139 protein-coding genes, 4 tRNA genes and 1 other RNA gene are annotated in these 162572 nt (G+C 51.8%); 58 read left to right on the plus strand and 86 right to left on the minus strand.

Features of this window, described 5'->3' with window-relative positions:
* Positions 1-175: 175 nt before the first annotated feature.
* The 5 genes from rluB to rnm form a co-directional block, all read right to left on the minus strand.
* Positions 176-1048 carry a 23S rRNA pseudouridine(2605) synthase RluB gene (gene rluB / locus CX650_RS12385; protein WP_025010665.1) on the minus strand — a complete coding sequence of 291 codons (873 nt, stop codon included), beginning with the start codon at positions 1046-1048 and terminating at the stop codon, positions 176-178.
* A complete protein-coding gene (gene scpB / locus CX650_RS12390) occupies positions 1049-1639 on the minus strand; it encodes an SMC-Scp complex subunit ScpB (RefSeq protein ID WP_025010666.1) in 591 nt (196 codons plus the stop codon).
* 11 nt (positions 1640-1650) lie between these two features.
* Positions 1651-2442, minus strand: coding sequence for a segregation and condensation protein A (locus tag CX650_RS12395; protein ID WP_025010667.1), 792 nt, complete (start codon positions 2440-2442; stop codon positions 1651-1653).
* Positions 2443-2519: 77 nt separating this feature from the next.
* On the minus strand, positions 2520-3140 hold the full coding sequence (locus CX650_RS12400) for an L-threonylcarbamoyladenylate synthase (protein ID WP_025010668.1): 621 nt from the start codon (positions 3138-3140) through the stop codon (positions 2520-2522).
* Positions 3137-3997 (minus strand): RNase RNM, encoded by an 861-nt coding sequence (gene rnm / locus CX650_RS12405; protein WP_028780247.1) that lies wholly within the window; start codon positions 3995-3997, stop codon positions 3137-3139. Before rnm ends, CX650_RS12400 begins: the two co-directional genes overlap by 4 nt.
* A gap of 355 nt (positions 3998-4352) precedes the next feature.
* Here rnm and CX650_RS12410 point away from each other — a divergent pair, with 355 nt between their 5' ends.
* The 10 genes from CX650_RS12410 to CX650_RS12455 all read left to right on the plus strand — a co-directional run bounded on the left by CX650_RS12410 (position 4353) and on the right by CX650_RS12455 (position 13703).
* Positions 4353-5912, plus strand: coding sequence for an anthranilate synthase component 1 (locus CX650_RS12410; protein WP_101095982.1), 1560 nt, complete (start codon positions 4353-4355; stop codon positions 5910-5912).
* Positions 5909-6511, plus strand: coding sequence for an aminodeoxychorismate/anthranilate synthase component II (locus CX650_RS12415; protein WP_071477071.1), 603 nt, complete (start codon positions 5909-5911; stop codon positions 6509-6511). The genes CX650_RS12410 and CX650_RS12415 overlap by 4 nt, the downstream gene beginning before the upstream one ends.
* A complete protein-coding gene (trpD, locus tag CX650_RS12420; RefSeq protein ID WP_101095983.1) occupies positions 6504-7580 on the plus strand; it encodes an anthranilate phosphoribosyltransferase in 1077 nt (358 codons plus the stop codon). Before CX650_RS12415 ends, trpD begins: the two co-directional genes overlap by 8 nt.
* Positions 7577-8965 (plus strand): bifunctional indole-3-glycerol-phosphate synthase TrpC/phosphoribosylanthranilate isomerase TrpF, encoded by a 1389-nt coding sequence (gene trpCF / locus CX650_RS12425; RefSeq protein ID WP_101095984.1) that lies wholly within the window; start codon positions 7577-7579, stop codon positions 8963-8965. Before trpD ends, trpCF begins: the two co-directional genes overlap by 4 nt.
* Before the next feature lie 58 nt (positions 8966-9023).
* Complete coding sequence (gene trpB / locus CX650_RS12430; RefSeq protein ID WP_101095985.1) at positions 9024-10253, plus strand: tryptophan synthase subunit beta; 1230 nt, start codon at positions 9024-9026, stop codon at positions 10251-10253.
* Positions 10250-11053 (plus strand): tryptophan synthase subunit alpha, encoded by an 804-nt coding sequence (gene trpA, locus CX650_RS12435; protein ID WP_101095986.1) that lies wholly within the window; start codon positions 10250-10252, stop codon positions 11051-11053. Before trpB ends, trpA begins: the two co-directional genes overlap by 4 nt.
* Positions 11054-11417: 364 nt before the next feature.
* Positions 11418-12389: a CsgG/HfaB family protein gene (locus tag CX650_RS12440; protein WP_101095987.1), complete on the plus strand. Its 972-nt coding sequence runs from the start codon at positions 11418-11420 to the stop codon at positions 12387-12389.
* Positions 12386-12706 (plus strand): hypothetical protein, encoded by a 321-nt coding sequence (locus CX650_RS12445; RefSeq protein ID WP_071477076.1) that lies wholly within the window; start codon positions 12386-12388, stop codon positions 12704-12706. The genes CX650_RS12440 and CX650_RS12445 overlap by 4 nt, the downstream gene beginning before the upstream one ends.
* The gene (locus CX650_RS12450) at positions 12703-13062 is read left to right on the plus strand and encodes a DUF4810 domain-containing protein (RefSeq protein ID WP_101095988.1); all 360 of its coding nucleotides are present in this window, start codon (positions 12703-12705) and stop codon (positions 13060-13062) included. The genes CX650_RS12445 and CX650_RS12450 overlap by 4 nt, the downstream gene beginning before the upstream one ends.
* Positions 13059-13703 carry a DUF799 domain-containing protein gene (locus tag CX650_RS12455; RefSeq protein ID WP_101095989.1) on the plus strand — a complete coding sequence of 215 codons (645 nt, stop codon included), beginning with the start codon at positions 13059-13061 and terminating at the stop codon, positions 13701-13703. Before CX650_RS12450 ends, CX650_RS12455 begins: the two co-directional genes overlap by 4 nt.
* Before the next feature lie 418 nt (positions 13704-14121).
* On the opposite strand, the gene CX650_RS12460 is transcribed toward CX650_RS12455, so the two are convergent.
* The 3 genes from CX650_RS12460 to rfbC form a co-directional block, all read right to left on the minus strand.
* Positions 14122-14370: a DUF3297 family protein gene (locus CX650_RS12460; RefSeq protein ID WP_025011888.1), complete on the minus strand. Its 249-nt coding sequence runs from the start codon at positions 14368-14370 to the stop codon at positions 14122-14124.
* A gap of 389 nt (positions 14371-14759) precedes the next feature.
* The gene (katG, locus tag CX650_RS12465) at positions 14760-17003 is read right to left on the minus strand and encodes a catalase/peroxidase HPI (protein WP_101095990.1); all 2244 of its coding nucleotides are present in this window, start codon (positions 17001-17003) and stop codon (positions 14760-14762) included.
* 303 nt (positions 17004-17306) lie between these two features.
* On the minus strand, positions 17307-17870 hold the full coding sequence (gene rfbC / locus CX650_RS12470; RefSeq protein WP_101095991.1) for a dTDP-4-dehydrorhamnose 3,5-epimerase: 564 nt from the start codon (positions 17868-17870) through the stop codon (positions 17307-17309).
* Between the two features lie 209 nt (positions 17871-18079).
* On the opposite strand from rfbC, the gene CX650_RS12475 reads away from it, so the two are divergent.
* Positions 18080-18553 (plus strand): copper resistance protein NlpE, encoded by a 474-nt coding sequence (locus tag CX650_RS12475; protein WP_226565708.1) that lies wholly within the window; start codon positions 18080-18082, stop codon positions 18551-18553.
* Between the two features lie 79 nt (positions 18554-18632).
* On the opposite strand, the gene CX650_RS12480 is transcribed toward CX650_RS12475, so the two are convergent.
* From CX650_RS12480 to cysB, 3 genes are all read right to left on the minus strand, one after another.
* A complete protein-coding gene (locus CX650_RS12480; RefSeq protein WP_101095992.1) occupies positions 18633-19634 on the minus strand; it encodes an NAD-dependent epimerase in 1002 nt (333 codons plus the stop codon).
* 41 nt (positions 19635-19675) lie between these two features.
* Positions 19676-20839 carry a nucleotide sugar dehydrogenase gene (locus CX650_RS12485; RefSeq protein WP_101095993.1) on the minus strand — a complete coding sequence of 388 codons (1164 nt, stop codon included), beginning with the start codon at positions 20837-20839 and terminating at the stop codon, positions 19676-19678.
* 307 nt (positions 20840-21146) lie between these two features.
* On the minus strand, positions 21147-22121 hold the full coding sequence (cysB, locus tag CX650_RS12490) for an HTH-type transcriptional regulator CysB (RefSeq protein WP_025011034.1): 975 nt from the start codon (positions 22119-22121) through the stop codon (positions 21147-21149).
* Positions 22122-22348: 227 nt separating this feature from the next.
* On the opposite strand from cysB, the gene CX650_RS12495 reads away from it, so the two are divergent.
* Positions 22349-23128 (plus strand): hypothetical protein, encoded by a 780-nt coding sequence (locus tag CX650_RS12495; protein WP_101056191.1) that lies wholly within the window; start codon positions 22349-22351, stop codon positions 23126-23128.
* A gap of 238 nt (positions 23129-23366) precedes the next feature.
* Here the strand turns inward: CX650_RS12495 and topA are convergent, their stop codons facing one another.
* Complete coding sequence (topA, locus tag CX650_RS12500; RefSeq protein WP_101095994.1) at positions 23367-26006, minus strand: type I DNA topoisomerase; 2640 nt, start codon at positions 26004-26006, stop codon at positions 23367-23369.
* Positions 26007-26343: 337 nt separating this feature from the next.
* On the opposite strand from topA, the gene astB reads away from it, so the two are divergent.
* Complete coding sequence (gene astB / locus CX650_RS12505) at positions 26344-27678, plus strand: N-succinylarginine dihydrolase (RefSeq protein ID WP_101095995.1); 1335 nt, start codon at positions 26344-26346, stop codon at positions 27676-27678.
* A gap of 346 nt (positions 27679-28024) precedes the next feature.
* On the opposite strand, the gene CX650_RS12510 is transcribed toward astB, so the two are convergent.
* From CX650_RS12510 to CX650_RS12525, 4 genes are all read right to left on the minus strand, one after another.
* The gene (locus CX650_RS12510) at positions 28025-32446 is read right to left on the minus strand and encodes an SslE/AcfD family lipoprotein zinc metalloprotease (protein WP_101095996.1); all 4422 of its coding nucleotides are present in this window, start codon (positions 32444-32446) and stop codon (positions 28025-28027) included.
* 854 nt (positions 32447-33300) lie between these two features.
* Positions 33301-34524, minus strand: coding sequence for a site-specific integrase (locus CX650_RS12515; protein WP_157823025.1), 1224 nt, complete (start codon positions 34522-34524; stop codon positions 33301-33303).
* A gap of 107 nt (positions 34525-34631) precedes the next feature.
* An RNA gene (gene ffs, locus CX650_RS12520) (signal recognition particle sRNA small type) lies at positions 34632-34728 on the minus strand.
* Between the two features lie 143 nt (positions 34729-34871).
* The gene (locus CX650_RS12525) at positions 34872-35180 is read right to left on the minus strand and encodes a ComEA family DNA-binding protein (RefSeq protein ID WP_101095998.1); all 309 of its coding nucleotides are present in this window, start codon (positions 35178-35180) and stop codon (positions 34872-34874) included.
* Between the two features lie 378 nt (positions 35181-35558).
* Between CX650_RS12525 and CX650_RS12530 the strand changes: the two genes are divergently transcribed.
* On the plus strand, positions 35559-36953 hold the full coding sequence (locus CX650_RS12530) for a DASS family sodium-coupled anion symporter (protein WP_101095999.1): 1395 nt from the start codon (positions 35559-35561) through the stop codon (positions 36951-36953).
* A 48-nt stretch (positions 36954-37001) separates the two neighbouring features.
* Here the strand turns inward: CX650_RS12530 and CX650_RS12535 are convergent, their stop codons facing one another.
* The 6 genes from CX650_RS12535 to pspA all read right to left on the minus strand — a co-directional run bounded on the left by CX650_RS12535 (position 37002) and on the right by pspA (position 42272).
* Positions 37002-38195, minus strand: a complete 1194-nt coding sequence (locus CX650_RS12535) for a trans-sulfuration enzyme family protein (protein ID WP_101096000.1) — start codon at positions 38193-38195, stop codon at positions 37002-37004.
* Between the two features lie 129 nt (positions 38196-38324).
* Entirely contained in the window at positions 38325-39458 is a 1134-nt protein-coding gene (locus tag CX650_RS12540) for a TIGR01620 family protein (RefSeq protein WP_101096001.1), read from the minus strand.
* A 3-nt stretch (positions 39459-39461) separates the two neighbouring features.
* Entirely contained in the window at positions 39462-40898 is a 1437-nt protein-coding gene (locus CX650_RS12545) for a YcjX family GTP-binding protein (protein WP_101096002.1), read from the minus strand.
* 54 nt (positions 40899-40952) lie between these two features.
* Positions 40953-41342 carry an envelope stress response membrane protein PspC gene (gene pspC / locus CX650_RS12550; RefSeq protein WP_101096003.1) on the minus strand — a complete coding sequence of 130 codons (390 nt, stop codon included), beginning with the start codon at positions 41340-41342 and terminating at the stop codon, positions 40953-40955.
* Complete coding sequence (gene pspB / locus CX650_RS12555; protein WP_101096004.1) at positions 41335-41568, minus strand: envelope stress response membrane protein PspB; 234 nt, start codon at positions 41566-41568, stop codon at positions 41335-41337. The genes pspC and pspB overlap by 8 nt, the downstream gene beginning before the upstream one ends.
* A gap of 20 nt (positions 41569-41588) precedes the next feature.
* Positions 41589-42272, minus strand: coding sequence for a phage shock protein PspA (pspA, locus tag CX650_RS12560; RefSeq protein ID WP_101096005.1), 684 nt, complete (start codon positions 42270-42272; stop codon positions 41589-41591).
* Between the two features lie 179 nt (positions 42273-42451).
* On the opposite strand from pspA, the gene pspF reads away from it, so the two are divergent.
* From pspF to CX650_RS12600, 8 genes are all read left to right on the plus strand, one after another.
* Positions 42452-43531 carry a phage shock protein operon transcriptional activator gene (pspF, locus tag CX650_RS12565; RefSeq protein ID WP_101096006.1) on the plus strand — a complete coding sequence of 360 codons (1080 nt, stop codon included), beginning with the start codon at positions 42452-42454 and terminating at the stop codon, positions 43529-43531.
* A gap of 226 nt (positions 43532-43757) precedes the next feature.
* Positions 43758-45362: an ABC transporter substrate-binding protein gene (locus CX650_RS12570; RefSeq protein ID WP_226683883.1), complete on the plus strand. Its 1605-nt coding sequence runs from the start codon at positions 43758-43760 to the stop codon at positions 45360-45362.
* Positions 45362-46393, plus strand: coding sequence for an ABC transporter permease (locus CX650_RS12575; protein WP_039033913.1), 1032 nt, complete (start codon positions 45362-45364; stop codon positions 46391-46393). The genes CX650_RS12570 and CX650_RS12575 overlap by 1 nt, the downstream gene beginning before the upstream one ends.
* On the plus strand, positions 46380-47270 hold the full coding sequence (locus CX650_RS12580; protein ID WP_039033894.1) for an ABC transporter permease subunit: 891 nt from the start codon (positions 46380-46382) through the stop codon (positions 47268-47270). The genes CX650_RS12575 and CX650_RS12580 overlap by 14 nt, the downstream gene beginning before the upstream one ends.
* A gap of 2 nt (positions 47271-47272) precedes the next feature.
* A complete protein-coding gene (locus tag CX650_RS12585) occupies positions 47273-48280 on the plus strand; it encodes a peptide ABC transporter ATP-binding protein (RefSeq protein ID WP_039033893.1) in 1008 nt (335 codons plus the stop codon).
* A complete protein-coding gene (locus CX650_RS12590) occupies positions 48261-49046 on the plus strand; it encodes a peptide ABC transporter ATP-binding protein (RefSeq protein WP_039033892.1) in 786 nt (261 codons plus the stop codon). Before CX650_RS12585 ends, CX650_RS12590 begins: the two co-directional genes overlap by 20 nt.
* 116 nt (positions 49047-49162) lie before the next feature.
* Positions 49163-50365: an enoyl-ACP reductase FabV gene (gene fabV, locus CX650_RS12595; protein ID WP_039033891.1), complete on the plus strand. Its 1203-nt coding sequence runs from the start codon at positions 49163-49165 to the stop codon at positions 50363-50365.
* A gap of 229 nt (positions 50366-50594) precedes the next feature.
* Positions 50595-50807, plus strand: a complete 213-nt coding sequence (locus tag CX650_RS12600) for a TOBE domain-containing protein (RefSeq protein ID WP_025010701.1) — start codon at positions 50595-50597, stop codon at positions 50805-50807.
* A 461-nt stretch (positions 50808-51268) separates the two neighbouring features.
* Here CX650_RS12600 and CX650_RS12610 read toward each other — a convergent pair whose 3' ends face one another.
* The 9 genes from CX650_RS12610 to CX650_RS12650 all read right to left on the minus strand — a co-directional run bounded on the left by CX650_RS12610 (position 51269) and on the right by CX650_RS12650 (position 60279).
* On the minus strand, positions 51269-53128 hold the full coding sequence (locus tag CX650_RS12610; protein ID WP_101096008.1) for a SurA N-terminal domain-containing protein: 1860 nt from the start codon (positions 53126-53128) through the stop codon (positions 51269-51271).
* A gap of 208 nt (positions 53129-53336) precedes the next feature.
* Positions 53337-53609: a nucleoid-associated protein HU-beta gene (gene hupB / locus CX650_RS12615; protein ID WP_025010704.1), complete on the minus strand. Its 273-nt coding sequence runs from the start codon at positions 53607-53609 to the stop codon at positions 53337-53339.
* A 257-nt stretch (positions 53610-53866) separates the two neighbouring features.
* Positions 53867-56224, minus strand: coding sequence for an endopeptidase La (gene lon / locus CX650_RS12620; RefSeq protein ID WP_101096009.1), 2358 nt, complete (start codon positions 56222-56224; stop codon positions 53867-53869).
* Positions 56225-56353: 129 nt separating this feature from the next.
* A complete protein-coding gene (gene clpX / locus CX650_RS12625) occupies positions 56354-57634 on the minus strand; it encodes an ATP-dependent protease ATP-binding subunit ClpX (RefSeq protein ID WP_101096010.1) in 1281 nt (426 codons plus the stop codon).
* A gap of 88 nt (positions 57635-57722) precedes the next feature.
* The gene (clpP, locus tag CX650_RS12630) at positions 57723-58331 is read right to left on the minus strand and encodes an ATP-dependent Clp endopeptidase proteolytic subunit ClpP (protein ID WP_039033912.1); all 609 of its coding nucleotides are present in this window, start codon (positions 58329-58331) and stop codon (positions 57723-57725) included.
* 91 nt (positions 58332-58422) lie between these two features.
* Entirely contained in the window at positions 58423-59727 is a 1305-nt protein-coding gene (gene tig / locus CX650_RS12635; protein WP_039033887.1) for a trigger factor, read from the minus strand.
* 246 nt (positions 59728-59973) lie between these two features.
* Positions 59974-60049, minus strand: a tRNA-His gene (locus CX650_RS12640).
* A 9-nt stretch (positions 60050-60058) separates the two neighbouring features.
* Positions 60059-60135, minus strand: a tRNA-Arg gene (locus CX650_RS12645).
* A gap of 67 nt (positions 60136-60202) precedes the next feature.
* Positions 60203-60279, minus strand: a tRNA-Pro gene (locus CX650_RS12650).
* Positions 60280-60517: 238 nt separating this feature from the next.
* On the opposite strand from CX650_RS12650, the gene folD reads away from it, so the two are divergent.
* The gene (gene folD / locus CX650_RS12655) at positions 60518-61372 is read left to right on the plus strand and encodes a bifunctional methylenetetrahydrofolate dehydrogenase/methenyltetrahydrofolate cyclohydrolase FolD (protein ID WP_071238335.1); all 855 of its coding nucleotides are present in this window, start codon (positions 60518-60520) and stop codon (positions 61370-61372) included.
* Between the two features lie 102 nt (positions 61373-61474).
* On the opposite strand, the gene cysS is transcribed toward folD, so the two are convergent.
* Positions 61475-62854: a cysteine--tRNA ligase gene (cysS, locus tag CX650_RS12660; RefSeq protein ID WP_101096011.1), complete on the minus strand. Its 1380-nt coding sequence runs from the start codon at positions 62852-62854 to the stop codon at positions 61475-61477.
* A gap of 144 nt (positions 62855-62998) precedes the next feature.
* Between cysS and CX650_RS12665 the strand changes: the two genes are divergently transcribed.
* Positions 62999-63493 carry a peptidylprolyl isomerase gene (locus tag CX650_RS12665; protein WP_039033884.1) on the plus strand — a complete coding sequence of 165 codons (495 nt, stop codon included), beginning with the start codon at positions 62999-63001 and terminating at the stop codon, positions 63491-63493.
* 10 nt (positions 63494-63503) lie between these two features.
* Positions 63504-64241 (plus strand): UDP-2,3-diacylglucosamine diphosphatase, encoded by a 738-nt coding sequence (locus CX650_RS12670; RefSeq protein ID WP_101096012.1) that lies wholly within the window; start codon positions 63504-63506, stop codon positions 64239-64241.
* A 155-nt stretch (positions 64242-64396) separates the two neighbouring features.
* On the opposite strand, the gene miaE is transcribed toward CX650_RS12670, so the two are convergent.
* The gene (gene miaE, locus CX650_RS12675) at positions 64397-65161 is read right to left on the minus strand and encodes a tRNA isopentenyl-2-thiomethyl-A-37 hydroxylase MiaE (protein WP_039033882.1); all 765 of its coding nucleotides are present in this window, start codon (positions 65159-65161) and stop codon (positions 64397-64399) included.
* Positions 65162-65348: 187 nt separating this feature from the next.
* Here miaE and CX650_RS12680 point away from each other — a divergent pair, with 187 nt between their 5' ends.
* Positions 65349-65945 carry a Yip1 family protein gene (locus CX650_RS12680; RefSeq protein WP_039033881.1) on the plus strand — a complete coding sequence of 199 codons (597 nt, stop codon included), beginning with the start codon at positions 65349-65351 and terminating at the stop codon, positions 65943-65945.
* 63 nt (positions 65946-66008) lie between these two features.
* On the opposite strand, the gene glnS is transcribed toward CX650_RS12680, so the two are convergent.
* From glnS to CX650_RS12695, 3 genes are all read right to left on the minus strand, one after another.
* Positions 66009-67679: a glutamine--tRNA ligase gene (glnS, locus tag CX650_RS12685; RefSeq protein WP_101096013.1), complete on the minus strand. Its 1671-nt coding sequence runs from the start codon at positions 67677-67679 to the stop codon at positions 66009-66011.
* A 163-nt stretch (positions 67680-67842) separates the two neighbouring features.
* Entirely contained in the window at positions 67843-70137 is a 2295-nt protein-coding gene (feoB, locus tag CX650_RS12690) for a Fe(2+) transporter permease subunit FeoB (protein ID WP_071476457.1), read from the minus strand.
* A complete protein-coding gene (locus tag CX650_RS12695; RefSeq protein WP_039033911.1) occupies positions 70130-70369 on the minus strand; it encodes a FeoA family protein in 240 nt (79 codons plus the stop codon). The genes feoB and CX650_RS12695 overlap by 8 nt, the downstream gene beginning before the upstream one ends.
* Before the next feature lie 428 nt (positions 70370-70797).
* Between CX650_RS12695 and CX650_RS12705 the strand changes: the two genes are divergently transcribed.
* The 15 genes from CX650_RS12705 (at position 70798) to panP (ending at position 94655) form a co-directional block, all read left to right on the plus strand.
* Complete coding sequence (locus tag CX650_RS12705; protein ID WP_039033877.1) at positions 70798-71781, plus strand: DmsE family decaheme c-type cytochrome; 984 nt, start codon at positions 70798-70800, stop codon at positions 71779-71781.
* Positions 71782-71791: 10 nt separating this feature from the next.
* Complete coding sequence (locus tag CX650_RS12710; RefSeq protein WP_101096014.1) at positions 71792-73903, plus strand: MtrB/PioB family decaheme-associated outer membrane protein; 2112 nt, start codon at positions 71792-71794, stop codon at positions 73901-73903.
* Positions 73904-73922: 19 nt separating this feature from the next.
* Entirely contained in the window at positions 73923-75854 is a 1932-nt protein-coding gene (locus CX650_RS12715; RefSeq protein ID WP_101096015.1) for an OmcA/MtrC family decaheme c-type cytochrome, read from the plus strand.
* Positions 75855-75949: 95 nt separating this feature from the next.
* A complete protein-coding gene (locus CX650_RS12720) occupies positions 75950-78136 on the plus strand; it encodes an OmcA/MtrC family decaheme c-type cytochrome (protein ID WP_167388644.1) in 2187 nt (728 codons plus the stop codon).
* Positions 78137-78438: 302 nt separating this feature from the next.
* On the plus strand, positions 78439-80580 hold the full coding sequence (locus CX650_RS12725) for an OmcA/MtrC family decaheme c-type cytochrome (RefSeq protein WP_101096017.1): 2142 nt from the start codon (positions 78439-78441) through the stop codon (positions 80578-80580).
* A 310-nt stretch (positions 80581-80890) separates the two neighbouring features.
* Entirely contained in the window at positions 80891-82870 is a 1980-nt protein-coding gene (locus CX650_RS12730; protein ID WP_101096018.1) for a multiheme c-type cytochrome, read from the plus strand.
* Positions 82871-82928: 58 nt separating this feature from the next.
* Positions 82929-83927, plus strand: a complete 999-nt coding sequence (locus CX650_RS12735) for a DmsE family decaheme c-type cytochrome (protein WP_371872581.1) — start codon at positions 82929-82931, stop codon at positions 83925-83927.
* Between the two features lie 12 nt (positions 83928-83939).
* On the plus strand, positions 83940-86027 hold the full coding sequence (locus tag CX650_RS12740) for an MtrB/PioB family decaheme-associated outer membrane protein (RefSeq protein ID WP_044734224.1): 2088 nt from the start codon (positions 83940-83942) through the stop codon (positions 86025-86027).
* 191 nt (positions 86028-86218) lie between these two features.
* Positions 86219-87307 (plus strand): M35 family metalloendopeptidase, encoded by a 1089-nt coding sequence (locus CX650_RS12745; protein ID WP_101096020.1) that lies wholly within the window; start codon positions 86219-86221, stop codon positions 87305-87307.
* A gap of 200 nt (positions 87308-87507) precedes the next feature.
* Positions 87508-88086, plus strand: coding sequence for a hypothetical protein (locus CX650_RS12750; protein WP_101096021.1), 579 nt, complete (start codon positions 87508-87510; stop codon positions 88084-88086).
* Between the two features lie 61 nt (positions 88087-88147).
* Entirely contained in the window at positions 88148-88771 is a 624-nt protein-coding gene (locus tag CX650_RS12755; protein ID WP_229800026.1) for a uracil-DNA glycosylase family protein, read from the plus strand.
* 216 nt (positions 88772-88987) lie between these two features.
* Complete coding sequence (locus CX650_RS12760; RefSeq protein WP_101096022.1) at positions 88988-90136, plus strand: sugar diacid recognition domain-containing protein; 1149 nt, start codon at positions 88988-88990, stop codon at positions 90134-90136.
* A gap of 155 nt (positions 90137-90291) precedes the next feature.
* The gene (locus tag CX650_RS12765; protein WP_025886739.1) at positions 90292-91650 is read left to right on the plus strand and encodes a GntP family permease; all 1359 of its coding nucleotides are present in this window, start codon (positions 90292-90294) and stop codon (positions 91648-91650) included.
* A gap of 54 nt (positions 91651-91704) precedes the next feature.
* Positions 91705-92868 (plus strand): glycerate kinase, encoded by a 1164-nt coding sequence (locus tag CX650_RS12770; RefSeq protein ID WP_071238835.1) that lies wholly within the window; start codon positions 91705-91707, stop codon positions 92866-92868.
* Between the two features lie 140 nt (positions 92869-93008).
* Positions 93009-94655 (plus strand): pyridoxal-dependent aspartate 1-decarboxylase PanP, encoded by a 1647-nt coding sequence (panP, locus tag CX650_RS12775; protein ID WP_101096023.1) that lies wholly within the window; start codon positions 93009-93011, stop codon positions 94653-94655.
* Between the two features lie 396 nt (positions 94656-95051).
* Here the strand turns inward: panP and CX650_RS12780 are convergent, their stop codons facing one another.
* Both CX650_RS12780 and CX650_RS12785 read right to left on the minus strand, forming a co-directional pair.
* Entirely contained in the window at positions 95052-95687 is a 636-nt protein-coding gene (locus CX650_RS12780; protein WP_039033865.1) for a hypothetical protein, read from the minus strand.
* Between the two features lie 258 nt (positions 95688-95945).
* Positions 95946-98387: an Ig-like domain-containing protein gene (locus CX650_RS12785; RefSeq protein WP_101096024.1), complete on the minus strand. Its 2442-nt coding sequence runs from the start codon at positions 98385-98387 to the stop codon at positions 95946-95948.
* Positions 98388-98607: 220 nt separating this feature from the next.
* Between CX650_RS12785 and CX650_RS12790 the strand changes: the two genes are divergently transcribed.
* Complete coding sequence (locus tag CX650_RS12790) at positions 98608-99960, plus strand: dicarboxylate/amino acid:cation symporter (protein WP_039033863.1); 1353 nt, start codon at positions 98608-98610, stop codon at positions 99958-99960.
* 109 nt (positions 99961-100069) lie between these two features.
* Here CX650_RS12790 and CX650_RS12795 read toward each other — a convergent pair whose 3' ends face one another.
* The 5 genes from CX650_RS12795 to htpG form a co-directional block, all read right to left on the minus strand.
* The gene (locus CX650_RS12795) at positions 100070-101374 is read right to left on the minus strand and encodes an inosine/guanosine kinase (RefSeq protein WP_101096026.1); all 1305 of its coding nucleotides are present in this window, start codon (positions 101372-101374) and stop codon (positions 100070-100072) included.
* Positions 101375-101523: 149 nt separating this feature from the next.
* Complete coding sequence (gene hemH / locus CX650_RS12800) at positions 101524-102528, minus strand: ferrochelatase (RefSeq protein ID WP_226683871.1); 1005 nt, start codon at positions 102526-102528, stop codon at positions 101524-101526.
* 112 nt (positions 102529-102640) lie between these two features.
* Positions 102641-103285 carry an adenylate kinase gene (gene adk, locus CX650_RS12805; protein WP_039033860.1) on the minus strand — a complete coding sequence of 215 codons (645 nt, stop codon included), beginning with the start codon at positions 103283-103285 and terminating at the stop codon, positions 102641-102643.
* Between the two features lie 187 nt (positions 103286-103472).
* Complete coding sequence (locus tag CX650_RS12810) at positions 103473-104318, minus strand: tetratricopeptide repeat protein (RefSeq protein WP_101096030.1); 846 nt, start codon at positions 104316-104318, stop codon at positions 103473-103475.
* A 70-nt stretch (positions 104319-104388) separates the two neighbouring features.
* Positions 104389-106302: a molecular chaperone HtpG gene (htpG, locus tag CX650_RS12815; RefSeq protein WP_101096031.1), complete on the minus strand. Its 1914-nt coding sequence runs from the start codon at positions 106300-106302 to the stop codon at positions 104389-104391.
* 242 nt (positions 106303-106544) lie between these two features.
* Between htpG and CX650_RS12820 the strand changes: the two genes are divergently transcribed.
* Both CX650_RS12820 and CX650_RS12825 read left to right on the plus strand, forming a co-directional pair.
* Positions 106545-107006: a carboxymuconolactone decarboxylase family protein gene (locus CX650_RS12820; RefSeq protein WP_039033857.1), complete on the plus strand. Its 462-nt coding sequence runs from the start codon at positions 106545-106547 to the stop codon at positions 107004-107006.
* 258 nt (positions 107007-107264) lie between these two features.
* Positions 107265-107798 carry a helix-turn-helix domain-containing protein gene (locus CX650_RS12825; protein ID WP_157823026.1) on the plus strand — a complete coding sequence of 178 codons (534 nt, stop codon included), beginning with the start codon at positions 107265-107267 and terminating at the stop codon, positions 107796-107798.
* A 35-nt stretch (positions 107799-107833) separates the two neighbouring features.
* On the opposite strand, the gene recR is transcribed toward CX650_RS12825, so the two are convergent.
* The 9 genes from recR to CX650_RS12875 form a co-directional block, all read right to left on the minus strand.
* A complete protein-coding gene (gene recR / locus CX650_RS12830) occupies positions 107834-108433 on the minus strand; it encodes a recombination mediator RecR (RefSeq protein ID WP_025011506.1) in 600 nt (199 codons plus the stop codon).
* 13 nt (positions 108434-108446) lie between these two features.
* The gene (locus tag CX650_RS12835; protein WP_025011505.1) at positions 108447-108776 is read right to left on the minus strand and encodes a YbaB/EbfC family nucleoid-associated protein; all 330 of its coding nucleotides are present in this window, start codon (positions 108774-108776) and stop codon (positions 108447-108449) included.
* Positions 108777-108907: 131 nt separating this feature from the next.
* Complete coding sequence (gene dnaX / locus CX650_RS12840) at positions 108908-111823, minus strand: DNA polymerase III subunit gamma/tau (RefSeq protein WP_101096033.1); 2916 nt, start codon at positions 111821-111823, stop codon at positions 108908-108910.
* Between the two features lie 121 nt (positions 111824-111944).
* Positions 111945-112496, minus strand: a complete 552-nt coding sequence (gene apt, locus CX650_RS12845; RefSeq protein ID WP_025011504.1) for an adenine phosphoribosyltransferase — start codon at positions 112494-112496, stop codon at positions 111945-111947.
* 95 nt (positions 112497-112591) lie between these two features.
* Complete coding sequence (locus CX650_RS12850) at positions 112592-112987, minus strand: response regulator (RefSeq protein WP_025011503.1); 396 nt, start codon at positions 112985-112987, stop codon at positions 112592-112594.
* 87 nt (positions 112988-113074) lie between these two features.
* Positions 113075-113449, minus strand: a complete 375-nt coding sequence (locus tag CX650_RS12855; RefSeq protein ID WP_101096034.1) for a YbaN family protein — start codon at positions 113447-113449, stop codon at positions 113075-113077.
* A gap of 752 nt (positions 113450-114201) precedes the next feature.
* Positions 114202-114990 carry an HvfC family RiPP maturation protein gene (locus CX650_RS12865; RefSeq protein ID WP_101096035.1) on the minus strand — a complete coding sequence of 263 codons (789 nt, stop codon included), beginning with the start codon at positions 114988-114990 and terminating at the stop codon, positions 114202-114204.
* On the minus strand, positions 114990-115826 hold the full coding sequence (locus CX650_RS12870; RefSeq protein ID WP_039033851.1) for an HvfB family MNIO-type RiPP peptide maturase: 837 nt from the start codon (positions 115824-115826) through the stop codon (positions 114990-114992). Before CX650_RS12870 ends, CX650_RS12865 begins: the two co-directional genes overlap by 1 nt.
* Before the next feature lie 58 nt (positions 115827-115884).
* Complete coding sequence (locus CX650_RS12875) at positions 115885-116307, minus strand: HvfA family oxazolone/thioamide-modified RiPP metallophore (protein ID WP_039033850.1); 423 nt, start codon at positions 116305-116307, stop codon at positions 115885-115887.
* 292 nt (positions 116308-116599) lie between these two features.
* On the opposite strand from CX650_RS12875, the gene dusC reads away from it, so the two are divergent.
* Positions 116600-117553 (plus strand): tRNA dihydrouridine(16) synthase DusC, encoded by a 954-nt coding sequence (gene dusC, locus CX650_RS12880; RefSeq protein ID WP_039033905.1) that lies wholly within the window; start codon positions 116600-116602, stop codon positions 117551-117553.
* Positions 117554-117679: 126 nt separating this feature from the next.
* Positions 117680-118021 (plus strand): TraR/DksA C4-type zinc finger protein, encoded by a 342-nt coding sequence (locus CX650_RS12885; RefSeq protein ID WP_071476474.1) that lies wholly within the window; start codon positions 117680-117682, stop codon positions 118019-118021.
* 129 nt (positions 118022-118150) lie between these two features.
* Here CX650_RS12885 and CX650_RS12890 read toward each other — a convergent pair whose 3' ends face one another.
* The 15 genes from CX650_RS12890 to trmJ all read right to left on the minus strand — a co-directional run bounded on the left by CX650_RS12890 (position 118151) and on the right by trmJ (position 133658).
* A complete protein-coding gene (locus CX650_RS12890) occupies positions 118151-120802 on the minus strand; it encodes a TonB-dependent receptor (protein ID WP_101096036.1) in 2652 nt (883 codons plus the stop codon).
* A 450-nt stretch (positions 120803-121252) separates the two neighbouring features.
* Complete coding sequence (locus CX650_RS12895; protein ID WP_101096037.1) at positions 121253-123922, minus strand: TonB-dependent receptor; 2670 nt, start codon at positions 123920-123922, stop codon at positions 121253-121255.
* A 389-nt stretch (positions 123923-124311) separates the two neighbouring features.
* Positions 124312-124743, minus strand: a complete 432-nt coding sequence (gene ndk / locus CX650_RS12900) for a nucleoside-diphosphate kinase (RefSeq protein ID WP_025011497.1) — start codon at positions 124741-124743, stop codon at positions 124312-124314.
* A 126-nt stretch (positions 124744-124869) separates the two neighbouring features.
* On the minus strand, positions 124870-125037 hold the full coding sequence (locus tag CX650_RS20160; RefSeq protein ID WP_162835833.1) for a hypothetical protein: 168 nt from the start codon (positions 125035-125037) through the stop codon (positions 124870-124872).
* Positions 125038-125142: 105 nt separating this feature from the next.
* On the minus strand, positions 125143-125340 hold the full coding sequence (gene iscX / locus CX650_RS12905) for a Fe-S cluster assembly protein IscX (RefSeq protein ID WP_039033846.1): 198 nt from the start codon (positions 125338-125340) through the stop codon (positions 125143-125145).
* 91 nt (positions 125341-125431) lie between these two features.
* On the minus strand, positions 125432-126331 hold the full coding sequence (gene rimK / locus CX650_RS12910; RefSeq protein WP_071476477.1) for a 30S ribosomal protein S6--L-glutamate ligase: 900 nt from the start codon (positions 126329-126331) through the stop codon (positions 125432-125434).
* A gap of 215 nt (positions 126332-126546) precedes the next feature.
* Complete coding sequence (gene fdx, locus CX650_RS12915; protein WP_039033844.1) at positions 126547-126882, minus strand: ISC system 2Fe-2S type ferredoxin; 336 nt, start codon at positions 126880-126882, stop codon at positions 126547-126549.
* 8 nt (positions 126883-126890) lie between these two features.
* A complete protein-coding gene (hscA, locus tag CX650_RS12920) occupies positions 126891-128753 on the minus strand; it encodes a Fe-S protein assembly chaperone HscA (protein ID WP_101096039.1) in 1863 nt (620 codons plus the stop codon).
* A gap of 83 nt (positions 128754-128836) precedes the next feature.
* Entirely contained in the window at positions 128837-129361 is a 525-nt protein-coding gene (gene hscB, locus CX650_RS12925) for a co-chaperone HscB (RefSeq protein ID WP_039033842.1), read from the minus strand.
* Between the two features lie 23 nt (positions 129362-129384).
* On the minus strand, positions 129385-129708 hold the full coding sequence (iscA, locus tag CX650_RS12930; RefSeq protein ID WP_025011492.1) for an iron-sulfur cluster assembly protein IscA: 324 nt from the start codon (positions 129706-129708) through the stop codon (positions 129385-129387).
* A 14-nt stretch (positions 129709-129722) separates the two neighbouring features.
* Positions 129723-130106 (minus strand): Fe-S cluster assembly scaffold IscU, encoded by a 384-nt coding sequence (iscU, locus tag CX650_RS12935; RefSeq protein WP_039033841.1) that lies wholly within the window; start codon positions 130104-130106, stop codon positions 129723-129725.
* Positions 130107-130138: 32 nt separating this feature from the next.
* Positions 130139-131353 (minus strand): IscS subfamily cysteine desulfurase, encoded by a 1215-nt coding sequence (locus tag CX650_RS12940; RefSeq protein WP_039033840.1) that lies wholly within the window; start codon positions 131351-131353, stop codon positions 130139-130141.
* A gap of 81 nt (positions 131354-131434) precedes the next feature.
* Complete coding sequence (gene iscR / locus CX650_RS12945) at positions 131435-131896, minus strand: Fe-S cluster assembly transcriptional regulator IscR (RefSeq protein ID WP_025011489.1); 462 nt, start codon at positions 131894-131896, stop codon at positions 131435-131437.
* Positions 131897-132093: 197 nt separating this feature from the next.
* Positions 132094-132915 (minus strand): serine O-acetyltransferase, encoded by an 822-nt coding sequence (gene cysE / locus CX650_RS12950; RefSeq protein WP_039033839.1) that lies wholly within the window; start codon positions 132913-132915, stop codon positions 132094-132096.
* Positions 132916-132929: 14 nt separating this feature from the next.
* Positions 132930-133658: a tRNA (cytosine(32)/uridine(32)-2'-O)-methyltransferase TrmJ gene (gene trmJ, locus CX650_RS12955; RefSeq protein WP_039033838.1), complete on the minus strand. Its 729-nt coding sequence runs from the start codon at positions 133656-133658 to the stop codon at positions 132930-132932.
* Positions 133659-133808: 150 nt separating this feature from the next.
* Between trmJ and suhB the strand changes: the two genes are divergently transcribed.
* The 6 genes from suhB to CX650_RS12985 all read left to right on the plus strand — a co-directional run bounded on the left by suhB (position 133809) and on the right by CX650_RS12985 (position 138249).
* Positions 133809-134609 carry an inositol-1-monophosphatase gene (suhB, locus tag CX650_RS12960; RefSeq protein ID WP_039033837.1) on the plus strand — a complete coding sequence of 267 codons (801 nt, stop codon included), beginning with the start codon at positions 133809-133811 and terminating at the stop codon, positions 134607-134609.
* 332 nt (positions 134610-134941) lie between these two features.
* Positions 134942-136108 carry an NnrS family protein gene (locus CX650_RS12965; protein ID WP_101096054.1) on the plus strand — a complete coding sequence of 389 codons (1167 nt, stop codon included), beginning with the start codon at positions 134942-134944 and terminating at the stop codon, positions 136106-136108.
* An 85-nt stretch (positions 136109-136193) separates the two neighbouring features.
* Positions 136194-136598, plus strand: coding sequence for a phosphate-starvation-inducible protein PsiE (locus CX650_RS12970; RefSeq protein ID WP_039033836.1), 405 nt, complete (start codon positions 136194-136196; stop codon positions 136596-136598).
* A gap of 270 nt (positions 136599-136868) precedes the next feature.
* Positions 136869-137171 carry a PilZ domain-containing protein gene (locus CX650_RS12975; protein ID WP_039033835.1) on the plus strand — a complete coding sequence of 101 codons (303 nt, stop codon included), beginning with the start codon at positions 136869-136871 and terminating at the stop codon, positions 137169-137171.
* Between the two features lie 72 nt (positions 137172-137243).
* Complete coding sequence (locus tag CX650_RS12980; RefSeq protein ID WP_039033834.1) at positions 137244-137912, plus strand: AAA family ATPase; 669 nt, start codon at positions 137244-137246, stop codon at positions 137910-137912.
* Positions 137899-138249 carry a replication protein RepA gene (locus CX650_RS12985; protein WP_101096041.1) on the plus strand — a complete coding sequence of 117 codons (351 nt, stop codon included), beginning with the start codon at positions 137899-137901 and terminating at the stop codon, positions 138247-138249. The genes CX650_RS12980 and CX650_RS12985 overlap by 14 nt, the downstream gene beginning before the upstream one ends.
* Here the strand turns inward: CX650_RS12985 and CX650_RS12990 are convergent.
* Entirely contained in the window at positions 138243-138485 is a 243-nt protein-coding gene (locus tag CX650_RS12990; RefSeq protein WP_039033832.1) for a YecH family metal-binding protein, read from the minus strand. The genes CX650_RS12985 and CX650_RS12990 overlap by 7 nt on opposite strands.
* Positions 138486-138606: 121 nt before the next feature.
* Here CX650_RS12990 and CX650_RS12995 point away from each other — a divergent pair, with 121 nt between their 5' ends.
* The 3 genes from CX650_RS12995 (at position 138607) to CX650_RS13005 (ending at position 142567) form a co-directional block, all read left to right on the plus strand.
* The gene (locus CX650_RS12995; RefSeq protein ID WP_101096043.1) at positions 138607-140283 is read left to right on the plus strand and encodes a sensor histidine kinase; all 1677 of its coding nucleotides are present in this window, start codon (positions 138607-138609) and stop codon (positions 140281-140283) included.
* On the plus strand, positions 140280-140990 hold the full coding sequence (gene btsR / locus CX650_RS13000) for a two-component system response regulator BtsR (protein WP_039033830.1): 711 nt from the start codon (positions 140280-140282) through the stop codon (positions 140988-140990). Before CX650_RS12995 ends, btsR begins: the two co-directional genes overlap by 4 nt.
* A gap of 134 nt (positions 140991-141124) precedes the next feature.
* Positions 141125-142567 (plus strand): carbon starvation CstA family protein, encoded by a 1443-nt coding sequence (locus CX650_RS13005; protein ID WP_039033829.1) that lies wholly within the window; start codon positions 141125-141127, stop codon positions 142565-142567.
* Between the two features lie 88 nt (positions 142568-142655).
* Here CX650_RS13005 and CX650_RS13010 read toward each other — a convergent pair whose 3' ends face one another.
* The 10 genes from CX650_RS13010 to CX650_RS20060 all read right to left on the minus strand — a co-directional run bounded on the left by CX650_RS13010 (position 142656) and on the right by CX650_RS20060 (position 150846).
* Positions 142656-143204 carry a YaeQ family protein gene (locus CX650_RS13010; RefSeq protein WP_039033828.1) on the minus strand — a complete coding sequence of 183 codons (549 nt, stop codon included), beginning with the start codon at positions 143202-143204 and terminating at the stop codon, positions 142656-142658.
* A 54-nt stretch (positions 143205-143258) separates the two neighbouring features.
* The gene (locus tag CX650_RS13015) at positions 143259-144170 is read right to left on the minus strand and encodes a precorrin-2 dehydrogenase/sirohydrochlorin ferrochelatase family protein (RefSeq protein WP_101096044.1); all 912 of its coding nucleotides are present in this window, start codon (positions 144168-144170) and stop codon (positions 143259-143261) included.
* A complete protein-coding gene (locus tag CX650_RS13020; RefSeq protein WP_039033826.1) occupies positions 144170-144529 on the minus strand; it encodes a rhodanese-like domain-containing protein in 360 nt (119 codons plus the stop codon). Before CX650_RS13020 ends, CX650_RS13015 begins: the two co-directional genes overlap by 1 nt.
* A 30-nt stretch (positions 144530-144559) precedes the next feature.
* The gene (locus CX650_RS13025; protein ID WP_039033825.1) at positions 144560-144877 is read right to left on the minus strand and encodes a putative signal transducing protein; all 318 of its coding nucleotides are present in this window, start codon (positions 144875-144877) and stop codon (positions 144560-144562) included.
* A gap of 249 nt (positions 144878-145126) precedes the next feature.
* Positions 145127-146074 carry a protein translocase subunit SecF gene (secF, locus tag CX650_RS13030; protein WP_101096045.1) on the minus strand — a complete coding sequence of 316 codons (948 nt, stop codon included), beginning with the start codon at positions 146072-146074 and terminating at the stop codon, positions 145127-145129.
* 11 nt (positions 146075-146085) lie between these two features.
* Entirely contained in the window at positions 146086-147936 is a 1851-nt protein-coding gene (secD, locus tag CX650_RS13035; RefSeq protein WP_039033823.1) for a protein translocase subunit SecD, read from the minus strand.
* 17 nt (positions 147937-147953) lie between these two features.
* On the minus strand, positions 147954-148286 hold the full coding sequence (yajC, locus tag CX650_RS13040) for a preprotein translocase subunit YajC (RefSeq protein WP_025011473.1): 333 nt from the start codon (positions 148284-148286) through the stop codon (positions 147954-147956).
* A 28-nt stretch (positions 148287-148314) separates the two neighbouring features.
* Positions 148315-149439 (minus strand): tRNA guanosine(34) transglycosylase Tgt, encoded by a 1125-nt coding sequence (gene tgt, locus CX650_RS13045; protein WP_028781041.1) that lies wholly within the window; start codon positions 149437-149439, stop codon positions 148315-148317.
* A 149-nt stretch (positions 149440-149588) separates the two neighbouring features.
* The gene (queA, locus tag CX650_RS13050; protein WP_101096046.1) at positions 149589-150626 is read right to left on the minus strand and encodes a tRNA preQ1(34) S-adenosylmethionine ribosyltransferase-isomerase QueA; all 1038 of its coding nucleotides are present in this window, start codon (positions 150624-150626) and stop codon (positions 149589-149591) included.
* A gap of 58 nt (positions 150627-150684) precedes the next feature.
* Positions 150685-150846 carry a hypothetical protein gene (locus CX650_RS20060; protein ID WP_157823027.1) on the minus strand — a complete coding sequence of 54 codons (162 nt, stop codon included), beginning with the start codon at positions 150844-150846 and terminating at the stop codon, positions 150685-150687.
* Between the two features lie 144 nt (positions 150847-150990).
* On the opposite strand from CX650_RS20060, the gene CX650_RS13055 reads away from it, so the two are divergent.
* Positions 150991-151584 (plus strand): acyl carrier protein phosphodiesterase, encoded by a 594-nt coding sequence (locus CX650_RS13055; protein ID WP_101096047.1) that lies wholly within the window; start codon positions 150991-150993, stop codon positions 151582-151584.
* Between the two features lie 98 nt (positions 151585-151682).
* Positions 151683-152336, plus strand: coding sequence for an RluA family pseudouridine synthase (locus CX650_RS13060; RefSeq protein WP_101096048.1), 654 nt, complete (start codon positions 151683-151685; stop codon positions 152334-152336).
* Between the two features lie 98 nt (positions 152337-152434).
* On the opposite strand, the gene CX650_RS13065 is transcribed toward CX650_RS13060, so the two are convergent.
* The 7 genes from CX650_RS13065 to CX650_RS13095 all read right to left on the minus strand — a co-directional run bounded on the left by CX650_RS13065 (position 152435) and on the right by CX650_RS13095 (position 159993).
* The gene (locus CX650_RS13065) at positions 152435-152770 is read right to left on the minus strand and encodes a hypothetical protein (protein ID WP_229800025.1); all 336 of its coding nucleotides are present in this window, start codon (positions 152768-152770) and stop codon (positions 152435-152437) included.
* A 465-nt stretch (positions 152771-153235) separates the two neighbouring features.
* Positions 153236-154456, minus strand: coding sequence for a serine/threonine transporter SstT (sstT, locus tag CX650_RS13070; protein ID WP_101096050.1), 1221 nt, complete (start codon positions 154454-154456; stop codon positions 153236-153238).
* A gap of 141 nt (positions 154457-154597) precedes the next feature.
* On the minus strand, positions 154598-155494 hold the full coding sequence (locus CX650_RS13075) for a chemotaxis protein (protein ID WP_101057499.1): 897 nt from the start codon (positions 155492-155494) through the stop codon (positions 154598-154600).
* Between the two features lie 75 nt (positions 155495-155569).
* Positions 155570-157087 carry a phospholipase D family protein gene (locus CX650_RS13080; protein WP_101096051.1) on the minus strand — a complete coding sequence of 506 codons (1518 nt, stop codon included), beginning with the start codon at positions 157085-157087 and terminating at the stop codon, positions 155570-155572.
* 84 nt (positions 157088-157171) lie between these two features.
* Entirely contained in the window at positions 157172-157645 is a 474-nt protein-coding gene (locus CX650_RS13085; protein WP_101096052.1) for a phosphatase domain-containing protein, read from the minus strand.
* A gap of 87 nt (positions 157646-157732) precedes the next feature.
* On the minus strand, positions 157733-158302 hold the full coding sequence (locus tag CX650_RS13090; protein ID WP_052248027.1) for a methylated-DNA--[protein]-cysteine S-methyltransferase: 570 nt from the start codon (positions 158300-158302) through the stop codon (positions 157733-157735).
* A gap of 113 nt (positions 158303-158415) precedes the next feature.
* Positions 158416-159993 carry a DNA-3-methyladenine glycosylase 2 family protein gene (locus tag CX650_RS13095; protein ID WP_071476485.1) on the minus strand — a complete coding sequence of 526 codons (1578 nt, stop codon included), beginning with the start codon at positions 159991-159993 and terminating at the stop codon, positions 158416-158418.
* Positions 159994-160271: 278 nt separating this feature from the next.
* Here CX650_RS13095 and CX650_RS13100 point away from each other — a divergent pair, with 278 nt between their 5' ends.
* Complete coding sequence (locus tag CX650_RS13100) at positions 160272-162101, plus strand: ABC transporter ATP-binding protein (RefSeq protein WP_039033819.1); 1830 nt, start codon at positions 160272-160274, stop codon at positions 162099-162101.
* 390 nt (positions 162102-162491) lie between these two features.
* On the opposite strand, the gene CX650_RS13105 is transcribed toward CX650_RS13100, so the two are convergent.
* A tRNA-Ala gene (locus CX650_RS13105) sits at positions 162492-162567 on the minus strand.
* Positions 162568-162572 lie beyond the last annotated feature (5 nt).

Below are 162572 nucleotides of genomic sequence, written 5' to 3' on the forward strand. Positions count from 1 at the left end.
TCCGATGACATGGGGTCATCGGATTTTGATCCTTTCAGTGAGATCGTCAAGCGATCTGTCTTAACTGATCGGCATTACGCCGCGGCGACCTTTCATTGCATTGGAATCACATCTTTAGATGGGATTAGATAAGCTATCGACAAGCTTTAACACACTGCCGAAAGCCTTGGCAGTATCAGCTGCGCTGCCGGGTTGGTTTGGGCTTGCCAGCCGCCGTCTTGTGTTTACGCACGGCGCGGCGCACCTTGGCACTGCGTACCTTGTTACGGGCCACGCTGTGTTTGTCGGCGCCCAGCATGGAGCGGGTTTCCGGATCCATGCCCGCCAGTTGGCGCAGGTAGTTGACCTGCTCCAGCGGCAGTTCGACCCAGCCGCCACGAGGCAGGCTCTTGGGCAGTTCTATCATGCCGTAACGCACCCGAATAAGGCGGCTCACCTGCACTTCCTGGGATTCCCACAGACGACGCACTTCACGGTTGCGCCCTTCGCGCAGGGTAACGTGCCACCATTGGTTGATGCCTTCGCCACCGGCGGCCTTGATGTGGTCAAACTGGGCCGGGCCATCTTCCAGCATAACGCCGCTGCGCAAACGCTGCAGCGCCGCTTCCGGCACTTCACCGAAAGTACGCACGGCGTACTCACGCTCCACTTCATTGGAGGGGTGCATCAGGCGGTTGGCCAGTTCACCGTCTGAGGTGAACAGCAACAAACCCGAGGTGTTGATATCCAAACGTCCCACTGCAACCCAGCGGCTGTCTCGGGTGCGGGGCAGACGATCGAATACTGTGGGCCGGCCTTCGGGATCTTTGCGCGAGCAGATCTCCCCTTCCGGCTTGTGGTAGGCCAGTACCCGGCAGATCACATCATCGGCAGATTTCAGCGATACCGCACGGCCATCGATACGTACCTTGGCGTCGGCTTCGATGCGATCACCCAGTTTGGCGATTTCTCCGTCAATACTCACGCGACCTGCAGCAATCCATGCCTCCATCTCACGACGGGAGCCATGGCCTGCACGGGCCAAGACTTTCTGCAATTTTTCGCTCATTCAAGTTGACTCTTCTAAGGGTTCCGGCGGTGTTTTCATCCCCGAAAATACCGCCTCTAATGATTCGGCGTCGGACAGAGGCGGCAGATCCGCTATGCTGTCCAGACCGAAGTAAGCCAGAAACTCTGTAGTGGTGGCGTATAACGAAGGCCTTCCCGGCACCTCTTTGTGCCCCACAACGCGGATCCAGCGTCTGTCTGTTAAATTCTTGATAATCTGGCTGCCGACAGCCACTCCTCTGACCAGCTCAATTTCGCCGCGGGTCACAGGCTGACGGTAGGCGATAACCGCCAGGGTTTCCAATGTTGCCCTGGAATACTTGGGCGCCTGCTCCTGCCACAGAGGTTGCAGCAAGGGGCTGAGGCTGTCGCGGGTCTGAAACCGATAACCGCCGGCAACCTTGACCAGTTGTACTCCGCGTTCCTGATAATCCAGGGTCAATTCATCCACCGCGGCGCGAATACGCTCGCGGGAGACACTGAAATCGGCCAGTACGGTTTCTCTCAGCGCCTTCAAGGTCATGGGCTTGGCCAGCACAAACAGGCTGGCTTCGATCAGTTGTTTCAGCTGAAGGTCGTTAATCTTCGCCAAGTCGGCTCCCGTCAGTACGCCTTGAGATAAATTCGCGATAAAGGTTCGGCCTGGATCAGTTCCACCAACAGTTCCTTTACCAATTCCATCAACGCCAGAAAGCTGACCACCACTCCGGCGCGCCCCTCTTCCACCTTGAACAGGGCTTCAAAAGGGGTGTAATGCTCACTGGAGAGCATGGCCAGAATTTGGCTCATCCGCTCCCGAGTAGAAAGCTGCTCGCGCTGCACCTGGTGAGAAGTGCCGGCTTCCACCCGCTTGAGTACCTCGCCAAAGGCCCGGGCCAGTTCGGCCAAAGACACATCCGGCGGCACCAGCAAGGGCTTGATATCCGGCGCCTTGCCCGCCTTGGCCTGGAATACGTCCCGCTCGAGCCGGGGCAGTTCATCCAGCCGCACCGCCGCCTCTTTTATGGCTTCATAAGCCTTGAGTTGGCGGATCAGCACGGCTCTGGGGTCTTCCTCTTCCTCGGCTTCCAGCTCCGGCCTTGGCAACAGCAAGCGCGACTTGATTTCCGCCAATGTTGCCGCCATCACCAGATAGTCGGCCGCCAGCTCTACCCTGGCGCCCTGCAGCAGCTCGATATACTCAAGATACTGGGCGGTGATCCTGTGGATGGGCAGGTCTACCACATCCATTTTTTGCTTGCGGATCAGGTACAAAAGCAAGTCGAGCGGCCCTTCAAACGCCTCAAGAAACACCTCAAGCGCCTCGGGAGGAATAAAGAGATCGGCAGGCAGCTCTCTAAGCGCCTCACCCCGCACTACGGCAAGCGGCAGACTCTGTTGAACGCCTTCACTCAAGCCGTTTTCTCTCCTCTGGCAGCATCCTTAAGGCGGCATAGGCCGACCAAACGCGCGATTATACCTTTATTGAGCGGTTAAAGAAATGGGCTGATATCGCCACTGCCTTCACGGACTATGACCATTTCGCCTTCAGACATGTCTATCACTGTGGTGGGCTTTTCGCCCAGGTAACCGCCGTGGAGAATGGCATCTACCTGATGTTCGAGAATATCGCGGATATGCTCGGGATCCGACTCGGTAAAGTCGTTGCCGGGCAGAATAAGACTGGTGGACATCAAGGGTTCACCCAGAGCTTCCAGCAGCGCCAGGGCGATAACATTGTTCGGCACCCGAATGCCTATGGTGCGTTTCTTTTCGTTCTGCAGCCTTCTTGGCACTTCTTTGGTGGCCTTGAAGATGAAGGTGTAACAACCCGGTGTGTTGTTCTTCAGAATGCGAAACGCCTGGTTATCGACTCTGGCATAGGTCGACAGTTCAGATAAGTCGCGGCACATCAGCGAAAAGTTATGATCATTGTCTATCTGGCGAATTCTGGCGATACGGCTCATGGCGTCTTTATCGCCAATCATACAACCCAGCGCATAGCCGGAATCTGTGGGGTAAACTATGACCCCGCCGCTTTTCAGAATGCTCACCGCCTGGCTTATCAGACGGGTTTGAGGATTCACCTCATGTACGTAGAAAAATTGACTCATTTAGTTATTGTCCATTGCTTGCATTGCCAGACCCAGTTCAATCCCTGGGGCCGATACAGATTCTTGCCCAGTTCCAGCCAGCGGCCGGGAAAGTGGAAATCGGATCCCACCGAGGCGTAGAGGCCGTTGAGAGTGGCCAGCGCCCCTAAATTATTTCTGTCGTCTGTGGTTTGCTGCCCGAGCACCACCTCCATGGCATCGCCACCGGCGGCCTTGAATTCGCGCACCAGGCGTTTGAGCCACTTGGCCGACAGTTGATAGCCACTGGGGTGGGCCAACACGGCCACTCCACCTGCGTTGTGGATCACCTCTATGGCCGTCGCCATCTCACCCCAGTTGTTGGGCACATAGCCTGTTTTGCCACGGCCGAGAAACTTCTTGAACACGCTGGCGCTATCCGGCGCGTGCCCCTGCTCGGCCAGGAAACGGGCGTAATGGCCACGGCTCAGCGCCGCATCACCGGCGAGCGCCCTGGCGCCTTCGTATGCCCCTGGAATACCGGCCTTTTCAAGCCTTGCGCCTATCTCGCGAGCCCGCTCTTCCCTGAGCTCACGTTGACGCTCGAGAAAGACAAGCAGGTTTTCGTCGTGGCGGTCGATATCCAGCGCCACGATATGAATATCATAGGCGTGCCAACGGGTAGAGATCTCAACCCCGTCTACCAGGGTCAAAGGCGCGCTCTGCCCGGCATTGAAGGCATGGGCCTCATCCAGCCCGGCGACTGTGTCATGATCGGTAATCGCCAGCAGCTCAACCCCCTTTTCCAGGGCGCGTTCGAGCAGCAAAGACGGTGTCAGTTGGCCATCTGAGGCTGTGGTATGGCTGTGAAGATCGGCCAAAGTATTTTCAGTTATCATAGCGCTATTGTACTTGGTTTTGTTGGCAAAATGCGATTTATCTCCGCTGGGCGACGGCAAATTGGCAGAAATTTGCATAAATTAAAAATATTCAATTGACATTGGCGGGCAGCTGGGTTTTTCTATAGGTCAAACGTCGAGAGGACAAATTTTCAATGACACACTTCAACGCTTCACTCAACATCATCTGGTGGTGGCACTTCCCTTAACGCGGGTAGTGTGAAGCGCTGTGCACGATTGAAAATAACGCAGCCAAATTCAACAAAGAGCCCGCAAGAGATTGCGGGCTTTTTTGTGCTTAACGGTCAGGAAAACCCCGCAGCCAGGCTAAACAGCGGAACAACAGGAAGGACAGATGAACAGAATCGAGCCAATCGCCAGAGTACACCGCCAGACGCGGTCACTGCCCTATTACGACGATCCCCTGAAACTGTATCAGCAACTGACGCGGGACAAGCCTCACAGCATGTTGCTGGAGTCGGCCGAAATCGACAGCAAGGATCACCTGAAAAGCATTATCCTCAGCCACGCGGCGCTGGCCATTCGCTGTGACGGGTCGACCTTGAGCTTCGAGGCTTTGACAGACAACGGCGCCGGACTGCTGCCCGCGATTCACGACTTCTTTAACTCGCGCGGTGAGGTCAGCCTGGAGCAGCAGAGCCTCAAGGTCGTGCTGCGCCCCATCACTGCCGAGCTGGATGAAGATGCCAGACTCAAGGCAGGCTCGCCGCTCGATGGCCTGAGATTACTGCAGCAGGGTCTGATTGATGAAAAAGAGAGCCAGTTTGAAACCGGATTTCTGGGCGGCGTTTTGGGGTACGACCTTATCGCCAGCACAGAGCCGCTGCCAAGCGTAAGCCAGGGCGCCAACCACTGCCCCGACTATCTGTTTTATCTGGCTGAAACCCTGATAACAGTAGATCACCAAAAGGGCTGCGCCGAAGCCGTGGTGATGGAGTTTAATGGTAACAGCGAGGTGCAAGCCGAGCTTGGCGCCAGACTGGATGCCATAGAAACCAACTGCCAGCTGCTGGAAGATGTTGCCCCTTTAAGCGGCGTACATGCCGAGGCCAGCGTCAATATCAGTGACGCCGATTTTTGCCGCCAGGTGAGCCGCCTCAAGGAGCATATCTGCGCCGGTGATATATTTCAGGTTGTGCCATCACGCAGTTTCAGCCTGCCCTGCCCCAATACTCTGGGCGCCTATAGGGCACTGAGACTGACCAACCCCAGCCCCTATATGTTTTACCTGCGCAGCGCCGACTTCACCCTGTTTGGCGCCTCTCCGGAAAGCGCCCTCAAGTATGAAGCCAAGGGCAATCAGGTTGAGGTTTACCCCATCGCCGGTACCCGCAAACGCGGCAAGACCCCAGATGGCGAGATAGATTTCGATCTCGACAGCCGCATAGAGCTGGAGCTAAGACTGGACAAGAAAGAGTTGTCGGAGCACATCATGTTGGTGGACTTGGCCCGCAACGATATCGCCCGCATCAGCCAGAGTGGCAGTCGTAAAGTGGCCGAGCTGCTGAAGGTAGACAGATACTCCCATGTGATGCATCTGGTCAGCCGGGTAACCGGGCAGCTTAGGGAAAATCTCGACGCCCTGCACGCCTATCAGGCCTGCATGAACATGGGCACCCTGGTGGGCGCCCCCAAGGTGCGCGCCGCCCAACTCATTCGTGAAACCGAGCAGCAGCGCCGCGGCAGCTATGGCGGCGCCGTGGGTTATCTCAACGCCCTCGGTGATATGGACACCTGCATAGTGATCCGCTCCGCCTTCGTCAGCGAAGGCATGGCGCACATCCAGGCCGGGGCCGGAGTGGTCTATGATTCAGATCCCCAGGCCGAGGCCGACGAAACCGCGCAAAAGGCGCAGGCAGTGATCAGTGCAATCAAGATGGGAGGTGGCCTGTGAAACTCTATCTATTGGATAACTTCGACTCCTTCACCTACAACCTGGTGGATCAGTTCCGCAGCCTGGGCTTTGAAGTGCTGGTGTACCGCAATAATGTCAGTGCCCAGTTGCTCGCCGAGCGGATGCTGGCGGAGCCGGGTCAGGCGGCGCTTATTTTGTCTCCCGGCCCGGGCGCCCCCGGAGAAGCCGGTTGCATGATGGAACTTATTGCGCTGCTGGCCGGCAAACTGCCGATTCTTGGTATCTGCCTTGGTCACCAGGCCCTGGTTGAACATTACGGCGGCAAGGTTGAGCGTGCCCCCCAAGTGGTACACGGTAAGGCCAGCCCGGTAGAGCACAACTGCGATGGCCTGTTTGCCAACCTGCCATCCCCCTTGCCCGTGGCCCGCTATCATTCGCTGGTAGCAACCAAGGTGCCCGACTGCCTGGAGGTGATTGCCACCACCGAAGGCATGCCTATGGCCATCAGCCATCGCTGTGATGCCGCCGTCGGTTTCCAGTTCCACCCCGAATCGATTCTCACCACCCTTGGCAGCACCTTGCTGGTGCAAACACTGCAATACCTGACCATGAGCCGCGAGGAAACCTGCCATGACTGAACTGCAACCTCTGTTCGACCGCCTGTACCGGGGCGAGTCTTTGAGCCGTAGCCAGGCCGCCAGCCTGTTTGCCGAGCTTATCGACGGCAAGCTCAGTGAAAGCCAGATGGCAGCCATGCTGATCGCGCTCAAGCTCAAGGGCGAAACCATAGACGAGATCAGCGGCGCCGCCGATGCCCTGCTGGCCGCCGCCAAGCCGTTTCCGCACCAATGCCAAAGGGTAGTGGATATTGTCGGCACTGGCGGTGACGGCCACAACACCATCAATATCTCTACCACGGCCGCCTTTGTTGCCGCCGCAGCCGGAGTCAATGTTGCCAAACACGGCAACCGCGGGGTGTCCAGTAAGTCGGGCTCTTCCGATCTACTGGCACAGTTCGGCATAGACTTGACCATGTCGCCCGAGTGCGCCGCCAAACACCTTGCAGACAACGGCCTGTGTTTTCTGTTTGCACCCCATTATCACGGTGGAGTGCGGCACGCTGTACCTGTGCGCCAGGCGCTCAAGACCCGCACCCTGTTCAATGTACTCGGCCCGCTGATTAATCCGGCTCGCCCCGACTACATGCTGCTCGGGGTCTACAGCCCAAGCTTGGTTCGCCCCATCGCCGAAGTGTTGCGGGCCCTTGGCGTCAAAGGCGCCATGGTCGTTCACGGCAGCGGCCTGGATGAAGTGGCGCTGCACGGCGCAACCCAGGTGGCTGAACTCAAAGGTGCAGAGATAGTGGAATATTGCCTCACCCCAGAAGACTTTGGCGTGCCGCAGGCGACGCTGGCCGAGCTGGAAGGCGGCACCCCGGCAGAAAACGCCCTTATTACCCAAGCGCTGTTTGCCGGTAAAGGTAGTGCCGCCCAGCGTCACGCCGTGGCTATCAATGCCGCCTGCGTGCTCTATCTCGCCGGCAAGGCTGACAATCTCAGGCAGGCCACCCAACTGGCACTGGCCACCCTGGATGATGGCCGCGCCTGCGCCAAACTCAATGCCCTGGCGGACAAGGCCCACCAAACCCAGACTGAAGACAATGACGCCAACTCACCACAACCCAGCAAGGCAGGAGCCATATCATGAGTAACGTGCTTGAGCGTATCGTCGCCACCAAGCAGCAGCATATTGAAGCCCTCAAGCTGCGTTTTCCCGAAGATAGCCTGACGCCCAAGACGTCGGATCGCAGCCTGTATCTGGCACTCAGTGCAAAAGGCGCCGGCTTTATTCTGGAATGCAAGAAGGCCAGCCCCTCCAAAGGGCTTATCCGCAAAGACTTCGATCCGGTTGCCATTGCCGATGTTTACAGCCGCTACGCCTCCGCGGTGTCGGTACTGACTGACGAAGCCTTCTTTCAGGGTGACTTTCGTTATTTGCCCAAGGTGCGCGCCAGAATCAAACAGCCGGTATTGTGCAAAGACTTTTTTGTTTCGCCTTATCAGGTTAAGTTAGCGGCCCATCAGGGCGCCGATGCCATCTTGCTGATGCTGTCGGTACTCAGCGATGAGCAGTATCGATTGCTGGCGAGCGAAGCCGAACAATATGCCCTCGACACCCTCACGGAAGTTTCCAACGAGCAAGAGCTCAAGCGGGCGCTGGCTCTGGGCGCGCCGATTATTGGCATCAACAACCGCAACCTCAGGGATCTGAGTACAGATCTGGCGATGACAGAATACTTAGCCCCCAAGATCCCCGAGGGGACACTGATCATCAGCGAATCCGGGATCTACAGCCGTGAGGATGTGCGCCGCCTCAGCCCGCTGGTCGACGGCTTTTTGGTGGGCAGCTCGCTGATGGCCGAGGCCGATTTGGATCTGGCCTGTCGCCGCCTTATCTATGGCAACAACAAGGTGTGTGGCCTGACCCGGGAGCAGGATCTGCTGGATGCGGCAAAATCCGGCGCCGTCTACGGCGGCCTCATCTTCGCCGCCAAGTCCCCCCGTTGTGTCAGCCGCGCCCACGCCGCCGAGCTGTGCCGTTACAACGCCGAGCAGCCACGTAAACTGGCGATGGTGGGGGTATTTGTCAATGAATCACCGGCTAAGATGGCCGAGCTGGCCAATGAACTGAAACTGAGCGCGCTGCAGCTTCATGGCAGTGAATCAAGCGAAGATATTACCAAGCTCAAGCAGCTGCTTGAGCAAAATGGGCACCAGGCCGAGATCTGGAAGGCTGTTCCGGTCAATGTCGACGGCGGCGAGCTGCCAGCCTTGCCGGAAGGCGCCGACCGCTATCTCTATGACAGTAAAAGCGGCGACAACTTTGGCGGTACCGGCAAACATTTCGATTGGCAGCAAGGGCTCGCCCAGCGCGAGCGCGCCATGCTTGCCGGTGGCCTGGGTCCGGAAAACGCCGCCTTGGCTGCCACCCAGGGCTTTTTCGGGCTGGACTTTAACTCAGGGGTGGAAAGCACCCCCGGCATCAAAGACAGAGCAGCACTGCAGGCGGTGTTTAAGCAGCTCAAAGCCTGACAAGAACAACAGTATTCGCCTGTCAGACAGGCGCAACAAGTATCCTAAGGAAAGCAGTATGAGCGAGTTAAAACTCAACCCTTATTTCGGGGAATACGGCGGCATGTATGTGCCGCAGATTTTGATGCCGGCGCTGAAGCAGTTGGAAAGTGCCTTTGTCGAGGCCCAGAATGATCCCGCCTTTCAGGCCGAGTTCACCGAGCTTTTGAAAAACTATGCCGGGCGTCCCACCGCCTTGACCCTGACCCGTAACCTGTCGCCCAATGACAAGGTGAAAATCTACCTCAAGCGGGAAGATCTGCTGCACGGCGGCGCCCACAAGACCAACCAGGTGCTGGGACAGGCGCTGCTGGCCAAGCGTATGGGTAAAAACGAGATCATCGCCGAAACCGGCGCCGGTCAACACGGGGTGGCCACCGCCCTGGCCTGCGCCCTGCTGGGCCTTAAGTGTAAAATTTACATGGGCGCCAAAGATGTGGAGCGCCAAAGCCCCAATGTGTTCCGCATGCGTTTGATGGGCGCCGAGGTCATTCCTGTCACCTCAGGCTCGGCCACTCTCAAAGATGCCTGCAACGAGGCGATGCGCGACTGGTCCGGCAGCTATGACAAGGCGCACTACCTGCTGGGTACCGCCGCCGGGCCTCACCCTTTCCCTACCATAGTCAGGGAGTTCCAGCGCATGATAGGCGCCGAAACCAAGGCGCAGATCCTCGAGCGTGAAGGCCGACTGCCGGACGCCGTCATTGCCTGTGTCGGCGGCGGCTCCAACGCCATAGGTATGTTCGCCGACTTCATAGATGAAGCCTCGGTGCGCCTCATAGGGGTCGAGCCGGCCGGGAAAGGCATAGATACGCCGATGCACGGCGCGCCGCTGCGGCACGGTAAGACAGGCATCTTTTTTGGCATGAAGGCGCCCTTGATGCAGGACAGCAACGGCCAGATAGAAGAGTCTTACTCCATCTCTGCCGGGTTGGACTTCCCCTCTGTGGGACCGCAACACGCCCACCTCAACGCCACCGGACGCGCCACCTATGAGTCGGCCACCGATGAGGAGGCGCTGGAGGCCTTCCAGTTACTGGCCCGCTGCGAAGGGATTATTCCGGCGCTGGAGTCGGCCCACGCGCTGGCCTATGCCATCAGGCTGGCCAAAGAGTGCCGCGAAGAAACCATACTGGTGGTTAACCTCTCCGGCCGCGGCGATAAAGACATATTTACCGTTTCCGATATCCTGGCAGAGCGCCAGGCTGCATCTGCGCAGTCAGATAAATCACAGGAGTCACAGGCATGAGTACACGTTATCAAACCACTTTTGCCCGGCTGCAGGCCGAAGGTCGCGGCGCCTTTGTTCCCTTTGTGACACTGGGCGATCCAAGCCCTGAGCTGTCGCTGCAGATTATCGACACCCTGATTGCCCACGGTGCCGACGCCCTTGAGCTGGGCTTCCCCTTTTCCGATCCGTTGGCCGATGGCCCGGTGATCCAGGGCGCCAACTTACGGGCGCTGGCGGCAGGTACCACGCCGGCCAAGTGCTTCGAGCTTATCGCCGAGGTACGCGGCCGTCATCCCGAGTTGCCCATCGGCCTGCTGTTGTACGCCAATCTGGTGTACGCCAACGGCATCGACAACTTCTATCGCCACGCCGCCGAGGCCGGGGTCGATTCAGTGCTGATAGCCGACGTGCCGGTTGAGGAAGCCGCGCCTTTTATAGAAGCCGCCAAGGCCCATGCCATAGCGCCTATCTTTATTGCGCCGCCCAATGCCGATGATGATACTCTCAAGGCGGTGAGTGAAGCCGCTGAAGGCTACACCTATCTGCTGTCCCGCGCCGGGGTAACTGGCGCCGACAATAAGGCCGGTATGCCGGTGGATGAGGTACTGGCCAAGCTTAAAGCCTTCGATGCGCCGCCTCCACTGTTGGGGTTCGGTATCGCCGAGCCGGCTCAGGTCAGCGCCGCAATTGCCGCCGGCGCCGCCGGTGCCATCTCGGGCTCTGCCGTGGTCAGGATCATTGAGCAACACCAAAATGCCCCCGATATGCTACTGAGCACTCTGGCCGACTTTACCCGTGCCATGAAGGACGCCAGCTAAGGGAGGACTTATTCGCCCCTCCCTCTTTAATCCTCGAGCCAGGGTATTCCCTGGCTTTTTTATGTCACGCACAACCCAATACACTCATTTACACTTGATTTTCAATCGAGCAACGGGATATCTTCAAATGTCATCTTTTGTAAGATAAGTAAAATAAAAGAGTCATTTTTTTAACACCTTAGAGTGCTTGGTCTCACACTGTTTCTTAAAGTTATAGGTTAAGCACTCTATTAATGCTCCCAAACCTTGGGAAGGTGCAGGGCCAAAGTATCAATATAAAATGTGAACATTAGCCCATAAAAAAATATTCACACTAAATAAACTTACGTTGCAAAATGTAACCAATAAATTAAGGAACACAAAAATGAAACGCAGTTTATTTACTGCCGGTACACTCGCTTTAGCTCTAGGTGGATGCGCAACCCAATCTCCACAAGTTGAGTCCCAGGAAAGCCCTCACTCTCAACAAGCTCAAATTGAAGCACAAAAAGCAGCCATGGAGGCATCGGTTACCAATCCCATCCTAAAACGTAAATTAGCTCTTGGCCGAATTACTAATGAAACCATCTACGGCAAAAGCCTTTTGCGAGATGACAAAGGCGATGTACTTGGTAAGCAAGTAACCGACATGTTATCAAAAGCTCTGACAGAGTCAGGCCAATATCTCGTATTTGAACGTCCAGATATTGAGCGCCTTAAAGATGAGGCAAAGCTTACTGGACAAAAGCTAAACCTAGTAGGTGTTGATACTTTAATAATCGGCTCTCTCACTGAGTTTGGCCGTAAAACAGAAGGAAAAAGTGGATTCCTTTCTTCCACTAAAAAACAAGTCGCCTTTGCTAAAGTTGACTTACGCTTAGTCGATAGCAAAACTGGGCTGGTTTACCATTCTCTATCAGGAGCTGGGGAAAGTAGTTCTGAGGCCGCTTCGGTTGCAGGCTTTGGTTCTAAAGCTGCTTACGATGGAACACTCAATGATGCTGCGATATCTAACGCGATATCAGATGCTATCAGCAAATTGACCGCCGAAATGCAAACCCGTCCTTGGCAAACCGACATTCTAGCTGTTGAAGACGGGATGATTTACATCAGTGGCGGTAAGTCACAAGGTATAAAACAAGGAATGAGTTTTAATATCGAAACTCAGGGAAAAGTCGTCAAGTCCAAACAAACTGGTTTCGATATTACATTACCTGGAAAGAAAGTCGCTACTGTTTCAGTAATACAGCTTTTTGGCGACAATGAAACAAACGAAGGCGCAATAACCAGTATTTCCAGCGGTTCAATTGATGGTCTTAAATACACAGAACTTAATGTGGTGGAGGCGAAACAATGAAGTTAAAATTAGCCCTGATACTGAGTGTGTTATCCCTCAATGTAGGTTGTGTACAAATGCCAACCACTACTAGTTCAACTGTAGACAATCGTCCTCAAATTGTATTTAAAGTAAGCGATACTTCTGATGTAGAAGGAATGCGTGTAATCGTTGACGGACTCGACAATGGCCCTGTCGCACCATTCACTAATGGTACTCAAGCTTTGCGTATTCTTCCTGGTACTCACATTATTGAGATCCTGAATGGTGATACTGTTATTTCATCGCAGAAAATCTATGTATCCGATGGCGTGACAAAAGAGGTCTTGATCAAATGAACCGTATCAAACTTGGCCTATGTGTATTGGTAATGCTTGGCTTAGCTGGCTGTAAATCGACAACTTTATATAACTGGGGAGTTTATGATGAAGGCCTGTACGAATACTATCACGATCCCGTCGCAGCTAAGGAGTTCCCTATAGCACTTGAAGGTCACCTGAAACAAATTGAAGATAATAAACAACGACCAGCACCTGGGTTATATGCTGAAGTCGGAACTTTCAAGCTCAAATCAGGTGATATAACCGGAGCAATATCCTTTTATGAAAAAGAAGCGAACACATGGCCGGAAAGCGCAGCCTTAATGAAGACTCTAGTGCAAAACCTTCAACGTCAAAACGGTAATAAGCAATGAAATTTATCAAATTAACTTTTTCAGTTGCGTTAGTTGCCTTACTTTCCGCATGTCAAGCAACGACAGCTCCACGTCAAACTGGTTTTGAAGAACACAATCCAAGCTCAATTCTGATACTCCCAGTCATAAACCACAGCGTTGATGTCGATGCGCCGCTTGCGGTGTATAGCTCTTTACCTGTAATGCTTGCAGAGAAAGGTTACTATGTCTATCCATCAAATACAGTGAAGACAATCCTTGAATATGAAGGTCTTTACGAGCCTCAAGAGATACATCAGCTACCCGTGACCTCTTTGGTACAAATGTTTGGTGCAGATGTGGTTCTGTATGTCACGATAGAGCGGTGGGATACCACATATATGCTTATTTCAAGTACGACAGAAGTAGAGTTTACATACGCATTCAAAAACAAAACCGGGGATACGATTTGGCAAACCTCAAAAAAAATGCAATATACGCCCCAAAATAGTTCTACCGGTAACCCGTTGGCCGATCTCATAGGGGCTGTCATCACAGCAACAATTAACCGCGCGGCTCCCGATTATATGCCTCTGACCCGGATGGCTAACTACCAGGTTTTCTATAGCGATCAATCGACCTACTTACCTAATGGTCCATACAAACCCAAAGAGATTAAGTAGCTCAAAAAATCAGTTAAGCTTTTTTCTTGCTCAAGCCAGGGTATTCCCTGGCTTTTTTAGGCATCGCAAACGACAAAAGCCTAAGCTGGTTTCAATCCGGGGCGTTTTCTGAACCATGCAAACCTTGTCGAGAGCTCTGCACCACAGCCGGAACAGTATTAAACAAACATCTGAATTTTATTAGATTTTTACGCATTTCCGCCCAAACAATGGATACTTTACGATATTAATTGAGCGAATTTCTCAACTGAGTCTTTGGGGAGATGATTAAGTCAGAGAAAATGATTAATTGGAAGCAAGCTGCTTCCGGTTTCATCCAAGCAACCAAGATGGAAGACTATTTCAGAGCAAGGTACTCACTGATAAAAAGGCCATCTTTGCAGATGGCCCTTTATGAAATATTTACAGTTAAAAAAGCTTACTTATAAAAGGCTTCTACTGTGCCTTTGATGGTCATCAACAAGGGCTGGCCACGGCGGTCGAGCGCTTTGTGAGAAGCGACTTTAATCCAGCCTTCGCTAATACAGTACTCTTCCACGTCATTGCGCTCTTTGCCATTGATGCGAATGCCCACATCGAACTCAAACACTTCAGCCACATGGTGTGGGCTGCGTGGGTTGATAGAAAGGCGATCCGGCAGAGCAGGTGGTACTTTGGTATCGGTCATAATCTTCATCTTGGGTAAATAAAACTCGCGATATTGTAGGCAATCCCCCAATCCACCTCAATAGTGGCGAATAGCTTTATCCACACGGATTATACCCTTTTTATCAATCCAATCAGCCAATTTGGTTGTTTGGCCATGAGCTAAACTTTATCTGACTCTATAGCACGCCCGTTGATAAGCGAATCAATAGAGTCAGGTTCCAAAAAATTAACTGCGTATGCAACGAGCCGGCAGCTTAAGTTGGGTATTCGGCCAAATACCTCATCCTCAAACCCAATGGAAATGGCATTTGGGAAAAATCCAGCAAAAAACGGCGCAAAGCCAAAACCTGCGCCGATTTCATGGGATGGGTTATCCCCCTATGACTTGTTTACATCAGCCGTCAGCGATTACTGCAAATCGAACCTATCCAGCTCCATCACCTTGGTCCAGGCTTTGGCAAAGTCCTCAACGAAGCGGGTCTTGCCATCGTCTGCGGCATACACTTCAGCAACGGCTCTGAGTTCTGAATGGGAACCAAACACCAAGTCGACAGGCGTAGCCGTCCATTTGAGTTTGCCGGACTGACGATCAAGCCCCTGATAGAGACCTGGCTCCTCGCCCTTTTCCCAACGAGTAGACATATCCAGCAGGTTAACGAAGAAATCGTTACTGAGCTTGCCGGGGCTTTGGGTGAACACCCCATGCTTACTACCGCCACTATTGGTATCCAGCACTCTGAGACCGCCAACCAATACCGTCATTTCAGGAACCGTCAGGTTAAGAAAGTTCGCCTTTTCAATCAGAGCTTCGGCCGGTGATGCCGGGCTTTGATCACTGAAATAGTTTCTGAAACCATCGGCCTTGGGCTCTAGCACGGCAAAGGAGTTCACATCCGTTTGGGCCTGAGTCGCGTCCATCCGCCCGGGATGGAAGGCAAGATTGACTTTAACCCCAGCATCGGCTGCGGCTTTTTCTATGGCGACACTGCCGCCCAATACAATGAGATCAGCCAGCGACACCTTTTTACCGTCCTTGGCTTTCTTATTGAAATCCTTTTTGATTTTCTCAAGCTTACCAATGACTTTCGCCAATGCCTTGGGATCATTAGCCGCCCAATCGCTCTGGGGCTTCAGGGCGATTCTGGCACCATTGGCGCCGCCACGCATATCTGTGCCACGAAAAGATGACGCCGCGGCCCAGGCGGTTTTCACCAGTTCAGGCACGCTGAGGCCTGAATCCAAAATAGCCGCTTTCAGTTGTTTGGTATCGGCCGCGTCGATCAGTTGATGATCGATGGCTGGGATAGGGTCTTGCCAGATCAGATCTTCATAAGGCGCATCTTTACCCAGGTAGCGGCTCTTCGGCCCCATATCTCTATGAGTCAACTTGAACCAAGCCTTGGCGAAGGCCAGCTCAAACTCGGCCGGATTATTGAGGAAACGGGTCGTGATCTCGCGGTAAATAGGGTCTTCCTTCAGCGCGATATCACTGGTGAACATGATAGGAGCATGACGCTTGTCGGGAATATGGGCATCTGGCACCAAATTGGCGGCCTTGCCATCGGCAGGGATCCATTGAATGTGGCCGGCCGGACTCTTGGTTTGTACCCAATCGAAAGTATAGAGCCAGGTTAAGTATTCCATGGTCCACTTGGTGGGATTGGAAGACCAGGCGCCTTCCAGGCCGCTGGAAACCGTATCTTCCGAGTGACCTTTACCGCAGCGGTTTTTCCAGCCAAGGCCCTGCTCCTCTATTCCGGCGGCAGCGGGTTCTGCGCCGACACACTTGGCTGGGTCATGGGCGCCATGAGCCTTACCGAAGGTGTGACCACCGGCGATCAGCGCCACGGTTTCTTCATCATTCATGGCCATACGGCCAAAGGTATCGCGTATTTCCTGGGCAGATGCCAAGGGATCGGGCACGCCATTTGGACCTTCCGGGTTCACATAGATGAGTCCCATCTGGGTGGCTCCCAAAGGTTTTGCCAACTCACCTTTTTCATTGTGGCGTTTATTGTCGAGCCACTGTTTCTCGGCGCCCCAATTAACCTTCTCGGCTTCCCAGTCATCAGTGCGGCCACCGGCAAAACCGAAGGTCTTAAAGCCCATGGACTCCAGGGATACGTTACCGGCCAGTACCATGAGATCGGCCCAGGAGATCTGGCTGCCATACTTTTGCTTAATTGGCCAAAGTAAGCGGCGAGCCTTGTCGAGACTGACGTTATCAGGCCAACTGTTGAGAGGCTCAAAACGTTGCTGACCACCACTGGCACCGCCGCGACCGTCAAAGATGCGATAAACACCGGCACTGTGCCAGGCCATACGGATAAAGAAAGGGCCATAGTGACCATAGTCGGCAGGCCACCAGTCCAGGGAAGTGGTCAACGTGGTTTTGATGTCGGCTTTAACGGCGTCCAAATCCAAAGAGCCAAAAGCCTTGGCATAGTCGTAATCGGTGCCGTAGGGATTGGATTCAACGCCGTGCTGACGCAGTGGCGATAGATCCAGTTGCTGCGGCCACCAGTAGGCGTTGGTTGTTGCGGCCTGAGGCTGAGCGGCCGATGGCGACTGCGCCGCTTGGGTACTGGCTGCGCCAAATACCATGGCAACAGACAGCGCCACCGCGGTCAAAGATGGGATACTTAATTTCATGTTGGAAGTCCTCTTCCTTGGTGAAGGGGGTGGGATAAGCCACTCCCCCGATTCAAGTGCCGCGAATGCCGGCGCCTTTGGTTAGCGCGCCTTAACAAACGGGCACAGTTAAGCAGTGACGGATACGGCCTGTCGCTGCTTATTCCAAGGTAGTGAGGAAACCTATTCGCAACTAACGATTAAATCAGATTATTGTAATCTAAAAAGAAGCGAATACTAATTTAGGGGGCGGCATTCTGTAGTTGTCCAACCATTTTCTAAGCCAAAGATTGGAAGTCAGTGGTTGCTATCAAATGTTCGTTTTCAAGCCCAGTGTTGAGCGCTAAAGGGCTTGGCCTGTCTGTCTTTGGCTGAGAGTAATGGCTCACCCAGTGCGGTATTCAGCGGCCAGTCTATCGCTAAGTCAGCATCGTTCCAGACAATGGCACCTTCATCGCCGGGCTGATAATAATCACTGCACTTGTATATCACCTCGGCCGGTCCCTTGGTCACGTAAAAACCATGGGCAAAACCCGGTGGGATCCACAGCTGACAGCGGTTCTGTGCCGATAAATGCAAACCGTGCCACTGCCCAAAGGTGGGAGATTGGGGACGAATATCGACGGCGACATCGTATATCTCACCGCTGATAACCCGAATTAGCTTACCTTGGGGATATTGGCGCTGAAAATGAAGCCCCCTAAGCACGCCCGTGCCAGAACAGCTGTGATTCTCCTGCACCAGAGCAACTGGAGCTTGGCCGCTATCCATCAAGGCTTTTTCAAAGACAGAGGCTCGAAAGCACTCCATAAAATAGCCCCGATTATCATTGAAGATCTCGGGCGTAAACAATATCAGGCCGGATAAAGGGAGAGATTGAGCTTTCATCAAGAGACACAAAAAACGGTAATTGGAGGGATTGTAGCAGGAGTCGCAGTCATAGGACGATAGCCTTTCGATTGCATCGCGTAAACAAGCCGGTTACGTGACTGAATAGGCTCTGAACCATAACCCAGATGGTGTGACAAAAGCCTTACACCCGGCAAATCAGCTGTGCTAGCCTGAAGGCCAACTTAGGTAACTTAAGGGAATAAACCATGAACAAGTCCACTATTTTTGCGCTGCTGATGACAAGTGGTATGGCGCTGGGTCTGGCTGCTTGCCAAGATCAGGACAGCCAATCTCCAGGGACAAACGGCCCAGCAGAAACCGCTACGGCCCCAGCTGAACAAACAGCCCAAATACCTATGGGTGATACCAGTCAAAACTCGCTGGACTGGGACGGAAGCTATAAAGGACTGCTTCCCTGCGCAGATTGCTCAGGAATAGAAACTACGCTAACGCTCAAAGAAGATAACAGCTATCGCCTGCAGCAAGTGTATCAAGGTAAGGACGAGAGCATATTCAGCGAAACCGGCAAGTTCACCTGGGATGCCAGCGGCAGCAAAATCACCCTGGAGGATGGCAGTAAATATCTGGTAGGGGAAAATCAGCTGTTTATGCTGGACAGAGAAGGCAACCGCATCACCGGCAGCCTGGCTGATAACTACAGGTTAAATAAAGAGAACTAAATACGCCGCATGAACACTGCAAAATGATGAGATAAATCCATAGCGCGTTTCAGATCTGCAGCGCGCTATGGCTCTTTTATTAATAAAAGGCTTTATACCAATCGGCAAAGGCTTTGACCCCTTCACGGATCCCAACTCTAGGCTTATAAGCCACGGCACTATATAGATCTTCGGTATCAGCCCAAGTGGCCTGGACATCACCATCTTGCATAGGCAGCATAATTTTTTCGGCTTTTTGCCCGAGCGCAGCTTCAAGCTCACTGATAAAATCCAATAAGCGAACCGGGCTGCCATTACCTATGTTATAAACACGATATGGCGCACTGCTGGTTGCCGGGGTCCCCTGTTCTACCGTCCAATCACTCTGCCGCGTAGGCACTTTATCTGCCACTCTGATGATGCCTTCGACGATATCATCGATAAAGGTAAAATCGCGGCTCATATTCCCCTGATTGAACACATTGATAGGCCTGCCAGAGGTAATGGCATCTGCGAACAGCATAGGCGCCATATCCGGGCGTCCCCATGGGCCATAGACAGTGAAAAACCTCAGTCCTGTTGCGGGTAAGCCATAAAGGTGCGCATAGCTATGTGCCATCATCTCATTAGCTTTCTTGGTCGCCGCGTAAAAAGACACCGGATGGTCGACCGAATCAGTCGTCGCGAACGGCATCTTCTTGTTGAGACCATAAACCGAGCTGGAAGAGGCATATACCAGATGTTCTATGCCATGATGACGGCAGCCTTCCAATATAGTAAGCATACCGATAATATTGCTGTCCGCATAAGCATAAGGGTTTTCAATTGAATAGCGAACACCGGCCTGAGCCCCCAAATGGATGACCCGCTTAAAACCACCTTTGGCAAAGAGTTCAGCCATGGCCTCCCTGTCGGCCAAATCAAGCTTTTGAAATTGGAAATGGTTAAAATCAGCCAGCTTTTGCAATCTGGCCTGTTTTAAACTGATATCGTAGTAATCATTGAGATTATCGATACCCACAACTTCGAATCCCGCTTCACACAAACGTTCGCAAACACGGGCACCGATGAAACCGGCTGCGCCGGTAACCAAATATTTCATACCGATCTTCTCATTTAACTTTCCGTTTACGCAAGCCGCTTTCAATCATTACCAAACAGATCCCGGGTATAAACTTTATCCGCAACATCTTTTAGTTCATCAACCATACGGTTCGAAATAATGACATCTGAAACTTTTTTAAATTCAGTAACATCGCGTATCACTCTAGAGCGGAAAAACTCATCACTTTCCAGCACAGGTTCATACACCACCACTTCAATCCCTTTGGCCTTAATTCGTTTCATCACGCCTTGCACTGCCGAAGCGCGGAAATTATCAGATCCGGACTTCATGATCAGTCGGTATACGCCAACTACTTTGGGTCTTTTGGCAATGACGGAATCGGCAATAAAGTCCTTACGGGTTCGGTTGGCATCAACAATTGCCGCTATCAGGTTGTTGGGAACCTGGTTGTAGTTAGCCAGTAGTTGTTTGGTATCTTTAGGCAAACAGTAGCCACCGTAACCAAATGAAGGATTGTTATAATGACCGCCAATACGGGGATCCAAACACACCCCCTCTATTATCTGCCTTGTATCCAGCCCATTGGTTTCCGCATAAGAGTCAAGTTCGTTGAAATATGCGACTCGCATAGCTAAATATGTATTGGCAAAAAGCTTAATGGCTTCAGCCTCTGTACTGCCGGTAAAGAGCACGGGAATATCTGGCTTTAACGCTGCTTCAGCAAGCAATTGAGCAAATCGCTCGGCTCTCTCTGAGCGTTCACCAACAATGATTCGAGAAGGATAAAGGTTATCGTACAAAGCCTTACCTTCTCGCAAAAACTCAGGTGAGAATATGATATTGGCCGTACCATGCCTGTTTCGCAATGCTCTGGTAAAACCGACAGGTACTGTAGATTTGATGATGATACAAGCGGCAGAATTAACCGCTATCACATCTTTTGCCACGGCTTCTACTGTGCTGGTGTCGAAGTAATTGGTCTTGGGATCGTAATCCGTTGGCGTAGCAATAATCACATAATCTGCGCCCCGATAGACAGCTTTATCCATTGTTGCTGTTAGCTTTAACCTGTGGCTGGCTAAGTGTTGCTCAATAAGTTCATCGGCAATAGGCGAGCGGCCTGCATTCACCATTGCCACTCTTTCTGATGAGACGTCCAACGCCCACACCTGATTATGTTGTGCCAGCAAAACTGCATTTGACAGGCCAACATAACCGGTTCCAACAACTACTATCTTCATTTTTTTCCCCCACTGCTTACGCTGTACGCTAACTTAACACAGTGATGAAACCAGAGATATACGCCAGTTTAGCCCCCAAAGAGGATTAGATTGTTGGTTGCTTTGCTAATTATTGACAAACGCCGTCCACTGAGGCCATAGCACAGCAGGGAGAACCGAACCATAGCGCAGTAATGAGCACGTACTTTGCCATAACGAGAAGAAAAATCTCCCAATTACAGGGTTGGAGCTTAAAGCACGGAACTCATCATTGTTGTCAGTATGTAAAAACTGCTCAGACCGAAGACAAAGCTTTCATGCAGTTGTTTCAGCGCAGCGGCAACTCGACATCCGCAAACATCTGCTCTATCAGCTGTGCATCACGCAATGCCACCGCCTTCTCCACAACATCTCGGGTCAGGTGCGGCGCAAACCGCTCAATAAAATCATACATGTAGCTACGCAGGAAACTGCCCTTTCTAAAACCTATCTTGGTGGTACTGTGGGCAAACAGATGACTGGCGTCTATGGCGACCAGATCCTTATCGATTACAGGATCAATCGCCATGGAAGCTATCACTCCTACGCCGAGCCCCAATCTGACATAAGTCTTGAGCACATCGGCACTTGTGGCACTGAAGACGACCCTGGGCTCAAGCCCGGCACCATGGAAACCCCGCTCAATTTCCGAGGCCTTATCAAAACCGAACACATAAGTGACCAGGGGGAAGCGCGCCAACTCTTCAATGCTAATCTGACTGCGGCTGGCCAGCGGGTGATCCCGAGAAACCACCACAGAGCGATTCCAGTGATAACACGGCAGCATGATGAGATCGGAATAGAGATGCATCGCCTCGGTGGCGATAGCAAAATCGGCGTCACCTCGGGCGGCGGCTTCGCTTATCTGCGATGGCGTACCTTGATGCATATGCAGATTTACCTTGGGATAACGCTCAATAAACTGCCGGATAATCTGTGGCAAAGCGTAGCGGGCTTGGGTATCTGTGGTGGCAATGTTCAGTTCCCCCTGATCGGGCTTGGTGTATTCTTCGGCCACCTTCTTGATACTTTCGACTTTACCAAGGATGTCGTTGGCAATTTTGATAACCTGCTCGCCGGCCGGAGTCACATGGGTCAAGTGTTTGCCACTACGACCGAAGATCTGGATCCCCAGTTCATCCTCCAGCATACGTACCTGCTTACTGATCCCTGGCTGGGAGGTATAAAGGTTTTCGGCGGTCGCGGAAACATTGAGGTTATGATTGACCACTTCTGCAATATATCTGAGCTGTTGCAGTTTCATCTTTAGATCCTTGAACTTCGGCCCCATTCAGGAGCAGAATTGAGTGTTGGAATACCGGACATCTATAATTAATGGTTATAGTATAAAGCAATAACTAAATCAAACAGGAATATAGCCGCGAATGCGAGCTATCTTCAGGACAGATACCTGGTGCTGGGCTAAGATAACTAGGCTAGTTTATTGATTTATTGTAGCATTAACAGAATGATAAAATTTACGGACAGGCTATGGCATTTACTCTTGTACTGCTGCTGATAGGTGCGCTTCTTCTGCTGGTTATCGGTATCAATGTTATTCAGCAACAAAAAGAGCGAGTCGAGGCCGAACGTCGTACTGAGTTGGCTCGTCAGCGAGCGATTTTGGACGAAACTGAAGAAGTTCTCTCCAATACCGGTATGTTTCCCTGCTCTTCACAAATCGTTTTGGTTCTCTACAAGCGCATTCAGGATGCCGCAAGAATTGCCGTTACCCTGAGTAAGGCCAACCAGAAGAGTGACTATGAACGGCGGCTAACCGACCTTGACGCGCTGATCACCAATCTGCAAAACAGTCCCCAACAAACACCTGCGATAGAGAGTTTTCGTCTGCCGGACAATGACCGTCAGGTATTGGTGCTGGTGCAGACTTTGAAAAAACTCAAGGCGATTTTGCGTGCCGAGCATAATAAGGGCAAAGTCGACCCTACTGTTTTTTCCACTGAAGAAGGCCGTATCGACAGCCTGCAACTCAGGATCAATGTCGAAAGTATGCTATCCCGCGCCCGCGCCGCCAGTTATATGAAACAATACGGTTCATCGAGGCAAATGGTGACCAAGGCCCTCGGCACCTTGCATACCATCAAGGCGCAAACCCCGAACGATCCTTTCATTGCCCGCAAAGTGGATGAAGCCAAGCAACTGCTCGATGAAATCATGGGGGCGCAAAAGATGGCTCAGCCCAGTGCTCCAAAACCTAAAAGCGATGAAGATGATATCGATGTGTTGTTCCAGCCTAAGAAAAAATGGTAAGCCGCCAACTGACCTAAAGTAGCTTCAGACAAACAAAGTTCAAAAAGCACCTTCAGGGTGCTTTTGGCTTAATCCAGTCCAATCAAGTCTCTATTAACCCAATCCCCTCTCAGCCAAATCCATCTTGAATAGTCCAAGCGGGTAACCGTTGTTTCCAATAACAGTCAAACATGGGCCGCCGGAAACAAGAAAGCCCTGCAACAGCAGGGCTTTCTTAACTCAGGTTTTTACCTGAAACTTAACTCTTGGCTTTCTTTTTCTTGCTGTTTTCAGCAAACCACTTGCCATCACGATAATGAGCAACCCAACCGGTCGCCTTACCGTCAACTTCGCTGGCCACATACTGCTCTTTAGTCTTACGACTGAACTTCACCAGCGCCGGGTTGCCTTCGTCATCTTTCACCGGCGCATCAGCCAGGAACTGATATTTGGGCCACAGCAACTCGCGGTACTCCACCAACTCAGAGACCAATGGTGCACGGGTCTCTCGGGATCTGGGGAAAGTACTTGCAGCCAGGAAAATACCCGAAGCCCCATCACGCAAGACAAAATGAGCGTCTGATTTGCTGCACTTGAGCTCAGGCAAGGGAATAGGATCTTCCTTAGGTGGCGCTACTTCGCCATTCTTGAGCAGCTTACGGGTGTTCTTGCACTCGCTGTTGGTGCAGCCAAAGTACTTACCGAAACGGCCGTTCTTCAGCTCCATATTACTGCCGCAGCGATCGCACTCTATCACAGGGCCTTCGTAGCCTTTAAGCTTGAACTGTCCCTTCTCGACCTCATATCCAGGACAAGCAGGATTGTTACCACAAACATGCAGCTTGCGAGTTTCATCCAACAGGTAGCTGTCCATGGCGGTGCCGCAGATGCCACAGCGATGCTTGGCTCTAAGTGCCTCGGTTTCGGCATCTTCACTCTCGCTAATCGCTTCTTCACCCGGAGTCAGGTTCAGCGTGGTTTTACAACGCTCTTTGGGTGGCAGCTCATAGCCGGAACATCCCAGGAACACACCAGTAGTACCAGTACGGATCCCCATTTGGCGACCACAAGTAGGACAAACTATATCTGTCAGCACCATCTGGTTGGGGCGCATACCGCCCTCTTCCGGTGGCAGCTCAGCATGTTGCAACTGCTTGGTAAAATCTTTGTAGAAGCCATCAAGCACCTGTTTCCAGTCGAGTTGCCCCTGAGCGACGTTATCCAAGGTCTGCTCCATACCGGCGGTAAAGTCATAGTTCATCAGGTTGGCAAAGTTTTCCACCAGACGTTCACTGACAATTTCACCCATCTTCTCGGCGTAGAAACGGCGGTTTTCCACCTTCACATAACCACGATCCTGGATGGTGGAAATAATAGTGGCGTACGTAGAGGGGCGACCTATGCCACGCTTTTCCAATTCTTTAACCAGAGAGGCTTCACTGTATCGCGCCGGTGGCTTGGTAAAGTGCTGTTTAGGATCCAGTTGTTTCAGATCCAGTTTATCGCCCTTGGCCAGATATGGCAGAGTGACTTCTTCTTCATTCTTGCGCTTGACGGCAGATTGTACCCGGGTCCAACCATCAAATTTCAACGTACGACCGCTGGCTTTCAGCTCAAACTCACCGGCCTTGACCGTGAGTCTGGTGGCATCATATTGAGCAGGAGTCATCTGACAGGCAACAAACTGGCGCCAGATAAGCTCATAGAGCCGCTGAGCGTCACGCTCCATGTCGGTCAGTGACGCAGCGTGTATAGAGACATCTGAAGGGCGAATCGCTTCGTGAGCTTCTTGTGCGCCCTCTTTGCTGCCATAACGAATCGGTGCATCAGGCAGGTACTTGTCGCCGAACTCTTTGGCAATCATGGTTCTGACGTTATCCAGCGCTTCCTGGCTCAGATTGGTAGAGTCGGTACGCATATAAGTGATATGACCCGCCTCATAGAGACGCTGGGCCATCATCATTGTCTTCTTGACTCCAAAGCCGAGACGGGTACTGGCAGCTTGTTGCAGTGTCGAGGTAATAAAGGGAGCGCTGGGCTTGCTTTGAGTGGCCTTATCTTCGCGGCCAATTACCTCATAACTGGCCGATTGCAGTGCGGCCACCGCGGCCAGCGCCTGGGATTCATTAACCGGCTCAAATGCTTTGCCGTTTTGCTTGACCACTTGCATGGTCAGGGCATCATCGGTAGCAGTCGCCAATTGTGCATGCAGATCCCAGAACTCTTCCGGCACGAAGGCTTTGATCTCGGCTTCCCGCTCAACCACCAAACGCACGGCTACCGACTGAACCCGCCCGGCAGAAAGGCCTCTGGCGACCTTTTTCCACAGCAGTGGCGAAACCATAAAGCCCACAACTCGGTCGAGGAATCTCCGCGCCTGCTGAGCATTGACCATGTTGTTGTCAAGATCACTGGGTTTGCTGAAAGCATCCTGAATAGCGCTCTTGGTGATCTCATTGAACACCACCCGCTTATAACGCGAATTATCGCCGCCTATTACCTGCTGCAGGTGCCAGGCAATCGCTTCCCCTTCTCTATCCAAATCCGTCGCGAGATAGATTTCATCGGCAGAATCGGCCAGCGCTTGTAGTTCTTTTACCACCTTCTCCTTACCAGGCAGAATTTGGTAGTTGGCTTTCCAGCCGTGCTCAGGATCAACCCCCATACGGGCGACCAGAGCCTTTTTCTCTTTCACCTTCTTGTACTTGGCCTTTTCTTCAGGTGACATCTTACGCACTTCAGCGGCGCTTTTGGCCTTGCCGTTGGCGTCGGCGGAGGAGGAAGTCGGCAAGTCACGTATGTGACCCACACTCGACTTAACGATGAATTCTTTACCAAGATATTTGTTGATAGTCTTGGCTTTGGCCGGCGATTCGACAATAACTAGCGATTTACCCATAGTGTGATTTGCGCCAAACGATCTCAGAACGGTGAAAATTGGCACCATATATAGAGGGTTGTCCACGGACTTTCAAGTTAATCCCTCTTTTATGTGTACCGGCGACTCAATTTTTAAGCAGGGTTAAAAAATTGTACAAAATAATATTGCGTAATTAAAAACTAATATTTCATTATTTCACGGCAAGCAAGTAATAGTTATGCATTTGTGATGAAAAAGCACTTTTTGCAGCCTTCCTGGTCGACTTGTGAAGCCTTGGGGCTCAAGTATACTGGAGCCAGTCCAAGGCCTGGATTGGGCCTCTATAACAACCTCAAATACCCCAAAAGGACAAGCAATGAAGCATTTTGAAGCGAATTTTGACGGATTGGTGGGCCCCACCCACAACTATGCAGGCCTGTCGTTCGGCAATGTCGCCTCCCTGAACAATGCCGCCCAGGCAGCCAACCCCAAGGCGGCGGCCAAACAGGGCTTGCAAAAGGCCAAGGCCCTGGCCGACATGGGGATGGTCCAGGGCATTCTGGCGCCGCAAGAACGCCCAGATCTGCATACACTGCGCAGAATAGGCTTCAGTGGCACTGATAAAGAAGTGTTGCAAAAGGCAGCCGCGCAGGCACCTGCTGTTCTCAGAGCCTGTTGCAGTGCTTCCAGCATGTGGACCGCCAATGCCGCAACTGTATCTCCAAGTGCCGATACCCATGATGGCCGCGTTCACTTTACGCCGGCCAACCTGGTGGATAAGTTGCATCGCTCAATCGAGCCGCAAACGACGGGCAACATTCTCAAGGCCATTTTCAGCGACAGTCGCTATTTTGTACACCACCAGCACCTGCCGGAACACAGCAGTTTTGGTGATGAAGGCGCTGCCAACCACACCCGTCTGTGTCAGGAATATGGTCATGCCGGAGTCGAAGTCTTTGTTTACGGCCAGGAAGCTACCAACCCTCAGGCCATAAAACCGAAGAAGTTTCCCGCCAGACAAACGCTGGAAGCCTCGCAGGCAATCGCCCGTTTACATCGTCTCGATGAAGACAACACTGTCTTTATTCAACAAAATCCTGAGGTGATAGATCAAGGCGTATTCCATAATGATGTGATCGCTGTCGGTAACCGCAATGTGCTTTTCCATCACGAGCAGGCCTTTGTCGATACCAAGGCCAAGCTGGCAGAGATCCGCGCCAAGTTGGAAGGTGATATCCATTTCATTGAAGTACCGACCGCCAAAGTCAGTATTCAGGATGCGGTCAAATCCTACCTGTTTAACACTCAGCTATTGAGCATGAGTGACGGCAAGATGGTTATCATAGCGCCAACCGACTGTGCCGAGAATCCAGCGGTAAAAGCCTACCTGGATGAATTGCTGACTCTGGATACACCAATTCAGAAAGTTGAATACTTTGATGTTAAACAAAGCATGCAAAACGGTGGTGGCCCAGCTTGCCTTCGCCTGAGGGTGGCTATGAATGATGCCGAGTTGGCAGCCATCAATCAGCACGTTCTGCTCGACGATAACCTGTTTACTCGCCTCAACGCCTGGGTGGACAAACACTACCGCGATCGCTTGTTACCCGCAGACTTGGCCGACCCACAATTGATAGTCGAGTCCCGTACCGCACTGGATGAACTGACTCAGATAATGAAACTCGGCAGTGTTTATCAGTTCCAGAGATAAGTTTTAGCTTAATTTCTACATTTCAAATCACTTCCGCACAATATCGGCCTCTGTTCTTGAGGCCTACTTTTTGCCACTAAAAAATTTCCGTCAGGCACTTGGGGCTCTTGTCAGAGCGCCATCTATATCCTTGATGAGTAACCAAAAGAATAATCGGCAGGTGAATGATTAATCCGTTGGAAGTCGTGACGTTAATCAGTAACCTGCCAGCATCTGTCTATTCGGCACCAGCAACCGCCACTCAGCACTCCGTTGCGCTATTTTGATTGGTTCACCTCAGGTAATCAAAATGCATAAAAATCCCCCAACCTAGGTTGAGGGATTTATCGTTAATCAATTAAATATCCTAATTGAGGGAGTTAACTGCCAGCGGATCCTTTGTTGGCTTGCTCAACTTGAGTTGGTCTAGTGTACTAAGACCTTTATGGCTGATCCCACCACTGTACACTTTGCTCCCATCCGGGTTGGTCATAGAAGTTTCACCAACATTCCAAGTGGTAAAGAAGTCACGTAAGTCGTAACCGAACACGTATGAGCTGCATACCATCATAAGATCACCGTTAGATAAGCCCGTTGCCTGTGAACTACAGTAGTTTATACCGCCATTATCACCTTGCACGTCGCCACGAGCCTTACGATGCATCAACTTGAACATATTCCAACCTTCATCTGCACCATAGATGGATGGTTTATCCTCTGAATCTGAGTACCAGTCATCAATTTTAAAGTGTGCTTTGGCCCAAAGTTTAAGTTGACCGAACATCACCAAACGCATCCCCGCATCACCATGGGACCAGGCATGACCGGCATTGCCATCAAGCCACAATGGCGCTTTTTGGATATCAGCCGCTATACGATCCATTCGAGGATTGTCATTACGGCCCTCAAGCTCCTGCATATACAACGCCAACAGGTTATTGGTAACTTCTGTACTGCCGGGAGCATTAAAAGGAGCAGAAGCTAGGTTGTGCCCCACTTCATGCCACAGCAACCAATCATTTATGGCATTGGTTGGAACACTAGTGGCATCGGCGTTAAAGCCAGAGTTCATCACAGGGTAACCCGAGTGCGCAGCACCAATGGAGATCTGCACATCGTTAACAAAGCGATGACGGAACTCTTTCAGATCTGTGTAGGTAAAGCGGCGATGCCGGCCTTCATCAGTTCTTTCATCACGACCATAGAAATCGCTTGCTGCCTCAGCAAAACGGTTCATATCCGCAGCGAATTTATCGACATTCATCAACTGCACATTCTGTACCGGCGTAGTGTAAATAAATGACCCGGTATCAATTTCAGCAATAGGTGCCGTTGCGGACTCCAGGCTGTGTATCCATTGCCCCTCCTTCCACCATGCTGCGGTTTCTACTCCTTCCAGGTTAAAGGTAACTTCGCCTAGCCCCTGCTCTTTGGGCTGAATATAAATCAAACCACCATAAGGCGTTTTGAAGGACTTACGTACACCATTATAGTCGTAGCTGGTTTGCATCCGTGGTGGACGCTTTAAACCCAACTCATGGTTTGGCCTACCCGTTAGATCATCTGCCATCATGACAGTAATGGTCGCTTCCACTCCCCCGGTAATGGTCACCTCTTGCAGTTGAGGAGCCCAGTAACCTGTGGATTGATTATTACCTGCAGAGTAGGTGACAGCTTTACCATCCGTTTGAATGTGAGCTGTGCCGTTAGACACCACCCCGGGGGTGCGTCCCGGATATTGAGTGGTATCGACAACAATGTCATGATCCCAGAATGAACGTCCCAACATGATTCGGGTTAATGGTTTTTCCATATAGTTCAATGGATAACTGGGATTCATTTGACCTTCGAGGTCACCAGCACCATAGATCATGCCGTTACTGACCAGGGAGGCTTTCAAATCCAGCGGACATTTGGCTTCCTGGGTATCAGCTTGATGCTTATCGTCCGTGTAACAGTTCAGGAACTGCACCGCTTGTTTAAAGCCCAGTTCATCTTGAATTTCTGTCTCATAACGGTAAGGGTTGTCATTCCACATCCAAATCGCCAGATTATCGTAAGTTTGATTCAGCTCGGTCGCTGATAAACGACTACCTTGTTTGCCTTTGGTGCGGTAGTAAAGCTCATGCTTGTATAATGCGGTAAAGTTCGCGCCCAGGTTTGCGGCTTTCACCATACTTTCGACAACATCTTTACTCACTTCATAACGGTCAAAATCCGGCCGGTGATAGGCACCACGAACTGTGTAACCATGCCCGGAACGAGTTTCAATACAGTTAAACTCATACTCGTAGGCATTGTTACACACAGGCGTGCCTTCAAAGGCAGCTTGAAGCTCTGCGATTGCCGCTTCACGTTCTTCAGCTGTATTGACAAAGATACGAGCATGTTTTTTCAACATTACAGGGTTGCCCTGCGGATCAAACTCTGGATTACCGTCGGCATTTAACTTAGGTACCTCATAGGTCGGGATCTCAAATTTGATCTTGGTTTCATCTTTGAGCCACTCGACAGTGCCATCCTGATTGACAGTAAATGGCTGCTTACCCTCATGGTCTTGAAAGCGCTCCAAAACCACCATCTCGGAACCACCTTTTACATGCAGGTTTGGATAGGCTTCCTGACAATAATAAGAACTGCCACAAAATGCTTGATTTGTCGGGGTCACATTTTGGCCGCCGACAGAGATACCCGCCGCATCGGCCAATCGGCCAATCGGCTCTGGGTTTGCGGTTTGAATGGCATCCATAAACAAGATATTACCGCCGTCATTCACATACTTGATTAGTGCCGTAACATCACTTTGAGTCAGGTTCGGATTATCCAAATCTGCCACGAACTGATTTGTCATCCCATCTTGGATCAGTTTTGGTGGATATGCCTGCAAAATCAAAATCGGGGTGGCTTTGGCTGAAATATTGTTAAAGCTACCTTTACTCAGTTGAGTAAGCTCACCAAAACCGAAATCAGGACTAACAAAAAAGTCATATTGCATCCCTAAGCCACTATTGGCATGAGCAAAATATGCTTTATCTATGTTAGTACCAATAGCGATACCTTGTGTTGGGTTATTATTATTAAACCACTGGAACAAGTTAACAAAGAACTGCTTCATACTGCCATGGTCATCATGCTTTGGGTTTTCAACCTTAGTGGAAGTACAGCTCTTAGCCGAACTGTCGATCTTAACAGAACGGTTATTCCAATAATTGTCCGGGCATGAAAGAATGCTTGGGTACAATCCATTTCCCATCATCACAATCTTACCTTGGCCAATCTCACCTGCTGTAACAAATGGGAAGCCAAAGGTTGCGTTGTCTTTACTCACTGTTGGAATCGCAGGCATATCAATACCCGGCCAAGTCGCGATATAAGGGCGCCCCTCGCGGGTCCACGCTTGTGGTTCACCAAAATCAAGTTCACGGTTTATATCAGAGCGCGGCATCATCACAGGAAACGCGCGATTGGAAAGATTCAATGCCCGCATGCCACGAGTATAACCGGTTGCACCGTAAAAACTGCCGTTATCATTAAATACATGGAATGTATTTACATCGCGAAAAATGGCATTTAATGATTCAGTTACATATTTACCATTATCTAACGAAAAAACCTGTGGTTGAGATTGCGAATAACTGAATGCCATCGGCTGACGTAATTCTTGATCTATCCAGGCAGTCAAACCTTTACTGAACTGTTCTTCGAACTCATTGGGCAAATTAAAGTCAGAACCCTCAAGCTTTCCGCCATTTGGCAGTGAAAGGTTGATAAGCTCATTAATTACATTTGGATACATAGCAAACGTATCCCTGATCTCTGTGGTAATTTCAAACTTACCATTCAAGTTTACAGCATAACGCTCAATGAGTGCCTGGATATTGGCTTTCGTGACATCATTATCCGTTACATCGGTTAGCTTATAGTTAACTTTATTACCAACAACCTTACCAAATTCAAAAGTGTCAATACCAAAGGTTAAGGTATCACCCCAAAGGTATTCAAACTCACCATTATCATCCGTTAAACCTATAGAGTTTGCGGAGAAATAACTTACACCAACAAGAGCTTGACCATTTATATCCGTCAGCTTACTGCGGGTAAGAACTTTGCCTTCTGCAGTTGCTTTATAAGCGTAGCTCGACTCAGCATTAGCAGATACAAACTTTGCATTCAGATCGCTATCAGCATCTGCGTCAACCGCTGGTATCACTTTGTTATCAACGTGAGAGCTTGGCGCCTTACCGACTTGGTCCGTGGCCGCCTCCTCTTTCCAGGCAAAGTAGGCATCAATGGCTTCATCACTTAGACCTTGGCTAAACACTTCTTCAATATCAAATGAATCAATCTCTGTTAAACAGATTGCATCTTCATTCTCGCAAGTATCGATTGATTGTAAGACTTCAGTAACCCGCTTACCGTGCAGGCGAGTCAGTTCAAAAGAGGTTTCTATCTTGCTATTTTGGATCTGATCACGAGTCTCATTCGGAAATGGAGCGGTAAATTCCCCAAGAACAACATTGCCCACACGACAGTCAAAGGAAATCCCTTGAAGGACTTCGAATCTACCATCAATAACTCGCTGCCCATTACAGTCCACTTCACCTTTAATGAGTTGTCCTGATGACTGGAGCTGACCTATATAAGTTATTGGTGGAATGATCTCTGTAGGTGGAACCACATCTGTCGGAGGAATAACCTCCGTAGGTGGCACCTCACCCAATGAATCATCATTATTGCATCCTGCCAGCATCGCAGATAAAACCATTATAGAAATAATACTTTTCTTCATTTAGTTTCTCTAGAGATTATTGACAAAGTACTCGTGTTAAATACTCGATCGCCTTGAATTAAAATAAGGCTTACTGAAAAAACAAGTTTCATTTACCTCTTGGAAAGAAAACCTTGTTATTGAACAGTAACAAATATTTCCAATCCGTTTAAAGCCCATAAAAACAGTTAAACCAACTTTATCGAAACATATTCCAAGCCAACCGTTCTCAAGACGCAAAACGTTTGAGAACAGTCGCCTTTTGGTATAGTGATAAATTATATTGACTCATCAGTTAACCCGAGCTCTAACTGGCTCTGCGAACAGAAATTTTGACCCAAAAACTATCGCAGAAAACCAGGCGCGCGTAATTTAATAAAACTATTTGGCCATGTCGATAATTTCTTTACCGCACATCCGATTTTTGACTAGACTTCAGTTGTAGAATCGTACTTATTGTCACAATCGTACATGCATTTGTTAAAGACGCAACATCGGAAAAGTGGTTTACAACAAATATAATACCCCACGTTTATCCCCTCCAATTACCTCTTACCTTGTGGCGAATAAAGGGTTCTCTTTGCGCACCTGTGTTATCCAATACTTGCCACCTTCATCAAAGAGCAACCACTACCGACTGAGTGAGGTTTAGAAACAAAAAAGTCCGCAACGATGCGTAATGCCGTTCACTTAGTGTGAACGGCATTTTCTCTATACAAAAAATCCGATGACATCAGGTCTTCCTGATTTTGATCCTTTCAATTAGATCGTCAAGCGTTCTGTCTTAACTAATCGCCATTAGGCGTAAGGCATACACCTTTTGCTATCAACTATTTAGCTTTATCAACTGCCAAGCTATTGAATGACACTAAGCGCTACTCCCAATCCAGAGCCTCAACCACTCTGAGCAGGTTGTTTACCTCGTATTCCTTCCCGTAGCGGTCGAAGGTAATTGAACCATGGGAATGCCCCAATAACCCGGCGATCAAATCAGAGCTAAACTCCTTGCGCTTCAACTGAGTTGCCACCGCATGGCGTATACCGTGCAAGGTCTCTCGCTCTCCCCAGTCCAGTTTCCTTTTGAAGTTGTGGAACCACTTAGAAACAGCATGGGAGTAACCCCAAGCCTCCTGTTTAGGCAACTCAGGGAACAGGCGCTGATGACCTAGGCTTCGCTGTCTCTCAACAAAGTGCAGGAAGCCCAGAGCTATCAGCTTAGGGTGAATGGGGATGGCCCTCTCGCTGCTTGGGGTCTTAATTGATTGGTCTGGGTGACTGGCTCGGATAAGGATACACGGATGACCGTCAATTATCGTGAAATCATCCAGATACAACTGAGCCAACTCCCCGACTCTGGCCCCAGTGTACGCCGCAAGCCGAGGCACCCAGTACCTGTAGGCGTACCTTTTGGCGTTGCCTATGGGCAGTGCTTGAAATAGCTGCTTGATTTGGAATGGAGTCAGCGCCTCCCGCTCTTTAGACACCTTCACCTTTGCCGACACACGAATGCTCACTCCTGCCATAGGATTGGGTGTCCCATAGTGAACAGGTGTCACATAGTGAGCTGAGGCCCACTGCAACAAGGCGGTGACCCGAGTCAGGTACTTGTTGATTGTCGCGACAGACAGGTCAGTCTTGGCACTGTAGTGCTGCTTATACCTCTGAGCCTGCTCCTTGGTGAACTGGTCAATCCTAAGGTCGCCCAGCAAGGCAATCATGTCTCTGAATGTCTTGCGGTTAACGCTCTCAGTATGTTTCGACCATGCACCACCCAAGACCTTTTCCCGGCTGTATTCATCCGCTATCTGGCTCAACTTAGGTAACTGGGGGGATACGGGGGGAATCTCAGAAGGGACTGGGGCCGATACCACAGCACGACCTTGAGAAGACTCCAAACTGGCTGATGGGGATTGTATCGCCGATGCTTTGCCTTTAGCCAAGGCATGCAGAGCCTTGAGCACATCCCAAGATCTCAGGACAGCCTCGCGCTTGTCTTTAGTGGCAAGTGTCTTGCGAAGTTCACGTTTCCCTATGGCATCTCTACGATCTTCAGGAACGACTACACGGGCATACCAGACACCATGTCGGGATCGATACAAATAAGGAGCTGTATTAGAGGCTTTAGCTAGACTCAAAGTGGACCACCTTGTGTACCACCAAGGTTTATCTCAAGCTAACCATTTGAAAAGGTTTGGAATTGGAGGTTCCCCCAGAGCCACACCCCGGCACATGAGTCACTTGCTACGGTTGCTCCCTTCCGGGCCTGGCCGGGTTCACAAGTTATCATTGCGGGGGGACCCTGGGGTCACCACAGATTTGCAGCCTTGCTGCAACGCCGTGGATTATCCATCATGCCCTCGTCTGGATCAAGGGAAATAACCTCCGTTTGCCCCCGATTGCTTTTAAGTGAACATAAGATAAACAAAAGCTTGTGTTTCTCTTATGGTCAAAGTACCAATAGATGTTTATTCTGTTCGACCAGTTTAGGCCCAATCCCCTTTACCTGAGCCAACTCATCAATGGATTTGAATTTTCCTTGGCTGCTGCGATATTCCACAATCGCTTTGGCCTTGGCCTCTCCTATCCCTTTCAGTAGCTGCAACTCAGATTCCGAGGCAGTATTAATATTGATTTGGTGAACCTGTGCTTGTCCGGCTTGTGACGTTTGTGAAGTTTTGTCTTTAGTGGGCTCTCCGGCGTACAGGGGGAAACTCAGACTGGTTGCAAGTAATAAAGCATAGAATGGTGTTTTCATTGAAGACTCCTTGTCATGGTCATTGAGGCCGAGATCCCTTTCCTTGGCCTAAAAGAAATGTAGACCAGCGCACGGATATTGCCAAATTATTGCAACTAGACATTAGTACAACAGCCTAATGTGACACAGATCACCGTTTTAAACTTTCATTCTCTTTCAGTAATATAAAGGCAATGCCTCTTGGCTAACCGTTTGAAACAAAAAAACGCCCAAAGGCGACAGATTTACGTGATCCAGCTCTCCAATTTACCAATTTCGTGATAGATTCCTCATACAAATGCATTAGGCAAGGTGGTTAAGTTACCCAATAAAGCCCTTTGCCAAATGTGAGCTATGCCCTAAATTGCTTGCCATAAAAACAAGACGAGGAAGTTAACAATGTCTTTAGAACAAACGGAAAGCTTACCCCCTTCGCAGACAGAGAAGAGCACCCAACAACGTAACATGTTGATTTTGGCCGCAGATATCTTGCTGCTTTTTCTATTACACAATTTTTTACCTTTTGAACCCGGGGTAAATACCGGTCTGTCTATCTTGGTATTTGCCGCTGTGCTCTGGCTTACTGAAGCCATTCATCTGAGTATCACGGCGATACTCATTCCGGTTCTGGCGGTATTTTTCGGTGTGTTTGAAACCAAAGCTGCCATGAGCAACTTTGCCAATCCAATTATCTATTTGTTTTTTGGTGGTTTTGTATTAGCTGCTGCCCTGCACCATCAAAAAATCGATACCCTTATCGCCCAAAAGGTGCTGCTGGCTTCCAAAGGTAAACTCAGCATCGCCTGTATGATGTTGTTCGGGGTAACCGCGTTGTTGTCTATGTGGATCAGCAACACGGCCACCGCAGCCATGATGTTGCCTCTGGCACTGGGAATTTTGCAGCAACTGGATAGAGAGAGCCAGCACAACACCTATGTCTTTATGCTGCTGGGTATCGCTTACTCGGCCAACATTGGTGGCATAGGCACTCTGGTGGGCAGTCCGCCAAACGCCATCGCTGCTGCCCAGGCCGGCTTGAGCTTCAGCGACTGGCTGGAGTTTGGCCTCTTGACCGTCGCTTTGATGTTGCCAACCATGCTGATCGCCCTGTATCTGTATTTCAAACCGGATCTGTCGGTGGAATGTAAACTGGATATCGAAGATCAAAAACTCAGTTTCCAGGGAAAACTGACTCTACTTATTTTCCTGGCCACAGTTTGCTGCTGGATCTTCAGTCAGCCTCTATCGGCCGCCCTTGGCGGTATCAGCCAGTTTGACACCATAGTCGCGCTTTCTGCAGTGGTTTTGCTGGCAGGACTTGGCTTGGTTGGTTGGAAGAAAATAGAAAAAACCACCGACTGGGGTGTGCTGATACTGTTCGGCGGCGGTCTGACCCTGAGTGCCGTACTGAAAGCCACGGGTACCAGCGTCTTTCTGGCCCACTGGATGACAGACATCTTCGGCAGTACCCATATGTCGCTGTTCGTGTTCGCGGTCATTTTCTTTGTGGTCATGCTGACCGAGTTTGCCAGTAACACCGCCAGTGCCGCCTTGCTGGTACCTGTGTTTGCTGCTATCGCCGAAGCATTGGGGCTATCGCCCGTAATGTTGTCGGTGCTCATAGGTATTTCGGCATCCTGCGCCTTTATGCTGCCGGTGGCCACGCCCCCCAACGCCATAGTCTATGGCTCAGGCTACATAAAGCAGTCTGAAATGATGCGTGCCGGTATTATCATCAACTTCATCAGTATGTTGGTGCTCTATATCATAGCCCACACCTTCTGGGGCATTTGATTCTCTCAAGCCCGAAAAACAAGGCGAGCCATGCTCGCCTTGCCTCTTTTAACTGATCACTGTCAGTGCCTGCTCCAGATCGGCTATCAGGTCATCCACATCCTCAAGCCCGGCCGAAATTCGCAGCAGGCTGTCACCTATGCCGGCTTTAATACGCGCCTCCTGGGTATAGGGTGAATGGGTCATGGACGCCGGATGCTGAATAAGTGACTCACAATCCCCCAGACTCACGGCAATTTTGAACAGTGCCAGTCGATTGACAAAGGCCATGGACTGCTCCAAATCGGCCTTAAGCTCAAACGCCAACACCCCACCGGCCCTGCGCATCTGCGAGCCGATAAACTGATGGCCCGGATGGGAAACCAACCCGGGATAATGTACCTTGGCCACGGCTTGATGGGATTCGAGATACTGCGCCAAGCGCTCGGCATTATCGCAATGACGTTCGAGTCGCACCGAGAGGGTTTTCAGGCCTCGCAAAATCAACCAGGCATCGAAAGGCGATAGCACGGCGCCAATATCTTTTAGCTGTTGTTGCTTGATGGCCATTATCGCCGCTTGCGAACCACAGATGATACCGGCAATAACATCGCCATGGCCATTGAGATACTTGGTGGCGCTGTGAACCACAAGATCAATCCCCAACTGCAGAGGCTGCTGCAGCAGCGGGGTCATAAAGGTGTTGTCCACTATGCTGGTCAGTTGATGACGCTTGGCGATAGCGGCTATGGCACGGAGATCATATACGGCCAGATGCGGGTTCACCGGGGTTTCACAAAAAATCACCCGGGTGTGGGGGCGAATAGCCGCCTCGACCGCCGCGAGATCGGCAAAATCCACCAGAGAAACTTCAATACCGAAGCGGGCAAACTGCTCTGTCATCAATGAAAAAGTACAGCCATAGACGGCCGAGGAAGCCAACAGATGATCGCCACAGCTCAAGTATGCCAGCAAGGCCGCCGATACCGCGCCCATACCGGACGCGGCAGCAGCCGCTGCTTCAGCGCCTTCAAGCAACGCCAAGCGCCGCTCAAACTCGGCAACTGTCGGGTTACCCAAGCGGGTGTAGATATAGCCCTCTTCTTCACCGGCAAAGCGGCGACCACCGCTTTGGGCGGTATCAAAACAGAAGGTGGCACTCTGATATAAAGGCGATACCAGTGCCCCGGAAGGCTCGCCAGAGTGGCCGCCATGAATAGCCAGTGTGGCTGAGTGCAGTGCTTTTGGCTGCTTGTGTTGCATGCTTAACTCCCCATGTCAGTCCGACCATCCCTTATATTGTTATTCGGCTTCTCGCCCGGGATGATTCAGTTGTCCTGGCACCAACATACTGAGTCAGCAAGACTTGCCCAAATCGGCAAGCAAAAATCATTACTCCTTGGTTGTAAAATCTTTGTTACGTTCGGGTTTCCTCACCAGCACAGAAGCGGAAAAATCCTTTAGTTCCATTAGCAGTTCTTTATGGATCCGCGACAGTTTGGGCTTGCTGGCACTGGAAAATGCCAGCGGCCGACAAAGCGCCATCGCCTGATAGCCAAGTCTCGCCGTCAACAAACCGCCCCCCAGTCCCTGACCGAGCCGCGCCGAAAGCTTGCCGGACATCTCTACCGACAGCAATTGGGTACCCAAGTCGGTGGCAAGCTCTGTGGTGCCGGCATAGAGAATATTGACCAGGATCCCGCGGATCAGCCGAATACGACTCCAATAACCCAGTTCAACCCCATAACAGCGGGCAATATCCTGGATCATCTTCTGATTACGCCAGAGGATCAGCGCCATATCCAGTACCGCCAGCGGGCTGGCCGCCAGCAATAGGGCCGATTCGGCCGCATAACGGCGCACCAGCTTCATGCCAACCTTGTCACGCTCGGTCAGCACTACCTGATCAAACAGCTGCAATTGCTCGGCGTCATTCTGCTCCGGATTCAGCAGCGACTGCAGCCTGTCCTGCTCCGGCCCCTTGGGCATCTGCTTGCAAATACCATAGATAAAATCGCGCGCTTCGCCCATCTGCATACTGCCGAGCAGGCGTTGCCCGGTTTGCTGGGTATCTTCCACCTGGCGCAGGCGTTTGAGTTTGCGCCATTCCCCGAAACAAAGCTTGCCAACCCAGGCCAGCACCAAGGCGAGCACCAGGCTGTAAAAACCAAACAGCCAAGGGCTGTCGCGCCAGGCATCGATAAGACCCAGCAGTGTCTGCAGCACCACTGCCGCCATCACGCCCAGCAGGACCAAACGCGCCAACCAGGACCAGCGTTTGGGCTTGAGGGAGATGAGTTGATCCGCCTTGGGCTGTGCACTCAGCACTTGTTCCAGTTTGGCTTCTGTGGGGTATTCAACAAAGTCATCGCCTTGGAAATCCTTGGCCGCGGCCAATTCGGCGGCGGATTCCGGCTGATGACTGAAAATTCTCTGTGGCGCCAACTCTGTGGTTTGCGCCTCATCAGCGTGACTGCCGTTGTCGGCAGCATTATCAACACGCTTTTCTGAACTGTGTTTTGCCACGACTTACCTCAACTTGTCGCCCAAAAGAAACTCCAGCAGGTGATCGAGCCGGATATGTTCATAGCCTTGTTCCGGTTGGCTGTCGGGCGGCGCAAACTCACAGAAATTAAATCCCTGCCTTTGCCAGAACGCTTTTTCAGGCAAGGCTCTGGGCACCTCGCCCGGATACAGGGTCACCTTCTGTCCATCGCTCATGCGCCGGCCACAGACCACTTCCACCTCCACGCCATCTGCATCTTTAACCATACCGTGACGAGTCGCCTTGATGGCGCTGATGGCCATGGTTTCCACCCGACTGCCGGCAAATCCGGCCTGTTGCCGACTGGGCGCCAACATGGCGCTGAGCAGTGACAACACATTGCCCTGCTGATCCCGGGTCACCTGATCGACTTTACTGGCGGCAAACAGCAGAGTATCTATTCGGGGAGCAAACAAACGTCGCAGCAAATTGGACTGCCCATACTGGAAGCTGGCGCTGATGGCATTGAGAGCTTCGGCCATATCTTCAAACTGCGCCTTGCCACGATTAAGGGCGCTGAAGCAATCCACCAGAATTAACTGACGATCGAAACCGGCAAAATACTCCTGGTAGAAGGGCTTGACCACCTTGGCCAGATATTGCTGATATCTGTGCCTGAGCACCTGATAATTACTGCGACGTCCGGCCGATGCCAGTTGCTGCTTGTCTTTGAGTTGCTCAGGTAACAGGGGAAAAAAGGCCAAAAGTGGCGTACCGGCCAGCTCTCCGGGCAGCAACATTCTCCCCGGCTGTGCCTGATAAAACCCCTGTTGATGCACCAGATCCAGCAGTAGTAACCGATAACTTTCGGCAATGGCGGCCAGCGCCTGATCGTCGGCATCGGCGTACAAATCCAGCGTCGCCAGCGCCGCAGCAAATTTAGGGTAAAGAGGCGAGGATTCCAGGGTTGATTGCCGGGCAAAGCGGGTTTCAGACCAGCGGTTAAAGTCCTGGCTCAACATGGGCAAATCCAGCAACCACTCCCCGGGATAATCGACTATGTCGAGATGCAGCTTGGCGCTGTCGGCCAATTTTGCCAACATCCCTTTGGTAGGCACATATTTGAGCGTCAGCCGCAGCTCACTGATACTGCGGGTCGATGCCGGCCAACTGGGCCTGGCCGCGGTCAAACTGGCAATCGCCGCATCAAAATCAAAACTGGCTATGGTCAAATCCGGCTGCAGCTCCCGCCTTACCCCGAGTAACCGTCCGTCGCGGCACACCTGAAATAGGGGTAAGCCCCTGCCATCAGGCTCGGTGCCTGCGCGCAACAGTCTATCCACCAGCGCGGTAATGAAGGCCGTCTTGCCGGCGCCGGAAAGGCCGGTAACCGCCAACCTAAGATGCCTGTCTGTGGTGCGCTGTGCCAACTCACGAGTTTTGTGTTTGAGTTTGCCGAACTCTTGCCTGACGCTTGCCATAATTCTCCTGATACAAACAAACGGGGCGGTAAGCACCGCCCCTTGAACAAGGATTTATAGGTTGTTGAACTGTCTTTTCAACTCGAATTGCTCAGAGGTGACATGTTGTTCGAGTGCCCTGAGCCTATGCTCCAGTGATTGAAAGCGATTGCTTACATCTCTGAGCGCCTGTTTGGCGGGCTCCCCGGCTTGCCAGACCTTTTTCTTGACCCCAATGTCCTTATGGGTGTCTTTGGCTGTCCAAGGTTTGACATCCAGTATCATCCACAGCACTAGATAGGTGATAATCACCATTCCATAGCCACCGAGCACAAGGATTGAAACCGTAGCCACCCGAACCAACCAAGGTTCCAGATTAAAGTACTCGGCTACCCCGGCACAGACCCCGGCTATCTTCCTTTGCTGGGGAATGCGGTAAAGAGTACGCTTGCCTGATTCAGTCATGACGTTGCCTCCATTCCGAGGACTCGGCATCCAGGATGGCTTCCAGTGTTTCAATCCTTTGGCCCATCTTGTCAGCTGTGTCTATCAAGTCGTTAAGCTGTTTGAACTCTGCTTCGGTAAGCCCCTGGCTCACCTGACGTTTACTGCGGTAATGCAGAATCAACCAGATTGGCGCCACAAAGATCATGAAGATAATCAGGGGTGCCAGCAGTAAGTCCATATCCATAAATCACCTCTGAGTCTGTATTATTTTTTGGTTTTGGCGCTATCGCCTTTCACCTTGGCCTTCAAGGCTTCCAGCTCGGCGCTGACAGAATCTTCGGCCTTGAGTGCCGCAAATTCCTCTTCCAGACTGAACTTCTTGCCACCCAGATCATAGGACTCAACTTCAGCCTCCAGCCCTTCGATGCGACGCTCATACTGTTCAAACTTGAGCATGGCATTGTCGATTTTGCTGGAATCCAGCTGCTTTTTCACTTCCAGGCGTGAAGAAGCAGTTTGCTTGCGCATTATGATGGTTTTCTGGCGAGCCTTGGCATCGGCCAGCTTTTCCTGCAGTTGACCCACTTCCTCTTTCAGGCGGGCAATATGCTCTTCAACCACCTCGAGCTCTTGCTCCAGAGTCTGCGCCAGGGTAGCGGCTTTCTGCTTTTCAACCAGCGCGGCCTTGGCCAGATCTTCCCTGTCTTTGGTCAGTGCCAGTTCGGCCTTTTCCTGCCAATCCTGCACCTGAAGTTGCACTTTGCCAATACGGCGGAGTAACTCTTTCTTCTCTGCCAATACTTTAGCCGAAGTAGAACGTACTTCAACCAGGGTATCTTCCATTTCCTGAATGATCAGGCGCACCATTTTTTCCGGATCTTCTGCCTTGTCCAGCAAGGCACTGATGTTGGCATTAATGATGTCGGCAAAACGTGTGAAAATTCCCATAATCCTGTCCTCTACATTTATTGTGGGTCTCGACTCTTGTAATACAGATCCCGTGCCAACTTTTAATTTATCAATAATATCAATGACATAATATAAATCTTAACTTTTACTTTATTTATTTAACCTACCCGCATATTATGATTTTCACCAATTATTAGCGTTTAAGACTAACTGTTATCGTGGCCAATCCCTATCAACAAGACAACCTTATCGGTCAATCCAATGCCCTGTTGGAGGTGTTGGAGCACGTTTCCCAAATCGCACCACTGTCCAAACCCGTGCTTATCATAGGTGAGCGGGGGACGGGTAAAGAGCTGATCGCCGAACGTCTACACTATCTTTCCCAACGCTGGGATCAGAGTTTTATCAAACTCAATTGTTCCTCTCTGAGTGAAAATCTACTGGAAAGTGAACTGTTTGGCCATGAGTCCGGCGCATTTACCGGCGCCAAGGGCCGTCATGAAGGCCGCTTCGAGCGCGCCGACGGCGGCACCCTGTTTCTCGATGAACTGGCCAATACGTCCGGCCTCATTCAGGAGAAGCTGCTGCGGGTCATTGAATATGGCGAATATGAAAGGGTGGGCGGCAGTAAAACCCTCAATGCCGATGTTCGACTTATTTGCGCCGCCAATGAAGACTTACCCAGTCTGGCGGAAGCCGGCGAGTTTCGAGCCGATCTGCTCGACCGTTTGGCGTTCGATGTGATCACCCTGCCGCCGCTGCGCTGCCGCCGGGAAGATATTCTGCCATTGGCCGAATACTTTGCCGTGGGGATGGCGCGTCAGCTCAAGCTGGAGCTGTTTACCGGTTTTGCCGCCGAAGCCGTGGCGACCATGATGGATCACAGCTGGCCGGGTAATATTCGGGAGCTGAAAAACGCCATAGAGCGCAGCGTCTATCGCCATGGTCATAACCCAGAACCGATAGAGAACATAGTGCTCGATCCTTTTGCCTCGCCCTACCGGCCCACCAAGCGGGTCAAGACTCATAGTCGCCAGCTGGTGACCGCTGAAGTTGGCAATGAAATCCTTAACGGCAGTGCCGCCGCAGCGACAAACGATAGCCCGAAACCTTCGGCAAACCAGATACAGTTCCCGGTGGACTTCAAACAGTGCTGTGAAGACTTCGAGACCGACCTGATTCAACGTGCGCTCAGTGCCAGCCAGTTCAATCAAAAGAAAACCGCCGAACTACTGGGACTTAGCTACCATCAGCTCAGAGGCATACTGAAAAAATACAATTTGCTCGATAAGGCATAAGCCGATTGCCCAAGTAACGGCTGCACTGCTAAAATGTTCGGTCAACATCTGAATAACTAACGATTTTGCAATGAATCTGCTGACGTTACGCCCTGGGCGAAGCTCTGAAGCAATAGCGCAAGTCTCCAGGAGCAAGCTCTACGGAGATCTTGTGGCAGGGCGATTATTCCGCTCATGCCGGCGCCTGAAGCTGACCGGGAGCATATTGACCGGCCTGGCTCTGACAATGCTGCTTGGCGGCTGTGGTCAACAGAAAGTGCCCTCCGGCCTGGTATACTGCTCCGAGGGCAATCCCGAGTCCTTCAACCCACAGCTGGTGACCTCAGGAACCACTATCGATGCCACCTCGCACCAGATTTACAGTCGCTTGGTGGATTATGATCCCGAGAACGGCGATATCACCCCGGCACTGGCAACCGAGTGGCAAATAAGCGAAGATGGGCTCAGTTATGAGTTTGAGTTGCGCCAGGGTACCCGGTTTCACGAGCAGCCCTACTTTCACCCCAGTCGGCCTTTTAACGCCGATGATGTACTATTCAGTTTCAATCGCATCATAGACAAACAGCACCCTTTCCACGACGTGGCCCAAGGCGGTTACCCCTTTTTCCAAAGTATAGGCTTTGCCGGGCTGATAAAATCCATCAGCAAACTGAGCGAATACAGAGTCAGATTTGAACTCACCCAGCCCGATGCCTCATTCCTGTCCAACCTGGCCACCGACTTTGCGGTGATCCTTTCCAAAGAATATGCCGATCAGCTTCTCGCCCAAGGCAGCCCGCAGCAATTGGATAACCAGCCGGTTGGGACAGGCCCCTTTATGCTGGTGCAGTATGTTAAGAATGAATATATCCGTTATCGACGCCACCCAGGTTACTGGGGCAATATGCCGCAGTCTGAAATGTTGGTGTTCGATATCACGCCGCGAAGTACCACCCGCCTGGCCAAGCTGATCACCGGCGATTGCAGCGTCTCGGCCTTGCCCAAGGCCGGTGAGTTGCCGGTGATTGAGCAGCACGACAACCTGGTTTTGGAGAGTCGCCCCGGAATGAACGTGGCCTATTGGGCCTTCAATACCCAAAAGCCGCCATTCAACGATGTCAGGGTCAGACGGGCGCTGGCTTACGCCATCGACAAGCAAAACCTGCTAAGGGCCGTTTATCAGGACACCGCCGTAGAGGCAACCGGTATACTGCCGCCCTCATCCTGGGCTTATTCCGACTCGGCCAAGAGTTATGACTATGCCCCGGACAAAGCCAGGGCGCTGCTGGACGCAGCCGGCATAGAGAAACTGGAACTGGATATCTGGGCTATGCCTGTGGCACGAATTTACAACCCCAATGCGCTGAAGACCGCCGAGCTGATCCAGGCCGATTTGGCGACCATAGGTGTCAAGGTCAATATCGTCAACTACGATTGGAGTGTCTTTACCCAAAAACTGGCACGCAGTGACTATGACTCGGTACTCATCGGCTGGAACGCCGACAACAGCGATCCGGATAACTTCTTCACCCCCTTGCTCAGTTGTGGCTCCATCGCCTCCAACAACAACCGTTCCCGCTGGTGTAACCCCAGATTTGACGCCCTGCTCAACCAGGCCAGACGCGTGACAGACAGAGAAAGTCGCAGTTTGTTGTACCGCCAGGCCGAGGCGATTCTGGCACAAGATATGCCGCTGGTCAGTCTGGCACATGCCAAACGTATGGCGCTAAAAAATGCCAGTGTAACCGAAACCAGCCTAACGCCTTTTGGCGGCATCGCCTTTGCCAATATAGGCCACAGCAATAAAGCGGCAGCAGATGCCCCAATGCCGCCCGCCAAGGATCAAGAATGATGGCTGCTTACCTATTGCGCAGACTCAACCTCTTTGTCGCCACCTCTCTGTTGCTGATTGGTGTACTCTTCTATGCCACCAGTTTGTTTCCGGTTGACCGCATTTACGCCCTGACCGGGATCCAGGCACCGAGTGATACCCAGGAGGCGCAAATCATCGCCGATTATCATCTTGATGGCGGCTCTTTGGCCCAGTTTATGGGGTATTTAACCCAGAGACTCAGTGGCGATCTCGGTATTTCGGTGACCTCTCAAAGGCCGGTAGCAGAAGAGCTGTTGGCGGTACTGCCGGCCTCTTTCGAGCTGGCAACTGTATCCGGTTTATTTGCCATCATCTTCGGGGTACCGCTCGGAGTGCTGGCCTCGCTGAGTAAACAGAAACTGACCCAAAATGCCATCATGGCGGTAACACTGACAGGTTACTCGATTCCGGTATTTTGGCTCGGGCTGTCCCTATCACTTTGGTTCGGGGTCAGGCTGGGTTGGCTACCAATTTCAGGGCAGATAAACCTGCTCTATGAAATAAAGCCTGTGACTGGCTTTATGCTGATAGATACCCTGCTGTCCGACTCGCAATATCGCTTATCCGCCTTTAAGGATGCCGCCTTGCACATAATCCTGCCGGCGCTGACCTTGTCTGTGTTGCCCTTTACCGTGGTGGTACGTATTACCCGCTCGGCGATGATGAATGTGATGAACCAGACCTATATCCGCGCCGCCGAAGCAAGAGGCCTGCCAACCAGTAAAATCGTATTGCGCCACGCCCTGCCCAACGCCTTGATCCCCCTGCTCAAACACTTGGGACTTATGCTGGGGCCATTTGCCAGTTATGCCATAGTGGTGGAAGTGATCTTCAGTTGGCCCGGGGTAGGCTCCTGGCTGGTATCTGGTATCTATCAGCGGGATTACACTGTGATCCAGGGCGGCACACTGGCGGTGGCGCTGCTGATTATCTTTCTGAGCATTTTGATTGAAGTGCTGCACACGGCCACCAATCCGCTCAGCAGGAAGGAACTCTATGCCTCAAATTAAGATTTATCAGGAAGACGATATTCCATCCCCCAGCCTCAAGCTCTGGCGTACCTTTGCCGCCAATCCTTTTGCGCTTGCCGGGCTTTGGGGCGTGCTCTGTCTGCTGATCCTGACAATGTTCGGGCCCATGATGGCCCCCTACCCGGCCGATTTTCAAGATCCCAATGCCCTGTTACTACCGCCATCCTGGGACGATCTCGGCACGGTTGAGCACTTTCTCGGTACAGATGATCTCGGCCGGGACATCTTTTCCCGCCTGCTACACGGCACCAGCTATACCTTCGGCATGGCACTGGCAATTGTCGCCACCGCGCTCCTGGTCGGATTTATCATAGGTTCATTCTCGGGGATGATGCGCGGCCTCAAGTCCAGTATCCTAGGGCACCTACTTGATGCCTTGCTGTCGATTCCATCACTCTTGATGGCTATTCTGGTGGTCGCGGTAATGGGCCCCGGGCTGATGAACGTATTCTGGGCCGTGGGGATTGCACTCACCCCTCAGTTTGTGCGCGCCATACATCAGGCCGTGCATGAAGAGTTACAAAAAGAGTATGTCACCGCCGCCAAGTTGGATGGCGCAAACGGTCTACAGATATTCTGGTTTGTGATTATGCCCAATGTCTGGGAGACTGTGATTATTCAAACAACGCTGGCAATTTCAGCGGCCATTTTGGATATCGCCGCGCTGGGATTTCTCAACCTCGGCGCCCAGGCACCCAAATCCGAATGGGGCGCCATGGTATTCCAGGGACTGGATAATCTGCTGACCGCCCCCTGGACTGTGACCATTCCGGGAGCCGCTATCCTGTTGAGTGTGTTGGCCGTCAACCTGGTTGGCGATGGACTGAGATCGGCGCTTGCGCCCATCAGAAACTGATTATGCCGTTACTCGATATACGAAATCTCACCATAGAACTGGACACGCCTCAGGGACGAGTCAAGGCGCTGGAAAAAGTCAGCCTGACGGTCAATGCCGGTGAAATCCATGGTCTGGTCGGTGAATCCGGCTCGGGCCGTTCTCTTATGGCACGGGCCATTCTCGGGATCCCCGGCCCCAACTGGACTGTCACCGCCGATCGCATGATGTGGGATGGCCGCAACCTGATGGAGATGACCCAGTCGGAGCGGCGCAGCCTTATGGGCTCTGATATGTCGATGATATTTCAGGACCCCTCCGGCAGCTTTGACCCGGCACTCACTGTGGGCAGCCAATTGATTGAAGCCATGCCGTTAAATAGGCAGATACCTTTCTTTCGCCGCGGTAAAGAGCGGCGCCTCACTGCCCAGAAATGGCTGCACAAGGTGGGAGTCAAGGAACCGCGGCGGGTGCTGGGCAGCTATGCCTGGGAGCTCTCCGAAGGTGAATGCCAGAAAGTGATGATCGCCATGGCGCTGGCCAACCGTCCCAAGCTGTTGATTGCCGATGAACCCACGGCTTCGATGGAACCCAGTACCCAGGCGCAGATATTCCGCCTGTTGACCCAGCTCAATCAGTTGCAGAACGTCGCCATCTTGCTGATCAGCCACGAGTTGGACACACTGTCGAACTGGTGTAACCGGCTAACAGTGCTCTACAGCGGCCAGGTGATGGAATCCGGACCTACCGCAGAGCTACTTGAACAGCCTTATCATCCCTATACCAAGGCGATGTTGGACAATATGCCGGACTACTCCGGTCCTGCAGCCCACAAAACACTGATGCCGACTCTGCCGGGCTCGGTACCGGCGCTGCAACATCTGCCGATAGGCTGTCGCCTGGGGCCTCGCTGTCCGGAAGCCCGTAAACAATGTGTGGTGCAACCGCAGCTGAGCCATCATAAAGACAGATACTACGCCTGCCATTTCCCCTACCAGAGTGAGCCTATTGATGACGACTCCCTTGCTTAAAGTCACGGACCTGAGCAAACGCTATTTCAGCGGTTACAAGGGCTTTCGCCGCCAATATACTGAGGCCTTGGCGCCCATTTCGTTCGAACTCAACAGTGGCGAAACCCTGGCTATTGCCGGTGAAGCCGGCTCAGGCAAGAGTACTTTGGCCCGCATTTTGGTCGGCGCCGAGTATCGCAGCGGCGGAGAAATTCTGTTCAATGGCGAGCCGCTCGACAGCCATGATCTGAAACACCGCTGCAGACTTATCCGGATGATATTCCAGGATCCCAACACCTCACTCAACCCAAGGCTAACCATAGGGGAACTGCTCAATGAGCCGCTGAGGTTCAATACCCGGCTGTCGGCCCATGCCCGTAGCGAGCAGGTGGTTGAGACTTTACGTAAAGTGGGCTTGCTGCCGGAACATGTGGAGTTTTACCCCCACATGATTTCCGAAGGCCAGAAGCAGCGGGTGGCGGTGGCTAGAGCCTTGATGCTCAACCCAAGGATCATTATCGCCGATGAAGCTCTGACAGCCCTGGATCTCTCGGTGCGGGCCCAGATCCTCAACCTGCTGCTCAAGCTGCAAAAAGAGATGGGGCTTTCCTATATATTTGTGTCCCACAATCTCAATGTTATTCGTCATGTCAGCGACAAGATCATGGTGCTACACAAGGGCGTGATGGTGGAAAAGGCCGCCACCGAGACCCTGTTCAATGATCCGCAACACGAATACACCCAAAGATTGTTGCAGGAGCAGGCACAATTGACCCGCAAGCGTTGAGAATAAGCCAAACTGCTCCAACCACTACCCTGTTGGCAGGCTTTTTGAAAAAATCAGTACCAATTCAAGTTGAAATACTTATCCTAATGACAGTTTTCGGAAGAAGAAGCTAAGACATGATTATTAAACCTAAAATTCGTGGTTTCATTTGTACCACTACTCATCCTCTGGGCTGTGAAGCCAACGTGCTGGAACAGATCAACACCACCAAGGCCAAAGGCAAGATAGCCAATGGCCCCAAGAAAGTACTGGTGGTAGGTTCTTCCAGTGGTTATGGTCTCTCCTCCCGTATTGCCGCCGCCTTTGGTTCCGACGCTGCCACTATCGGGGTCTTTTTTGAGAAACCCGGCACTGAGACCAAACCCGGCACAGCCGGTTGGTACAACTCGGCGGCGTTTGACAAGTTTGCCAAGGCTGAAGGCCTGTATTCCAAAAGCATCAACTGTGATGCCTTCAGCCATGAAGCCAAAGCCAAGGTAATTGAGCTGATCAAGGCCGATCTGGGCCAGATAGACATGATAGTTTATTCACTGGCCTCACCCGTGCGTAAACTGCCTGACAGCGGCGAAGTGATTCGCTCGGCCCTCAAGCCTATCGGCGAGTCATATCGCTCTACCGCGGTAGACACCAACAAAGACACCATCATTGAAGCCTCGGTTGAGCCGGCCACAGAGCAGGAAATCAACGACACTGTTACTGTGATGGGGGGGCAGGATTGGGAACTGTGGGTAGATGCCCTCGACAAGGCCGGTGTGCTGGCCGATGGCTGCAAAACAGTTGCTTACAGCTATATAGGTACAGAGCTGACCTGGCCTATCTACTGGCACGGCGCTCTGGGTAAAGCCAAGATGGATCTCGACCGCGCCGCCAGTGAGCTAAACCAAAGACTGGCCGCCAAGGGTGGCAGCGCCAATGTCGCTGTGCTCAAGAGTGTGATCACTCAGGCCAGTTCGGCTATTCCGGTAATGCCACTGTATATCGCCATGGTCTTCAAGAAGATGCGCGAAGAAGGCCTGCATGAAGGCTGCATGGAACAGATTTACCGTATGTTCAGCGAGCGCCTATACAAGGCCGATGGCAGCAAGCCAGAAGTAGACGATGCCAACCGCCTGCGCCTGGACGATTGGGAACTGAGAGAAGATATCCAGCAGCATTGCCGTGATCTCTGGCCACAAATCACCACAGAAAACCTCAGTGAGCTGACCGATTACCGTGAGTACAAGGCCGAATTCCTCAAGCTGTTTGGCTTTGGTATCGAAGGCATAGACTATGATGCCGACGTTAATCCAGCCGTTGAGTTTGACGTGATTGAACTCTAAATTGAAACAATAACGCTGACCGAAAAACGCCGCTATCAAGCGGCGTTTTCTTTTACCACCACAAGTAAAGGGTAAATTATAAGCTTTCAGGCGATGAATCGACTGTGGGCATTTTACCTATGGTTGCAGAATCAGCGCTTGGAGCCCAAATTTGTCGCTTAGGCATCCATCTCGAGGACGATTGAGTTTATACTCTTTACCTTGCTAATTATTCTTCCAGGAGAAAACCATGAAAATCAGTGCACGCAACTGTCTTGGCGGTACCATCAAAGCCATCGAAGAAGGCTCTGTAAACAACGAAGTCACCATTGAACTGGCTCCGGGTGTTGAGCTCACCTCTGTGGTCACCAAAGCCTCCTGTGAGCGTTTGGGGCTTAAAGTAGGTGACAGTGCATACGCACTGATCAAAGCCAGCAGCGTAATGCTGGGTGTTGACGAATAATCAATGAGCAGCGCCGCAAGGCGCTGTTTTTTGTTATATATACGGATATCTATTGGGCCAAAGTAGTGGGCCCTGAAAAACAACAAACCTATTTTCAAGAGACGCTGGCCTATATCAACGCCGAGCGTGCACGTGGAAAGGTCATCAAGCCTCCCAAAACTAACACCTTCAACGCTCTGCGTTATACGCCATTATCAGAAGTCAAAGTAGTGCTCCCGGGACAAGATCCCTATCATGGTCCATCAAGCCCACGGCCTGTGCTTCTCAGTGCCCAAAGAGGTGGTGCCACCGCCATCATTACAGAACATATTTCAGGAGCGGGCCAATACAGTCCCGGGGTTTAGTGGAGTGCGAATAAGTCCTCGTGGAACTCTCGCTTCGTGGTAACCCTAGGAGATAAATGCCAGACATAAAGAAGCCGGTCATTTGGACCGGCTTCTACGTTAAATCATTGAAGTTATTTACTCATCGCTTTCAAGGTAAACAATTTCAGCTTTGGCCTTCAACATATTGATCACAGCGCGATAGTCATTCTCACCGTACTGACTGTTAAGACCTTGCTTGATGGCCGCAACCTGATCGGCCGGAGCACTTTCTGCATCATGAATGGCATCCAGTACCACCACGGCATAACCGGTAGCCAGCGACACAGTATCAACGCTCAAACCCTCTTTGGCCTTGGCCATCTGGAATGCCTTGCTCACCAAAGCCGAATCTACATCCTGGGTGAAACGTCCCAGGTTGGCGCGGCTCTGCAGCGCGATATCGGCATTACCTTCTTTGAGCTTGACCATGTATTCCTGCGCCTTGTCACGAGCAATCTCATTGGCTTTTTGCTGCTTGAGACGTGCTTCAATGGCAGGCTTAACCTCGGCGAACTCAAGCGTGCCGGCTTGCTGATGTTCCTTAACGCGGATAACCACGACATGGTTGCGCTCCACTTCCAGCAGCTCACTGTTCATACCTCCCAGTACATCACTGGAGAAGGCGGCTTTGGCCAGTTCCGGCTTATCGAAAGGTGCTGGCGCGTTGTCACGGCCGAACAGTCGGGTAGTCTTGATCTCTGCACCAACAGCCTTGGCCGCTTCCTGCAGGTTATCAGGGATTTCATAGCTGGTATCGGCCAATTTCTGCTGCAGACCATAGAATTGGCTGACAGCTTCATCCTGCTTGAGCTGCGCGACTATCTTGTCTTTCACTTCGGCGAAAGGTGCAGTCTGACCGCTCTGGATATCCAGCAGTTTGATGATATGGAAACCGAAAGGCGTCTTGACCACTTTGGAAACATCACCCTTGCTCAGTGCAAACAGGGCGTCATCAAAAGCAGGATCCATCACACCAGGCTCAAACCAACCCAGTTCACCGCCCTTCTCACCGCTCAGGGTATCCTGAGAGTCAGACTTGGCCAGCGCAGCAAAATCAGCGCCGTTTTCCAGTTGCTTGTGAAGATCCTCAGCCTTGGCTTCGGCGTTGTCGGTCGAGGCATCGATCAGAATATGGGCTGCCAGACGCTTTTCGGCGGTCTGATATTGATTCTGATGCTCATCATAGTAAGTCTTGGCTTGCTCATCACTGACCTGAATGCTATCGGCCAAATCTTTGGCATCAAGCTCAACATATTCCAGGCTGATCATTTCCGGACGTTCAAATTGGGCCGGATTGGTGTCGTAGAATGATTTAACTTCCTCTTCGGTCACTGTCGCTTGGCCCAGGAAAGGCTCAGCGTCAACCAGGAGATAGCGAATATCACGGGTTTGTCCCTGCAGCTTAGCCAGAGATTCGGCTTCACCGTTGAGAACAAACTCGCTGCCAATCAAGGCACTGATCAGCTGACGACGAGTCATATCCACCCGCATACTTTCACGGAAAGTCGCTTGTTGATAGCCCAGTTGGCGCAGAATGGCTTCGAAGCGATCATTGTCAAACTTGCCTTCAGTCTGGAAGGCCGGCTCTTGTCTAATGGCTTCTGCAATTTGAGCATTGGACACTCGCAAGCCCATTTCAGCGGCGGCTTGATCCAGCAGCTTTTGCGCTACCAGACGTTCAAGCACGCCTTGCTTGATACTGGCCAAGTAAGCATCATTGGCCGCCAGGGCGTCAAACATCTCACCCAACTGTTGTTCCAGACGGGCACGCTCGCTTTGATAGGCCTGGTCCAGTTCGGTTGTGGAAATCTCTTCACCATTGACTGTGGCGGCCGGAGCCACTGAGGAGGAACCCAGGTAACTGCTTACACCAGCAAATGCAAAGGAAAGTATCACCAGCACCAAAATAGCTTTGGCTATTACGCCCTGTGACCCTTCGCGAATCTTCTCTAACATCAGACGTCTCGCTTAGCGATTAATAGTAAAAAAAAGGCGCATCTCTTGTGGGATGCGCCTATCTGTAACATGAATGGAGTCTGCAGACGCTACTTCAGCCTATCCTCACACTCCGAAACGTCGGCTAATCCGGCGTTTCTCAATCCGTAAAAAGCACTGCCTGGCAGTGCTTAATCTTTACGAAAGCCTACAAAGGCTACGATGTTAATTAGTTAACAGCGTCTTTCAGAGCTTTACCTGCCTTGAATGCAGGGATTTTAGCTGCAGCGATTTTGATCTCTTTCCCGGTCTGTGGGTTACGACCAGTGCGCTCAGCGCGCTCACGCACTTCAAAAGTACCGAAACCAACAAGAGAAATTTTGTCGCCTTCTTTCAGACCATCAGTCACAGCTGCGATGAAAGAGTCCAGTGCGCGGCCGGCAGCGGCTTTAGAAATGTCAGCACCAGAAGCGATTTTCTCGATTAGTTCAGATTTGTTCATGTCATCCCCTTGAATGTAGTTTTCGCGCCGCAACCAAATCCTTCTCTAGAGCGGTCTGCGGAGGCTTTTATAACAAGCTTGATACCAAAGTTCAAGCTCAGTTGGAAAACCAAAGAATTTAAATTGGATACAGCTCAAAGCCAGTTGCCCCAAGGGCTTGGCACAACTGGCTCTCCACAGACCTAGGCTACCACAGGTCTGGGTTTTGTTAAGCCCCTTTTTTCATTTTTTTTAGTGGCATAGGACATTTTCTTGCGTTAGCCCAAATTTTTTACCACTTCAAAGCCTTCGACTGGTCGCTCAAGCGCCAATTGCAGCACTTCGTCTATCCAACGAACCGGACGAATTTCCAAGTCTGCCACTACGTTAGCCGGAATTTCTTCCAGATCCCGTTCGTTCTCCTTGGGTATCAATACCAGTTTAATACCACCTCGGTGGGCCGCCAGCAGTTTCTCTTTCAAGCCACCGATTGGCAGTACTTCACCTCTCAGGGTAATTTCACCTGTCATGGCGACTTCACCCTTGACCGGGTTACCTGTCAGGCTGGAAACCAAGGCAGTACACATAGCGGCACCGGCAGATGGACCATCTTTCGGGGTTGCCCCTTCGGGTACGTGCACATGGATATCACGCTTCTCGTAAAAGTCAGGGTTGATCCCCAACTGCTCGGCGCGCGCCCGAACCACAGTCATAGCGGCCTGGATAGACTCCTGCATCACATCACCCAGCGAACCTGTATAGGTGAGTTTGCCCTTACCGGTCACTGAGGTGGCTTCGATGGTCAGCAAGTCGCCGCCCACTTCGGTCCAGGCCAAACCTGTCACCTGGCCAATCTGGTTCTTGGATTCTGCTTTGCCATAGTCAAAACGCTGTACCCCCAGGAAAGACTTGAGGTTGTCCTGATTGACATCCACATGCTTGGTGTCTTTCTCCAGCATGATCTGCTTCACCACTTTACGGCAGATCTTTGACAACTCACGCTCCAGTGCCCGCACCCCGGCTTCACGGGTGTAATAACGGATCACCCCGAGAATGGCGCTGTCATCGACAGTGATTTCAGTCTTCGTCAGGCCGTTACGTTCAATCTGCTTCGGCAGCAAGTGCTGCTTGGCAATATTGAGTTTCTCATCTTCGGTGTAACCGCTAAGACGGATAACTTCCATCCGGTCCAGCAAGGGGCCAGGAATATTCATCGAGTTGGAGGTGGCCACAAACATCACGTCGGACAGATCGTAATCCACTTCCAAGTAGTGATCGTTAAAGGTCGCGTTCTGCTCTGGATCCAACACCTCCAGCAGAGCCGAGGCCGGATCGCCACGCATGTCCGAACTCATCTTGTCGATTTCATCGAGCAGGAACAGTGGGTTCTTCACCCCGACTTTGGCCATCTTCTGGATAATCTTGCCCGGCATAGAACCTATATAGGTACGGCGGTGACCACGGATTTCCGCTTCATCACGCACGCCGCCCAATGCCACCCGCACATACTTACGGCCGGTTGCTTTGGCAATAGATTGCCCCAGAGATGTCTTACCTACCCCCGGCGGGCCAACCAGACACAGGATAGGGCCCTTGAGCTGTTTCACCCGGCTCTGTACCGCCAGATACTCGAGGATCCGCTCTTTAACCTTCTCCAGACCATAGTGATCTGTATCCAGCACCTGTTCGGCCTTGGAAAGGTCACGCTTAATCTTGGAGCGCTGTTTCCAGGGCACTGAAGTCATCCAGTCAACATAGCTGCGTACCACTGTGGCTTCAGCTGACATCGGAGACATCATTCTCAGCTTGTTAAGCTCGGCAGACGCCTTCTCTTTGGCCTCTTCCGGCATGCCGGCTTCTTCAATCTTACGGCTCAGACTTTCAAATTCGTCGTGGCCTTCATCGAGATCGCCAAGCTCCTTCTGGATAGCCTTCATCTGCTCGTTGAGATAATACTCACGCTGGCTCTTTTCCATCTGTTTCTTGACCCGAGAGCGGATACGTTTTTCTACCTGCAGCAGGTCGATTTCCGCTTCCATCATGGCCATCAGATATTCAAGCCGCTCACCGACCTTGACCATCTCAAGTACAGACTGTTTGTCTGCCAGCTTGAGCGGCATATGCGCCGCCATGGTATCGGCCAGTCTGTCGGCCTCTTCGATACCTGAGAGTGAGGTGAGCACTTCTGGAGGAATTTTCTTGTTCAGCTTGATATAGCCTTCAAACTGACTGATTGCGCTGCGTACCAGCACCTCTTCTTCCTTGTCGTCCAGCGCTTCTGACTCCAGGTAGTGTGCGGTGGCAACAAAGAACTCTTCTTCCTGGGTATAACGTTCTATGCGGGCGCGCTTACCGCCTTCGACCAATACCTTGACTGTGCCATCGGGCAGCTTCAGCAGCTGCAAAATGGAAGCGACTGTACCTACGTCGAAAATATCGTCTATGCCAGGCTCGTCCAGATCCGCATCCCGCTGCGCCACAAGAATGATCTGTTTATCCTGCGCCATGGCAGTTTCCAAACAACGGATGGACTTTTCACGTCCTACGAATAACGGAATTACCATATGGGGATAGACCACCACGTCTCTCAGTGGCAGCACGGGCAATTCGATTCGCGCTTCACGCTCTAGGGTCATAGTTCGATTCCGTTTCAGTTAAAGATTACATTGAGTATATTGGGACGCTTTCTCGGCTTTCAATGGTAAAGATAAAAAAAGGAGCCCCAGTGGACTCCTTAATTTTCAACCTGATAGCTTATTGCTCAGTTATTGGTCACCGGCAGCAGCCTGGGAGTCATTATTCTCGTAGATAAGAATAGGCGCTGACTCACCTTTCACCACAGATTCATCGATAACCACCTTGACCACATTATCCATGGACGGCAGGTCATACATGGTATCAAGCAGTATCGCTTCAACGATGGATCGCAGACCACGGGCCCCTGTCTTACGGGACATGGCTTTTTGTGCTATCGCCTTGAGAGCGTCATCGCGAAACTCAAGTTCGACATTTTCCATCTCGAACAAAGTGGCAAACTGCTTGGTGATGGCGTTTTTGGGCTCGGACAGGATCTGCACCAGAGCCGCTTCATCCAGTTCACCCAAGGTCGCAACCACAGGCAAACGCCCGATAAACTCAGGAATAAGGCCATACTTGACCAAGTCTTCCGGCTCAACCTGCAATAGAGTATCTGTGATGGTGGCCTTTTCAGCCTGACCTTTAACCTGAGCGCCAAAACCTATGCCGCTACCCACATGGGAGCGCTGCTCAATCACCTTCTCAAGGCCTGCAAAGGCACCACCACAAATAAAGAGTATCTTGGAGGTATCAACCTGCAGGAACTCCTGTTGTGGGTGTTTACGGCCGCCCTGAGGAGGCACGGCGGCAACAGTGCCTTCAATCAGTTTCAGCAGTGCCTGCTGCACCCCTTCACCGGACACGTCTCGGGTGATGGAAGGGTTATCTGACTTACGGCTGATTTTGTCAATCTCATCGATATAGACAATACCACGCTGTGCCTTGTCAACATCATAGTCGCACTTCTGCAGCAACTTCTGAATGATATTTTCAACGTCTTCCCCCACATAACCGGCTTCGGTCAATGTGGTGGCATCCGCCATGGTAAAAGGCACATTCAGGAACCGCGCCAGGGTTTCTGCCAGCAAGGTTTTACCGCTACCGGTTGGACCGATAAGCAGAATATTACTCTTGCCAAGCTCCACACCATCTTTGGGGACGCTGTTTTTCAGGCGTTTATAGTGGTTATAAACCGCAACAGACAACACCTTCTTGGCCTGCTCCTGACCGATAACATAATCATCCAGATGAGCGCGCAGTTCATGGGGAGTCGGCAGTTTGTCCTGATCCCGATTGGGCGAAATCTCTTTTATCTCTTCGCGAATGATGTCGTTACACAGTTCGACACATTCGTCGCATACATACACAGATGGCCCGGCGATCAGCTTGCGAACTTCATGCTGGCTTTTTCCGCAGAAAGAGCAATACAGCAATTTGCCGCTATCACCGTTGCCTTTGTTGTCACCCATTACTCTACCTCTTTTGCAGTCTGCTCTACTGCCATACACTTAAGCGTCTTCAATCTGAGCATAGCCCAGCCATAAGCAAAAATCAGCTTTAACGTTTGGTCAGAACCGAATCCACCAAACCGTATTCCATGGCCTGAGAAGCACTCATAAAGTTATCTCGGTCGGTATCTCGCTCGATGATTTCCAGTGGTTGGCCTGTGTGCTCGGCCAACATCTGGTTCAGCTTCTGTTTAATCCCCAGGATCTCTTGGGCATGGATAGCGATATCCGATGCCTGGCCCTGGAAACCACCCAAAGGCTGATGGATCATCACCCGCGAGTTCGGCAAACAGTGACGCTTACCCTTGGCACCACCGGCCAACAGGAAGGCGCCCATACTGGCCGCTTGCCCGATACATACAGTGCTGACATCCGGCTTAATAAACTGCATGGTGTCATAAATAGCCATACCAGCAGTGACAGAGCCGCCTGGTGAGTTGATATAAAGAGAGATCTCTTTATCCGGGTTTTCTGATTCCAAAAACAGCAACTGTGCCACGATCAAGTTGGCCATGTGCTCTTCAACCTGACCAACCAGGAAGATCACCCGCTCTTTCAACAAACGTGAATAGATATCGTAAGAGCGTTCTCCCTTGGCGGTTTGCTCAACCACCATAGGAACGAGTGCATTAAGTACTGATTCTGGCGCGTTATGCATCATTAACTTTCCCTAAATAAAAAACGGCCCGCATGAGGGACCTCATACGAGCCATTATAAATGGCGAACAACCAAGCAAGTCAAGCTTAGGTTATGCGCGGCCGGTAGCCTTGTTCATAAATTCTTCAAAAGCGACATCTTTCTTAGTCACTTTGGCTGATTTCAGAACCGCTTCAACGGCTTGCTCTTCCAGAGCCAGGTTGCGCATGTTCTGCATCAACTCTTCGTTACCGTTGTAGTATTCGATCACTTCTTTTGGATCTTCGTAGGCAGAAGCCATGGAAGCGATCAACGCCTGTACACGCTCTTCTTCAGCTTTCAGCTCGTTGGACTTGATCACTTCGCCAAGCAGCAGACCGACTTTAACACGGCGCTCGGCTTGTTCTGTGAACAGTTCAGCAGGCAGTTCAGGCATGTTGGCACCTTGACCACCGAAACGCTGCATGGCCTGGCGACGCAGAACGTCAACTTCACCGTCGATCAGCGCTTTTGGCAGTTCGATTTCATTGGCAGCCAGCAGGCCTTCAAGAACTTGTTCTTTCACATTGGCTTTCAGAGCTTGTTCCAGCTCGCGGCCCATGTTCTTGCTGATCTCAGCTTTCAGAGCGTCGATGCCACCATCGGTGATACCGAACAGCTTGGCGAACTCGTCGTTAACTTCAGGCAGGTTGGCGCCCTTGACTTCTTTCACTGTGATAGCGAACTTGGCGGCTTTGCCTTTCAGGTTTTCAGCGTGGTATTCCTCAGGGAAAGTCACGTCGATGTCGAACTCTTCACCGGCTTTGTGGCCTTTAACGCCTTCTTCAAAACCAGGTATCATGCGACCGCTGCCCAGTTGCAGTTCAAAGTCTTCGGCCTTGCCGCCTTCAAACTCTTCACCGTCAACGCTACCAACAAAGTTGATAACCACTTTGTCACCGTCTTCGGCAGCGCGCTCAACCGCTTCGTAAGTCGCGTGTTGCTTGCGCAGGGTTTCGATCATGTTATCAACGTCGGCTTGTTGTACTTCGGCAACAGGCTGCTCAACTTCGATACCGTCCAAGCCTTTGATTTCAACTTCTGGATAAATTTCAAAGGTCGCGGTGAACTCAAACTTTTCGGCGTCAGTGGCACCTGGGGTAAAGGTAGGAGCACCGGCAGGGTTCAACTTCTCGGCAATGATGGCCTCTATGAAGTTGCGCTGCATTACTTCACCGGTAATGTCTTGGCGAATCGCTTTGCCGTAACGCTTTTCAATCACGCTTGCTGGGACTTTACCTGGACGGAAGCCTGGGATGCGGGCACGCTTGGCTTCGCGTTGCAGGCTGTCTTTAACCAGTTTTTCGATCTGCTCTGCAGGAACAGAGATGGTCAGGCGACGCTCCAGGCCTTGGGTTGTTTCAACAGAAACTTGCATTGTTTTACCTCGAAATGTGTCTAACGTCCTTTGCAATAGCCGATTGTTTCAACTATTCAGGTATTCGTTTCTTGATCTTTAACTTGACTTAAATGCCCATCAGAAGTGAATTCCGGCACCGGTCGCACATTGTTGATTGTTATCAAGACGCAGCATTATATCGACCGTTCTTAGTGGAGTCGAGCCTCAATGCCACAGAAAAGGGCATAAAAAAAGCGACCTAAGGTCGCTTTTTTTAATAAAGAGTGGGGTGACTGATGGGGCTCGAACCCACGACAACTGGAATCACAATCCAGGGCTCTACCAACTGAGCTACAATCACCACCGAAAGTGGTACGCCCGGCAGGATTCGAACCTGCGACCATCCGCTTAGAAGGCGGATGCTCTATCCAACTGAGCTACGGGCGCAGGACCTGCAAATTAAATTTGCATCCTAAGCGGTACTGACAATGCTATCCACACTGCCCTTGAAATCTGGTCGGTGATAGAGGATTCGAACCTCTGACCCTCTGCTCCCAAAGCAGATGCGCTACCAGGCTGCGCTAATCACCGAAAATTTTCTCCAAGCGCGGTTACAACCGGCTCGCCTCGAGAACGGAGCGCATCTTAGCCCCTCACCCGACAAGCGTCAACGATTTTTTTAAGCACTTTATCTGCTTGGCGAAATTACGTGCTGCTTTAACGAAATTCTGTGTTCTGGACCCGGTTTGTCCATGACACTCCCAAGCCTCACTGGTAAAATGGCGCCGTTTTCAACATCATCGCGCCATACAAAGGATATCCTACACCCATGACAGCCCAACTAATAGATGGCAAAGCGATTGCGCAATCCATAAGACAACAGCTAAAGCAAAAAGTCGCTGCACGTCAAGCAGCGGGACAACGTATCCCAGGCTTGGCTGTTATTCTGGTGGGTGCTGATCCTGCCTCTCAGGTTTATGTCGGCAGCAAGCGTAAAGCCTGTGAAGAAGTGGGGTTCATCTCCCGCTCCTATGATCTGCCTGATTCCACCAGTGAAGAAGAACTGCTGGCCCTGATAGATTCACTCAATGAAGATGCCGCCATTGATGGCATTCTGGTGCAGCTGCCGCTGCCGGAACATATTAAAGAATCCAAGGTCATTGAGCGGATCCGACCCGACAAAGATGTCGACGGTTTCCATCCTTATAATGTTGGCCGTTTGGCTCAACGGATCCCGGTACTGCGCTCCTGCACTCCCATGGGGATCATGACTCTTATCAAGTCTACCGGTATCGATACCTATGGACTGGATGCGGTTGTGGTTGGCGCCTCCAATATCGTGGGCCGTCCCATGACTCTGGAGCTGCTGCTGGCCGGCTGCACCACAACTACTTGTCACAGATTCACCAAAGATCTCAAGGATAAGGTCAGCCGCGCCGATCTTCTGGTGGTTGCCGTCGGCAAACCCGGCTTTATCCCCGGTAGCTGGATCAAACCAGGCGCCATAGTCATAGACGTGGGCATTAACCGTCTCGACAGCGGCCGTTTGGTGGGCGATGTTGACTTTGATCTTGCCTGTGAGCGCGCCAGCCATATCACCCCGGTTCCCGGTGGCGTGGGTCCAATGACCATAGCCAGCTTGCTGGAAAACACCCTGTTTGCCGCAGAGCAATATCACGACTAAGGGTAGATTGAAACCAACCTCAGTTTGGTTTCAATTTCAAGCGATAAAAAAACGCCGGCTTCAACAGCCGGCGTTTTCGTTTCGATTATTGGCAAAGAAGGATTACTTCTTGCGCCAGCTGGTTCCTTGTGGGCCATCTTCCAGCACCACCCCCAGCTCATTCAATCTGTTGCGGGCAACGTCGGCAGCAGGCCAATCCTTTTCGGCACGGGCACGGTTACGCTCGGCAATAAGCGCTTCGATCTCAGCCACTTCATCGTCGCTGCCCTCGCCTTTGAAGAAGGCTTCAGGTGTAGAGCTGACAATCCCCAAAACATCGGCCAGTTGTTTCAGTGACACGCCAAGAGCCGAGGCTGCTGCCATATCCACGCCCTTAAGGCGGTTGATTTCACGCACCATCTCAAACAGCACAGAGTAGGCTTCAGGGGTGTTGAAGTCATCATCCATCGCCGCCTTGAAGCGCTCAACATATTCTTCAGCAGGCGCCGCAGTGACATTCAAGTCAAGGTCTTTGAGCGCAGTGTAAATTCGCTCAAGCGCGGCTCTGGCCTGCTTGAGGTTGTCTTCCGAATAATTCAACTGGCTGCGGTAGTGGCCGGACAACAGGAAGTAACGCACAGTTTCGGCATCATAATGCGCCAGCACATCGCGAATAGTGAAGAAGTTACCCAGCGACTTGGACATCTTCTCTTTATCGACCATCACCATGCCGGTATGCATCCAGTAGTTCACATAAGGCGTGTCGTGGGCGCAGCAAGATTGGGCGATTTCATTTTCATGATGCGGGAACTGCAGATCGCTGCCGCCGCCATGAATATCGAAATGCAATCCCAGGTGTTTGCTGTTCATGGCAGAGCACTCAATATGCCAACCGGGACGACCCGGGCCCCAAGGTGAATCCCAAGTGGGTTCGCCGGGCTTGGACATCTTCCACAACACAAAGTCCATGGGATCGCGCTTGTGCTCGTCCACTTCGACCCGGGCACCGGCCTGCAACTGCTCCAGGTTCTGCCCGGAAAGCTTGCCGTATTCAGGGAAAGAAGCGACGCTGAAAAGTACATCGCCATCATCGGCCACATAGGCATGACCACGGGCGATTAGCGCCTCCACCATTTCGATAATCTCGGCAATATGCAGAGTCGCCCTTGGCTCCATATCGGGGCGCAGCATATTCAGGGCATCAAAGTCTTGGTGCATCTGGCCGATGAGACGCTCAGTGAGGCTATCGCAGCTCTCGCCATTTTCATTGGCGCGCTTGATGATTTTGTCATCCACATCTGTAATATTGCGCAGGAAGTTAACCTGGTAACCTGCGTAACGCAGGTAGCGTACTATCATGTCAAAGGAAACAAAGGTCCGGCCATGACCGATATGACACAAGTCGTATATGGTGACACCACATACATACATACCCACTTTACCTGGGTTAATCGGTTTAAATTCCTCTTTTTGGCGGCTCAGACTGTTGTATATCTTCAACATCGACTTTCTCTTCAACAATATAGGATTAGTGGGTAAAACGAATCTGGCAGTTTAACATTGCCACAAGCTCTTGAATACTGCCCTTTATAGCCGGAGTCGGATAAGTTAGAATCCGCCAACAAAATTTATCCTGAGGATCCGATCATGATTACATTGCACACCAACCACGGCGACATCAAACTGGCGCTGGATAGTGAAAAAGCCCCTCTGACTGCGGCCAACTTTATCAAGTACGCCCAGGAAGGCTTCTATGATGGCACTATCTTCCACCGCGTTATCGATGGCTTTATGGTTCAGGGTGGCGGCTTTACCGAGCAGATGTCACAGAAACCTACCAATGCCCCTGTGCGTAACGAAGCCAACAATGGCCTGTCAAACAAGACAGGTACCATAGCCATGGCCCGCACCTCTGATCCTCACTCCGCCACCGCGCAGTTCTTTATCAACGTCAACGACAACACCTTCCTGGATTTCAAAAACGAGTCAATCCAAGGCTGGGGTTACTGTGTATTCGGTGAGGTGGTAGAAGGTATGGACGTGGTTAATGCCATCAAAGGCGTAAGCACTGGCAACCGCGGCATGCACCAGGATGTGCCTCTGGAAGCCGTGATCATCGAGAAAGTGACTATAGCTGACTGATAACTGCTGAATGCGCACTCTCTTTATCGGCGATCTGCACCTAAGTGCCGATCGCCAAGATATCCTCAACGCCTTCTATCACTTCCTCGATACCTGTCTTGAACAGGTCGACGCCCTCTATATTTTGGGGGATCTGTTTGAGGTTTGGGTCAGTGATGATTTGGCTGAGCCCTTTGCCCTGGCGCTGGCCGAGCGTCTCTATGAAGTCAGCCGCACCCTGCCGGTATACTTTATCCACGGCAACCGCGACTTTATGCTGGGGAAAGAATACGCCGCCAAAGCGGGGATGACCTTACTGCCCGAAGTGTATCGACTGGATCTCTATGGCCACAAGACAGTGCTGCTGCATGGCGACAGCCTCTGCACTCTGGACAAGGCCTACCAGCGTTTTCGCCGGTTTCGCAATATGGCATTGCCCCGCTGGATATACCGCCATCTGCCGAAAAAGACCCGCAGCAATATTGCCGCCAAGCTCAGGCAAAACAGCCAGATGCAGAATCAGCTGAAAAGCATTGAGATAATGGATGTTGAGCCGAGTGCGGTTGATGAACTGTTTGCCAGTACCGGCGCCGAGTTGATGATCCACGGTCACACCCATAGACCGGATATCCATCAATTAGTGGCTAATAGGCAGCGCTTGGTGGTGGGAGACTGGTATGAGCAGGGAAGTGTCTTGAGTATCAGTGCCGAGAACATAGAACTGACCAGCCTGCCTTTTATAGAGAAAAGCCCGCAGACCCGGCTTTAGTTGAGCTCATTCAGCCCCAGTTTTATCTGTGTGGCTGTGTCGCCCCGCATTGAATCTGGCCTGCCCTGGTAACCGATAAAACCCATCCAATCAGTCTCAGCTGCCGACCCTGTCGGCATCTGCATTTACCTAGTATTGGCGCAACATCGAGTAGTTTAAAGCGGCGCGCCGCTGTGAAACCTGAATTCATCATCCGACGCTAGAATAAGCTCGGCTTCCACCTCGGCAAAATAAGCCACTCTGGCGCTGATATCCTCGCCGGCAATCGCCTCGGCCAATGAAAGATAATCCTGATAGTGACGCGCTTCAGAACGCAGCAGCGAAATGTAAAAACGTTTAAGCTCATCATCAAGCCAGGGTGCCAGCTTGGCAAAACGTTCACAGGAGCGGGCCTCGATAAAGGCGCCCACTATGAGTTTATCTATCAGAGTCGCTGGCTCATGGGTGCGAACATGCTTCATCATCCCCTTGGCATAACGGCCGGCGCGGATGTTGCTGTATGGGATATTGCGCGCCAACATCAGCTCCAGCACCTGTTCAAAGTGATGAAACTCCTCTTTGATAAGGCGGATCATCTTGGCGATAAGTTCAGGGCCATGGGTGAACCCCGCCCTGGGTGTCAACTCACCAATCAACTCGTTCTTCTTCACTTCTCTGGCCAGAAATGCCGCCATATCCCTGTCGTTTCGATAAACAAACTCTTCGTAGGGCTTGGCCCAGGTGAGCAACTGCTCGCCACTTTGCTTATCCACCGCATACTTGCGTACCAAAAACATCGCCGTCTGCGCCGCCTTAAGCTCACAATTACAGTGATCTATCAGCAATTCGGCCAGTCTATGCTCCTCTTTGGCAGCTGCTATCCAGCTGTCCGGGGTTTCACAGGCCAGGAATTCTTTTACAGGGGCGAGTAACTGCTGCATTGAGGTCAAGCTTCCACAAGAGTTTTCAAGGTCGCCAAGTCTACCAGCAAGCCAATGCTATGCCCACAGCCTCTCGGCGCGCAAACTTGACGCCCCGCCGTTTTTGTTCAATAAATAGACTCAGAGCGGTAAAACGCTCGTCTGCAGTTTGACGAGCAAAAGTCAAAGCGGAATAAGGATAATTATAATGGTATTGAATCACTTAATGGGGTTATATACCCATCCTAAACAGGAATGGCAAACCATAGAACAAAACCATGAGGCATTGAAAAGTTGTCTCAGTCACCTGCTACTCATTGCGCTCATCCCTTCTATCTGCAGTTATATCGCCGCTGTGCACATCGGCTGGAATCCCGGTGCCGGCGAACCTCTTTTTCTAACGGCACAAAGCGGCTTCTTTATGTGTGCCGGTATGTACTGTAGTTTGGTATTCGGCGTATTTGCCCTCGCCTACCTGGCCTATTGGATGGGCCAAACCTTTGATGCCCACCCGGACTTTACCCAGTGTCTGGAACTGGCTTCCTATACCGCCACGCCGCTGTTTATGGTGGGGCTGGCGGCGCTTTACCCTGAACTCTGGTTTATTATGGTGATAGGATTGATAGGTCTTAGCTACTCCGTATACCTGCTGTATACCGGGGTCCCTATCATAATGAACATTCCCGAAGAAAAAGGCTTTATCTATGCCAGCTCTGTTGTCACCGCAGGCTTGGTGCTCCTGGTGGCACTGATGGCCGGCAGTGTGATCCTCTGGAGCATGGGACTCGGCCCAATACTGCAATAGTAAACGCGGCTGACATGAAAAAGGCGCTCAATGAGCGCCTTTTCTATCTGTATCCTCGAAGTATTAAGCGAATGAATCTCTTAATGCCACAGTGCGGTTAAATACCAGCTTATCTGGACTTGAGTCCTTGCTGTCGGCGCAGAAGTAACCTTCACGCTCAAACTGATAGGCCTTTTCGGCCTCTGCTTGCACCAGACCGGCTTCAACCAGACCATGCTTAACCACCAAAGATTCCGGGTTCAGTACTTCATCCACCGTTTCTGCCGCGGCCGGATTAGCGTCAACGAACAAGCGATCATAGAGACGGAACTCGGCAGGTACAGCGCTGCTGGCTTCGACCCAGTGGATCACGCCCTTAACCTTGCGGCCATCGGCAGGGTTTTTACCCAGAGTCTCAGGGTCATAACTGCAGTATATGGTGGTGATCTTACCGTCAGCGTCCTTGTCGCAACGCTCGGCTTTAATCACATAGGCGTTGCGCAGACGCACCTCTTTGCCCATCACCAGACGCTTGTAGTGCTTGTTGGCTTCTTCACGGAAGTCGGCCGCATCGATATAAAGTTCACGGCCAAAGGCCAGCTCACGATTACCCAGTTCTTCCTTATTGGGATGCACCGGCGCACTAACATGCTCCAACTGCTCTTCTGGATAGTTCTCAATGATCACCTTAACCGGGTCGATAACCGCCATGGCTCTTGGGGCATTGTCGTTTAGCTCTTCACGGATACAGGCTTCGAGCATGCCCACTTCCACCAGGTTATCCTGTTTGGTCACGCCGATGCGATCACAGAACTCACGGATGGAGGCCGGGGTGTAACCACGGCGGCGCAGACCGGCGATAGTCGGCATGCGGGGATCATCCCAGCCATTAACCAACTGACGCACCACCAGCTCGTTGAGCTTACGCTTGGACATCAGGGTATATTCCAGATTCAGGCGTGAAAACTCATACTGACGGGTACGGTTGGGGATCTTGAAATCATCCAGATTATCCAACACCCAGTCATAGAGGCGACGGTTATCCTGAAACTCCAGCGTACAAAGGCTGTGAGTGATATTTTCCAGCGCATCAGAAATACAGTGGGTAAAGTCGTACATGGGATAGATGCACCACTTATCACCCGTCTGATGGTGATGAGCGAACTTAATTCGGTAGATCACCGGGTCGCGCATACACATGAAAGGTGATGCCATGTCTATCTTGGCCCGCAGTGAACACTCGCCTTCTTTAAACTCACCGGCGCGCATCTTTTCAAACAGCGCCAGGTTTTCTTCAACGCCGGTGTCACGATAAGGGCTATTCTTGCCCGGCTCTTTCAAAGTGCCGCGATACTCGCGCATCTGCTCGCCATTGAGAAAACACACATAAGCCAGACCTTTTTTGATCAACTCAACGGCATAGCCGTAGAGGTTATCAAAGTAGTCTGACGAGTAATGGATATCACCTGCCCACTGGAAGCCCAGCCATTGCACGTCCGCTTTAATGGAATTCACATAGTCGATATTTTCCTTTTCCGGATTGGTATCGTCAAAGCGCAGATTACACTGGCCCTGATAATCCCTGGCAATACCGAAATTCAAACAGATAGATTTAGCATGACCTATGTGCAGGAAGCCATTAGGCTCTGGTGGGAAACGGGTGTGCACATTGGTGTGCTTACCGCTCGCCAAATCTTCATCTATGATATTGCGAATGAAGTTACTTGGACGTACTTCGGTGTCCACATGACTCATGAAATTCCTCTTTGCGAACAATGGCAGTCTAACGAAAAGAGGCATGATCCTACAGATCATGCCCGGTTACAATCCTTCTAGAATAAAAACTGCGGCGCACTTCGTCAAACCCGGCGCCGTGATCAAAAAAGCAGCCTCAAAGGCTGCTTTCTTGCTTGTGACTTTACTCAGTCACTATCTTGATACCCGGAATAATCTCTTGGGTCTTGCGACCTTTGCGCTTCAGCCACATATAGAAACCAATCAGGGCAAGAACAAAGAAGCTAATCCAAGCGCTGGACTGCAATGGATGCTCGGCAAAAGTCGCACCTTGATAGACCACAGTGGCACTGCCGTAAGCCAGTGCAAAGGTCCAAGTAGCCGCGAAAGTAGCCCAACGACTGCCAAACTCATTCACCAGTGCGCCCATAGCGGCCACACAAGGGGTATAGAGCAAAATAAACAGCAGATAAGAGAAGGCCGCCAATTGTCCGCTGAACCCTGCCTGCAGCGCCCCGAATGTTGACTGATCAACCCCCTGCTCTTCGGCAGCCAGGTTTTTATCTTCAACATGGCCCACAGACAACTTGAGCGGATCTTCCATCACTATGCCGAACAGATTGGCCGGAATGGTCGCCAGCGCCTCGGAGAAGCTGTCCATCAAAGGAGTAAGCTCACCATCACCGCCATCAGCCGTGCTATACAAGCTATTGAGCGTACCCACTACCGCTTCTTTGGCGAAGATCCCTGTCACTATCCCAACCGTGGCCGGCCAGTTGTCTTCCTCTATCCCCATAGGTGAAAACACCGGGGTGATTTTTTGACTGGCGACACTGAGCAGCGATTCCTGGCTGTCTTCATGGCCGAAGCTGCCGTCAACGCCTATGGCATTGATAAAGTTAAGCAGTGTTACTACGACCACAATGGTCTTGCCGGCGCCGAGAATAAAGCTCTTGGTACGCTTACCTGTGCGGGAAGCCACAGCTTTTAGCTTGGGCATTTCATAGCTTGGCAGCTCCATCACCACGGCACTACTGTTCCCTGGCAGCAAGGTATTACGCAGCAGTAGGCCTGTGCCTATCGCCGCCAAAATACCTATAAGATAGAGACCGAACACCAGGTTCTGACCTGAGTCAGGGAAAAAAGCCGCCGCAAACAAGGCGTATACCGGCAATCTGGCACCACAGGACATAAAGGGCGCCATCATACCCGTGACGATACGTTCGCGTTCACTACCCAGGGTGCGGGTCGCCATGATGGCAGGCACAGAGCAGCCGAAACCAACAATCATGGGCACAAAAGCCTTGCCGGGCAGGCCGATGCGACGCATCAAACCGTCAACCACAAAAGCGGCACGGGCCATATAGCCGGAGCCTTCCAACACTGATAAAGCCAAAAACAGCGCCGCGATAACCGGAATAAAGGTCGATACCGTCTGAATACCCTGACCTATACCACCGGCCAGCAGAGTCACCAACCAGGCAGGAGCACCTATGTTGGTCAGCAAGGCCCCGAAATGATCAACAAACAGTGCACCGGCACTGATATCGAAGAAGTCGATAAAGGCACTGCCCACGTTGATGGCAAACATGAACATCAGGTACATCACCAGCAAAAATACCGGGATACCCAATACAGGATGCAATACCAACTTATCAAGCCTGTCACTCAAGGTCAGTTGACCGTCGGCATTGACAGAACCCTTGTAAACGCGCTCGACAAAGTCAAAACGTGTTGTGGCGACCATGATCTCTATATCTTTGCCTTCGAGTGTCAATTGATCTGTCACTCTGGAGACTTGTTCATCGAGTAAATTGTTTTGACAGGAACCACAACCCAGACCATTAGCCAACATAGCCAAGGCTCGGCCACGACTCAGTTGAGCGTCACTGCCCATAATGGCAGCGACGCCGGTTTCAATAGTGGCATCATACTGCAGCATCAAAGGCGACTCTGAAACCCGCCCTTCCAGCAGTGCTATCACCTGTTCCTTGACCCGCTCGACGTCTTGGGCTTCTCTAGAAGTCACGCCTATCACAGGGCAACCCAATTCTCGACTCATGGCTTGGGTATCGACCCGAATGCCGCGCTTGACCGCCGCATCCATTTTATTGAGTACCACAACCATGGGTATGCCAAGTTCACGCAGCTGCACTGTCAGATACAGGTGACGTTCGATATTGGTGGCATCTACCAGATTGATGATGCCATCGACTTTCTGGCTGGCCAGATACTGCTGGGCAATCTGCTCATCCAGCGAGCAATCACAGTTGTTGCCAGCGGGAAGAAGATCGTAAATGCCGGGTAAATCAGTGAGAAAGACATCATCACCGTTTAGCGAAAAGTGACCGGTTTTCTTTTCAACTGTCACCCCGGACCAGTTACCCACCTGTTGATTGGCACCTGTCAGGGCATTGAACAATGTCGACTTACCGGCATTGGGGTTGCCGACAGTGACACAATGAAACTGCTTAGTCATTGGCCTTTTCCACCTCTATAATCTGTGCCAGATCCTGACGCATGCACAACTTACTGCCGCGGATGTCCAATTCCAACCCGGATCCCATGGGAGCTCGACGGATCAAAGAAAAACGGGTATTTGGAGTGATCCCCATGGACAGGAGCTTGCGTTTGACCACTGCAGGCAGATCCAGATGGCCAACTTCGGAAATCATGGCGCGATCACCGGGTTTCAATTCACTTAACTTCATTGCCTCTACCACTGAAAACAGCATGCAAGCATGCGGGTAATGATTCGATTTTACCTGAAACCGTCAAATAAGAACTTTATCTGGATCAAGCTTTTCAACTGGTAACGATAATAGTTTTCAATTGTGTTGGCTATTATGAGACAAAAGCGCTCGGGAATAAACCGCTTAAGCGCAAATAACCGAAACTGAATCCGGTATTTTTCTGCTTCAGATCCCAATTTCAGCTTAAAGAGCGGCACAACAAAATGTGGTGCAGATCACACTTTGTTGTTTTCTTTTTTAAATCAGCCTTCTTTATACATAAGCATCATTAAAAAGTTATCGCCTTGTCATTTTTTTGCTCTATTCTTTAACATTAGCAATTCAGTAAATTACTGAAGCATGCCCAATAACTATAAATCGGCAATGAACGCGCTCAGGATGGAATGATGAAAATGGATAACTCGAGTAAACCAAACCTTTGGGGGTTGGGTTGCGCTCTCCCCTTATTGTTTTTGTTGGCCTTTGTGGCCGAAGCCACCCCATGGGACGACAAGGATCCGACCGAGGTTGAAGCCATTCTGGATGCCAAGTTTGCTGAAGGAAAATATTCTCCCAAGGGTGCTGACAGCTGCCTGATGTGCCACAAAAAGAACCAGAAAGTGATGGCGCTTTTTGATGGTGTCCACGGCAACCCCAATGTTGCTCAATCTCCGATGGCCGATCTGCAATGCGAAGCCTGCCACGGCCCCATGGGAAAACACAACCGCGGTGGTAAGGAGCCGATGATCACCTTTGGTGCCGACTCGCCGGTACCGACCGACAAACAGAACAGCGTCTGCCTCAGTTGCCACCAGGATGAACAACGCCTGGGCTGGAGTGCCAGCCACCACGACACCGCCGGAGTCTCCTGTGCCAGCTGTCACCAAGTGCACACAGGCCAGGATCCCATCCAGAGCCGTGAAACCGAAGTCGCCGTTTGCAGCAGTTGTCACTCAGAGCAACGTGCCGACATTCACAAACGCTCCGCTCATCCGATACGCACAGAGCAGATGGTCTGCAGCGACTGCCACAATCCTCACGGCAGCTTGGGGGATGCCAGCTTGAAACAGATGACGGTCAACGAAAACTGTTACAGCTGCCACGCCGAGAAGCGTGGGCCCAAGCTGTGGGAACACGCTCCGGTTACAGACAACTGCGCCAGCTGTCACAACCCTCATGGCAGCGTCAACGAAGCCATGCTGCTGGCCAAACCGCCTCAGTTGTGTCAGCAGTGCCATGCCTCCGACGGCCATGCAGCCAGAGCCTACTTCCCGGCCAATGAGCAAACCGGCTTGATGCCCAACGCCTATAACGCCGGCAACTCCTGCCTGAACTGCCACACCCAGGTGCATGGTTCCAACCATCCATCCGGCAAACTCTTGCAGCGATAAGGAGCTGAGTATGGTTATCGAGAAACAGACACAGATGAAACTGTCACTGCTGGCGCTCACCATAGCCTGCGTGATGCAGCCTGCCTGGGCCGGTGGCTATTCGCTGCAACAGGTCAATCGCACCGAGCTCAAACAGGACAAGTGGAGTTGCGGCCAGTGCAAGTTGCCACAGGAAAGCCGCGGCACACTTGAAGCCGGTGTGGCCTACAATGACGGCGACAATGCTGTGTTTGCCAATACTAGTGGCACAGATGCCGATGGCGCCACCGGGCACCTTGGCGGTGATGTCGTCTTTTATGGTGAGCGGGGTTACCGCACTCACATTGAAGCCGACAAACTGGGCTACGACACCGGCAGCGCCAGCCTGAGCATGGGAAGACCCGGCCAATTTGATATCCGTCTTGGTTATCGCGCCTTGGCCAACTTCGGCCCGGACAATGGCATGAGCCCCTATATCAATCAGGACAACAGACTGATGTTGCCGGACAACTGGCAAGCAGCAGCCCTCACTTCGCAAATGCCTGGGCTTGATGACAGCCTGACAAGCCAGCGACTGGAAATGAAGCGGGATCGCTTCACGCTGGATGCCCATTACCTGGGCAGCTTTTATAAGGCGGGGCTCAATTACCGTCACGAGCAACGCGATGGCACCCGCCAAACCAACGGCAACTTTCTTACCAACTCCATGGCATTGGCCACCCGAGTGGATGACAGTACCGACGAGCTTGAAGCCAAACTCTATTTCAAAGGAAAAGGCTGGCTGGCCGGATTCAATTCGACCCTGAGCCAATACAGTAACGACTATCAGGCACTCTATTGGGAAAACGCATTCTTTCCCACATTCGGGGCCGCCTATAATGGCCAACTCGCCGACAATCCGGATAACAAGGCATTGAGAGTCGGCGCCGATCTGCAGTTATCCGAGGCCGGACATCAAATATTGATGCACACGGCATTCACCCGCATGACTCAGGATCAGGCGCTGTTACCGGCCACCATCAATGGTCCTTCACCTCAGTTGCCCGCAATCGATGGCGACATGCAGGTCGATGTACTGGAACTCAAACTCAAGTATGCCGCTCGCCTCAGCAGAGGCTTGTCTGTTCGCGGTGGTTACGACTATCGCGACCGGGAAAACAAGACACAACTTAAAGACTGGCCGCAGGTGAGCAGTGACAGCTGGCACCAGGGCAGCGCCACGCCCGCGGCCTATGACCACACCCGCCAAAGAGCCGATATCGCCTTCAACTACCGTTTTACCCGCGCCCTGTCTCTTGACGCAGGTTACGAGTATGAGCACCACAGCTATAGCGATCTGGCGCGCGAATCCCTGTTCCAATCCAGCGTGTTTGCCAAGCTGAACCTGCGTGCCAGCCGCGATTGGCAGTTGTGGTTCAAAGGTGAACTCAGTGAGCGCAGTGGCGGCAGTTATCAGACATCCGAGCTGAGCCAAAGCCCCAATAATCCTTGGATGCGTCAGTATTGGTTGGCGGATAGAAAACAAACCCTGTTGCGACTGCAAAACGATTACCGCTTCAGCGATGCCCTGTCGTTCAGCCTGGCGCTGAATCATAAACAGCAAGACTACGATGAGACGCTTATCGGCCTGGATGAAGTCAGCAGTTGGGGCTACGGCCTCAGTGGCAACTATCAATTCTCAGCCCAGTTTGGCCTCAATGCCTGGCTCAATCAGGACTGGCAGGATACAGATCAAACCGGCTCAGCCTCTTTCGGCCCCAGCGGTTGGTACAGCCGTGCCAGCGACAGCAGCACTGTCGCCGGGTTCGGCATCTACTATAACGAATTGCTGGATAAACAACTGGATCTGGGCTTCGACTGGCAATATTCAAAAGGCGAAAGCGAGACGGATGTCAGCCAGGGGCTCACTCTGGATTACGGCGATTACTATTCACGTCGCCATACCTTCAACGCCTTTGCCAAGTATCACTTCAGCGACAAGATGGCATTGAGGCTGGATTGGTTGTTTGAACACTATCAGGACAGTGACTGGCTCAATCAGGGATTAACCCCGGATAGCATCCCCAACGTACTCAGCTTTGGAGATCTTGGCCAGGACTATAACGCCCACTATCTGGGGCTGACACTGAGTTACTCCCTATAAGAGCAAGAGGCGAAGAGCGATGTCAAAGGAATACACCCCAAAAACTCCCCTGTTTTACCTAGGCGCGCCCCTGCTGACCGCCATGTTGGCTCTCTCAGGTTGCGGTGGTGATGATGGCAACCCGGGAACCCCCGGCGAACCGGGCGGCGAACCGGCAATGAATATCAGTAAGCTCAATATTGAGGTCAAGGAAACGGCCCTCGAAGAGGGCATTACCCGGGTAGATTACCGGGTCACCAATCAGGATGATGAGCCGGTAGTCGGTATCCCCTCAGGACGCTTCATTGCCGCGCAGTTGTTGCCGGAAGGCAGCAGTGGGGCCGGCAACAGCAGTGAGTGGCAGTATTTCACTTCAGAGACCTGCTCCAGCAGCTGTCCGGGCACCTATGTTGACCATAAAAATGGCAACTACTCCTACAGTTTCAGTGCCCCTTTCGACGGTATGAATGAGATAGCTGAAATCACCGGCGCCACCCACAGAGTGGTGATCAAACTCGGTGGTGATACGCTGGCAGATGGCACCGCATTGCCGGTAACCAATGACCATTACGACTGGCAGCCACCTGCGGGTGCTCCGGCCTACAGCCGCAACATTGTCTCCATCGACACCTGTAACAGCTGTCACAATGACCTGGCGTTTCACGGCGGTAACTATAACCAGGTGGAAACCTGTGTCACCTGCCACAATGCCACTCGGGTTAGCAATCCGGAAAACATCTTCCCGCAAATGATCCATGCCAAGCACCTGGCCGGATTCCCCAAACCCTTGTCTGACTGTCAGACCTGTCATAAAGAGGACGAAACCCTCAGCGAACAACACAACTGGTTCCGGGTGCCAACTATGGAGTCCTGTGGCAGCTGTCATAACGATATCGACTTCGTCAAAGGCGAAGGTCACCCGGCGCAAGCGGATAACAGCAATTGTGTCGCCTGCCACAATCCGGATTGGACCCGTGAAGTCCACGCCAATCAAGAGAACCTGGTGGCCCTTGGGCAATTCAAGGCCGAGGTCACCAACGCCAGTGTCAGCGGCACCAGTTTGAGCTTCTCGCTCAAGCTGAGTAACCCGCAGACAGGTGCAGCCTATAACGACAGCGCCGAAAAACAGGTGTTTGTCAGCGATCTCAGAGTCTATGCCAACTGGGGCACCAGCTTTGATTACGCCACCCGCTCTGCCCGTTCAATTAGGGTACATGAAGTGGCGCCGCTGTCCGGCAGTAATGGTGTCTATCAGTATCAGTTGGATGGACTGACCATTCCCGCCGGCAGTGAAGCCGATGCCGGTACCCTGGCGATTCAGGGTCGCGTCTGTGCCAGCCAAGGCATGCTGGTCGACTGCAGTGACAACGCCGCCAGTGTGCTGGTTATCAAGTCGAGCCACCAGTCATTCAACATGGCCGGGCTCACTACGGCCGGGAGACGCCAGGTGGTCAGCAACGAAACCTGTGGCAGCTGTCATGGCGATCAGCAATTGAACTTCCACGGTGCTCGCAACGACTTGGCCGGTCAGTGTCAGCTGTGCCACAACCCCAATATGCAAGCCGATGCCACTGCTGCCAATCCATCAGCGAGCAGCGCCGACTTCAAACAGCTGATCCATGCGTTGCACTCGGCACGCTACGAAGGATTCGAGACGCTGCAGTTCCCGGGGAACATAGGCAACTGTGCTCACTGCCACAGCAAAGATGAAAATGGCGTGTTGAGTATGGCGCTGCCGCTCAAATCGGCGGTGCAACCCTTGAGCCTGAATGACGGCAGCTTCACCAGCCCCACGGCGGCAATCTGCAGTAACTGCCACCAGAGCGATGGTGCCCGCAACCATATGACACAACAAGGGGCCGTGTTCCAAGGCGCTGAAGCCGATGCCAAGGCAGGAACAGAAAGCTGCGCCACCTGTCATGGGCAGGGTGGCCTGGCCGATGTCACCAAGGTGCATCCTATCGCTCAGTAACAACAATAAGCCGCCCTTTAAGGGCGGCAATAACAGGAAAGAGCCGGTATTTAAACACTGGCTCAGTCGTGCAATCAAAGCAATGCAGGGAAATAATGATGAAAAGCTCAAGACTGGTTAAAGGGCATACCCGCCTGGCATTGGCCACTCTGATGTCGCTGACGCTCATGGCATGTGGCAGTGACGGCAAGGATGGCGAAGACGGTAAGGACGGCGTGATCGGAGTGAATATCGATGCCACTCCGACACTCAAGGTCAAGTTTACCGACGCCAAAGTGGAAGCAGGTAAGGTCACGGTCGACTTTATGTTGACCAACGCCAATGGTGTGGCAGTGCTGGGTCTGAACAAAGACTATGACCTCAGATTTGGTATCGCTCAGCTGACACATGTGACCGAAACCATAGGTGAAGGCGAAGAAGCCAGAGAAGCCGACTGGGGATTCCAATGGCAAGCCTATATCAATAGCCTCAAACAACCATCATCGGTTCCCGATGGGGTGGACAACCTCAGTCCATCGCCTCAGTATCAGGCTGGAGTCGAAGCCGCCAGCGCCTGCGAGACCTGCCTGGTCGACAATGGTGACGGCAGTTATAGCTATAGTTATCAGGTCAATATTGCCGAAGTCACAGAGCCGCTGGCCATAGCTTATGATGCCGATGCCACTCAAAGGGCCACGCTGGAACTGAAACTGCCTCAAATTACCGCCAATGCCCATTATGATTGGCAACCGTCCAGCGGCAAGACAGAAGGCATTCAGACCCGCAATGTGGTCGCCATAGATGCCTGTTACACCTGTCACCAACCGGACAGCCTGGAGCTGCACGGCGGACGGCGCATAGCGCTGGAAAACTGCGCCTCCTGCCATACTGCGACCTCTGGTGATCCTGAGTCGGGTAACAGCGTGGAGTTCACCTATCTGATCCACGCCATTCACCGCGGCGCAGAACGGCATACCTATGATGCCGATGGCAATGAAGTGCCGGCACCATACAAGATTGTCGGTTATGGCGGCAGCGTCCACGACTATGGTGTGGTCGGCTTCCCCCGTAAGCCTGCTTCAGACTGTAGCGTCTGTCACCAGGAAGGCAGTGGCACTCCGGCCAATGCCGACCTATTCAAGGCCGAGAAAAGCAATACTGCCTGTGTCGCCTGTCACACAGAAAAACCTTCATCCCACCACTCCAGCACTGATTGTATGGCTTGCCACAACACTGACAATACCTATCACGGTACCGGCAGCGCAGCCAAACGCCACGGTGATGTGATGCAAGCTTACACTCTGGCGGCAGAGCTGAGCGTCAAGGTGTTGGAGGTCAGCAGCAACGCCGGCAAGATGACCTTTAAAGTGCAGGTGTTGGATAAAGACGGTAACGCCATGGAGCAAAGCTTTATCGATCAGAGCAGCCGTATGATAGTCGGCTGGGATATAGACAAGGACTACCCTGCCTATAACGAAGCCTCCTACAGCCAGCGCCGTATTCGTCTCAGTGAAGGCAGTTTTGACGCCACCAGCAAGAGCTATACGCTGACTCCGGCGTTTGATATGCCGGCAAACCCGGATGGCAAGAGCTTTGAAATCTGGTCGGCACTGGAAGCCTGCTTCAATAACGGCGGTTATGGTGTTGCCGATATTCAACTGACAGACTGTGCAACCGATGGAGTTCGCTCTGTGGCTATCCAGCAGGAACCCTACCGCTTTGTCTGGGGCAACAATGGTGTCGACAGCAGTATGGATGCCATGGCCCGCCGCGCCATCATAGACCCGACCAAGTGTCAGAGTTGTCATGGCAAGGAGATCCATCACTATGACAATGGCGTCAACTGCCAAACCTGCCATACACCGGATAAGACACTGCGAAATGATGCCGATTATCCCGGCGGCAAAATCCCCTCAAGCTTTGCCTGGAAGGCACACGAGCGTGAAGGCCACTTCCTCAAATATGCAGGGCTTAAGTCCGGCACTGTGCTGAAAACCGATTGTGCCACCTGTCATGCAGAGTCCTCCGGCAGCGTCACAGGTATCACTCTGGGTAGGTCACCGGATCGCGTCTGGCGTTATGGTGACATCAGCAATGGCGGCGCGGATATCTGGGTTTCCTCAGATGCCGGCTCCTGTTTGAGCTGCCACCAGCAGTACCTGAGTGATGCAGCCAAATCGCATATTCAGGCCAACGGCGGTATTCTGGATGGCATGGATGAAGCCGATGTCCGTAATCGTGCCAAAGAGGCCTGTGCCACCTGTCACACCCCGGCTCAGCTGATGACAGCACACGGCAATTAAACTCAATATTGCTACCAAAGGGAGGCTTTCGCCTCCCTTTTTTATGCAGCAAAATTCGTTAAAAAAGCCTTTAAAACACACGTTTTTTTGATCAGGATTAACTTTTTTTGATCTAGCGGTATACCCCTAAAGAAATAGTCGGATCTTAATCACATAACCCATCTAAAGTGACTGATTAATCCCCACCACTTGGGTAGCCTTGGCCTTGGAAAAATAATTCCACACACTTTCCATGGTTGATGAGATTTATTCTTATTTAACCTCTGGTTAGTGATGATTAAAATCACTTGCAGGGAAATATCATGATGAAACGGTTTAATTTCAATGCCGCGACGAAAGCGATGTTGGGTGCCGGTTTGCTGTCTCTGATGCTGGCCGGTTGTGGCAGCGACGGTTCAGATGGCGAACCAGGTAAGCCAGGTCCTGTCGGCACACCTATAAGCAAAGTCAACACGCTGAAATCCAAGATTAATTCCGCGTCTGTAGACACCAACGGCTTCCTGACAATCAACTTCAGCTTGTCTGATGCCAACGGCGCCGCCGTCTTTGGTTTGAAAAACACTGACATAGGCGCAGTCTCCTTCGGCCGTGTCGGCAGCGAAGATGAGATTGAAGGCCTGACCGATGTAGAAGGCCAAGCGAGAGAGATCTGGCTGAGCTACTTTAACAAAGACAAAGGTGATGGCTTCTACACTGGCTCTTCCTACTTCCAGGGTAAAAACTGTGAAGACTGTCTGACCGACAATCAGGACGGCACCTACACACTGAAACTGAATAAAGCCATAGATACTCTGGGTAAATACGACTACAAGGCCGACATGGTCAACGGTATTTATCTTGGCATCAAGACAGCCAATGCGGCCAACGTTAATCTGGTTAACAACAGTTTCTTCTACTGGCAACCCTCTTCCGATACTACTCAGGCCAAACCCAAGCCGATTATCGCCGATGAAACCTGTCAAAGCTGTCACAGACCCGGTCATGATGGCGCACTGGCCATGCACGGTGGCAAACACGTCACCCTGGAAAGCTGTACCTTCTGTCACACCGACTACAACAGCTACATGAAGGATGACAAGGACGAAAATGGCCAAGTGATCGGCAGCCACAAATTCGACGGCTCCATCAAAGGCATGGCACACGAAGTACACAGTCATGCCTTCTACAACGGTATTTTCCCGCAATCAGCCAGTAACTGTCAGACCTGTCACCAACCCAGTGAAACCCTGACCATGGCCGATGCCTGGAAAGCCGACAAGGATTCCGCAACCTGTCTGAATTGTCACAACAGCCCATATGCCGTGCCTTCCTGGCACTGGGATGCAGAAAACAGCCAGATTAAAGAAAAAGTGCAAAACTGTGTCTCCTGTCACAGCGACCCTGATGGCCAGGTTTTTGGTGCCGAACGCGCCCACTACAGCAACAACGACAGTGCTCAGGCCGCCAAAACCCGCGTCATTTTCAATAGCATGACCTATGATGAGGCCAGCAAGACAGTCACGGCCAATATGACGGTCAAACACGGCGACACCAATGTGACGCTGGCGCAGATTGACTCCAGCCCATATAAATATGGCGGTTTCACCAGCGCCATCGTCTTCAACGGTGTGGTCAAAGACGACTTCCTGGTTAACTACCAGAAAGTAGGTTACGACCACTTCAGTGAAGGCGCCGACGGCAGCATAGATGTCACCTTCAGCGACGGCGACTTCAAAGTAGCCGAAGTCATGGGTACGCCAGAGGTTAAAGTAGCCTTGAGCAGCCAGCTGCATGTCTGTTTCGACGGTACTGGAACCGTGGCCGATTGCGAATTTGATGCTGATGGAAAAATTACCAACTCCGGCCCTTACGTACCGTCTGACACAGCCTACTTCAATCTGGATGGCAGCAAAGTCGACGCTACCCCAAGGGTGCAACATGCCGAAATGACCGCTTGTCAGCAGTGTCACACTACTGCCATCAAGCACCGTTTCTCCAACGACATCGACGGTTGTGCCTCCTGCCATAACGGTACCCGCGACAAGAAGGGGGACGGCTCATCCAACCTGGCGTACATAGTGCATTCCAAGCACTACCTGTATGACAGCTCAGACAATGGCTTCTTCAAGAAGACAGACTGTCAGACCTGTCACGGTAAAGACGGCTTCTCACTGAAGAAAATTGCCGCCGATGCCGCGCCGGTTGCCTTCGGCAAGACTGAAGATGGCACAGAACAGACTCTGGTATCGCCACAGACTGCCGCCTGCGCCAGCTGTCACCAACCGCCATACGGCCTGAGTGAAACCACTATCAACCACATAGTGACCAATGGTGGTGTGATAGGTACAGGCCACGGTGTAGCTGCAAGTGATTATGACGCCCAGAAAGGCCAAGAAGCCTGCGCTACCTGTCATACAGACTCCCAGCTGTTGGAAGCTCACTCCAACTGGAGTTTCGATCACTAATACTTAACCCTAAAGAGAGGCTTCGGCCTCTCTTTTTTTATCTGTCAAATTGTTAAAATCGAATTAAAAAACAGCGTTTTTTTGATCGAGATTAAGTTTTTCCTACCAGCTCAAATACCTCTTTATAAATAGAAAGATCCAAGTCACACATTAACACCAGTTATGCAGCTTTTCGGCCCTGCTTGAGTTAGCCTTTTCAAGGGGAAATCCTATTTCCGGTATCGGGTTAAGGGCCAATTACATAATCAATTTGGTTGACTCAAATCAACCACTCCCTAAACCAGATACTTCCACTATTGCAGGGAACAAGATGATGAACGCACAAAAAACCAGAATCGCACTGCTGCTGGCAGCCAGTGCAGCTACTCTGGCCTTAGGTGGCTGTGGTGGCGATGATGGCAACGATGGTAATCCAGGTAACCCAGGCGGCGAGCCGGCAGGCGAAATCAAAGCACTGCATTTCAGCTTTGAGCAGGCCGTTGTCAAAGACGGTATCCCAACGGTTGAATTTACCGTGACCAACGAAGACGATATGCCGGTAGTTGGCCTGCAGAAGTTCCGCTTCGCCGCCGCTCAGTTGCTGCCGGAAGGCGCAACCGGTGCCGGTAACGCCTCTCAGTGGCAGTATTTCGGCAACGAAGACTGCACTGTAAGCAGCAGCTGCGCAGGTACTTTCGTTGACCACAAAAACGGTAGCTACAGCTACACCTTCAGCAAGACACTCAATGAACTGAGTAAAGATAGCATCAGCTTCAACCCTGAGCTGGCCCAGCGGGTATTGCTGCGTGCTTACAACACACCACTGCCTGACGGCACTCTGATCCCCAACAGCAACGCCTTCGTCGACTTCAGTGCCGACTCAGGTGCTGCCGCATACAGCCGCATGCTGGTGAGTACTGATAGCTGTAATACCTGTCACGGTGACTTGGCCGACGTCAAACATAACGGTGGCTATCCTGACGTCAACTATTGCGCCACTTGCCACACTTCAGGAAAGGTAAAACCAGGCAATGAATTCAACGCCATGATCCATACCAAGCACAAGGATCTAGGCCTGGATGCGCTTAACAGCTGCCAATCCTGTCACAACGACACCAATGTCGAGCTGACGCCCGATTGGGGCAACTGGTCCAAAGTGCCTACAGCTGCAAGTTGCGGTAGCTGCCACAGCAACATAGATTTTGCTGCTGGTCAGGGCCACAGCCAACAAACCGACAACTCCAACTGTATCGCCTGTCACAACAGCCAATGGACTGAAGAGCTGCACACAGGTGTAACCGGTGATAAGCGCGCCGTTATCGCTCAGCGCGGTCTGGCCGCAGAGATGACAGGCAACGCCGACAACAGTGCCACTCTGACTGTGACTCTGCTGGATAAAGCCGGTAATGCGCTGGATGCCAACAAGGAGCTGGCCAAGATCAAGCGCCTGGAAACCATCACCAACGTGGGCCCTAACTTCCCTGTCATGGGCTACAACGTCAGCCCTGGAAGCGGTAAAGCCAAGGTTGCCAAAGATCTGGTTAAAGACGGCCAGCTGCAGGACGCCGTGACCCTGGTTGACGGCAAGCTGCAATTTACCGTTCAAGATCTGCCTTTCGGTGCCGGTGATGCCGATACTGCCTTTAGCTTTATCGGTCTGGAAATGTGCAACCAAGGCAGCGAGCTCATCGCCTGTGCCGATGGCGTTGCCACTACCAGTATGAAAGCTCAACTGGCCTTCGCTACCAAGTCGGGTGATGCGCCTAGTCACCGTCATATCGACTCTGTGGACTTCGCTACCTGTCAGGGCTGTCACAGCGACACCTTCGAACTGCACAAAGGCCACTACTCCGGCTTTGTGATGACAGACCAGCTTGCTCGCGAAGTGAATGGCAAGCTCACCGTCGGTGTTGATGGCTGTGTGGCCTGTCATACGCCTGATGGGACTTACGCCAGCGGTGCCAACAAAGGCGCCTTGGAGATGAAACTGCACAAGACCCACATTGAAAAGGCTCACGGCCTGATCGGTGGCAACTGTTCAGCCTGTCACAGTAAGCTGAATCTTGATGCCTTCAAGAACAAAGGCGCTCTGGCCACCTCAGCAGGTAAGTACACCACGCCTATCACTGCTACCTGTACTTCTTGTCACACTGTCGGTGGTGACTACATGGTACACACCAAGGAGCAACTGGAAGCCTACGGCGCTGTGGTAGATGGTGATTACACCCCTGCCAACCAGGCTGCGCAGCTGGAAACCTGTTTCTACTGCCACAAACCAACCGCCGCAGATCACACTCAGGTGAAGATGTAATTTGCCCAGGCCGGGGGAGTTATCTCCCCCGTCTTTCAAGGGTTTGGACAAATTAAGGATGCCTAATATGAGAATCAGCAAAAATATACCAACACTGCTAAGCGCCCTTCTGGCGACGGCAGTGTTATCTTTTGGTATCACCCAGGTGGCTCACGCCTCCAAGTGGGACGCCAAAATGAGCCCGGAAGAAGTGGAAGCGACTTTGGATCAGAAGTTTGCCGAAGGCAGCTACTCTTCCAAGGGCGCCGACTCCTGTCTGATGTGCCACAAGAAGTCAGAGAAGGTCATGGACCTGTTCAAAGGGGTTCACGGTGCCATCGACTCCAGCAAGAGTCCTATGGCCGGACTTCAGTGCGAAGCCTGTCACGGCCCCATGGGCAAACACAACCGTGGCGGTAACGAACCCATGATTACCTTCGGTAAGGGTTCTACCCTGGCGGCCGACAAGCAGAACAGCGTCTGTCTCTCCTGTCACAAGGATGACAAGCGTATGTCCTGGAACGGCGGTCACCACGACAACGCCGATGTTGCCTGTGCTTCTTGCCACAGCGTACATACCGCCAAGGACCCTGTGCTCTCCAAGAACACTGAGATGGAAGTCTGCACCAGCTGCCACACCAAGCAAAAGGCTGACATGAACAAGCGTTCCAGCCACCCGCTGAAGTGGGCACAGATGGTGTGCAGCGACTGTCACAACCCTCACGGCAGCACGACCGATGCCGATCTGAACAAGGCGTCAGTCAATGACACTTGTTACAGCTGCCATGCGGAGAAGCGCGGCCCAAAACTCTGGGAGCATGCACCCGTCACTGAGAATTGTGTCACTTGCCACAATCCCCACGGCAGTGTCAACGATGGCATGCTTAAGACCCGCGCTCCGCAACTGTGCCAACAGTGTCACGCCAGCGACGGCCACGCCAGCCGTGCTTATCTGGGTAACACAGGCATGGGTTCTCAGGTCAACGACAACGCCTTTACCGGTGGTCGCAGCTGTCTGAACTGTCACAGCCAGATCCATGGTTCAAACCATCCATCCGGCAAGTTGTTCCAACGCTAAGGAGGCGGGAAGATGAAATTCAAACTTAATTTGATCACCCTGGCTCTGCTGGCTCCTGCCAGTCTGGCGATGGCCGCCGACGGTTATGACCTGGCCAATGCCAATACCGAAAAGGTCAAGTTTTCGGCCTGGAGCTGTAAGGGTTGCGTCAGTGAAACCGGTGTATCCGGTACTATTGGCGCCGGAGTTGGCTATAACGACTCTGACGATATCCGTTCTGCCAACGCCTTTGCCGCCGAAGATGACTTTGCCGGCAAGGTGGACGCCGACCTGAACTATCGCGGTGAAAACGGCTATCGAGCCAGTATCGAAGCCGATAACCTGGGTATGGAAAACGGCCGGGTCGATATCAATGCCGGTAAACTCGGACAGTACAATATCAACCTGAACTACCGTCAGATCCACACCTATAAAACTGACTCTGCCATGAGTCCTTATCTGGGAATTGGCAGCGGCAACCTGACTCTGCCGGCCAACTGGCAGACAGCCGGTGGCAGCAACGAGATGCCCATGCTGTATGACAGCCTGAGCCCACTGGAGCTGTCGCTCAAGCGCAAGCGCACAGGCCTGGGTCTTGAATATCAGGGTGAAGAGCTGTGGAGCACCTATGTCACCTATATGCGCGAAGAAAAAACCGGCCTGAAAACTGCGTCCGGCAGCTTCTTCAACCAGTCAATGATGCTGGCCGAGCCTGTGGACTACACCACAGATACCGTCGAGGCCGGGATTAAACTCAAGGGTGACAACTGGTTTACCGCACTCAACTACAATGGTTCATTCTTCAAGAATGATATCCAGACCTTGAGATTCGACAACGCTTTCAACCCAACCTTTGGTGCCCAAAGAGTGGGCTATATGAGCCTGGATCCGGATAACGAGTCTCACACTGTGACCTTGAGCGGCCAATTTGCCCAGAAAGGCGCCGTGGTCAGCGGCCGTTTGTTCGCCGGACAGATGACCCAGGATGAGGCCTTTATCACCTCGGGTTACGGCTATCAATTGCCGCAGGAATCCCTGGATGGCAAAGTCGATATCCTGGGGATGAACCTCAAGGCGGTCAAACGCGCGACCCGCAATCTGCGGATCAGCGGCAGTTATGATTACTACGACAGGGACAACCAAACCCAGATCCAGGAATGGACCCAGATCAGTATCAATAACGTCAGTGGTCGTGTGGCCTACAACACCCCTTATGACAACACTAGTCACAAGGCCAAGTTGGCCATGGATTACCGGATTGCCAACGGCATGAAGTTGGACGCAGGTTATGACTACCGTCGTGATGAACGCAGCTATCAGGACAGGGAAATCACCGACGAGAACAGCGTTTGGGCCCGTTTCAGTCTCAACAGCTTTGAACACTGGAATATGTGGATCAAGGGCAGCTATGGCAAGCGCGATGGCTCAGAGTACGAAGCATCTGAATGGACCTCTTCCGAGTCCAACAAGTTGCTGCGCAAGTACAATCTGGCCGACCGCAAGCGCACTCAGGTTGAAGCCAGGGTGACTCACAGCCCTATCGACACCCTGACCCTGGATTTCGGTGCCCGCTATGCGCTGGATGACTACAACAACACGGTTATCGGTTTGACAGAATCCAAAGACCTCAGCTATGACGCCAGCATCAGCTATTTGCTGACAGACGATCTCAGCCTGAGCGCCTTCTACAACCATCAGACCATAGACTCAGATCAGGCCGGCAGCAGCAACTTCAGCACTGTCACCTGGACAGGAACCGTGGAAGACAAGGTGGATGTCATAGGTGCCGGTTTGGCCTACGACAACCTGCTGGAGAAGAAACTGCGTCTGGGACTGGATTACACCTACTCTGACTCGGACTCCAGCACTCAGGTACGCCAAGGCATCACAGGCGACTATGGCGATTACTATGCCAAAGTGCACAACGTCAACCTCTATGCCCAGTATCAGGCTACTGAGAAAATGGCGCTGCGTCTTGACTACAAGATGGAGAAATACGAGGACAACGACGCAGGTAACGATATCGCCCCGGATGGTATCTGGAACCTGGTCAGCTTTGGTGACAACAGCCATGACTACACGGCTCACCTGATCATGTTGAGCGTCAACTACCGTCTGTAATTCTCGCTCTTAGCTCCTAAAAGCCCGCTTTCGCGGGCTTTTTTTTTTATCTCTTCCCGCCTTCACCTCAAACCAACAAGCATTCGGTAAAATTCCTCTTGCCAGCGGCCCTTTTTGCAGCTTACACCGCAAAACGTTACATTTTTGTAACAAACATAACAATTAAGACTATATGACCTGAGGACAAAGGCATGAGAATCACTCATACACTACAAGGAATAGCCTTGCTCGCGGCCCTTTCCAGTACCAGCGTGCTGGCCGATGGCATTCGTGCCAGCCTGGAGATGAGCCAACAGAGCTATAAGGCCAGTGATAACGTGTTGGTCACTGTGACCCTGACCAATGACGCCAACCAGCCGGTAAAACTGCTCAAGTGGTACACAGCCGCTGATGGAGTGGAAGAATCCCTGTTCAAAGTCAATGCCGATGGCCTTGACCGTCACTATCTGGGTGCCCATTTCAAACGCCCGGCGCCCGGCAAACAGGACTATATCAAGCTCAAATCCGGTGAGAGTGTGTCCTATCAGGTAGAGTTGTCCTCACTTTACGACATGAGCAGCAGCGGCAACTATGAGATAAGCTATGATGTCAGTTCGTTGCAACTCTTCTCCCCCAACCCGGGCCAACAAAAGAAGCTGGCCCGCTTAGGGATAGAAGGGATACATTCAGATCCGGTCAGCTTCTATGTGGAAGGCCGTGAATTCAAGTCCGGCGCCAACAAGGGTAAACCCGGCAGTGGCGATGGCAACACAGCACCCGACGGTATCAGCTTTACCGGCCGTTGCAGCAATTCCCAACAGAGCGATATTCTGGCGGGACTGGACGCCGCCCGCGCCATGGCGGCCGACAGCAAACAATACCTCGCGAGCAACAACAACCCCTCAAGCTCGGTGCGTTATGCCACCTGGTTTGGCAGTTACAACAGCAGCCGCTGGAATAGCGTCAGCAGCAACTTCAGTGCCATAGACTCGGCCTTGAACAATCAGCCACTGACCTTCGATTGCAGCTGTAAGAAGAGCTATTACGCCTACGTTTACCCGACTCAACCCTACAAGATCTACATGTGTAACGCCTTCTGGAGCGCACCGGTATCTGGCACCGACTCCAAGGGCGGCACCATAGTCCATGAAATGAGTCACTTCAATGTGGTGGCGGGAACCGATGACATTGTCTACGGCCAAAGTGGCGCCAAATCGCTGGCCCTGAGTAATCCTGCCCAGGCGATTCAAAACGCCGACAGCCACGAATACTTTGCTGAAAACACCCCCTTTCAAAACTAAGGAAGCTATAGCAGATTAGTTTACCTTTCGTGGGCCGGCTCCTCCGGCCCACCTCCCTGTTACCTTGTGAGCTTGGGCGGACGGAACTGCCCCTTTTTTCCTCATAGTCTCAGAGCCATCCCATAACGGCCATCAAGCCCTTGCAAGCCTTCCGCCTTTAAGCCAATGTAAGGCGCAACCTTTATGATGAGAATCTATTGATGAAGTTGAAATATCCTTGTGCCTTGGTCGCCCTTTTTCCGCTATCGGCCATGGCTGCACAACCCGAGGGTTTAATGGCCGGGGTGTTTACCATACTGGTGCTGGGTGGTTTTACTCTGGTTAACCTGCTACTGCAGCTGGTTTTTTACTTCAACGGCCAATATAGCCGCCCTGGGTTTATCCGCAGCCATATCTATTGGACCTTGCCCATTCCGCTCATGACCCTGTTACTTGTCCTCTGGGATCATGCTTCTATTGCCGATCTCAGTATGAACTTCGGCCTGGTGTTGATAGCCGTGGCACTGGCGCTGTTGCCACTGCAACTGAAAAACTCGGCCAAGGTCGCCGGGCCTCAGGCCGGTTGGCGCTTGCTGGCAACCTCTGCCTTATTGTTGCTGCTGGCCAATATCATCTGGCCGCTGACTATACCGGCAATGCTTATCGCCTGGAGTGCTAGCGATTGGCAGCAGCGCAGAGAAAACGGCTTTAAGCTCAGCCGGATAGTGTTACTGCTGGCGGCGCTGGGGCTGACATTGTATGAAGGCTTTCAGGCCTGGCAACATTTTTTCGGTGCCTGATTTTCGAAGCCAAGTTTTCGGAGCCTAAGTAGGGTCTGATATCCATCAAAAACCAGGAAATATGATGAAAACTGCCGCTCTGCCCAGTGATTTCCCGCTACTCGATGAGGTGCGAGCCTGCACCCTGTGCCGGGATAAACTGCCGCTGCCGCCCAAGCCGATACTGCAGGCCCACCCTGACGCCAGGATTTTAATCGCGGGACAAGCGCCCGGCAGGATAACCCATGAGCGTGGCCAGCCCTTTGACGATGCCAGCGGCGACCGGCTAAGGCAGTGGCTGGGGGTAAGCCGCGAACAGTTTTATGACCCCAGGCGGTTTGCCGTCATTCCCATGGGATTTTGTTATCCGGGAACGGTTGAAAAACAGGGTCGCAAGCAGGGTGATATGCCGCCGCGGCCAGAATGCTCAGCTACCTGGCACCCAAGGCTTTTTGCCGCCCTGCCCAATATTGAGCTGACGCTGATCCTTGGCAAATACGCCATGGCCTGGCACCTCAATGGCAGTTCGCTGGCCAAAGCGTCCGTCGGTACCGCCGTGGCAGAAGCTGACTCGCTGTGGCCGACAAAACTGGTGCTGCCTCACCCGAGTCCCCGTAATCGCCTCTGGTTTAAACAGCACCCCGAATTTGAGCAAAACCTGTTACCCAGGCTCAGGCAGAGAGTCGCCGAGTTATTGGCACATTAGGGTCTCTTGACCCTTGAAGATGGTTTTTGCAGCTTTTGTCGTTTTTTATACCAAACAACGACAAATGCTACCCAAAGGGCTCGGCTAGACGCGCTTTACTCTTTGTTGCAAGGTATTTACCTAGGCCCCTAGGCTGCATACCTTGCGTCGCGATTAAAACGCGTCTAGTACGGGCAAAATTCAACCATGAAAGGTCAACAGACCCTAGAGGCTCGCATGTATTTTCTCGACGCCGCGACTGCGCAGCAGATAGTGGATCGCACCATGAATATCATCGACCACAATATCAATGTGATGAACAGTCAAGGGGTGATCCTCGGCTCCGGCGACAAGCAGCGGCTCAACAGTGTCCATGAAGGCGCCCTTTTGGCCATAGCCCAAAACCGCACTGTAGTGATAGATGAAGGCAGTCGCCACAGCCTGCACGGCGTCAAACCCGGGATCAACCTGCCGCTGCACTACCACGGCAAGATAATCGGCGTTGTCGGCATTACCGGTAATCCGGCAGAGCTGCTGCACTATGGCGAGCTATTGAAAATGACCGCCGAAATGATGGTCGAGCAAGCCAACTCTCTCGAGCTGGATCTCTGGCATAAACGCCAGCGGGAAGAATTTATTCTGCAACTGCTGAAACGGGACAATTATAGCGAAAGCGATTTTTGTGCCTGGGCCGCCCAGCTGCAGATAGATCTGCAAAAACCCAGAGTTGCTGCCGTGATAGAGCTCGCCAAAGGCGAAAGCAAGGCCACAGATCTCAAGGAGATCCAACGCTTGCTCGAGTACCCCCAAAGGGACAACCTGGTGGCCATGACCGCCATGGATCAGTTGGTGATCCTCAAACCCGCCTTTCTCGATGGTCGCAGTTGGGATCCGGCGCTTGAGGATCTGCGAATCGAGAAACTGCTTGCCCGTTTGCCGGCCGACACCCAGGGCCGGCTCAAAATCGCGCTGGGGCATTTCTTCCCCGGTGAAGGCGGTATTAGGCGCTCATTTCATACCGCGCTGGAAACCCTGAGATTGGGAAAGAAACGGGCGCCGGAAAAGACCAAATACCTCTATCAGGATCACGCGCTGGCGGTATTGCTGGCCGGACTGGTCGATAGCTGGCGCGGTCAGGAGCTGGCAGCGCCTTTTCGCAAACTGCAGCAGCATGACAAAAAGGGCCTGCTGACCCGCACTCTCAGCGCCTATCTGCAACACTTCGGCGACCAACAACAGTGTGCCAAGGCACTGTTTATTCATCGTAATACCCTGAGATACCGCCTGGAGCGTATCAGTGAAATCACCGGCATAGAGCTGCAAAGCCTGGATGGATTGCTGCAACTCTACCTGGGGGAAGTCCTCAGCCACCTGGAACACAAATAATTGTGCACACGCACAAAAAACTCCCATCTTTCAGGGGGGAATTCCGTATTTTCCCCTAAAGCCATCACGGCGCGGCAACTGGGATAATAATCGCCAGCCCGCCTTCGCGCCGGCGCCCCAACCCTACACAAATAACGACCCAATAAGGGACACTTATGAGCCTGGTACTAGTACTATTGGCGGTGATCATCTTTATTGTCATCGCCACCTCAACATTTAAACTACACCCTTTCTTGACGCTGCTGCTGGCGTCATTTATCGCCGCCTTCGGATTCGGCCTGCCCGCCGGGGAAATCGCCAAAACCATCAGTGGTGGTTTTGGAGGTATTCTTGGTTACATAGGGCTGGTGATAGTCCTGGGAACCATCATAGGCACAGTGCTGGAAAAGAGCGGCGCGGCCATCACCATGGCCGATGTGGTCATCAAGGTGCTCGGGCAGCGTTTCCCGACCCTGACCATGTCCATCATAGGTTATATCGTTTCCATCCCGGTGTTTTGTGACTCGGGCTTTGTGATCCTCAACAGCCTGAAACAGTCGCTGGCCAACAGAATGCAGGTTTCCAGCGTTGCCATGAGTGTAGCCCTGGCCACCGGCCTCTACGCTACCCATACCTTTGTGCCGCCCACTCCCGGCCCGATTGCCGCCGCCGGTAACCTGCAACTGGAAGCCAGCCTGGGTCTGGTGATTGCCGTCGGCATCCTGGTTTCTGCCGTTGCCGCCTTCGCCGGTTTGCTCTGGGCCAACCGCTTTATGAACACCGAGCCGGATGGCGAAGGCGCCGAAGAGCTCAAGGCTTCTGCCGAAGAATTTGAAACACTCAAGGCTGCTTATGGCAAGCTGCCAAGCCCCTTGGCGGCGTTCTCACCTATTTTTGTTCCTATTTTGCTGATCTGCCTTGGCTCTATCGCCGCCTTCCCCTCCAAGCCCATGGGTGAAGGCATGTTGTTCAGCCTGTTCCATTTCCTCGGCCAACCGCTCAATGCCTTGATGATAGGCCTGGGGCTATCACTCTTGCTGCTCAAGGGCGACAACAAGGTCAAAGAGTTTTCCGATCGTATCTCACAGGGCTTGGCTGTTGCCGCCCCCATACTGCTGATCACCGGGGCCGGCGGTGCTTTTGGCGCTGTGATCAAAGCCACGCCTATCGGTGACTTTATCGGTACTTCACTGTCAGCTCTGGGTATAGGTATCTTTATGCCCTTCCTGGTGGCGGCGGCACTGAAGTCGGCTCAAGGCTCCTCCACAGTGGCGCTGGTAGCCACTTCGGCTCTGGTGGCCCCCATGTTGGGTGATATCGGCCTTGGCAGCGAAATGGGCCGGGTGCTGACCGTCATGGCCATAGGCGCCGGAGCCATGACAGTGTCCCACGCCAACGACAGCTTCTTCTGGGTAGTCACTCAGTTTAGCCGTATGAGCGTAGCCCAGGCCTATCGGGCTCAGACTATGGCGACCCTAATTCAGGGGATCACCGCCATCATCTTCGTCTGGCTGCTTAGCCTGGTTCTGCTCTAAACTCTTCCCTTGCTGCTGCCGGTTTCACCGGCAGCCCGTTGTACAGGAAATCAGATGAAAATAGTGATAGCACCGGATTCCTTCAAGGAAAGCCTGAGCGCCCTCGAAGTGGCCAATGAAATTGAAGCAGGCTTTAAATACAGGCTGCCGGATGCCGAGTACCTCAAAGTGCCGGTGGCCGACGGCGGCGAAGGCACAGTGCAATCTATGGTCGATGCGACCAACGGTCACCTGGTCGAGCTTGAAGTCTGTGGCCCACTCGGACAAGCTGTGAAGGCCCATTACGGCATTCTGGGTACAGAGGGTGGCACCCATAGCACCCGAACTGCAGTTATCGAAATGGCGGCCGCCTCCGGGCTGCATCATGTCAGCCCGGCGCTTCGCAATCCAAGGCTCACCACCAGTTACGGCACCGGCGAGCTGATTGTCGATGCCATGGAGCGTGGCATTCGCCACTTCATCATAGGCCTTGGCGGCAGTGCCACCAATGATGGCGGCGCTGGTATGGCCAAGGCGCTGGGCGCCAAACTATTGGATAGTACCGGGCTGGAGATAAGCCCGGGCGGGGCGGCGCTTGCGGCCCTGGCAACACTGGACTGCAGCCAACTGCATCCGGCGCTCACTGACTGCCATTTTGAAGTGGCCTGTGATGTGGACAACCCTTTATGTGGCGAGCGCGGCGCTTCGGCGGTATTCGGACCGCAAAAGGGAGCCACAGAGGAAATGGTCACCGAGCTTGACGCCGCGCTCGGCCACTTTGCCGATATCCTGGTTCAGAGCGGCTTTGAAGATAAGCGCCTGCAAAGTGGTGCCGGCGCCGCCGGTGGCATGGGACTTGGGGTGATGGCATTTCTGGACGCCGAGCTGCGCCCAGGTATCGACATAGTCATGCAGGCTGTGGGGCTGGATGCCAAACTCGAAGGCGCTGCACTGGTTATCACCGGCGAGGGACGCATTGATGGACAAACCATCTATGGCAAGACACCCATGGGAGTTTTGCGCCTGGCAAAGGCGCGCAACATTCCCGTGATTGGTATTGCCGGCTGTTTGGGAGCTGGCTCAGAGCTGGTGTTGGAGCAGGGAATGAGCGCCATTTTTGATATCATTCCCTCGGCCTGCGACTTGTCCAAGGCGCTGGCCGAAGCCAGAGCCAATCTGCAGCGTACCTCGAGCAATATCGCCGCTCTGCTGGCTCTGCAACTGAATAACGCCAATTGATTTTTCGCGGGTCAACCTCTGTGGCCCGCCGCTTTTTCGCTTCAGTTTCAACTTGTCTGACCGCAATCCTTGCAGTAAAGTGAGCTGCCATTTCAAGACCTGTGCAGACACAGGCAGATACAGTGTGAGACCAAAGCCCAATGACCGCCAGCAAGCAACGCCAGGCCACCGCCTCAGAAAACTCTCTGATGCGTATCTTTACCATGCCCGAAGCACCGGAATCGACCCTGAGCCGCATAGAGCAGGCATTGTCTCAAGATCTCGCCGGTTTCCTGACCCAGAATATCGCCGCGCTGGAAAAGCCCCTGAGTGAAATCGAAAAGGATTTCCAGGCCTTTGAAATCCCGCGTCAACCCAGATTTGTTTCTGACTACACAGAAGAGATGATGCAGAATTTGGTGGCGCATTCAGTACACACCGCCGCCCCCAGCTTTATCGGCCATATGACATCGGCGCTGCCCTACTTCGTGTTGCCCTTGTCGAAAATGATGGTGGGCCTGAATCAGAATCTGGTCAAAATCGAAACCTCCAAGGCCTTCACTCCCTTGGAGCGGCAGGTGCTGGGGATGATGCATCACCTCATTTATGGCGAAACCACCGACTTCTATCACCGGTGGATGCATAGCGCCAATCATGCTCTGGGAGCCTTCTGCTCCGGCGGCACTGTGGCCAATATCACAGCCCTATGGATTGCCCGCAACCAACTGCTCAAGGCTGACGGCCAATTTCGCGGTATCAACCGCGAAGGCTTAGGCGCGGCGCTCTGCCACTACGGTTGGAAGGGCCTGGCGATACTGGTGTCCGAGCGCGGCCATTACTCCCTGGGCAAAGCCGCCGATCTGTTGGGCATTGGCCGGGATAACATAGTTTCAATCGCGACCGATGCCAACAATAAGGTCGATATCGACGCCATGCGCGAGGCGGCCACCAAGCTGGCCCGGCAGGGCATCCGAGTCATGGCGATTATCGGCGTTGCCGGCACCACAGAAACCGGTAACATAGATCCTCTACCTGAGCTGGCCGAGTTGGCAACCGAGCTCAATTGCCACTTTCATGTTGATGCCGCTTGGGGCGGAGCCAGCTTGTTATCCAGCAAATATCGCCATCTGCTCAAAGGGATAGAACTGGCAGACTCAGTGACCATAGATGCCCATAAACAGATGTATGTTCCTATGGGGGCCGGTATGGTGCTGTTCAAACAGCCTGAACTGGCGCGGGCGATAGTGCATCATGCCGAATATATTTTGCGTAAAGGTTCCAAGGATTTGGGCAGCCAGACTCTGGAAGGTTCCCGTCCCGGAATGGCCATGCTGGTGCATGCCTGCATGCAGATAATCGGCAAGGAAGGCTATGAAATACTGATCAATAATTCGCTTGAAAAGGCCCGCTTCTTTGCCGGCTTGATTGAGCAACACAGCGAATTTGAACTGGTGAGTGCGCCCGAGTTATGTCTGCTCACCTACCGTTGGTGCCCCTCTTGGGCACAAACTGCTCTGAGCCGGCAATTGGCCCAGGGCAATCTTGAAAAGGTCAAAGAGATCAATGGTATTCTTGATGACCTCACTCGTGCCATCCAGAAGAAACAACGTGAACAAGGCAAGTCTTTTGTGTCCCGCACCCGGATCCAACCCGCCCGTTATCACAGAGAAACCGTGACTGTATTCCGGGTGGTGCTGGCCAACCCGCTGACCACAGACACCATACTGGCAGATGTATTAAACGAACAAACTGAGCTGGCAGCTTCTGAAACCGGGCTACTGCAGGTGTTAAAGCAAGCCTGCAACTAAACATTTATTGAGGGCGATGCCGAGTCACGCCCTGCATGCCGTTTTCCCGCGCCCGTACACTTTTAAGCAGCCCCACTATCATATCGGTGGCATTCAAGGGCGCATCTGCGGCAAATCCTTAATCTCTATCTTGCCGCTCTGGGTTGACTTGAAAACTGCCGCTTAAATGAACACAGGCAATAAACTCTTTACTCTTCTAAAAATAAACATGTTTACTGCAAGTGCACTCATCTAAGGAAGGTGTGAACAAGTCCCATGTGTGCTGTGGGTCGGCTTACGGGCCTGGATGCAAGGCGTGGTTCGCAGCAAATGGCCCTAGTCCTTTGCAAGAAACTCAACATAGCAGACAGGTCTGTAAGCCACACCTGGATTGCCCACTGCTTATATTTCACCTTCTCATACCACGGGCTTTCTCAGGCTCCACTCAATCAACTTTGCTCTGATCAACCGTTGCGAAAACTGCTGCGGATCAAGCACCCAATTGGTGGCAATTTCCCTAACGTTCGCGTCATCCGGATAACATCCCCCTGTAGATAAACCATTAATATAACAACGTTTAGCGGCTTGTACCTCTGCCTCCGTGGGTTCACCCGCCGAGATGTAGCTTTGGTCATATTCATAAAGCCCGTCATGATACACGGCATATTTTCTTGTTACCTGACCGTCTTCCGCCATAAACCAAAAATTGTATATACCTCCCTGATGGTCACCGAAGCCATAAGTTTTTCCAAATCTCTGGCTTAACCTAGCGGCGAATTCTGAAAGGTTGCGTAGGCATTCATCCAGCATTTCCATACTGTCCCTGAGGCCATACTGGCGAAACGGCAAGCCCCAACCACCAAGGTAGATAAGCCCATCAAGATCCGCGACAACCAGATGTGAAGTTTTCCAGATAAGCTTCAGATCGCCTGCAGAACCAAAATCGCTGATGGACCTGATATCCGCCTCTCCCTTTAGCTGGTCAACGATTCCATCCAGATCTGTGCTTTCTACGACCAACCAAATCATATTGCGATACATCGAAACACTCATTTTTATTCCCTTAAATATCTGAAGGTTTGAAAATTCAGTAGTCCACGGACTTTAGTGACTCAACAATGGGCCGGAACAGTAACAAAACCAAGAGACAAAACAAAGGGACAAAACAAAGAGATTAAAACCGAGATATTAAAATTGATCCCCCCATAACTCTTGGTAGATTGCTGGCCGGAGTGCCACGATGAATTCAAAAAAAGTGCCTGATTTTTCCATCAGGCACTTGGGTCGCTTATCAGAGAGTTATCTGTTCCCTTAATGAATAACCACGGGAATACTGGGCAGGATGGTAGAGACTCCATTAGGGGTGGTGATTTCAATCAGCAGACTTCCGGCATCGGCTTGGTCGGCACCTTTCACCATCACACTATACTCCAATGCGCTATTTTGATTGGTTGAGAGTACAGTAAAGTTACCCTTACTCGCCAAACTACCTGCTGAGGTGCTGAAAGTGATACTCGTCCCGGATGGCAAGGGTTGATTATGAAGATCCCCGACAATGATTGATACCGCACCAACGGATTTACCTATGATATCCAAGGTCTGGTTGTCATTGAGGCCGTCACAAACATCCACTTGGTTCTTATCATCAATACAGCTATCCGTAATTTCAGGAGTTGAAGCAACCGGGTCACTACCCGACATCACCAATACAATAGAAGCCCTGACATTGAGCGACTTGTCGGTTGCTGAGCACCCTTCGTGAGGATTATTACTGTCATCAAGCCGGCAAAGACTACCGTTATAGACGCCATCCGCCCCATCAAAGCTACCGCTATTATTAAAGTCCACAAAAGTCTCTAACTCTCCACCGGTTAGCGCTCTGTCATACATATCATCTTCATTATGGTCGACGAAGGCTTCCGATAAATCAAAGGGACGGCCGGAAACATCTGGTTTACTCTTGAAGTCGCTCCATTCATCAAGGTCGAATCGTCCATTACCATTGAGATCCGGGAACGACTCTTCTCCAATTGCCGTGGCCAAAATAGTTACCCGTCCGCCATAGGGTTGACCAAGGTTATCCAGGGAGGGTTGTTCTCCCCCCCCAAGGGTGTTGCCTGTAGGGCGAGGGTTTTGGCTGGTCCAGGTCACGGTACAAGCACCGGCTGCTGTTGTGCATGAAGACTCAATGACGCCACCTTCTGTGGTAAAGCTAACTGCAGTGCCATCCGGAACCGGGTTGTTGAAAGCATCTGCCAACCTGGCAGTCACTTTGACTTCAACGCCATCATAATTCCAACCTTCCGGGTTATAGTTATCAGCAGAAAGAGAGAAGGAGTCCTGATCCGGAAGGCCGGTCGAAATCACCAATTGGCTGGACTGGGACGAAATCAATGGCAAACTGCCATCCACTTCAGCGGTTACCCTGACTGAAGTCGATACGGTTCCTGAATTAATCACAGTTTGGGCTATCCCTTGTGCATTAGTCGTCGCGAAAACAGGATCTATCTCTATACCACCGACGTCTGTATTGAGGGAAAAATTAACTCTTTGATTACTTACAGGATTATTGTTCTTATCCAGCACTTTAAATCTAACAGTTGACGATTCCGCACCACCCGTGCCTTTTAAGCGGATAGTTTGCGGAGTCGCATCCATGAAAAAGATACTGCCCACACTCGCCGGTAACACATTGACCACAGCTTTGGCCGTCAGTGATTTGCCTCCGACATTAGCACTGATATTGATAGTATCATCACCGACACAGCCTTTGGCGAGATAAGTGCTGGTAGCGACACCATTAACTGCAATAACAGGTGAACTGATTTCCGCTTCCAAAGGCGTTTTACCGGCACAGACTGAAGTAAACATAACTTCGGCAGGCTCGACAAAAGGATTACCGTTATCATCCTGCAATGTCACGCTGACACTCGCTGTACCACCAGCAGAGACAACGGCTGGTGCCACAGCTGCCACCCCATCCTGAAATGGCGAGCCGCTGCCCATAAACACATTGGTTGCACCGACTTTAAATACCAGGGATGTCTCTTCACCGGACAGTAAAGTCGCGGTTGCAATCCCGGCTCCAGGCTGAGTACCGGCCAAGATCTGAACATAGGCCTTACCATTATCTGTGGCCGCCGTATCTATGGGGATTTCCCCCCTGTCACTGGTAAACTTGACAATGGTCTGTTTGGAAATCCCGGTGACATTGGCCACCAAATAGCCCGGCGTTAATGAGGTGATCGCTTCCAAAGGGGTTGTACTGTCAGGATTAGCAACAAGCACCAAGGATATCTGAGCTCCCCCGGTATCGGCGCCACCATCACCTTTGGTATTGAATGAGACTTGAGCTTCAGCACCATCGCCACTGCCAGGAGTATACCGGGCTGTTACAGTCCCCGAACCCAACTTATCGCCGGGCAAGAGATCTATTCGCACTACACCTTGTGCATCCGAAACCCCACTGTCGGAAGCCAATACACCTTGACCTTCAACAGCAAAGACAATTCTTCCGCCCTGGAATGGCACAGCGTTTTTGCTCAACGTAGCAACCAGTTTCCCCGGTACGGCATTGGAGACTTCCGATAAAGGCTCACCATTGGCATCGGTTAACTTGAGACTGATGGTATAAGTATCTGTAGGCACAGTCGGCGTTGTGCCATCTCCACCGTCGGAAATACTGCCACCACCACAGGCAAATAAAAGAAAACTACATATTAGAGTGAAGCAAAACTTAAACGCTGACTTCATTGTCAGACTCCCCATTACTCAATAATCACAAATTACATTCATGTGTATTACTTATAGAGCAACATTGTATAATTTTCAGTAAACATCTCCACAACATGTGAGCATAACTGGCAATTATCAATATCAATATTTAACCTGCATGCCATTTCCTCAAGAGAGCTTTCTTGCTAGGCTTTAGTGCGCCAAATTACAAAAGTACAAGAATTAAACAGGAAAATTTATGGCATTCACTCCAACCAAGAAAATGGGCCTGACCGGTAAGATCCTTATTGGCATGGCAGCCGGTATCATTGTCGGTCTTCTTCTGAGAGCTTTTTTCCCCGCTGGTGAGCTGGATTCACCTCAAGTCCAGCAAGATCCCTATTTCATCTTTGTGCGGGATTACATCACCGAAGGCTTTCTCAATGTCGTCGGTACTATCTTCATTTCCAGCTTGAAAATGCTGGTAGTGCCCTTGGTCTTTATTTCTCTGGTTTGCGGTACCAGCTCACTCAGTGATCCCTCAAAACTGGGGCGTTTGGGTGGCAAAACCATCGCTTTCTACCTTTTTACCACCGCTATAGCTCTAACACTGTCAATTATGGCGGCAGTGATGATCCATCCCGGCCACAGCAGCATGTCTACCGCAGGCAACAGTTTTGAAGCCAAAGATGCTCCCAGCCTGGCGGAAGTATTGATTAACATAGTACCCACCAACCCGATGCAGGCGATGAGCGAAGGCAATATGCTGCAGATCATTATCTTTGCGGTGATCTTTGGTTTTGCCATCTCTCATGTGGGCGACAAAGGCAAGCGGGTTGCGGCGCTGTTTGAAGACCTCAATGAAGTCATCATGAAAGTGGTGACCCTAATCATGCATCTAGCGCCTTACGGGGTATTTGCCCTTATGGGTAAACTGGCACTGACACTCGGCGTAGAAACTTTCGGTAGTGTGGTCGCTTACTTCTTTGTGGTACTGGGTGTACTGCTGGTCCATGCTTTTGTCACTTATCCTATTCTGCTCAATCTGCTGTCAGGACTGAATCCGTTCACCTTTATCCGTAAGATGCGCGACGTGCAGCTGTTTGCCTTCAGTACTGCCAGTTCCAACGCCACTCTGCCGGTCACTATCGAGACGGCTGAGCATCGCCTGGGCGTCGATAACAAGATAGCCTCGTTCACCTTACCCTTGGGCGCTACCATCAATATGGATGGCACAGCCATCATGCAGGGGGTGGCAACGGTATTTATCGCTCAGGTTTACGGTATCGACCTAACGATTACCGACTATATTACCGTGGTTGTCACGGCCACCCTGGCCTCTATCGGCACAGCCGGGGTACCGGGAGTGGGTCTGGTGATGCTGGCCATGGTGCTCAATCAAGTGGGCTTGCCGGTAGATGGTATAGCACTGATTATCGGGGTCGATAGATTGCTGGATATGGTCCGCACCGCGGTGAACGTCACAGGTGATACAGTCGCAACCGTGGTGATCGCCAAGTCGGAAAATGAGTTCAATGAAGAAACCTTCAACGACCCAAAAGCCGGTAAAACCAATGTCAGCTTCCATAAGGAACACCATACTCCCATGTAAGGAGTAAGCTGAATTCGCTGAAAGCAAAATTCAAAGAGGGCGTCCATTCGGACGCCCTCTTCTATATTAACGGATTTGATTTAACCCATCGAGATAAGCGGAGCCAAACTTAACGCTCCCAGTAGGCTTCTTCCAGGCTATCTTCCCGCTCGGGTAACCCCCTTGATAGGCGCGGACTATGCTGAGCCAACACTTCATAAGCGACCCGGTTGGCATACTTACAGATCTGTGAAAATGAGGAATAACACAAGCCATCGCGCTTATGCTTACTGGAGCCAGGTACATTGGTCTTGTGGAAAGTATTGGCTGCCAAGTCATGCAGGAGTGCAGACAGAGCGCCATCACCGGCGCCGTTGGTATTGTGAATTTTCTCCGGTCCGCCCATGTAAGGCGAAATATGGGCATATACCTTGATGGGTTTATCACAATCATTTTTCAATTTCGGACGGGAGAACTCATAACGATTGAATTCAGGAATAGCGCCGGGCAGCAGAGTATGAGCCGTTTCGCGTTTCTCGGCGTCATCGGTATAACCTGCGGTGTAAAGTCCCGAAGCACCCGCAGTCGTCAACACCATGTCACACCATTCAAGTGCCGCTTCACTGGCCAGTAAAGGATCGGCAAATCCGGTCAACGCCTCACCTTCATCTTCATTCATTGCCAGCACAGTCACATGTTGGCGAATAAACTCCTGCCACCATTTGGGATCTTCGGCAATCAGGAAACGGGTTCCCAAGGTCAGTACCACAGGTACTTCGGCTTCCTGGGCGTAGCGAATGGCTGTCAGCGCCGCTTCACCTATCTGATCGCCATCACTGGCCCGCATCAGATAAGCGGTCAACACCAAAGCAGAACTGCCCTGGATCACTTCTTTATCGATAAACTCCGGGCTTAACTTGTCCATTGAGCCCTTGCTGATGGCAAAAGTACGCTCACCGTCATCGGAGATCAGGGTAAAGCAGCGACCTATCGGACCTTCAACCGGCTGTAAGTAGTTAAGATCCACCTTGGACGAAGTGTTGCACAAATAGCGGTAGGCATAACTACCTACTTCAATATGCTTACTCATCACACCAAAGAGCACAGATCTGTCATCGGCCAGAATTGAGTAGTTGTGAATAGTATTACCGATAGTGCCGCCGGCAAACTCATCGCTGACCAACTCACGGCTTTTGAGCTCATGATACAACTGGTGGGCACTGGCATCATCAATTAGAGTCGAGTTGCCTTTGGGTAAGTTGTAACGCTGCAGCAGTTCATCTTCGACCTTGGCTTCGATATCCACCAAAGTTTGATCTATACCTGAAATCCAGGTGCTGAAAGGCTGTGGCTGCTGAGTCAACTGCGCCAGCAAAGGATCACGGGTTTTGACCGGAAAATAGTGTTTGGATTTACGCTGACCGGGAAATTTCATATTGGGCTCTCATTTTCATCGTCCCTGAGTAGTGTACCGTTTGGGTACACTTTCCTGATAATGATCTTAAGTCAGGCTGACGGAGCTGCCAGCGACCACTTTAAATGGCGGCAGATTCTATCACAAATCCACCGCCACACCAGTGTACGCTAACGGGCTTGATACCAATTTTCAGTGTGAAACTTCACCAACTCGGCCAAAAAACACATATGAGCCGATTGTGCATTAAGACAAGGGATAAATTGATATTGTTTCCCACCGGCTTCAAGAAAGCTTTCGCGGCCTCCTTGAGCTATCTCTTCCAGTGTTTCCAGGCAGTCGGCGGCAAAGGCGGGACTCATGATATCGACCGAATGAACCCCCTGTCCCGGCAAAGATTCAAGCAGCTCATCGGTATAGGGCGTTAGCCAAGGCTCCTTGCCAAAACGGGATTGGAAGCACAGCTGCCATTCACCTTCCCCCAGGCCAAGCTCGGTGGCCAACAACTTAGCCGTGGTTTCACATTGACTGCGATAAGGATCCCCCTCCTTAATGTAACGCTCGGGCACCCCATGAAACGACATCAGCAGCCTTTGTCCCCGCCCTTCTCGCTGCCAATGGGTACGAACACTATCGGCCAGGGCCTGAATATAACCTGGCTTGTCGTGATAATCTCGCACAAACCTCAGTTCAGGCAGATTACGCTCCATTTTCAACGCCGCGGCAACACCATCAAACACGCTGGCCACAGTAGAGCAGGAATATTGAGGATAAAGAGGCAACACCAGCACCCTGTCAACTCCGGCATTTTTCAGCGCCGTCAGGCCATCACTCAAGGACGGACTGCCATAACTCATCCCCAGCTCAACGGGAACGGTTACGCCCGTTTGCTCCCGAAGCAAATCTGCCAGAGCTTGTCTCTGCTGTTTACTGACCACCATTAAAGGTGATCCTTCCGCCTGCCAAATAGATTGATACAACTTGGCGACTTTCGCCGGACGGGTATTGAGAATAATACCTTGTAACAGGGGTTGCCACAGCCAGGGGGACAGATCCACCACACGTTGATCGCTGAGGAACTGTTTCAAAAAAGTACGTACTGCCGCTTTGGTTGGCGCAGCGGGAGTACCCAAGTTAACCAAAAGCACACCGAATGGAGGACGGGTATCCTGCACTGTATTATTCCTGTTCCGAGAGAGATGGCGCCAAGTTAACACCGCTAAAACCATAAAAAAAGCCCGCAATTGCGGGCTTTTTTCGATTATGAGAACCGGTTCTGATAATTAATCAGCCCAGCGCCTTCACAATGGCTTCACTGACGGAAGCAACGCTTTGGGTACCGTCGAATTTACTGTACTTGGTATCACCCTTGGCCGCCATGGCACCATAGTAATCCACCAGCGGCATGGTCTGTTCGTGATAGATGCCCAGGCGCTTGCGTACTGTGCTCTCTTCATCATCCGGACGGATAACCAGTTCTTCACCTGTTACATCATCCTTGCCGTCTTCTTTTGGCGGATTGAAGACCACATGGTAAACCCGGCCAGAACCAGGATGCACCCGGCGACCGCTCATACGTTTAACGATTTCTTCGTCCGGTACATCAATCTCAATCACATGATCAACATGGATACCGTTAGCCACCATGGCATCAGCTTGTGGAATAGTGCGTGGGAAACCATCCAGCAGGAATCCCTTGGCGCAGTCGTCCTGAGTAATGCGCTCTTTAACCAGACCTATGATCAGCTCATCTGAAACCAATTGTCCGGCGTCCATCACCTTCTTGGCTTCCAGTCCCAAAGGCGTACCGGCCTTTACGGCTGCACGCAGCATATCGCCGGTTGAGATCTGTGGAATGCCATACTTTTCCATGATGAACTGAGCCTGGGTACCTTTACCGGCACCAGGGGCGCCCAATAGGATAATGCGCATATCAAGAGTCCTCTTTTCGCATTGATATTCTTGTTAGGGCGGCGATCTTCGCACATCTGGCCGCCCATGAGAAGGCCTTTGGCTTCGACTTTAGCCACAGAAACGCCAAAAAAACCTGACAGCTCTGACCTGTTAAAAGCGGTCAAAACCGCTCAGGCAGAGGCTTGGCCTGCCAAGCTTAACTCTATCAGTAGAGTAAACTATAAAGCTTGCGACGATAGCTGCTCGCCAGTGTATTCCCCTGACCAAGGGCTGAAAGTATCGTCAGAAACTGCTGTTTCAATTCACCATTACCGGCGTTGAGATCTTGCTGCAGTTGGGCAAAAAGCAACTCCAGGGCCTCTTCATCCCTGTGCGCCTGATGCAGTGCCGTTGCCAGCTTGCCAAGTAAACCCAGGTCTCCCGGAGCTGCTTCGAGCGCTTGTTGCAAAGAACGGATTTCCGGCGTATCAGCCGCCTCTTCCGCCAACTTGAGTTTGGCCTGCAAACTGGCGTAATAAGCATCCTGATCTTCAAGCTTGATGCCGGCAAGCAGGCTTTTGGCAGCGCCAATATCACCGCTTAACAGGCATGCATCAGCATAAGGCAAGGCCACCTCGGCGCCATTGTGCTCGCCATAGGCCTCCTTCAGCAACACCAGGGCTGCTGCGGCATCGCCTCCGGCGAGTAATTCTCTGGCGTCAGCAAGTTTCAGCTCCCAGGCGGCAGGCAGATGTTTATCCAGCATGGCCTGAATTTGCGACTCGTCCTGCACCCCGGCAAAGCCATCAACCGGCTGGCCCTGACTGAGCAACAAAGTGGTCGGCAAGCTCTGGATCTGGAAATAGGAGGCGATTTCCATTTCAGTTTCGCAATTGACGGCCGCCAGCAGCAGTTGCCCCTGATAACGGTTTGCCAATGTTTCCATGGTGCCGAGTAGCCCCAGACTCTCCGGGCTTTGCTGCGCCCAGAAGACCAACGCGACCAACTGTTGTTTCGAGGCTTCCACCACCTGTTGAATGTTGTCGCGGGTCAGTTCGATACGTGTTTCCATAGCAATCCTTGTTGGATGGTCGGGCTATACCCGAGTAAAAAAGGGCCATAAAGGCCCTTTTTTTTTTGGCTTACTTAAGGTTGGCAAGCAACATCTGGTTCATCAAGCGGATAAACTCAGATGGGTCAGCCAGGCTGCCCTTTTCTGACAGCATTGCCTGTTGCAACAACAGGTTACTCCAGTCAGTAAAGCGGCTTTCATCTGTCTCGTCATTGAGTCTGGCCACCAGCGGGTGCGTCGGGTTCAGCTCAAATGTTGGTTTGACTTCCGGCACCTGTTGGCCGGCGGCCTGCATCAGCTTGATCATCTGGCTCGACATCTCGCCTTCACCGGCCACCACACAGGCTGGAGTGTCGGTCAAACGCGTGGTCACCCGTACATCCTTGACCTTATCACCCAGCGCCTCTTTGATACGCTTGAGCAAAGACTCGGATTCCGCCGCCAGTTTTTCCTGTTCTGCCTTTTCATTCTCATCTTCCAGCTCACCGAGATCCAGCTCACCGCGAGTCACAGAGTGCAGCGCCTTTTCCTTGTACTCTGTCAGGTGGTTGATGAGCCACTCGTCGATGCGGTCAGACATCAACAGCACTTCGATGCCCTTCTTACGCAGCAGCTCCAGATGCGGACTGTGGGCCGCCGCCTCATAGCTGTCGGCAACAATATAGTAAATCTTGCTCTGACCTTCCTTCATGCGGCCGATGTAATCATCCAGCGATACAGTTTGCGCCGCAGTGTCATTGTGGGTCGAGGCAAAACGCAGCAAGCCGGCCACACGCTCGCGGTTGCTCCAATCCTCTGCCGGGCCCTCTTTCAGTACCTGGCCGAACTCAGCCCAGAACTGCTGGTACTTGTCGCTGTCGTCTTTAGCCAGTTTCTCCAACATGCCCAGCACCCGCTTGGTAATGGCCGTGCGCATGGCTTGGGTCACCTTGTTGTCCTGCAGTATCTCCCGGGAGACGTTCAGCGGCAGATCGTTGGAGTCGATAAGACCTTTGACGAAACGCAGGTAAGAAGGCATAAACTGCTCGGCGTCATCCATGATAAATACACGCTGAACAAAGAGTTGCAGACCCTGCTTGCGATCCCGGTTCCAAAGGTCCCAAGGCGCCTTGGAAGGAATGTACAGCAAGCTGGTGTATTCCTGCTTACCTTCAACCCGGTTGTGACTCCACAGCAGAGGATCGCTGAAGTCATGGGAGATATGCTTGTAAAACTCCTGATATTCTTCATCGGAAATCTCAGACTTGTTGCGGGTCCAAAGCGCGGTGGCCTTGTTCATCACTTGCCATTGACCTTCAGTCGCCGGAATTTTTTCACCATCCGGGCCTTCGGACTCGGGCGAACCTTCCTGCCACATCTCTACCGGAATGGAGATATGATCTGAGTACTTGGTGATGATAGAGCGCAAACGCCAGTCATCGGCAAACTCTTTTTCCTCTTCGCGCAGATGCAAAGTAATCTCGGTACCGCGGCTCTCTTTAACTATGTTTTCAACGGTAAAGTCGCCTTCACCGGCAGACTGCCACTGCACGCCCTCATCGGCCTTGTGACCGGCGGCGCGGGTTCTCACTGTTACCTTGTCGGCCACAATAAAGGCCGAGTAGAAACCCACACCGAACTGGCCAATCAACTGCGAGTCTTTGGCGGCATCGCCGGAGAGGTTTTTGAAGAATTCTGACGTGCCTGACTTGGCAATGGTACCCAAATGCTCGATAACGCCGTCACGGGTCATACCTATACCATTGTCTTCAATGGTAATAGTGCCCTTTTCCTTATCAGTACTGATACGTACCCTGAGCTCGCCATCACCTTCATAAAGCGCGTCGTTGGTAAGCGCCAGATAACGCAGTTTGTCGGCGGCATCGGCGGCATTGGATACCAATTCACGCAAGAAAATCTCCTTGTTGGAGTACAAAGAGTGGATCATCAAATGCAAAAGTTGTTTGACTTCAGTTTGAAAACCATGAGTTTCTTGATGTGACATGAATAGCTTCCCTTGTTTATCGCAATAGGTTAAACCAACTTGAGTTGTTTAATTAAATGGGGATGCGATTTTCAAATTCAAGGGCGGGATGACACAGACCGATAACAGCCGCAGAAAAAATAGCCCGAAGTGAGCTCTGAAAATAGTCCAGCGCCGATTGCCGTTTTCCATCTATGTCGAAAATATGCAATCTTTGTCCGCTTTGTCCGGTTATCGTCTGGAAACCCCTCTCAGGAGATATCATGATGAAACGACTCAACTATGCTAATGCTGCGCCACAAGCCTTGGAACTTCTATACCAACAGGAACGCTACTTCCACCACCAATTCAGTTCATCGAAGACCATGTCTATAACCATCTGGGAACTGGTCAAACTCAGAGTCTCACAGATTAATCAATGCGCCTTTTGTATTGACATGCACAGTAAAGACGCGCTGAAGTATGGTGAAAAAGCCGAACGAATTTTTGGTCTCAATGCCTGGCGGGACATGCCTATTTACAGCACTGCGGAAGGTATTGCCCTCGGTTGGGCCGAGCAACTGACCGCAGGTTTGGGTGTCAGCGATAAAGAGTACCAACAGGTACTGGATTGTTTCGGCCCTCAGGCGATGACAGATTTGACCATAGCCATCAATGCCATCAATAGTTGGAACCGTATCGTTAAAGTATTTAAACCCGAGGTCGGCAATTACCAGCCCAAGTGATTCAGGTTGCGTATGGACTTAAAACTATTTTCCCCCAAAGGCAATATCGCAGCAGATATTCAAGCTATATGGTCTGTTGGCGTATCGACAGGGCATAGGGAGCCAATTGTTCGATTACTGCTGGGCGACGCCGGCAGCGGTATCCTGTTCAATTTTGGCCCAGAGGTGTTTTTTGATGGGATATGGCATCCTCCGGGGATTATTTTGTTGCCTACTAGCCAGACTTCCCAAAACATCATCATGCCGCCGGGGACCCAAATGGCAGGCATCCGCTTTCATCCAGCTATGGGCTATCAATGCCTGGGAAAACGCTTCGACAACCCTGTCCGTAGTGAGCGGGAAACTGATATCCATACTCTGCTTAGCCCACTATATTTGCAGCTCTGTGCCTGCAGTGGCCACTATCCCCGCATCCGCACCATGTATCAGTTTACTCGGCAACATATCGTCAGCCGTAGTGAAAGCCATCAAAGGGTCAAGGAAGTCCTCCGGCATACACACCACAAGCATGCCAAAGAAACCACTTTGGGATTACGTCAAATAGAACGCCACTTCCAGAGCTGGATGGGGATGACCCCTAAATATTATCAACGCATTATTCGGGTCAAGCAGGCAATGGAACAACTCCGGCTGGCACCATCAACATCACTGGCCGAACTGGCAGCCGACTTTGGCTTCGCCGATCAGGCACATATGACCCGTGAATTTCGTACCTTGGCCAATATCACGCCGAAACATTACGCCCGCCGCTACTTAGTCAACGCTCTGCAGGCAAAAAATAGCCCCGCATAAGCGGGGCCGGTATTCACAGAAGGCACATCCAAGTTTCAGAGCGGCATTCGCCCATTGAACGACAATGCCAGGGTGGTGCTGTCGACATATTCCAGCTCACCGCCTACCGGAACCCCATGAGCGATTCGGCTCACCTTGACTTGGTAGCGATGGGCGATATCGGCAATAAAATGCGCGGTGGCATCACCTTCCACCGTCGGGTTAGTGGCCAGGATCAGCTCGGCAATCTCGCCTTTGGCCAGATGCTCTTCCAGTAGCGCCAGTCCCAACTCCTCGGGTCCGACACCATCGAGCGGCGACAGATGCCCCAGCAACACAAAATAACGGCCACTGAAATGCCCACCGGCTTCGATAGCCAACACATCGGCCGGCGTTTCAACCACGCAGATGGTATCGGCGTTGCCGCGCCGAGGACTGGCGCAGATGGGACACAGCGTTTCCTCGGTGAAGGTGCGGCAGGACTGACAATGCCCCACCTCCTTCATGGCTCGCTCCAACGCTTCAGCCAACTTGAGCCCGGCTTTACGCTCGCGCTCAAGCAGTTGAAACGCCATCCGCTGTGCCGATTTAGGGCCGACACCTGGCAAACAGCGCAGCGACTGGATCAATTCATCCACCAGTGGGCTGAATTTCATCTGTTATTCCGACTCAGAATGGCATCTTCATGCCAGGAGGCAGTTGCATGCCACCTGTCACTTCGGCCATCTTGGACTTTTGGTTCTCTTCAACACGGCGAGCCGCATCGTTGCAGGCCGCGGCGATCAGATCTTCCAGCATCTCTTTGTCGTCTTCCAGCAGGCTGGGATCTATCTCGACTTTGCGAACATTGTGGCTGCCGGTCATGGTGACTTTCACCAATCCTGCGCCTGACTCACCAGTGACTTCCATGCGGGCAATCTCTTCCTGCATTTTGGCCATTTTCTCTTGCATCATCTGGGCTTGCTTCATCAGGTTGCCCATACCGCCTTTTCCAAACATAGCTTTATCTCTTCAATTCAAGTTGTGAGTAACAGGTCAAAGTTGGCTAATCTTACTGAAATAAACCCGCTTGGCAATCCAAGAGTCGCTTTGAGCGGCAATCTTATGAAGCGGGTAACATCCACCGGGCCCTAGGGCGCCTTGTCTGCAATCAAATTAGCCCGTTGACTGAGCAGCTCAGGGGGATACCCTAGAGTATCCTGATCCAGTTCGGCCCCCATATGACTGACAAGCCATTGAATGTTTTCATCATTCATCAATGAAGCATGAGCCCCGCTCAGGAGCTCCTGATGAAAACGATGACGAATTTCCAACGGCGTTTCCCTTTGGTCATCTACTCCTACGACAATCTCTGTGCGGCAAGGTTTCCCAAACAGTTTGGAAAGCGCCTCTTCGAGCTGTTTGATGGCCGAATCTGCCGCCAAGTGCTTTTGATCCGGCTTGAGCAGCAAGGGCAGCGGTTCAGCTATCCGCTCACAGACTGAGTTTACCGCCAGTTGCCGAACCCGGCCGCCTATTTCGAGCGAGGACATCAATTTATACCAATAGAGATCCTGTGGATGACCGCAGGGCGGAGCATGGGCGAAGGCCTCGGCGGACTCCGGGCCTGGTGCTTGGCGCGGCTCGGATGCAGGCCGAGCCCCTGTGTTTACAGTATTTACTGTAGCGCTTTGGCCAGATCCCAGCTCAAGTTCATTTTTCAGCTCATGTCCCGGCTCGTCTACCGCCTGTGGTGCAGCTTCCTGTGCTGTCTGCTGCGCGGTATGTTGTGGTTGTGGTTCAGGCTCAGGCAAAAATTCAGGCACAGACTCTGGTTCGGCTTGTAGGAAAGCCACATTTTGAACCGTTTCACTGTCTTGCATTGCCTCGCGACCCGCTTCAACCGCACCCTCTGGGGCATCTTCCCATGGTGGCCTGTCTTCCTTGAGCGCCGCAACATGACTTGGGCCAGATTCGGAAGGCACTTCCCCGGCAACAGGAGTTTGCGTTTCTGCTTGGGAGGGCTCAGGGCTATTGCTTGGTTCAAGGCTGTCTACCCGCTCAGGGCTTTTGCTCAGCTCAGGGCTTTTGCTCAGCTCAGGGCTGTTTCCTAGCTCTGCTGCCGCTTCTGACTGAGTGGCCGCTACAGCATCGGACTCAGGTGCTGCGGCCGCGCTGCGGCGCTCCAGCAAGGGCTTTTTTTCTTCACCGTCCTTGGGGCTGGCGGCCTCTATATCACTGAGCAGCAAATCCCGGGTGGCAAGCACCTGATCGAGCAGATCATCACCCAAGATGTCATCGCTGCCAGATTCTATGTTGGCATCGGCAGGCACTGGCTCGTTTGATGGCTTATTTGATAGCGATGCTTCGGAGATACTCTTGTCAGCAGCGGATAGCATTTGGCCGTCCATCGACATCTGCTGCTGATAAAAATCCAAGCTGCTATCCTGCCCTTCACCTTGCAGTGAATAGCCCATGGCAGCATAGAAGTCATCCAGAGATTGCTGCTCATCGTTAATAGCCGAGGTTTCAGCTTGTGACACAGGCTCGTGAGACTGAGCTGCAGCCGGTTGCCGTGCCGGCAGAGACTCGGCCACTTTAGCAGACTCAGAGGCCTCATTCCTGAACCCCATGCTACCGGCCTGGGATAACAGCAGCGCTTGTTCGGCCAATAAGGCCTGTTCGTCTGCATCTTCGCCCTCATTGGCAGCCATCTGTGAGTCAATATTGCTCGCCTGCGTCTCAGCCGCCGGGCTTACCTGTGTTGGCATCTTGGCAGCTTGCGTCTTTTCGGCTTGCGCTTCGACAGCATGGCTTGTAACAGATTGAGCAGAGGCGGCTTGAGGCTTTATCTCATCGACGTTATTGCTTGCCAGGGGTTGATTCGGCGCCCCGGCCGCCGCAGGCGCAGCGGCACTGCTGCTGTTGCTGTTATCCAAGGCAGACAGATCGGCGACTTCACCCCTTTGCCAGCGTTTGGGCGGCGTTTCCGGCACAAAGGCAACGGCTCTGAGTAACGCCATCTCCAGCCCTGACTTGGGATCCGGTGCATAAGGCAGCTCCTTGCGACCGCTGAGCAACAACTGGTAATAGAGCTGCACCTGCTCGGGGGTGAGGTTTTCACCATAGTGGTTAATTCTGGGACCAAACAGCGACAAATTGGCCGCCGCCGGCGCAAACTGACTCAGGGTTATCTGATGCAAGAGCTCCAGCAAGCTGCGCAGCACTTCGGCAGCATCGGCGCCAAATGCCAGCACCTTGGCCACTTCCTGCATCATTTTGGCGATGTCGCCTGTGAGGAGCGCATCAAACAGCGCCAGCACCTGGCGCTCATCTATGGCGCCGAGCATGGTTTGTACCTGCTCCAGCATCACTTGCCCGGCTCCAAAGGCGATAGCCTGATCTGTCAGGCTCAGGGCATCTCGCATACTGCCATTGGCGGCTCGCGCCAGGAGCGTCAGCGCAGAAGTTTCAAACTTAAGACCTTCGCTTTGCAAAATATGCTGCAACTGGCCGGCCATCTCCGTCTGATCCAGACTCTTTAGGTTAAATTGCAGGCAGCGGGACAGTACAGTCACCGGCAGCTTTTGCGGATCTGTGGTGGCCAGCAGGAATTTGACGTGCTCTGGGGGTTCTTCCAGTGTCTTGAGCAGCGCATTGAAACTGCTGCGGGACAGCATGTGAACTTCGTCTATCAGGTAAACCTTGAAACGCCCCCGGGTTGGGCGATACTGAACATTATCCAGCAGTTCGCGGGTATCATCTACCTTGGTACGGGAAGCCGCATCGACTTCGATAAGGTCGACAAAACGCCCCTGGGCAATTTCCTGACAGGCACTGCATTGGCCACATGGCTTAGCGGTGATCCCTGTTTCGCAGTTGAGCCCTTTGGCAAACAGGCGCGCCAAACTGGTCTTGCCGACGCCGCGGGTACCGGTAAACAGATAGGCATGGTGCAGTCGTTGCTGACTCAGGGCATTGGTCAATGCATGCAAGACATGAGATTGGCCGACTACCTGATCAAAACTGGCAGGTCGCCATTTTCTGGCTAGTACCTGATAGGACATGAAACTCCCCAAAATCCATAAAAGTATCTTTGCGGGAGCAAGCTCCGCGGATCGTAAAACAATAACATGAGGTATGACTTCACGCTACCGAGACGACCCGCAAAGCAGCAGGGCTGAGCTTTTATTCGCCGTCAAACTCGCACAGCTTAACCAGTTCGAGCCCTTGCTCGGTCAGGCGCTGTTCACCGCCCAGGTCCGGCAGGGAGATCACAAATGCGGCGTCCTTCACCTCGCCGCCTAAGCGACGGATAAGCTTAACTGTGGCTTCAATGGTGCCACCGGTTGCCAGCAAGTCATCGATAACCAGTACCTTGTCACCCGGCACTATGGCATCAACATGCATTTCCAGGGTGTCGTGGCCATATTCCAGCTCATAGCTTTCGGCTATGGTTTCTCTTGGCAACTTGCCGGGCTTACGCACGGGAATAAAGCCCACACCCAACTCCAGCGCCAGAGGGGCACCAAAGAGGAAACCACGGGCTTCGGTACCGACAACCTTGGTAAAACCATGATCTTTATAATGATCCACCAGCAACCGAATGCTTAACTGGTAGGCAACCGGGTCTTCAAGCAGACTGGTTACGTCGCGGAACAGGATCCCGGCTTTAGGATAATCCGGAATGGTTTTAATGCTTTGCTTAATCAGGCTTAAGCTGTCGGAGTTCATTGCCATAGTCTCAATACTTCATTTCCAGACACTGGGCCCGGCTCTTTACAACAAAAAAGTCCACACTGAGGTGGACTGCATTTCAAAAATCCGGCTAAAGCTTAAGCCGCTTTAATCCGCCATGCAACAATCTCTGTCGATAAGTGATCCAGGAGTTGTTGCTTTGTGTCACAGTTCAATGGTTTTCTCCAAAAGCCATTAACCTGGGACATATCCATACTGGCGGCCACTTCCTCTTGGCTGTGAGTACTTAGCACCACGACAGGCAGGTTGGCATAACCGTCGAGTTGCCTGAGTAGCGGGATGAAGTGCGGCCCGTCGAGCAAAGGCATGAAAAAGCCACTAATCACGGCATCGAAGTTTTGCCGCTCGGCGCACGCCAGCCCCTGCATGCCATTGGTGGCCAACGTACAGTGCCAACCTTGGCTCTGGAACAGTTCGGCCAAAGCCTGTTGGCTGATGTTATTATCATCAACAAGCAAAATGTTGAAACTCATTAAATTTCCCTGGTGGTTTCAAGGCGCGCCAAGGCTACCCCAACTGAATGACAAAATCACGACAAGTCGACGTTTTTGTCTACAGGATCACTCACTATCTTCCAGCTCGGGGATCTGCCACAGGAACAACAACAGACAGACACAGCAAACGGCAAGTAAGAGTTTCACCCACCAAAGTGGCACCAAGGCAATACTAAGGGCAAAACTGGCACCACTGATCAAAAAGGCTTTTCGCTTTAATCCCTTACGCATCGCTTTGCGGGAATGCCAATCGGCAAGAGGCTGGGCGAACCAAGGATGGCTGTGCAACCAATCATGTAGCCGTTCACTGGAACGAGCGAAACAGAAGGCGGCCAATAAAATAAAGGGAACTGTCGGCAACACAGGTAAGACGATGCCAAGCAACCCCATGCCCAGACTCAGGATCCCGAAAATTAAAAAGAAGCCTCTTTTGATAACCATCCAATTTCCTCTGGAAAACCGGTCGCCCCTAAGGAAGGTGCGAATAAGTCCTCGTGGCCTTCTCTTTTGTAGAAAGTGGCTTGCACAGCAATTGGCATTCAAGGCATCTGACTGAAGACATGCCGGGGCCTGTCGAAGTCGGATAACGCAGAAAGCCGGTTGCTGTGAAAGCCCCGAAGGGCGTGGCTTACAGGCCTGCCTGCTGTGTTGTGCTTCTTGCAAAGGACTAGGGCCATTTGCGGCGAACCACGCCTTGCATCCAAGCCCGTAAGCCGACGCAGAGCACACATGGGACCTGTTCGCACCTTCCCTAAACAAAAGCCACCGCTGAGGGTGGCTATTGTAGCAAAAATGGTATTTTGCTGCTTCAGATCAATCCCNCTGTTCGCACCTTCCCTAAACAAAAGCCACCGCTGAGGGTGGCTATTGTAGCAAAAATGGTATTTTGCTGCTTCAGATCAATCCCGCGTGTTTCAGCCAAGACAGGCTGGCCGGCAATGTAGGTAACAGCATTACCAGAATAAAACCAAGAAAATACAAAATATTGAATGGGTCTTTAAACGGCTGACTCATGACAGCTCCTCTACTTCCAGGGCTAGTGTGGGAGTGACCTCAGTCACAAAACCCGGCTATTCTAGCCCTTTATCACGCCGATAAAAACCATGTTTTTTCAATGGGATTAGCCAATCCCTTGTATTAATGTCGCTTTCAGGCATCAATGTCAGCAAAAGGCAGGTACAACTAAAATAAACTCATGCCTTACAAAAAGTTGTGGTAGGGATCGCGGCTGCAGGCTGTTTGCGAACAATACCCAGCGCCGCCAACTCAGCCAAAGTTGTGGCCGCGCCCTGACAAAGCTGCTGCTCTGAAAATGAGGGAAATGTCTCTGTAAGCCAAGCAAGTAACCGGGTAAAGCTCAATGGCGTTTGTTGCAATTTTGCCAGCAGCTGCGCCGTCATCGGATTGAGCCTTAAAAAGCATACTTCCTCTTCCAGGTCACGATAAACGCAGAAAAATACCGGCAGGGGCGATACTGTATTTGGGCGAAAATCTGGACTAATTCTGTCAACTTCGAACTGATATTGCGCCACTTTGGCGGTGGCGGCCAATTGCAGTTTTGCAGCCAGTTGCTCCAACGCCTGAATGTCAGCCTGTTTGAGCCAAGGCGCTGAATCATCTTCGGCCACGGATACCTGCAGTTCCAAGAGTTCATAGTGTGCCAATTCCAGCATAAAAGGCATTACATCCAACGCACTTGCCTGTTCCCGACACAGATAGTCGAGAAACTCGGCGGCAATATCGATAAATAGCGGGCTTTGACATTCATGACGGGCAAAAAAATCCTTTACCAACGCCAACCACTGCGCTTCAGTGTGCAGCGACTTGAGAACCGGATAAGCATTGGAGACAAAGCCGTTGACATTATTGAACAAAAGCTCGCGATATACCTGCATGTGTCGTTCGTCGGTGCCGGCCGGCAAAGGCATATCTTCCTGCCGCAAATAGGCCACAAAAGCCCGTTGTAATTGAGCCAGGGCCATTAAGCTCTCCTCTCTTGTGCAAAAGCATCCAAGGCCTGCCCTTGTAGCGAGCCTATCTGCTTCAACTCCTGACACAAGACTCGGGTTTCAGGGATATTAAAGTCCCGCTCCAGCAAGGTAGGATGTACCCCATGCAATCGATAACACTCTGCCAGTAGTTGCCAGACAGGATTGATAATATCGGCGCCATGGGTATCGATAATCAGATCCTCATCCTGCTGATAATGACCTGCGATATGCAGGTAAGCGATGCGCTCACTGGGCATAGCTGCCAGAAAAGCCTTGGGATCATAACCATGATTAACCGAGTTGACATAGATGTTATTGACATCAAGTAGCAGACGACAATCAGCCTCTTCCAGCACGGCGCAGACAAACTCTTGCTCGGTCATCTCGGCGCCAGGCGCAGCATAAAAGGACACGTTCTCCAGAATAAGTGGCCGCTCCAGAATCGCTTCAACCTGTTTAACCCTGGCACTGACATGCCGCACTGCTTCGTAGGTAAAAGGGATTGGCATAAGATCGTACATATGCCCATCGGCGGAGCAATAACTTAAGTGCTCTGAATAAACATCTATCTGATGCAAATCGAGGAAACGCTTAATCTCCTTGATAAACACCAGGTCCAGCGGATCCGGGCTACCGATGGAAAGACTGAGCCCATGGCAATAAAATGAATGCCTTTCGGTCAATTGTCGAAACTGCTTGCCAAACTTACCGCCAAGACGCATCCAGTTTTCCGGTGCCACTTCAAAGAAGTCGGCCTCTTTAGGAGCTGCCTGACAAAACTCAGCCAACATCTCCCGCCTAAGCCCCAAACCGACACTGTTATTCATAAATAATTACCGCTTTGTGGTTTCAGACAGGGCGCAAAGCGCCCTGCACTATTCAACTTCAGTGGTTACTACCACACTTGCCTTCCTTGACTTTATTAGCTTCTGCCTTGGCTTTATTCTCTTCGGCTTTGGCTTTGCCTTCGGCTGAGTGCATCATGCCTTCACCGCACTTGCCTTCGCCACACTTACCCTCTGCGGCCTTATTCACGCCCTCTCCACACTTGCCCTCGGCAGCCTTATTCATCCCTTCACCACATTTACCTTCGCCGCATTTGCCCTCACGGCTTTTTTGCTCGGTTTCTTTGACTTTCTTATCGCCACATTTACCTTCGCCGCACTTGCCTTCATTACCAACCAATTGATAACCGGCTTCCATAGTCTGAAACCCGAATGGGTTGGCATTAGCTTCTGCGGCGACGGCGCTGCCGGCGATAACCATGCCCAAAGCGGCTGCTACTGTAGTTGTCTTGACTGTCTTCATTGTCTTTCCTGCCTTTGCTCATAGAGTTGTTACGAGTGACCGACCTCAATTGCCGGCTTGCAATATCAGACCCGGGGACAGCAGAATCTATTTCATATTTTCAACCGCGGATCACAGTTTTTATCCAAAACCCCATGTAGGGAACCATGGGTAAAATAGCAAATGCAGATAAGATCAAGCTGTTAACAGTTACATATCTAAAATAAGCCTGTGCCTTTTAAGCTGTCGATTGGTGCCGGATGGGATTTAAGGTAGAATGCGCCACTTTCTATTTCAGCCAGGCCTTAAACACGTGCGTATTATTCTCGCCCCTATGGAGGGGGTTGTTGACAATCTGATGCGGGAACTGCTCTCTGCAATAAATCCTTATGATCTGATGGTCACCGAGTTTGTACGTGTGGTGGATCAACTATTACCCGAAAAAGTCTTCTATCGTCTCTGCCCCGAGCTGCTGCAAGGCGGCATGACCCTCAGCGGTACGCCGGTCAGAGTACAACTTTTAGGGCAGGAACCCGGTTGGATGGCCGAAAACGCCTTGCGGGCTATAGAACTCGGCTCCCAAGGGGTAGACGCCAACTTTGGTTGCCCGGCCAAGATGGTTAACCGCAGCAAGGGCGGCGCCGTATTGCTGCAGTATCCGGAGCAAATCCACAAGATAGTCAAAGCCATGCGTCAAGCAGTTCCTGAACCGCATGCGGTGACCGCCAAAATTCGCCTGGGGTTTGAAGACAAGAGCCTGTTTATGGAAAACGCGCAGGCGATTTATGAAGCCGGCGCCACTGAGTTGGCCGTCCATGCCCGCAGTAAAAAAGACGGTTATCGTCCACCGGCCTATTGGGAATATATCACTGAGATCCGTAAAAAATTGGCCATTCCCGTGATCGCCAACGGCGAGATTTGGGACCGGGAAGACGCCCTTCGCTGCATGGAAGTAACGGGTTGCGACAGTATCATGGTGGGCCGCGGCGCCATCTCTCTACCCAATTTGGCGGATCACATCAAGAACAATGCCGAGCAATATAGCTGGCAGCAAACCCTGGCGCTATTGATGAGTTACAGCCAGAAAGAACTCAACGGCCGCAAGAGTTGCTACTACCCGGCGCGAATAAAACAGTGGTTCAGCTACCTCAATCGCCAATACCCTCAGGCCGATGCCCTGTTCAGAGAACTCAGAGTACACAAGCAAACCGATGACATAGTGGCCACGCTCAGTCAGGCTTATCGCGAAATAAATGACAAGATCTGAGCAATTCTGACAAATTAACGCCTTAACGACAGAAAATGTCACCCAGATTTGATCTTCATCATAGTGACATTGACCCGGCTGTTTAGACTAAATGACCGTAGACTCAATCTTTACAGGCTATTATCAGTGAGCAGCTCCCATATCAGACAAGCATTGTCGGCGTTAGAAATCGATCTCAGGAAAGAGATAATGGTGCTCGGACCCCACTGGGATCCCCAGATGTCACTCAGTGATCTGATTGAAACCATGACTCAAGCCGATCTTTGCAAACACCCCCTCTACCACAGACTGTTGCGACTGGATGCCGCGGTGTGCCAACTGGATTTAGGGCTTTATGGTCTTTGCGCAGACTGTGAAGCAGAAATCGAGTCGCATCGACTCGTTAAAGACCCGACCGAGCAGCGCTGTGAACGTTGCCATGAGCAATATAAACATGAACACCGACAAGAATTGCGCTTGAATCACTAGTCAGTTAAGCAGTAAAGGCAACCCCAGAGGTTGCTTTTTTGTTTGAGGTTATGTTTTGGCGTTTAAAAGCTAATAAAAAAGCCCCGCCAAAATGACGGGGCTAAGCCGTAAGGGAGGATCGGCGTTTTATCAGAACTTCTGATTAATGGTCACAAACCAAGTGCGGCCCAGTACGTCGTACAGCCCTGTGTTGACATCACGATAATCAGCGTAGTTGTACCAGGTTGGTGCTTCTTCATCGAAGGCGTTGTTCACACCCAGGGTGATGGAACCATTCCAGTCGTGGGCGTAAGTTAGCTGAACGTTGTGCTTGAAGTAGCTTGATACGTCGACCAGGTACTTGTTGTTATATTCAACAGCCCCTGAATCCTGGCCACCTATATAATAGGTCGTCCAGGCAGCACTCCAGTTATCACGGGTCCAGTTAACCGATGCACTGCCACGCCATTCGGGCTTATCCTGTAGACCGGCTTCATCGAAGAAGTCAGACTCGGCGTCGGCCTTGGTCTTGTAATCCAACACATGAGTCATTTCCAGCTTCAGACGGAAATCACCGAAGTCAGTTTCCTGGTTGTAGCTGGTGACAAAGTCAATCCCGGAAGTTTCCAGGGCACTCAGGTTACGATACTGGCTGTGAATGGTCTCAATCTTGCCATCACTGCCACGAACTATGTACTGAGAACCACCATTGGCCTCTTCTTCACGGATCAGATCCGCAACATCGACCACTTCAATCTTGCTGTCGTAGCTGATGTCATAATATGAAGTCTCAATACTCCAATCATCGGTCACGTTCCAGACAAAGCCCAGAGTCAGGGATTCACCCTCTTCCGCTTGCAGATCTGGGTTACCGCCGTAGAAGGTCTTATATTGGTTACTTGGGCTACAGTAGTTCTCATCAGCACCAGGGTTGGCACTACACCAGACAGTATCCAGGGTACGTTCAAAACTCAGCGCTTCACCGGAGAACATCTCACCCATATTCGGGGCACGGAAAGATTCACCCCAGCTGGCGCGCAGCAACAGGGAATCTACCGGACGCCAGCTGGCAGAGAACTTGGGCACAACAGAGTCAAAGGTTGAAGAAGCAAATCCGGAAGCTATGTTACCCTCCTGCTCGTAACGCTCATAACGCAGCGCGGCTGACAAGTCGATATTGTACGGCAATGAAGATTGCAGCTCTACGTAGCCAGAACTACGATCCCGGGTTGCATCAACATCGTCACCACCTGAACCACCTGAGATAATACCGGCGGCTGATTGCGGATCACTCAGCTGTACGAACTCAATCATTTCATACTCGGCACCGACAACCGCGGCCAAAGTAACGCCATTGCCTTCATACAGCATGCCGGACAACAAACCATCAAATTGGGTGCTGTTGAATTGCGCCTGATACACACCAGTATGGGCCGCTTGACCATAGAGATCGGCCATTTGCGCATCCCAGTCTTCATAACTCATGCCTGTAGTGTTGAAGACATCATAGTTGCCTGTGTTGATCAGGTCCTGAACGATATTGTCGTTGATCAGGTTGTAGTTGAATGAGTCAGTGGTTGAGCGGGTATGCTGGGCATTAATTTCCCAGTCGATGCCACTGCCCACATCCCAATAACCCACCAAACCGGCCAGGAAGTCGATTGAGTTGGTTTCAGTGGTAGTGTCACGCTCACCAATCTGTACTGAACGCATGCGGATCTCAGATATATCCGTGCCCAATGGGTTCATTGGGTTGTCGGCAGCCATGGTTGGCGCGTTGGTTGATACAGGGGTGCCCGCATAACGGGTATTCGTTTCACTCAGGCTGGCAGAAGCGCGGCCACGGAATTGAATATCATCGGTCAGCTGATAATTGAAGTTTGACAGAATACTGTTGCGGTTCACATTACCAAACAGCTTGGTCACCTTACCAAAGTCATAGTAACAGGTTCCGGCATTGGCACCATCGGTGCCATCGATAACATTCGGCGCCTGGGCACAAAGCTCGCTATTAGTATAATTGGCTGATTTACCATCTGCGCCAATATAGGTAGCTCTTGGGATCACGCTGTAGGAGCTGATACCATTCCAGGTTGGGTCATCAAAACGCCAAACATCTTTGTCGTATACAGAGCCTGTATCGTAATGCTCAAACGTCAGGGTGATATTGCCCTTATCTGTGCTAAAACCGGCGGCCACGGAAAAGCGTGAAGAATCACCGCCTTCCACATCCGGAGATTCGCCTGTGTAGTTCAGCTCAATACCTTCAAAATCTTTCTTGGTAATAATGTTAATTACCCCGGCAACCGCATCTGAGCCGTAAACCGCCGAGGCACCATCACGCAGTATCTCGATTCGCTCAACAATCGCCATGGGGATGCTGGAAGTATCGGCAACGGTTCCTGAGCTTGAGCTGGTACCTGGCATGCGACGACCATCGAGCAGAATAAGCGTTGCCTGAGACCCCAGACCACGTAAATCCACATCACTGGTGGCACTGGCTCCGGCACCATAACCGGACATACCCCGCCAGGAACCAAAACTGTTAATGCTGGAGTTATTCAATACATCGGCAACCGAAGTTTCCCCGGTAACCTTAAGATCGGCTGCTGTGATAACAGTCACAGGTGAAGCCGTTTCCATATCCACTTGCTTGATACGTGAACCTGTTACCTCGATCCGCTCAACTTTGCCTTCTTTTGCTTCCTCAGCAGTGGCATATCCGCTGAATGCAATTCCCGTAACTGCCGCAGCAAGTAAACCGCGACGAACTGCCTTTGCAGTTAAACTGATGGAACTCATACTTGTCTCCCTGATGTTTCTTTTGTGAGAAATATCTGATTATTTTTGTTTTAAAATTTGCAAGCATATTGCAATGCTTACGATGATATTCCACAAATAAAACAATTTGGTCAATATTAAAAACCACCAAAACAACCAGGCAACAACAAATTGATACAAATAATTACACAGGTATTCAACAGAATTAAATTTAACCAATGAAAATCAGCAAGATAGGCACCAAAAGGCCAAACTGAAACATATTGATACCTAGGTGTTTAAATAGTTAAAAATATTGCGCCAATGAAATAATCTGGCACAACAAACAAAAATAACAAATTAATCGCCAAGAGAAAAACATAACAATAAAACAACATATGAGTTAAAATGTATCAAATATGGTCCTTATTTACTAAAAACAGGCATAAAAAAACCGGCTTAAACTAAGCCGGTTTTTAAATTTAAATATGATTAGAAGGTAAACTCTACCCCTGCATAATATTCACGTCCGATAACGTTATAATAGGCTCTTGGGTAATGAGGCCAGCTGGACTGGGTGTAATCGATCTCAGGGCCTGAATCAAACAGGTTGTTGATACCTGCCGAAACCTTGAGATTGTCATAGATAAAGTAACTGGCAGCCAGGTTGACTTCCACATGACTGTCAACTTTCACTGAGTACTCGCTATCTAAGCCATTTTCCACAAAGTAGTCCATCCGCTCACCGTTCATGCTGTCGATATACTTGAACAGAAGGTTGGTGGAGAAGTCGTTATAAGACCATCCCAGGTTCAGGTTGGCACGCAGCTGAGGCGCAGAGCCTTCACCATCGATAAGATCCAGCTCTTCGGAATCCGGAGTCAGCTTTTCCTTCCAACGAGTCAGGTAAGTCCCTTCCAGGCGGCTGCTGAATTCACCATAGCTCTCGGTTTCATAGCGATAGCCCAGAGAGAAGTCGATACCGGCAGTCTCACGGGAAGACATATTCATCGCCTGGGTGTTCACTTTCAGCAACTTACCATTGCTGTCGCGTTCAATCTTGTCGGCAAAGGCATCGGCGTGATCCAAAATGTATTGTGCACTTGGGTCATTCACCAGATTATCGATTTCAACCATCCAGTAATCTACCGTCAGATTGATACCTTCGTAGTCCCAAACCAGCCCCAGGTTGTAGTTTTTACCCTCTTCGGCTTCCAATTCTGGGTTGGCACCGATGGCAATAGGTAAAGACTCAATCTTGTCACATTCCTTATAGGCTTCACAGCGCGGAGTATCGATAACTGTGCTGTAGCCAGTGGTGGGATCGCCAAACAAACGCTGCATATCCGGGGCACGGAAAGTCTCGGCATACAAAGCACGCAGCATCAGGCTGTCGATAGGACGATATTCGAAAGATACCTGCGGAGTAAACTGGCCACCAACATCAGACTCATCATCATAGTAGTCATAACGTCCGGCCAATGTCATGGTCAACTGATCCAAGAGTGGCAAAGCCAGCTCGGCATAGGCAGCATACTGCTCACGTTCACCTTCGGCGCTGCTGCCCCCCTTGCCTATAACGCCACCGTTGGAGGTGAAGCTGTCAGACTTATCGTAGAACCACTCCTTGCTGTACTCAAGGCCCACAGCGTAAGCGGCTGTACCACCGGCCAGTTCGAACGCATCGCCATTAATGCCGGCACTAAAGCTGGACAGAGTAGATTGTCCCTTCTTGTTACCTTCGTAGTTCAGCAGCGCCGCATCTTCAGGAGAGATCACATCCATCAAAGACTTGCCGTTTTCACCCGAGGTCAGATAGTCAAACATAGCCTGATGAGTCGGCGAGCCTGAGCTGCGGGATTCCACAGTCTGACGCGCAATAGACCAGGAAGTATCATACTCGATACTGTCGGTCAAAAAGCCTTTGGCACCTATGATGAAAGAGAAATTATTGGTTTCAAAGTCAGAGGTACGTGGCCCCAGCTCACTCATGCGGCGAGTGTAGAAGTAGTCGCCATCTGCAGCATTGGCAAAGTCACCGCCGAATGCGGTGTCCTTGTTGAAGGTCTGGGACATACCCTTGTCTTTATTGGCAATGGTTACACTGTCGCCGGCCACATTGAACATGAAGTCATTGCCCACTGTCGCAGACTCAATCTCGGTAAAGGTCGAGGAATGAGTGTAATCCATGCGGGAATACAGCTGATGATCCGCATTCAGCTCCTTGGTGAGGTTGATCATGGTGGAGTAACGCTTCTGCTCCGGCAGGAAATCCCGCTGCTTGGAGCGGTCGAAACCACAGCGACCATTTTCCATCACCACATAACCACGGGCCTCACACTCGGCCGGTGACAAGGTCTTTTCCAGTGCAGTTTTGTTGTTGCCAAGATCCTGCACCAGGTTGGCGCCATAGGAGCTGTAACCCGAGTATGGCTGACCTTCGACAATATCTGTGCCCCACTCTGGGCGATCTGTTCCTTTCAGCGCGGTTCTGTCTTCATATTCGGCAAAGAAAGTCAGGTTAGCCGTATCACTGCTGACACCTGTCATAAAGGAGAACTGGTTGTTACGCAGGCCACCTTCATCCGTATCGGAGAAACGATACTTGAAGGTGGTCTGTTCAACATCTTTCTTAAGAATGATGTTGATAACCCCACCCATGGCATCTGAGCCATAAATCGCCGAAGCACCCGTAGTCAGGATTTCGATACGCTCAATCGCGCCCAGTGGGATATTGGCAGTATCCACGAAGCTGTCGGTACCACCGGCACCAAACGGATACTTGGGCACACGCTTACCGTTGATCAGGGTCAATACCCGACCGGCCCCCACGCCACGCAGGTTGACCGATGATGCGGCAGGGGTAAAACCATGGACTTCCTGCTGGGTCATGGAACCGCCGGAGTTTTGTGACAGGTTACCCAGCACATCCTGAACCGAGTTGAAGCCACCTTTTTCAATATCAGCAGCGCTCATTACTACTATAGGGGATGCATTCTCCATATCGGTGCGTTTAATACGGGAACCCGTGACTTCGATACGTTCAACTTGTTCAGTGGCCTGAGCCTCATCGGCGGCGTAAGCCATTGTAGGGATTGATGTGGAAACAAAAGCAAACAGACTAAAGCGGATAGCCTTAGCGACAGCAGTCTGCGTTGACATATTCTCATTCCTTTTACAAAGCACGGTGGCAGGGAGGGAACACCGTGTTCTTATTCTATGTAATACTCAGCCCCCCAAACGAGAAACATACCAATAACAGCAACATTATCAATCACTTAAATGATAATAATTTGTTTATACTTGGTTTAATTTGTAAAACACGAGCATCTTATCAATTAAGATCTAATGATATTTTTACCGAATCCATGCCGGGTCCCGGGAATTTGCATCATTTTGTATCGATACAAATCTGTTACAAAGATTATTTTTTAACCTGTTGTTAGAGCGACGCTTTTAATAAAAAATGCGATATAGATCGCATTTTCAATTCATACAAAAATCAAACAAAAAGGGAGCCAATTGGCTCCCTTTTGTCTATTTGCTGTTAATTAACGCGTGCGAGGACACAGCTCATCGGCAGCAAAGAAGTAAGCGATTTCACGCTCGGCTGAAGCCAGCGCGTCAGAACCGTGAACAGCGTTCTCATCGATGCTGTCAGCGAAGTCAGCGCGCAGGGTACCACGGGCGGCTTCAGCTGGGTTGGTCGCACCCATGATTTCGCGGTTGGCCAGAACGGCGTTTTCACCTTCCAGAACCTGAACCATGATAGGACCAGAAGTCATGAAAGAAACCAGAGCACCAAAGAAAGGACGCTCGCTGTGCTCAGCGTAGAAACCTTCGGCTTGTTCTTTGGTCAGGTGAACCATTTTGGCGGCAACAATTTTCAGGCCGGCAGTTTCAAAACGGTTGTAGATAGCACCGATGTGGTTCTTGGCTACCGCATCAGGCTTAATGATAGAAAAAGTACGTTCGATCGCCATGACTAGATTCCTTAATCAGCGAGTTTAAAAATTCGCGCGGATTATACGAAATAATCGCGTCAAATCCTAATCTTATCTGGTCAGCCCTTCAGTAAAAGCTGTGATACAAGCCAGGCGATTCTCGGCTCAGTGCCTATGCTTGAGCCACAAATAGCCGGCGCCGAGACCAATAAGCAACAGCAACAAAGGCATAAACGGCGGGAAATGATGAAAAAAACCTATGCCACCGTGCCCCGAATGTGCCAGCACGGCCGGGGCAAATAATCCAAAACTACAGGCGAAAATACGTGTCATGACTCATCTCCGGAAAAACAGGGATCAACAATTTATTAACCAAATAACTATAGATGACTCGTGATGGTGATAATTTGACCGAGATCTGTTTTCCGCCAGAGAGTGTTACTTTTCCTCTATCCAGCATTGCTGCACGGCTTCGAGAATTTTCTCACTGCAGCGTTTGGGATCATCATCGAAGGCTTCCAACGCCAATATCCACTCGTAAAGTTCAGGAAAATGCAGTTGCTGTGGATCCACATCAGGATGCGCTTCCAGCAGCTCCAAAGCCAAGTCCAATGAATCTATCCACTTGAGCCCCATGGTTACTCCTGCTTCTGGTAAGTACTGACTTTGAGTATAGCGCCGCAGAAGAAGGCTTTATAGCTTTGATTAATACTTTCCATCGGTGAAATCAGGCTTCACTGGGCGCCTTACTCTTACGCTTCTGCTTGGCAATAAACTCTATGATGGCGCCGGCAACATCTTTGCCGGTAGCGGCTTCAATCCCTTCGAGTCCAGGGGATGAATTGACCTCCATCACCACGGGGCCGTGGTTGGAACGCAAAATATCCACGCCTGCGACATTCAGCCCCATGGTTTTGGCGGCGCGCACCGCGATTGAACGCTCCTCAGGGGATAACTTCACCAAGGTTGCCGTGCCGCCCCTGTGCAGGTTGGAGCGAAACTCTCCCGGCAGAGCCTGGCGTTTCATGGCAGCAATTACCTTGTCGCCGAGTACAAAACAGCGGATATCGGCTCCTTGAGCCTCTTTGATATATTCCTGCACCATGATGTTGGCCTTAAGGCCCATAAAGGCCTCAATCACGCTCTCGGCGGCCTTGCGGGTTTCGGCCAGTACCACCCCTATACCTTGTGTACCTTCCAAGAGTTTAATCACCAAGGGCGCGCCACCGACCATATCAATAAGGTCCGGAATATCACTGGGCTTATTGGCAAAACCTGTCACCGGCAGCCCTATGCCTTTGCGGGACAGTAACTGCATGGAGCGCAGCTTATCCCTCGAGCGAGAGATCCCCATGGAACTATTGAGTGTATAGGTCGACATCATTTCGAACTGACGCACAACAGCCGTACCGTAGAAGGTAATGCCGGCGCCTATCCTCGGGATCACCGCATCGAAGGACGGCAATTCAACGCCCCCGATATGGATACTGGACTGCTGCATGCTGATATTCATGTAGCATTCCAGCGGATTGATCACCTGCACCTGATAACCCCGTTCTTGGGCAGCCTCCACCAAACGGCGCGTGGAATATAAGGTTTTGTTCTGTGACAAAATTGCAATCTGCATCCGGTCAGTATCCCGAAGAGTGAAAAAGACAGCGCATCATACGCCTGCCGTATTGGAAATCAATCTCTGCATGCCAAGCATAGCAATAAAAAACCGGCCACTTGGGGCCGGTTCTCAAAAGATGTCAGCACTTAGGGAAGATGCCTTGAACGCCAATTGCTGTGCAAGCCACTCTCTACAAAAGAGAAGGCCACAAGGACTTGTTCGGACCTTCCTTAGCCCTCACTGACCATGTTGACTGTGTATTTAGGGATTTCGACCACCATATCGGTTTCAACCACCTTGGCCTGACAAGACAGACGGCTTTCGGGCTCCAGGCCCCAGGCCTTGTCCAGCATGTCGTCTTCCAGATCATCGCTGGGTTCGAGATCATCGAAACCTTCACGCACTATCACATGGCAGGTGGTACAGGCACAGGATTTCTCACAGGCATGCTCTATGTTGATGCCGTTTTTCAGCGCGACATCCAAAATGGATTCACCCACCTCTGCCTCAACCACTGCGCCCTCTGGACACAGTTCTTCATGGGGCAAAAATACTATCTGTGGCATAGTCTCACCTATATGTTATCGACCGACTGACCCTTCAGTGCGGTCCGAATCGAATTGTCCATGCGTCTGGCGGCAAACTCCTGGGTCTGCGCATCCACCGCTTCTATCGCCGCCTTGATGGCATCAACATCACCATTGGCGGCAGTTTCATTCAAGTCAGCCATAGCGCTGTCAACCAGAGCACGTTCCTCTTGGCTGAGAAGTTCGCCATCTTTAGCCAGCGCCGAGTGCAGCGATTCCAGCACTCTGGCCGCTTCCACTCGCTGCTCTGTGAGCATTCTCAGCTCAATATCCTCTTTGGCATTCTGCATCGAGTCTTTAAGCATTCCGGCAATTTCAGTATCACTCAGGCCGAAGGAAGGCTTAACCTGGATGCTGGACTGCACCCCGGTAGACTTCTCCATGGCAGTGACGCTGAGTAAACCATCGGCATCGACCTGGAAGGTCACCCGAATATGCGCCGCGCCGGCGGCCAATGGTGGAATGCCCTTGAGGGTAAAGCGTGCCAGAGAGCGGCAATCGGCCACCAGCTCACGCTCACCTTGCACCACATGAAACGCCATGGCGCTCTGACCGTCTTTAAAGGTGGTAAATTCCTGGGCTCTGGCCACCGGAATGGTGGTGTTACGCGGGATCACCTTCTCCACCAAACCGCCCATGGTTTCAATACCGAGCGACAGCGGGATCACATCCAGCAGCAAGAGATCCGAGTCAGGCTTGTTACCCACCAGAATATCGGCCTGTACCGCAGCGCCTATGGCGACCACGCGATCCGGGTCAATAGACGTCAGCGGCTTCTTACCAAAGAAGTCACCGACCATTTCCCGCACCAGCGGCACCCGGGTAGATCCACCAACCATCACGGTTTCCAACACCTCGTCGGCATCCACTCCGGCGTCACGCAAAGCCTTGCGGCAACCTTGAATGGTTTTCTTCACCAGCGTGTTTATCAACTGGTCAAACTCACTGCGACTCACTTCGGCTTCACGCTCACTACCGTCTTGCAGTGTCAGCTTAGCAATAGTGCTGTCGCTATCGGTCAGCGCTTCTTTTACCCGCCGGGCTTCCATCAGCAACTGCCGTGCTTCCTGGCTGGAAAGCGACTCCAGCGCCATGCGTTCACGCAGTAAACCTTGCAGCAGTTCATCAAAGTCATCACCACCCAGACGCGAGTCGCCGCCGGTCGCCAAGACTTCAAATACGCCGCGGTTGAGACGCAAAATAGAAATATCAAAGGTGCCGCCGCCCAAGTCATAAACAGCAATAACGCCTTCCTGACCCGAGTCCAGGCCATAGGCGATGGCGGCCGCCGTCGGCTCATTGAGCAAGCGTAACACCTTAATGCCAAGCAAGGCTGCCGCATCTTTGGTTCCCTGACGCTGGGCATCATCAAAATAAGCAGGCACTGTGATAACCACCCCTTCCAATGGTCCACCCAGAGTGGACTCGGCGCGGGCAATCAAGGGGCGCAATACCTCGGCAGACACCTGAACCGGATTTATTTTACCTGTGCGGGTGACAAACAATGGCAGGCCGTTTTCACTGGCCTCAAAATGATAGGGGAAAGCTTGCTCACCGCTTTGTACATCGGCCAAAGAACGGCCCATGAAGCGCTTCACCGACACTATGGTGTTTTCAGGATCCTTGGCCGAATCGGCCAGGGCATCGTGACCTACTCGGACGCCCTGCTCGCCATAGTGCACCACAGATGGCAATGAATGCCGACCTTGCTCGTCGGCCAGTGTACTGGTCTCGCCGCTGCGAACCGCAGCAACCAGGGAGTTGGTGGTACCCAAGTCTATCCCGGCGGCTAATCTGTGTTGATGAGGAGCGGCCATTTGGCCGGGTTCAGCAATCTGCAAAAGTGCCATAGTCTTCCATCTTGTGTTTAAAAAGTTGGCTCAATCAGAAATTGAGCCAACCGTAGGAATATGCTTTAAGGCCGAAAGCGAATTCAGTCGAACAGCGCATCCTGGGCCCGCTGCAGTTCATCCTGCAATTTTGCCATAAACTTCAACTTACGGACTTGATCTGCCGCGGCAATTGCATCGGCCTCTGTGGAACTGTGAAGTTGGTTGCGCAGCAGCTCAGTCACCTGCTTACGATAAGCCGCGAATGAAGCATCGAGTTCATCAATATCACTCTGGGCATCAGCGCCCTGACCAATTTCCTCCAGCGCTTCACGCCATTCCATCTGCTGCATCAAAAAGGCGGTGTCTTTAACCGTAGTGGTTTCGTGACTGATATCTACACCTTTGAGCGCCAACATATGTTCGGCTCGACGGATAGGATCTTTCAGGGTCTGAAAGGCGTCGTTGATCTGGGCGGTGCGGGAAATGGCCAACAGCTTTTGCTGTTCACTGGCGTTGGCAAACTTGTCGGGATGCACCGCCCGCTGCAAATCGCGATAGCGACTGGCCAGCTCGGCGGTGTCCACATCAAAGGAGGGAGTTAAATCAAACAGCTCGAAATAATTCATATACTCTTAGGCGGCGGTGGAACTCAAACCGTGAAGCTCTCACCGCAACCACACTCACCTTTGGCGTTAGGGTTATTGAATTTAAAGCCTTCGTTGAGTCCTTCCTTGACAAAGTCCAGCTCGATCCCCTGAAGATAGATGAAGCTCTTGGCATCTATGATGATGTTAACACCATCTATGTTGTATACCTCATCATCTTCATTGAGTTCGTCGACAAATTCCAGAACGTAAGCCATCCCGCTGCAGCCTGAAGTTTTGAGCCCCAAACGCAAACCTATACCTTTTCCTCTGTTGCTGAGGAAGGCACGGACACGCTCGGCGGCGGCAGGCGTCATAGTAATAGCCATCTTAACTCCTGGCGTTATTTAGCTTGCTTGGACTTGTACTCTTCCAGAGCCGCCTTGATGGCGTCTTCGGCCAGAATCGAACAGTGGATTTTCACAGGTGGCAGAGCCAACTCTTCTGCAATATCCGTGTTCTTGATGGCGGCCGCTTCCTCAATGGACTTGCCTTTAACCCATTCAGTCACCAAAGAGCTTGATGCGATGGCGCTGCCACAGCCATAAGTCTTGAAGCGAGCATCTTCAATAATGCCCTGTTCATCAATCTTGAGCTGCAGCTTCATCACGTCACCACAGGCGGGCGCACCCACCATACCTGTTACTACGGATGGGTCGTTCTTGTCGAAAGAACCTACGTTACGCGGGTTCTCGTAATGATCTATCACTTTTTCACTGTAAGCCATGATACTGCTCCAAATTCATCTATCCGCGGGGATCAGTGGTGTGCCCACTGCACCTGGTTGAGGTCTACACCATCTTTGAACATTTCCCAAAGTGGTGACATTTCTCTCAGTTTGCCAATAGAGTTTCTAATGGTTTCGATTGCGTAATCGATCTCTTCTTCAGAAGTGAAACGACCGATGGAGAAACGGATTGAGCTGTGCGCCATCTCGTCATTCAGTCCCAGGGCACGCAGCACATAGCTGGGTTCAAGACTGGCAGAAGTACAGGCCGAGCCGGAAGATACGGCCAAGTCCTTGAGCGCCATCATCAGCGACTCGCCTTCCACATAGTTAAAGCTGACGTTCAAGCTGCCACAGGCACGCTGCTCCATATCACCATTGAGATAGGTTTCTTCAATATCTTTGATACCATTCCACAGCTTGTCGCGCAGATAGCGAATACGTTCGTTATCTTTTTCCATATCAGCTTTGGCAATGGCTGCCGCTTCGCCCATACCCACAATTTGGTGAGTCGCCAGGGTGCCGCTGCGCATACCACGCTCATGACCACCGCCGTGCATCTGTGCTTCCAGACGAATACGAGGCTTACGGCGCACATACAGGGCACCTATGCCTTTGGGGCCATACATCTTGTGACCCGAGATAGACATGAGGTCGACCTTGGTCTTTTGAATATCGATAGGCAGTTTACCGGCACTCTGGGCAGCATCGACATGGAAGATGATGCCTTTGCTACGGCACAGTTCGCCGATGGCGTCGATATCGTGGATCACACCAATCTCGTTGTTGACATGCATGATGCTGACAAGAATAGTGTCGTCACGCATGGCCGCTTCCAGGCGCTCCATGGGAATAATGCCGTTGGCTGCAGGCTCCAGATAAGTGACCTCGAAACCTTCACGCTCCAACTGACGACAAGTATCCAGTACTGCCTTGTGCTCAGTCTTGCTGGTGATGATGTGTTTACCCTTCTTCTGGTAGAAGTGGGCAACACCTTTGATAGCCAGGTTGTCAGATTCGGTGGCACCTGAAGTAAACACAATTTCACGGGGATCGGCATTGATCAACTCCGCGACTTGGTTACGGGCGATATCCACTGCTTCTTCGGCCTGCCAGCCGTAGCGGTGTGAACGGGATGCGGGGTTACCGAATACACCGTCCATTGTCATGTACTGTACCATTTTGTCTGCAACCCGGGGGTCTACAGGCGTTGTTGCGGCATAATCCAAATAGATAGGAAGCTTCATTACACACTCCGTACTTCGCAGTCTCGGCCGAGGCTACATACAACGTACATTATTCGTTTTTATATCCAACAGAGGATCAGCTCAAGCGCTGACTCTCTGCTCCTGCTGCATCTTGTCTTGCTTTACCGAGATAAACTGTACATCTCGTTTCTGCATCAGTGCAGCAAGGCTGATGCCATTTAAAAAGTCAGAAATCTGTTTGCTCAGGTCACCCCAGAGCGAATGTGTCAGACAGCGGGTGCCACTTTGGCAATTCCCCTGGCCTTGACAGCGGGTGGCATCGACAGATTCATCTACCGCATGTACCACCATGCCCACCGAGATGTCATTGGCTTCCAGTCCGAGGCGATAACCACCACCGGGACCGCGCACACTGGCAACCAAGCCCTGCTTTCTCAGTTTGGCAAAGAGTTGTTCTAGATAAGAAAGGGAAATCCCCTGGCGCTCGGAAATATCTGCCAGCGGTACCGGCCCCTGCGCCGAATGTATGGCCACGTCCAGCATGGCTGTCACTGCGTAGCGACCCTTAGATGTAAGTTTCATAAAACGACCACGGCTCCCAAACAGGTATGTGGGAATTTCAACATACCCGAGCAATTTAGTCAAGTATAAATCCTACTTGTTTACTCGGGTATTGTGGTTCATAAATCAGGTTGAATACCCTGTCTGCTTGGTGGGGTATTTAACCTTTTTCGCCACGATTATTCAATGGCAAAAGCCGATAAAATGGTCATCGAGTATCAGATAATGGGATCAAACTCATCCATTGACTGTTGACGCTTTTGTGCCGCAGCAGTTTCGGCATCACTGAACTCGCCCACATCCAACTCAGGCAGACGTTCAGTACAGACACTGCCGCCCATTTTCTGAACCGCCTGACAAACTTCCTGTACTTTGGAGTCCATCAAATGCATATGATCCAGCATCTGGCCTATGGCATTGGCAACAGGGTCTGGATTATCGGGAGAAACGGCGTAGGCATCAAAACCGTACTTCTTGGCCATGGCACTGCGGCGGGCACTGGTTTCCTTGGATTGAGCCGATGCAACAGTGACGGCCCGGCCAGGAATGCCCACAACGGTAGTGTCCTTGGGCACATCTTTAACCACCACAGAGTTGGAACCAACACGAGCCCCATCATGCATAGTAATGGGGCCAAGCACCTTGGCTCCTGCGCCTATAACCACGTTATTGCCCAAGGTCGGATGACGTTTGCCGGCTTGCCAGGTGGTGCCCCCCAGAGTCACCCCGTGATAAAGAGTGCAGTCATCACCAATTTCGGCTGTTTCGCCAATCACGACTCCCATGCCATGGTCAATAAAAAATCGCCTACCTATGGTTGCGCCCGGGTGTATTTCCACCCCGGTAAGCCAACGGGAAAAAGTAGACAGACAGCGCGCCAGAAAACACCAATTGGCCTTCCACAGTTTATGGCTGATACGATGCAGCCAAATGGCCTGCATTCCCGGATAGTTGAGCAATATCTCCAATGTGCCCCGCGCCGCAGGATCCCTGTGATAAATGGATCCTATGTCCTCTTTCAGTCTGGCTATCACACCCATCTTGATTCCTCGGATTACTCTTCTTTACTGTCGACCTTTTTTTCTACCGATGTCAGGATCCCGCGCAGTATATTCATCTCCTGCGTTTCGATTCTGGCCCGGGTAAACAGGCGCCTCAGCTTAATCATCACCTGTCCCGGATGATTCTTAATGATAAAGCCGGTTTTTTGCAGTGTCCGTTCCAGATGTTCAAAAAAGCGCTCATGATCTTCACTGCTGGGATACTCGACCAGCTCCTGCTCGGCTTGTTGATGTTTCTCCAACCAGGCCACCCGAGTTTCATAGCAGATAAGCTGCACCGCCTGAGCCAGGTTGAGTGAGCTGTATTCCGGGTTGGCGGGGATACACACATGATAGTGGCATTTTTGCAACTCTTCGTTGCTCAAGCCATGGCTTTCACGGCCAAAGACAATAGCGACAGGCCCCTGGCAACTTTCAAGCGCCAATTTGCTGCCCGCCTCACGGGGTTCAAGCACGGGCCAGTCGAGTGTGCGACTGCGGGCACTGGTGGCAATCACCAGACTGCAGTCTTTAATTGCCTCTTCCAGGCTGTCGACTTTGACCAGATGTTTGAGAATATCAGAGGCGCCGGCGGCAAGCGCTATGGACTGACCGTCTGGTTCAGCTTTTGGCTCCGCTAGATAAAGGTTGGATAATCCCATTGTTTTCATGGCCCTGGCCACAGAACCTATATTGCCGGGATGCGTGGTACCTACCAGGACGACACGAATATTGGAGAGCATGGAACAACTTCAAAAATAAAAAATCAGGAGGCGGATGGTACCACAGGCATATTTTTTTGCTTATAGAAAAATCGCCATTTGATATCGGCGTCAACTAGGGTATAATCTGCGCCGAATTTTTGTCCGTTCTTTAACATCCAGGGGATTGCAATGCATCCGATGCTGACTATTGCCGTGCGCGCTGCTCGCGCTGCGGGCCAAACTATTATGCGTGCCTACACCGAACTCGACCGTATTGAAGTCGATGCCAAAGGTGTCAACGATTTTGTGACCAGTGTAGACAAGGAAGCAGAAGCAGCAATTATCTATCAGATCCGCAAGTCCTATCCAGACCACAGTATAGTGGGTGAGGAAAATGGCGAAAACCGCGGCACCAACCAAGATTATCTGTGGATTGTTGATCCTCTGGACGGCACCAATAACTTTGTTAATGGTGTACCTCACTTCGCCGTTTCTATCGCCATGCAGTACAAGGGCAAAACTGAAGTTGCCGTTGTTTATGATCCCGTTCGCGATGAACTGTTTAGCGCCGTCCGCGGTAAAGGGGCCAAGCTGAATGATTTCCGTCTGCGAGTAAACAATGTCAACGATCTGGGTGGAAGCCTGGTTGCCACTGGATTCCCTTTCAAGGCCCGTCAGCACACCGAAACTTATATGAAACTGTTTGGCGAAGCTTTCTCTCTGAGTGCCGACTTACGCCGCGCCGGCTCTGCCGCTCTGGATCTGGCTTATGTAGCCGCCGGTCGTGTAGACGCCTTCTTCGAACTGGGCCTCAAGCCTTGGGATATCGCCGCCGGCGATCTGATTGTTCGTGAAGCCGGTGGTACAGTTACCGACTTCAGTGGCGGTCACAACTACCTGCTCTCCGGCCACATAGTTGCCGGTGCGCCTAAAGCCACCAGCCTGCTGGTCAAACGCTTCCGTCCTCTGTTGAGCGACGCTCTGAAGTAAGTTATTAAGCAAGGTGCTTAATTAAATAGAGAAAACCGCCTTATGGCGGTTTTTTTATACCTGGGTGCCGCGAAAGTGAAGCCAACCTCAGTCCATTCGCCCCTTGCTTGATGCAATCAAGATTTGCTCAAACCGGGATTAATCAATAAGGCGTTGGACGAGCCAAGCCGAAATAACCAAGGATGAGTATCTTCCCCCCTACCCTTCAAGCAGATAACTCTTTGGATGTATTTACATGCATTTACATTACACCTTAAAATACCCGAGTATTTTGTTTGGGTATTTGAGGCAAGACTATGAGCAAATCCGGCACTCGCAACATCCGAAGCAGCATCCTCAACATCGATGAACCGGCCAACAAGCAGTTTCCACTGGCGCTCTTTCGTTTGGGCTTCAGGCCTTTTTTTCTCGGTGCCAGCCTGTTCGGCTTGTTGTCGCTCTTGCTTTGGGGAGCCTTGCTCAGTGGTCAAACCCAACTGACGTTCCACGCCAATCCCCTGTGGTGGCATGGTCACGAAATGTTATTCGGTTTCACCGGCGCTGTTATCGCGGGCTTTTTGTTAACAGCAGTTCAAAACTGGACAGGGATCCCCGGCATAAGAGGTTGGCCTTTACTGCTGCTCTGGTGTCTATGGCTGGCTCCCAGACTACTCTTGCTCGATGCCGACACAATTCCTTTTACCTGGGTCATGCTGCTGGATCTGGCCTTCTTCCCGATCACGGCGCTACTACTCGGTTTAGCCGTTATTCGAGTCAAACAGTGGCGTAACCTGGTGTTTGTGCCGCTGCTGCTGTTCCTCTTCGGCGCCAACGTCCTCTCTTATCTCGGCCTTGAACAGCCAGGGTTGGCACAAAAGGCACTGCAGGCCGCAGCCTTGTTGATCGTTATTCTGGTGGCCCTGCTCGGCGGCAGGGTGATCCCCTTCTTTACCGAACGCGCCACAGATTTCAAGCGCGGGGCGCCAAGCCCTGTACTCGAGGCACTTAGCTTCGCCTCTTTGATTCTCATGCTGATCAGCTTGTTTTTACCCTATTCCTGGTTGACACAAACATTGGCCTTGCTGGCTGGCACAGTACTGTTGTTGCGCTGGGCACGCTGGGGCTGGCATGCCAGCCTCAAGGTACCACTGCTATGGTCACTGCATTTAAGTTACCTGTGTATTCCGATAGGACTGCTGATTATTGGTGTCAGCGGCCAGATGATGTTGGGGTTTCATGCTCTGACCGTTGGCGGTATGGGTGGAATGATCTTGGCTATGATGGCAAGGGTATCTCTGGGGCATTCCGGCAGACCATTGCAGATTGCCTGGCCTATGATCCCCGCCTTTGGCTTAATGTTACTGGCTGCAGCCTTGAGGGTCGCGGCAGCCATTGTGCCTCAGCTAAGTCAAATCTTACTTATGGGCGCGATTCTCTGCTGGCTATTGGCATTTACCACTTTTATAGTGCTTTACGCGCCAATTCTTTGCCGAGCGAGGTTGGATGGCCGCCCCGGTTAAAGGTTCTGTGAAAGCTATCACACAGATTTCGCGGCGAACTGGAAATTTACTGATACTATTTAGGAAATGATTTCAGGGAGTTTTCATGGAACTGTATCGCCAATACGGCTCTAAGAGCCTTAAAGCCGTCGAACATCTGGTCTTGTTTGTTATTGCCATTGCCACAGTCGTCGCCATTGGCCAGGAGATAGTGCATATCTTCAAAATGGGCGCTGTGGCCCTTGCCGATCTACTGCTGCTATTTATTTATCTGGAAGTGCTGGCTATGGTGGCCAATTATGCCGAATCCGGCAAGTTACCTGTGCGTATGCCACTCTATATCGCAATAGTAGCTTTGGCCCGTTATCTCATCCTGGACATGAAATCGATGGAAGACTGGCGCATAGTGGCCATTTCAATCTCAACCTTGGTACTTGCCGCAACCGTGATAGTGATCCGCTGGGGACAGTTAAAAATGCCCTACCCCAAGAATCAAGAGTATGACAACTAACTGGAACCCGGCAGACGCCGGGTTCTTTTTTATCTGCTCTTTAGAACTGACCCTAGCTATCGACAAATCTATGCTATTTTTAAAACACTTACCCCATTTACATAGGGTTTGATTCTCACATCGATAATGAAAATGTATGGTGCAAATACGCTAAATCAGAGTTGTCAGGACACATGTCCAGAGCCGTTTCCGCATCCACAGCCTCGAGAGACTCAAACCTAGTAAATATGGGATAACGGCCTACTATCCATTGAACTTAAGGGGACTGCCATGGATGAAAATCTGGATGACTTTATCGAAAGACGCAGATCATTGCGGGTCGATCTGGAGGCGGAGCGGATCAGGCTTCATTGGATAAATAAAGCGGGTGATGAACTCAATGACGATGGCATCTGTATCGATCTGTCCAGACGGGGAGTTCTGTTTGAATACCATCAGCCCTTTACCTTGGGAGAACTGGTATCTGTAACCTTCCATGCAGGAACCGATTCACAAAATACCATCAAGGGACAGGTGTGCCGTTGCAGCGAAATCAACCCAAAGCGTTTTCACATCGCCATGCAACTTATCTAGACCCCGACGTAGTATCCGGGGTGTTCTATACTTTACATCAACTTAAGTACCAAGGACACGGGGAGAAAATCCATGATACTGCTCGTAGGCGGAGAGAAAGGGGGTAGTGGCAAGAGCTGTCTGGCCCAAAATCTGGCTGTACACATTACCCAGAAATATCGGGCCAACGTGTTAATGGTCGACTGTGACCCCCAGCGCACCACATCCGACTGGATCCAGGCCCGCAACAATGACCCTTCCCTGCCTGCGATCAACTGTATTCAGCTCTACGGCAAGATCCGTAACGATCTCCTGAGCCTGGATGAACGCTTCGACTATGTGATAGTCGACTGCGGTGGCCAGGATAACCTGGCAATGCGGGCCGCCATGTCGGTGGCCAGTTATGTGGTGATCCCTTTGAGACCCAAGCGGCGTGATTTAAAAACCTTGCCCCATATGGAAGATATGCTCAGCACCTGTAAGATGGTCAACCCCAAGATGGTGGCAACAATAGTGTTGACTCAATGTCCGGCGCTGCCTTCACAGTTCAAACGCATTCTGGAAGCGAAAGATGTAGTAAAGTCGTTCGGTCTGAGGGCGCTGGACTCGGTCACTTTTAGCCGCAATATCTATGATGACAGTGAAGAAAAAGGCTCCTCGGTCATCGAAATTGAGCCCGATGGAAAAGCCGCCGAGGAGATACGCAATATTGCCGACGAGCTGTTATCCATCCCGCCGGAAAACTCTTATGAGCTTAACTGATCTCAAACGTCACAAGATCAAACCCAAGGCCAAAAAGGTCTCTGTCGACGATTTCATCGAAGATGCCAATAACTACGCCCATGGGAAACCCAGTCGCTTAGGTGGGAGCTCTTTGGCCAAATTTCGAACGGGACTGGATAAAAAATCAACCCGTCTCTATCGCCATGCCACTTTTACCCTGACTGAAGCCAGCATTAGTCAACTGGACAACATTGCCCGCAAGACTGGTATTGCCAAGTCCAAACTGCTGCGTATCTTCATTCGTAACTTTCACAGTCTAAGCGACAAAGCCCAAGCCGAAATGATTGCCAAAGATCAGGCGAATGAAACTCAGTGACGACAAATTTTGCTCTCAAGGGTGCTCAGCCCCTGAGATGATTCGATAAATTTACCCTTGGCGGCCAGAAAGTTGAGCAAAGCCTCTGCGTCCATTCCCTCGGCGCTGCAGGTATGATAGCGGGCGTCTCTACCGAAACGCTCCTGCATCAATGCCTTGAGATTGTCCCGTTTAATGGGAGCGGTTTGTTCCAGCAACAACTGCAACACCTGATGGCCATGTACCGACGAATTCATGTATCCTCCACAAAACTATGAGTCGCAGTCGATTTTTAACGGATTTTGCTGCAGTATTCCCTGATTTAACGCAACTTGTTTGTCGTTTTGGCGGTTGTTTGCTTGTGCAAGAGGAGTTGTCATGTCCCTTATTCTATTGCTGACACAGCAGATGAGCCTGTATTTGGTGATCGTTTATCTGGTCAGCAAGACCTCTTTGTTCAAGTTGTTTACCGAAGCATCGACCCGCCTGCCCCATAAGATCTTTCTCTATCTGGTGTTTTCCGGCTTTTGCATCATGGCAACCTATTTCGGTGAGCAAACCCATGGCGCTATCGCCAATACCCGCGCCATGGGTGCAGTACTCGGTGGCCTGCTCGGTGGCCCAACGACGGGTTTGCTGGTCGGCTTGACCGGCGGCTTACACAGATACAGTCTCGGTGGATTCACCGATCTGGCCTGCGCGGTTTCCACTACCTTGGAAGGTTTATCGGCCGGGATGTTCAGCTATTATCTGCGCCGTCAAGGCAAGGCCGAGTTGGTATTCAATCCCATTCTGGTGTGTCTTATCACCTTTTATGCCGAGATGATGCAGATGAGCATTATCTTGCTGCTGGCTGAACCCTTTGATGAAGCTTGGGGGCTGGTGCGTCAAATAGCTCCGCCCATGTTGCTGGTCAACTCCATAGGTGCGGCCCTGTTTATGAGCATGGTACGGGATCAAAAAACCATGTTCGATAAGCTCTCCTCCAGCTTTTCCACCAAGGCGCTGAAAATTGCCGAACGCAGTGTGGGGCTCTTGAGCTCCGGCTTCAACGAGGAAACCAGTACTCAGGTTGCCAAGATAGTCATAGAGGAAACCAATGTCGGCGCAGTGGCCATCACGGACAGGGAAAAACTCCTGGCCTTTATCGGCATAGGTGCCGACCACCACTTGCCCGGCACCTTGATATCGTCCCAAATAACCCTAGATGCCATACACCAGAACAAGGTTATGTTTGCCGATGGGGTGGAAGTTCCCTATGCCTGTTCCATTTCCCCCAACTGTAAACTGGGTTCCAGTTTGGTGATCCCACTTCGCAGTGACAACGAGGTCATAGGCACCATTAAACTGTATGAACCCAAGAATAAGCTGTTTCTCAACATCAACCGCACCTTGGGAGAAGGGATCGCCCGCCTGCTGTCGAACCAGATTCTCTACGGCCGTTTCGAGCAGCAACAAAACCTGCTCACCCAGGCGGAACTCAAACTGTTGCAGGCTCAGGTTAACCCACATTTTCTGTTCAACGCGCTCAATACCATAGGTGCCATCATACGTCGCGATCCGCCCATGGCCAGAACTTTGCTACAACAGCTGAGTCAGTTTTTACGGATTAACCTCAAGCGTACTGCCGGCCTGGTGACCCTGGGAGATGAACTCGAGCATATCGAAGCCTATCTCACCATAGAAAAAGCCCGCTTCATTGATAAGCTCGAGGTGGATATCGCCATACCCGAATCTCTGCTGACCATCAGAGTACCGGCCTTTACCCTGCAGCCCATCATAGAAAATGCAGTCAAACATGGCACTTCGCATCTGATAGACACTGGCCGTATTCAGGTAGAAGGCCGCCGCACAGATGACAGACTCATACTGGAAGTCACCGACAATGCAGGGCTTTATCAACCCGCCGAAGAATCCGATGGCCTGGGGATGAATCTGGTGCATAAAAGAATACAAAATCTCTTCGGCCCCGATTATGGCGTCAGTGTCGAATACCAACGTGACAGTTACACTAGAGTCAGCATACATCTACCTATAACGGAAACAGCCCTGTGATCACTTGTCTTATTGTCGATGACGAACCTTTTGCCCGTGAAGAGTTGGCCGAGCTGCTGCTTCAGGCCGGCGACATTGAAATTCTCGGTCAATGTGGCAACGCCATTGAGGCCATGCAGGCGATAGCCAAGCTCAAGCCTCAGTTACTGTTCCTGGATATTCAAATGCCGAGGATCAGTGGCATGGAGCTTATCGCCATGCTGGATCCCGACAATATGCCCAGAGTGGTATTTGTTACTGCCTACGATGAATTTGCCGTCAAGGCCTTCGATAACCATGCCTTCGACTATCTGCTCAAACCCTTGGATGAGAAGCGCCTCAGTCAGACCCTGGATAAGCTGCGCCGGGATCTCAGACCTCAGTCGCTGTCAGCCATAGCACCGCAACAACTGGAACACCTTCCTTGTTTCAGCGGCAACCGTCTCAAGGTGATCCCGGTCACTGAGGTAGAGTTTGTCTTCAGCGATCTCGGTGGAGTGCATGTTGCGACCGCCAGAGAAAAGGTTCATACCCAGTTAACACTGAAACTGCTGGAAGAAAAAACCCCGCTGCTCAGATGTCATCGCCAGTATCTGGTGGCCCCCAAGGCCATTGCCGAAATAGAACTGCTGGAAACAGGCGCCGAAGTCACCACTCGCAGCGGCGCCAAGATCCCGGTATCTAGGCGCTTTCTCAAGCCACTGAAGCAGCTGTTTGGTTATCAGTAAAGCACAAGCTAACAACCGCTCGGCGGCCTAGATAACCGCTCACCCCCGACTTTTGACCGCTGACCCAGTTCCCGCTGGGCCTTGTAACCAAAGTGTTTACAATTGCGTCAACTCAAATCGGGGAGATTACAACTATGATGTGGTTTTTGCTGTGTGTCGGTCTATTGATTGGCGGCTACTTCATCTACGGTACTTTTGTAGAAAAAATATTCGGGATCAACAATAAAAGACAAACACCCGCCTACGCCCAAACAGACGGTGTTGACTATGTGCCCATGTCCAAGGGCAAGGTCTACCTTATCCAATTGTTAAATATTGCCGGCGTGGGGCCTATTTTCGGTCCTATTCTGGGGGCGCTATACGGCCCGGCGGCCATGTTGTGGATTGTTATCGGCTGTATCTTTGCCGGTGCGGTGCACGACTACTTCTCCGGCATGCTGTCGGTACGTAACGGCGGTCAGTCAGTGCCTAACCTGGCGGGTAAGTACCTTGGTAAAGGCGCCAAGAACTTTATGAACATCTTCGCCATCATACTGCTGTTGTTGGTAGGTGTGGTATTTATCTCGGCTCCTGCCGGCTTGCTCGGTAAGCTTACCGGCGGCAGCGTCGGTCTGTTTGTCGGCATTATCTTCGTTTACTACCTGATTGCCACCATAGTGCCGGTAGACAAAATTATAGGTCGCCTCTATCCCTTCTTCGGCGCCTTACTGCTGTTCATGTCTATCGGTTTGACCATAGCCATAATCCTGTCCAGTGAACATACTCTGTTGCCGGGCTTTGAAGCCGGTGACTTTCTGCAGAACCTGAACCCTGACAATGCCCCGTTGTGGCCAGCGCTCTTCATCACCATCGCCTGTGGTGCCGTGTCAGGTTTCCATGCGACGCAGTCCCCACTGATGGCACGCTGTGTTGAAAATGAATCCAATGGCCGCTTCGTGTTCTACGGTGCCATGATAGGCGAAGGTATCATTGCCCTTATCTGGTGTGCCGTGGCCCTGTCTTTCTTCGACGGTGTCGAGGGACTGAAAGCCGGCATGGACGGCAACCCTGCCAACGTGGTTTACAGCGCCTCAACCGGCCTTCTCGGTGCAGTCGGTGGCTTCATGGCGGTGCTTGGGGTAATCATTCTGCCTATCACCTCCGGCGATACCGCCTTCCGCTCCGCCCGGCTGATCTTATCTGAGTACTTCAATATGCCTCAGACTGAGATGCCCAAGCGACTGATGTTGGCAATTCCGCTGTTCATCATCGGGGCCATACTGACCCAAGTGGACTTCGGTGTCATTTGGCGCTACTTCGGGGTCGCCAACCAAGCCACTGCAGTGATGATGCTATGGACAGCTTCAGCCTACCTGCTACGCCACAACAAGCTGCACTGGATCTGTACCATTCCGGCGATGTTTATGACCACAGTGGTGATAAGCTTCCTGCTCAACTCCAGTACCCTGGGCGCAGGTCTGCCAATGACAGTATCCACCATCAGCGGCATAGTGGTGACTCTGCTGATAACCGCCCTGGTGATAATAAAGACCAAGGGCCGCAACGAGGTCGATGAAATACTCCCAGAAGAAGGTTAAGCTCTGGAGGTAAAACGTTGCATAAACCAAGAGCCGCCCTTTTGAGGCGGCTCTTGTTATGTAAAACGATTCGCAGCAACCGAGCCAATCACAATGCCAAGGGCTTCAACACTTTAGGTTCTACCATCACGCTGGCACTGTCGCTGCTCAGATAAATAATCCCGTCGCTGATATTGCAGCCCAGTTTCATTGAACGGCTGACCAACTGCGCCATCTCCTTCACCTGCTCTTCGGGTATCTCCCACACCTTAAGGTTGGCATAACGGTTAAAGGCATGTTGATTCTGTTGCCACCATACCGGCACGCTGCGGCCACCATAAGCAAACAGCTGCACTTCGTCGGCACGGCCGCTAGCCTTGCGCAGCCATTTTTCATCGCTCTGGCCAAACTCGACCCACAAACGAATATCACCGTTAAGCTCGCGATCCCAAAGTTCGGGTTCATCATCAACACATAAACCCTTGCTGAAGGCCAAACTGTCAGAAGCGTTGAGCGCAAAAGCCAACAGACGCACCATCATACGCTCGTCGGTTTCCGACGGATGTTGGGCAATGGTCAGCTGATGATCCTGATAATAATGCCGGTCCATATCAGCAATACTGAGCTGAACTTTAAAAATACTCGCCTTCAAGGCCATGATAATTTCTCTGTGATAGGAGGCAGATGCAGCCTCAATAAGGAAATAAAGGGTTTAAATAGCGCCGGGGCGCAAATGTTTGGCGAATGGGAACGCCGCTTTGAGCCTGGCGACTTCGTTTGCGTCGGCCAGACGCAGCATCCGCATACCGGCTTGATAGGATGTCAACAGGGCACTGTCGGCCATGGGGGCTGTGCGTGACGCGTCCCGGCGGATAAGCTCCAGTAACTCAGCCGTTGGGGCGCCATCTGTTATCAGGCTGTCTATCCGCTGCAGCATCGGCATCGCGGCCAGCGGCAACAACTGCAGATGGCAATCATCTGCCAGCAGCAATAACTCTCCCTGCGCCTCTCCTGAGACAAAACTCAGCTCAAAATTCTCCCGGGTGCTGGCATCAAACCTGTCACCATTGAGCTTAAAAAAATGCTCCCAGAAGCGCCGCCTGGCATCCACCGAAGGCAAGCGCTGCTGCACTTCCTCTCTGTGATCGGCAATAAAATCCAGCAAAGAGCTGAGGCTTGGCGGCAGCAGAGTTTCAAGTTTAGCTCTCAAGTCTCTCGCAAACACAGGCGCGGCACCGGCGGTACTGATGGCCATTACCAGCCGTCCTCTATCAACGATGGAGGGCGTGATAAAATCACACTCGGATGGGGTATCAACCACATTGACCCATGCACCAAGCTCGCGTGCCTTGGCCGCCAGGGTTTGGTTTAGATTACTATCAGCTGTAGCCAGATAAACCAGCTCTCGCTCGGCAAGATCCCGCTCTTCCACGCCCCGGCGAGACAGCCAAATCCGTCCGCTGGCGGCATAGGCTTCCACCTCGGCGTTCACCTTGGGCGCCACAAGGTGAATTTCAGCTTGAGTTCTGGCCAAAAGATCCAGTTTGCGGCTGGCCACTTCACCACCACCGACCAACAGCACTCTTATGCGTGAGGTGTCAACAAAAAGAGGAAAATACTGCATTAATCCTGTACCAAAGGCAGTTCGTGGGCACACCAGGCGCGATAACCACCGTCAAGGGCAGCCACATTCCGGTACCCCAAGCGTTGCAAACTCAATGCTGCCAGTATAGCGCGTTGCCCACCGGCGCTGTAGAGTAGCAGCGCCGCTGACTTGTCCGGGAATCGCTTACCAATATCCCGCTCCAGTATGCCTCGGGACAGATGCTTGGCCAGCGGCAGGCGATCTTTTAGCCACTCATGATCTTCTCGTACATCAATGAGCTGCCAGCGATCATCATGCTGATACTCTTCTATGCTTAACTCTCGAACCAGATCCCTGGCCTGTTCAACCAAGGCCGTAAAATCAAGGCTATTTGTCATTTGTCACCTCCGGGCCCTGCCATCGATAGCTTAATTATGGCACTCGCTGCGTTCGGCGCTACACTGCCAGCAAAGTTCAAAACTGGCGTCGTTGAACTCATGACATTGCAGGCACTGCCACTGAGGCCTATCGGCATCGAGACTAGCCAATTGTGATTGTGCTTGCTCCCGCTGCGATTCAGGAACCCACAGCTCTACGGTTTGCATATCAACCGGCAACTCTCCCACGCCGCCCAGCAAGGCTTCACCGCGCAGCTCAACCCTCAATCCTGAGGTTTCCAGCATTCCCTTCCAGGTATGGGCCTGCAGCAGATTACCACCGGCTACCATGACTTTTCGTTCTTCCATGTTTCTTCCTACAACTTTAGGCTCTGCCACGGCAGAGAAATTAAGGAATGGATCCTGTGGAAGGATCCGCAGCCCATGCTACTGATAAACGCCTGGACTGTCGAGTGACAGCATTAAGTGAATTTACCTTTTGATAACAAAAGCGCATATTTGAGCCATAAACTCAGGTTTTATTCCAACTCGGAGCTATCTCCGTAATGCTCAGACACAAAAAAGCCACCCGCAGGTGGCTATTTTCTACCCGGTTTATCAGGGCATAATGGAAGGCTGATCGGCGCCTTCCTTCTCCACTTCTACCGGCATCATATGCTCGCGGTTGATCCCAAGTTTAATGGCCAGGAAGCTCGCCACATAGATGGAGGAGTAAGTACCCACCAAAATCCCCATCAGCAATGCCGTGGCAAAGCCGTGGATCAGGGTGCCCCCCTTGAGAAACAGCGCTACCACAGTAATAAGCGTGGTTCCGGTAGTGATAATGGTACGGCTCATGGTCTGGGTGATTGAGGTATTCACCACTTCCACAGGTGTTGCCTTACGCATCTTGAGGAAGTTCTCACGAATACGGTCAAACACCACGATAGTATCGTTAAGCGAGTACCCCACCACGGTCAGCAAACCTGCCAGTACCGTCAGGTCGAACTCCAACTGCAGAAAGGAGAACAAGCCCAGAGTCACTATCACGTCGTGCGCCAGTGCGGCGACCGAACCCATAGCCAGACGCCATTCAAACCGGAAAGAGACGTAGATAAGAATACAGATCAGCGCAACCAGTACCGCCAGGCCACCCTGCTCTGCCAATTCCTTACCGACCTGAGGGCCGACAAATTCTACGCTCTTTTGCTGCACTGCCGGGTCTTGCTTGGCAGCGGCGGCAAAAACTTCCTTAACCTGAAGGTCGCTCTTGATGTCTTCGCGCACCTGCAGGCGCACTACCACATCACGACTGGAGCCGAAGTTTTGCACCACGGCACCCGAGGTCAGTTCGGTATCGAGGGCAAGACGCAGCTCGTCCAGGTTAGCGGGTTTGCTAAATTCCATGATGACAGAGGTGCCACCGGTAAAATCCAGCCCCCAATTGATCCCCTTGGTTGCCAGGGAAGTCAGAGAAGCTACGACCAACACTGCCGACATAATACTGATAGGCAGAGCATGACGCAGGAAGTTGATAGAGCCTTTAATTGATAAAATCTGCAACATAATCAGCTTCCTCAGATCGACAGTTTCTTCACGCGCTTGCCGCCCCACATGGCGTTTACAACCGCCCGGGTACCGACAATAGCGGTAAACATGGATGTCGCGATACCTATCATCAGGGTCACGGCGAAACCTTTAATGGCGCCGCTGCCCACTGCGAACAGGATAAGTGCGGTGATGAAGGTGGTAATGTTGGCATCGGCAATGGTGGAGAACGCGTTGCCATAACCTTCATGAATAGCCTGCTGAACACTGCGACCTGCGCGAAGCTCTTCACGGATACGTTCATAGATAAGCACGTTGCCATCCACCGCCATACCCACTGTCAGCACCATACCGGCGATACCCGGCAGCGTCAGTACTGCGCCCGGGATCATCGACATCACACCCACCACCATGATCAGGTTTGCACACAGCGCCAGGTTGGCAATAACACCAAAGGCGCGGTAGTAGATCAGCATAAAGATCAATACCACAGCCATACCCCAGAGCATTGCCTGCATCCCGTTTTCAATGTTTTCGGCACCCAGGCTTGGGCCTATGGTACGTTCTTCCACTATGGATACAGGTGCAATCAGCGCACCGGCGCGCAGCAGCAACGCCAGGTTCTGGGCTTCGCCATGAGACAGACCCGTGATAACGAAGTTACGGCCTAGGCGGGCTTGAATGGTCGCGACAGAGATGACTTCCTCGATCTTATCCATCTTCACGCTGCCATCAGGGTTACGCTTGCCGCTGTCCTTATACTCGATAAACAAGGTCGCCATCGGCTTGCCGATGTTGTCCTTGGTCACGTTGGAGAAGATATTCCCGCCCTTGGCGTCCAGACTGATACTCACCTGAGGCCGGCTGTATTGATCGAAGCTTGGCTGAGCGCCGGTAATATGATCACCGGTCAGCATCACTTCTTTCTTCAATACCGCAATACCACCTTCACGACGTGGATACACCTCGGAGCCTGGCGGTACCCGGCCCGATTGCGCCGCATTCATGTCGGCTTTCTCATCGACCATATGGAATTCAATGGAAGCGGTCGCCCCGAGGATCTCTTTGGCGCGAGCTGTATCCTGTACCCCCGGCAGTTCAACGATAATGCGCTCGGCGCCTTGACGTTGTACTACGGGTTCTGCAACCCCAAGTTCGTTCACCCGGTTACGAATAGTGGTGATGTTCTGCGACAGAGCGTCTTCTTTCACCTGCTTGAGGTAGACTTCGCTCATAGTGGCCATCAGGGCAAAGTTATTACCCTCGCTGGCGTCGCTGAACACCATATCGTTGGAGCGACTCTTCAGGAAACTCTCGGCTTTAGCCAGATTCTCGGCATCACGGAACTTGATTTCAATGCCTTTGGCCGTAGCCTTGACACCCGAGTAGCGGATCCCCTCTTCCCGCAGTTGACTGCGGAAATCGGCGATCTTGGCTTCTTCCATCTTGCGAATGGCTTCGCCCATGTCCACTTCCATCAGGAAGTGCACACCACCACGTAGGTCAAGACCCAATTTCATCGGTGAACCACCGAGTGACTCGAGCCAGGCCGGTGTCGCCGGTGCCAGGTTCAACGCTACGCTGAACTTGTCACCCAAGGCTTCGGCTATCGCTTCTTTGGCCAACAACTGCTGTTCGGCATTGTTGACTCTGACGAGTAGCTGACCGTTTTCCAACTCGGAACGCTTGACACCTATCCCCTTGCTTTGCAGCAAGTCGTTCACTTGTGTCTGGGTCGTGACAGTCACATCCGCACCGCGGGTGCCCACCACTTGTACCGCGTGATCCTCACCAAAAAGGTTAGGCACGGCATAGAAAGCCCCGATGGCGATGATAATGATCACCATCAGGTTCTTCCATAAAGGATACTTATTTAACACGCCTCAGCCCCCTTGGCTTATAGCGACTGGATAGAGCCTTTTGGCAATACCGCCGCGATATAATCTTTTTTGATGGTGATCTGGGTGCTGTCGTTCAGGCTCAGCAGAACATAATCATTCTCATCGCTGATCTTGGCGATTTTGCCTATGATGCCACCACTGGTCAGGACTTCGTCGCCCTTACCCAGGGACGCCATCAGATTTTTGTGCTCTTTAACACGCTTGGACTGAGGACGGAAGATCATGAAATAGAAGATCAGACCGAAGATCACCAGCATGAACACCAATTCCATGGTACCGCCAGACTGAGGAGCACCGGCCGCACTAGCGTAAGCATTTGAAATAAACATATTTTTCTCTTCTTATCAGCAAATAAAATCAATCCACCAATTCAGGTACTTCACGGCCTTGACGACCATAGAAGTCCTTCACAAAGGCGTCTAATGTACCTGTCTCAATGGCGCCGCGCAAACCTTCCATTAACCTTTGGTAGTAACGCAGGTTATGTATGGTATTGAGACGGGCCCCGAGAATTTCATTACAGCGGTCCAGATGGTACAGATATGCCCGTGAGTAGTTCTTACAGGTATAGCAGTCACATTCCGGATCCAGCGGTGATGTGTCGTCACGATGCCGCGCATTGCGGATCTTGATAACACCTTCTGTGACAAACAAGTGGCCGTTGCGGGCATTACGGGTTGGCATCACACAGTCAAACATGTCGATACCGCGACGCACGCCTTCAACCAGATCCTCCGGTTTGCCTACCCCCATCAAATAACGAGGCTTGTCTGTTGGGATCTGCGGGCAAACATGCTCCAGTACTCTGTGCATGTCCGCCTTGGGTTCCCCTACAGCCAAGCCGCCGACGGCATAGCCGTCAAAACCTATTTCCAACAAGCCCTTGAGGCTTTCATCACGCAGATCTTCATAGACACTGCCCTGAATAATCCCAAACAGTGAGTTGGGATTTTCCAGGCGGTCGAACTCGTCCCGTGAACGTTTTGCCCAGCGCAGTGACATCTGCATCGACTTGCGGGCTTCGTCGTGAGTGGCAGGATACGGCGTGCACTCATCGAAAATCATCACCACATCCGAGCCGAGCGAATATTGGATCTGCATCGACTTCTCGGCATCCATGAAAATCTTTTCGCCATTAATGGGCGAGCGGAAATGCACCCCTTCTTCGGTGATCTTGCGGATATCACCTAGACTGAAAACCTGGAAACCACCCGAGTCGGTGAGAATCGGCCGCTGCCAGTTCATGAAATCGTGCAGGTCACCATGCTTACGCATGATCTCTTCACCTGGGCGCAGCCAGAGGTGGAAAGTGTTTCCCAGCAGAATATCGGCTCCGGTGGCGCGCACTTCTTCCGGAGTCATCCCCTTCACAGTGCCGTAAGTTCCAACCGGCATAAAAGCCGGGGTCTCGACTGTGCCACGGTCAAAAATCAATCGGCCCCGGCGTGCGCGGCCATCAGTTGTATCCAATTCAAATTTCATGATTTACCTCGTCAGAGAAACAGTCTGACCTTAATTACGCGGACTTAGGCCGCAGCGTATAGACAACAGAGGGTCAAAAAGGCAAAAGGTTCACCCTTAAGACAAAATACCCGCTCATTGAGGCGGGTATTTTAAAACAAAAGTCGTAATCAGTGAGCTTTTTTAGTCACAAACATGGCATCACCGTAACTGAAAAAGCGGTATTTTTCGGCAATCGCGTGCCGATAGGCGTTCATCACCTCATCAAAGCCGGCAAAAGCACTGACCAACATAATGAGCGTCGACTCCGGCAGGTGGAAATTAGTGACCATGGCATCCACTACCTGAAACTCATATCCGGGATAGATGAAAATATCTGTATCCCCTTTGAAAGCCTGCAACTCGCCTTCACTGGCGCGAGCTGCGCTCTCGAGCGAACGCACCGAAGTGGTGCCCACCGCGATCACCCGTTTCCCGGCCGCCTTGGTGCTATGGATTTTAGCGACCACCTCGGCCGGCACTTCGGCCCACTCAGAGTGCATCTTATGTTCCAGTATGTTGTCGACCCGTACCGGCTGAAAAGTACCGGCGCCAACATGCAGAGTCACAAAGGCGATATCCACGCCTTTGGCTTTCAGCTCGGCCAACATATTGTCATCAAAGTGCAAACCGGCTGTCGGCGCCGCAACCGCGCCCGGAGTTTGGTTATAAACTGTCTGATAGCGCTCTTTGTCGGCATCTTCATCGGGACGGTCGATATAAGGCGGCAACGGCATATGGCCTACCTGCTCCAGCACTTCAAGCACACTCGGACCGGATACCAGTTCAAGTTCAAACAGCGCGTCGTGACGGGCCAGCATCAACATTTTGAAGCCGCCATCGAGCAAAATTTCACTACCTTCCTTCGGCGACTTGGAGCTGCGCACATGAGCAAGCACCCGCTTATCATCCAGCATCCGCTCCACCAGGATTTCCAGCTTACCGCCGGTTGCCTTCTGCCCGAACAGGCGTGCCGGAATAACCCGGGTATTGTTGAATACCATGAGATCGCCGGGTTGAACCAGGTTCAACAATTCGGTGAAGTGACAGTCACGCAGGGCCCCGCTGTTACCATCCAGGGTCAGTAATCTGGACGCACTGCGTTTCTCCATAGGGAACTTGGCAATCAGTTCCTCTGGAAGATCGAAAGAAAAGTCTGCTACACGCATGAATGGGCCTCGGCTTAGCTGGAAACGGCGGCTAGTCTAGGGATTTGAGGCGTTAAGATCAAGGCTCCAGCGGTTCGTTTGCCTTTTCGGCAAGGGGCTTGTTGTCATCGAAGGGCTCGCGCCGATATTCGAGTTGCTCGAACGGAATATCTATATCTACCCTGCGCCTCTGGGGCCTTGGCGTTTTGTTGATAAGTTTATTGAACCAGTCCCACATCATCCTTGATCCTCTGTGTCACCGAACGCTAAGCGTAGCATCTTTTTCCACTGAGCAAAAAGAGAACATTCACCAGCGTCAGAGACTATTTTCATTTGCCGGCTTGTCATGGTAACTTGAGGGCGAATTCGACACCCAGTAACCAATATGAACTTCCTTGCACACCTGCATCTGGCCGATATCAGCCAAACCTCTCTCGGCGCCAATCTCGCCGGCGACTTTGCCAAAGGCAATATTCAACAGTTTCCCAAACATTTGCAACAGGGGCTCTGGCTCCACAGACAGATAGACAAGTTGACCGATAGCCACGAATTAACCCGCGAGTTAGTGCGTACTTTCCCCAAACCACTTGCCAGAGTCGCACCTGTACTGATGGATTTGGCCTTTGACCATATGCTGGCAAAGTACTGGGAGGAATATCATCATCAACCTTTGGCTGCCTTTTGCGATAAAGCCTACGAGAGCCTCAGACAAACGCAATCCCTACCCGAAGGCTTAGCCAAACTGGCGCCAGTGATGGAGCAGCAAAATTGGCTGTTGAGTTATCAAAGCCGCCAGGGGCTCAACAGTGCAGTAACCGGTGTGAGTCGCCGACTTTCAAAACCTGAGCTGTTCAACGGTGCCCAACAAGCGCTGCAAAAACTCGATACTGAAATTGAAATCGCCTTTCGAACCTTTTACCCACAATTGATGGCTTACAGCCGGATATGGGCCAGAAAGACACCAGCGGAATTTCTTTGATCTAAACCCAGCCCAAGGGCCGCTTTGGTTGAACCCACAAAGCCACTTTTGCCGGGCCCATGGCTTTGTTAAAATTGCGCCTTCACGAAGGAGAGTTCATGCAAGTTTTTGAGTACCGCCCACCGGCCCTGCCCTGGCTCGATATCCGCTATCTGGATCGCGATATTATTATCATCAACAAGCCATCCGGGCTGTTGTCCAACCCTGGGCGCGCCGCCGTAACCCATGATTGCGCCCTCACCCGCTTACAGCGCCTGTATCCGGAAACCATATTGGTGCACAGGCTGGACTGCGCCACCTCAGGGATAATGGTTTTCGCCCGTAACAAAACCGCCGAGTCCAGTCTCAAGACTCAGTTTCAGGAACGGCAAAGCGATAAACTGTATGTGGCCGAGGTGGCTGGACATCTCGAACAGCCAGCCGGTGTTATCGACTTACCTCTGGCAGCGGATAAAGCCAACCCACCGCTGCAGCAAGTCTCAGAGCAAGGTAAGAGAGCGGTCACTCACTACAAAGTGCTTGAGCGCCGTGAAGATTCCAGCCTGGTGGCATTACAACCGGAAACCGGCCGGACTCATCAGCTCAGAGTCCATATGCTCGCATTGGGGCATCCGATTTTAGGGGATGATTTCTATGGTGGATGTGAGATTGAAAATGCCCGTCCGCGACTCTGTCTGCATGCTGCCAGCCTGGCATTTTGCCACCCTTACTCGGGTGCCGAGATGCATTTTGTCAGCCTGTCGCCTTTCTGACCCTTGCAAGGCTTGATAAAGAAAGCCTTAGAAAAAGCAGCTAAAGAAAACGCCCGCTAAGCGGGCGTTTTCTTTTTTTACAATGAGTCAAACAATTATTAAGCACTCATCACTGATTTGGGTTCCAGACTGAAGCTATCGCCCCCTTCAGTGCAAAACTGCAGCTTGCCCTCTGCAGTTAAAATAAAGTATTCACCAAACAGGTTACCACCCATATCTTCCAGACATAAACCGGCATTGGTCTGTTTGGACTTCATCTCATCCACGCTGTGGCAACCATCGCTGAACCAGGTTTCCAGAAACAGCTTGCCACTTTCACGATACAAGGTCAGTTCTTCACCACTGCCTGGGCGACTATCCTGCCAACAACCAAGAAATTCTCGCTGTTGTTCGTTCTGTCGGTGCAGACGCTTGCGCTTTTCTACTCCAGACATATCCATACCCTTAAACCATGTCAGCCCAGCCTCTTTGGCTGACCCCAAATGCATGACATTAAGCATAGAACTCATAGTGCCCCTTTATCCGGCCAAAAGTAACATAGAAGTGAAAAATTTGATTCCAAATCATTAAAAACCAATAAGTTAGAATAAAATCTCTCGAATGTGCGCAGTGTAGCCCAGTGACAAAATAAAAGTGTGATCAAGATCGCCTATTGCGGAGAATTTAAGCAATTTATGAAATAACTCACACAATCCCCTTACCACCGGCCGTTTGAACGGTCACACCGTGGCAAATGGGGACCAAAAACAAAGGGCAGCCCAGAGGCCGCCCTTTATCTTCAACAATGTTTCTTAGGGAATGCTTTTTGCAAAGGACTAGAGCCATTTGCTGCGAACCACGTCTTGCACCCAGGCCTGTAAGTCGACGCAGAGCACACATGGGGCTTGTTCGCACCTTCCTTAGCTTAGCTTACGATCTTCGGCCTGGCAGACTGCCGCGGTAAACAACACATCAGTGGAAGAGTTCAGCGCAGTTTCAGCCGCATCCTGAATAACCCCGATAACAAAGCCCACGGCCACCACCTGAATGGCAATACTGTCACTGATGCCAAACAAGCTACAAGCCAGAGGGATCAGCAGCAATGAACCACCAGCTACCCCGGAGGCACCACAAGCCGACACGGCGGCCACCAGGCTCAACAGCAAGGCAGTTGGCAAGTCGACACTGGTTCCCGTGGTATGCACAGCAGCCAGGGTAAGTACAGTAATGGTAATTGCCGCGCCCCCCATGTTGATAGTAGCCCCCAGAGGAATAGAGACCGAATAGGTGTCTTTATGCAGTTTGAGGCGCTCACACAAGGCCATGTTCACCGGAATATTAGCGGCGCTCGAACGGGTAAAGAAGGCGGTTACGCCACTCTCTCTGAGGCAAGCGAACACCAATGGGTAAGGATTGCGTCTTATCTTATAAAACACCAAGAGCGGGTTCACCACCAGGGCTATAATAGCCATACTTCCCAGCAAGACGCCGAGCAGACGGCCATAGTTATACACTTCCTCAAAACCGCTCTCGGCAAAGGTCACGGCCACCAGACCGAAAATGCCTATCGGCGCCAAGCGGATAATAAAGCGCACCATCTGCGAGATCCCATGACTGACATCGGCAAATACCTGTTTGGTCGAGTCACTGGAATGATGCAGCGCCAATCCAAGACCAATACCCCAAGCCAGAATACCAATATAGTTGGCATTCATCAGGGCATTGACCGGGTTGTCGACCAATTTGAACAGCAGGGTATTGAGAACTTCCAAAATACCTTGCGGCGGCGTTAACAACTGTTCAGGCGCCCTGAGCTTGAGTGTGGTGGGAAACATAAAGCTCATTACCACAGCTGTGAGTGCCGAGGCAAAAGTCCCAAACAGGTACAAGGCGATAATTGGCCGCATATTGCTCTTGGTATTTTTCTTCTGATTGGCAATCGATGCCGCCACCAGCAGAAATACCAGGATCGGCGCGATCGCCTTAAGCGCGCCGACAAAAAGATCTCCAAGGAAAGAAACGCTCTTTGCCCATTCCGGAGCAAAGTGTGCGAGCCCCATGCCCGCTATGATCCCCAAAAGGATTTGCAGTACAAGACTGCTCTTGGCCAATCGGGCCAAAAGTAAAGAAAATTGGTTCATTGCCTGACCTGTATTTATTATCTTTCTGGCACCAGTGCCACAGGAGTTACGTTTTTAGCGGATGAAACCGCTAATGTCTAGCGTTGAAGCCAATTTGTGTCGTCTGGATAACCCTGAACACGCATTTTGGCAACAGCGATGTCATTTTTGACTATCTTGTGCAATTTGCGCGCCTCTGAGCATGGCATCGATAAGTTCGTGGGCATCGAACTTGGTAAGGGCTTCGTTGGCCCCCACCTGGTGCGCCTGGCTGACACTGATCTCACTGGAAAGCGAGGTATGCAGAATAATATAAGCGCCGGCGAGTGCCGGTTTGTCTCTTACTTCAAAGGCGAGTTCATAACCATCCAGACCTGGCATTTCGATATCACTTACCAGGAGATCCACTGGGCGCTTTTCGGCCGCAGCCTTTTCCATAATAGCCAAAGCCTGGGCACCGTTTGAGGTGACCTCATAAGGGATATTAATGGAGTCCAGCGCATCAGACAGTTGCTTTCTGGCTACTTTGGAGTCGTCCACCAACAAGATCCGCAGCGGTTTCAACCTTTCCCTTTGTACATCGGTCAGCGTGGCCACACTCTGAGCCGCAATCGGGAAAATCTTTGACAGCAGCAACTCAACATCCAGCAATTGCACCAGCTTATTGTCGTAACGAGTCACTCCGGTAAGATAGGCATTGCGTCCCAGGTTATCCGGCGGTGATTCAATATCACGCCAGTTACATTCGAGGATCTTGTCGATGCCGCGAACCAGAAAGCCTATCTCCATCCGCTGACAATCTGTGATGATGATAAAGCAACTCTTGCGCTCCTCTGCAGTAACCGGGCGATAACCAACGGCCGCCGCCATATCCACTACAGGAATGGTATGTCCTCTGAAGTTTACCGCCCCCATCACAGCCGGATGAGATTGGGGGATCTGGTTTAGTGGCATATAAGGTACCAACTCACGGATCTTCAGGGTACCTATGGCAAACAGCTGGCTTGCCGACAGATGAAACAGCAGCAGTCCCTGAGATTGATTGGCCTTACTCTTCATAACAACACCATTACAGACAATAAGTTAAACGCTTCAGGATAACACAGGCCCGGGACCTTGGTGGTCAGCTGCAATTCACAATTGCGACTCAATAGGCAAAAGGCTGAGAATATCGGCGCTGAGACGGCGCCAGAAACCGGCGGCGGGCTCGTTATAGAACACCTCTTGTTTGGCATCGTCATGCCACACCAGCTCATCCTCCTCCAGCGCCAATCGGTAAGCATTACGTAGTAAAGCGCCGCCCAGCTGCTGCTGAATATGTTCAGCAAGCTCGGGCTGATGCAGCAGTATTCCCATTTCAGTATTGATCCAGGCAGAACGGGGATCAAAATTAAACGAGCCGACGAACACATCTTCGCCGTCCAGCACAAAAGTTTTGGCATGCAAGCTGGTGCGTGAGCTGCCGCGCCATGAAGAAGGCTTATGGTCGGGGTCAGCCTTGACTTCATAGAGCCTGACACCGGCTTCCAGCAGTTGCCGACGATACTTCTTGTAGCCACCATGCACGGCCACAACATCTGTAGCTGCCAGGCTATTGGTCACCACAGTAACCTCAATACCATTGGCTACCGCCTGTGCCAGGGCATCTGCCCCTTTGGATGTGGGCACAAAATAGGGCGAGATGATCAGTATGTTATTCTCAACCTGGGACAGAAAACGACCGATATCAGCCAGCATCCAACTCTCAGGCTCGGCACTGCGCAACTTATCGGGCGGATCGAACAACACCTTGGCTTCGCCCCAATACCAGTCGAGTTGCTGTTGCTCCATGTTGGTTATCAACTGGCTCTGCAACAGGCGTTGATAATAGGGGTGATCCTGCATCGCCTGTTGCTCCTGCCGCATCTTGGCATCGGCCTGCAACAGTTTTTCCCGGGTCATGCGCTTGGGCAACAATTGCTCAAGCGGAATAGTCAACGGTGCATTCCAATAAAGATCAAACTGCTCAGAGATAACAGGTATCGCCTCGCCTATGGCAAGCAAGTCAAAGTCACCGAACTCAAGTTCATCGTTAGCGGAAAAATACTCATTGCCTATGTTGCGCCCCCCTACCACTGAGACCATATTGTCCACTGTCAGCGACTTATTGTGCATTCTGTGGTTCAAACGGGCAAAACCGAACAACCAGGACATGCCTCTGAAGGTACGGGAATAAACTGGGTTATAGAGGCGAACCTGAATATTGGGATGATGATTCAAGGCCGCCAGCCCGGATTCGAGCGGCGCGCTAGTGGTATCATCAAGCAGCAGCCTTACCCGCACGCCGCGCTCAGCAGCTTCCAATAATTGCCACACCAGGGTTTTACCGGTTTCATCGGCCCGATAGATATAGTATTGCAAATCGATACTGCTCTGGGCACTGCGGATAAGTGCCAACCTGGCAATGAAGGCATCAACACCTTCGGCCAGTGGTAGTACGCCCGTCTGCGATGGGTGGACGGACAATTGAGGTTCCAGATAATCCAGCAAGACAGAACTCTCCGGCGTTGCCAGATAGCTGGAGTCGCTGTATGCGGGATCCCGTGTCGGTGCCGAACTGCAAGCGCTAAGCAAGGACAAGAGGACCAGCAATATTCCAAACTGTGGCAACATTCTGAATATTCTTCGAAATAATGAAGAGTATTCAAGCATTAATTCGTTCCGGGATCCAGTATTCCCGCCTCCGGCGTTAATTTGCTAATCCTGTAAAGCATAGAGCACATCGAACACAAACTGATCCCAACCATGGGATTCAAAGGCAACATCTGCCACCGCACGAATGCGGGCAACTGCATGCAGCGGCGCCACGCCATGCTCCATCAAGTAGTAGGCCAGTAATAGGCAAGTACGGTTTTGCCCCGACTCACAATGTACCAATACCCCTAGACCGGCCGCACGCTGACGCTGGATAAAGTCGAGTGCCTTGGGTAACTGCTCGACGCAGAGCCGCAAATCGGCATCCGATGGGGCTTCTCCACTCGGTAAAGGGATACAGGCAAACTCAAATTGCGACTGAGGCCAATCGGCGGCCAAATTACCAGCCATATTGTCAGCCAAGGAAAGAATGGCGCCTATCCCGGAGCGTTGCAGCTCATCAAAATCCCAGTTCTGGCCTACCGGCCCCCGGCTTCCTGCCAACTCTCCCTCTTCCAGCCAAAAGAGTGGTTGCATCTGTGTTTTCCTCAGTAATACGCAACTTTTGCTTGGCTTCAGAATACCCCAAATCGATAGAGAGTTTCGTTGATTTATGCCAAAAGATTAACTGGGACGACCGGCTTCCAAGTCAAGCAATTGTTGCTTCATGGCCAGGCCCCAGGCATAGCCGGTCAACTTGCCATCCTTGCCTATGACTCTGTGGCAAGGCACAATAATCGCTATCGGGTTGGCGCCATTGGCAGTGCCGACAGCGCGAACCGCTTTGGGGTTATCAATCTTTACGGCCAGCTCACCGTAACTGGTAAAACTGCCGTAGGGCAACCCCACCAATGCCTGCCAAACAGCGCGTTGAAAGCGTGTCCCCTTGGGAGCCAAAGGCAGTTCGAAGACCTGTCTGGTACCGGCAAAATACTCCAAAAGCTGGCTCTTGGTCTGTGTCAATATCGCCTCTGCCCGCGCCTTTTGCGCCGTACTCGCGCTCGCCAGCGGGATCCGGCGCTCTCTGTCATCCCCCGTCAAAACCGACAGATGTGACAACCCATGGGGCCCCGCAGCAAGCCACAGCCTGCCCACAGCCGAATCCATGCTAAGCTCCGCCACCGGCAGCAATTCTGCTATCGGCCACTCTTTACTCAACGATACGGCCAAGCTCGGATTATCTTGTGTACTCATAGGATTAATCCTTTGATTTTATAGCTTTTGAATAGGTGTTTGACAGATGCCTTTGCAACCCATTCCATTCTCTTCATTCAGCGCTTTCATTCAGTGCTTTCATTCCGAGCTGTTTATGGGCGCTGTGCCGAATGCCAAAGTTGCAGAGTAAGGTAGCTGCCCCAGGGCGACGCCGCTTCAGTGACACCTTGCAGTAATGCTTGGTAATGGCCCGCACCTTGATTGCCTTTATGCTGAGCAACTGCGCCTTGTTTAACCGAATCAGGATTAAGTTGAGCCAAACTCTCGTTACCCTTGGTCGAGATTGCTGTTTCAACAAGTAGCCTGAGCAGACGTTTACGGATTATCAAATCGCCGCCGAGCAACACATCAGGATCCGACAACCCGCGCATTCTGGCGTAGGCTATGGTCCAAGGGCCAATCCCTTTCAAACTGAGCCAAGCCTCAGGCTCGGTATCACCATGCTCAAGCTGAAAACGCGCCAACTCGGCCAGTGCCGTCTTTCTGCTTGCGGGCATTTTCAACTCGTCAAAGTCCGCCGCCAACATACTTTCGGGCTCGGGAAAGAAGCTGATTTCGCGCCCGGCGATAACTCGCCGCTCACCTCTGGCTGCCACCAACTGCCCCAACAGTTTTGTGGCTTGGGTAACGCTGACCTGCTGGCCCAGAACAGCCCGCACACCGGCTTCAAACAGAGAGCCTGCTGCCGGCAGCCTCAGCCCCGGCTCCCAACCAAAGGTGGAGTCTGCCAGTGTGATAGGTTGCAACACTTGCTCAACCTGCTGCATATCAGCGTCGAGATCCAATATCCTTCTTATCCGATTGACCAATACCGGCAACAAGCTAAGCTCGGCGCCCTCTTCCAATGCCAGGGTAACTGCGACTCTATTTTGCGAGGCCTGCAACTCAGCAAAAAACCAAGCTTTGAACCCGCCTTTGTCGCTGTTGAGTAACAGGCTGCGACCATAGCCCTGGCGGCCATTAAGTTCAAACCACTCCATTCCTGTTACCGCCCGCAGGCGATAGAAATCAAGCAGCGCTTGCCAGGCATAAGGCGGCCGGTAACTCAAAAACAGTTGCAGCCTGTTACTGTCGTCCATTTGCGTATCAGCGCTACGTCTGAGTGCCGACGGGGTTAGCTGCAGCTGACTCTGAAACACTTCGTTGAAACGGCGAATACTCGTGTATCCCGCAGCCAAGGCCACCTGCGTGATAGGGAGCCGGGTTTGGTGCAGCAACTGCTTGGCAAACATCAATTGCTGAAACGCAGCGTATTGCTTGGGAGACAGGCCCAGCGCTTCGACAAACAGCTTGCGCAGATAACGACTGCTGATCCCGAGACGCAGTGCCAAGTGCTCGACACCTTTCGCCGACTCGCCGCTCAAGGCGCCCTGCTCTATCAGAGTTACCGCCCGCTCCAGCGTGGTTCTCGTGCCTTTCCAGGCACAGGAACCTGGCGCGCTTTCCGGTCGACAACGCAAACAGGGGCGCAAACCTTGATTTGCCGCGGCTGCGGCCGAGAAAAAATATTCGACATTTTCCTCTTTCGGCGCCACAGCCGGACAGATAGGCCGGCAATAGATCCCCGTCGTCTTCACCCCGATAAAGAAACGGCCATCAAACCTGGGATCGCGACTGAGTCTCGCCCGGCGGCAGGTGTCGGCGCTGAGCTCAGTAAAAATCGTCATCATCTGTTTCGCTATCGTCTATAACCTGGATGCAGATTACCCCGCAAACACGAGGGAAACCAGCGGAAAACGGAACTGGACCCCGAGACTAAACCCAAACAGTTGATCCGGAATAATAGCTGCCCTGCCGGTAAAAATTGGGTATGCTGGAACGGCTTGAATAAAAATCACTCCAGATCCGCAAGGCCCGATGTCTGCCCGCATAACCGGGCAAGAATCATTCTTTGCCAAGAGATAAATCGCCCATAACAGTTTGCCAAGAGAAGGCCATGATAAAGACGTTGTTTTCCCGCTTTGAACACTGGACGGATCCACTGCCGGATATAGAACCATCTCCACCGCCCAAAGGGCTCTATGCTTTTTGTCGCCACTACACCAAAGGTTTCGAGCGACCGTTGATATTGATGTCAATATTGACCGCAATTCTGGCCATGCTGGAAGTGTCGTTGTTTGGCTTTATGGGGCAGTTGGTTGACTGGCTGGTAGACAAGGATCCACAAACCCTGCTGCAGGATGAAGGACTCAAGTTACTCGGCATGACCTTGCTGGTACTCGTGCTCTTGCCTGTACTCATCTTGCTGCACGCCTTGATTGTCTACCAAAGTCTCTTGGGCAACTATCCGATGGCCATCCGCTGGCTGGCGCACAAATACTTGTTGAAACAGAGTGTTTCCTTCTATCAGGACGACTTTGCCGGCCGCATAGCCACCAAGGTGATGCAAACCTCTCTTGCGGTGCGGGAAACCGTGATGAAACTCCTGGACGTGCTGGTCTACATAATGGTGTATTTCACCTCCATGTTGGTGATGATCGCCAGTGCCGATATGCGCTTGATGCTGCCCATGTTGGCATGGCTTGCCATCTATATCGGCCTGCAGTGGTATTTCGTGCCCAAGTTGAAAGCCGTGTCTACCGAGCAAGCCGATGCCCGCTCAACCATGACAGGTCGAATCGTCGACAGCTACACCAATATTGCCACGGTCAAACTCTTCTCCCACACCCAGCAGGAAGCCGAATACGCGCAGTCGAGCATGAAAACCTTCCTGGATACCGTGCACAGGCAGATGCGTCTGGTCACCGGAATTAACGTCAGTGTGCAGCTACTGAACTATTTCCTGGCCTTTAGCGTGGCAGCCGTATCCATCTGGCTCTGGAGCGACAGTGCCATCAGTGTTGGCGCCATAGCGATTGCCGTCAGCCTGGCTCTGCGCCTCAACGGCATGTCGCAATGGATAATGTGGGAAATCAGCTCACTGTTTGAAAATATAGGGACAGTGGCCGATGGTATGAGCACCTTGTCCAAACCCACCCGCATTCTGGATGCCGAAGACGCCAAAGCCATTTTGGTTGAGCAAGGGCAAATCGATTTCGATAAGGTCAGCTTTCACTATGGAGAACAGAGCGGTGTGCTGGAAGGCCTGGATTTACAGATCAAGCCAGGTGAAAAAGTCGGTCTGGTGGGGCGCTCGGGTGCCGGTAAGTCCACCTTGGTCAATCTGCTGATGCGTTTTCATGATGTGGAAAAGGGAAAAATTCTGATAGACGGTCAGGATATCCGTAAAGTTACCCAGGATTCGCTGCGCTCACAGATAGGCATGGTGACTCAGGATACCTCATTGCTGCACAGATCCATCAGAGAAAATATTCTTTATGGTCGTCCCGATGCCACGGAAGAGGAACTGGAGCAGGCGATCATCAAGGCCCAGGCCAGTGAGTTTATCGCCTCTTTGACAGATCCGTCGGGAAATACCGGGCTGGATGCCCAGGTGGGTGAACGGGGTGTCAAATTATCCGGCGGTCAAAGGCAGCGTATTGCCATCGCCAGAGTGCTATTGAAAGATGCGCCAATATTGATCCTGGATGAAGCCACCTCGGCACTCGACTCGGAAGTGGAAGCGGCAATTCAGGAAAGCCTCTATCAACTGATGGAAGGAAAAACCGTTATCGCTATTGCCCACAGACTATCAACCATAGCCGCAATGGATAGATTGATAGTGCTGGATCAGGGCAAAGTGGTCGAACAAGGCAGCCATCAAGAACTGATCCGCAGCAAAGGAATTTACGCCCAGCTGTGGGCTCACCAAACAGGCGGTTTTATCGGTGTAGACTGAGATATCTTTACCGCCCTGCTTTTCGGCATAGAACAACATTTCAGGAAGCCATCACGGCTTCCTGGTTTTTTAAGCCTTCCATACCATATAAAGAGACACTCACCTTGACTAACTGCCACATACTTATTCAAGTAGCGACTTTTTATTCAAGTAGTAACTAGGCGGGTATCCGGGCAAAACGATCTGGCGTATCGGTAATGAGGCCTGTGCCTGATAAGAGCAGTTAATAAGAACTGCATTTTAGAGCCACGTTTCGATACATGGTTGGATAAATACTCTAACAAGCCATTCGGGGTTAGAGCGTACTTTTGCTAGGACGCAAACGTTGAAGAAACAGATAACAAAAAACCACCCTGAGGTGGTTAGTGTTTCTCTTGAAGAGAGAATCTATGGTGGAGCTAGACGGGATCGAACCGTCGACCTCTTGCATGCCATGCAAGCGCTCTCCCAGCTGAGCTATAGCCCCGAAAT

Origin of the sequence: Shewanella indica (genome assembly GCF_002836975.1) — a bacterium.
In the GTDB taxonomy this organism is placed as follows: Bacteria; Pseudomonadota; Gammaproteobacteria; order Enterobacterales; family Shewanellaceae; genus Shewanella; species Shewanella indica.

Coding starts and splice junctions, on each gene's coding strand:
- rluB (WP_025010665.1), bottom strand. CDS start 1,048: ATGAGCGAAAAATTGCAGAAAGTCTTGGCCCGTGCAGGCCATGGCTCC.
- CX650_RS12400 (WP_025010668.1), bottom strand. CDS start 3,140: ATGAGTCAATTTTTCTACGTACATGAGGTGAATCCTCAAACCCGTCTG.
- rnm (WP_028780247.1), bottom strand. CDS start 3,997: ATGATAACTGAAAATACTTTGGCCGATCTTCACAGCCATACCACAGCC.
- CX650_RS12410 (WP_101095982.1), top strand. CDS start 4,353: ATGAACAGAATCGAGCCAATCGCCAGAGTACACCGCCAGACGCGGTCA.
- trpD (WP_101095983.1), top strand. CDS start 6,504: ATGACTGAACTGCAACCTCTGTTCGACCGCCTGTACCGGGGCGAGTCT.
- trpCF (WP_101095984.1), top strand. CDS start 7,577: ATGAGTAACGTGCTTGAGCGTATCGTCGCCACCAAGCAGCAGCATATT.
- trpB (WP_101095985.1), top strand. CDS start 9,024: ATGAGCGAGTTAAAACTCAACCCTTATTTCGGGGAATACGGCGGCATG.
- trpA (WP_101095986.1), top strand. CDS start 10,250: ATGAGTACACGTTATCAAACCACTTTTGCCCGGCTGCAGGCCGAAGGT.
- CX650_RS12440 (WP_101095987.1), top strand. CDS start 11,418: ATGAAACGCAGTTTATTTACTGCCGGTACACTCGCTTTAGCTCTAGGT.
- CX650_RS12445 (WP_071477076.1), top strand. CDS start 12,386: ATGAAGTTAAAATTAGCCCTGATACTGAGTGTGTTATCCCTCAATGTA.
- CX650_RS12450 (WP_101095988.1), top strand. CDS start 12,703: ATGAACCGTATCAAACTTGGCCTATGTGTATTGGTAATGCTTGGCTTA.
- CX650_RS12455 (WP_101095989.1), top strand. CDS start 13,059: ATGAAATTTATCAAATTAACTTTTTCAGTTGCGTTAGTTGCCTTACTT.
- CX650_RS12460 (WP_025011888.1), bottom strand. CDS start 14,370: ATGACCGATACCAAAGTACCACCTGCTCTGCCGGATCGCCTTTCTATC.
- katG (WP_101095990.1), bottom strand. CDS start 17,003: ATGAAATTAAGTATCCCATCTTTGACCGCGGTGGCGCTGTCTGTTGCC.
- rfbC (WP_101095991.1), bottom strand. CDS start 17,870: ATGAAAGCTCAATCTCTCCCTTTATCCGGCCTGATATTGTTTACGCCC.
- CX650_RS12475 (WP_226565708.1), top strand. CDS start 18,080: ATGAACAAGTCCACTATTTTTGCGCTGCTGATGACAAGTGGTATGGCG.
- CX650_RS12480 (WP_101095992.1), bottom strand. CDS start 19,634: ATGAAATATTTGGTTACCGGCGCAGCCGGTTTCATCGGTGCCCGTGTT.
- CX650_RS12485 (WP_101095993.1), bottom strand. CDS start 20,839: ATGAAGATAGTAGTTGTTGGAACCGGTTATGTTGGCCTGTCAAATGCA.
- cysB (WP_025011034.1), bottom strand. CDS start 22,121: ATGAAACTGCAACAGCTCAGATATATTGCAGAAGTGGTCAATCATAAC.
- CX650_RS12495 (WP_101056191.1), top strand. CDS start 22,349: ATGGCATTTACTCTTGTACTGCTGCTGATAGGTGCGCTTCTTCTGCTG.
- topA (WP_101095994.1), bottom strand. CDS start 26,006: ATGGGTAAATCGCTAGTTATTGTCGAATCGCCGGCCAAAGCCAAGACT.
- astB (WP_101095995.1), top strand. CDS start 26,344: ATGAAGCATTTTGAAGCGAATTTTGACGGATTGGTGGGCCCCACCCAC.
- CX650_RS12510 (WP_101095996.1), bottom strand. CDS start 32,446: ATGAAGAAAAGTATTATTTCTATAATGGTTTTATCTGCGATGCTGGCA.
- CX650_RS12525 (WP_101095998.1), bottom strand. CDS start 35,180: ATGAAAACACCATTCTATGCTTTATTACTTGCAACCAGTCTGAGTTTC.
- CX650_RS12530 (WP_101095999.1), top strand. CDS start 35,559: ATGTCTTTAGAACAAACGGAAAGCTTACCCCCTTCGCAGACAGAGAAG.
- CX650_RS12535 (WP_101096000.1), bottom strand. CDS start 38,195: ATGCAACACAAGCAGCCAAAAGCACTGCACTCAGCCACACTGGCTATT.
- CX650_RS12545 (WP_101096002.1), bottom strand. CDS start 40,898: ATGGCAAGCGTCAGGCAAGAGTTCGGCAAACTCAAACACAAAACTCGT.
- pspC (WP_101096003.1), bottom strand. CDS start 41,342: ATGACTGAATCAGGCAAGCGTACTCTTTACCGCATTCCCCAGCAAAGG.
- pspB (WP_101096004.1), bottom strand. CDS start 41,568: ATGGATATGGACTTACTGCTGGCACCCCTGATTATCTTCATGATCTTT.
- pspA (WP_101096005.1), bottom strand. CDS start 42,272: ATGGGAATTTTCACACGTTTTGCCGACATCATTAATGCCAACATCAGT.
- CX650_RS12570 (WP_226683883.1), top strand. CDS start 43,758: ATGCTGCTTGGCGGCTGTGGTCAACAGAAAGTGCCCTCCGGCCTGGTA.
- CX650_RS12575 (WP_039033913.1), top strand. CDS start 45,362: ATGGCTGCTTACCTATTGCGCAGACTCAACCTCTTTGTCGCCACCTCT.
- CX650_RS12580 (WP_039033894.1), top strand. CDS start 46,380: ATGCCTCAAATTAAGATTTATCAGGAAGACGATATTCCATCCCCCAGC.
- CX650_RS12585 (WP_039033893.1), top strand. CDS start 47,273: ATGCCGTTACTCGATATACGAAATCTCACCATAGAACTGGACACGCCT.
- CX650_RS12590 (WP_039033892.1), top strand. CDS start 48,261: ATGACGACTCCCTTGCTTAAAGTCACGGACCTGAGCAAACGCTATTTC.
- fabV (WP_039033891.1), top strand. CDS start 49,163: ATGATTATTAAACCTAAAATTCGTGGTTTCATTTGTACCACTACTCAT.
- CX650_RS12600 (WP_025010701.1), top strand. CDS start 50,595: ATGAAAATCAGTGCACGCAACTGTCTTGGCGGTACCATCAAAGCCATC.
- CX650_RS12610 (WP_101096008.1), bottom strand. CDS start 53,128: ATGTTAGAGAAGATTCGCGAAGGGTCACAGGGCGTAATAGCCAAAGCT.
- hupB (WP_025010704.1), bottom strand. CDS start 53,609: ATGAACAAATCTGAACTAATCGAGAAAATCGCTTCTGGTGCTGACATT.
- lon (WP_101096009.1), bottom strand. CDS start 56,224: ATGACCCTAGAGCGTGAAGCGCGAATCGAATTGCCCGTGCTGCCACTG.
- clpX (WP_101096010.1), bottom strand. CDS start 57,634: ATGGGTGACAACAAAGGCAACGGTGATAGCGGCAAATTGCTGTATTGC.
- clpP (WP_039033912.1), bottom strand. CDS start 58,331: ATGCATAACGCGCCAGAATCAGTACTTAATGCACTCGTTCCTATGGTG.
- tig (WP_039033887.1), bottom strand. CDS start 59,727: ATGCAAGTTTCTGTTGAAACAACCCAAGGCCTGGAGCGTCGCCTGACC.
- folD (WP_071238335.1), top strand. CDS start 60,518: ATGACAGCCCAACTAATAGATGGCAAAGCGATTGCGCAATCCATAAGA.
- cysS (WP_101096011.1), bottom strand. CDS start 62,854: ATGTTGAAGATATACAACAGTCTGAGCCGCCAAAAAGAGGAATTTAAA.
- CX650_RS12665 (WP_039033884.1), top strand. CDS start 62,999: ATGATTACATTGCACACCAACCACGGCGACATCAAACTGGCGCTGGAT.
- CX650_RS12670 (WP_101096012.1), top strand. CDS start 63,504: ATGCGCACTCTCTTTATCGGCGATCTGCACCTAAGTGCCGATCGCCAA.
- miaE (WP_039033882.1), bottom strand. CDS start 65,161: ATGCAGCAGTTACTCGCCCCTGTAAAAGAATTCCTGGCCTGTGAAACC.
- CX650_RS12680 (WP_039033881.1), top strand. CDS start 65,349: ATGGTATTGAATCACTTAATGGGGTTATATACCCATCCTAAACAGGAA.
- glnS (WP_101096013.1), bottom strand. CDS start 67,679: ATGAGTCATGTGGACACCGAAGTACGTCCAAGTAACTTCATTCGCAAT.
- feoB (WP_071476457.1), bottom strand. CDS start 70,137: ATGACTAAGCAGTTTCATTGTGTCACTGTCGGCAACCCCAATGCCGGT.
- CX650_RS12695 (WP_039033911.1), bottom strand. CDS start 70,369: ATGAAGTTAAGTGAATTGAAACCCGGTGATCGCGCCATGATTTCCGAA.
- CX650_RS12705 (WP_039033877.1), top strand. CDS start 70,798: ATGAAAATGGATAACTCGAGTAAACCAAACCTTTGGGGGTTGGGTTGC.
- CX650_RS12710 (WP_101096014.1), top strand. CDS start 71,792: ATGGTTATCGAGAAACAGACACAGATGAAACTGTCACTGCTGGCGCTC.
- CX650_RS12715 (WP_101096015.1), top strand. CDS start 73,923: ATGTCAAAGGAATACACCCCAAAAACTCCCCTGTTTTACCTAGGCGCG.
- CX650_RS12720 (WP_167388644.1), top strand. CDS start 75,950: ATGATGAAAAGCTCAAGACTGGTTAAAGGGCATACCCGCCTGGCATTG.
- CX650_RS12725 (WP_101096017.1), top strand. CDS start 78,439: ATGATGAAACGGTTTAATTTCAATGCCGCGACGAAAGCGATGTTGGGT.
- CX650_RS12730 (WP_101096018.1), top strand. CDS start 80,891: ATGATGAACGCACAAAAAACCAGAATCGCACTGCTGCTGGCAGCCAGT.
- CX650_RS12735 (WP_371872581.1), top strand. CDS start 82,929: ATGCCTAATATGAGAATCAGCAAAAATATACCAACACTGCTAAGCGCC.
- CX650_RS12740 (WP_044734224.1), top strand. CDS start 83,940: ATGAAATTCAAACTTAATTTGATCACCCTGGCTCTGCTGGCTCCTGCC.
- CX650_RS12745 (WP_101096020.1), top strand. CDS start 86,219: ATGAGAATCACTCATACACTACAAGGAATAGCCTTGCTCGCGGCCCTT.
- CX650_RS12750 (WP_101096021.1), top strand. CDS start 87,508: ATGAAGTTGAAATATCCTTGTGCCTTGGTCGCCCTTTTTCCGCTATCG.
- CX650_RS12755 (WP_229800026.1), top strand. CDS start 88,148: ATGATGAAAACTGCCGCTCTGCCCAGTGATTTCCCGCTACTCGATGAG.
- CX650_RS12760 (WP_101096022.1), top strand. CDS start 88,988: ATGTATTTTCTCGACGCCGCGACTGCGCAGCAGATAGTGGATCGCACC.
- CX650_RS12765 (WP_025886739.1), top strand. CDS start 90,292: ATGAGCCTGGTACTAGTACTATTGGCGGTGATCATCTTTATTGTCATC.
- CX650_RS12770 (WP_071238835.1), top strand. CDS start 91,705: ATGAAAATAGTGATAGCACCGGATTCCTTCAAGGAAAGCCTGAGCGCC.
- panP (WP_101096023.1), top strand. CDS start 93,009: ATGACCGCCAGCAAGCAACGCCAGGCCACCGCCTCAGAAAACTCTCTG.
- CX650_RS12780 (WP_039033865.1), bottom strand. CDS start 95,687: ATGAGTGTTTCGATGTATCGCAATATGATTTGGTTGGTCGTAGAAAGC.
- CX650_RS12785 (WP_101096024.1), bottom strand. CDS start 98,387: ATGAAGTCAGCGTTTAAGTTTTGCTTCACTCTAATATGTAGTTTTCTT.
- CX650_RS12790 (WP_039033863.1), top strand. CDS start 98,608: ATGGCATTCACTCCAACCAAGAAAATGGGCCTGACCGGTAAGATCCTT.
- CX650_RS12795 (WP_101096026.1), bottom strand. CDS start 101,374: ATGAAATTTCCCGGTCAGCGTAAATCCAAACACTATTTTCCGGTCAAA.
- adk (WP_039033860.1), bottom strand. CDS start 103,285: ATGCGCATTATCCTATTGGGCGCCCCTGGTGCCGGTAAAGGTACCCAG.
- CX650_RS12810 (WP_101096030.1), bottom strand. CDS start 104,318: ATGGAAACACGTATCGAACTGACCCGCGACAACATTCAACAGGTGGTG.
- htpG (WP_101096031.1), bottom strand. CDS start 106,302: ATGTCACATCAAGAAACTCATGGTTTTCAAACTGAAGTCAAACAACTT.
- CX650_RS12820 (WP_039033857.1), top strand. CDS start 106,545: ATGATGAAACGACTCAACTATGCTAATGCTGCGCCACAAGCCTTGGAA.
- CX650_RS12825 (WP_157823026.1), top strand. CDS start 107,265: ATGGCAGGCATCCGCTTTCATCCAGCTATGGGCTATCAATGCCTGGGA.
- recR (WP_025011506.1), bottom strand. CDS start 108,433: ATGAAATTCAGCCCACTGGTGGATGAATTGATCCAGTCGCTGCGCTGT.
- CX650_RS12835 (WP_025011505.1), bottom strand. CDS start 108,776: ATGTTTGGAAAAGGCGGTATGGGCAACCTGATGAAGCAAGCCCAGATG.
- dnaX (WP_101096033.1), bottom strand. CDS start 111,823: ATGTCCTATCAGGTACTAGCCAGAAAATGGCGACCTGCCAGTTTTGAT.
- apt (WP_025011504.1), bottom strand. CDS start 112,496: ATGGCAATGAACTCCGACAGCTTAAGCCTGATTAAGCAAAGCATTAAA.
- CX650_RS12850 (WP_025011503.1), bottom strand. CDS start 112,987: ATGAGTTTCAACATTTTGCTTGTTGATGATAATAACATCAGCCAACAG.
- CX650_RS12855 (WP_101096034.1), bottom strand. CDS start 113,449: ATGGTTATCAAAAGAGGCTTCTTTTTAATTTTCGGGATCCTGAGTCTG.
- CX650_RS12865 (WP_101096035.1), bottom strand. CDS start 114,990: ATGGCCCTGGCTCAATTACAACGGGCTTTTGTGGCCTATTTGCGGCAG.
- CX650_RS12870 (WP_039033851.1), bottom strand. CDS start 115,826: ATGAATAACAGTGTCGGTTTGGGGCTTAGGCGGGAGATGTTGGCTGAG.
- CX650_RS12875 (WP_039033850.1), bottom strand. CDS start 116,307: ATGAAGACAGTCAAGACAACTACAGTAGCAGCCGCTTTGGGCATGGTT.
- CX650_RS12890 (WP_101096036.1), bottom strand. CDS start 120,802: ATGAGTTCCATCAGTTTAACTGCAAAGGCAGTTCGTCGCGGTTTACTT.
- CX650_RS12895 (WP_101096037.1), bottom strand. CDS start 123,922: ATGTCAACGCAGACTGCTGTCGCTAAGGCTATCCGCTTTAGTCTGTTT.
- ndk (WP_025011497.1), bottom strand. CDS start 124,743: ATGGCGATCGAACGTACTTTTTCTATCATTAAGCCTGATGCGGTAGCC.
- CX650_RS20160 (WP_162835833.1), bottom strand. CDS start 125,037: ATGACACGTATTTTCGCCTGTAGTTTTGGATTATTTGCCCCGGCCGTG.
- iscX (WP_039033846.1), bottom strand. CDS start 125,340: ATGGGGCTCAAGTGGATAGATTCATTGGACTTGGCTTTGGAGCTGCTG.
- rimK (WP_071476477.1), bottom strand. CDS start 126,331: ATGCAGATTGCAATTTTGTCACAGAACAAAACCTTATATTCCACGCGC.
- fdx (WP_039033844.1), bottom strand. CDS start 126,882: ATGCCACAGATAGTATTTTTGCCCCATGAAGAACTGTGTCCAGAGGGC.
- hscA (WP_101096039.1), bottom strand. CDS start 128,753: ATGGCACTTTTGCAGATTGCTGAACCCGGCCAAATGGCCGCTCCTCAT.
- hscB (WP_039033842.1), bottom strand. CDS start 129,361: ATGAATTATTTCGAGCTGTTTGATTTAACTCCCTCCTTTGATGTGGAC.
- iscA (WP_025011492.1), bottom strand. CDS start 129,708: ATGGCTATTACTATGACGCCTGCCGCCGCCGAGCGTGTCCGTGCCTTC.
- iscU (WP_039033841.1), bottom strand. CDS start 130,106: ATGGCTTACAGTGAAAAAGTGATAGATCATTACGAGAACCCGCGTAAC.
- CX650_RS12940 (WP_039033840.1), bottom strand. CDS start 131,353: ATGAAGCTTCCTATCTATTTGGATTATGCCGCAACAACGCCTGTAGAC.
- iscR (WP_025011489.1), bottom strand. CDS start 131,896: ATGAAACTTACATCTAAGGGTCGCTACGCAGTGACAGCCATGCTGGAC.
- cysE (WP_039033839.1), bottom strand. CDS start 132,915: ATGGGTGTGATAGCCAGACTGAAAGAGGACATAGGATCCATTTATCAC.
- trmJ (WP_039033838.1), bottom strand. CDS start 133,658: ATGCTCTCCAATATTCGTGTCGTCCTGGTAGGTACCACGCATCCCGGC.
- suhB (WP_039033837.1), top strand. CDS start 133,809: ATGCATCCGATGCTGACTATTGCCGTGCGCGCTGCTCGCGCTGCGGGC.
- CX650_RS12970 (WP_039033836.1), top strand. CDS start 136,194: ATGGAACTGTATCGCCAATACGGCTCTAAGAGCCTTAAAGCCGTCGAA.
- CX650_RS12975 (WP_039033835.1), top strand. CDS start 136,869: ATGGATGAAAATCTGGATGACTTTATCGAAAGACGCAGATCATTGCGG.
- CX650_RS12980 (WP_039033834.1), top strand. CDS start 137,244: ATGATACTGCTCGTAGGCGGAGAGAAAGGGGGTAGTGGCAAGAGCTGT.
- CX650_RS12985 (WP_101096041.1), top strand. CDS start 137,899: ATGAGCTTAACTGATCTCAAACGTCACAAGATCAAACCCAAGGCCAAA.
- CX650_RS12990 (WP_039033832.1), bottom strand. CDS start 138,485: ATGAATTCGTCGGTACATGGCCATCAGGTGTTGCAGTTGTTGCTGGAA.
- CX650_RS12995 (WP_101096043.1), top strand. CDS start 138,607: ATGTCCCTTATTCTATTGCTGACACAGCAGATGAGCCTGTATTTGGTG.
- CX650_RS13005 (WP_039033829.1), top strand. CDS start 141,125: ATGATGTGGTTTTTGCTGTGTGTCGGTCTATTGATTGGCGGCTACTTC.
- CX650_RS13010 (WP_039033828.1), bottom strand. CDS start 143,204: ATGGCCTTGAAGGCGAGTATTTTTAAAGTTCAGCTCAGTATTGCTGAT.
- CX650_RS13015 (WP_101096044.1), bottom strand. CDS start 144,170: ATGCAGTATTTTCCTCTTTTTGTTGACACCTCACGCATAAGAGTGCTG.
- CX650_RS13020 (WP_039033826.1), bottom strand. CDS start 144,529: ATGACAAATAGCCTTGATTTTACGGCCTTGGTTGAACAGGCCAGGGAT.
- CX650_RS13025 (WP_039033825.1), bottom strand. CDS start 144,877: ATGGAAGAACGAAAAGTCATGGTAGCCGGTGGTAATCTGCTGCAGGCC.
- secF (WP_101096045.1), bottom strand. CDS start 146,074: ATGTTGCAGATTTTATCAATTAAAGGCTCTATCAACTTCCTGCGTCAT.
- yajC (WP_025011473.1), bottom strand. CDS start 148,286: ATGTTTATTTCAAATGCTTACGCTAGTGCGGCCGGTGCTCCTCAGTCT.
- tgt (WP_028781041.1), bottom strand. CDS start 149,439: ATGAAATTTGAATTGGATACAACTGATGGCCGCGCACGCCGGGGCCGA.
- queA (WP_101096046.1), bottom strand. CDS start 150,626: ATGCGTGTAGCAGACTTTTCTTTCGATCTTCCAGAGGAACTGATTGCC.
- CX650_RS20060 (WP_157823027.1), bottom strand. CDS start 150,846: ATGATGTGGGACTGGTTCAATAAACTTATCAACAAAACGCCAAGGCCC.
- CX650_RS13055 (WP_101096047.1), top strand. CDS start 150,991: ATGAACTTCCTTGCACACCTGCATCTGGCCGATATCAGCCAAACCTCT.
- CX650_RS13060 (WP_101096048.1), top strand. CDS start 151,683: ATGCAAGTTTTTGAGTACCGCCCACCGGCCCTGCCCTGGCTCGATATC.
- CX650_RS13065 (WP_229800025.1), bottom strand. CDS start 152,770: ATGTCTGGAGTAGAAAAGCGCAAGCGTCTGCACCGACAGAACGAACAA.
- sstT (WP_101096050.1), bottom strand. CDS start 154,456: ATGAACCAATTTTCTTTACTTTTGGCCCGATTGGCCAAGAGCAGTCTT.
- CX650_RS13075 (WP_101057499.1), bottom strand. CDS start 155,494: ATGAAGAGTAAGGCCAATCAATCTCAGGGACTGCTGCTGTTTCATCTG.
- CX650_RS13080 (WP_101096051.1), bottom strand. CDS start 157,087: ATGTTGCCACAGTTTGGAATATTGCTGGTCCTCTTGTCCTTGCTTAGC.
- CX650_RS13085 (WP_101096052.1), bottom strand. CDS start 157,645: ATGCAACCACTCTTTTGGCTGGAAGAGGGAGAGTTGGCAGGAAGCCGG.
- CX650_RS13090 (WP_052248027.1), bottom strand. CDS start 158,302: ATGAGTACACAAGATAATCCGAGCTTGGCCGTATCGTTGAGTAAAGAG.
- CX650_RS13095 (WP_071476485.1), bottom strand. CDS start 159,993: ATGATGACGATTTTTACTGAGCTCAGCGCCGACACCTGCCGCCGGGCG.